This window comes from Flavobacterium rarum (SeqCode), assembly GCF_965234445.1.
Taxonomy (GTDB): Bacteria; Bacteroidota; Bacteroidia; order Flavobacteriales; family Flavobacteriaceae; genus Flavobacterium; species Flavobacterium rarum.
Map to the genome: position 1 here is coordinate 115,343 of NZ_OZ248502.1, position 167,091 is coordinate 282,433.

Consider the following 167,091-nt stretch of genomic DNA (forward strand, 5'->3'; position numbering starts at 1 on the left):
GGAAACGGTAGTGATGAGGTATTAGACTTAATTTTTAGAGCGTTTTGCGAACCAAAAGTGGACAATGTGATTACGTTGCCACCAACTTACGGAATGTATGGCGTTTTGGCCAATATCAATGCAGTAGAAAATAGAGAAGTTTTACTCTCAACTGACTTTCAACCACAAATAGAGAAAATCTTCAAGGCAATCGATGACAATACCAAAATAATATTCTTGTGTTCCCCGAACAATCCAACAGGAAATTCATTTTCGGAAGAAAGCGTTACGACTTTATTGGAACATTTTAATGGTTTGATCGTGATAGATGAAGCCTATATTGATTTTTCAGAAAAAGAGAGTTGGTTACAAAAATTAGAGCAATATCCTAATTTAATCATCACACAAACTCTTTCAAAAGCATACGGTTTGGCGGGTATTCGTTTAGGAATTTGTTATGCTTCCGCTCAAATAATCGCGGTTTTAAACAAAATAAAACCACCTTATAATGTAAATGAATTGACTCAAAGAAGAGCTTTAGAAAGATTAGATAATACCGATGCCATTAAATTTGAAATCGAATCAATTATAAAACAAAGAGAGGAATTACTTAAAGTTTTACTTGATATTAAATTTGTCGAAAAAATCTTTCCAACTGAGGCTAATTTTATACTTATAAAAGTGGATGATGCTAATAAAAGATACGATGATTTGATAGCCAAAGGAATTGTAATCCGCAACAGAACAACACAGCCTTTATGCGAAAATTGTTTGCGTTTAACTATTGGAACAGAGGAAGAAAATAAAAAATTAATTGAGGCATTAGCCCCCTAACCCCCTGAAGTGGGAATAAGCTAAATTTTAAAAAACAGAAAATGAAGAAAGTACTTTTTATAGATCGTGACGGAACCATAGTTTTAGAACCAGAAGGATATCAATTAGATAGTTTAGACAAACTAGAATTTTATCCAAAAGCCTTTCAGTATTTGGCAAAAATTGCCAAAGAAATGGATTACGAATTGGTTATGGTGACCAATCAGGATGGGTTAGGAACTGATAGTTTTCCAGAAGACACCTTTTGGCCAACGCAAAACTTTATTTTGAGAGCTTTTGAAAACGAAGGTGTTCTTTTTGATGATATTTTTGTGGATCGTTCTTTTCCAGAAGACAATGCGCCAACCCGCAAGCCAAGAACGGGCATGTTGACTAAATACATTGACAATCCTGAATATGATTTAGCTAATTCATTTGTTTTGGGGGATCGTTTGACCGATGTAGAATTGGCTAAAAACTTGGGTGCTAAAGCCATTTTCATGAATACCACCGAAGGAGCTGGAAGTAATGAAATTGCAACAAAAAGAGAGAAATTAGATGAAGTGATCATCTTACAATCTACCGATTGGAAAGTAATATATGAGTTTTTGAAACTCGAGGCGCGTTCAGCAACAATTTCGAGAAAAACCAATGAAACCGATATTTACATCAATTTAAACCTAGACGGAACCGGAAAAAGCAAAATCGAAACTGGAATTGCGTTTTTTGACCACATGCTAGACCAAATTGCGCGCCACGGTCAAATGGATTTGGAGATTTTGGTAAAAGGAGACTTAGAAGTTGACGAACACCACACAATTGAAGATACAGCCATTGCGCTTGGAGAAGTTTTTGCCAAAGCATTGGGAAACAAATTGGGAATCGAGCGTTATGGTTTTTGTTTGCCAATGGACGACTGCTTATCACAAGTTGCCATTGATTTTGGAGGCAGAAACTGGTTGGTTTGGGAAACCGAATTCAAACGAGAGATGGTAGGTAAAATGCCAACAGAGATGTTTTACCATTTCTTCAAATCCTTCTCAGATGGTGCCAAAGCCAATATCAACATCAAAGCGGAAGGAACCAACGAACATCATAAAATTGAAGCCATCTTTAAAGCTTTTGCGAAAGCAATAAAAGTAGCCGTAAAACGCGATACAGAGAAGATGATTTTGCCGAGTACGAAAGGAATGTTGTAAACAACTGATTTCCTGCAAGTTTTTTTTTAAAAACCTTGTAGGTATTTAATCGATTTTACAAACATACCTACAAGGTTCGAAAAAAACCTTGCAGGAGAAACACAAGAAATAAATGAAAATAGTAATCATAAATTATGGAGCAGGAAACATTCAAAGCATTATGTTTGCCATCGAAAGACTGGGATTCAAAGCAGTTTTGAGCAATGATCCGGAAGAAATAAAAGCTGCCGATAAAGTAATCTTTCCTGGAGTAGGAGAGGCGAGTTATGCGATGAAAATGCTTAAACAAAGTGGTTTGGATGCTTTAATTCCAACGCTAAAACAACCCGTTTTCGGAATTTGTCTAGGAATGCAATTGATGTGCAACAAATCGGAGGAAGGCAATACGGAAGGATTGGGTATTTTTGATGTAGATGTGATCAAATTTTCTCCAAAAGTAAAAGTTCCACAAATGGGATGGAATAATATTTATAACTTAAAATCGGATTTGTTCAAAGGAATTGCCGAGAATGAATACATGTATTTGGTTCATAGTTTTTATGCACCAATTTGCAAAGAGACTATCGCAACTACAAATTATGAAGTAGCCTATTCATCGGCTTTAGAGAATAACAATTTCTACGGAACACAATTTCACCCTGAGAAAAGCGGTGATATGGGAGAGCAAATCCTCAACAACTTCTTACTTCTAACCTCTAACCTCTAACTTTACAATGAGAATAATACCCGCAATAGATATTATAGAAGGGAAATGTGTTCGCTTGTCCAAGGGCGATTACAATACCAAAATCATATACAATGAAAACCCGCTTGAAGTCGCCAAATCATTCGAAGCCCACGGAATCGAATACTTGCATTTGGTGGATTTGGACGGTGCTAAATCAAGTAAAATTGTCAATTATAAAATATTAGAACAAATAGCTACTCAAACCAAACTGAAAATTGATTTTGGAGGCGGATTGAAAGCGGATTCCGATTTGAAAATTGCTTTCGAAAGTGGTGCCAACCAAATCACTGGCGGCAGTATTGCTGTAAAAAACAGGGTGATTTTTGAAAAATGGATTTCAGAATACGGTTCGGATAAAATCATTTTGGGAGCAGATGCTAATAATGAAAAGGTAGCCGTTTCAGGTTGGCTGGAAGATTCTGACGAGGATTTGGTGCCATTTATCCAAGATTACCAAGGTAAAGGAATTCAGTACGTTATTTGTACAGATATTGCCAAAGATGGAATGTTGGAAGGCCCAAGTTTTGATTTGTATGCCAAAATTTTAATGAAAGCTAACGGTATAAAATTAATTGCCTCTGGTGGAATTTCAACATTTGATGAATTGCCTAAGTTGGCGGAAATGGGTTGCGAAGGAACCATCATCGGAAAAGCCATTTACGAAGGTCGAATTTCATTGAAACAATTGGAGAATTATATAATTCAAAGTTAGAGGTTAGAATTTAGAGGTTAGAAGTGAAAAAAAGGTAAGAAATAAGAAGTTAGAGGTTAGAAGTAGTCGGAATGAAAAAATATTTTGAATCATTTTAATTATATTTTTAGTTCTAAATTTTCAAGATTTAATTTCACATCTTTTCTTCTTATTTATTTCTAACCTCTAACCTCTAAATTCTAACCTCTAACCTCTAACTTTAAAATTATGGCTCAAGATTTAAAAGCAAGAACTAAAAAATTTGCTGTTGATTGTGGCAAACTGTGCAGAAATTTTCCTCATTCCAGAGAATACAATGCTTATGTTAATCAATTAATAAGGTGTTCGAGTTCTGTCGGTGCAAATTATAGGGCATCTCAAAGAGGAAAATCTACAGCAGATTTCATCAATAAATTAAAAATAGTTGAGGAAGAAGCTGATGAAAGCCATTTTTTTATTGAAATTTTATTGGAACTATATGATTTAGGAGATGAAAATATAAAAAATGAAATGGTAAGATTATGCAAAGAAGCTAACGAATTAGTTGCAATAATAGTAGCTTCTATAAATACAGCAAAAAGTAAATTAAAGTAATTTTTCTCGGTTACGAACTTCTAAATTCTAACCTCTAACCTCTAACTTTAAATAATGTTAACAAAAAGAATAATACCTTGTCTTGATATTAAAAACGGAAGAACCGTAAAAGGTGTAAATTTTGTAGATTTGCGTGATGCTGGCGATCCTGTAGAATTGGCCAAAATCTATTCGGATGAAGGTGCAGATGAATTAGTTTTTCTAGACATCTCCGCAACTGAAGAACGCAGAAAAACCTTGGTAGATTTGGTTCGAAAAGTGGCTTCGACTATAAATATTCCGTTTACGGTGGGCGGTGGAATTTCAACGGTTGAAGATGTAGAAGTTTTGCTTCAAAATGGAGCGGATAAAGTTTCTATAAATTCTTCGGCAGTTAAAAATCCGCAGTTGATTAATGATTTGGCACAAAAATTTGGAAGCCAATGTGTGGTGGTGGCCATCGATGCCAAACAAATAGATGGTAAATGGATCGTGCATTTGGTAGGAGGGAAAGTACCAACCGAATTAAATTTATTTGATTGGGCAAAAGAAGTTGAACAAAGAGGAGCAGGAGAAGTTCTTTTTACCTCTATGGATAACGACGGTACCAAAAACGGATTTGCAAATGAAGCTTTGGCTAAATTGTCACAATTGGTTAATATTCCAATAATTGCTTCAGGAGGAGCAGGAAATATACAACATTTTGTAGATACTTTTATAGAAGGAAAAGCGGATGCTGCATTGGCCGCAAGCGTATTTCATTTTAAAGAAATTGAAATCAAAGCTTTAAAAAAAGAACTTAAAAATAACAATATTGAGGTTAGACTTTAGGGTTGATTGGAATTAAAGTTTTAAACTTCAATTCTTCAATTCTTCAACTTCTAACTTCTAACTTCTAACTTTATATTATGGAAATAGATTTTTCAAAAAGCGCACACGGGTTAATTCCCTCAATTATCCAAGATAGTGAAACCAAGAATGTTTTGATGTTGGGTTACATGAATGCCGAAGCTTACCAAAAAACAATTGATACCCAAAAAGTGACTTTCTACAGCCGTTCCAAACAAAGACTTTGGACAAAAGGCGAAGAAAGCGGTAATTTTTTGAATTTGGTTGACATCAAAAATGATTGCGATAACGATACATTACTAATTCAAGTACAACCAGTAGGGCCAACGTGCCACAATGGAACTGATACATGTTGGGCAACCGAAAACAAGCACGATTATGGTTTTATCTCCAATCTTGAAAACACCATCAAAACTCGCAGAGAAAATGCAGATTCTGAAAAAAGTTACGTAGCTTCCTTATTCAAATTGGGCATCAACAAAATTGCCCAAAAAGTAGGAGAAGAAGCCATAGAAGTCGTTATTGAAGCCAAAGATGACAATGATGATTTGTTCTTGAGCGAAAGCGCCGATTTATTGTTTCACTATTTAATATTACTCCAAGCCAAAGGTTTTGAATTGAATGACGTAGTTGACGTTTTGAAAAGTCGTCAGAAGTAAAAAAGTTTTTTGTTATCTGTTTTGAATCTCAGCAAAAAAACTGAAGTTTTAAACTTTAAAACAATTTATGATACACTCTAGCCCAATAGCAAAATTAATTGTTATTGGGCTTCTTTTTGGTTATTAAAACTCAAAAAAAGTATGTAGTTTTGGTGAGAAATTATCAAATTCATGAAAAAACATCTTAAGTTATTATTGATTTCTTTTTTAATCTCTAATGGAATTCAAGCACAAGGACTGCTAAACAAGCCGGAAAATCATTTTAGCCGTCAAGATTCTTTAAGAGGTAGTGTCACCAAGGAAAGAGTTTGGTGGGATGTAAAACATTATAACTTAAAAATAAAAATAAATCCTGCAGATAGTACAATTACAGGGTCTAATGTTATTCAATATAAAGTATTACAGCCGTATAATGTAATGCAAATTGATTTGCAAAATCCAATGCAAATCACCAAGGTTACACAAGATGGTTTGCCATTAAAATACAAAAGAGATGGCAATGTTTTTTTTATAACATTAGTTTCAAAACAAAATGTAGGCGCTTTAAAAGAGGTTGAGATTTTTTATAATGGAAAACCAAAGATTGCTGTAAACCCACCTTGGGATGGAGGAATAACATGGAAAAAAGACAAAAATGGAAATGATTTTATTGCTTCTTCTTGTCAAGGATTAGGCGCCAGTGTATGGTGGCCAAATAAAGATCACATGTATGATGAAGTCGAAGGTATGAAAATAAGCATCAATGTACCTGGGAAATTAACAGATGTTTCCAATGGTCGTTTACAAAGTGTAAGAACATTAAAAGACGGTACTAAAACTTATACTTGGGTAGTAAAAAACCCAATCAACAATTATGGGGTAAATATCAATATTGGGGATTATGTGACTTTTTCTGAAAAATACAAAGGAGAAAAAGGAGTTTTGGATTGTACCTATTATGTTTTGAAAGATAATTTAGCCAAAGCCAAAGTGCAATTCAAAGATGTTCCCAAAATGCTGAAAGCTTTTGAGCATTGGTTTGGTCCTTATCCTTTCTATGAAGACAGTTACAAACTGGTAGAAGCTCCGTATTTAGGAATGGAACACCAAAGTTGCGTAACCTACGGCAATGGATTTAAAAACGGATATTTGGGACGCGATTTGAGCGGAACGGGTTGGGGATTAAAATTCGATTTTATCATCATCCATGAATCTGGACACGAATGGTTTGCCAATAATATTACTTATAAAGATATCGCTGATATGTGGATTCACGAGAGCTTTACTTGTTATTCTGAAAGTCTATTTTTGGAATATTATTACGGGAAAGAAGCTGGAAATGAATATATAAGAGGCATTCGAAAAAACATTGAAAATGACAAGCCTATTATCGGACGTTACGATGTAAACAATGAAGGCTCCGGAGATATGTATTATAAAGGTTCTAATATGTTGCATACTTTGCGACAGCTTGTAAATAATGATGAGAAATGGAGAATTATTTTGAGAGGCTTGAATAGTACTTTTTACCATCAAACGGTAACAACCAAACAAATCGAAGATTATTTGAGTCAGCAAGTTGGTTTGGATTTAAATCCATTCTTCATTCAATATTTAAGAGATATTCGAATTCCAACCTTAGAATATACTTTTAAAGACAACACTTTAAAATACCGTTGGACGAATATCGTTGCAGGTTTTGATATGCCTGTAAAAGTTTCCCTAAACGGGACAGAAGTTACTTTGAATCCAAAATCAGAATGGACTGAATTTAACAACTATACAAAAATTAAAAGTGTTGTATTGGATCCTAATTTCTATGTTTTGAATAAAAAGATTGAAAAATAAGATCTTTCTATTCCAAATATTTAGATAAAAAAGAATCTTAATTAAATATTGTAGGTTTAAAAAAGCACAAACAAAACAAAAGTTTGAGCTTTTTTTTGTTTAAAATTAAAGTGTTTGTAGTATAATTTTTGATTAAAACATTTATGATATACTAATCAAAAACAAATCAAATTAATCCATTTTTAGTTCATTGACATTCATATGCTTAATCGATTTCGTAATAATTTATTAACATTCAACTTCACTACAACGATAGAGTTGTGATAACTTTAAAATACCAAGATTTAAAAAACATATACAGTAATTAATATACGAATAATTTGTTAATTTCATAAATTATTAACTCAGATTAATCAAAAAAATAACCGTATGAAATTAAAAAATTATTTTTCGATGCTCTTTTTATTATTACTACATTCCTTTGTTTTTTCACAAACAAAAGCCACTGGAAAAGAAGTAATGATGCAGGGCTTTCACTGGACAACTGATGTATCTACTACCAAATGGTATGAGGTCATAAAAAGTAATTCAGCAACATTACAAACTGCTGGTTTTGATGCTATTTGGCTACCCCCACCAAGTAAATCAACTGGCGGAATGGGATATATACCAACTGTTTGGTATGATTTAAATAATGCGCATGGTACACAAGTACAATTAACATCGCTTATTACGGAATTACACGCTAAAAATATTAAGGTTATAGCCGATATTGTTATAAATCACCGTGGAGGAGTTACAGGATGGTATGATTTTTCTACTCCTTCCTGGAATACACCGACACAAACTTGGTCTATATGTAATAATTCTAATATTAGCGCCTCTGGCCAAAAAGGAACAGGAAACACAGATTATGATCCAGTTGCAGCGGGTTTAAAATCACCTGGAGAGTCTGGTTTATTCTCTGCTGGAAGAGACATCGATCATTCAAATGTAGAAGTTCGTAATGGTATCAAAACATGGATGAATTGGCTGAAAAATGATATTGGGTTTGATGGATGGCGTTATGACTTTGTTCATGGATATGATGGTAAGTATATAAAAGAATACAATGATGCTACCAATCCTTATTTCTCAGTAGGAGAATTATTAGAAGGAGATCGAAATAGAATTATAAAATGGTTAGACTATACAAAGGCAGGAACTACAACTGCTGCTTCAACAGCATTTGATTTTGCAACCAAAAAATCATTACAAGACGCCTTCAATCAAAACAACTTAAGTTACTTAAATGACGGCACTGGAAAAGCTTCTGGATTAATTGGGGTTTGGGCATCAAATTCAGTTACTTTTTTGGACAATCACGATACAGGACCTACACCTTATGGACAAAATCATTGGATTTTTCCAGGAGACCATGTTTTGAAAGGATATGCTTATATACTTACTCATCCTGGAACGCCTATGGTTTGGTGGCCTCATTATTTTAATTGGGGTATTAAATCTCAAATAGATGCAATGATTAAAATAAGAAAAGACAACTTGTTAAGTAGTACTTCTAGTTTAACCATTGTTGCCGCATCAAATAATCTGTATGCAGCTATTATTGACAACAAAGTAGCAATGAAATTAGGATCCGATAATTGGACTCCTTCTGGAACTGGTTGGACTTTGAAGCTTTCTGGAACAGGTTTTGCAATTTGGGAAAAAGGAACTGTTGTTGATGTTCCCAGTTTAACTATTTCACAAACAGGTGGAACATTTAATTCAGGTTCAACTGTATCTACAGTATTGACTGCTAACAATTCTTCTTCCACTATATATTATACATTAGACGGAACAGTTCCAACAACTTCATCAACTTCTGCGATTGGTACAAAGACTTTAACAATTACTTCTAATACAATTCTAAAAGCGTTTGTAAAAAATACAGCAGGAGTAAGTTCTGCAGTCTATATCGAAACCTACACTTTTGGAACACCTCCAACTTTTACGGTCTACTTCAAAAAGCCTACAAATTGGAATGCAGCAGTTAAAATTTACTATTGGGGTACAACTGGAACTGCTACAGCGGTAACTTGGCCGGGAGTAGCAATGACTCAAGATTGTGGTGATTGGTACAAATTCACTTTTCCATCTACGGTAAGCGCTACAAATTTGATATTTAATGACGGAACTTTAAAAACAGTCGATCTTACAGCAACTGCTGGAATCAAATATTATGATGCTGCCTGGCTAAGTGCGGAGCCTGCAAACAGATGTCCTGTTATTACTCCAAATTTGACCATTTCACCAGCTGGAGGGACCTTTACCGCAGGTACAACTGTTAATGTAGTATTGACTGCGAATGTAAATACGTCAATAATTTATTACACCTTAAATGGTACAACACCTACACCATCTTCACCATCTGCTGTTGGGACAAAAACACTCTCAGTTACTGCAAATACTACAGTAAAAGCATTGGTTGTAAATACAGCAGGGACTTCTTCAATAGTAAAATCGGAAGTGTATACTTTTGTATCTGTACCCACTTTAACAGTTTATTTTAAACCACCAACGACTTGGACTGGAGCACCAAAAGTTCATTATTGGAATGCTGTTCCTGCTGGAAGTGTTGCTAATACAACTTGGCCTGGTATTACAATGATAGCAGATGTCAATGGGTTTTATAAATATACCATAACTGGCCCAACATCTGTTAATTTAATTTTCAATAATGGGTCTAGCGGAACAGCAAATCAAACTGCAGATTTATTAAACAAAACAAATGGATATTCTTATACTTGGGGAGCTAGTACTGCCAAATTAACTTCAAAAACCGAAATTAAAACAGAAAACACTTCAGTTTTTGTATTTCCAAATCCTGTAAGCAGTACGTTGCAAATCAATTCAAGTTCAAAAGCATTGGATTTTCAAATCTTGTCTACAAACGGAAAAGTTGTTCTATCTGGAATTGCAAATAATAATAGTATTGACATGAGTAATTTAAATAATGGTCTCTATTTTATCCAAATTCTATTTGAAAACGGACAAGAATACAAACAAAAAATCATTAAAAAATAAACCATAAAACTAAAAAAAATGGCTCAAACTTAATTTAAGTTTGGGTCATTTTTTTTTTATAATAAGAAATTAAAATTTCGATTGTAATACAAACACACTTATTTAGTTTTCAGAATTATCAAACAGCTGCACCTGACTTTTCAATCTTTCGATTAATAAATTCATCATTCTTTTGTTGAGACTGGAAGAATTCTGTATATAAAGTGTGTATTCATCGGTTGTAAATAACCCAATTATCATTCCTTTTAAAGCATTTCTATACTTGATGTCTTTTTGAATTGCGTTTTCTATAATGGACAATTTATTTTCGACTGTTTTGGTATTAAAATCTCGTTTGTATTTGCTGATGTAATTCAAAAAGGAAGCAATAAACAAATCGTTCTGTAATTTCAAAATAGGCCTAAGTACTTCATTCTGAAACAACTCCTCCGAAGATGATTGAATACCAGCATTTCCTAGTGATTCTCCGCGAATTTCTTTTACTAATTGATCTCTCTGATTCATTTTTTTCTTTAAAATTATAAAAATAACTATTAGCAATTGCTTATTTTAGCATTATTAAATAAACAAATATGCGATTTCATACTAGAAAATGGGTAAAACCAGAAGATTTAAACCCTAACGGCACATTATTTGGAGGGAAATTGTTGGCTTGGTTAGACGAAGAATTGGCATTATACACCATTATACAACTCGAAAACTCCAGAATTGTTACCAAACATATGTCCGAAATCAACTTTAGAAGCTCTGCAAGACAAGGAGATATAATTGAAATTGGGATAGATGTGGTAAAATTTGGACGCAGTTCGATTGAATTGATATGCGAAGCCCGAAATATGATGACACGCGAAACAATCATTACTATTGCCAGCACAACAATGGTCAATTTGGGAGAGGATGGCAAACCGAAAGCCCATGGGAAAACGGAGATTGAATATGTAAAAGATAGGATAGGGTAAAAAAAGAGGCTAAGAAACTAAGATCCTAAGTCGCTAAGATTTGTTAAATTCTATTATAAATAGCTTTTTCAAGATATTTGCTTTTAAATAGATAATGAAAAATACGCTCAGACGTATCAATAATGTGGACTGGAATGAAAAGATTAACCAAATAGGAAATATAAGGTATTGTTTTATACCCAGTTTAACCCAGAATCCGCATTAGACTTCGTTTCGAAACTGAATTATTCAATAAAAGCAAGAGCTCACGGACTATTTTTGAAGAAGGAATACTTTTGTATTTAGAATTTAAAAATGGGAGTAAGTTCTTGGTTTTGAAGAAGAATTTAGTTGTAGTAGATTTCTAATGCGGAATCTGGGTTTAAATGGTCTTATATTTTATATGTTTAAAATTAGATCTTGTTGGGTGAACGACAAATTACATTTCTATATTTTTTTTAAATCTGCGTAAATCTGCCAAATCTGCGTGGAAATTGGCAATAAGATTTACGCAGATTTGATTGGTTAATGTACCATAAATGTAATTATTACACAATCAAATTCATTACGAATTGATAGAAGATGCAATTTGCCGTGCACCCGAAATTGTGCATCTTAAAAAAAACGCTAAGTTTTCATTACATTTTCTGAAGGCATTACAAAAATTTCTAAATCAAAATAGGAAATCGAAGCAATGATATGATCAAATATATCGGCTTGTATGTATTCGTAATTCTCAAAACGTTTGTCACTAGAAAAAGCATAAATTTCAAGAGGAACACCATAAGGAGTAGCTTGCAATTGCCTACAAAGCATCAGCATATCCTTATTTAACCCAGGATATTGCTGTAGGTATTGCGTAATATACTTTCGGAACAAACCCAAATTGGTCAAATTTCGACCATTTATATCAAGACTTTTGTCAATTTTATGTCCGCGATTGTAGTTGTCAATTTCGGATTTTCTCAAATCAATATAAGCGCTTAAAAGTTCGATTTTTTTCAAATCTATTAATTCATCTTCTTTTAGAAACCGAATACTATTGGCTTTAATTATAATGTGTCTCTTGATACGTCTTCCGTCTGAATTGAGCATTCCGCGCCAGTTTTGAAAAGAATCCGAACTCAAACTATAGGTTGGAATTGTAGTAGTTGTGTTATCAAAATTTCTAACTTTCACGGTTGCAAGATTGATTTCAATCACATCACCATCGGCACCATAACGATCCATCGTAATCCAGTCACCAATACGCACCATATCGTTTATCGCCACTTGAACACTCGCCACAAAACCCAGAATGGTGTCTCTAAAAACCAAGATGATCACTGCAGAAACAGCTCCAAGAATGGTTAGTAATTCTTTTTGATCAATATCAAATAATTTTGAAATTATCAAAGCAATCCCAAACATCCAAAGCACGATCATTATAACCTGAACGAAGCTATCAATAGGTTTGTCGCTATAACGTGGAATCATTTTAAGATAATCCCTAAGCGAATTAAATACCGTTCGAATGATCCATAAAATCAGCAATACAATATAAATACCAACGAGTTTTCCAAAAACCTCTTCCCAATATTCGAATTTATCCAAAATTACAGGAACAGATCTGAAAATGAAAAACAAAGGAAATAAATAAGCAATGTATTTGGCAGTTTTATTGCTTACCAATAAATCATCAAACTTGGTTTTTGTCCTTTGAGCAACTAAAGCCATTATTGTTACCAAAATAAATCGGAAAACTAAATAGATACAATAAGTTAAGAGACAAAGTGTAATTATATTAAAAAACAAACTCAAATAAGTCGATGAGCTTCGACTCATTCCCCAATGTCTAAAAATAGGGTAGAGGAAACTAAAAACGGTATGAATGAGATTGTTCATATTTTACAAATATTTTTTTTCAATATAAAAAGTACCAAACGGCAATAGTGATGCAAGCAATATAATTCCAAAAACTTTAATAGTCCAGTTTTGAGCTTTTCTCAACAAAAAAGCCAACAAAATATAACCAATAAATAATATCCCGTGACTCATTCCGATAGGATATAAAAGTGTTTTGTAAATAACTAAATTTGTGGGTTTAATAAAAAGCATATTAGAAAACAAAACCAAATAAGAAATGCCTTCTAAAATGGCAGTTACTTTAAAAATTTTAAGCATTTGTAGATTTTTTTCAATTATAATGACCAAAATTAAGTAATAACATTCATTATTACGGTATTCAAAACAAAACTAAATTACTTTTGTATTCTTAAACTTTGGAAATGAGCAAACGCGATTTAAAAAAATACTTAAACGACCTCAATAAAGAACAACTCGAAGAACAAATTCTTGAATTATATAAAAAGTTTCCTCCCGTAAAGGTCTATTACAATTTTGTATTCAATCCAAAAGAAGAAACCCTTCTGCAGGAATGCAAACTCAAAATCTCGCATGAATACTTTCCAATACAAACTAAAGGAAAAAGAAAAAGACCCAAAATGAGACGCTCGGTAGCTCAAAAATACATCAAGCATTTTGTGCTTTTGGGAGTTGATCCCTTTGTAATTGCCGATGTAATGCTCTACAATATCGAAATTGCTCAAACTTTTGCTTCAGAAAATATCATAAAACAAGAATTATTCTACAAAAGCATGTTCAACTCATTCGAACAAGCTTTAAAATTTATTATTTCAAATGGAATCATAAGTGAATTTAAGAATAGATTAATAGCCATTTGTGATGAAGCTTTGATTCAAAAATGGAAGAATAATGCTGATTTTAAATCCAGTATCGAAATATTGGAAGACTAAATATTACTTTTGAAATCAATTTTATTTAATCCTTCCTATATTTTTTAATTAAATTTTGGCTGAATAACTGTTTTTTAGGCGTATTTTTGCAAAAATCCAACAAAATACAATGCATCAAGACACGTTAGAAATTGAAACTGAAAGCAAAAAAGAACTTTACGCTTACCAAAAAGGAGATATTGACGCCATATTTGAGCGAATAGACAATGCTCCACCACAACATCACTTATTATATCAATTGCCTACTGGTGGTGGAAAAACAGTAGTATTCTCCGAAATAGTACGCCGTTACTTGTCACAACACGACAAAAAAGTAGTTGTTTTGACACACCGTATCGAGTTATGCAAGCAAACTTCAAAAATGTTGAAAGGTTTTGACGTAAAAAACAAAATCATCAACAGTAAAGTAAAAGAACTTCCAGACCAAAACGATTACTCCTGTTTTGTAGCAATGGTTGAGACCTTAAAAAACCGTATCAATGACGAAAAACTGCATTTAGACAATGTTGGTTTAGTGATTATTGACGAGGCACATTACAATTCTTTTAGAAAATTATTGAGCTCTTTCAAAAATGCCTTCATACTTGGAGTGACTGCAACACCATTGAGTTCCAATATAAAATTACCAATGCACGAAAGCTACGATGAATTAATCGTAGGAGATACCATCAGTTCATTAATAGAAAATGGTTTCTTGGCAAAAGCAATTACCTACAGTTATGATGTTGGATTAACCTCATTAAAAGTAGGTATCAATGGTGATTATACGGTAAAATCATCCGATGATTTGTATACCAATATGGCTATGCAAGAGAAGTTATTGCATGCTTATACAGAAAAATCTTTGGGCAAGAAAACCTTGATTTTCAATAACGGAATCAACACTTCACTTTATGTTTACGAGACGTTTAGAGAAGCAGGTTATGCCATTCGTCATTTGGATAACACCAGTAATAACGAAGAGAGAAAAGAGATTTTGCATTGGTTCAAACATACTCCAGATGCTATTTTAACATCGGTCGGAATCTTAACTACCGGTTTTGATGAACCAACAGTAGAAACTATAATTTTAAACAGAGCAACAAAATCATTGACATTATATTATCAAATGATTGGCCGTGGTTCTCGTAAATTACCAAACAAAGACGTCTTTAGTGTTATCGATTTAGGTAACAATGCAGCACGTTTTGGATTGTGGAGTGAGCCTGTAAACTGGCAACACATCTTTAAATCACCAGAGTTTTATTTAGAAAACCTTCGTGATGATCAAGAAATAGAATTGTATTTTAAATATCAAATGCCTCCAGAATTACGTGCCAAATTCAGTAAAACTGCAGATGTAACTTTTGATGTAGATGAAGAACACAAACTGGCTATTGCTCAAAATTTAAGGTCCAAAGTAGTACTAGAAAAATCGATAGATCAACATGCAGCTATGTGTATTGATAATACCGAAGAATTGCAAGAAGCAAAAGCATTATCAAAAGAACTAGAAGCCGATATTGAATGCCGTGTTAAGCGATATTCAAAATGTCTAAGCCAATGCAGCAAAAACTATAGAGAATGGTTGGTTGATGATTATAGATTAAAAATGACTTTGTTAATAGGGAAAAAGTATCGTGAAAAAATCATGAACGAAGCCGATTAAAAAGAGTGATCAGTGATCCGTTTTTAGTATTCAGTAAAAATAGGAATCAAATAGCGATCGAGGGTGATATTTTTCAAGAGCTAATCCCGCTATACGTTACAATCTTTGTGGGCTGAACCCCAGCCCACAAAGGATTTTCACTGCTATCGGGGCTACAACAACATTCTGCTATTCAATAGCATTTTACAATTAAAAAACAAAAAAGCATGTCAGTACAATTCTCAGATTTAGGTGTTTCAAAAAATATACTAAAAGCGATTACCGAAATGGGAATTGTAACCCCAACCGAAATTCAGCAAAAAACGATTCCGTTACTTTTAGCAAATTCAACAGATATTGTTGGTCTTGCCAAAACAGGAACAGGAAAAACGGCTGCTTTTGGATTGCCGTTATTGCAATTGTTAGATACGCAACTACCAACAGTTCAAGCTGTAATATTAGTGCCTACAAGAGAATTGGGGCAACAAATTTTTCGCAATCTAGAAGATTATGCAAAATACCTTCCAGAAGTTTCTATAGCTTCTGTTTGTGGTGGTATCCCAATCAAACCACAAATCGATCGTTTAGCTACACCAACACATATTGTCGTGGCAACACCAGGTCGATTAATCGATTTATTGCAACGCAAAGCCATTAGCTTAAAAGAAACCAAATTCCTTGTTCTCGATGAAGCCGATGAAATGGTATCCATCCTTAAAGAAGCTTTGGACGAAATCATAACCGAATTACCCAAAACATACAGAACCTTTTTGTTTTCGGCGACTATGCCCGGAACAATTAAACAGTTAGTTCAGAATTACCTAAACAAAAATGTAGTTCAGGTAAGTGCTAGTATGGAAACCGTCGGTAATCAGGGAATTGACCACAACTATATTGTGGTAGATCCTATAGAAAAACTAGACGTTTTAATGCATTTCTTGAATTCTAAAGACGGAGAGCGCGGTATTATTTTTTGCAAAACCAAAGCTGCTGTCAACAAACTGGCAAAAAATCTAGCGATAAACAGATTTTCATCAGGTGCTTTGCACGGGAGTTTATCACAAGGTATACGTGACCGAATTATGGAACAATTTCGTGAGGGACACATTAATATTTTGGTGGCTACCGATTTGGCTGCAAGAGGAATCGACGTAAAGGAAATGGCGTATGTAGTCAATTATCATTTGCCTGACACCTATGAAAACTATGTTCACCGTAGCGGAAGAACAGCTAGAGCAGGAGCCAAGGGACTTTCTTTGACTATTTTGCAACCTGAAGAAGTTGCTGAAATAGCAGATTTCGAAAAAGAATTGGGAATCCAATTTACCAAATACAAAAAACCGTCTGTTGCGAGTATTGAAGAAAATAACACCCTTTTGTGGGCGAAGCAAATCTTCAAAACCAAACCCAATCACGATGTGGATGCCGAGTTGAAAACAAAAATAAAAACCATCTTTCATCACTTAACGAAAGATGAATTAATAGAAAAATTGTTGGCCAATTATTTGTTGCAAAACAAAACCGAAATAGCAGAAAAGCCTGTTAAAAAATTCAAAAACTAAATTTTGCGCCTTATATATATTGTACTTTTATGAGATAGTATTAAAACAATCTTTCTCATAAAAGTCTCAATATGAAAATAGTAATCATAGGCGGTGGTTTTGCTGGAATTAATTTAGCCAAAGTACTCGCCAACCACAAAGGAATCGAAGTAATTCTTGTTGACAAAAACAATTATAATTTTTTTCCGCCACTCATCTATCAGGTTGCAACCGCTTTTCTGGAACCCTCAAGTATCAGTTATCCTTTCCGTAAATTTTTTGCAGGTAAAAAGAATCTGCAATTTCGTTTGGGCGAATTACAAAAAGTGATTCCTACCGACAACAAAATTGTTCTCAATAACGGAGAATTGCATTATGACCGCTTGGTTTTTGCAACGGGCGCCGAAACCAGTTATTTCGGTATGGAAAATGTCAAGAAAAATGCCATTCCAATGAAAACGCTGAATGATGCCATTGAAATGCGCAATGCTTTATTGAAAAATCTCGAAAAAGCTGTTATTTGCAAAGACATTCGCAAACGAAGAACACTGTTAACCATTGTTGTTGTTGGTGGCGGACCAACAGGAGTAGAAATATCAGGCATGTTTGCCGAAATGCGCAAAAATATTTTACTCAAAGAATATCCAGAATTAGACACCACCGCCAGTAATATTTATTTGGTCGATGGGGGAGACGCCTTGCTGTCGCCTATGAGTTTGAAATCACAAGCAGATACACTTGAAGCAGTAACAAAACTTGGTGTTGTCGTAAAGCTAAACACCCGTGTGGTCGATTACAAAGACGACACCGTATTCTTTGCCGATGGAAAAACCATTCAAACCAAAAACTTAATTTGGGCAGCAGGAGTTTCAGCAAGGGAGTTTGAAGGAATTCCTGCAGAAAGTTACGGTCGTGGCAAACGAATGGCTACCGATGCCTTCAACAAAGTAAATGGTACCGAAAACATCTACGCCATTGGCGATACCTGCATCCAACTCAACGATGTAGATTTCCCGAGCGGTCACCCGCAAGTAGCACAAGTGGCTATCCAACAGGGAGAAAATTTAGCAGAAAATTTTAAACTAACACTTCAGAACAAGTCACTTAAACCGTTTAAATACAAAGACAAAGGTTCTATGGCTATCATCGGAAAAAACAAAGCCGTAGTCGATTTGCCCAAACCCAAAATGCATTTCAAAGGCTTTTTCGCCTGGATGATTTGGTTATTCGTGCACCTGATGTCTTTGATAACGTATCGTAACAGATTGAATACTTTTTACCATTGGATGATTGCGTATTTCTCCAAAGACCAATCTTTACGCATGATTATCAGACCGGAGAAGAGAACAAAAGTTGATGTATAGCTCAAAATAGTTTTGATTCAGGCGGTAATTTCTGATAAAAAGCTATATATCTGAGAAATACAAAACAAAACAAACCTTCGTATAACATTCCCAATTTGGGTTGCTGTGCGAAGGTTTATTTTGTGTATTTACTAGTTGTATGCCATTTAACCAAACAATATGAAAACAAAAACATTTTGGACAATACTGATAAAGATTTTGGGAATATCAATATTATTTTCAACCTTAACTGTTATTCCACAATTCTTCTCAACTCTTTACGCAACATTCAAGGATGGAAATAATAACCATCTAGAAATATCATTCTTTTTATTTTTTAGCTTACTAATATATTTATTGATCCTAAGATTATTTGTCTTTAAACCTGAATGGATAATTGAAAAACTGAAACTTGAAAAAAACATTGAGGAAAAGATTGATTTGAATATTAAAGCTTCAACAATTCTTAATATTTCAATCGCTGTGACTGGAGGATTAATGTTGGCTGGTAGTATACCAATGTTATGTGAAACTCTTTTCGAATTTTTCAGACAAAAATCATTATTTATAGATTTCGAAAATTCAAAATGGATTGTTGCTTATTTTCTAAAATCATTAATTGGTTATTTACTTTTCACAAATAGTAAAGCAATAACAAAATTTATTTTTAAACAAGCTGAGGAAACATATTAAACATAAACGGCATACAACAGTTACAACGGATTTGGACAATAGGCTTAATGGAAAGTTAGTTTTGTATTTGGGAGATTTAACAAATCCGAATAATGGGCTTAATTTAGTCTCAAACCCGATGATTACGAGAATGTTAGTGGCAACCCTAATACGATAGGGAGTAAACAAAAACCAACATAAATATAAAAGACATAACACAATTTTACATTTATTTACAATCCTTTTACATATTTTTTAAATCATTTAAGTGTGGAGAAAATACTTTTGCATGATATCAATAAATAAAAGGAATAATGAATTCAAAAATTTTAACTTCTAAACCTGTTTGGGAAAATGGAATTTCTTTAATACGGATTTGTTCAGGGATAATGATTATTATGTTTGGCAAAGAAATCTTTGATGAAGCAACTATGAATGACTACACCAAATTTCTTACTGATGTTGGTTTTTCTTCACCAAGATTTATGCTAACTCTTGCAAAATTAACTGAATTGATTGGAGGAGCTTTTCTAATAGTTGGTCTATTTACTCGAATTGTAGTATTTCCACTAATGATGACTATGCTAACAATAGTGTGGTATATGTCAGATGGTAATTTCTTTAACGGAGGAACTGCTTCTACATTTTTTCTTTTGTTCCTTTTGTTTTTGTTTTTTGGTTCAGGAAAATTTAGTTTGGATTATGTTTTTTTTGATAAAGCAAAAATTAATACAAACAAATAATTTAGTTAGTGACAGCTCTACAAAATAACTGCACAATGACAAAAAGAATTAAAATATTAGTCATCCTAAATTTTCTGACTTTTGTTCTATCTAATCAGACCTTTGGACAAAATACCTTGACAAAGGAAAAACTTTGGACAACAGACTGGAGTCCTAATGGAAAGTACATTGCAATTGGAGGTAATATTGACACTTTAAAAATCTATAACAAAAAAAGTCTAAAAACACACAAGTTATTTCTAGTAAAGAATACTATTACACGTATCAAATGGCATCCGTCAATGAACATTATTGCAGTTGCAACACAAATGTCTGACGAAAAATCATTTATTCTCAATTTAGAAACAAATGAAAAAATTGAGTTAAATGACATCTCACCAGATGGAGCAAGAGGAGTAGATTGGAACTATACAGGCGAGTATTTAGGTGTTGCAGATAATGATGGACAAATATTGATTTATGATATTAAAGGTAAATTAGTCAGGAAATTTTTAAATCAAATTAACTCAACCAAAGGAATTACTGCTCTTGATTGGCATCCTAAAAAAAATATTCTTACAACCGTAACTGACAAAATACGCTTTCTTGACATTAATGGAAATTTAATAAAATCAATCAAACATAGACCCGAAGATGTAATGTTATTGAGTATTGCTTGGCACAAATCAGGCGATTTTTTTGTGACAGGTGATTATGGCGACGAAAAAGACAAATCATTGCTTCAATATTGGAATGAACAAGGCGAACTTATAAAATCAATTGACATAAGTAAAGGTGAGTTTAGGAATTTGGCTTGGAATCCAAAAGGAGATAGACTTGCATCAGCAAGCGACGCATTAAGAATTTGGGACACAAAAGGAAACCTCATTTCAGAAGGTAATTCGGAAGACTATTTATGGGGAGTTTCGTGGAATGAACAAGGAAACAAAATTATTACGTCAAGTATGGAACAAAAAATAATACTTTGGAACAAAAAAGCGAAAAGAGTAATAACAATAGAATAAAGGGCAGCCACTGACCCCCGCTGCTGCAAAGTCTCCTGACTTTGCGTTTTTTAATAGTTCTTTAAAGCAATAAACAGGATAAAAGTCTCCCCACTTTTCGAGAAAACAACTTTTATAAATGATCAAACCCGATTGCTGGATTTTCAATCTTTGCCCACAAAGCAAATCCGCAATCAAGATTATCCTGTTATTTTTCAATACTAAGAACAAAAACTTCCTGGACTTAGATTTGATTTCAATACATATCTTAATTAAAAAATAGTTTTTATTAGAGGTTACATATCCGAAGTTTAGGCTTATTTTAGCCAAAATATTGAGGTTAAATGGTTTGTACAATACCTACTATTTCAAGATAATGACTAAAATAAATCCAATGGAAATCAAACAAAACTTCACAAAAATTCTTAAAAATAAATACTTACCAACAGCTGAGTTTTATAGTCAAATAATAGATAGTTTACAAGACTATTCCATTTTTACTTTAGATAACGATTTTATCATAAACAGTTGGAGTTCAGGTTCATCAAAAATATTTGGATACGAAACAGATGAAGTTATTGGAGAACCTTTTGATTTGATTTTTACAGAGGAAGATTTAAAGAATGGTGTTCCTAAAAAAGAAATCGAAACCGCTTTAAAAGAAGGCAGAGCAACCGATAATAGATGGCACATTGCCAAAGACAAAAGCCTGTTTTATGCTTATGGATTGGTTTTTCCTCTCATTGGTTTAAACTGAGAAATGCTTGGCTACGTCAAGTTTTTAAGGGATTTGACTGACAGAAAGCAATCTGAGGATGCCATAAAAAATTACGTCAAAGAACTGGAAGATCTTAATACTCACAAAGAGAGCGTTATGGCAATCCTTTCGCACGATTTAAGAAGTCCGCTGTCTGCAATTATTGGAACTGCAAAATATCTAAAAGATAATTTCCATAAAATGAATCCTGATGCTGTGCAGGAAATGCTGGACTTGCTTCATAAATCATCTACAGATGAATTAGAAATGCTAGACTATTTGGTAGAATGGGCAAGAATAAAATACGCATCAGACACTTTTTCTCCAACAAAATTAAAACTAATCGAATACATTACTAAAGTTTTTGAAACCTTAAATGAAACGGCTTCGATAAACACTATAAATCTACATCACGAAATCGAAGAGAACACCTCTGTGTTTGCCGACAGTAAAATGCTGATTTCCATCATTCAAAATATCGTTTCAAATGCGATAAAACATACTGAAAAAGGGGGTACAATTACAGTTTCAGCAAAAAGTAAAGAAGATAAAATTATTGTCCAGATTAAGGATACCGGAATTGGAATGTCCAAAGAAATAATGGATCGACTTTTTACTCCCCAAATGAAAACGCTTTCCGAAACAAGAAAAAAGGATAAAGGAGCCGGGATTGGATTGTTATTGGTAAAAGGCTTTTTAGAAAAAAATGGCGGTGAAATTTGGGTAGAAAGTATCGAAGGGGAGGGGTCTACTTTTTATTTTACATTACCTATTGAGAAACCTTTGTATAAAATAGGCAGCTCAGACGAAATTATGTTTGATGAAAGTGCCTAATTTTAATACTATTGATTTATTATAATTAATACCCCACAATAATTTCATCATCTCCAGAATTCACAATGGTTTTCTTGATTTTTCTTTTGCCAATATTCAAAATAATGAAAGCGACAATCGTGGTACAAGTCATAATTGCAACCATCGACACCATAGAATCTTTCACAAAAACACCCACAGCAAACGAAGCTAAAGCTCCAATTCCCAATTGAATAGCTCCCATTAATGCAGATGCACTTCCTGTATTTTTATCAAAAGGAGCAAGGGTCAATCCAGCCGTATTGGGATTGGAAATACCCAAACAAGCCAAAAACAGAAATAACATTATAATGGTGCCATACAATCCCAAAACATCATTAATAGCCAGAATCAAAAAAATTAGACTAATGATTATTTGGGCAATCAAAGCACCAAAAATCATCTGTTCACTAGAAAATCTTCTTAATAATAAAGAGTTCAATTGACTAGAACCTATAAAACTCAAAGACATAAAAGCAAAAATCCATCCGTAAATGGTTGCATCTACTTTTAAAATATCCATAAACAAAATAGGAGAGGCAGCGACATACGTAAACAATCCTGAGAAAGCAATCGAACCTGTCAAAGCATAGGTGTAAAATTGTGGCACTTTGATAATTGACAAAAAATTATTAATGATTGGTTTGGGTTTCAAGGAAATGGATAAATCGGGTTCATGTGTTTTAGGTAATCCCACTTGGGAAGTAATCAATACAAAAATACCCATGAACATTAAAATTAGAAAAACAATATGCCAGCCCCAATAGCTCGTCACATAACCCCCAATTGTTGGCGCTAACATTGGTGAAAGTCCAACTACCAGCATCAATTTGGACAAAACATTTGGTATTTCTTTTATAGGAAATAAATCCCGAACCATCGCCACCGAAGCCACTGTAGCGGCGCAACTACCAACTGCTTGTATGAAACGAAGAGCAATAAATGTATTGATATCAGCAACAAAAACACAACCTAGCGAAGCCAAAATATACACCAACAATCCAATAAACAATGGTTTTTTGCGGCCAAAACGATCCAATAATGGCCCATATAATAATTGTCCCGCCGATATTCCAATAAAATAACTGGATAACGACATAGAAACAGCAGCTACAGTAGTTTGAAGGTCATTGGCAATTCCAGAAAATCCCGGCAAATACATATCAATTGAAAACGGTCCAAGTGCCGTCATTGAACCTAAAATCAGTATCAGTTGTATGTATTTAGTTTTTGTCATTTTTAGGAATCTTTTTTATTTTTTGCAAAAGTAACCAAAAAACATAAGGTTTGATTATTTTTAAGCCGATACAAATAACTAAGAAATTAGTATTTGTGCAGGTTTTGCAATAATTTTAATAACATTATAAATTGAACTATAATTTATAGTATGTTTTACAGTATGACAATAGAACTATTTGAAAATCAAATTAATTAATTTCTTGCATTAAATATCCTACTTTTTTTTAAGTCTAACTTAACTAAAAAGTAATGGATTCAAAAAAAATTAGGCACGAACAAAAAGTGCTAAAAAATTACAACGCCTATATTTTGGCTTGTGATAAAATAAGGAATCATTCTAAAATTTCCTTATCTCAATTACAAAGAACTTTACGACCTTTTTGTAAAACTGTCCTTTCTAATGATGTGCATTTGTACGTTAGATTGAAAGGTACTGAAAAATCTTTGTCAATACAGCTTATACCGCCTTATGTATTTCAAAAGTGCCACTATTTTAAAATAGTTTCTTCTTCTTATCAATCATTTGATCTACAATTTTCTGCAATAAACACTTTTGATTTAATGCAAAAAATTAATCACAAATTCCAACTTTTAAATCCTTTTGAAAATGATTGATATTTTAAAAATACTCGTTCCTGTTGATTACCAACTAAGCGCAAAAACATTTTTGTATTATTTAAAAACTCTAAATAATAAGATTTACAAAATTTCTGCACCTGAAATTTCTTTGTATCAAATTGAGGTTTTAAAAAATGAAAAGGGTTTAACAATTGTTAATCATCAGCATTATACTTCAAATGTAATAAATATTACTTTTTCAAATTTAGAAAAGGAATTACAGAAACATTTTGCGCCCGAAAATCCAAAACAATTTGAAATTGAATTTATTAATGCTTTAAGATTTTAAAAATGAAAAAACATTTAATTGATATTGTATATTCTCCTTATAATGTTGAATTACATTTTGATTCACATGCTACAAAGCAAACTATTTATACTTATGCTTACAAATATGCTCTTTCTAATAACTTATTTGTTTTGACGTATCGTGTTAATAGAGGTTTACAAATTGTCACTTTGGTGAATTACTAGAAAACCGATATAAAGCAAGTCAAATAAAAAAAATAGCCGTTAGGTAAAACGGCTATCAACTCACTCAATAAATTACGCCAAATGCATCCAAAAACCTTAATATCAATTGATTACCTTATTATTAATTTAATGGGCGAATTAAGACCTCTAAAGGGTACTAATTCACTCGATTTTGAACTTATTTCCGAACCTTTTGGCACAAAAACTTTTGCGTGTCGTCATATTGTTAAATATAAAAAAGAAATTATTGCAAGTATTTTGAGTCAGCCACGTTCCGCTATTATTCCCGAGTATTTAAATCAAATGCAATTTGAAAATCATGTTTTTTACACAAAATCACTACCCGAGTTAAAACAAATTATAGATTCCTTTACAGATGCTTACGCTTTAGAATTTACTGCGATCAATAGATTGGATATTGCTTTTGATATAAATGATAATAATCAGTACTATAGAAAACTAAATACTGATTTGTCAAATGGTAATGTGCGTATTTCGGGTAGAAAAAAATCTTTTTCCTCTCATAATGAATTAGTTAAAGGTGTTTGTATAAATAATGGATTTAATTTTGGTTCTCGAACTTCCTCTAAATTTCTTAGGGTTTACAATAAATCACTATCCTTAGAAATAACCGAAAAACCCTATATACAAGAATTTTATAAAAAGAATAATTTTTCAAATCAAAATGTTTGGCGTTTTGAATATCAGTTAAATGCTCAATTTTTTTCTAATTTAAAAAATTACGGTCATGACAAAGATTTTTTTGATGTTATCCAAGAAAAGTTGGTACTTCCTTTTCAGGATGTAACGTATTCTATTTTCGACTATTCCACTTTGATTCAGTTGGTAATAATGGCGCAAACAAATTTTTTCGAATTAAAAGAAAATACGGGTAAAAGCCAAATAAACAAAGAAAAGACTATACCGTTTATTATTGATTTTGACTATTTATTGCACACTATTTCAGAATACAAACCGACTTTTGTCAGGTTAAAAAGTACGCATGTTCCAAATTTAATAAAGCGTAAAAGATTGGCAAAAGCCTTATTTCGGGAATATGTTTCAAACTTTCAAAATGTTTCTTATATCGTTGCTTTAAACCGTTTACTACTTGAAAAAAACCCTTTTGACAATACCTCTTTGCAAAGTTGGTTCGATAAAAAAATGACATTTTATTTATCAGAATTTAAACAACTTGAAAAATTAAATATCCGCTTTGATGCGGAACTATACGCCGAACAATCAAATTTATTTATTGAATAATGAAAACGCAAACAAAACCAAATCCAAGCCAAAAAGTAACAAAAGTACAGTTAATGCATATTTTAGAAGTTAGCTATCCAACGGCTCGAAAAGACTATCAAACCATTATAGATTCATTGCAATTGAAAAGAAAATATCTCACTATTTCCGACCTTGTTTTGTATGGTGTTTTGTCTTGAAAACTAGAAAAAAATAGAAAAAAAACGCAATTAATAGTAATAAATAGAAAACCCTTTTTTTATTCTGTAATAACCTTTGTACTCAATAATCACAAAAAAATTATAAAAAATGAAAATTAAAACGATTACAGGGGTTACCAAAATTGATGATATTAATATTACAAAATCAATTGGGGCTTTTATTATTGCTGTTGATGGTTTAGCGTTAGACCAATTGACAACGGAAAAAATATCTTACCATATTGAGAGGGCAAACGGTTCAAATGTTGTTTTGGCAAATAAAATTCCCTTAACGGATTATATTATTTCATCTTCTTACGGTTCAGAGGCTGTTCAATCAGATGGTACTTTTGAAACAATTGCACTTTGTGAAATTGCTTATAAAGGTGGTGCTTTTCTAGCCGAAAAAGAAAGTATTAAATTGAGTTTAGATGGTTTAGATTCTACAAAAATTTATGAAATATACGGAGTTGAGGAACCTAACCAAACTAACGTTTTGGCTTTTTTCGAACAAAAGACCGTTGCTAGTGAGGATTTTTCTAAAAAAATCGATGTGAAAGGTTATGATTTAGCAATTATGACAACACACGCAAGTGTACAAGATTTGTCTTATCGTTTCGAAAATGGTCAAGTTGTTAAATATCTTCCTTTTGAATTACAAACTTTAAGCCGTGATAATGACCCAATACAGGCTATTAAAAGTACTGCGGTTTTGCAATCAGTTCCTGACCGTTTAGCGTTGCCTCTGCTTCATGTAGATGAAATTGAAATTAATAAAGCGCAAGGTCAAGTAATAAATTTTGTAGTTAGAAATTATAAATCTGTTGAGTAATGGGGTTTTTTAAAGACGTTGGAAATAAACTTAAAAGAGTTGTTTCTTTAAAAAATGTTGTTAGGGGTGTAACGGGTAACTTTTCCGCTGTTGCCGATGATGTTAAAAGAGTTATGACAACACAAGACCCTAGAACGGTTAAAAATGCGGTAGCTGTTAATTCCTTAACTGATAAAAATTTTGTTATTCCCGAACCTGTACAGGATGTATTAAAGGCACAAGATTCAACTTATCAACAAAATTTGGTGAAGTCTATTGCTTCAATTCCTGCGGTACAGGATGCAAATACTTTTATGTCTAAACTATGGATACAAAGCCAATGGTTGAAATATAAAAAATGGATAATTGCGGGTGCTGTCTTGTTGGTTGGTTTCTTAGTTTGGTTTTTCAAGTTTAGAAAAAAACACGCTCGTAAACGCTCTAGGTAATGCAAAAAAAATTCAATTACAACCGTTTATATATCATAATTTTTATAATTGATTCCGTTGTAATTGTTATAAAAAAAATCACACAAATTATTTTAAACATTAAAAATATATTTCACTAATGGCGGATTATAACATGAAAAGACCAAATCATTGGGATGGTGGGAATCAACACCCTTTTACTCCTTTTAAAAATGATTATCAGCAAAGAAATGCTGGTTACAATAGAATGCAAAGAAAAAGCGATTTTGTAAAGCATTCGGGCGCAAAATTAACTAAGTATTTCCCCAAATCGGGTATTAATGCTGGTGTTGAGCAGTTTTTAGTAACGGGTTGGAGACTTTCTAATAAAGAATTAATTTCTATTAAAGCGGTAACAACTTCAAAATCTAAAGAATCTGAGAAGGGTTGGTTTGGTTCTGTTGCTGTAACTTTTACTAATACTAAAACGGGTGCGCAACAATTTCATTGGGGTACTATGGAGAAAAAAACGGGAAAAGTCGTAATTAATGAAATGGCTTTCGTTATGAATCCAAAAGCTAAAAATGGCGGTTACTCGGGAACTTTTTTAAATAAATAACATGTTAAAAGTATTATTAAAGTTTCTCCCTCTTATACTTCATGAGGGGGTTGATTTACTCAAAGAGTATTTAGAAAAACGAAAACAAAAAAATCAAAAACCATGAATAAATTAAAAGGTGTTATTGCTGTAATTGGGTTAGTTGTTAAATATTCCGCTATTGTAATGGCAATTATTAAAGGTGTTCAAGTTGCTTACGATGAATTACAAAAGATTGATTTTGATAACCCAACAAAACCAATTGAAAATGAGTAATTATTTAGGTAAAAGCAATCTTTCAAGGGGTATTCGGAATAATAATCCGGGTAATCTAAGGATTACAGCCGACAAATGGCAAGGGATGGTTTCTTTGGATAAAAACACCGATAAGTCATTTCAGCAATTTATTGAGATGAAATACGGTGTAAGGGCTATGCTTCGTGATGTTGTTAACGACATTTTGAAAGGTAAAAACACAATCAGAAAATTAATTTCTGAATATGCGCCACCAACTGAAAACAATACCGAATCATATATTAATGGGGTTTCAAAAAAATTAGGTTTGACACCCGATGAAAAAATAAAAAAAATTGATGCTGTTTTTTTGATGGCTATTGCTAAAGCTATTATTTCTCATGAAGTAAAAGCATCAGAAAAACATTTGGTTACTGATTCCGATATCAGAAAGGCTATTTCGATACTTGGTACTTTTAACACTCCAAAAGATTTGAAAATTGATACAACGGTACTTAATCCTTTAATTGCTTTGATTCCTGTCTTGCTTTTTTTTTATACTTGGCTTACCGTGAGCCTTTAAATAAACGGAGAAATTAAATAAAAAATCTTAAAAACTATATCATGTTAGAAAAAATCAAAAATTATTATACTGAATACAAAATGTATATAAATATTTTAATCGGTCTTGTTGCTGTTTATGTTGTCTATCGTCTTGCTAAAAGAAAGTAAATGACAGTTAAAAATATGAGGAAAGGGGGGTCTAAATTAGACCTCTTTTTTAATAAAGCTAAAATTTTTCTATCGAAATATTGGCTTTTAATGCTTGTCTTGCTTTTTGGATTACCTCCTTTAATTCGTTATATACGTACTCAAATAGCTCTTATGAAAGGAAATACAGAAGCCAATAAAGCAATAGTTAATACTGCTCAAAATGCTACAGCGAACCCAGTAACAATAAAGAAAAAAACAGATGCTGTTCAAAAAATATATCCTAATGTAACTACTACAGACATGCAAAGATATAGTACTGTTGCTCAAGGTGTGGCTAAGGCTCTTGGAACTAATGTTGAGGATAATCATATTGTCTTAAGTGGTACATTTGAATTTTTTAATGTTTCGGCTTTAACTGAAAATGAGGACGAAGTAGTAAGGCTTCTGAAAACCGTTCCAACTACTTTTCCGATTGTTGAGCAATTATATTATAATGTGCATACACGTTCAAGAAACATGAAAAACGATTTATTAAAGTACTTATCTAAAAAAGATTTAGACCAAATCAGGGCGGTACAAAAAAAATATGGTAAAACTTTTATTTAAAAAACTATGTCAAATTTCTTTGTTTATATTAATGAAAACGGTGCTTTGGCTTATATGCCTGTTACAGTTAATGAGGGTAGTTGTGAAGCGCAAAAAGATATAAATGAGCAGTTTTTAGTAACTGCTGTTTTTATAGATGGTGTAAAACGCTCTATACTTCTGCCTGATAACCCTATTCAGATGGCTATTGTAAATGATAACAATTTTGATGGTCGTTTTGTCAAATTGACTGATTATAATCAAAGCGGATTATTTACTTTTGGTCTTGTTCCTTTAGCTGGTCATTCTTCTTCGGTTGGTGGTTCTTTGGTTTCATCAAAAACTTATCCAATGTTTGAGCATCCTGTTTTTAGGGAAAACGTTGTCAATGTTGGTGGTGTTTATAATCCTGCTATTTTAAAAACAACAATTAGGTTGTATGAGTTCTTTTATCAATTAGAATATAGTTCTCATCATGACCATTTTGGAACTGATCTTGAAGTTGTTGATTATGGTATGCTAGACCAAACCTTGTATAATTATGCGCAATGTATTAGAGTGCAAAATAATTACTTTAAATTTAAGTTTCCATCTTACTCAGTAGAAAACGGGGCTTTCTTGTTTTTGGATATTTATACTAATAATTATACAAGAGAGGTTTATTTAATTTTGTATAATTCTGATAGGTCTCAATCCTTTGCTTTGCCTTACGAATATGTGGACAATTCAAAAGATAAAGGTTTTGATGCTGTTTATTATCCTACGGGTTTGGAATTAACCTGTAAATCTGTTTATCATTAACAAATATGTCTTACTTTCTAAAAGATAAAAATGACTATTCTGTGTATGTGTATAAGGATGGGCAAAAACGTCTTTTTTCCGAGTTTGTACACGATATTTATAAATATTCACTATGGTTAAAAAGAAACGGTATTATGTGGGATTATTTACTCGTTTTTTGCCGTAGAGATAGGCAAATTATGTGTTATTACAAGAATGGCGATTATCTCCACTCGAAACCCGATGCGGGCAATATGGGTCGACGAAAATCTAATTGGTAAATATTTTTTTTATCTCTTACCCCCTTAATTTGCTACGGTATTTTAGGGGGTTATTTTTGAAATAATATTTTTTTTATCTCTTACCCTTTATTCTTGTTAAAATTGGTATTATATTTGAATATGTTAAATTATTACTAACAAAAAACAATTCATAAAATGAAAAAAATTGCATTCTTATTCTTATTCGCTGTTTCTTTCGGTTATTCTCAGACTTCAATAGATGAATATAACTATATGACAAAGGGTTACGGTGTTACAATTAGTTCGGGTTTGGATATTAAAAAAGGCTATCAAATCAAGGACTTGACCACTTATAATACTGCATCTTACACTTTTGATTATAAACTTTTAATACGTGAAGCGGACAATTCTTTGGCTGGTGTTATTCTTCGTGCAACTTCGAAAATATGGTCAAATGTTTATTATTTGGCTATTCCTGTCGATAATCAGGAATTATTAAAACCGTATTATAAGCAGTTAGAGTTATGGGATGAGCCAATGATTACAGCTTATTCAGAATCATCCACTTTTTTAAATTCCGAATTGATAAAGTTTTTTCATTCTTCAAAAAAATAACATAAACCCCTCGAAATAGGGGTTTTTTTTATTTCAAAAAAATGTTTGTGTAATACAAATATCTTTCTATATTTGATAAAAAAAAGTAGATATTTTGTGCGAAAATTATTTCTAACCTACTGTCATTTAGTGAACTATAATTTATATTATGTAAAATAGAACTTATTTAAAAACAATAATACTATCCTAATATATTACATTTTATTCCTATAAATTAATGGAATAACGCCTATCATTTAATTCTAAAATAAAAATGAAAAATCATAGGCTATAAAATTCAAAATAAAAAAAAATCATTGCCGTTATGACAATGATTTCATTAAATTTTTAATATAACCCGTTGGGTGAAATTCAAGTAAAATAAAAATTTAACCACATAGAATCATAGATGGATGCTAAATAGGCAAAGAATAAATAGAAATAGCACTATTTCACACATAGAATAGCTATGTGAGTAGTAAAACGTCTATCTTTTTCTTTTAAAAACTATAAATTCTATGTTTCTATGTGGTCAAAAATAATTTCACCCAACGGGTTAATATAAATTATTTTACAGAAAAACCAATAATCCAATTTTCCCAAACCAATTCAACATCAGTAGCATTTATAATATAGGTTAATTTTTCTGTATCCGAATCTGCAGTTTGTTGTTTTACAGTAACACGAAGTTGATCGTCTTTTGCCTTGTATTTGTATGCTCCCCATTGTTTAGCTTCTTTATTAAAAATAACTATACATTCCTCTTTGTTTGGAATTACAAAAAAAGAATATTTACCAGCGGGCAATCTTAAACCTTCAATTATAAGTTCTTTATTGGTTTCAAAAGTAGTTGCATCGTTAGCACCTGCTCTCCAAACTTCTCCAAAAGGAACTAATTCTCCCCAAATTTTTCTACCTCTTACTGAAGGACTTCCGTAATTGATTTCAATTTTAGCACCGTTAACTATTCCGGTCACTTTTTCTGCTGTACTTTTTGGTTTTTCTTGTGCATTTGCAAATGAAATGGAAAAGATGATTAATACAATTGAAAGTGAAATTTTTAATATTTTCATGTTTCTATAAATTTATTTAAGGTTAGTATTAATAACATAATCAACAAATGTATTCATTATTTGCATATAAATATTTAAATATTGAGCAAAAAAAAACTTCTCAATTTCTTGAGAAGTTTTGTGGGCTGTCAGGGATTTCAGTCGAACACCTAATCTCTATTTTAACTCTATTTAATGCGTTTTAAAATATATAATTTATTAATTTACTGCGTATTAGGTGTAATTTTCTGTAGATCAATTTATATTTTGTGATTTTTTTAAAAGAACTCTTTTTAATTACCATTAAAATTAGGATTCAATCGTCTACATTTAATGTGTGAGGGCTTTATCAAACACAAATTAATTAACCATAATTTGAGTTTTAAACTTAACCAGAAATATATAATTCTTGCTTTTATCTTAAATGTAAAGAGAAATTTTGGAAGTTAATAATTGGCTATTCATCATTTATTTGTTTTTAAATCGGACAACAAAATGTCTAATTAATATAGTAACTCCACTTTAAAATTAGTGGGGCTAACTGAATTGTATTTTTTGAATATTTTATTAAAATGACTTGCATCATTAAATCCTAATCTTTCAGCTATTTCATTAATAGTAAATCGGTTTTGCCTCAAAAGTTTTTCTGCAGATTTCAATTTGGCCTGAATAATATGCTGCTGGATGGAAATACCACTATGTTTTTTCACAAAGATGCTAATATAATTAGGAGACATAAAGAATTTGGATGCCATTTTTTTTATATCCATTTTGTCATTATCAATAGCGTTAATTCGTATGTAGGTAAGAATGCTGTTTATTTTTTCTGAATCCTTTTCGTAGTTTTTAATTGAAGCTTTAGTCTGATTTAAGTTTCTTGTAATAATGGCCATTATAGTGCCAAAAAGTTCCAGAGTTACCTCATTATTAAACAAAGCTTTATTCTTAAATTCATATAGTATGATACTTACTAATGAAAATAAATGTTCTTTATCCCGTCCATTATTAATTATGCTGCCTGCTATATTATCTATTTGCAGCATTACATTTTTAAGTGCTTCTTCCCAATACGTTTTTTTGTTGGTGTTTAACTTTTCTAAAAAAACCTGTTCGGTAAATTTTAGATAAGTAAATTTAGTTTTCGTATTGATTTCAAATTCATGAGCATCATTGGGAGTTAACATAAATACATCTCCTTTACTGTACGGAAAAGAAATACCGTTAAGAATATGTATTCCACTACCTTTTTCTATAAAAATAAGTTCGTAAAAATTATGCTTATGCAATTCATAGATCCATGTGTCTAATTCTAGTGAAAATACATTAATTGAATGAAAGCTGTTAAACCGCTGCATGGTAATTTAATTTTGATGGATATGTACAAATATACAATTGATTTGTACAAAAATAATCAGTATTACCTGCTATATCTTTGTACTATAATTTAAAACATAAAAAATGAAAAGATATTTAATAGGATTGCGTTGTTTGTTAGTAATGAGTTTGTTAACTTCATCTTTAGATGTTGCAGCACAAAATAAATCAGCAAAAGAAGCTAAAAATTGGCCAAACAGTGCACAGTTAGTGATTTCGGTGTCCATGCAGTTTGAAACAGGAGGCCAGCCCGAAGGTGCCGAAAGTCCGTTTTCTAATAATCCTTTACCGAAAGGTAATCCGGATTTGGCTGCCGAAAGCTGGTTTAGATACGGAGCCAAAGAGGGGATTTACAGAATGCTGGATTTATGGAAAAAATATGACATTAAAGTGACTTCGCATATGGTGGGAGAAGCGGCAATAAAATATCCTGAGGTAGCAAAAGCTATAGCTGATGGAGGTCATGAAATTGCAGCACACGGATATTCATGGAACAATCAATGGAATATGAGTTATGCTGAAGAATTGGCTTTTGTAAAAAAAGGGGTAGATACTGTTGAAGCTATTACAGGAAAAAGAGGTGTAGGATATAATGCAAATTGGCTGCGCAGAAGCCCCAACACGCTCAAAGTATTACAAGAACTTGGATTTTTGTATCATATAGATGATTTAAGCCGCGATGAACCTTTTGTTACAAAAGTAAATGGTAAAAACTTTGTAGTAATGCCATATACACTGCGTAATAATGATATCGTAAATATTGAAGGGAAACACTGGAGTCCTGATCAATTTTTGGCACAATTAAAAATGGAATTTGACCAATTGTATGCTGAAGGAGCGACAAAACGCAGAATGATGTCTATAAGTTTTCATGACAGAATTGGAGGAACACCAGCTATGGTACATGCTATGGATGAATTTATACAATACGCCAAGAAGCAAAAAGGGGTAGTCTTTATGAGAAAAGATGATATTGCGAAAATGGTAATCAATGACCCGAAAACCCCAATAGACAACTCAGAAGAAAAGTATAATAATTAAATATAATTATCATGCACATTGATCATACCACCATTAGAACAAGAGATATAGAGGCTGCTAAAAGCTTCTTTATTAAAGTATTTGATTTAAAAGAAGGAAAGCGCCCGGAGGTAATCGAACAATCGATACCAGGTTACTGGCTATATGCAGACAATAACCCGATAGTTCATATTATTCAGGCTGCCGCAAGATTTCAGAATGTCAATAATTATGGGACAGAAGCAATCGATCATACCGCATTTTACATGAAGGACTACGAAAGTTTTAAATCAAAATTAGATCGATTGGCTATTGTATATACAACAATGGAATTGAAAGACATTAATGAAAAAAGAATTTTTCTTCATACGCCTGCAGGTATTTTATTGGAGGCTGTTTTTAGAAATGAATAAAATAAAAGTTAAACATAACAAGTAATAATATGAAAGCAATAGGTTTTAAAAAGTCATTACCAATTGAGGATCAAGATAGTTTTATTGAATTTGAAACAATAAAACCAACACCAGGAGCAAATGATTTATTAGTAAAAATTGAAGCAGTATCAGTAAATCCGGTAGATTATAAAATTCGTCAGAGTGCTGCAAAAGATATTGTTCTTGAAAACCCCAAAATTATAGGCTGGGATGCCGCAGGAATTGTTGAAGCTGTAGGCGAAAATGTAAGTCTTTTTAAAGTTGGAGATTCCGTTTTTTATGCAGGAGATATAACCAAACAAGGCAGTAATGCCGAATATCAAATTGTAGATGAGCGAATTGTGGGAAGAAAACCAGCAACACTTTGCAGCAAAGAAGCAGCTGTAATGCCGCTGACTAGTTTAACGGCATGGGAAATATTATTTGACCGTATCCGAATTAACCCGGAAAAAGACAAAGGAAAAACTATTTTGATTATTGGCGGTGCTGGCGGAGTAGGATCTATTGCAATTCAGCTTGCCAAAAATGTAGCGAACTTAACAGTAATTGCGACAGCTTCCCGTTCAGAATCTGTGGCATGGTGTAAGCAGCAGGGAGCTGACTTTGTAGTGAATCATAAAAATCTGGTCGAAGAAGTTCGTGCTATTGGATTTCAGCAGGTCGATTTTATAGTAGATTTTGTTAATGTAAACCAATATTGGTCTGCATTTGTGGAATTGATAAAACCGCAAGGACATATTGGTTCTATAAGTGATCCGGCTGAAAGTGTAAATCTTCGACAATTAATAGGCAAAAGTGTGAGCTTCCATTGGGAATTGATGTTTACACGTTCTATGTTTCAGACAGAAGATATGATTGAGCAGCATAATATCCTGAATAAAATTGCGGATTTATTAGATAACGGAACAATCAAAACTACGCTTGAAGAAATACTTATAGGATTCAACGCCGAGAACTTTAAAAAAGCACACAAGCTTTTAGAATCCGGAAAAACAATAGGTAAGATTGCCATAAAATTCTAAATCTAAATTTATATTATGTTTAAAACAATTATAAACCCTGAGGGAAATTGGGAATTTTGGACAGACAAGCAAAAACAAGAATTGGCAAAAACTGAAAGTAATACCTCAGTTGGTGACAAATTAGTTTTTGAAAATGATGAATTTAAGGTTTGGAGTATTCATTTACCCGTGGGTCAAAAACTTCCGTTTCATAAACATTGCCTGCGCTATTTCTGGACCGCTATGTCATCAGGAAAATCTCGTTCTTATTATAACGATGGATCAGTCAAGGAAACAGAATATGAGAATGGAGATACGGCTTATTTTCACGATCTTAGTTCTGATCATTTTTTCATACACAATTTAGAGAATATTGGAGAAACTGTATTGATCTTTTCAACTGTCGAATTTTTAAAATAATAATCTAACATATAATATATAACATATTAAAATAATAATTAAAATGAAGTATCAGAAATTATTTCAACAGTACAATTTAAACGGAATTCAATTAGAAAACCGATTTTTAATGGCTCCAATGACACGTTCAAGAGCTTCGCAGCCTAGTGATGTTCCAAATGCTTTAATGTCTGAGTATTACGCACAACGAAGTACGGCTGGAATTATAATTACAGAAGCTACTCAGGTTTCTTTACAAGGAATGGGTTATTCCAAAACGCCTGGAATTTACAGCAAGGAACAAATAGAAGGCTGGAAATTAACAACAAATGCAGTACATAAAAAAGGAAGTAAAATATTTCTTCAATTATGGCATGTAGGTAGAGTAAGCAGTTCTAAAGTAAACGGATTGCAGCCTATAGGACCATCTGCATTAACAGCTCAAAATACAAGTGTTTACATTTTTGACGGCGCTCCAAACGGCGATGCAACTTTTGTACCTGTAGAAGAGCCCAGAGAAATGACTAAAACTGATATTGACACTGTAATCAAAGAATTTGTGCAAGGCGCAAAAAATGCGATCGAAGCTGGTTTTGATGGTGTTGAAATTCATGGTGCAAACGGCTATTTAATTGATCAGTTTTTAAGAAGCAACAGTAATAAAAGAACCGACGAATATGGCGGAACAAAAGAAAATAGAATTCGTTTGCTAATTGAAATTACAAAAGCAGTTGCATTAGCGATCGGAAAAGAAAAAACGGGAGTACGATTATCACCATTCATTAGTTTTAAGGATATGAATGACCCTGAAATTTTGCAAACTATCATGTTAGCAGCATCTGAACTAGATAAACTTGATATTGCTTATATTCATCTTTGTGAGGCCGATTGGGACGACGCTCCGCAAATTCCAAATGATTTTAGAATTGAACTACGTTGTACATTTAAAAATACTATAATTGCTACCGGAAATAAAACCCCTGATGAAGCAGAGAAGTTGCTGGAAGAAAATTTAGTGGATTTAATTGGTTTTGGAAGAAAATTTTTAACCAATCCGGACTATCCTGCCAGAGTAAAACAAAATTCAATCTTAAATGAAATTTCAGACAATCATACTTTGTTTGGAGGCGGTACAGCTAGGGGTTATACCGACTATCCCTTTATCATACAAGTTTAAAAAGAATATAGACCACTCCCTTATTGAAAAAAGAAGTAATTCTGGGATATTAATTAATGTTCTCATTTTTTTCTATCGATTAATTTTATATTTTAAAAAATCAACTATTATCTTTAAATCTTCTAACAAAAAGCTCGAATTCTATATCGTCAAGGTTACAAAAAAATTAAAAAGCCTGTAGAGCATTTTTTAGAGGCTTTTTTGGGTTCAACAAAAACATCATTATTTTTGAGTGATTAAAAACTCTTATTTTGTTGAGTTTCATGGTTTATGTTAATATAAGCTTTTCAAGAAAAAAATAAAGCCACTGTCTTCCAGTGGCTTTATTTGTCTTTGTGGGAATGTCTTAGATTACAGTTGAACACCTCGTTCCAATCTTGGCGTTTTTTAACTCTTTCAAATAACTAAAACAAAATATTAAATGCATTGGTTTCAGGGTTATAAATCCGACTAATCCATTCGCTTCCTTAACCTTTAGATTTGTAATATGTTTTTTTAAGCAAAATAGAATTAATTTTAAAGTTAGATTTATTATCTCATAATGCCAGTAAAATGGAGGAAAAGGGATATCTTATATATCAAAAAAAGAGGGACAACCTTTCGGTTATCCCTCACAGTGGGCGATGAGGGGTTCGAACCCCCGACCCCCTCGGTGTAAACGAGGTGCTCTGAACCAGCTGAGCTAATCGCCCTTTCGGGTTGCAATGTCTTTCGTTATTGCGTGTGCAAATATACGACTAGAACTCGTAATTGCAAGTAAAATTGATGAAAATTGTAATAAAAAATAACGTCTTTTTCTTTAGTTACTCATAAACAGTGCCTTGGTCTAAAATGAATCTTAGTTTTTTTTTGCTATCAACTCCTTATAACTGTACATTTGTACTATAAAATAAATATAATGGCGAGATTTCAAGAAAATGATTTACCAAAATCAAAAATTAATGCAAATTCATTGCAAAAAGCAATTCTTATTTTCAAATATGCTAACAATCATAAATGGAAATTTTATGTAGGTTTGGTTTTTTTATTACTTACTAGTGTTACTGCCCTTGCTTTTCCAAAGTTTATGGGAATGCTAGTGGATTGTGTTAACAAAAAAGACGCTCATCTAGCCAATCAGATTGCCTTGGGATTGGGACTAGTATTATTGTTGCAATCTATATTTTCTTTTTTTAGACTTTCATTATTTGTCAATTTTACCGAAAATACTTTAGCCAATGTTCGTTTGGCTCTTTATACCAATTTAGTAAAATTACCAATGTCTTTTTTTTCCCAAAAACGTGTCGGTGAATTAAATAGCCGAATCAGTAATGATATTACACAAATACAAGATACATTAACCACTACAATTGCTGAATTTTTAAGACAATTTATTTTAATAATTGGAAGTTTTGCCATGTTGGCCAGTATCAATATCAAGTTGACTGTAATGATGGTTTCTGTAGTACCATTAGTTGGTGTAGCTGCCGTAATTTTCGGTAGATTTATTAGAAAATATTCCAAAAAAGTACAAGATCAAGTGGCAGAAAGTCAAGTGGTGGTTGAAGAAACAATGCAAGGAATCAGTATTGTTAAAGCTTTCGCTAATGAATGGTATGAGATTTCTCGTTATAAAAACAAGATTAACGAGGTAGTCAAAATGGGGATAAAAGGCGGACTTTTTAGAGGTTATTTTGCGTCCTTTATTATTATCTGTTTATTTGGTACAATTGTAGCTGTAGTTTGGTATGGAGTACAATTGAGTATTGCTGGAGAAATTACAGTTGGAGAATTGTTTACCTTTATTTTATACTCGAGTTATGTGGGAGCTTCATCAGGAGGAATTGCCGAATTATATGCGCAAATGCAAAAAGCAATTGGCGCTACAGAAAGAGTTTTTGAACTATTGGAAGAAGAACCCGAAAAAATAAATTCAAATGTTCATATTCCTTCAATAGAAAAAATTAAAGGAGATGTAACCTTCAATAATGTTGCTTTTAGCTATCCTTCAAGAAAAGAAGTTCAAGTTTTAAAAGGAATCAATTTTACCGCTAGTTTTGGTCAAAAGATAGCACTTGTTGGTCCAAGCGGAATGGGAAAATCAACGATTGCATCCTTACTGTTACGTTTTTATACTATTGATAGTGGTGAAATTTTAATTGATGGCAAAAATATTTACGATTATGATTTAGAAAATCTTCGTGGAAATATGAGTATAGTACCGCAAGACGTAATTCTTTTTGGAGGAACTATAAAAGAGAATATTGCTTATGGAAAACCGAATGCTACAGACGAAGAAATTATTGTAGCAGCCAAACAAGCCAATGCATATCTGTTTATTGAAGGTTTTCCTGAAAAATTCGAAACTATTGTTGGAGAAAGAGGAATTAAACTTTCTGGTGGACAAAGACAGCGTATTGCTATTGCCAGAGCCTTATTGAAAAATCCATCCATATTAATTCTTGACGAAGCTACATCATCATTGGATAGTGAAAGTGAAAAACTGGTTCAAGAAGCTTTGGAAATTTTGATGGAAGGAAGAACAAGTATTATTATCGCGCACCGACTTTCTACGATTCGATCTGCCGATCAAATTTTGGTCCTTGATAACGGAAAAATCAGCGAACAAGGAACCCATCAAGAATTAATTAATCTTGAAAACGGTTTGTATAAAAATTTGAGCAATTTACAGTTTAGTAATTCTTAACTATTCAAAACCCTATTCAATCAAAATATTAAACATAAAAAAACTCGATTTGAAATTTCAAATCGAGTTTTTTTATAACCTATACTCTAACCTCTAACTTCTAACCTCTAAAACTACATCTTCCCTTTCCTTCTATTGCGTTCTGATTTGATCATAGAAAGTTCACGACTTGTTTGTCCAGCAACTGATGTGTTTTCTTCTGCACGTCGAATTAAGTACGGCATTACATCTTTTACAGGACCAAAGGGTAAATATTTTGCAATATTATATCCATTTTCAGCCAAATTGTAACTGATATTATCACTCATTCCATACAATTGTCCAAACCAAATTTTATCATCAATAGAAGGAACTCCTTTGGATTTCATTAATTCCATCAAAGTATAAGTACTAAATTCATTATGAGTTCCAGCAAAAATGGACATTGTATCTAAGTGTTCTACCATATACAAAACTGCAGCATCATAATTAATATCTGTAGCTTCTTTGGTAGCACATATTGGTGTTGGATATCCTTTTTCTTCAGCACGAAGGTTTTCTTTTTCCATATAAGCACCACGAACCAATTTCATCCCAATAAAGAATCCTTCAACTTTGGCTTGTTCATGCAATTTTTTTAAATAATCCAAACGGTCCCAACGGTACATTTGCAGTGTATTGAAAACAATAACTTTTTCTTTATTGTATTTCTGCATCATTTTGGTAACCAAATCATCGGCGGCATCTTGCATCCAGCTTTCTTCAGCATCAATTAATAAAGCAACATTTTTTTTATGAGCTTCACCACAAACCAAATCAAATCGAGCTACTACCCTATCCCACTCTAGTTGTTCTTCTGGAGTTAAAGCCTGTTTTTCTCCAACCTTTTCATACAAATCCAAACGCCCCAATCCTGTGGGTTTAAAAACTGCAAATGGAATTGCTTTACGTTCTTTGGCAAACTCAATGGTTTTTAAAGTCATTTCCAAAGCCGCATCAAATTGGTTTTCCTCTTCTTTACCTTCAACTGAATAATCCAATACAGAAGATACGCCTTTGGTATACATTTTGTCAACTACCGACAAACAATCATTTTCATTAACTCCACCACAAAAATGATCAAATACTGTTGCGCGAATTAAGCTTTCGACAGGAAGATTTGCTTTTATAGCAAAATTGGTAACAGCAGTTCCAATTCGTACTAAAGGTTGATTATTAATTAATTTAAAAAGAAAATAAGCTCTATCCAGTTCGGTATCACTTTTTAAAGCAAACGCAATTTGTGTATTATTAAATATATTACCCATTATTTGTTATATTTTTTATGCAAATATAAAGACTGTTAGGGATTATATTTAGCAAAATTTGCCTTATTTTGCGGTTTCAATAAAATTATAAAGATGCAATCTATTCAAGCCAATAATTATCCTGTCCATTTTAATGAAACTGGATATGAAAAACTAAATCAACATTTAAAAGAAAATAAATATTCAAATTTGTTTATAATTGTAGACAGCAATACAAATGACTTTTGCTTGCCTAAATTACTTCCTTTATTGGAAACAAATTTAACTATTGAAATCATTGAATTTGAAGCAGGTGAAATCAACAAAAACATAGAAACCTGTATTGAAATATGGAATGTTCTTACGGAATTGGGTGCGGATAGAAAAACTTTAATTATTAATATTGGTGGAGGTGTTGTCACTGATTTAGGCGGTTTTGTGGCTTCTACTTTCAAAAGAGGAGTTGATTTTATACATATTCCAACTACATTATTATCAATGGTTGATGCATCTGTAGGAGGCAAAAATGGTGTGGATCTTGGAAATTTAAAAAATCAAATTGGTGTAATCAATACTCCAAAAATGGTTTTAATAGATACGCAATATCTTGAAACGGTTCCTCAAAACGAAATGCGTTCTGGACTCGCCGAAATGTTAAAACACGGATTGATTTTTGATAAACTGTATTGGGAAGCATTTTTAGATTTAAAAGCTATTGATTTTGCCGATTTTGATGAACTAATTTACCGTTCTGTCGAAATTAAGAACAATATCGTAATGCAAGATCCAATGGAAAAAAACATTAGAAAATCATTAAATTTTGGTCATACTTTAGGTCATGCGATCGAAAGTTATTTTTTAGAAAATCAAAATAAAACCACATTATTGCATGGTGAAGCAATTGCTGTTGGTATGATTTTAGAGAGCTATATTTCATTGCATAAAAATTTAATTACTCCAGAGGAATACAATCAAATCAAAAAGACATTGAAATCAATCTATGATGACATCATTTTTGAAGAAAAAGACATAGATCCAATACTTGAATTACTGATTCATGACAAAAAAAATGAATACGGTACCATACAATTTGCACTGATTGAAGGAATAGGAAAAATAAAAATCAATCAATTAGTTGAAAATGAATTGATTTTAAAAGCATTTCAAGATTACAAATCTTAATTTTTTTTAATAAAAAGGATTGCTTTACGTCTATATTATTTTTTACATTTGCCCTAATGAATAATAATCAAAATAATAAAAGTTTTTCCGCCAAAAGAATGCGCAACAATAAATCTTTTTTGAGATTATTGAAACGCTTTTATGGTATTAAGGGAAATTTTAGTTTTGACGTTTTTCAATATTTTAAAGCCGATTACGAGAAGTTACAAATTATTTATGCAAACATTAGGGTTTGAATTTGTATTAGTTCTATTTTTAATATAATTAATTGCAAAACACAAATTTACAGATGAATACAAAATATTCCGATTTAATAAATCAAACCTATTATTTTCCTCAAGAAGAGTTTAAATTAAACAAAGACAATCTTCAGTTTCACAACATTGATTTGATGAAATTGGTAGAAACTTATGGTACTCCTTTAAAGTTTACTTACTTGCCTCAAATTTCAAATAACATCAACAAAGCCAAAAGTTGGTTTCGTAAATCGATGGAAAAAAATAAGTATGAGGCCAAATATTACTACTGTTATTGCACAAAGAGCTCTCATTTTGAATATATAATGAATGAAGCTTTCAAGAATAACATTCATATTGAAACTTCTTCTGCCTTTGATATTAATATTGTTGAAAATTTATTAGAAAAAGGAAAAATTAATAAAAGCACTTATATAATTTGTAACGGTTTCAAAAGAGATCAATACATAGAAAACATAGCTAGATTGGTCAACAACGGTCATAAAAATACTATTCCTATTATTGATAATTATGAGGAATTGGATTTGTTGCAGGGCCAAATTAAGGGGAAATTCAAAATTGGAATTCGAATTGCAGCCGAGGAGGAACCAAAATTTGAATTTTATACTTCAAGATTAGGAATTGGATACAGAAACATAGTTCCTTTTTATAAAAAAGAAATAAAGGAGAATAAAAATTTGGAACTAAAAATGTTACATTTTTTTATCAATACTGGTATCAATGACAATGCCTACTATTGGAATGAACTTGTAAAATGTATTAAAGTGTATGTTGCATTAAAAAAAGAATGCCCTACTCTAGACGGCTTGAACATTGGTGGTGGTTTTCCTATCAAAAATTCTTTGGCATTTGAATATGATTATCAATATATGATTGATGAAATAATCAATCAAATTAAGATTGCTTGTGATGAAGCCGAAGTAGATGTACCCAATATTTTCACAGAATTTGGATCTTTTACTGTAGGAGAAAGTGGTGGAGCTATTTACCAAATTTTATATCAAAAGCAACAAAATGATAGGGAAAAATGGAACATGATTGATTCCTCTTTCATTACAACATTACCAGATACATGGGCAATTAATAAGCGTTTCATTATGTTGGCAATCAACCGTTGGAACGATACTTATGAAAGGGTTTTGTTAGGCGGAATGACTTGTGATAGCGATGATTATTACAATTCCGAACAGAACATGAATGCCATATATTTACCCAAATACAACAAGGAAAAACCTTTGTATATTGGTTTTTTCAATACTGGAGCCTATCAAGAAACTATTGGAGGATATGGAGGTTTACACCACTGCTTGATTCCGCAACCCAAACACATCTTAATTGATAGAGATGAAAATGGAATTCTAGCAACAGAAGTTTTTTCAGAACAACAAACATCAGAAGATGTATTAAAAATATTAGGTTATAAAAAATAACAATAATTAATTGTAATTTAGGAATTTGATATTTATAAATTTCTTTTATTTGTAAATCCAAATTTCATTCAACCTTTTGAATATTAAATAAAAAAAGAAAAGAAAATGAGTAAAGGACCAATCAGTCAGTTTATTGAAAAGCATTATCTGCATTTCAATTCTGCATCTTTAGTTGATGCTGCAAAAGCATATGAACAGCAATTAGCTAATGGTGCAAAAATGATGGTAAGTATGGCGGGTGCGATGAGTACAGCCGAAATTGGAAAGATTTTTGCCGAAATAATTCGCCAAGATAAAGTTCAAATTATATCTTGTACAGGAGCCAATCTTGAAGAAGACATTATGAATTTGGTAGCACATTCTCATTATGAAAGAGTACCAAATTACAGAGATTTGACTCCACAAGACGAATGGGATTTATTAGAAAGAGGATTAAATCGTGTTACTGATACTTGTATTCCAGAACATGAAGCGTTCCGTCGTCTTCAAAAACACATTTACAAAATTTGGAAAGATGCAGATGACAATGGTGAAAGATATTTTCCTCATGAATTTATGTATAAAATGTTACTTTCAGGTGTATTGGAAGAATACTATGAAATTGACTTAAAAGACAGTTGGATGTATGCTGCAGCTGAGAAAAATTTACCTATTATTGTTCCAGGATGGGAAGATAGCACAATGGGAAATATTTTCGCATCGTATGTTATTAAAGGAGAATTGAAAGCTTCTACAATGAAATCCGGTATTGAATATATGGTCTTCTTATCAGATTGGTATCCGAAAAATAGTTCTAAAGGTGTTGGTTTTTTCCAAATTGGAGGAGGAATCGCTGGAGATTTCCCTATTTGCGTTGTTCCAATGTTGTACCAAGATATGGAAATGCACGATATTCCTTTTTGGAGTTATTTTTGTCAGATTTCAGATTCAACCACTAGTTATGGTTCGTATTCTGGTGCTGTTCCAAACGAGAAAATAACTTGGGGAAAATTAGACATAAACACTCCAAAGTTTATAATCGAGTCTGATGCTACCATCGTGGCTCCATTAATTTTTGCTTATTTGTTAGATTTATAAAAATTATTTATGAAGTCGCAAAATATAGAACTTGTAGCAAATACAAATGATAATCTTGCGATACCATGTTCCAATAAAAAAAAATAGTAGCTACACATGAAAAGAGTAATAGTTGATTACGCAAAACTGACCAACGAAATTTTAAATCTTTTGGTTGAAAAATTCCCTGATGGATATGATGATTCAGACATTATACGATTCAGAAATGCTAAAAATGAATTAATTGAAGCTGTTGAAGTACGCACAGAAGACACTATATATTTAGTTAAAGTGAGTACAAAATTAGCTGATAGAATTGGTAATTACGACGAAGATGATGAAATTGATGATGTTGTTGAACCAATAAGCGGTTTGGAACTTGATGTAGAAGATGACGACGACGACGACGATGACAATCTTGACAAACCAGATTCTGATAGTGGTGATGATGGAGACGATGACGATGATGCAGATGAAAAAGATATTGCAGACGATGACGAAGATGAAGATGACGAAGAGTAATTATACTTTTTAAATAAAATTAAAGGAACTCAAATTTGGGTTCCTTTTTTTATTAGATTTATATCTAGAAACAATCAGCAGTTTTTTGTATAAACAATAAGATGCTAAGTGTATATAATTTAAATTTTTCATAAAATATTGATACGTATAGCATTTACACTTTTTCTCTAAGCCAAAAATCTTAGTATCTCAGATTTTTAGAGACTTAGTTACTTTTAAATAATTACTTAACATAAATACACGCCAAATGACAACAGAAATTTTACACGCCAAATTAAAAGAGAATTTTGGGTTTGAAAAATTTAGACCCAATCAAGAAGACATTATAAATTGTATCCTTTCGAGACAAGACACATTGGCAATTATGCCAACTGGAGGAGGAAAATCAATTTGTTTTCAACTACCTGCATTAGTATTACCGGGGGTTACAATTGTGATTTCACCGTTGATTGCTTTGATGAAAGATCAGGTTGATAGTCTTAAAGCCAACGGAATCGATGCATGTTACATCAATAGTTCCCAGTCAAGTGAAGAGCAACAATTCCATATTCAGAATTTAATTGACAATAAAGTCAAACTGGTGTATATTGCCCCAGAAAGTTTATCCTATCTTGAAAATGCTTTTAATCAATTAATTATAAGCTTGATTGCAATAGACGAAGCACATTGTATTTCGGCGTGGGGTCATGATTTTCGTCCAGCATATACCAATTTGGGCTATCTCAAAAACCGCTTCCCTTCTACTCCAATCCTAGCATTGACCGCAACTGCAGACAAAGCAACCCGAACGGATATTACAAATCAATTAAATTTAATTAATCCCAAAATTTTTGTTGCATCTTTTGACAGAAAAAATTTAAGTTTAGAAGTTCGTCCTGCTTTGGATCGTGTAAAACAAATTATTGATTTTATAAAAGACAAGCCTAATGAATGCGGAATAGTATATTGCTTGAGCCGGAAAACTACTGAAGAACTTGCAGAAAAACTTCAAAAAATTGGCATTAAGGCCAAAGCCTATCATGCGGGTTTGGATAATAAAATACGTTCAAAAACTCAAGATGAATTTATAAATGATGATTGCGAAGTTGTTTGTGCCACAATTGCTTTTGGAATGGGAATTGACAAATCGAATGTTCGTTGGGTGATTCATTATAATTTACCCAAAAATATTGAAGGGTATTACCAAGAAATTGGTCGTGCTGGCCGTGATGGTTTGCCATCGGAAACAGTATTGTTTGAAAGTTATGGTGATATGATTCAGTTGCAAAAATTTGCATCCGAAGGTTTAAATGCCGAGGTGCAATTGGCAAAATTGGAAAGAATGAAGCAATATGCCGATGCATTGAGCTGTCGTAGAAAAATATTACTTTCTTACTTTGGAGAATTGGTTGAAGAAAATTGCGGAAACTGTGATATTTGCAAAAATCCACCCGCCTTTTTTGATGGAACTATTATTGCTCAAAAAGCGTTGTCGGCAGTAATGCGTTTACAGGAATCGGAAGCATTACCTGTAATTGTTGACTTTTTGCGAGGTTCAAAAAATGCATCCATTTATGACAAAGGATATCAAAATTTAAAAACCTATAATGTTGGTGCCGATATATCTTGGTATGATTGGAACCAATACATCATTCAACTTATTAATTTAGGATATTGTGAAATTGCTTTTCATCAGCAAAACAAAATTAAATTAACTCCATTTGCTAAGAAAGTTTTGTTTGAAGGAGAAAAAGTACAATTAACAACTGTTCAAAAAATTAACAAAGAAAAATCAGAAATTACAGAACGCGAAAGCAAAAGAACGATTAATTCTCTTTTTGAAGTACTTAGAAAACTTCGTTCCGAAATTGCCAAAGAAGAAGGAGTTCCAGCATATATTATTTTTAATGATGCCACTTTGAAACAAATGGAAATTCAAAGACCAATGAGTGATGAAGATTTCCTTGCCATTGATGGAGTTGGAAAAACCAAACTTGAAAAATATGGACATGCATTTATAAAAGCAATTATAGAATTTCAAAAAAATAAAGTTACTCGTAAGAAAAAAGAAGGAAGCACTTATAAAGAAACATTAGATTTTTTTCAAAGTGGAATGACGGTTGAAGAAATTGCGAAAAGAAGAAAATTAGGAGTAACCACTATCACTTCACATTTGGCAAAGTTATATCTTGATGGGCATCCTATCGATTTGAGTATTTATATTACAGAAGCTGAAATTTTAAAAATTGCGGAAGCTAAAATTAAATTAGAATCTCCAAATGCATTAAAGCCCTACTTTGAATTTTTTGAAGAGCAGATTCCGTATGATAAAATCAGAATTGGATTGGCTTTGATAGAAAAAGAAAATGTTACAATTTAATTTTATGGTATTATATTCATTTCCATACTTTATAAATTCAAATACCAAAATATTGATTTTGAGAACCATGCCTGGTGCGGTATCTCTTGCAAAACAAGAATATTATGCCAACTCAAGAAACCATTTTTGGAAAATCATGTATATTCTATTCGATGGATTACCAATTGATGAAGTTTTTGACGAAAAAGTAAAATTCCTCCAATCAAATAAAGTTGGTTTATGGGATGTTTTAGAAAATTGCGAAAGAAAAGGAAGTTTAGATATTCATATCAAGAATCAAAAAGAAAATGATTTTGAAACGCTATTCAACGAATTTCCATCGATAACAAAAATTATTTTTAATGGAAAACAAAGTCATGCTTTTTTTTCTAAAAGATTCGGACAAATAGAAGGCATCACGTATTATGTGATGCCTTCGACTAGTCCTGCAAATACAATGTCTTTTGAAAATAAATTGAAAATTTGGTCAACTTGCTTTGAGTAATTTATAAATACCTTTCAGCAAAAACTTTTTTATGATGTTTCATGTGACCAATAATCAAAAAACCCAAAGCTCTCACAGAAACTTCGTTTTCGGATGCAATTCCTATTCTTGCTAATTGTTCTTCAGAAAAACTTTTGAACATTAATAAGTTGGAATGACGTACTGCCGAAAACTCAGTTAATAATTCTTGAATACTTCTGCTTTTTGCATTGGTATTGACTACATAATCATTTTCTTCAAATCCAGGTAATGGTGTTTTGTCATTTCTTGAAATTCGAAGAGCGCGGTAACTAAAAATTCTTTCGGCATCAATAATGTGCTGAATAATTTCTTTGATAGTCCATTTTCCTTCCGCATAGCTATAATCAAATTTGTCCATTGGAATATTCTGAACAAATTTTATAAAGTCATGCAAACTTATTTCTAATTCTTCAAATAGTTCAACATTTTCAATCGCTTTAATATAAGTAGCGTTGAATTTTGAATATTCATTTATCGGCAATTGATTTGAATTCATGTCTGTTTATTTTTTAAAATATCTCCAACTGGAACTTCTAACATTTAACTTTAAACTTCTAACTTCACTAAGCAGAATTTCTACTCGCATTGGTATTTCCAAATAACGAACGTGTTACAATTTTCTCATACACTTTAATTAAGTTCAAATCCGGGTTTTCTTCTTTGTTAATTTCATTAATTCTCAACAATGCATATTGTTGTATTGTCAATAATGGCAATACAATACGTTCTCGTACTTGAATTGAAGCTTTACCATCAGGATAGTTTTCCATTAATTCAGTATGCCCAGCAATTTTCAACAATAATCTCTTGGTTTCAAGAAACTCATTATAAATAATTTGCCAAAAATCACCAAACTCAGGATCTTTACTCATATAAGCCGTCAAAGGAAAAAACGATTTTGCCAATGACATCATACTATTTTCCAAAAGTGTTTTTACAAACAAAGAACCATTGTACAAATCTTGAACTTTATCCCATTGATCGGTATCTTCAAAATGTTTCAAAGCAGAACCTACTCCAAAAAATCCTGGAACATTTTGTTTTAATTGACTCCATGAACCTACAAATGGAATGGCACGAAGATCTGAAAAATCTAAAGTTTCAGACTTACTTCTTTTGGAGGGTCTACTTCCAATATTAGTTTTTGCATAATATTTCAAGGTACTCATTTTCTCCAAATAAGGAATAAACTTGGGATGGTTTTTAAAACTTAGATATTTATTATAACCAAGTTCTGCCAATTGATCCAAAATTTCTTTTTCATCAATAGACAACTCATTTTGTCCTTTGTTGAAAACCTGATTTGCAACACCTGCACTCAAAAGGTTCTCCAAATTATAACGACAAGAATCCAAAGTTCCAAAATTAGAACTAATTGTTTGCCCTTGAACTGTTACTTGAATTTCATTATTCTCAATTTTCGGACCTAAAGAAGCGTAAAATTTATGTGTTTTTCCACCACCACGAGCAGGAGGTCCACCGCGACCATCAAAGAAGATAGCATGAATTCCGTATTTTCTAGACATTTCAGTCAAAGCTTCTTTTGCTTTATAAATACTCCAGTTCGCCATTAAGTAGCCACCATCTTTTGTTCCGTCCGAAAAACCAAGCATTATAGTTTGCTTATTCCCTCTATGTAACAAATGTTTAGCATAAGACTCATTGTTATATAATTTTTCCATTATGTTATGTGCATCTTGTAAGTCATCTACAAATTCAAAAAGCGGAATAATATCTACAGATGCGTTTTCCCAATTGCTTAATTTAAATAATGCAAAAGTCTCCATAACATTTAATGCACTTTCATTATTACTAATAATATAACGGTTTGCACCAGATTCTCCATTATTTTCTTGAATTGTTTTAATGGCATGAATGGATTCAATTGTAGATCTTGTCATTTCATTTTCAAAATCATTAGGATCAAGATTTCCTTTTATATTTGATAAAACTTCAAACTTTTCTTTCTCCGTTAATTGGTAATAATCTGCTGGAAAAACATTTGAATTTGATTTAGAATAATAATGAAAAATATCATTAAAAACAGCATCATGAATTTTGCTGTTTTGTCTTATATCTAACGAAGCAAAATGAAAACCAAAAAGATTCAATCGAATTAATAAGGAATCAATTTGATCTACATATAATGATTGATGTTGTTCAATTACAATAGTTTTAATTTTAGTTAATTGCAATTTAAATTCATCGTAAGTTATAAAAATATCTCCTTTTGAGTAAAAAACAGAACGATACAACTTTTGTTCCAATTCCATTATTAGCGCATCAACAACTGGAAAAGTCAGTTTTCTTTTAAGATTTCTTATTTCAATATAATAACATTTTAATATTGAAGTTCTTAAACGTTCGGCTACTTTTAAAGTGATTTCTGTAGTAACAAATGGATTTCCGTCACGATCACCACCAGGCCAAAAACCAAGTTTTATCAAAGGATTTTTGATTGATTCACCTTCAAAAACATTTTTTTGTAAATAATGAACCATTTCACCAGAAGTGTTGTAAAAAACATTTTCAAGATACCATATCAAACTAACGGCTTCATCGAAAGGATTTGGTTTTTCATTTTGAATAAATGGAGTTTTTCCCAATTGAGCAAGTAACTGTTTGATTTCTAGCAGATTATTATTTCTAATAGCTTCCGTCAAATCGTTGATTATACCCAATACGGCACCTGGATAAAATTGTGTAGGATGCGCTGTTAAAACAGTACGAACATTAAAATTTTCCAAAAAATGAATCAGTTCTTCTTTATTATTTTTAATATCCGATCTTTCTTTTATATCTCGAAGCGATCCTCTTCCTTCCATATTATTAACAATAGGAAAAGCGGAATCTTCAATAGCATCAAACAAAACTATTTGACGTTCAATGTATTGAATAAAATGAAACATTAAATTTATTTTATCTTTCTCGGTTGCATTTGTCAAATATTTATCAGAGAAAAAATCAAATATTTCCTTTGGAGTTTCTTGTTTTTTAAAACCATTATCACAAAGATCTGTAAAAATCGGAAGTAAAACACCTGTATTGTCTACAGAATCAAAGGGCAAAGTAATAAATACACTATTATAAATATGGTATTTGGATAAAACATTTTGATTAAAACGTTCTATTTTTGGTAAAGTGTACATAATTATACAATTAATTGGTTGGTTAATATGGCATAAAAAAACCTCAAGAATGTACTTGAGGTTATATTTTTAATATAGCATTCAAGGTTTTGTTACATTTCTTTAAAAATAGTATGCATCAAACGCTTTTTATCGTTTATACTTTCTTCTAATGAAATCATTGTTTCGGTTCTATAAACTCCTTCGATATCATCTATCATAAAGATTACATCTTTTGCATGCTTAGTGTCTTTTGCTCTAATTTTACAAAAAATATTAAATTTTCCAGTAGTCACAGAAGCAACAGTCACAAAAGGAATTTCATTAATACGCTCTAAAACAAATTTAGTTTGTGAAGTATTATTAAGAAACACACCGACATAAGCAATGAAAGAATATCCTAATTTATCATAATCAAGGACTAAAGAAGAGCCCATAATGATCCCAGCATCTTCCATTTTTTTTACTCTAACATGAACTGTTCCTGCTGAAATCAATAATTTTTTAGCAATGTCAGTAAACGGAACTCTTGTGTTGTCTATCAACATATCTAAAATCTGGTGATCTACTTCATCTAAACGGAATTTACTCATAATTCTTTTATTATATGGTTATTTGATACTAAAAAAGTTAAATTATAAATAAAAATCAAATCAATGGCAAAAACTATTGTATTTTCATTTTTCCATTACTAAAAAACACTTTATCGTCAAAATTAAAATTAGCTTTTTGATTTTGTGCAGGATAGTTCATTAAGCCGTCTTTATACAATGCTTCTTTTGCATCGTACTCATAATGACCATAATACTCCTTCAAATCGCCTACTTCAACTATATAAGCATTAAAAAATAATTCACTATTTATTAACTCTTCTTTATATTGAGCAACAAAATTCGTGATTATTTCAATACCATCATAATTTATTTTGACATTTTTATACATAAAATCAAAAAAAACGACATTATTCTGAGGAATGTTCAAATATTTATCAGTTATATTGCTAACTACATCGTTTTCGTTGAGAATAACAAAACTAGTCAACAAAGCCATAAACACGAATTTTCTTGTTTCTTCTCTCTCATAATCGCCTTGAAAATGTCCAGCTTCAAATAATATTGTTGGCACTCCTAGGTTTTGAAAAGTATCTCCGATACAATTAATATTGAAAGAATCGTCAAATCTTCCAACTTGTCCAGGAATATAGTTTTGTAATACATCATTTATTCCTGCAATTAAATTAATCGCTTTTAATCTAGAAGGGTTTATCTCTCTTTCTTCATTATATGAAGGAGCTAAAAATGAAACAGTTGCAGGTTTTCCGGTATTGGCAACTCCAAAAATAGTACGTTGATCGTGAAGATTAAAACAATAATCAGGTTTGAAATCTTCAAAAATAGCCCTAAGAATCTTGCTTTCTGGTTGTGTTAAATTTTGAGAATCTCGATTCAAGTCAATATTATTTGCATTTACTCGAGTATAAGCTTCAGCTCCATCAGGATTTAGCATCGGAATGCAATAAAAAGTAAAGGAATTTAATAAATCTTTTGCTAAATCAGTTTCAGAATTTAATAGATTTATAAAGTCAAAAAGTGCCTTGGTTGTAGTGCTTTCGTTTCCGTGCATTTGAGACCAAAGATAGATTTTAGTTTTTCCATGTCCTTTTTTGTAACTATAAATTGGTTTTTCCAATACCGATTTACCAATTATATTTACATCATTTGTAATGAACTCTCTATTTAATATTGGCTCGATATTGTTTAATGTTATATACCGACCCTGAATTGACTTTTCTTTATTTTGATAGAATATTTCCTCTAAATTCATATTATAGATACTATTTGTTTTTATATAAGACACCGGTTACAGTCACCATTCTTTATTTCTTTTTATAAAATAAAATCATGGTTAATTACAGCTTTAAAATTTGATTTACAAAAGTAAACATCTTTACATTTACATTTGTAAACAACTTTAAAATTTAAAAGTTTATGATTGTAAACTGCTTTATATGAAACTATTTCCTTTAATCAAATTGTGAGTTTCCAAAAGTAAATAAACATTGAAAACAATCGTAATGTATTAGTGATTAAGAATTTTGCAATGTTTAATTATAGTTATAGATCATGTATATTAAACACTTTATCAGAATTTAACATCTAATATTAGGTGTTGCAATCTGTTTTTGTTACATTTGTAAATAGGCTAATTTAAATTAAAATTTACAATGGTAAACACGGATGATTTTATAAAAAGATTGGAAAAAATACTAGATTATTATAATTTAAATGCCTCCTCTTTTGCTGATAAAATTGGCGTTCAAAGATCTAGTTTATCACATTTACTTTCAGGAAGAAATAAACCAAGTTTGGATTTTATACTTAAAATAAATGATATTTTTCCAGAAGTAGATTTATATTGGATTTTGAATGGCAAAGGAAATTTTCCTAAAATAGAGTCCTCGAATGAAAATGTACAAAGTCCGATTTTGAATTCTGATTCCCCTACTCCAATTAATTTGTTTCCTAAAATTGAAGCTCCAATTGAAATGGAGAAAAATGTAAATAAAACAAATTCAAAACAATTACCATCTAATGTGAATTTTGAAATTTCTGATGAGATTGAGAAAATTGTTTTTTTTTATAAAAATGGAACTTTTAAAATTTTCAATCCTAATTCTATTTAAAATATTATATTCAATTATCAGAAAAGTATATTTTAAGATATTTTATACTCATTTTCCTGAATTTTACCTTTTGCATCAATAAAATGACTATTTAAGCTTTTCAAATCGGATTCAATATTATTTGTTGGGTAAAATGGCTTCCCGAAGTCAACTACTTTTTTTTCATAATTTATAGACACAGGAATTATAGGCACTTTTGCCGTTACAGCTATATAATAGAAACCAGTTTTAAGTTGATTTACTTTTTTTCGGGTTCCTTCTGGCGATAGTCCCAATCGAAAAGTTTCTCTTGTATTGAAAATATTTGCTATAGACTCTACTTTGTTTAATCCACCCGTTCTATCTAGTGGTGCTCCTCCTAATGATTTAAAGAAAAAGCCAAAAGGAAAACGAAATAATTCTTTTTTTCCAACCCAATTGATATCTATTCCAATTGCACCTCTACAAAACATAGCTACATAAAAATCATGCCAACTTGTGTGTGGCATTACCATTAATACTGACTTTTTTATATTTTCATCTAGACCACCCACTATTTTCCATCCCATAATAGAATGAAAAATCCATTTGTAGATTTGTTTCTTCATTTGCCTTTAATTTTATACAAATTAAATAATTATTATCTTATTTTTGATAAAAACACAAAAGAATGCTTCGTAAATTATTAAGTTATATAATTCCCATTAAAATTTTCAAAGTTAATTCAGCTCTAAGTAAAACAATAGAAGTCACTTGGACAAATGGAGAGCTTGTTATCGATTCCGAAAACACCAATTACTCCTATGGCAGTTTGCAACGTATATTAAGAAAAGGATTATTTTATATTGGCTTTGAAAAAGTTTCTAAAATGAATTCGATCTTAGTCTTAGGCGTTGCGGGAGGTAGCGTAATTAAAACTTTGGTTGATGAGATTCATTTTAAAGGAAAAATCACTGGAGTTGACATAGATCGTGACATTATTAAAATTGCCAATGACTACTTTCATTTAAATGAAATACAAAATTTAGAAATTATAATAGACGATGCGTTTGAATTTGTATTGAAAACAAAAGACAGGTACGATTTGATAATTATAGACATTTTTCAGGATACAACTATGCCTAATTTTTTGTTTGAAAATTTTTTTATCAATAGAATTTGTTACCTTTTAAAAAGTAATGGCGTGGTCTTATTTAACACAATGTGTTTGACTGCAAAAGACAATTTTAGGAATCAAAATTGTATGAAAAATTTTTGTATTGAGCATTTTAGAATCCATTCTATTCCGAGGATTGAAGAACATAATGAACTGATCGTTATAGAAAAATTGAATTGATTTTGTTTCATTATAAGATTCTAAAACTTTATATTTACAACAATATTTTTATTTAATATGAAATCAATAGTAAAGAAATTACTGCTTGGTAAGACTACTAGAGGACCAAAATCAAAATTTAATCCTTTGGAAAAACGATTTCAAAATATTAAAGCCATTTGGAATAACGATCATGAAGACGATAATGGTTTAGAGAAAATAGTACGCTTACTTCTCTCCTCTTCGCAATTGCTTTTTCCTGGAATTTACATTAAATATTTGGCTCATAAAAAAGGAGTTGAATACGAAGATTTGGCTTTGGACTTTTATGTTTTACTCAAAGTTTGTTTTCCATTACTGATTTTAATCAACCATTGGCAACAGTATCATTGGGTTGTAGTGATTTTAATCTATGTCTTTTTGGAAACCGTTTTATACATTCCAACACTTATTTTCGCTTCCGATATGTTCTCTAGACCTCGTTCTTACAAACGATCTATGCTTTTGCTTTTCTTTAATTATCTGGAAATCTCATTTGCTTTTGCCGTGCTGTATTCTTGTGGTAATTATTTAAACAAACCTTTTCTGTATTGGTTTGATGCTATCTATTTCAGTATCATTACTTCTTCTTCTATTGGATATGGAGATTACCATCCGGTCACTTTTATAGGGAAATTTTTGGTAACCACTCAAGCTTTACTGTTTCTGTTTTTTATTGTACTTTTTCTTAATTTTTTCTCTGCCAAAATTAAATCCAAAGGCTATTTTGACCATGAAAACCAAGATTGATCTATATCATTTTTCTGGCTTTTTCCAAGTCTTCAGCAGTGTCAATTCCTATTCCAACATGAGTAGTTTCTACCATTTTGATTCGTTTTCCAAATTCAAGATAGCGCAATTGTTCCAGTTTTTCGGAGGCTTCCAATGATTTCATTGGTAAACTATAAAAATCCAATAAGGCTTGTTTTCTAAAAGCATAAATACCAATATGCTGCATATAACGAACGCCCACTTCTCTCTCCCTTGGATATGGAATCACCGAACGTGAAAAATACAATGCAAATCCGTTTTGATCGACAACTACTTTTACATTATTTGGATTGTTGATTTCGTTCTCCTCTTTTATTTCACGCATTAAAGAAGCCAAATCAACTTGTTTTGATTCATCATTTCTAAAGACTTCAATCACTTTTGCCAAAGGTGCTGCGTCTATAAACGGTTCATCTCCTTGAACATTCACAACAATATCGACGTCCAGATTCTCTACAGCTTCGGCAATTCGATCGCTTCCTGATTCGTGTTCTTTGATGCTTCGAATGGCTTTTCCGCCGTTGGAAACAATTTCATTATAAATTAAATCCGAATCGGTTACCACAAAAACATCATCAAACAATTGAGTGTTTGTGGCTGCTTCGTAGGTTCTTAAAATAACCGTTTTACCTCCCAAATCCTGCATGAGTTTTGCTGGAAATCGTGTAGATGCGTAACGGGCGGGAATGACTGCTATTATTTTCATTTTTATTTCAATTTTTTGGTTTCAACTTCTTTTAAAATGCTCATTTGCTGTATTGCTATTTTATTAAGTTTTACTAATCGTTCTTTTTGCGGTAAATTTTCGTTGATAAAATGAGCATTCAAATTTTCAAGATTTGATAAACAAATCAATTCATTTATTGAGGCATAATCTCGAATATTTCCTTTCAAACCAAGATTTTGTTCGCGCCATTTTTTAGCAGTTACCCCAAACAAAGCCATATTTAATACATCGGCTTCATTAGCATATACCATTGAAATTTGTAAATCAGAAAGTATTTGGGGTATTAAATTATGCTTAATAGCATCAGTATGAATATGATAGTTTATTTTTGTTAATTCCCTGTGCACCGACCAACCAATATGTTTTTGTTCTTCTTCTTTTAAACGCTGAAATTCTTTAACAATATAAAGCTCAAACTCAACTGAAATCCAACTGGCAAATTTAAAGGCGATATCTTTATGTGTAAACGTCCCGCCGTATCGTCCTGATTTTGAGATAAAGCCAATGGCTCCAGTTGTATTAATCCATTTTTGTGGTGACATTGTAAAAGCATTCAGACCTGCCTCTTTTTTAAACCCCTCGAATTCGAGGGGTTTAAAATTGGGGTTGTATAATATTTCCCAAAGCCCTAAAAACTCTAATGTATTTCTATTTCGCATCCAATTTCCAATGGTTGCACTTGTATCGTCAGTTTTGTGTTTTGCAATGTCTGTAATAGAAATATAATCATTGTCATTGATTGAAACAATAGTAATTTCGGTATCTTTAACTTTAATTTTAGCCATCTAATGAGTTTTCTAAATTATATTTTTTCTCAAATATAAGATTTTTCTATAAAATGAATCTACATAATTTTAACCGAAGTCATACTCAACGACCCAGCTACCAATTTGTCATTAAACAAACTCAATTCCTCTGATTTTCCTTTTAATCCCAAGGTATAAATTAAGGGTAAATAATGTTCGGGTGTCGGAATTGACAACTGGAAAGCTTTGCTTTGTTTTTCGAAATCAATAAGTGGTTGAAAATTGCCATCGAGCAAATAGTCATTGATATTGGATCTAGCTTCAATCGCCCAATCGTATCCGTAATTATCCGTATTGATATTTCTAAAATCGACCATTCTCAAATTGTGAATGATATTTCCACTGCCTACAATTAGGATTCCTTTTGTTCGTAAAGCATTTAATTTTTTAGCCAATTCAAAATGATATTGCCCTGATTTTGTGTAATCGATACTCATCTGAATTACAGGAATATCGGCATCGGGATATAAATGTTTAATTACACTCCAAGCACCGTGGTCTAAACCCCAATGTTGATCTAATTCTACTTCGGTTGGAAGTAATAATTCTTGTGTTGCGTTAGCCAATTTGGGACTTCCTTTGGCTGGATACTGTACATCAAATAATTCTTGAGGAAATCCTCCAAAATCGTGAATCGTTCTCGGTATTTCCATAGCCGTAACTTTGGTTCCGTTAGTAAACCAATGTGCCGAAATACACAAAATGGCGTTGGGCTTGGGTAGCGTTTTTGCCAAATCACGAAAACCAGTCACAAACTGATTCTCTTCAATAGCGTTCATTGGGCTTCCGTGTCCCAAGAATAAAACTGGCATTTTTTCGCTATTCGAAAAGGAGCCTGATATTTTGTGTAAATCGTTTAAATTATTCATAATAAAAAACTTTTACAAAATCTCTTTTCGTTCAATTAAGTCCCATAAATTCCCGTATAAATCAGCAAATACAGCTACTTTTCCATAAGGTTGCTCTATTGGTTTTCTGATAATTGCCACTTTATTGTCTACTAAATTTTGATAATCTCTATCAAAATCGTCTGTATTTAGAAATAAAAAAACTCTGCCTCCAGTTTGATTTCCAATTCTACTTTTTTGTTCGTCATTGTCCGCTTTCGCTAAAAGCAAACTAAAACCAGAAGTTCCTTTTGGCGCTATCAAAACCCAACGTTTTGTCTCGCTAAGGGTAATATCTTCTATTAAGTCAAAATGTAATTTTTGAGTGTAAAATACAATGGCATCATCATAATCAGCAACTAGCAATGCAATATGAGCAATTTTTTGTTTCATTTTTATTGTTTTATTCTGTAAAACTTTCATCTTTAAAGCCTATCAAATATAGCTTATTTTTGGCTCTTGTCATAGCGGTGTACAACCATCGGATGTAATCTCTGTCAATACCATTTGGCAAATACGGTTGTTCGATAAAAACAGTATTCCACTGCCCTCCTTGCGATTTATGACAGGTAATCGCGTACGAGAATTTGACTTGCAAGGCATTGAAATATTCGTTTTCCTTTACTTTCTGAAACTTTTTGTATTTGGTAGTTTCGTTTTCATAATCTTTCATCACTTCTTGATACAAACGATTCGATTCCTCGAAAGTCAAAGACGGTGATTCACTTTTTAGGGTATCCATCAAAAGCACGGTTTCAAAAGGTTTCTGATCGGGATAATCAATCATTCGGATTTTTACTTTCGCAAATTTAAAACCGTACAATTCCTTTATACCAAACATTTCTAGAACTTCGATAATATCACCATTGGCAATAAATCCCGCTTCATCCGAATCTTTTAGCCAAAAATAATTATTCTTCACCACCATCAGGAAATCCCCTGTAGACAATTCACTTTCTTTATCTAGGATTTTGGTTCGGATTTGTTCATTGTATTGATTCGCTCTTTTATTGGAACGAACAATAAAAGCAGTGTCTTCAATACTAAAATTACTGTAGGAAGAATGAATTGCATCTTGAATATCGTAGCCATCCACCAACCGAACAATGTCTTTGAATTTTCGAACATTGAATTTAAACTCGGTAATAAAAGTATCCTTTAATAATTCTCGAAGTTCGGTCGCATTATGCAAAATTCCCGAGTTCTCTTCCTGACGCATTACTTCGTCGAGTTCAATGTATTCAACTTCTTTGTTGTAATTTAGACTTAAAGAATGGATATCCAAAGCGGGACTTATATCTAAATTCACTGGTGGTAATTGGGCGGTGTCTCCCAAAAGTATCATCTTGCAATTGGTTCCCGAATACACATACGAAATCAAATCATCGAGTAAAGAACCGTTTTCATACAATTTGGAATCCGAATTGGTGTCCGAAATCATCGATGCTTCATCGACAATGAAAATGGTGTTTTTATGCTTGTTTTGTTGTAAAGTAAACGAAACTCCACCTCCCGAATTTTTCTTCGGAAAATAGATTTTTTTATGAATTGTAAAAGCCAGTTTGTTCGAATAATTAGCAATTACCTTGGCGGCGCGCCCAGTCGGAGCCAGCAAAACATACTTTTTGTTAATCTCTAATAGACTGTTTACAATTGTAGAAATAACCGTTGTTTTTCCCGTTCCTGCATATCCTTTCAGTACAAAAATCGTTTCATTATGGGTATCAGTCAAAAAAATAGCTATTTTTTGAAAAAAAATATCCTGATTATACGTGGGTTGAAAAGGAAATTTCTTTTGTAAAAGGCTGTAAAACGAGGAAGAATTCATTAGATTTAATTTGATAGCAAAGTAAGGCTATTTCAATGGCAATTTCAAAAATCAATGCCAATGGCAATGAAAAAAAAGGAATTTGTAAGTAATTGCAAAATGGATTCTCATTTTTAATATATAATCCATTAGTCATTAATTACTAAAATTGTCATTGATATTTAAATTAGTTTAATTATAACTCCACTCCAATGTAAATATTCATAACTTTGTTAAAAGAAAAAAATATGCCAGAGATAAGTCGCTTTTATGGAATAATCGCCTATATGTTCTTCAACGATCATAATCCGCCACATTTTAAAGTGAAATATGGCGAATTTGAGGCAAATATTTTAATAGAAAGTGGTAATTTATTAAATGGTGATTTACCAATTAGCAAATTAAAACTAGTTCAAGCGTGGGCAGAAATTCATAAAAATGAACTTTTGGAAATGTGGGATTCTAAAGAATTTCATAAAGTAGCACCGTTAAAATAATATTAAAGATGTTTAAAGTAAAGAAAATAGTAGAAGTGTCTCCTTATTCGATTGTATGTGAATTGAATAATGGAATAACAAAAAAAATCGACATTTTGCCTTTGATAGAAAAGCATTCAAATTTTGACGGCATAGATCAATTAAAAAATAAAGCTGTTTTTGAAAGCGTTGCTATTGGAGAAATGGGGGAAATTTTTTGGGCGAATATTATTACCACTAAAAATAATGAAAAATGGAATTATGATATTTCTCCAGAATTTATTTTTCATAACGGAGTTACACTGCCAAATAAGACTTCTAATACTATTTAAAAGGTTTTACTAAATACACTTTGAATTATTCCTATTTTTTTTTGCCATTGCTATTGATCTTTAAATTCGTAAGTTTGCAATGTTGAAAAAATTACTATGAATACTATTATAACCGATAAGAAATACAAAAAACTTTCTATTCAAGTTTCACTCACAGGACTTTCCTTTTGTTGCTTTGACACGCTTCACAACAGGATTGTGTCTGTAAATGAAATTAGTTTTGATACTTTTCATAAATCGACTAAGATTGAAGAATTGTTTTCGGATGCTTTTCGGAATTATCCAGAACTAAATGACAGTTATGATGAAATTCAGGTAATTCACAATAATAATCTTTCAACATTTGTTCCCACTGCTCTATTCGATGAACAATTTTTAGGCAGTTATTTGCAATACAATACCAAAGTTTTTGAAACCGATTTTTTTGCATTTGATGAAATCACCAATTATCAAATGAATGCGGTTTACATTCCGTATGTGAATATCAATAACTTTTTCATAGATCAATTCGGCGCTTTCGATTACAAACACGCCAATACCATTTTGGTTTCCAAGCTTTTGGATGCATCCAAAAACAATGATAATAAAAAGATGATTGTTCACTTTAACCCTGGACATTTTGAAATTATTGTGATTCAGAATCAAAAATTACTGTTATTCAATTCATTCGAATATAAAACGCATGAGGATTTTATTTACTATTTGCTTTTTACAGCCGAGCAGTTAAATATGAATCCAGAAAGTTTCAAACTGGAATTATTAGGAACCATTTCTGAAGATGATGATTTTTACAAAATCGCATTTAAATACATTCGAAATGTATCCTTCTTTGATGTAACTGATTTGCAAAAAATCAATTCGTTTTCAACCGCACAAAATCAGCAACATTTTATACTTTTTAACTCATGAGAATTATATCCGGAAAATTTAAGGGAAGACGCATTTCTCCACCAAAAGGCTTGCCTGTTCGACCTACAACCGATATGTCCAAAGAAGCATTGTTTAATGTTTTGAACAATCATTTTAGTTTTGAAGGGTTGAAAGTATTGGATTTATTTGCTGGAACAGGAAATATCAGTTATGAATTTGCTTCACGTGGGAGTACACCAATTACTTCTGTAGATGGTGATTTTGGTTGTGTAAAATTCATTAAGCAAGTCGCTGCCGAATATGATTTTAATATTGCAGCTACAAAAAGTGATGTTTTTAGTTACCTGGAAAAATGTAAAACTTCATACGATATTATTTTTGCCGATCCTCCGTATGCATTAGACCAAAAAACTTTTGAGAAAATTGTATTATTGATTTTCGAAAAAGAATTACTTAATGAAGACGGTATGATGGTTATTGAACACTCAAAATATACCAAACTGGATCACATGATCAATTTCTCTTTTCAAAAAAGTTATGGAGGTTCTATTTTTAGTTTCTTCGAATTGGATTCAACCGAAGAAGAAGAAATGGATGACGAAACCAATACAAAAAGTACAGAAGACGACGAAGATTAAGATTTTATTTCCTTGCTTTCATTTCCATTTTCTTTTAAAGCCAAAATAGTAATTTATTCCTGCGCCTAAAACACCGCTTTCACTAACTTGGAATTCATTACTATGATCTAATTTGTTTACTACTTTTCCTAAACTTACTCCATTATAATAAAGAATAAGTGACAAAGAACTTGTGTTTTCATCTGAAAGGGAAATATCATATCCAACACCTAAGCCAAGAGAATGTTGATAGTCCTTTTGCAATTCTTTTTGTTCAGTTATGGAATTATCATTATTTCGCTCAGCGTAATTACCTTTTGCTACAATTTTAGAGAAAGTATATCTTGGCAAAATAGTTAAGAAGTTTGATCCATCTTCTTTATTACCAATGGCAATTTTGGGACAAAAACTAAAATTTAAAGAACTTGCATATTTGGAATACAACACCACTTTTTCATATTGATTGTTGACAAGAGATTCCTCTTGGAGTTTACCGATATAATAACTGAATTCCAATTCGGGTAAAAGGTATCGATTAATTTTAAACTCCACTCCCGAATTTAAACCTAAGTAAGATGATTTCTCAAAATCCCATTGCAGGTAAGACGAAAAACCTATAAATGGTCTGACAATTTGTGCCTTTGAGGAAAATGAAATTGCAAGTAAAATAATTAGAAATAATTTCTTCATAATAAACTATTTACCAATCACCCAACCCAAAGTAAAGTTTAACACTGGAACAAATTTATTTTCATCTTTGCTTACATTGTACCCTAGTCCACCATTTAAGTTTAGATTGAATTTATGTTTGTAGGTTCTTTGAAAACCCCAAACTGGAGCAATTGTAAATGAGGGATCTGAAGGTAAAAAGCTATCATTTGAATTAGTGGATTCAAAATGATAAATTGCATTAAGAGCGTAAAAATTACCCGAATTATTAATAGTTCTCTTTCCTTTGTTGGCTCTCTTTTCGAGATTATAATAATGACGAAATTGTTCATTAATCGTTGGATAATAGGACCAATTTGTTCCAAAAAAGCTATTACTTTCATAACCAACTCCTAAACTGATTTCTGAATAAAGCGTGTTTTTTGTATCAAATCCGTGTTCATATACGACACCTGGCAATAACAAATTAATTTTGAATAGATTTTTCTCAACTGAAGGGTTTTTTTGAGCAACGACATTAAATAAAGGAGTAAAAAGTAAAAAAAGAACAATAGAAAGAGACCATTTCATAAACAATAGTATAATTATTAATTTCTCCTCAAATATAATATAATTAGTACAGATAAAAAGTTTTTGTAGTTTTTTTAGTTGTTTAATTTATCCATCTTAAGTAAATTAGTTTTTCTATTATTATCGAATTCTATTCGAATTATCGTCAATGTTTTTTTCTTTGTATTCAGTTGATTTTATTTTTCCAAATGAATATTTAATGGCTATAGCAAATTCATGTGAGTCAACTAAATATCTTGCTTTTGAACTGATATTATTGATGATAAAGCTTTCTTCGTATATTGTATTTCTAAAAACATCATTATAACTTAAGGTACAGTTCCAATTCTTCAAAAATGTTTTTGAAACTCCTAAATCCACTACAAACATTGGTTTTCTTTCAAATACACCTTCGTTTTGTTTGGTCAAACCCCAAGCTGTAGCAACAAAAGCGTACCCCTTTGGCAGTTTAAATTCATTACTTGAATAATAGTACAAATACGGTTTTGATGCAATAAAAACTGCAGAATGATCTTCAATTTTATTCAAAATCATATTTAAACTATTGGTTGATTTCCAGATTTTGTAAGCAAAAGGCAAAGTAAATTCTAAATTGAATCCCGATTCTTTCTCAAAATTAATTTCTTTAAAAATCATTATATCAGTCTGATTATCATATACAAAACTACTGTAAACAGGGTCTGTATTTTGATAAAAGCTTAGTTTTACCGATTTGTCATGAAATTGAAAACTAGATGAAATCTGATTGTTAATTATTGGATCTAAATTGATATTTCTAGAATACAAATAATACGGATTGATATACGTGGCTCCTTGACTTGTCGATGAATAATTGGGTCTCGAGATGCTTTTGGAATAATTTACGCTTATCGATTTGGTGCTGTCAATAGGTATGTCAAACTGCGCTTTCGGAAAAAAATCAGTGTAATTCTTGCTGATCAAAGGTGCATTGTCATTCTTAAATTGTCCAACAATATTGGTATTTTCGACTCTTAAACCAACTGAATAGCTATTTTTTTTCAAACTTCCTGATAATTGGGTATAGCCTGCGCTATTTTTCTCTTTAAAATTATAAATCGAGCTGATTGTAGTATTGTTCTCGTAATTTAAGATTTCAAAATCTGTTTTTGCTTTTGCAGACAAATAAAGTCCACCGTATTCCAATTTCATTTCATTTTTTAATTTCTTTTCAAAATCTGCCCTGCCCGAAAAAACAGCAACATTAAATTTTTGTTCACTGTTCTGCGCCTTTTGAAATTGAGTGTCATTGAAGTTGTTCTCGGCTAAAGACCTTATATCTTGATCAAAATTTGAATATTGAAAACCAGTAAACAATTGTGTGTTTATTGATTTTATTTTCTTGTAATAATTAATAAAAGAGTTAATAAAATTCTTTTCGCTTTTGTTGTCACTATATGTCACAACATTATTTTGTACACCCCCTTTTTTGTTAAAGGTTGTGGTGTTTATATCAAAAGGTTCGCTTTGTAACTTGCTATTAATGCTAATTGAAAAATAATCATCTTCATTGATTTTATAAAAAAGACCACCTCCAAAAATCAACTGCCTTCTTTTGGTATTTGCAGTAGCAACATTATAATTTGAAACTATATCAGCTTTTGGAATTTGATAATCAATACTATGGCTTTCCCAGGGACTTAATTTATTGTAATTAAAATTAGCTCTCCATTCGAATTTATTCTTTTTGAAACTTGAATTTATGCCCAGATAATTATTGAATTCTTTCTTTAACGAAACCACCTCGGAAACATTGGTCTGCGAACCTTCTTTTTTGCTAAATTTTCTGGTAATTAAAATAACTGCTCTTCCTTCGGCTTCATATTTCGAGGACGGATTATTTATAATTTCAATGGTTTTAATGTCGTCTACAGTTAGCGCATTCAAATCGTTCATTCCTATTTTTTGATTGTCAATATAAATCAATGGGTTTCCTTTCCCTATGATTGTTATATTCTCCTTGTCGGCTCTGACGTTAATATTGGGCAATTTAGAAAGCAAGTCTATTGTATTTGGAGTTGCATTCAGAATCGAATTGGCCACATCAACTTTGATATTTCCATTTTTATTGGTAAACATTTTCTTTTCTTTGGTAATCACTACTTCGCTTAATTTATTGAAAATACTATCAGTTGCTGTCGTATTTTGTCCGTAACTAAAGGCTGAAATAATAAGACAGATTATAATTTTTACATTCTGAATTCTTAATTTTTTTTTCATTAAAAAGTATGATTTGTGATTATGAAACACTGCAAAAATGAATCTAAATACCCGTTTTGTGAGTTAACCGAAGGTTAATGCGGCGTTAATGGCTAATTTGAATAATAAAAGAATTATTTTTGAATTCAATTTTCATCAAATGAAGCAAAGAATCAATTTATTAATCGCATTTTCTATTATTGCTCTGATTACCTTATCGGTTGTGCAATGCTATTTGGTTAAAACAGCTTATGATTATAAAGTAGCCCAGTTTCACTCGGAGATCAAAGAGGATATTGCCAAAATAACGAATGATTACAGCGATATTGATTCGGCTTACGTGAATAAAAAGGAAAGACTTTATAAGCTATTGGCACAAAATTATATTTTGGATAAAAAGTCAAAGACTGCAATTAAAAACACTTTAATTTTAGATGAATCTAATGACGCATTAACTCGAAAAATACAGCTTAGATTCAAAAGAGATTTCCCAAATATTGCCATTGATTTTGCCATTGTTCTGAATAAGTTTGTCATTTACAATAGCTATAAAAAAAGTGATACTGTTTTTTCTGAAAAGCCTCTTATACAGAATAAAATCTATGGTAATTTAAAGTCTTTGAATAATGCTTTTTTGGTTCGAAATTATGTTAGTACAACAAATGGTTCATCCCAAATGCAAGATTATAAATTGCTTACCGAAGATTCAATGTACGTTTCCGTGATTGATTGGGAAATGATCATTTTCGAAAGAATGAGAATGATTTTGTTATTATCATTCCTATCGATTCTAACGCTGATAACTCTTTTTGTGATAGCCATTAAAGCATTAATAAAACAAAAAAAAGTAAGCGACGTAAAAACCGATTTTATCAACAATATCACACACGAACTTAAGACTCCTTTGACTACTTTAGGAATTTCTACAAAAATATTGGAACGTATAGATATCCGTAACAATGAAGAGCAATTCAATAGTGTTTTGAAAACTATTTCCCGACAAAATCATCGATTGCAAAATTTAATTGATCAAGTAATGGCGAATTCCTTTGGGGAAAATGAAATTGAACTTCAAAAAGAAAAAATAGATGCAGAATTATTTTTAAAAGCTATCGTTGTCGATTTTGAGGTTACATTTCCTAAAGTAAATATCGAAACTCATTTTAACACAAAAGAAACATCTTTGGTTTTAGATAAATTTCATTTAACAACAGCTATTTTAAATGTACTCGAAAATGCTGTGAAATATGGAAGTAACACTATTACAATTAAAACCGATATACTCAAAAACCAATTTAATATCAGTATTAAAGATGATGGAATTGGAATTTCAAAAAACAAACATTCCTTATTGTTTGATAAGTTCTACAGAGTCGAAGAAGGCAATTTGCATAATGCAAAAGGATTAGGTTTGGGGCTTTTTTATGTAAAGCAAATTATAAAGGCACATCAGGGTACAATTGATGTTATAAGTGATTTAGGTAAAGGTTCAGAATTTACAATTGTGTTTAAAGTTTAATAATCTGCCATTGAAAAAAGTACTTTTAGCCGAAGATGATGCTGATTTTGCAAGCGTTCTCAAACAATATTTAGAATTATACCAATATGAGATCAGTTGGGCAGAAAATGGCGAAGAAGCATTGGCTATTTTCCAAACTGAAAACTTTGATATATGTGTTTTTGATGTCATGATGCCCAAAATGGACGGATTTACCCTTGCTGAAAAAATCATCAAAATCAATCCCGATATTCCTTTTGTTTTTCTAACAGCAAGAAAGCTAAAAGAAGACAAAATCATCGGATTAAAATTGGGAGCCGACGATTATATAGTAAAACCTTTTGAGGCCGATGAACTTGTTTTGCGCCTGAATAATATTTTAAAAAGGAGCAAACAGCAACAATCAGAATTTTCAAAAAATGATGAATTGCAAATTGGACTTTATCTATTTGATACCAAAAGATTATGTCTTAAAAACCAATCTTCAACACAACAACTAACTGAAAAAGAAGCGGCACTCATTCATTTTTTTTATAATCACAAAAATCAATTGATTAAAAGAGAACAAATATTGAAAACGATTTGGGGCAGTGACGATTTTTTTTCAGGAAGAAGTATGGATGTCTATATCAGTAAAATTCGCAAGTATTTCAAAGAAGATTCTCGAATAAGCATCGAAAGTGTTCGTAATATTGGGTTGGAATTTAAGATCAACAGCTAAATTATATGGCTTGTTGTGATAATTTCTCCAATACCTTTTGGTATGTCGGAGTTTCAATTTCATATTTCAACCCTTCATTTACCACAAACTCGGTCAAAGAGGCTACTTCAATTTTTCGTCCCGCCAACAAATCCCTATGCATGGAAGAAGTGGCTTCATGAGGCGATTTTTCGAGTTTTAATATAGTTTGAAACACAATGTCATTGGGTAAATTCAATCCTTTTACAGCCGCAATCATAGTTATTTCTTCTAATAAAGAAACATAAAATTTTCTACTCGATTCGGAATTTATAATTTCCCCAATATTCTGATTCAAATATGCAGTAGCAGAGGCTAGAGCCGAAATAAAGATGAACTTTTCCCAAACGGTTTCGTCAATAGTATCCACCAAATAACTCTCAATAGACGCATTTTTGAAAATGGTTTGCAAAGCATTCATTTTGGAAATGGATGCCATGTCCGATCCGAAAAACAACTTTTCGTATGGACCTATTTTTTTAATCACACCAGGCAAAACAATCATTGAAACAATATAGACGCAACCTTGCAAAACTTCGTTGTCTGGAAAAAGAGTAGCGATGCGCTCTGGAGCATCTACCCCATTGTACAAAGGAAGAATTATGGTGTTCTTTGTAATTACTTTTGATATTGAAAGTAAACTTTCTTCAATATCGTACGTTTTGGTGGCACAAATAAGATAATCAAGGGAGCCAATTATTTCTGGATTGTCCGAAACCAAATCTGGGAAAACAATAGTTTCTCCTTCGTCTGTACTAATTTTTAAACCCGATTCCGCAATATTTTTTTGTGTTTCGCCACGAGCGATGAAGATAATTTCGACAGTATTCGATTTAGTATATTCTTTGGCCAATAATCCTCCAAAATAACCGCCTACTCCACCCAATCCTAAAATTCCAATTCTTGTTTTCATATGCAGATATTATTGTTTTTGTTGGAATATGGTATCGCCAGATCTTCATTGGTGTTTATCTCATCAGTTACTATTTTATTTTGGAATTTGATGATTTTCAATTGCGACAAATTTTGTAATGGCGATTTCATATGTAGATAATATTGTTTTTGTTGGAATATGGTATCGCCAGATCTTCATTGGTGTTTGCGACAAATTTTGTCATGGCGATTTCATATGTAGATAATATTGTTTTTGTTGGAATATGGTATCGCCAGATCTTCATTGGTGTTTATCTCATCAGTTACTATTTTATTTTGGAATTCGATGATTTTCAATTGCGACAAATTTTGTCATGGCGATTTCATAGAAAAAGTATTTCTCAACATAAAAAAATGCAGACCTATAAGCCGGATTCTGTTCTTGTCATTACTAACAATACCTTATCATTTATCTAGATCTTGTATTACTACAAGACTCAAGCTATCTACCCTTCAGCAACGGACGGGAACCCTTGAATGCTGATATACTTGATATTTCACCGCATAGAGTTTACCTGGTTTCACTACAGCATTACCTGTACATACTTTCTGTTGCACTTGTCCTAATCTCGCCCGTAAAGACGAAACCGACGGGTGTTACCCGCTATGCTTCCCTATGGTGTCCGGACTTTCCTCCCTCTCGTCCATAAAGACAAGACGACGATAAGGCGGTCTGCGGTGCAAAAATAGGTTTTTATGATGTAATATCAGGGTTTAAGTTTGAAATAGAATAGTCAAAATGCTTAAAAAAGTGTTGCTGTGTTGTTGCTCTGAGGTTTAGGAATTGGAAACCCGACCAAATTCGCTTGATACGGAAAAGCAAAATCGTGTATAGCATTCGAAGAATCCAGCCAAGCGTTTTCGTCCTTTCGATTCAAAACAACAGGCATACGTTGTTTGGTATTGTGAATGTATTGCATCAATTCGTTGGCCTCTGTGGTGAGCATTGTATAGGTAGCAATTGTTTTGCCTGTTTGAGGTTGCACCCAATGGTTGTACAATCCTGCGAATGCAAAAATCTCTTCTTCTTGGGAGTAGACTTGGTATTTGTCTTTGGATTTTCCTTTAGGGTCATTCCAATGCCACTCATAAAAAGCGGTAGCTAGGATTAGGCAACGATTATTTAAACTATTTCTGAAAGAAGACTTCTCTCCAACTGTTTCTATTCGGGCATTCAAGGTGTTTTTTCGAATGTTGTCGTCATTGGCCCAAGCAGGAATGAGTCCCCAACTGTAATTGGTAGAAATAATTTCGGGAGTTTTGTTTACTATAATTGGAGTATTTAAATGTGAAAAACCGCTAATAGCATCCGATTCTAGAAACTGAAGTGGATTATCTACTTTGGCTTTGAATCGAGTTTCGGCTTTTTTGACTGTGGTTTTGAGTTGAATAGTAAAACACATATTTACTGACAATTAATCGTGATAATATCTTTTATATTGGTCGAGTAACAAGGAGAAAGACGCTCTTGTCTCATTTTCCATTTGCGTTTTAAATCTTGTCCGCCAAATTTGACCTTCTCTCCCATTTTTACATTCATTTTGTCGAGCACTTGCATTAGGATTTTATGTTTTGGATTCTCGTATTCAAACATTGACAATTGTTGGGTTTGATCTTGTGTAATTCCCATCAAAATGACGCCTGCTTTTTTGTAATGAAATCCAGATTTAAAAATTTCATTCAGTGCTTTTTGAGCGTATTTATTTAACTCAAAAGTCGAAGAAGTTGGAAACGGTAATTTTACGGTCTTGTAGCCACTGTATTGCGGTAAATCTTGTCGAAATCTGTTGGTGTAGATGAACACTTGAATCAGTTCGCAATTGCTTTTTTGGTTGCGCAATTTAACAGCTGCTAGGGACGAAAAAGTGGCAATACGCTCCCGTAATTCTTCTTGGGTTTGCATCATTATATCAAAACTTCTAGTAGTGGCGATGTTTTGTTTGGGTTTAATGTCTTCAAACTGAATGGTAGGTTCGCCTTCTAGGTCTTTTTTGAGTCGCAATCCTACTACGCTAAAATATTTTCGAACATAGGCATCACTCAATTGTGTGAATTGATACGCATTGGTTACGCCAATGGATTGCAGTTTTTTTGTAAACTGTCTTCCTATGCCCCAAACGTCTTCAATCTTGGTCCACTTTAAGGCTTTAATACGTTTGGCTTCGGTATCGATGATGTAATAGTTTTGAGTTCGCTCTGGATATTTTTTGGCAATTTTATTGGCTACTTTGGCCAAAGCTTTGGTAGGCGCGAAACCAATAGAAATGGGGATTCCCACTCCTTTTTTTACAATGCGGTGCATTTCCAATCCTATTTGGTCAAAATTGGCATACTGATGCCCTTTGAAGTTTAGAAAAGCTTCGTCTATACTGTAGACCTCGACATCGGGTGAAAATTTTTTTATTAGGTTCATCACGCGATTCGACAAATCCCCATAAAGCGTATAATTGGAGGAACAAACCACAATATTGTGTTGTTGCACCATCTCTTTTATCTTGAATATAGGCACACCCATTTTGACTCCCAAAGCTTTGCTTTCATTGGAGCGTGCCACAACACAACCGTCATTGTTGCTTAGGACAACAATGGGTTTGTTACGTAGACTAGGTTTGAACACGCGTTCGCAACTAGCGTAAAAGTTGTTACAGTCCATTAAAGCGTACATAACTTTATTTTTTTCGGTGGTATTTGAGGGTGTTGATTACGATTCCCCAAATTTGGAAAGAATCATTATCGGTGATTTGAATCGGTTTGTAATTGTCATTTTCGGGCATCAACCAAACGCAATCTTTTTCTACCCGTAAGCGCTTGAGAGTAAACTCATCGTGGATTAAGCAAACGGCAATATCGCCATCTTCAGGTTCTAATAAGCGGTCGACAGCAATGATGTCGTTGTTTGAAATTCCAGCTCCTTCCATAGATGAGCCACTCACGCGGGCACAAAAAATGGTGGAGGGTGACGTGCCGAATACTTCCTTATCAAAACTGATTGTAAGCTCCTGAAAATCATCGGCAGGACTTGGAAAACCAGCAGATATTCCTTCGTCAAAATAAGGCACTTCATTGATGGAACTCAAATCAGAGGTTAGGAATTCAAGTGAAACAGTATTTGGATTTCGGATTGGCATTTTGATGGTATTTGAATGACAAAGTTAGTTAAAACTAGAATTTGAAACCACAGTAGAAGCGTTAATGTTGATAAGTAATGTTGTCGGTTATGGGTTGTGAGTAATGGGTTTTGTTTTTTGCTTTTTGTTTTTTGGAATTTGCTTTTTGCCTTTTACCTTTTGGAATTTGTTATTTAGAAATTTAAATTTGTTTTTCAGCAGGCGTCGCGTGAGGGATAGAGCAAGGCGCCAAAGCGCTCGTGATAGCCCGACCGCGTTGGGCAGAGGGGCTTTGTGGGCGGCGCTATAAGTAAGCCCCTTTGTGCAACGGGGGCACGCCCAAATTTTCTTTCTTATGTTTTAACTAATTTGTGAAAGCACAATTAAAACAATCGCAATTAAGGCTAGAAAAAGTCCTGTGAAATTGAGTTTGGTTATTTTTTCTTTGAAAATAAGGATTCCAACAAGACTGCCAATTACGATGACTCCCATATTCATTCCAGCGAAAACGGTGGAGGGATTTTTGGCGAATGCTTGATGGGCTTTGAGGTAGCAAAAAATGTTACCGAAGTTGAAAATCCCAACTAGTAGTCCCCAAAAAACACTTTTGGAACTGAATTTTTCTTTTTGGAGAAGGATGGTGTATAAGGTAATTAACACCATTATTGCTAAGGAGATTGCAAAAATAACAAATAAAGAGGTTGTAAATGGCAGTTGGGTGTACAATGCGATTTGCTTGAAAAGAATATCAATTAGCCCAAAACCTAACAAGACCAAAACAGGATACATCCACTTGTTTTCTTGGTTTGCTGTAGGCTTGATGAGTAGAAACACGAGTGCTGGAAAGCCAACCAAAAGAGCGGCTATTTTGAGAGTGTTGAATTGCTCGTCAAAAATAAGCCAAGCGGCCAAAATGGGAATAAAAAGCGACAATCGTTGGGCGGCATCGGTTTTTACGATTCCCATATGTTGTATTGAAAGAACTAAAACAAAAAAAATAGTGGGCAGTAAAATTCCGAGAGCGACATAAATAGGCCAAGCCGAGGAAGTAGCTAATGTTGTAAAATGGGGTTTGAAAAAAAAATAGCACAGAAACAGCGCTATCACATAATTAAACGTTATGATTTGGGTTGTATTTGATTGATGGCGGTGCGAAATCTTGAAAATCACGCCTACTGTAACACTGCAAAAAATACTCAGAATAAGAAATAACATAGCCCTAAAATTTATCCCACAAAAATAGTGTTTTATTTTTTTTAAACTACTTCATCTTAAAATTACCTATCGCTCTTCAACCAGCCTGTAATGCTCATTCGGGTATTTTGAGTAACGAGTACTTCATGGACCAACTCATCACTCTTAAAGAAAACAGTTTTACCTTGCGTAGGGCTTATTTTTTGGTTGTTGTTGTCTTGATGAATCAGTAGTTCTCCCCCATCACTTTCTTGCCAATCACTGTTTAAATAGCTAATTATTGAATATTTTCGGCTTGGATTGTTCTTGAATTGGTCTAGGTGTTTGAGATAAAAATCACCTTTTTCGTAAAGAGAATAATGAAACTCATAGCCTGTAATTCCGGCATAACAACTCTCATTTAAGTATAAAATAAAAGCTTCCATTTGAGCGAAAAATTCATTTTCGAAAGCATTATTGTGTTTTTTGTCCAACCAATAAATTGAATCACTACGAATGGCTCCATCATAAGACAGCTTCTCTGAATTTCCAATACCAGCAGCCGATAATTGACTGTTTGCATTTAAATTGTATAGATTTTGTTTTAAATTATTGGCCAGCTCATCACTCAAAAAATGCTCGGATATACCCACTTTGTTTTCAATATAAGTAGCAATCAAATCTTCAAAACTATTTTCCATATCCTATTTTGATGGACTTAAAATAGCGCCAACGAGGCAAGGTAGACTATTAAAAATGGGAAAGGTCACAAAATAAAATAAATAAAAATATTCTGATTGATATGAGTTTTTTTTTTAAATCAAAATAGTACTATTGTAATTTTTTCTTTTAAAATATAATTTATTAATTTTAATACGCCATTTTGCAATAAATAATAAAGGCGTTTATGATAGAATCTGATTTAATAAAAATTGAAGCCATTCAAATTGCGGAAGCTTTTAATATAAAGAGAATCCGAACGGAGTTCGATGTCGAAACATATTCCAGTTCTCCTTCAGAACTTTTTTATGCTTTCAAAAGCAAGAATCAATACTTATATATTTTTGATTATGGCGTAATTGTTTTTGCAAATTATATGGCATCCGAAAAAAAAGAGTTTATTGAATTCATTAAAAAATATGCTATTGAGATTGTAGATTTAAACCTCTTTGAAGAATACACAATTGAGATTGATAAAAAACTTTTGAAAACCTATGTTAAAAACAATTCGGTAACTGTACCTTTTGTAGATCCTTCAGTTTTAAGAATTGTAATGCTTAATATTGCACAATCTGTGGCACTTGAGTTTTACGAAACACTATCTGATGATCTTATTACATCCTCGAAGGAGTATATTCTCGAATTGGAAAAGCGAGGACGCTTAAGTATTTCAAAAACCAATCTGTTGAAATATATTGGTAAAGTATTGAATGTGAAAAATAGTATAGTCGATAATTTGTACATTCTAGACGATCCAAACTTAGTATGGGAACACGAAGATTTGAACTTATTGAATAGAAATCTTAAAACAAATTTTGATATTATACCTCGATTTAAAGATCTGGACTATAGGTTGGGAATTGTTGAAGATAATTTAAAACTTTTTACGGATGTTTTGAATGTTCGGGAAAGCTCACGACTGGAGTGGATTGTGATTATTTTAATAGCAATTGAAATTTTTATTGCTTTGTATTTTCATTGATAAAAGAAAAAACATAGGACTTAGAAATTCTAAGCCCTATGTTCAATTATAATTTACTAATATAACTTCCATACATATCCTTAAACTGATACCCTTCGGAAAGTCGATCTTTGCTGAGTTTTTTGTATTCAACTAATGCCCACAGAATGAATTCTTTCATAAAATAGCTATCGTTTTTTTCTAAATGTGGTTGGTATTTTTTGATTAGAATTTCCAAAGGAGTTACACTATCCAAAATCCTTTTATATTCTTCATCAGGACAATCGTCCAATAATTCGAATCCGCTTTCAGTAAAAAACCAATCTAAAGTGTCTGAATAAGCCGTTTTTTCTCCTTGTTTTTCTAATTTTTCGATTTTAGGGAAATAGGCTGGAAAAAAGGTATGAATAGAATCTCCTATTAAATGTTGCGCCACAATTGCTGCTCCCTCTTGCTCTCCTTCATAAACCAATTCTACTTTACCAGTAATCGATGGAATAATTCCCATAAAGTCGGACAATCTCAAAATAGTTTTATCGGCTCCTGATCGTAAAGCACGACGTTCGGCTGTACTCAATAAATTTTCGAAAGCAGTAATACTCAATCGAGCACTTACACCACTTTTATTATCAATATATTCACTTTCTCTAGCTTCAAAACTAATTTGCTCTAATAAATCTTTGGCCAAGGAAGGAACATACACCAACTCACTTTGTGTTTGATCTAATTTGGCTTCTTGCTCTGTTATTGTTCTGGCAATTTTGATCGTATCGGGATAATGGGTCAAGATTTGAGAACCAATTCTATCTTTTAGCGGAGTCACAATACTACCACGATTGGTGTAATCTTCGGGATTGGCTGTAAATACAAATTGCATATCGAGTGGCATTCTTAATTTGAAACCGCGAATCTGTATATCACCTTCTTGCAGTATGTTAAATAGCGCTACTTGAATCCTTGCTTGCAAATCGGGCAATTCGTTAATCACAAAAATACAACGATTGGCACGCGGAATCATTCCAAAATGAATCACACGATCATCAGCATAAGATAGTTTTAAATTGGCTGCTTTTATAGGATCAACGTCACCAATCAAATCGGCTACTGTAACGTCTGGTGTTGCCAGTTTTTCAAAGAATCTTTCACTTCTGTGCAACCACGAAATTGGGGTTTCATCACCTTTTATTTCAATGATATCTTTGGCAAAACGCGAAATGGGTTGAAAAGGATCGTCATTGATTTCGGATCCCGTTACAAACGGAATATACTCATCCAATAATTCGACCATTTTGCGAGCCAATCTGGTCTTGGCTTGTCCCCGAAGTCCCAGTAAATTAATATTATGACGTGACAAAATAGCGCGCTCTAATTCGGGGATAACCGTGTTTTCAAATCCATGAACTCCCTCAAAAGTGGGCAATCCTGATTTAATTTTCTCCCTTAAATTATGACGTAATTCATCTTTGATACTTTTGCTTAGGTATCCTGATTTCTTTAATTCTCCAAGTGTATTTATATTGTTCATTTTATTTTTTATTGAAATTGCTATTGAAATTGCTATTGAAATTGATTTTAATTTATACTCTAGCTGTCAAACCGAGACTGATCACTAAAAACTGACCACTGAATACTTATTTCACCCTCTTCTTTCTATTGGTTTCATAATCTTCAAAAATCATTTCGCCCAAACCTTTTAAGCCGGTATAAAAGGCTTTCCCTTGATTGGCTTCGGTAAAATGATTGACAAATTGCTGTAAATAAGGATCATTGGCAATCATAAAAGTGGTGATTGGAATGCGTAATTTTCGAGCCTGTTGCGCTTGAGTGTAGCATTTGTCAACAATGTATTGATCGAGGCCGTTGCTGTTCATGTAATAGGAGCCGTCTTTTTCGCGAACACAACTTGGTTTCCCATCGGTAATCATAAAAATTTGTTTGTTGGTATTGCGCTTTCTGCGGAGTAAATCCATAGCCAATTGCAAGCCAGCAACGGTATTGGTATGATAAGGACCGACTTTTAAATACGGTAAATCCCGAATGGCAATTGTCCATGCATCGTTACCGAAAACTAAAATATCCAGTGTGTCTTTTGGGTAACGAGTGGTGATTAATTCGGCCAAAGCCATTGCCACTTTCTTGGCAGGAGTGATTCTATCTTCTCCATACAAAATCATACTGTGACTGATATCAATCATCAAAACGGTGCTCATTTGAGATTTGTATTGAGCATCTTCGACCACAAGATCATTTTCGGTCAGCATAAAATCGGCTACACCATTATTGATTTGGGCATTGCGTAAACTTTCGGTCAGCGAAATACGATCTAATCCGTCTCCAAAATGAAACTCTCGAAACTCACTTGTGTGTTCATCACCATTTCCGGCATATTTGGTTTTGTGGTCGCCACTTCCCGATCGTTTTAAATTTCCAAAAATGTTGTCCAATGCTTGTTGCCTAATGGCGCGTTCGGTTTTGGCGGTTATGCCTATCCCTGAGGTCCCATCGTCTTTGAGTTCTTCTCGGATGTATCCTTTTTTCTTTAAATCTTCAATAAAATCGTCGATTGTGTAAGCTGAATCTGTGAGTTTGTATTCTTTGTCGAGCTCACGCAACCATTCTATAGCTTCATCAAAATCTCCCGAAGTATGCGTGATAAGCTCTTTGAAAATGGCAAAAAGTTTATCAAATGGAGATTGAAACGGAGCTTCGTAGGTCTTGAAATAAAATCCTTTTTTGATAGCGTCTTTCATAAATATAAAAATACATCAATTTTTAACGACCCCACCTCAAACATTATATAATTTTACGTTAAAAGGATTATTCAAGTGTAATGTTGTGAAGAATAATTTAACCCAGATTCCGCATTAGAAATCTACTACAACTAAATTTTTCTTCAAAACCACGAACTTACTCCCATTTTTAAATTCAAAATACAAAAGTATTACAACTTCAAAAATAGTCCGTGAGCTGGAGCTTTTATTGAATAATTCAGTTTAGCTACGAAGTCTAATACGGATTCTGGGTTTAATCAAAATTTAATTTGCAAAAATTTTGAACCATTAAGATATTTAGTAAACTAAGGGCTGTAGTTGTTTTTAATAAAACTTAATTTCTTAATGGTTTAAAAAAATTGTTTGCAATATTTGAAATGCAATCATAAAAAAAATCACAGCCTAAACTGTGATTTGATATTTTTAATTAAGAAAAAAAATCAATCCACTTTTCTAAATACTACTTCTACACCCGATGGATTGGTAAGTGTCAATCGCATGTTTTCTACTTTATAAGTTGTTGTACTTTGCAACGCTTTTACGAATTCGTTTTCTTTATTATTTGGTCCGCAAGCCATTCTTGTTGTGATGACATTATTAAAACGAAGCAATCCTTTTTCAAAAAACACTTTGCCATTCATACGATTGCAGCCCGCATATCCCATAAATTGATTGGTTGAGCTGTTGATTTCTAGATAAGGTATTTCTTTTGTAAATTGATCTAAACTCGCTTTTTCTCCATTTAGTTTTTCTAATGCCCAAATATCGTGCAAACGAGGATCAGTTATGTAATTCCCACATCCATTAAAGTTGGTTATAATATCGTCTTTCTCAATTGCAATTCGAACAGAATACGGAGAAATTTCACCAGACATGGTATTGACACATTCTTGTTGCATAATTTGAATGCTCATTATACCAGCAACTGTCTTGATTGTATACATTTTTACATTGGCATCCATTGCACGAATAGGCTCAACGTGCGCACCACTCAAGGCTTCAAAACCAGGTTTAAGAGAAGTAAACTCAATAGTTTTCTCGGAAATTTTCAAACTCCATTCGGGTTCATTTCCTACCCCTCTAAAATATATTCCTTGATTCAAATTTTCCATTTGTTGCTTGTATGCAAGAGTTGGCTCCGTATTTAGGACTTCTTTTGAATTAGGAGAAGCGCTTTTGCAACTTACAATAACTAGTATTATTAGAATAAATAGTGAAAACTTTTTCATATTGTATATTGTTTATTTAAACTTACCATCCACATAAAACCAGCTTCCGTTTTCTTGTTTAAAAGTAGAAAACTCATGGTGTACTTGATACACATTATTAGCATCTAAAAAATAAGCTTTAAATTCAACCGTATTTTCAGTAAACGAAATAATCTCTAATTTTTGCCATTTATTATAGGTGGCCCAATTCAAAATTTCTTCTCTAGCATAGTATTTCCGTTCAGAAATATATGTTGTTGCTAGCAAATAATCCGCTTGATGGGTTGCATAAGCCGAATATCTTGATTTCATCAAAGTTAAAGCAGTTGGTGCTTTTTGTATTCCATTTATAAAAGGAGAACAACAACTTTCAAATGATTTTCCAGAGCCACAATAACAGGATGTATTTTCCATAATCGTTATTCAGAATCTGTTGGATTGATTTTAATATGCAATTGATTCAACAAAACCTGAAAATGACTAATCTGCATTAAATCTTCATCATCGTCTGTGTGATCTAGAATTTCATCTAGTTTTTCACTCACTTCAAGCAATTTATTATTGGCTTCTTTGGTTTGTTTGCTGGTTATAAAATCAATAATCTCTTGAACGCCACTTTTTAAATTTTCCAAATCTAAGTTTATCATAATCTATACGTTAACAATTATCAGAAGCTCTACCCTCATTGAATTTTTTTGTAATTTGTTTCAGTTTTTCTTTACGATCCATCGCTGCTTTTTTGGCTTTGTCTTGTGCTTTGTGCAGTTTGTCGTTGTGCTTTTTGATATTTCCTTCGTTATTCCTACTCATTATGGTACTTTTATAATTTGACAATGAAGATTTTTTTTAATCGTATCATTATTAAATGAATACAAAGTTCGGGTTTATTATTTAATTTAAGGTTGTTTTTATTTTGATAAATACACATTCAAAAGGATTAAAATAAAGTTAAATCAATTTTTTCGTACTTTAAATAAACAAAAATCGTACATTTATAAAGTCAAATTCTTTTTTTTTGTAAGACTCATCCTTTTCTGCGTATATTTATGGATAGTATAAATAAATTGCCCAATTATATTAGATGGTTTTGGACCAAACCTAAAACAACAGGTTTTTTAATTTTTCTTATTTTAAGCATAGGTGTATCATTTGTTATACAACAACGAATAGAAATAATCAATGAGAATGAGCAACATGAAATGCAAAATACTCTTGAAAATATTCATCAACATATTGAGCTTTGCCTCAAAAATTCATTTAATACAGCACTTACACTAGCATTAACTATAAATGATAGCGGTAAGCCTGATAATTTTGATTTTATAAGCTCTCAACTTTTAGAATCAAATGATTGCATAAGTGCTGTACAATTGGTGCCAAATGGTGTAATCAAATATGTTTATCCTTTTCAGGAAAATGTGTCCGCTTTAGATCTAAATCTTTTTAAAACTCCAAACCTTAGAAAAGAAGCATTACAATCTATAGCAACCAAAAAAATGTATTTTGCAGGTCCATTAGTTTTAAAACAAGGTGGAATTGGAATAGTTGGTCGGTTTCCCGTTTTCAAAAAAAATAAATTTTGGGGATTTTCAGCCGTTGTAATCAAATTGGATAGACTTTTAAAAATGTCTGGAGTTAATTCAATGGACAGCACTAAATATTATTTTCAATTTTCAAAAATAAATCCAAATACCAAAAAAGAAGAGTTTTTTCTTCCAATTAAAAATCATTCTCTTAAAAAAAACGAAATTTCATCAACCATTACAGATGGGGATTGGAAATTAACTTTGATTGAAAAAAAACAAAATTATCATTACTCAAATCTTATTATTCCAACAATTTTAGGAATTACGCTTGCTGCATTATTCGGGGCTTTCATAACAATGCTTTTAAATAGACCTAAAAAATTACAGAAGTTGGTAATAAATCAAGCTGAAAAACTTTTGAATAATGAAATTAAATTTAAAGCCATATTTGATCGAGCTCCAGTTGGGATAGCTCTAGTAGATGATAATACTGGAAATTTTATAGAAATCAACAATAAGTTTTGTGAAATAACCGGGTATTCTGTGGATGAGATGAAAACTAAAAATTACCAATCAATTACCCATCCAAAAGACTTACATACAAATGAATTAGCAGCCAAGGAACTTCAAATTGGTGCAATTAATGGATATCATTTAAAAAAACGTTACATTACAAAATCAGGTAAAATTATTTTGGCCAATTTGATTGTGACTTCTCTTTCTAGATCAAACGTAAATTTGAATACAAATATTTCAATTATAGAAGATATTACTCAGCAACAAAAAATAATAGAAGATCTCAAAAAAAGTGAAAATCAATTTAAAAATCTATTCAATAATTCTCCAATTCCATTATGGGAGGTGGATATGTCATTAATTAAAAATTACCTCAAAGAACTAAATCTAATTGGCAAGGAAGAAATATTTGTCGAAAACTATTTCAAAGAGAACTCAGATGTAGTATTCAAATGTTTCAAACTAGTCAGAATCATAGCTGTCAATTTCAAATGCTTAGAACTTCTTAAAATTAAAGAAAAACAGGATTTAGCCGAAAATTTAAAACGAGTACTTGATATAGAAACTATAAATGATTTTACTAAACAATTGACTGCTATTACTCAAAACAATAGCCAGTTAGAGTATGAATCAAAAATTAAAAACAGCAATGGAGAATCAATAGATATTAGTTTTAGGTGGAATATTGTACGTGGGTATGAAAAAACATTTGGCCGTATAATAGTCTCAACAGTAGATATAACTTTTCAAAAACAAAATGAAAAAATTATTCTTGATTCACAACACAAGATTGAATCTATAATAAATAGTATTGATGGAATTGTTTGGGAATGTGACATTGACACCTTTAGGTTTACTTTTGTAAGTAAAAAAGTAGAACAAATTTTGGGCTATACCTCTGAAGAATGGTTAAGTGACCCCAAATTTTGGAAAGAGCATATTTATCCTGAAGATAGAGAAATGGCAATAGACTATTGTTCAGCAAAAACAAACGAACTCTCAAATCACGATTTAGAATATAGAATGATTTGCAAAAACGGTTCTGTCATTTGGTTACGAGATATGGTAAACATTGTTTACAAAAATGGTTTAGCAGTAAGCTTGCATGGAATAATGATTGATATTACAAAATCCAAAAATATTGAAGAGGATTTGAATAATTCATTCCAATTGGTAACCAAACAAAACGAAAGACTTTTGAATTTTTCATATATTATATCACATAATTTAAGATCTCACACCAGTAATATAGCTTCAATAGTTACCTTACTACAAACATCTGAAACAGAGCAAGAAAAACAACAAATGATGGAATTGTTAGTTTCGGTTTCAAGTTTACTTAACGAAACAATGTTGCACTTAAACGAAGTTATCAATATACGTACAAATATAAGTTTAACAATTGAATCATTGAACTTAAAAGAGTATATTTATAATGTTATGAAAATATTTTCGAAACAAATAATAACAAATGAAGTTTCAATATTCAATCACATCCCAGAAGATTTAGTAATCAACTACAATCCTGCTTATTTAGAAAGTATTCTTTACAATTTCATATCAAATGCAATACGCTATAGTCATCCAGAACGAAAAATAATAATAGACTTAAAATGGATAACAAAAAAAAATAAAAACATCCTTCAAATTTCAGATAATGGAATTGGGATTGATTTGGTGAAAAACGGAAATAAAATCTTCGGTATGTACAAAACCTTTAGCAATGATCCAACTTCAAAAGGAGTTGGATTGTTTATCACAAAAAACCAAGTAGAAGCTATGGGCGGAAGTATAAAAGTAGAAAGCGAACTCAATGAAGGAACAACATTTAAAATAGAAATAGTATGAATCTAAAAACAATATGGGTAGTAGATGACGACCCAATTTATCAAATTATCGTTAACAAAATCATCAAAAAATCAGAATTATTTTTAAGTGTTTCCAATTATAAAAATGGAAAAGAAGCAATAGAGGCTCTAAAAGATACACTTGACGATAAAGAAGTATTTCCAAATGTAATACTCTTGGATATCAATATGCCTATTATGGATGGATGGGAATTTATGGAAGAATTGGTACTCTTAAAATCCCGAATCAAAGATCCAATTCAGATATATATAGTAAGTTCATCTATAGCATTAGAAGATAAAAACAAAGCAAAAATATACCCAGAAATCATTGCCTATCTATCAAAACCAATAAACAACAATGACTTAATATTAATTGCCGCAAACCATTAAACTAATTCTCTCTTTATTTCTTCCAATGTTTTATTGGTAAAAATTAATTCATTAATAATTTCTTTGCGTAAAGCATCGATATCATCATAATCAAAATACTTGGACCATGAAGTTAGTTCAAATAAATTCCGAATCTGTTTGATTTTTTTTGCCGTATTAAAACTCGTTCTTAATATGGCTTTCGAATCGTATTTTGGGTTATTACGATGTTGGTAATTAACCGTTCTTTTTTCAAAATTGGCTTCCAAATAATACAATTCTTCTTCTGTATTATCAAGATAAAATTCGCTCCATGAAGCAAAACCTATTTTAAATTTAAAATGGGTTTCCGGTTCCAATGGCTCCAAACGCCATTTACTATTGGCCAAACGTCCCCAATGATTAGACAAACGATACATTCCCTCTTTTGAATAATAATACTTACTTCCCGATTTACTATCATATTGCACTGACATACCTTCAATAACAATAGGCAATACTTCGTGAAAAACACAAAACGTATTTTTAAAAGATTTTGGACTAGGGCGAAAAATTTTTTCCATCAAACAAAGGTAATCACAAACAGTTCTTTATACCAAATTCTAAATTCAATAATCATTCGGGCGTATCCCCATCCCGAAAAGAGGGCAAACTTTCTTTGTGTGTATTCGCCCTCTTATCGTTATGCGGTCGGGTCATCCGCGTTACAAGGTAACTAGCTTCTACCCCTTACGCAGTTCGCTAACAACTCTAGTATTCAACATCATGTTTTATATTCCCGAATTAATCACTAATAATTCATTAACTTTGCAATTCAGATTTATTAAAATTACAAGATTATGACCAAAGCAGACGAAGAAAAAATGTTGCAAAAAGGCGTTTTTACAGGTATTATGGAGCAAGATGAGAACAACAATTATTTTTGTGGAATTTATCTTTTGGATTTCAAAATGGCTCAAAAATACAGCATTGGAGAAATGATAACAATAAAAAGTATCATTGAAAACCCAAGTGATATTAGCTATAAAAAATACCCAAAAAAATCAAAAAACTTTGACAAAGCAAATAATAAGCCTCAACAATAAGCAATTAGCAAAAGCATAACCCAAAAAAATCAAAAAAAGAACTCCTTTTTTTGATTTTTTTTTGGGTCTAAACTAAAAAGTTAAAAAAAAGTGTACCTTTGCAAAAAATTGTCGATTTTCAAGCAAATAATATTGGTTGATTAGTAAAAGACAAGTAGTTACCTTATTTATGAAAAAAATAGTTGAATACCGCAAACTGCTTAACGTAGAAAGAACTGTAGAGCTTAAAGAGTTAAAAACCATTTATCGCAATGCGATGAAAGACGCGCATCCAGATAAATTTCAAGGAGATGAAGCTGGTTTAAAAGCTGCTGAGGAAAACAGCAAAAAAATTATTGAAGCATACCACTTTTTAGTAAGTATCAATCCAGAAACTGCTAAAGCAAACTTACCTGAGTATACAGAAACAATATCTACTTCAACAATAACTGATTACAAATTTGTTGAAGGGCGATTAATTATCAATTTCTCAAACGGAAGTATTTATGAATATATCAGTGTTCCAAAAGCAACTTATGTAAAGATGGTAAATGCAGATTCACCAAGTCGATTTGCAAAAAGACACATTCTTAACGCCTTTACTTGGAGAAAAACAACTAATCAAGAATAGTTTTTCACATTAATTATACTAAAGCACTCCTAATACGAGTGCTTTTTTTATTTATATACTTTTTAAAAAAGACACCAAAAAGAAAAAAAATTAAAATTATTTCTTGTTAGCATTTATTTAACAGTCTTTTTAGTAAATTAGCAAACCCTATTTAATTTTTAACCTAACCAAACAACCATGAATGACTTTACCGAAATTTACAAACGGCAATACACTAACGCTCACAAAACATACGAAAAACTTATGTTTATTAAATCAGATATTGATTTTAAATTAAAATCCGATCCAGTTTGTTCCCACTTACATAAAGACTTAAGAGAAGTAAATTTGAATATTAAGATTACATTAAATGAAATAGAACATATTGAATCTCACCTCCAAGGATGTGAATCATAAAATATAAATTTTAAAAATGCATACTACTTAATTGCTATTTAAACATATTTTAACAGACATTCCATCAAAAATTTTAGGAATGTCTTTTTTTTTAAAACAGTACTTAAATTTTAATAATTGAAAGAACTGCTTTTTTTCTAACATAAAACACTTAAAATTATAACATAAATTTAGCGACAAAAGTTATTGTTAATTTATAATTTTAAATACTTTTGTAACCTTTAAACAATTAACTAATAAAAATGAAAAAAATTATTTTATTTCTTACTGCTACAGTATTACTTACTTCTTGTAGCAAAGACAAATACACAATCTCAGGAACTGCTACAGGATTCGAAAACGGAAAAACAGTTGTACTAGAGACTCAAGACGAGAAAGGCATGTTAATTGCTGTTGACACAGTAAAAATTGAAAACGGTAAATTCGAAATCAAAGGTAAAATCACTGAACCAGCTTTCCATACTGTACAAATTGAAGGAGCACAAGGAAAAGTACCATTTATTTTAGAAAATGGAGATATCACAATAGTTGTAAACAAAGACACTATCCAAAAATCTAAAGTTTCAGGTACCTATAATAATGATGAGTATGTAAAATTCAATGAAGAAATCACAAAAATTCAAAAACCTTTGATGGATTTCCAAACATTAAACATGCAAAAAATGCAAATGGCTCAACAAGCCAAAGATACTGCAACAATCAATGGGTTGATGAAACAGTACACTCAAATTCAAACTGAAATTGGTACTACTTCTAAATCAAAATATACAGATTATGCAAATACTCATCCAAAATCTTTTATTAGTGCATTAATTATTCAAGGAATGAGCAGTGATCCAACTGTTGATTCTAAAAAAATCGAAACAATGTACAATACACTTGATGAGTCTTTGAAAAATTCTAAACCAGGTAAAGCAATTAAGACCAAATTGGCAGAATTAAAAACACCTTCTGTTGGAGCTACAGCAGCACCAGTTGCTCCTGCGGCAAAATGAAGGACAGATTTTTCTGCACCTAATCCTCAAGGAAAAACAATTTCTTTAAAAGAGAGTTTAGGAAAAGTAACAATTGTTGATTTTTGGGCTTCTTGGTGTGGTCCTTGTCGAAAAGAAAACCCAAATGTAGTTGCCATTTATGCTGAATTGCATTCCAAAGGACTTAACATTATTGGCGTATCTCTAGATGAAGATGCTACAAAATGGAAAGAAGCTATTGCAAAAGACAAATTGATTTGGACACAAGTTTCAAATCTAAAAGGTTGGGAAGATCCAATTGCAAAACAATACAAAGTAGAATCTATTCCAGCTACTTTCATTCTAGATCAATCTGGAAATGTAGTTGCACAAGACTTAAGAGGTGAAGAATTAAAAGCAAAAATTATTGAATTATTAGCTAAATAATTCCTTTTACTACTCAAAAATAAAAAATCTCCCTTGTGGAGATTTTTTTATTTTATTCAATACCAATACATTAAAAATAATACTAAAATAAAGTGCAAAAAAAGTTTGTAATACTAAAAACAGTCTCTATATTTGCACCCGGATAACGCAATAATCGTTTCCAAACAAGGCCTAAGGGGAGATACTCAAGCGGCCAACGAGGGCAGACTGTAAATCTGCTGACTACGTCTTCGTAGGTTCGAATCCTACTCTCCCCACAAAAAAAGCTTCAAGAAATTGAAGCTTTTTTTTATGCATTATATTTAAAAAAAATACCCCATCTCCTTTTTCAAATAGTAGATGGGGTATTTTTTTTTCAACCTCTCTAACCGTTGTCAAAGTTTTAAACTTTAAAAAATGATGTTTAGCATAAATAAGTGGCAAAACTTCATTTGGATATTATTCCAATTTAAAACTCACACTGACATTGGCTATGATATCAATTTCTCCTACCGCCAGTGTTTCTGCTGGTGGAGCTCCTGCAACTCCATCCATCGCCATCGTTTTCATTGCATAAACGGGCTGTGGGTAATAGATTTGCGAATTATCAGTAATAGCAAACCCTACTCCTACTTTTTGCCCTAAAACAGACACATAATCCTCAGCTTTCATTTTCGCATCTTTCATGGCTAGTTTTCTAGCATCGGATTGGTATTGCGCAATCTTTGAGGATTGAAAAGTCACATTGTCAATTCGATTTATCCCTTGATCGACCAAACCTTCCATTAATTCATCATACTTAGACAAATCTTTCAAAAGGATTTCTACGGTTTGTGCTGCATTGTACGAATGTTTCTTTTTTTCATAATCATATTGCGGGTTCAAGGAAACTCTTTTGGTTTTATAATCAGCTGGAGCTAGATTCATACTTTTTACCAATTTTAAAACGGCTTCCATTTGAATGTCATTTTGTTTTTTGACCTCTTTAGCATTATTCCCTTTAGTTTCTACAGTTGCCAATATTGTTGCTTGATCTGGAACTACTTTAATTTTTCCTTCACCAGAAACATTAATTAGAGGAATTGGTTTGATTTCTTGACTGTAAGCCAAAATTGTAAATAGACTGATTGCTAATAAAAATGATTTTTTCATATGTATATAATATTTGTTTTTAAATGGAATATGGTATCGCCATATCTTTATTGGTGTTTCCGACAACTTTTGCCATAGCGATTTCATACTATTAATTTTAAAGATTAAAAAATAAATTATTAAAGTTTTCCCATTTTGGCCATTATGAAAAGTATAATTATAGGAATAGCTAGTAATACAGTCATTAATGTGTGTTCTTGGATCAATTCTGGATTTCTTAAAATAGTAATCAAATAACCACCCATAGCTCCTCCAAAATGAGCGGTATGTCCAATATTGTCATTCTTGGCTCTCATACCATAGATTGAATACAATAAATACAATATCCCAAAGACATAAGCTGGAATAGGTATTATAAAAAACAATCCTAACATCATATTTGGTTGTAATAAAATAGCCGAATACAAAACCCCCGTCACAGCACCAGATGCGCCAACAGCTCGATAACTATAATCATCTTTATGAAACAGCATTGTCAATAAACTTCCAAAGATTAAACTTCCGAAATAAACTAAAACAAACGAGAAACTGCCCAAAAAACTAAATACTACAGGAGCAAAAAAATAAAGGGTTAACATATTAAAAAACAAGTGACTCATATCTACGTGAAGAAATCCAGAGGAAATCATTCGGATTTGTTCTCCTGCCCGAATGCTACCCACGTGAAATTCATATTTCCTAAAAAACGAAAGGTCATTAAATCCTTTATAACTTATTAAAACATTGGTAACAATAATTCCAATCAAAATGGTATTCATAAAATATAGGTTTTAAAAATTTAATGTAAATCTAATTAATATTATAATTCTAACTCCTAACGAAGTCACAAACTATCCAACAATAGTGATTAATATTTTATCTTTACAAAAATTATTTTCAATGCAATATTTCAATTATTTAATTGCTTATCCTTTTATTTGGATAATTTCCATACTTCCTTTTCGAATATTGTACTTGTTTTCAGATTTTGTTTATATTGTTGTTTACCACTTAATAGGATATCGTAAAAAAACGGTTAAAGAAAATCTTGCTTTGACTTTACCCCATTTATCCGCTAATGAAAGGCTAATTATAGAAAAAAAATTCTATCATCATCTTTGTGATATTTTTCTTGAAATGATGAAAACTATGAATATATCAAAAGAAGAAATAACCAAACGTTTTGTTTTTACCAATCTTGAATTATATAAAGAATTAGAAAAAAAAGGAAAAAGTATTGCAATGATGGGGGCACATTATGCAAGTTATGAATGGTCACCCACTATAAATTTTTATTCAGACTTTCATGTTTATCCTATTTATAAACAGATCAAAAACCCTTACTTCGAAAAATTGGTTCATACCATCAGGTCTATATTTAAAGTTACTCTTATAACTACAAAAAAAACGATACCAACTATTATTGAAAACAATAAAAACCATAAACATGGTCTTTATTTATTTGGAAGTGATCAAACTCCAAAAATTAATACAACTCAGCATTGGGCAAATTTTATGGGAGTCGAAGTTCCTGTTCATATTGGAGCCGAAATGCTTGCAAAAAGATACGATATGAATGTTATTTTCATAAAAACAAAAAAAGTAAAACGAGGGTATTACGAAGCATCTTTTGAAATACTTTCTGAAAATGCAAATGAACCTGATAATCACAAAATTACAGCTCAATTTTTGAAACTAGTCGAAGATCAAATTTTAGAAGCTCCAGAATATTACTTGTGGACCCATAAACGTTGGAAACATAAAAAATAATTTTTTTATCGATAATAAATCGAATTGTCTGCTAATATCATAAACTGTTAAACAAAAAGATTTTTTTAATATATATTTGTAAAAAATTATTTTTAAATGCAATACCTCTTATATTTATTTTTCTACCCTTTTCTTTGGTGTATCTCAATACTACCCTTTCGAATATTATATCTGTTTTCGGATTTTGTATATATTTTAGTTTACCTAATAATAGGATATAGAAAAAAAACGGTTCGTGAAAATCTTGCAATGGCTTTGCCTCATTTAACAAAAGAAGAACGTATTGTAATAGAAAAAAAATTCTACCATCATTTATGCGATCTTTTTCTGGAAATGATAAAAACTATGAGTATTTCAAAAGAAGAAATATCCAAAAGATATGCTTTTACAAATATTGAAGTTTTTACGGAAATAGAAAAAAAAGGAAAAAGTATTGCTGTAATGTGTGCTCATTATGCAAGTTATGAATGGGCAATTTCATTGAACCTTTACTCAAGTTTTAAAAATTATGGAATTTATAAGAAAATTAAAAACCCATATTTTGATAAGTTAGTTCATTCTATACGAAGTAGATTTAAAGCATACCTAATTACGACTAAAGAAACGATTCCTACCATTATTGAAAATAACAACAATAGTATTTTATCTGTTTACGGATTTGCTAGTGACCAATCTCCAAAAGAAAACAGTGCTTATCATTGGACACAATTTATGGGAATTGAAGTTCCTGTTCATACAGGAGCCGAAATGCTGGCAAAAAGATACAATATGAATGCGGTATTTCTTAAAACCAAAAAAGTAAAAAGAGGTTATTATGAAGCAACTATTGAGTTGCTTTCTGATAATGTGCGTGAAATTCCAAATTATAATTTAACAGATCAATTTTTAAAATTGGTTGAGCAACAAATCTACGAAGCTCCTGAATATTATTTGTGGACGCACAAAAGATGGAAATTTAGACGTTAGAACGTAGAAAATAGAACATTGTAAATATACCTCTATTTTGTTAATACTATATTCTAAAAAAGTATAAAATGTCCAATAACCTTCTAGAAACTCCAATAGAATTCCTCAAAGGCGTTGGTCCCAATCGGGGCGCGTTGTTGCGTAAGGAATTGGGTATTTTTAAGTATGGTGATTTAGTCAATTTTTTTCCAAATCGGTATATTGACCGCACTCGGTATTATAAAATTAATGAGTTGCAAAATAACGTTGCCGAGGTACAAATTATTGGTAAAATCATCAATATCAAAACGGTAGAATTTGGTCGCAATCAAAAACGCTTGGTCGCTACATTTGTAGATGATACGGGACAAATGGATCTTAACTGGTTTCAAGGACACAAATGGATTAAAGAGAGTTTAAAACTTAACGAAGTCTGTGTAATTTTTGGAAAATGTGCTCAATACGGAAGCCAATTCAGTATGGCGCATCCCGAAATCGAGTTGTTGAACGAACACGAAAAAAGCTTACGATCGGCAATGCAACCCGTTTATCCATCGACCGAAACCTTGACCAATCGCGGGATAACAAATCGAGTCATCAACAAAATGATGCAGCAATTGTTTCTCGAAACACAAGCTTTATTTAGTGAAACTTTGCCTGATTACTTGACAAATGAGCTCAAGCTGATTCCCAAAAATGCAGCTTTGTTCAATATTCATTTCCCAAAAAGTGCCGAAATTTTGGCGAAAGCTCAATTCCGACTCAAATTTGAAGAATTGTTCTTTATTCAACTGCAATTGATCACGAAGAATTTAATTCAAAAACATAAAATTAAGGGACATCCTTTCACGATTGTGGGCCAATTATTTAATGATTTTTATAAAAACCACTTGCCTTTTGAATTGACAAATGCCCAAAAAAGAGTAATCAAGGAGATTCGAACCGATATGGGAAGCAACGCCCAAATGAACCGATTACTACAGGGTGATGTGGGTTCCGGGAAAACTATTGTGGCTTTTATGAGTATGCTTTTGGCATTGGACAATGGCTTTCAAGCGTGTTTAATGGCGCCAACAGAGATATTGGCCAATCAGCATTTTATAGGTCTGTCTGAATTGGCTGCTTCTTTAAATATCAATATAAAAATACTCACAGGTTCTACCAAAATTGCGGCTCGAAGAATCCTACACGAAGAACTGGAAAACGGTACTTTGCAAATACTCATTGGCACTCACGCATTGTTGGAAGACAAAGTGAAATTTCAAAATTTAGGATTAGCGGTAATTGATGAGCAGCATCGTTTTGGTGTAGAACAACGCTCCAAATTGTGGAAAAAATCCACCATTCCGCCCCATATTTTGGTAATGACGGCTACTCCTATTCCACGAACTTTGGCGATGAGTTTGTATGGTGATCTGGATATTTCGGTTATTGATGAATTACCTCCAGGCAGAAAACCCATTCAAACCGTGCATCGATTTGATTCAAACCGATTGAAAGTTTGGAAATTCATTCGAGATGAAATTGCTTTGGAGCGCCAAATTTATATTGTATATCCGTTAATCCAAGAATCCGAAAAAATGGATTACAAGGATTTAATGGACGGTTACGAGAGTATTTCTCGTGATTTTCCGCTTCCACAATATTCGATTTCAATCTTGCACGGAAAAATGAAACCTGCCGATAAAGATGCCGAAATGAAACGTTTCTCTGAAGGAAAAACCAATATTATGGTAGCCACAACCGTAATTGAAGTTGGTGTTAATGTCCCCAATGCTTCTGTTATGATTATAGAAAGTGCTGAACGATTTGGACTTTCGCAACTCCACCAATTACGTGGCCGTGTAGGGCGTGGTGCCGACCAAAGTTATTGTATTTTGATGACTTCCTTCAAATTATCAAGCGACAGCAAAACCCGAATGGAAACAATGGTGAGTACCAACGACGGTTTTGAAATTGCAGAAGTCGATTTGAAACTTCGTGGCCCCGGTGATTTAATGGGAACCCAACAAAGCGGTGTTCTCAACCTTCAAATTGCAGATATTGTTCGGGATAGGGATATTTTACTTTTGGCTCGAAATTATGCGATTAAAATTTTAAAAGAAGATGCTCCTTTACAAAAACCTAAAAATGCGACTCTAAAAGCCGTTTTTATAGAATTAACCAAAAAGAAAAATATTTGGAATTACATCAGTTAATTTTTCTTTTAAAGTTGCTAAGATTCTAAGACACTAAGTTTATAAGTTTATAAGTTTAAAAAAATACTGTAAACTAAATGCTTCGTTTATAATAAAACTATGAATCACAGAAACTTAACTCCTTAAAATCTAAATTCAAAAAAATCATTTAAAACTTACATACTTATATTCTTAGTTTAAAAAGACTTAGAATCTAAGAAACTTAGTGTCTAAGAAACTTTTCTCCGCTCATTAAACCTATCCATTTTTACAGTCTTATTGATTCAATCCAAAGGAAGTTTTTGGCACAATTTTAATATTTGTATGTACAAACGTTAAATTAAAATTAACAATTCCACTTTTAACAATTGTAAAGCCTAAATTTGTATTCCTCAATTGAAAGGAATTACTTTAACTACTATCATAAAAAAATGAAAATAAAACATCTAATTTATACTGTATTAATTGTTGGTTTTGGTGGATTCATCGCTTATAGAATTAATTCTAATAATGCCAAAAGTGATGGTCCAAAAGAAAAAGAGGGAAAAGACAAACCAATGACAGTTACAGGAATTGTGGTTCAACCTAAAACTTTTGATAATAATTTGTCGCTTTCGGGTTCTATTGAAGCCAATGAACAAATAGAAATTCGATCAGAAGTTTCGGGAATTGTTGAAGGTATTTATTTCAAAGAAGGAAGCACTGTTGCCAAAGGTCAATTATTATTTAAAGTAAATGACACTGAATTAAGAGCACAATTGACTCAGGCGAGTACCAAAGAAGGCTTAGCCTCTGAGAATGAAAGAAGAGCTAAGTTATTGTTGCAAAAAGAAGCCATCAGCCAAGAAGAATATGATTTTGCTAGAGCAGATTATAAATCGGCACAAGCACAGAGCCAATTGATTAAGGCTCAAATTGCAAAAACATCGGTTCGTGCCCCTTTTTTAGGAAAAATAGGACTTCGATCAATTTCCCCTGGCACCTATATTACTCCAACAGTTTTGGTTGCTAAATTGGTTAATAGCAGTAATTTGAAAATCACTTTTTCTATCCCAGAGAAATATGCATCTCAAGTTAAAACAAACACCTCTATAAGTTTTACAGTTGAAGGTTCTACCGAAAAATTTACAGCCAAAGTGTATGCTATTGAACCAGAAGTTTCAATAACAACACGAACTTTGCAAGTAAGAGCAATTACAAAAAACAGCCAAGGAAAATTATTGCCTGGAACTTTTGCAAATGTACTGTTACCGTTGAGTGTTGTGAAAGATGCAATTGTAGTTCCAACAGAGTCCATTATACCTGTACAAAACGGAAAGAAAGTATATATTTCAAAAAATGGATTTGCTAAAGAAGTAATGGTAGAAACCGCAACAAGAACTGATGCATCAATACTAATTCTTTCTGGTTTAAAAGCAGGTGATACTTTGTTAACAAGTGGTGTAATGTCCTTAAAAGACTCTACAAAAGTAAAAGTACTTTTAGATTTAAAACAATAGAATTTAGATTGAGGATTTTACCTTTAAACTTAGACCAATGCTACAGACATTAGTTGTTTTTAAGGAGTAATTTTAATCCGCACTATTTAACACTATCATTAAACTAAATCTAAAATCTTAATTCATAAATCAAAAATCTCTATGAGTTTATCCACTTTAAGCATAAAAAGACCCGTAATGACTATCGTTATGAACTTAACGATCATATTATTTGGTATCATTGGCTACACTTATCTGGGGATTCGAGAATTTCCATCGATAGACCCAGCTCAAATTTCGATACGCACTAATTATACAGGTGCCAATTCAGATATCATTGAATCTCAAATTACAGAACCTTTAGAAAAAGCCATCAATTCAATAGATGGGATTCGAAATGTAACTTCTTCTAGTATTCAAGGAAGCAGTAATATTACGGTCGAATTTAATTTGAACAAAAACTTGGAAGAAGCGGCCAATGATGTACGAGACAAAGTATCTCAAGCAATTCGAGATTTACCTCAAGATATTGACGCACCTCCTGTTGTTTCAAAGGCTGATGCAAATGGAGATGCTATTATTTCGATGACTGTTCAAAGTGATTCCAGAAATGCTTTAGAACTTAGTGATTATGCCGAAAATGTTATTGGACAACGATTGGAAACCATTCCCGGAGTAAGTGGTATCCAAATTTGGGGGCAAAAACGATACGCTATGCGATTGTGGATTGATCCAGTAAAATTGGCTTCGTATGGATGTACCGTTTCGGAAGTTAGAGAAGCATTAAATCAGCAAAATATTGAGTTGCCTTCTGGAAAATTAACCGGAAGTAATACAGAACTTACAGTAAAAACGATTGGAAACCTTTCAAAACCAGAAGAATTTAACAATATTATTATTCGAACTGATGGGGAAAAAACAGTTCGATTTAGCGATGTTGGTACTGCTTTATTAGGGCCGGAAAATGTAGAGACCAAAATGAGTCAATCTGGATTACCATTAGTGGGTGTAGCAATTGTTCCGCTTCCAGGTGCTAATTATTTAGATATTTCAAAAGAATTTTATAAAGAATACCAATCACTAAAAAAAGATTTACCCAAAGATATTAAATTGAACATAGTAATTGACAATACTATTTTTGTCAAACAATCAGTGGTCGAAGTAGCAGAAACATTAGGGATTTCTATTGTTTTGGTTATACTAATTATCTTTTTGTTTTTTAGAGATTGGGCAATTGCTTTTAGGCCATTAATAGACATTCCTGTTTCGTTAATTGCTACTTTCTTTATCATGTGGCTATTTGGTTTTTCTATAAATGTCTTAACCTTATTAGCTATTGTACTTGCAACAGGATTAGTAGTAGATGATGGAATTGTTGTTACTGAAAATATTTATAAAAAAGTCGAAGAAGGAATGTCACCAATTGAAGCAGCTATAAAAGGATCCAATGAAATCTTTTTTGCAGTTATTTCGATATCCATCACATTGGCAGCTGTGTTTCTTCCAGTAATTTTCCTTGAAGGCTTTGTTGGACGATTGTTTCGGGAATTCGGTGTAGTCATAGGAGCTGCGGTATTAATTTCAGCTTTTGTATCCTTGACCTTAACACCAATGCTGAATGCTTATTTAATGAAAGGTGGTGAGCAAAAAAAATCTAAATTTTATTTACAAACGGAACCTTATTTTCAAAAGTTGAATAGTACTTATGCCAATGCTCTTTCCCTTTTTATGAAAAGAAAATGGTTGAGTTTCCCAATTCTAATTTTTTGTTTTGGCTTAATTTATTTATTTTTTAATTTAATACAAAAAGAAACTGCTCCCTATGATGATCGGTCTGCAATTGTCATGTCAATAACAGCACCTGAAGGTTCTTCTTACGAATACACAGATCGTTTTATGCAAGAAATTTCTAGATTGGTTGATGACTCAATACCAGAGAAAAAAGTTGCTTTGGTCATTACTTCTCCAGGTTTTGGAGCTTCCACAGTAAATAGTGGAAGAGTTCGTATTGCATTGGTAGATCCTTCCAAAAGAGAATTAAAACAAAAAGAAATAGCCGAAAAATTAACGAAAATCACAAAAAAATATTCGGTTGCCAAAACTGCAGTTACAGAGCAACCCACAATTGCAGTCAATAGACGTGGAGGTTTACCAATTCAATATATCATTCAAGCTACTAATTTTGAAAAATTACGAGAAAAAATCCCTCTATTTATGGAAGAAGCAGGCAAGAATGAAACGTTCTCTATAACAGATGTCAATTTAAAATTCAACAAGCCTGAAATTAATGTTTCTATCAATAGAGAAAAAGCCGAAAGTTTAGGTATTTCTGTAAAAGATATTGCTCAAACCTTACAGCTTTCTTTAAGTGGTCAACGTTTTGGCTATTTTATGAGAAATGGAAAACAATATCAAGTAATTGGACAATTTGAAAGACAAGATCGCTCAAAACCCTTGGATTTAACATCAATGTATGTCAAAAACAACAAAGGTCAACTGATTCAAATGGACAATGTGGTTAACATTGAAGAACAGAGCAATCCCCCACAATTGTATCATAACAATCGTTATATGTCGGCTACTGTTTCTGCAGGTCTCGCTCCAGGCAAAAGTATAAGCGATGGAATTAATGCGATGAATGAAATAAAAGAAAAAGTTTTGGATGATTCATTTACAACCGATTTGGGTGGAGAATCAAGAGATTTTGTCGAAAGCAGTTCGAATACCTCATTTGCTTTTGGATTAGCTTTACTGTTGATTTTTCTAATATTGGCAGCTCAATTTGAAAGTTTTGTAGATCCGTTTATTATTATACTTACCGTACCAATGGCAGTTGCTGGAGCTTTATTTTCACTTTGGCTGTTCAATCAAACGTGGAATATATTTAGCCAAATTGGAACCATTATGTTGATTGGTTTAGTGACCAAAAATGGTATTTTAATTGTAGAATTTGCCAATCAATTGCGGGAACAAGGAAAACCAAAATTAGAAGCAATTCTAGAAGCTTCCGAAGCTCGATTGCGTCCGATTTTAATGACAAGTTTAGCCATTTCATTAGGAGCTTTACCAATTGCGTTATCACTTGGCGCCGCTTCAACTAGTAGAATTGGTATGGGAGTTGTAATTGTTGGAGGAACTATTTTCTCTTTGGTACTAACTCTTTTTGTTATTCCAGCTTTGTATTTAATGTGGTCTAAAGCAAGAAAACATTATCCTGAATTTGATCATATCGAAGAATATGAAAACGAAGTAAAAAAATAGTCTAAAACTCTAAGATACTAAGACTTTGCGCCACTAAGATTTTAGGATGTTTTAATGAGAATAAATATCTGCAACTGGAAATATCAACAAACAAGTGTTTAGAAAAAATTAAATACTTAACTTAGAATCTTAGCCACTTAGTGACTTAGCATCTACCTTAAAAAAATAATGATGAATACTAAACTATTTCACCAAAGTCTCCTGCTGTTTTTATTTTGCTTTTCAATAGGAAATGCACAAGAAATATTGACACTCGAAAATGCTGTTAAAATAGCATTGGAAAACAATTTTGAAATAAAAATTGCTGACAACAATTTAAAAATCGATAAAACCAATGTAGCCATTGGTAATGCAGGTATGCTTCCATCTGTCAGTGCTACAGCATCTGACAATAAAAGTATTCAAAATACTTCGCAAACACGCTCTGACGGATCAACGGTTGATTTAAAAAATGCAGAAAATAATAATTTAAATTACGGAGTTGGTTTGAATTGGACCATTTTTGATGGTTTAAAAATGTTTGCCCAATACGACCAACTAAAGGAATTACAAAATATGGGTGATGCTCAATTAAAAAAGACCATTATCAATACCATTAGCAATGTCAATTCGGTTTATTATAATTTGATTCAAGAACAACAAAAATTATCTGACTTAGATTCTACAATTGTTATCTCTAAAAAAAGAGTAGAATTTACCAAAAATAGATATACAATTGGGAAAGGCTCAAAACTAGACGTTTTAAATGCTCAAGTGGATTTAAACACTGATCTTGGTAACTTATTAAAAGAAAAGCAAATTTATTCTAACGAAAAAACACTTTTAAATAAAATACTGGCTAGAGATTTAAAGTCTAATTTTAGAGTACTACAAGGAATTAATGTGGATAGAAATCTAAAGCTCATCGAGTTAATGGCATTGGCAGAAAAACAAAATCCCGAATTGGTATTACAAATAATCAATAAAAAAATATCAGAATTAGAATTAAAAAAAATAAAAGGGGAACGCTATCCAATAATACAATTAAATACAGGATATAATTTCAATGAATCAACTTCTAGCCTTGGTTTTAACACCCAATCTTCTTCACGCGGATTGAATTATGGTTTTACAGCTTCTCTAAATTTATTTGATGGAGATGCTCAAAATAGAAATGAAAGAATTGCAAAAATGCAAGTTGACAATTCAAATTTGGCAATCGAACAGCAAACAATTAATCTGCGCAGTAATTTGACAATAGCTTTTCAAGTATATTTGACTAATTTGGATTTAATTGATTTAGAAATAAATAATACCGCCATTTCAAAACAAAATCTTGAAATTACTGCCGAAAAATTTAAAATTGGAACCATCACTTCGGTTGAATTTAGAGCTGCTCAGCTGAACTATATTAATTCAAGAATTCGTTTGAGTGAAGCACAATTTCAAGCTAAATTATCTGAAATAACATTAAGAGAAATAGCTGGAAACCTTCAGATTTAATTATTTTTGTACAAAAAAAAGCAGAATGATTTCTTACAACCCTAAAGTTTGGTTTGCCTACATTTTCCGATTTCACAGATCGGATACTTTTTCAAAATTATTTCCTTTATTAGTTTTAATTGCTGCTTATTCTGCTGCAATTGCCTATTTAGAAATTGAATGTTTTCAATTAACAGAAACCAGTCATGTGAAAAATCTATTTGTAATTCATACTACATTGGGTTTTGTTATTTCGTTGCTTCTGGCTTATCGAATCAATTCTGCTTACGATCGTTGGTGGGAAGGTCGAAAATTATGGGGTGCTTTGGTCAACAATAGTCGCAATCTCGCCATAAAACTATCTGTTATATTGAAAGACGAAAAAGATTTGGCCTATTTTAGAAAATTAATTCCAAGTTATGCATCTTTACTAAACAAACATTTAAAGGATGACGAAACCAGTATGCAACTGTTTGACAATGTTGATTTAGTCCTAGATCACCACAAACACAGGCCAAACCAAATTGCTAAAATGTTATTTCAAAAAATTAATGATTTATATGTATTGCAAAAAATCACTGGTGATCAATTAATCATTTTAAACAATGAAATACAATCTTTTACTGATATTTGCGGTGCTTGCGAACGTATAAAAAACACTCCTATCCCCTATTCATACAGTACATTCATTAAGAAGTTCATTTTTATATTTGTATTAACCCTTCCGTATGCTTATGTTTTTACACTGGGATATTATGTCATTCCTGTTGTTACTTTTATATTTTATGTTTTGGCCAGTATTGAATTGATATCCGAAGAAATTGAAGAGCCTTTTGGGTATGATGACAATGATTTACCAACTACAAAGATGGCGGAAAATATAAAAAAACATATTGAAGAATTAATTTAAGAATAGAATCAATATTTGTTGGAATAGAATCGATTTTTGATGCTTTCTAACTTTGACCCTCAAGAAACATTGATTATATTTGCAATCTTGAAAAAACATACAATGAAATCACAATGTTTCCAAAATCGAAATTTGAAACTAAAATAATGATTTCATATTCATTTAAAAAATAATAGCTTCGCATGAAAATATCATACAACTGGTTAAAACAATTTATTAAAATAGACTGGAAATCCGATGAAACTTCGGCTTTATTAACAGATTTAGGACTTGAAGTAGAGATAGTTGAGAAGTACCAATCCGTAAAAGGTGGTTTGGAAGGAATAGTTGTAGGTGAAGTTTTAACTTGTGAACCACATCCTGATGCAGATCGTTTAAAAATAACAACCGTAGATTTAGGCGACGGAATTCCTTTATCTATTGTATGCGGGGCTTCCAATGTAGAAGCGGGACAAAAAGTAGCCGTTGCTACAATTGGTTCTGTATTATATGATGCAGAAGGAAATCCTTTTACAATCAAAAAAGGTAAAATAAGAGGAAGAGAAAGTTTTGGAATGATTTGTGCCGAAGATGAATTGGGTTTAGGAACAAGCCACGACGGAATAATGATTTTAGATAATTCAATACCGGCTGGTACATTAGTTTCGACCGTTTTCAAAATAGAAAATGACGAAGTTTTTGAAATTGGTTTAACACCCAATCGCGCAGATGCAATGAGCCATCTTGGTACAGCTCGTGATTTGAGAGCAGGTTTATTGCAAAAAGGTGTGAATTTAGAATTAATTACTCCTTCGATCAGTAATTTTAGAGTAGACAAAAGAACACTGAAAATAGATGTTGAGGTCAAAGATATTCAGTTGGCTCCAAGATATTGTGGAGTTACAATTTCTGGAATTAGTGTAAAAGAATCTCCAGAATGGTTGAAAAACAGATTAAAAGCAATTGGAATTAATCCGAAAAATAACATCGTAGATGTGACCAATTATGTATTGCATGATTTAGGACAGCCATTGCATGCATTTGATGCTGGAAAAATTACTGGAAAAATCATAGTACAAACGCTTCCCGGCGGCACAAAATTCACCACGCTAGATGATGTTGAAAGAACTTTACACGAAGAAGATTTAATGATCTGTGACGAAAAGGGACCATTGTGCATTGCAGGGGTTTTTGGAGGAAAGAAATCTGGTGTTTCAGAAAGTACCAATTCAATTTTCTTGGAAAGCGCTTATTTCAACCCAGTTAGCATCCGTAAATCGGCCAAAAGACATCAATTGAATACTGATGCTTCTTTTAGATTTGAAAGAGGAATTGATCCAACTATTACTGAATATGCTTTAAAACGTGCCGCTTTATTGATTTTAGAAGTGGCTGGAGGCGAAATAACATCAGACATTGTCAATATCTACCAAAAGAAATTGGAAGATTTTGCTGTATTCTTGAATTTTAAAAATGTAGCAAGAATTATTGGTCAAGAAATACCAAAAGATACCATCAAACAGATTTTAGCTTCTCTAGAAATTAAAATAAATAGTGTATCTGATGCAGGATTAGGATTAACAATTCCAGCTTATAGAGTTGATGTACAAAGAGAAATTGATGTAATCGAGGAAATTCTTAGAGTTTATGGTTATAATAATATTGTATTCTCTAAAAAATTAAATGCTACTGTTTCTAATTCTCCGCGAAATGAGGATTATAAAGTACAAAATACAATTGCAAATCAATTGAATTCTCAAGGATTTAATGAAATGATGGCCAATTCGTTGACAACTGCTTCTTACGTACAACTTTCTGAAACTTTAAAAGAAGAATACAATGTTACCATGCTAAATCCATTGAGTAGTGATTTGGCAACAATGCGTCAATCTTTATTATTTTCTGGATTGGAAGCGATATCGTATAACATTAACCGTAAAAATTCTGATTTAAAATTATTTGAATTTGGAAAATCATACCATAAATTTTTATCTGGTTACGAAGAAATCAAGCATTTAACGGTGTTTCAAACTGGAAACAGAAACCAAGAAAACTGGACCAATGCACAGAAACCTTCCGATTTCTTTTTGTTTAAAGGATATGTAGAAGGTATACTTTCTAGATTGGGAATTTCTAATGCAAAAAATATAGCAGTAACATCTGATGTGTTTTCAGAAGGGATTGCTTTAGGATTAGGAAATGATTCATTTGTAGAATTTGGTGTGGTAAAAAAATCAGTTTTAAAGCATTTCGGAATCAAACAAGAAGTTTTCTATGCCGATTTTAATTGGGCTATAGTTTTAAAATTAATGTCAAGTAAAATTAAATACACTGAAATTCCCAAATATCCAGAAGTCCGAAGAGATTTGGCTTTATTGGTAGATCAAACTGTAACCTATAATAGTATTTATACCGTAGCAAGACAAACCGAAAAGTCTTTATTAAAAAATATTAATTTGTTCGATGTCTACGAAGGCCAAAATTTACCCGAAGGAAAAAAATCATACGCTTTAAGTTTTACTATTCAAGATGCTACCAAAACTCTTGAAGATGCTCAAATTGATAAAATTATGAGTAAATTAATAAAGAATTTTGAAACAGAACTTGGAGCAAGTTTGAGATAAAATCTTTTTACTTTTTATAAAAAAACCTAATTTCAATTAAGAAATTAGGTTTTTTTATATCTAAAAATCTGTGCCAATCTGTGGAATCTGTGTCGTTTTTTTGATAGTTTACAAATTCTTAATCACAAACTCACTTCTTCTGTTTAATTCGTGTTGTTCCTCATCACAGGAATTTTCTGGAATACATTTTACAATTGGAACCGATTCACCATACCCTTTGGCAGAAATTCTATATTTTGGTATTCCTTGTTCCAAAATATAGGTTCTTGTAGCATCGGCCCTTTTTTGCGAAAGGTCCTTGTTGAATTTATCGTTCCCACGATTGTCCGTATGCGAACCAATTTCGACTACCATTTCTGGATATTTATTCATCAATTCCACCACACGATTTAATATTTTTTTTGATTCTTTTCGAATGTACCACATATTATAATCAAAGTAAATGGGATCGGTCTTGATGATTAAACGATCTCTATCTTTTACAACATCTTTCTCGGCCGCAACAATGGCTGCTGTTTTTTCTTTTTTCTTGGCTTCAGCTATTTCTTTAGCCTTTTTATCAGCAATCAATTTGTCTTTTTTCAATTGTTGGATTAATGCTATATCTGCCAATCTCCTCGCATCAAGCGCAATAGCATCTTCTTTTTTCTTTTGTTTTAAAGCATTGGCATCCGCTATTTTCTTTTCCTGCAAAGCAATTGCATCTGCTTTCTTTTTTTGTTCCAAAGTAACCAATTCGGCAGCTTTCAATTGTTGCGCTATAAGTAAATCGGCAGCAACTTTTTTCTCCAAAGCCACTTGTTCTTCTTTTTTGATTATTTCTAAGGAACGAATTTCCATAGAACCATCATTTACTTTGTTTCTTTCTCCTGAAATATTGAAGCTTTTTGAATTTTCAGTATAATTTTCTTTGGTAGCAAATACCGAATAATTGGATTCACATTCTATTGTAAATCTAAATTTTCCATCTGCTGAAGTAGTAGCTTTTTCAAGTTCTTGATTGGCAGCATTTTTCAAGATTACAATTGCATTTTCAAGTGCTAAATGCGAATCCTCATCAGTAATAATACCAGCAATATATTGTTTGCAATCTTCAATGAGTAAATCTTTAGTTTCTTTCAAAGAATAAATATCATCTTTCCCTTTGCCTCCTATCCTATCGGATGAAAAATAACCTTCCTTGGAGTCTGAATCAATATAATAAGCAAAATCGTCATAACCCGAATTAACAGGTAATCCTACATTTGAAGCTTTGGAATACGAATTGCTTTGTATATCAGAAACAAAAACATCCAAACCACCATAACCTTCAAGACCATTGGAAGAAAAGTACAATTTGTTGTCTTTGGAAATAAATGGAAATTGTTCTCTCTTGGATGTATTTATTTTATCTCCTAAATTTATTGGAGTACCAAAAATAAAACCATCTACTGTTACGCTAAAAATATCCAAAGAACCCAATGTTCCTGGCATATCCGAAGCGAAATACAATGTCTTTTCATCGGAACTTAAGGCAGGATGTTCGACTGAATAATCAGGACTGCTGAAAGGTAAAGCTTTAATATTTATCCATTTACCGTTGACTAACTCAGCTCTAAAAATTTGAATATTCGAAATTTTGTCTGCATTCTTTCCTCTTCTTCCATTATTAGAATTGTTTCGAGTAAAATACATTGTTTTACCATCTTTGGTGAAAATAGCATTGGATTCGTGCATAGGCGATTTCAAATCTTTAGAAAAATAGCTTACTATAGAATCATTTATATTTTTTAATGAAATACTAACCAAATTAAGATATGATTCATTATTCCATTTATACTTTTTATCCAATAGAGTTGGTTTCTTTTTAACCGCAGCAAAAACTAAATTGTCATCAAAAACAACCCCTCCAAATTCTGAGTTTTTTGTATTTAATGCCAAATTTTGAATAGAAAATCGCTCTCCAATAGCAGTCACATTTTTAAGTTCTTTTATATCCCTTTCTAATTTTTCAATCGTTGCTTTATTTTTTGAACCCAAATAAAATTTTCGCATTAAATCATTTGCTTCTGTGTATTTTCCCTTGGCTTTCAGTGTTTGAGAATATCTAAAATAATAACCTTCATCCAAATTTTTGTTTTGAGCTAATAAGGAATATTGTTCTTGAGCTTTATTATAATCATTAGTGAAATAATAACAATCGCCCAGTTTCTGAATTACTTCAACTGTTCGATTTTTAACAATTACCTTTTCATACAAAGGAATAGCAGCACTATAATAGCTTTTACCAAACAATACATTTGCCCGTTGCAAATCTTGCTGTTGGCCATGTCCAAATTGGATTGAAAATACGAAAAGGAGTATATATATATATTTCATTTTTACTTTTTTAGAAGAACCTAGGTGATTTATCATATCCTTTACCCAACAAATCCAAATTGTATAATAATACAATTTCATGGGAGCCTGAATTAAACTGACTTAGATTTGAGGTGGTGTAATCATAAGAATACCCAATTCTTAAACTAGGTGTTACATTGACATTCATTAGTAAACTTACAGAATCATCAAAACGATAGGCAGCTCCAAGTTCGAACTTTTCATTATACAGCACATTGGCGGTTAGGTCAACAGATACTGGGGCACCTTTTACAAAAATGGACATAAAAGCAGGTTTGAATTTGAAGTTTTCATCAATATCAAAAACATATCCTCCAGTAAAATAAGTATGTATTTCTTGTGGTCCAAACGAATTAATAGGAGCTCTTGATTTGATGTGTTCTGCCGAAAGCAAGTTAGGTATCGAAATACCAACATAATAATTATCGGTAAAATAATACCCTCCTACTCCGATATTGGGTACTGTTTCATTTGTGTTTTGAGAAAATGCATCATCGGTAGAAATATTACCACTATTCAATTGAAAGCCATTAAAATTGGTGCTTATGGACGAAAAACCCGCTTTTAGTCCAAATGAAAGTTTTTGTTTTTCATTCAATTGAAGGATATAGGCAAAATCAGCAAAGAAATTGGTTTCCTTTTTGGCGCCATCACCAATATCGTCAGAAATTAAAGAGAAACCTGTTTCTATCTTTTCATTTATCGGTGTATGAGCAAAGAGTGTTACCGTTTTTGGTGCTCCTTTAATTCCAGACCATTGGTAACGGTACAAACTTCCAAGATTAAGTATAAAAGGTGTGTTTGTAACATAGGCTGGGTTTACTGCACTCATATTTGTCATATACTGCGTAAAATGAGGGTCTTGCTGTGCGGATGCCTTTGGTATAGAAAGGAAAAAAAACACTAGAAGTATTATTTTCTTCATTAGAATATAATTTATAAGTAAAAAATTGAATTATCGGTTTAAATAAAGTTGGCCTTGTTTTGGAGACAAATTGTCTTTATTATAATTGATAACATAAAAATAAACTCCGGTTGGTGCGTCACCATAAATAAAGTTGGAATTGGAATTTTCCCCATCCCAAGCAGGTTTATTGATATTGCCTTTAAACATCAAGTTGCCATAACGGTTGTAAATTTCTAAAGTATAATTAGGAAAAGTAAATTCGATATCCACTATTTGAAAGGTTTCATTTATTCCATCTCCATTTGGTGAAAATCCATCAGGAATCAAGAAATTATCTTCTGTGGCGGTACAATCGGTTAGAGTAACCGTTGCTACCATTGGATTGGAATAACAGTTTGTATTTGTATCTAAATTAAAACCATAATAAGTTGTTCCTTCCAAAAGTAACTCGCTACTTGCTAGTACTGCACCATTTGTAGCTTTATCATACCAGGTTAAATTACCATTGGAATTTGTGTTATTGGATAAATTAAGAATAGTAGGTTTGTCTATTCCGCAAAATTCTTGTCCGTTTTGATTTAAAGTTGGAGAAGGTACAACATTTATAAGCACATTAATTGAAGCCGCGGCTGATTCACATCCAGTTGTACCATTAGCTTCTTTCACATAATAAGTACCTGAAACCAAAAGTTTATTACTAGCCAATGGTATTGAATTAGAAAGCGAATCGTACCATTTGTATTGATTTCCATTTGGATTTAAACTGGCTACCGTTTCCAAATCTGTCTCACAAAATTTCTGGTCAGCTGCAATTGGAATAGTAGGGATTGAATTTATTGTAAAATTTTTGGATATAGGACTTGAAAATACCGCAAAACAACTACTAGATATATTAGTTAAATTATTTATGATAAAAGTGTTACTCCCTGTAGTAGAAAGCAAAGATGCTGGAATTAAAAAGTTTGTTTTACCTCCGCTTACGGTCAGAATAAGGGTTTGAGAACCTATTGTATTCGCTCCATTTACTGAATAGTTCAATGAGATATTTGTTAAAGTTCCCAATCCAGTAATATCAACATTTACATCTTGCCCCAAACATCCATCTTTGACATTCACAACCATATTTGTGACATCGGGAACCGCATTGACAATAAAAACTTTCGTTAGAGTGGAACTGTTAGTACAAAGGGTTAGCAAGTTTGTAATATTGGTAATTGATATAGTAGTATTTCCAGCATTTGCAATTAAGTTGGCAGCAATTGAAAACGATCCCAAACCGCCAGTAATAGTCAAAATCGCAGATTTGGCAGAAGCAATATTAGCGCCTGTTAAATTGTAAAGAATATCATAACTCCCGTCCGCCAAATTGGAAGTTCCAGAAAAATTGACTACCGCATTGAATCCTTGGCAAATAGGTACAATTGTTAATATTGCAGTGTTGATTTGTGGCGTAGTATTGATTTGCACTACAATCATTTTTAAAGGAGATTCACATTTTGTTAACGCATTTACTTCTTTTACAAAGTAATTCCCAGATAATAAAGGAGCTGAACTTATTAATGGAACTGTACTTACTGCAGAATCGAACCATTGGTATTGTGTACCTTGTGGTTGTAAATTGGCAACTGTTGCAGCATCGGAAGTACAAAATTTTCGGTCAATTGCGGCAGGAATAATTGGAATTGGATTTACAGTAAAATCTTTAGGAATTAATGTTGTAATCGAACAGCCAGTTAATACATTGGTCACTTTGGTAATCGTAAATGTAGTCAATCCAACATTTGGAATGTCCGTCGCTGGAATAGCAAAACTTTTTGTACCTCCAACAACAGTCAACGCTAAAGTTAGAGTTGATACAGAATTGACTCCAGAAATAGTATAATCTATAGAAATATCCGTCAAAGTACCTAAACCAGTCAGGTCAATCGTTGCGGGCTGTCCTTGACAAACATCTTTTATAGCAATGGCCAAATTTGAAACATCGGGTAAAGGATTTACGATAAACTCTTTATTCAATGTCGACGAATTGGTACAACCAGTTGTAGTATTAGTTATTTTAGTTATGGTAACAGTCGTTTTTCCTGATTTAGGTATTAATCCACTTGGAATTAGAAAAGAAGAAATTCCTCCAATAACATTCATAACACCCGAAACGCCACTTATTATATTTAATCCAGTTAAATTGTATAAAATTGCATAAGTCCCATCAGAAAGATTTGAAGTTCCCGAAAAAGCTACCGCTGCATCTTCATTTTGACATACAGGATTAATTGTTAGTGTAGCATTGTTAATTTTTGGAATTGGGTTAATTCGAATTACTCCCGAAATTAAGGGAATTATATTGTTACAAATGTTAAGCGTTGCTAAACTAACAATATTTGTAACCGTTACGGTATAATCTCCAGAAGCTGAAAAATTACTTCTATCAATTGGAAAAGTCAAAACATTATTAAAAAAACTACTCGCTTTAGTTATTGGTGATCCATTACCCGATATTGTATAGGTTACAGAATAGGTTCCGTCTGGAATGTTTACAACATTTTGTATAGATCCAGAAAATGATGATGTAGCAATTTCATTTTCACAAATTGGAGCATTTAATGTTAAAGTAGCTCCTGTATAATCAAGTAGTTTTTCTATTGTGATATCTAAATTCGATGTTTCATCAAAACAAACATTATTATCCGTGAGTACCGTATATGTAAAACGATAACTTCCTGGACCTTTGGTATTATAAATATTTTGAATATCAACAGTAGAATCCGTATCATCGTTATTGTCAATTTCATCAGTTAAGACTTCAGTCCAAACTCCACCTTGGTCTTCACCTATTAATAGATCATTTAAATTAAAATTGGTATAAGAACTTAACCCATTAGAGCACAATCTTAAATCAGTTGGAATTCCAGGTTCTGGAGAACGATAAATTGTCACAAAAACTTTAGCATCTAAGGGTGCCGCACAAGAACCTATAGCAGGTATTGAATATGTGTATTCATAAGTAGTATCATAATTTAAAAATGTAGCATTAAGAGTGTTTTTGGTTAAACCCAAAGAACTTGTATTTCCAACCCAAGTGCCACCAGATTGAGGAGCGAGAAAACTACCATTAAATGCCTCAAACAAATTATAAGCACTATTGGCATTACAAATAGAAGAATTGAGAGCGGGTACTCCTGTGTATCCTCCAATTGTAACTGTTACAATTGCATTGTTATCAAGACAACCAGAAACTCCAGTAACGGTATAAGTATAATGATACACACCACTTTTTCTGATTAATTGTGCATTTAGAATACCAGTTGTTTTATCAAATCCTCCTGATTTATCATCATCTTTCCATGTTCCTCCAGGAGTATGACCTATGTCTAATATTAGATTTAGATTAATATTTTGACTAGCAGGATTTGTAATATCACAAACGTCAATAGCTTTGTCATTTCCAGCACATTGTCCATTTACTTCTGTAGAGCATAAAAAAAACATATAGAAACTTAAACAAACGTAGAAAGTAAAATGTTTTGACGAAAATAGTTTTGGAATCATATAAAATGTAGGATTTTCTCAAAAATAATCATTTTCGCATAACTTAACATACAATTAACTTAATATTTAATATATTTTTTCTTGTAATAATCCATTCTTTAGTAAAATAATTTAAAATAGTAGTTGATAAACAAATTATACTCTGGTCAATTAGCATTTAATATAAAAAAGTGAAATTAGTTACAATTAAATATAGCACAAAAAAAGCCCCACATTGCAGTGGGGCTTCCTATATTCAAAAAATCAAGAAATTATTTTTTCTCTGATTTTTCCATTTTAGCTTTCAATGCAGCCAATACATCATTGTTATCTCCTAAAGTTGCAGCTGGTGCGTTTGTAGATGATGCAGATGAAGTATTTTCAGTTACAGCTTTCACGTTTTTCTCTTCTTCTTCACGGAAGATAGCAGTGTGAGATGCAACTACTCTTTTGAATTCTTTGTTGAATTCAATTACTTTGAAATCAGCAGTATCACCTTTTTTCAATTTCTTACCGTCTTCTTTTTCAAGGTGACGAGTAGGAATGAAAGCAACGATATCATCTCCGAATTCTACAGTAGCTCCTTTGTCAACGATTTCAGAAATTTCACCATTGTGGATAGTTCCTACAGCGAAAGAATCTTCGTATTGATCCCAAGGATTAGCAGTAGTTTGTTTGTGACCTAAAGATAATTTACGTCCATCAACATCTAATTCTAATACAACTACATCAAGTTTTTCACCAACATTTACAAATTCAGATGGGTGTTTGATTTTCTTAGTCCAAGATAAGTCAGAGATGTAAATTAATCCATCAATTCCTTCTTCCAATTCTACGAAAATACCAAAGTTTGTAAAGTTTCTAACGATACCTGTATGTTTAGAACCTACTGGGTATTTAGAAGTGATGTCAGTCCAAGGATCTTGAGTCAATTGTTTGATACCTAATGACATTTTACGGTCATCTCTGTCAAGAGTTAAGATAACAGCCTCAACAACATCTCCAACTTTTACGAAATCTTGAGCAGAACGTAAATGAGTAGACCATGACATTTCAGAAACGTGGATTAAACCTTCAACACCTTCAGCAACTTCGATAAATGCACCGTAATCAGCGATTACAACTACTTTACCGTTTACTTTATCACCAATTTTTAAATCAGCATTTAAAGCATCCCATGGGTGAGCGTTCAATTGTTTCAATCCTAATTGAATTCTTGTTTTCTCATCATCGAAATCAAGGATTACAACATTTAATTTTTGGTCTAATTCAAGAACTTCACTTGGGTGGTTGATTCTACTCCAAGAAAGGTCAGTAATGTGAATTAATCCATCAACACCACCTAAGTCAATAAACACACCATAAGAAGTAATGTTTTTAACAACACCTTCTAATACTTGTCCTTTTTGTAATTGACCGATGATTTCTTTTTTCTGTACTTCAATATCCGCTTCAATAAGCGCTTTATGAGAAACAACAACATTTTTGAATTCGTGGTTGATTTTTACCACTTTGAATTCCATCATTTTGTTTACATATACATCGTAGTCTCTAATTGGTTTAACGTCAATTTGAGATCCTGGTAAGAAAGCTTCAATTCCGAAAACGTCAACGATCATACCACCTTTAGTTCTGCATTTTACAAAACCATTAACGATTTCTCCTGTTTCGTTAGCCGAAATAACTCTATCCCATGATTTGATAGTACGTGCTTTTCTGTGAGACAATACCAATTGACCTGTTTTGTCCTCACGGATGTCAATTAATACTTCTACAGTATCACCTACTTTTAATGCTGGGTTGTAACGGAATTCGTTTAATGAAATAACACCTTCCGATTTTGCGTTGATATCAACGATAACGTCTCTATCTGTAATTCTAACAACCACACCATCAACTACTTCTTCTTGATCTGTAGCGATAAATGTTTTTGAAACTAGTTCTTCGAATTCCAATAAGTTTTTCTCATCTACTGCATCGATACCTTCTTCGAAGTTATGCCAGTTAAAATTTGCTAAAAACTCTTCTTGTGATTTTAATTGTTCAGACATGCTGATTGAAAATTTGTATTCTGTTTTTCTTGAGTTTCTCAAAGCGATAGAAAAAACAGAAGTTGTTTTACTTAAATTGTTGATACCTAAAGGAAACTCCTATCCACCAAAAGGTGTGCAAAAGTAATTCATTTATTTAATATGGCAAAATATTTAAAGCGAGATATTTATTAGGAACACAAAAAGAAGCAATAAAAGGTTTTGGAGCGAAAGATTGGGCATTTTTATTGGCATCGTTCCCGCTGTCCTTCCAATCTTTTATAAGCTTTGTCAAAGTTTTAAACTTTGACAAAGCTTATAAAAGGATTTTCCCTCCCATCGGGGCTAGCTAGGTAATATTGTGATTTAGCAGTATTTAAAAACGTTTATTTATAGCCCACGGTTTCAACCGTGGGTAACGTATCATAAAACATTTATATTTCTCGGCATTATCACCAACGGTTGAAACCGTGGGCTATGGCAGAATCAAAACTATGATTTACCGTTAATGACAAACCCGTCTTGTTCTAAAAAACAAGACGGGTTTATTTAAAATTTTATCGTGATTTAATGATTCACATTCTCCACTTCATTTGGATCGTGATCGTGTTTAAACATAACTGCAAATGCAATAGCAATAATCAATGAATAAATTGCAAATGCCAACCAAATGGTATGCCAATCTTTCATTAACAAAGCCGAATCCAATAATCCATCAGTAGAAATCACTTTACCTTGACTTTTTACAAATTCCAACATATTAGGATTAGTATTTTCTGTTTCCAGAAACGAAGCCAACTCTTTTGTAGTACCAAAAGACTTGGTAAAAAAACGATCAATAGCCCAACCCGAAGTAAAACTTCCCAAAATCGCCCCTACTCCATTGGTCATCATCATAAACATCCCTTGAGCCGAAGAACGGTTTTTGGCATCTGTATGCGTTTCCACAAACAAAGAACCCGATATATTAAAGAAATCAAAAGCCATACCATAAACAATACAAGACAAAATAATCATCCACAATCCATCTGTTGGATTTCCAAAAGAAAATAATCCAAAACGCAATACCCATGCCAACATACTAATCAGCATCACTTGCTTAATACCAAATCGTTTCAAGAAAAACGGAATAGCCAATATAAACAAAGTCTCCGAAATTTGAGAAATCGACATTATAATAGTAGAATATTCAACTACAAAAGAATCGGCATATTTAGGAAAATGTTTGAACTCATCCAAAAAAACATCCCCATAAGCATTGGTAAGCTGTAAAGCTCCTCCCAAAAACATTGAGAATATAAAAAACAAAGCCATTTTATAATTGGCAAATAATTTAAAGGATTCTAATCCCATCGTTTCCATCCAGGAAGCATTTTCTTTTATCAATCGTTGGGGTTTGCATTTTGGCAAACTAAAGGCATATAAACCCAACAATATCGCAGCTACTCCTGCAATATAAAACTGATAAGCAGTCGCTTTGTTTCCTGTTAGATTTGTAATCCACATGGCTACAATAAATCCAATTGTTCCAAAAACACGAATCGGCGGAAAGCTCTTAACAACGTCCAGACCATTTGTTTTTAAGGCATTATATGAAATTGAATTACTCAATGCAATAGTTGGCATATAAAAACACATTGCAACAAGCATAATGTAAATAAAAGTTGTTGGAGTGGTAACTTCGGGTAAATAAAATAAAACACAACCATACAAAATATGTAAAACACCATACAATTTCTCGGCATTAATCCACCTGTCTGCTATAATTCCAGTAAGTGTGGGCATAAAAAGAGAAGCAATTCCCATTGTACTAAAAACCAAACCAAATTGAGTACCTTCCCAATTCTTTGTTCCAAACCAATAATTTGCAATGGTAATCAACCAAGCTCCCCAAACAAAAAATTGAAGAAAGCTCATTAATGTTAACCTATTTTTAATTCCCATAAAATGTATTTTTATTATAAAAAAGTATCAGCTTGTAAAACTACTATTTAAAATCAAACGTGCAAATATTTATTCATTTTGTAATACATCATTTATCAACTCCAAAACAACATCAAATTGTTCCTTACGATCCAAATATGAATTGTCAATTTCTATAGCATCATCAGCCATAACCAAAGGAGAATCTTCTCTATGGGTATCAATGTAATCTCTTTCAACCACGTTCTTAAGAACATCTTCATAAGAAACTAGATCTCCTTTTGCTTGCAATTCATCAAAACGTCTTTCAGCGCGAGTATCTGCTCCTGCGGTCATAAATATTTTGAGTTCAGCTTTTGGAAATACAACAGTTCCAATATCTCGACCATCCATCACAATTCCTTTTGCTGCTCCCATTTCTTGTTGTTGCTCTACCAACTTGGAACGAACTTCTGATATTGCCGCTACAGAACTCACGAAACTCGATACTTCCAACGTTCTAATTTCTGTTTCGACATTGACATCATTTAAATACATTTCGGCAAAACCCAAATCAGCATTAAATTTAAAAACCAGTTTTATAGCAGGCAAACTGTTTATCAATTTATCTTTATCCAAAAATTCAATTCCAATACAATTGTTTTGCATGGCAAATAAAGTCACAGCCCGATACATAGCACCTGTGTCTACATATACATACCCTAAATGTTTAGCCAATTGTTTGGCCAAAGTACTTTTTCCTGTGGATGAAAATCCATCTATTGCTATGGTTATTTTTTTCATGTTTTTGTTTTAAATTTGACAAAATGTGTTTAATTTATTTGCCTTACATTATTCTATATTCTTTGCTCTTTTTTCTCTTCTCTTTTTTCTCTTCTCTTTTTTCTCTTCTCTTTATTCTATTTTCTCTTCTCTTTTTTTTAAAAAATTCATTCCCCAAAATTAACAACCAAACCAAACAAACTGGTATTTCCTGCCAATGTATACCTCGAATACGAATAATTAAGTTTTAATTTATTCAGTTTTAATCCAAAACCAAACGAAAGTCCCGAAAAATTACGTTGATCTTGAATTTGCAATTCAACAGCTCTCCGAAAATTATAGCCCAATCGAAGGTTAAAAGATCGTTTAGGAAAAAGTTCTACCCCCAGTATCATATGCCGAAGTGCATTATTAAAAACAGAAATTTTTTCTTCTGTAACACTTCCGTCTATTGAAGTTTCTGAATTAACAGGGTTCGAAAAAGCTAAATTCCACTGTTGCAAATTCTCGACTGTTAAGTGCCAACGTATCGGCACATGCTCCAATTCCTGAGAAACTCCAGCAATTATTTCAAATGGCAAATCCTCCCTTTTACCATCATAAGTAGTAAATTGAGTTCCAATATTTTTAAGTGTCAAAGCCCAATTTACATCGTTTTTTTCGTCAATAAAAAGAAAACCCAAATCTAAAGCTCCCCCAAAAGAAGTATAGGTTTCTAATGAAGATTCAATAAACTTGGCATTGGCACCAATGTGTATGTCTGTATAAGGAATATTGTATGCATAGCCCAAAGAAAGTGCAATTTCACTTCCAGTAAATGATGAAGTAGGTAAGCCACTTTCATCATAACCTTCAAATTTTCCGTAATTAATATAATTGATTCCAGCGTGAAAGGTTTGTAAGTGTTGGTCATACGTATACGCGTATGAAGCAGTTCCATAAGTCACTTCGCCAAAATAATTACCATAATTCAAACCCAATCTGTTGTCCATTTCTTCATTGATTGAAGCTGGATTAAAAAGTGCTTGGTTAACATCTTCGTCATAGATGGTAATCACTTTTCCGCCCAATGCCGCTTGTCTAGGCGAAGTAACCAAATTCAGAAACTCATAAGTACTTTTCCCTCCAATTTGCCCGTAAATAACAGAACAAAAAAGAGTCAAAAATAAAAATAATTTTGTTTGGGACATGCCTATAATTGCTATTTGGAATAAATAATACGCAGTTGCGAAGATAAAATTATTAATATAAATAAAAGCTAAATCTAAAAAACAAATTCCAAACTCCAATCATAATGATTGGAATTTGGAATTAAAACAATTTATTTTCTATTTTACTCTATTTAAGTTCTTTAGCATTTTTTACTTTGTCTTTGGTTATAGCAATTTCCAAAACCTCGCTCATTTCTTTTACATAATGAAATGCAAGCCCTTCTAAATACTCTGGCTTAATCTCATCAATGTCACTTTTGTTCTCGTGACACAAGATAATTTCTTTGATATTAGCTCTTTTGGCAGCCAATATTTTTTCTTTAATCCCACCAACTGGCAATACTTTACCTCTCAAAGTGATTTCACCTGTCATTGCCAAATTTTTCTTCACTCTTTTTTGAGTCAATAAAGATACCAATGAAGTCAACATGGCGATTCCAGCACTTGGCCCATCTTTTGGAGTAGCCCCTTCGGGCACATGTAAATGAATATTATATTTAGAAAGCAATTCTGAATTCAAACCTACCAATTCAGCATTTGCTTTGATGTATTCCAATGCAATAGTCGCAGATTCTTTCATAACGGTTCCTAAATTACCGGTAATCGTCATAGAACCTTTTCCAGGAGAAAGTAAAGATTCTATAAAAAGAATATCACCTCCAACACTTGTCCAAGCCAACCCTGTTACTACACCAGCAACATCATTATTTTCGTATTTGTCACGCTCTAATCTTGGAACACCCAATACTTTTAAAATATCTTCGTCGGTTACTTTTTTATTGTATTCCTCTTCCATTGCAACCGATTTGGCAGCATTACGAATGATTTGTGCAATTTTATTTTCTAATCCACGTACACCAGATTCACGCGTATAGCCTTCCACAATTTTTTCCAGTTGCTTTTTGCCAATACTCAAATCTTTGGCTTTTAATCCATGTGCAGCCAATTGTTTAGAAAACAAATGCTTTCTAGCAATTTCTACTTTTTCTTCAATGGTGTATCCTGACATTTTGATAACTTCCATACGATCAACCAGTGCAGGCTGAATAGCTGCCATATTATTGGAAGTCGCAATAAACATCACTTTTGATAAATCATAACCCATTTCAAGGAAATTATCATAAAAAGAACTGTTTTGTTCCGGATCTAAAACTTCTAATAATGCCGAAGATGGATCTCCGTTATGACTTGAAGACAATTTATCAATTTCATCTAAAACAAATACAGGATTCGATGTTCCAGCTTTCTTTAAACTCTGAATAATTCTTCCTGGCATTGCTCCAATATAAGTTTTTCTATGTCCACGAATCTCGGCTTCATCGCGTAGTCCGCCTAATGAGATACGAACATATTCTCTTCCCAATGCTTCGGCAACAGATCTACCAATTGAAGTTTTTCCAACTCCCGGAGGTCCTGTTAAACAAATGATTGGTGACTTCATATCGTTTCTCAATTTAAGTACCGCAAGATGTTCAATCATTCTTTTCTTTACCTCTTCCAATCCAAAATGATCTTTGTCTAATACTTTTTGGGCATGCTTTAAATCAAAATTATCTTTAGAATATTCGCCCCAAGGCAATTCTAAATACATTTCTAAATAATTTCTTTGAATACCAAAATCAGGAGCTTGCGGATTCATTCTACGCATTTTGGACAATTCTTTTTCGAAATGTTTTTGCGTTTTTTCGTCCCATTTTTTGGTTTTGGCTTTTTGACTCATTTCGTCCATTTCTTCCTCCTGCGAAACGCCTCCCAATTCTTCCTGAATGGTTTTCATTTGCTGGTGCAAGAAATATTCTCTTTGCTGTTGGTCCAAGTCAAAACGCACTTTGGATTGAATGTCATTCTTCAATTCGAGTTTTTGTAACTCTACATTCATGTAACGCAAAGTTTCCAGAGCGCGATCTTTTAAACCATTAATAGATAATAAATCCTGTTTCTCTTTTACAGACAAATTCATATTTGAAGAAACAAAACTAATTAAAAACGAAGGACTTCCAATATTTTTTATAGCAAAAGTAGCTTCTGACGGGATATTTGGACTTTCATTTATAATCTGAACAGCCAGCTCTTTTACAGAATCAACTATTGCATTAAACTCTGTATCTTTTTTGATTGGTCTTTTTTCAGGTACATCTTTTATCTTGGCCGTAATATAAGGTGACTCCGAAACAACTTCTGTGATTTCAAAACGTTTTTTCCCTTGTAGAATAACCGTTACATTACCATCAGGCATTTTTAAAACCCTTAAAATACGTGCAACAGTTCCTATTTTATGAATATCATCTTTTGATGGATCTTCATCTTCCTCATTGATTTGCGCAACAACTCCAATTACTTTTCCTGCAGCATTGGCATCATTGATTAGTTTTATAGATTTGTCTCGTCCTGCAGAAATTGGGATAACAACTCCTGGAAACAAAACAGTATTTCGTAAAGGTAAAATGGGCAAAGAATCGGGTAATTCTTCGTTATTCATTTCCTCCTCATCTTCTGGAGTTAATAATGGAATTAATTCGGCTTCAGAATCAAATTCTTGAAGTGACAGATTGTCAATGGTAAGTATTTTATGATTTGACATAGTAGTATTTAAGTCTTTTTGTCATTAATTTATTAATTCGGAACGCAAATATAAGGTATCACAACAATATTTCGAGCTAATATCGAGGTATAAATACACTATTATATTGAGGTATAAAATAAGGCAATCTTTATGCCAAAATAAATCTCATTCCTATTTATCTTTAAGTATTTTCTATCTGAAGCCAAAAAATACCGAATTAAGACATATTAAAAAATTAAAATTTAATGCTGTAAATAAGCGGTAAAAACCACTCCATCCATTATAATCGGAAGCGTTTTTAAAATAGATACTGAATTTATCCCCTAAAAATCAATGCATAAAAAAACCCAAAATTAATTTTGGGTTTTCAATTTAGCTTTTAAAATATTATTTAATGATATATGATTTAAGTTCTGTAAAAGTTCCATTATTATCGGCCTTAATTAAACCTATATTCTTAGCAATCCAATATTCAGAAATAACTTCAGAAGTTGATTGCCCAGTAATAGAAGCAACTTGGGTAAATCTAAATTTAATAACATCTTTAAAAGTTACCCCATTTAAAATTACAGAAGCTCCTTTTTCTAAAATTTTCCCTGTATAATTTACGTTGGTAACAATACTTGGGAAATTAGGAATATTATAACTTGTTGTATGTGTATATTTACCAGTCCATGTTTGGTTAACATCCAAATAATCCTTAAAAAAAAGAAATTCATATCCAGTGACCTTACCTGTAAATCCTTGTAAATCAATATTTATATCTCCTAACTTTAAATAATAATCACCTTGGTTTTTCTTAATCCAAGAAGATACTTCTCCAGTAAGCGAAGCTCCAACTCCAGCCATTTGGTCAAACTTGTAATACTTTGCTCCACCCATTTCATCAGAACCTATTATTTTCATAGTACTTTCTTCCCCCTCTTGAGTAAAAACCCAACTATTACCTACAGTAGTTGGCCAATAGTCGCCAGTTGAAATTCCGCCAGTTACCTCATCATTAGAAGAGTCACTACTGCAAGAAAAAAAAGAAAAGCTTATAAAAAGCGATAACAATAATAAATTAGTAATTTTTTTCATATTTTTTTTTATAATTTTATAAGACAAAAATAGTATTTAATTTATTACTCCCAATATTAAATTGTAAAAAACAAATGACATATTTCAATCTTTCGTAAATTAAAATCACAAACTGTAACAAACCAAAATATTCAATGTCTTTATATAAAATCATAAAAACTATTTGAGCTTAAGCAATCAAAATATCGAAGATTTAGTTTTACTCTGCAAACAGAATAATCAGAAAGCACAATTTGAGATTTATAATCGCTATTGCAAGGCGATGTATAATGTGGCCTATCGAATTGTGAAAGACGAACATTTTGCCGAAGATGTAATGCAAGAAGGTTTTTTGAAGGCATTTACCAAAATAAATGATTTCAAACAAGAAGTTGCCTTTGGTGCTTGGTTGAAACGAATTATAGTGAATTACAGCATTGATTTTTATAAAAAAAACAATCAATTTAAAAGTGAAGATTTTGAAAAAACACTTTACAAACTAGAAGAAACTGAAAAAGAAATAGATGAAAGCTTTGACTTTAATGATTTAAAAGTCAAACAAATTCTAGAAACGATTCAATCCTTAAAATATAGTTATTCAATGATTTTAAACTTATTTTATATTGAGGGTTACGATCAAGAAGAAATAAGCGAAATATTAAAAATTAGTTATTCCAACTGTAGAACAACTTTAAGTAGAGCTAAAGAAAGCTTACGAAAAAAATTAAATGAAATATGAAAATGAAAAATGAAAATGAAAAATTAGATCAGTTATTTGAAAAATACGAAGACCAATGGGATGTTTATGACATCAATCCCAAACATTCGGAACGATTTTCAAAAAAACTAGTTTTAAAAAAACAAAAAAAGAATTACACCTTCATTTACGCAATAGCTGCTTCTTTGGTTGTTATGCTAGGTGTTTCAGTTTTATACCAAAATAATGAAAAACCAAAGGAGCTTAAATTTGCCTCAATAGAAACAAAACAAACCGACTCTATTTTTACTGTTTTAATTCAAAATGAATTAAGAAAAATCAAAGAAAAAAAATCAACTGAGAATGAAAAAATAATCAGTGATGCCTTAAAACAAATGAAATCGCTAGATAGCGATTATGAAAAAATCAAGCATGAATTGGAAATCAACGGCGAAAGTAAGCCAATTATTTTTGCTATGATTAGCAACTTACAAACCCGAATTTCATTTTTGCAAAGTGTCTTGCAACATATTGAAGAATCAGAAAAACTCAAAAAATTAAACGATGAAAAAACAATATAACCTACTCCTACTTATATTATTGATACCTTTTATTGGATTTTCAAATGATGATTTCACCTATTCCAAACAAAAAACGATTAGTAAAGCATACATTGTTAATAGTGATGCAGGAATTAATATAGACAACTCTTATGGATCCATTTTTGTTACAACATGGAATGAAGATAAAATTGAAATAGAAGTACTTATAAAAGTAAGTGGCGATAACGAAAAATGGGTGAATCAAAAACTTGAAGGAATCAATGTAGATTTTTTAGGTTTAAAAAATATGGTTACCGCCAAAACGGTTTTTGAACATACCGCCTCAAACAATAATGGCCGAAATAATAACTTTGAAATCAATTATACCATTAAAATACCAAAAAATGGCAGTGTAAAACTGAATAATAAATACGGAAATATAAGCACTACGGATCTTTATTCATTAACAGCCATTACTTGCAAATATGGAAAAATTAATTTAGGAAAATTAAATGGAAGTAATAATGATATTGAAATTGGTTATTGCTCAAAATCGACTATTGATTTTTTAAAATCGGGAACTATTACATCAAAATATTCTGGAATAAAAGTAGATGAAGTTTCAAAACTAAATTTATTCTCAGATTATTCAGAAGTGGAGATCATAAATGCAAATGATATAAAATACAATAGTAAATATGGTAGTTTAAAACTCCAAAATGTAAACTCATTAGATGGAAATGGAGGTTATTTGACTATAGACATTGGAACCTTATCCAATCAATTAAAGCTAAATACAAAATACAGTTCTATTTCTATTGACGCGATACAAGCCAAAGCAAATACTATTTCTATTGTATCTGGATATAGTGGAATATCGATAGGTTTTCAACCCAATTATTTCTTTGATTTTGATGTTTCTGTTCGATATGCTGATTTTAAATACGATTCAAATGAAATGGAAGTTAGTTCCAAAGAGGAAACCAATTATACTAAAAGAGTAAGTGGTTATTATAAGAAAAAAGGAGTAAATAAAGTTTCAATTTCATCTGATTATGGCAATGTAAAACTTTATAAAAATCAATAGCAACTTCAATAGCAATAGCAATTTGAATTTTAAAAAAGTTTCAAGTATCAATCTATAATTTAAATCAATCAAATATGAAAAATTCAATTCAAATCATCGTTTTAAGTGCTTTGTTCATTACAACGATGGCAAATGCACAATGGTCTTCTAATAATAGAATTAAAGGAAATGGTAAAATTATAACCGAAAAAAGAACTACTTTGGGTTATGACGAAATTGATGTTTCTGGTTTCTTTGATGTAAATTTAATTGCTGGAAAAGAAGGAGAAATATCCATTCAGGGAGAAGAAAATTTAATGCAATACATCAAAGTGGAAGTTACAGGAAATGTTTTGAAAATTTATACAGAGAAAAATGTAAACATCAGTTCCAATAAAGAAATTATTTTGACCGTTCCTTTTGAACAGATTAGTTATGTGTCACTTTCAGGTTCGGGTGATATCAAGTCCAAAAGCACTATTGAAAGTTCAAAATTTTCTGCTAAACTATCAGGTTCCGGTGATTTGAATTTGGATGTTAAAACAATTGAATTTGAAGCTAATCTAAGTGGTTCAGGAGATGTTGTTTTAACTGGAAATTCGGATAGTTTTATTTCTAAAATATCTGGTTCAGGCGATGTTGATGCGGTCAATTTAGCTACCAAAAATGCAAATCTTACAATCTCAGGTTCGGGAGATATGAAGGTAAATTGCAGCCAAAGCTTATATGCCAGAGTTTCTGGGTCTGGAGATATTGCTTACAAAGGAAATCCTGAAATAAAAGATACAAAAGTGAGTGGGTCGGGTGAGATATCGAAGATGTAATAAAAAACACTGTAACTAATAGTTTGCAAAAAAAATGCCGCAGATTCATAGATTAAATAAAATCTGCGAATCTGCGGTAATTTTTTATGATTTCTGTCATAAGACTTTTAATCTGTCATTCAATTTTATAGACTTTCAGCCATAATGATTCAGAAATTACTAGGCCTCTTTTTTAGGAACGCGTCTTAATAAAAAGATGCTAATCACGAAAAAGACAGCCAAAATAACAATTGCCATTCTAGGACTTCCAGTGATTTGATCTATAATTCCATAAACGCACATCCCTATTACAATTCCTACTTTTTCTGCTACATCATAAAAACTAAAGAATGAAGTCGTATCATTAGTCTCAGGTAATAATTTTGAATAGGTGGAACGGGACAAAGATTGAATTCCTCCCATTACAAAACCCACAACTGTTGCCATAATATAGAAATGCAATGGTAATGTTATAAAAAAGGCAAGACCACAAAATATTGCCCAAACACTATTAATTGCGATTAAGGTCGGAATATTTCCAAATTTAGCAGAAGCTCTTGAAGTTAAAACAGCTCCAAGAACAGCTACTAATTGTATTAATAAAATGCAAATAATTAATCCAATAGTGCTTTCTTCTTTCGATGACCATTGAATTTCTTGTGCGCCAAAATATGTAGCTACCAGCATAACGGTTTGTACTCCCATACTAGAAACAAAAAAACCTCCCAAATAACGCCTCAACGAAACATTTTCATTTAATAATAACCAAACCTTTTTCAATTCTTTGAATCCATTAAAAACAACCGACTTAGTTAATTTTCGATTGGTATTTTTATTTCCTTTCGGCAAATAATAATAAGAATACTGACTAAATAAAATCCACCAAACTCCTACCATTACAAAAGAATAACGCATGGCCTTCATTGCTGCTTCACCATCTGTTCCGGTAATTCCAAAAAGTTTTGGTTTCATAACCATCGCTAAATTAATGATCAATAAGAGTACACTCCCTATGTAGCCTAATGAATAGCCTTTGGCACTTATTTTGTCTTGTTGTTCCACAAAAGCAATATCTGGCAAATAAGAATTATAAAAAACTAAGCTTCCCCAATATCCTATCAATCCGAAAAAATAAAAAGCAAGCCCTAAATAAATATTTTCGAGATCAAACCAGTACAATCCCATACAGGATAATGAACCTAGATAACAGAAAAACTTCATAAAAGATTTTTTATTCCCAACATAATCGGCAATTCCAGACAATAAAGGTGATATAAAACAAATAACTAAAAACGCAGCAGCAGTAATAAAACTAATTAAAGCAGAGTTTTTTAAATGAAGTCCAAAAACATCAATGTAATGATCACGATCTGAAAACAAAGCTTCATAAAATATTGGAAATATAGCCGATGCAATTGTAAGTGTATAAACCGAATTTGCCCAATCATAAAATGCCCATGCGTTTAATAATTTTTTACTTCCTTTTTGCAATTGCTCCATGTTTTATCTTTTTATCATGCTAAAGTATCCATTTTTAAGAACAATTGCAGTCTTTTATTTTAAATAATTGCATAATTTAATGATTTAAAAACAGTACCATTTAACCATTTTTTTACATCAATTCATTTTATTTCTGTGAAAATTTAAACCTTAAATGCAAAAAAACCATTTCGATTGAAATGGTTTTTGAGTTATTTTTTAAATTGTATCATATGAATATCCGCGACTTAAAACTGGCCACAGATTAAAAAGATTTATACCGTTTTCTTTAATGATACGCTTGAAATCTATGAAAATCAATATAATCAGTAGCGAAAAAAATATATTCAGTAAGCTTTACGGACAGTCATGATGTATTTTATTTATTTAAAAATTACACCAAACTTTGCCGCTGTAGCTTTTGCACCAGGAACCAAAGCTTTTAAATTTGCAATTCTAGAAACATCAGATGGATGCGTACTCAAAAACTCAGGTGGCTTTTGTCCTGATGATTCGGTTGCCATTCTGCTCCAAAAATCGATAGCATCATCTGGATTATAACCTGCAATTGCCATCAATGTAAGTCCAATCTTATCAGCTTCGTTTTCATAACTTCTGCTAAAAGGCAGCATTACTCCTACTTCAGATCCTATCCCATAATATTGTTGCCACATTTGTTGGTTCTCTGCACTTTGATTACCTGTGGCAAGCGAAACGCCAACAGCACCAATACTTTGTAATTGAGCGGTACTCATTCTTTGCGCTCCGTGATTGGCCAATGCATGAGAAACTTCATGACCCATTACTGTTGCGAGCCCAGCATCATTTTTTGTAACAGGAAGTATTCCCGAATAAAAAACAATCTTTCCTCCTGGCATGCACCATGCATTTACTTCTTTATTTTCAACTAGTTTATATTCCCATCTATAATCTTTTAGATACTCCGATTGCCCAATTGAAGTTAAATACTTCTGTGCTGCAACTGCAATTTTCATTCCAACTTCTGTTACTTTGTTGGCTTCAGGAGTCCCTGAAATTACTTTATTCTCCTTTAAAAAGGTGTCATACTGCTGAAAAGAGGAAGGAAACAACTGACTGTTCGATACAAAATTTATATTCTTAGCTCCTGTAACAGGATTAGTCGCACATGACAAAAACAATCCGATGGTGCATACCACAATTATTATATTCTGCTTCTTCATATTTTTTTTTATTAATTTATAAAATTAAAATTTTAGCAGTTTAAATAAATTACAGAATTAAAAAAAAACATATCATTTTTATTGGATTATATACAACAATACCCCTTGTCAAATTCCATTTTGAAATTTTGCAAGGGGCATTTAAAAAAATCAAATTAGTATCTATTAAAATTTAAAGACCAAAACAGAAAGTGGAGGCAAGAGTAATGCAACAGAATAATCTTTTCCGTCATAAGGAATTGATTCTACTTTTAATTTGTTTGCATTTACAACTCCACTGCCACCAAAATCAGTAGAATCACTATTGAATATTTCTACAAGTTTTCCTGTTTTTGGCAGACCTATTCGGTAATTCTCTCGCACAACTTGCGTAAAATTGAGTACCACAATCAAATCATCTTTTGGATTATTTCCTTTTCGAATAAAAGACATCACAGCATTCTCATGATCAGAATAGTTTATCCATTCAAAACCGTCTTGGCTAAATTGTTTTTCATGTAATGCTGGCTGTGATTTGTACAATTCATTAAGTTTGGTAATTAATAATTTAATACCATTATGAAATGGATATTGCAATAAATGCCAATCCAAACTGCTTTCAAAATCCCATTCACTACTTTGACCAAATTCAGATCCCATAAACAATAATTTGGTACCTGGATGTGTAAACATGTAGCCGTAAAGTAAACGCAGATTGGCAAATTTCTGCCACTCATCTCCAGTCATTCTTCCCAGAATAGATTTTTTGCCATACACTACCTCATCATGTGAGAGTGGTAGCATGAAATTCTCGGTATAGGTATACGTCATCGAAAAAGTTAAATCATTTTGATGGTATTTTCTGTACACTGTTTCTTTTTGAAAATATTCTAAAGTATCGTGCATCCAACCCATCATCCATTTCATTCCAAAGCCCAACCCTCCAACAAATGTAGGTCTGGAAACCATCGGAAAGGATGTGCTTTCTTCAGCTATTGTTTGTACTCCTTCATAATTGGCATATACTGCCTCATTAAAATCTTTTAAAAAACTTATAGTGTCCAAGTTTTCTCTTCCGCCATAAATATTTGGTTCCCACTCCCCTTCTTCTCTGGAATAATCAAGATATAACATCGAAGCAACCGCATCTACTCTTAATCCATCAATATGGTAATGATCCAACCAAAAGAGTGCGTTACTAATTAAGAACGAACGAACTTCATTTCGTCCATAATTAAAGACCAAACTTTTCCAATCGGGGTGATAACCTTTTCTACGATCAGGATGCTCAAATAAATTGGAACCATCAAAAAATCCCAAACCATGTGCATCATCAGGAAAATGTGACGGAACCCAATCCAAAATCACTCCAACTCCAGCTTCATGTAATTTATCCACAAGAACCATAAATTCTTGAGGAGTACCAAAACGGGATGTTGGTGCAAAATAGCCCACTAATTGATACCCCCATGATGGATCATATGGATATTCCATCACTGGCATAAACTCTATATGTGTAAAGCCTGTTTCTTTTACATATTGAACCAAATCTTCAGCAAATTCCAAATAAGTCAAGAATCTATTTTCTTCACCATGTCTTTTCCATGAACCCAAATGCACTTCATAAACCGAATATGGTTTATCCAAATCATTATGCTCTTTACGAGTTTTCATCCACTTGCTATCTTTCCATTTATGATCCAAATCCCAAACAACAGAAGCGGTATGAGGTGGCTTTTCGCAATAAAAAGCAAATGGATCCGCTTTTTCGGTTATTAATCCATCGTTATTAGATTGTATTTTATATTTGTAAGTTGTCCCTTGTTCTATACCTGGAATAAAACCTTCCCAAATACCCGATGAATCCCAACGCACTTGCAAATCATGCTCACCTTGTATCCAGAAATTAAAGTCCCCAATTACCGAAACTGTTCTTGCGGATGGTGCCCAAACAGCAAAATAAACTCCTTTTACCCCATCAACTTCAATAAGATGAGCTCCTAATTTTTCGTAAAGTCTAAAATGTTTCCCAGCTTTGAATAAATCAATGTCGAAATCTGTAAAAAGCGAATAGGTTTGTACTTTGTTCATTTTTGTGTTTTATTTTTTGTTGAAATTGTAATCAACTAATTTTTATTTAAAATTCATTATACTGGCAATTCCCGTCAAAGGTATTACGGACCATCTTGGTCTGGAATTTAACTCATAACCCAATTCGTATATGGCTTTTTCCAAAAGACAATATTTCAATAAAAAATCTATTTCTTTTTTATATCCAATATTAAGATTTCCGCCTTGAGCGACTTCTGTATAAGTATTCAGAAAAACGCCGACAAAATATTTGTATAAAATTTCCCCTGCTTTAAAAAGTTCTTCCTGTTCGAATGGGTATTTGTCATTGCTGTTAAAAATGGTAGCATAAATAGAATAATGAAAAGAACGAAACATTCCTGCAACATCTTTCAATGGAGGTTGTTTTACTTTGCGGTCTCGGATGGTACTTTCGGGTTCTCCTTCAAAATCAAGAATAAAAAAATCATCACCGTTCACTAAAACCTGTCCCAAATGATAATCTCCATGAATACGAATGCGTTCTGACTTCATTTGTGTCCAGTCAAAATCAAGAAAAGCTTTTCTGATTTCTTTTTTGTGATCCAAAAATTGATTCGCTAACTCTAAGGCTAAACCATCCAATTTGTGTAAATTGTTTTCTAAAATATTCAAGCGATTTTGAAATTGATAAGTCAATCTGTTTTTCAACCAAACCGAATAATCACCATTATATGTAAGCGGTGTAAATGCAGTCTCGTGAATATCGCTTCCTAAAGCGATGTGCATTTCGGCAGTTCTAGTAGCTAAAGTTTGTATTTTTAGAAATATACTCAAACCTGCCCAATCAATGATTTCATGAGGAACATCATTTAATTTAAGTCTCTTGAATAAATCGATATCTGGAAGTTTGCTGATGGAAATCTTTTTAGCATTCAAATTATCAAAAATCCGATCTACTTCATCTAGCATATATTTCCAAGCATCACCTTGATTAGGAACCAATTCTTGCATCAAACCAAGAGTAATATTCCCCTCAGATGAAACAATACTTATGCTTCCAGTGTAAGCAGGTGAATGCTTAAATTTCATTCTTTCGGTAAGGAAACGACTAATTTCATAATCAGGATTCATACTAATGTAAATTCTTCTAAAAATTTTCAGTACCAAATTGTCATTGTAAACAATGGAAGTATTACTTTGCTCAACACCCATAAAATGGGATGAAATATACTCTTTGATATGCAATGCTTTTCCTTTGTGAAAAGTAACTATCGATTCCTCATTTTTTTTTGAATGGATTATTTTATCAAAAAGCAATTTTCTAAAATCTTCTTGATGCAAAGCATCCACCAGATATCCCTCCTTTTCGTTCATTACAACTGGAGCAATAACCGTATTGGTGTCTAAATCTTCTTCAGACATAAATGACAAAGGCATAAAGTAATGCTGATAAAAAGCTTCTTTAAAATTAACTTCTAATAAAACGCCGTAATAAGTATTCTCATTTGAAGATATTTTAAAAGAATGTACAATTTCAATATACTTAAGGGTACTAGCTTTACCACCGTACCATCTTTTATTGATAATATAATTTTCTAAAATATCGGAGGCAAAAATTTTAATGAAATTTTCATCTTCAAGAGCATCTTCCCATTCGGTGTGAAATACAAATGGGTTTTGATATTCGGCTTCGTTAATTTTATCAACCATTATTTCTGAATTATAAATAGATGAAAAGGCAATTCTGGGGGAAGTTCAACATAATTCCATTCATTATCCCATGAATAGGTATTACCAGTTATCAAATCTGATACTTGAATATTCTGGTTTCCTATTTTTTCTACAGGAATTCGAATCATTGCTTTTCCTGTATTATAAGGATCTAAACTGACAATCATTAAAGTTTCATTTTGCATATCATCATCAAACTTATAATAGGCTAATACCTGATCATTATTAGTATCACAAAAAACAATATTATTGGTTTGTTGCAATGATATTTGCTCTTTTCTAATGGTATTGATTTTTGTAATTAAAACAGTAAGCTTATTTTGAATAGTCCAATCCCATTTGTAATATTCGTATTTTTCTGAATCTAAATATTCTTCTTTACCTGAAGCCATTGGAGCACAAACCATATATTCAAAAACGGGTCCATATATTCCAACATTTGAACTCAAAGTTGCTGCCAAAAAGTATTTTTGCAAATGCACCGATTCATTCCCACTTTGCAAAGCAAAAGGATTAATGTCTGGCGTATTGGGCCAAAAATTGGGTCTGTAAAATTCTTTTTGTTCTGTTTTAGTTAATTCTTCGACATAATCCGTCAATTCTTTTTTAGAATTTCTCCAAGTAAAATAAGTGTACGATTGACTGAAACCCTGCTTTGCCAATTCGTTCATGATTTTTGGGCGTGTAAAGGCTTCCGCCAAAAACAAAACATCTGGATGTTTCTTTTTGATTTCAGCAATTAGCCAACCCCAAAAATAAAAGGGTTTTGTATGTGGATTATCGACTCTGTAGATTTTAATATTGCATTCTTCAATCCAAAATAAAGCAACGTCAAGTAATTCTTTCCAAAGATTTTTCCAATCGGAGCTTTCAAAATAAATAGGCTGTATATCTTGGTATTTTTTTGGAGGATTTTCGGCGTATTGAACCGTACCATCAGGCCTCCATTTGAACCATTGCGGAAAATCTTTAACGTAAGGATGATCTGGAGCAGCTTGCAAAGCATAATCCAAAGCCACTTCGATTCCAAGGTCTTGGGCTTTGCGAACTAAGTCTTTGAAATCTTCAATTGTTCCTAATTCGGGATGTGTTGATTTGTGGCCACCGTGATGAGAACCAATTCCCCATGGAGAACCAACATCACCATATTGGGCGTTTGTTGTATTGTTTTTACCTTTTCTATTTACTTCTCCAATTGGATGAATTGGCGGAAAATAGAGTGTGTCAAATCCCATTTCGGCAACTCGAGGAAGCAATCTTTCGCAATCTTTGAAAGTACCGTGTTTACCATCTTCTTCTGAAGCTGAACGCGGAAAAAATTCATACCAAGTACTGAATAATGCTTTCTTTCGATCTACATATACTTTCAGCTCGCTTGATTTATTCTCTAATAATCGGACTGGGTATTTTTTAAATATTCTTTTGAGTTCTTCAGATTTTGTTTCTTTAACAGCGTTGTCGTATTCAGATTCTGCTGTAAAATAATGAATTAGTCGATTGAGATATTCATTCTCAGAAGAATCAACATTTGCAAGAATAGCTTGAACATACTCTGCACCTTCTAGCAACTCGGATTTTACATATTGATTGTCATTAATTTTACGTTCGGTTCCGTGTTGCCAGTTTAAAGCATAATCTACCCAGCCTTCAACAAAATACGAATAATTGCCTTGTTTTTCGACTTGAAATTCGGCAATCCATTCCTCATTTTGTGTAGGAGTCATTCGAACTTCCTTCCATTTTTTTGAGAATTCATGTTTGAATTTGACACAACATTCCAAAATATCGTGTCCGTCAGAAAAAACGGTCGCAGTTACCACTACTTTTTGACCAACAATTCTTTTTATAGCAAAGCTTCCACCATCTAATTGTGGCAAAACATTCTCGATAATTATACGCGTTTGATTTTGCATTATATAAGTTTAATTGAAATTTAAAAATAGTGATTATTAAATATTTATAAAAATAAAATACAAAAAATACACATATTTTATTAAATTAATCTATAAGTTATTATTTATTGTGAATTGTAATTAAAATAACTTCAATCAATCATTTTCCTATAGCAAAATGCTTTAAAAAGGAATATGTTTTCTATTAAAACTATTTGATTTACATCACCTCTTTTAAAAAACAGACGGCAACTACTTATTTTTACACAAAAAAACTACTCCATTTGAGAAAAGTATCAAATTTCGAACTCTTGTTTAAAAATAAATAATTGCCGTTTACTTTGCATTTAAAATTTTAAAAGCTACTGTGTGTTTATTTAATTATAAAATTATCCGGAATTAAAGCTCCTTTTCGGATAACAATAATACCTTCTTTTATACAATACAATTCGCTTGATACATCTTCCAAATGTTTACCTCCTTCAATATGAACATCATTTCCAATTCTGCTATTTTTGTCAACAATTGCATTGTGAATGAAACACCTTTCTCCTATACCTATCAATGGTTTATTGCTTTTTATATCTTCATTTATATCATTAATATTTTGATAAAAATCATTACCCATTACATACGAATGCTGTATTATAGTACCCTCACCTATCCTAGCTCTATTACCAATTACCGATTTGGTAATCTCTTTAGCATGAATGATACAACCTTCAGAAATTAATGATCGCTCAACCATTGTTTTCTGAAACTTCGATGGAGAAAGTAATCGTGGTCTTGTATAAATTTTATTGTCGTTATCGAATAAATTAAATTGCGGAATATCATCTGTTAAACCAATATTGGCTTCAAAAAAGGAATCAATATTTCCAATATCTGTCCAATATCCTTCATACTGATAACTCAATAATTTTTTGTTTCCTACCGCTTGAGGAATAATTTCCTTACCAAAATCCTTAGTATCTGGATTAGACATTAATTCGATTAATAATTTTCTATTGAATATATAAATACCCATAGACGCCAAATAATGCTTTCCTTGGCTTTTCATTTCTTCACTAACTTCCGATTTCCAATCTGGCAATAATTCCTTTGCTGGTTTTTCAATAAAAGATTCTATACAACTTTCGGAATTGGTTTTTAAAATCCCAAATTCAGGAGCGTCTTTATCGTTTACAGGTAAAGTAGCGATAGAAATATCAGCTTCTGCAGCAATATGGGCCTCTAACATTTCATTAAAATCCATTTGATACAATTGATCTCCCGAAAGTATTAAGGCATAATCAAATTCGTGATTCAAAAAATGTGGCATACATTGCCTTACAGCATCTGCGGTACCTTGAAACCAAGTAGGATTGTCAGGTGTTTGTTCTGCAGCCAATATATCTACAAAGTTTTGACTAAAAATACTAAAATTATAAGTATTCTTTATGTGTGCATTCAAGGAGGCCGAATTAAACTGGGTCAATACAAACATTTTAAAAATATCTGAATTCATACAATTTGAAATTGGTATATCAACCAATCTATACTTTCCAGCTATCGGAACAGCAGGTTTTGAACGACTTGCAGTAAGAGGATACAATCTTGAACCTTGCCCACCTCCTAAAATAATAGCGATAACACTTTTCTTTTTAATTCTCATTTCGTTTATTGATAATTAAGTTATATAATTCAATGTATTCCTGAGCTACATTTTCCCAAGAATGGTTAGTTTTCATTCCTTTTAATCTTAATTTAGTTATTCTAGTTTTATCTTGATATAATTCTAATGCTCTTTTAATGGATGTACAAATATCTTGAACCGATGCTTGTTCAAAACAAATACCATTCCCAGAGTCTTCAAAATCAATAACAGTATCTTTTAAACCTCCTGTTCTCCTTACAATTGGTATTGTTCCGTATCGTAAGGAATACAACTGAATCAAACCGCAAGGCTCCAATCTCGAAGGCATCACTATAAAATCTGAACCTGCATATGTTTTATGTGCTAATTCTTCGTCATAACCAATAAAAGCATTAAAACTCCCTTTGTAATCAATTGCTAATTGAGTTAATTGATCTTCAATTGTTGAAATTCCGGAACCTAAAATAAGAATATTCAATTCATTATTGTTATCATTCAATGCTGACATTGAAGCTTCTGGCAACAAATCTGCCCCCTTTTCGTTATACAAACGACCAATAAAACAAAAAAGAGGTTTTGATGAATCTAAATTAAATTGAGTGCATAATTTCTCTTTGTTTTCTTGTTTTCCTTTTTCTTGTGTTTCTAATGAATAATTTACATCAATCATCGGGTCTGTGTTTGGATTCCAAACAGTGGTGTCAATTCCATTAAGAATTCCTTTGGATTTGGATCGAACCATTTGAAATAAAGATTCAAGCCCAAAAGCAGAATAATTAATTTCATTAAGATAACTTGGCGAAACTGTAGTTACTGCATCGGCGCATTTTATTGCTGCAGCCAAAGAATTAATACAATTTCCCCATTCTAATTGATGAACATGAATCAAATCAAATTCTGGCAAATAATATAGGTTATCAAATCCAAATTGTCCTTGATACAAACCATTATGAATGGTTATCAAAGTTGGTACATTTATTAATTTTTCATATTTCTTGCAATAAGACATCATAAATGGGACCAATCCCGTGTGATGATCGTGGCAATGAATCACATCTGGGATAGAGTTTCTTCCTATAATCCAATCAAGTGTTGCAATTTGAAATGCTAAAAACCGTTCAATATCATCTTTATAACTATATATATTTGGTCTATCAAATAACTCTGGAATTTCTATTAAATACAATTCAAACCCCAATTTATCATTAACTTCTTTAAAAACTGAAAAAGGGAAATTAAAATTACCCAATATTACAGTACTCCAATGAACACATTCAAAGTCATTTTTTTTTTTTAAAATTGTATCATAACTTGGTATTACAACACGCACTTGGTGTTCAATACCATTTTGAAATTTTGGCAATGCTCCAATCACATCTGCCAAACCACCTACTTTTGCAACAGGATAACATTCTGCACCAATATGAAATATTTCCATTTATATAATTTTTCCTTAAATATATAAAATTTTTTGTAAGTATTATTAGTATGTAATATTCGAAATTTAAATTGATACTTTGAATAAAATATAATTAAATTAACTTTAATTTTACTGTACTTTTATGTTTTTTAAATTTAGCTAAAAAAAATTAATTTATAAGATACTTATACAGTTTTATCAATATGACAAAAAACACTGCAAATCACCTAAAACCATTGAAAATTCCTAGATTTTTAGTGGTTACAAGTCATTTTTTCGCTTATTTGTCTCCCAAATTGGCTACGCTATTCGCTTCTAAGTTGTTTGTTACCCCAATAAAACATAAAATTCCAAAAAGAGAATTGGAGATGGATTTTAAAAGTCTTCAAAAATTAATACTAATTCCTAAAATAAACAAAAAGATCAATATATATGAATATGGAATAAGCGATAAAAAAGCATTACTAGTACACGGTTGGTCAGGGAGAGGAACGCAATTGTGTAAAATTGCAGAAGAATTATTAAAATCAGGCTATTCTACTATTAGTTTTGATGCCCCAGCACATGGAAAATCTCCTGGGAATTCAACAATAATGATTGATTTTATTGCTTCTATTATTGAAATTGACAAGCTATACGGGCCATTTGACATTGCAATTGGTCATTCTTTAGGAGGTATGTCAGTTTTAAATGCTATAAAAGAAGGATTGAAAGTGAGAACATCAATTATAATAGGAAGCGGCGATATTGTGCAAGATATATTAGATGATTTTATTGCTAAATTGGAATTAAAACCTGATTTCAGTCAACTATTACGTATTCATTTTGAAAAAAAGTATAAAGAAAAAATGGATGACTATAGCGCATTTAAAGCCGCTTCAGAAACTTTAATCCCTACTTTGGTCATACATGATGAAGACGACCCTGAGGTACCTGTAAAAGCAGGATTACATATTTATGACCATCTTAAAAATGGAGAATTAATGCTAACAAAAGGATTAGGCCATAGAAAAATACTTGCAGACCATAAAGTGATTGAAAAAATAATTAATTTTATAAAAAACTAGAAACATGAACTTCCCTTTTGTAAAAACAGAAAAAGAATGGCAAGAAGAACTTGGATCGGAGCGATATAGAATTCTACGCCAAAAAGGTACTGAATATCCACATACAGGTAAATACAATCTTCATTATGAAGCCGGAACTTATTGCTGTGGAGGGTGTGGAGAACCTTTGTTTGAAAGTAATTCAAAGTTTGATGCTCATTGCGGATGGCCATCATTTGATGAGTCTATACCCGGAAAGGTAGAATATATTGTTGACAACACTCACGGAATGAAACGAACCGAAATTATTTGTGCCAATTGTGGAGGCCATTTGGGACATGTTTTTGAAGATGGCCCAACAAAAACAGGGCAACGGTATTGTGTCAATTCTTTGTCGGTTGATTTTAAAGAAAAATAACTACTTTATCAGAAAACTAAATTTTAAACATAAAAAAAGCTTTACAAAATATATAAAGCTTTTTTTATGTTTTAAAATGAATGTATTAAAAAGCAACATTCCATCTTGGTAATTTACCATTTTCATCTAAGAAATTTTGTAAAATTTGACCTTCAACTGATGTCGGAATCCCTTTTACATCTGTATTAAAAGTTTCAAACCAAAGTACTTCTAATCTGTCGATATTTTCTTTTTTCATTTGTGCAGGCCAAGAATATTTTCTTCCTGTTTTTGCAAATTGATGACCGTTTACAATTTTGTCATGTAAGCCACCATTTTTGCTTTTCAAAGTTCCGTCATTTTGAACAGTTCCTGTAGAAGCTACCATGATTAATTCTTTTGCATCATTTGCAATAGCGTAAACAACAAAAACTCCGCTTCCAGCTTCTGATGCATTACAAACTTCTTCTAAACTATCATCCTGTGTAAATGTAAAATTTCCTTTTACTGTAAACTTTTCTAATTCTTTGTTCATATTTTTTTTTAATTTGCCACTAAGGCACTAAGGCACAAAGTGATTGTTTATAATTACTTATTTTATCCGAAAAGATAAATTAAGAAAAGCTCCATCTCGTTTATTAAACTAGACGGAGCTTTTAGAATTTTAATTTAAAATACTGAATATTAACCCAATACTTCTTTTACTTTCTTTCCTATTTCTGCTGGAGAATCGACAACGTGAATTCCACATTCTCTCATAATTTGTTTTTTAGCTTCAGCTGTATCGTCAGAACCACCAACAATAGCACCTGCGTGTCCCATTGTACGTCCAGCTGGAGCTGTAACTCCTGCAATAAAACCTACAACTGGTTTACGATTACCATCAGCTTTGATCCATTTAGCAGCATCAGCTTCCAATTGACCACCAATTTCACCTATCATTACGATACATTCTGTTTCTGGATCATTCATCAATAATTCAACAGCTTCTTTGGTAGTTGTTCCAATAATTGGATCTCCACCAATACCAATAGCAGTTGTAATCCCTAATCCTTGTTTTACAACTTGGTCAGCAGCTTCATAAGTTAAAGTTCCAGATTTTGAAACGATTCCAACAGTTCCTTTTTTGAAAACAAAACCTGGCATAATACCAACTTTAGCTTCTCCTGGAGTAATAACACCTGGACAGTTAGGGCCAATTAATCTAGCATTTCTTTCTTTAACGTAGCTATTTGCCTTAATCATATCTGCAACTGGAATCCCTTCGGTAATTGCAATGATTACTTTTATTCCAGCATCTGCAGCTTCCATAATGGCATCAGCAGCAAAAGCGGGTGGAACAAATATGATAGTTGTATCGGCTCCAGCTTGTTCAACTGCATCTTTTACAGTATTAAAAACCGGAAGATCCAAATGTGTAGTTCCACCTTTTCCTGGAGTAACTCCTCCAACAACATTTGTACCATATTCAATCATTTGAGAAGCATGGAAAGTTCCTTCGCTTCCTGTAAAACCTTGAACAATTATTTTTGAATCTTTATTAACTAAAACACTCATGATATATTTTTTATGTAGTTTTTAAAATTGTGTGGCAAAAGTAAGGCTTTTGCAATTATTTATTCCTTTTTTTTAAATAAAAATCATTACAATATTTGACTCATTTGAAACCCCTTGAATAATTTATTGTCTTTTATTTCCCAAATAATCATTATATGCGCTAAAAACATTTCTTCTCTTGGATTTTCAATCGTTTTTACATATTGAGTAAAGCGAACCGAAACCATTTTGTCTTCTTCCAAAATATGAGTAATTCTGACTTTAGTTCGAACATAAGCTCTACTAATTTCGGAAGTTATATTCATCATTTCATCATAATTCATTTGGACAAAACCTTTACTACTATGCCAATCCAATGTAAAATCAGGATGTAAATACTCCTTCATAATCTCAGTGTTAATGAAGGCATCTGATTTATAAAAACTTTTTACGATTTCTTTTGCAGACATATTATTTTATTTTTTTTAAAATTTCAGGAATTTTTTTAATATTAGCAAGCTGTTTCAGTTTTTCTCTGGATTCTTCTATTGGCGTTCCAAAATAACTTTTCCCGCCTTCAACAGATTTGGTAACTCCTGTTTGTCCTAAAATTACTGCTTTGGCACCAATCGTAATTCCGCTAGTTGTTCCTACCTGTCCCCAAATAGTAACTTCGTCTTCTATAATTACACATCCAGCAATGCCGGTTTGAGATGCAATTAAGCAATTCTTACCAATAACAGTATCATGTCCAACATGCACTTGATTGTCTATTTTGGTCCCTTCACCAATAGTAGTATCTCCAGTTACTCCTTTGTCAATAGTACAAAGAGCACCAATCCCTACATTATCTTTTATGACAACTCTCCCGCCAGAAATCAATTGATCATAACCGTCTGGTCGCTTTTTGTAATAAAAAGCATCCGCACCAAGAATTGAACCTGCATGAATTATTACATTATTTCCAATTACAGTATAATCATAAATGGAGACATTGGAATGAATTAAGCAGTTCTCCCCTATTTCAACATGATTTCCAATAAAGGAATTTGGCTGTATTATTGTCCCTTTTCCAATTTTGGCAGAAGCTGAAACGGAAACATTGGAGTACTGAAAAGGTTTAAAATGATTGGTTAAAGTATTAAAATCTCTAAAGGGATCCTCTGAAATCAAAAGTGCTTTTCCTTCTGGACAATCTACTTTCTTGTTTATTAATACAACAGTAGCAGCTGAGTTTAAAGCTTTGTCATAATATTTGGGATGATCTACAAATACAATATCACCTGGTTCTACAACATGAATTTCATTCATACCATAAACTGGAAAATTGGAATCACCTATAAACTCACAATGAAGTAAATTGGCTATTTGTTGTAAAGTCTGTGTTTTGGGAAATTTCATTTTTGAAAGAGGTTATAAGTTTAAAGTTTAAAAGTTTAGATTAAAAAACTAAACTTTTAAACTTACAAACCATAGAACTATGCTTTAACACGTTCCATATAAGAACCTGACGTAGTATCAATTTTGATTTTATCTCCTTCATTAATAAATAAAGGAACATTTACAGTAGCTCCAGTTTCAACAGTGGCTGATTTAGTAGCATTTGTAGCTGTGTTTCCTTTTATACCTGGTTCGGCATAAGTAACTTCAAGGATTACAGAAGCTGGCATATCTACAGAAAGAGGCAAATCTGTCTCGGTATTAATACTTACCATAACATTTTCTCCTTCTTTCAACAAATCTGGTGAGTCAAGAATATTTTTGTTTAAAGAAATTTGTTCGAATGTCTCAACATTCATAAAGTGAAATAAATCTCCTTCTGGATATAAAAATTGAAATTTGTGATTTTCGACTCTTACTTCTTCAATTTTATGTCCAGCAGAAAAAGTATTATCTAATACTTTACCATTGCTCAAACTTCTTAATTTGGTTCTTACAAACGCAGGCCCTTTCCCTGGTTTTACGTGAAGAAATTCAATGATTTTATAAATATCATTGTTGTATTTTATGCACAATCCGTTTTTAATATCTGATGTAGATGCCATTGTAATTTATTTTAGATTTAAGAATTTAGATTTTAAAAAGACCCATTTCTTGTTATTTATTATATAATGTTTGTTGTAAATTATGATGAAAACTTGAAATTTTAATTTTAAAATTAATAGTTCCCTGAATATCCTTTCATTACTCCTCTAGATGAATTTCGAATAAAATCTAATATTTCATCGCGTTCTGGAGTTGCTTCCATTTCGGCTTCAATGATATCCATTGCTTGCGAAGTGTTGTAGTTTTTTTGATATAATATTCTATATATTTCTTGAATTTCTCTTATTTTTTCGGTTGTAAAACCTCTTCTTCTTAATCCAACAGAATTAATTCCCACATAAGATAATGGTTCTTTTGCTGCTTTAGTAAAGGGCGGTACATCTTTTCGAACCAAAGAACCTCCAGAAACCATTGCGTGATCACCAATATGAATAAACTGATGTATTGCTGCTAACCCTCCTATAACTGCATACTTCCCAACAATTACGTGTCCTGCTAGCGCTACACCATTTACAATTATTGCATTGTCACCAATATGACAATCATGGGCAATATGCGCAGTAGCCATAACTAAACAGTTGTTTCCCAACGTAGTTTGACCAGAAGCTATAGTACCTCTGTTTATAGTAACACATTCACGAATAGTACAATTATCACCTATTATTGCCAAAGAATCCTCTCCGCCAAACTTCAAGTCCTGGGGAACAGCCGATATTACTGCTCCTGGAAAAATATTACAATTCTTTCCAATTCGCGCACCTTCCATAATCGTAACATTAGACCCTATCCAAGTTCCATCTCCAATAACAACATTATTATGAATGGTAGTAAAAGGCTCTATTACAACATTTTTGGCGATTTTCGCACCTGGATGAACATAAGCTAACGGTTGATTCATCTGCTTTTTTTTAAATTAATATTATATCGATGCATATCCATTGTTTTTAATGGACCATCTTGTATTTATTGTTTTCTTGCAATTTGTGCCATTAATTCGGCTTGAGCAACCAATCTTCCATTGGCATAGGCATTGGCTTGCATGTGACAAATTCCTCTTCTTATTGGAGTAATTAAGTCACACTTGAAAATAAGCGTATCTCCAGGCAATACTTTTTGTTTGAATTTAACATTATCAATTTTCATGAAGAATGTCAAATAATTTTCTGGGTCAGGAACAGTACTCAGAACAAGAATACCTCCAGTTTGCGCCATTGCTTCTACAATTAAAACCCCGGGCATCACTGGAGCGTCTGGAAAATGTCCAACAAAGAAATTCTCGTTCATTGTTACATTTTTCATTCCGACAACATGACTATCGGACATTTCGATAATTCTATCAATCAATAAAAATGGTGGTCTATGTGGCAGCACCGCCATAATTTTATGAATATCCATTAAAGGTTCAAGGTTCAAATCATAAGTTGGAACATAATTTCTTTGCTCATTTTTTATAATTTTAGCCATTTTCTTGGCAAATTGTGTATTTACAAAATGACCTGGTTTGTTGGCTATAATCTTTCCTTGAATTTTGGTTCCAATTAAAGCTAAATCTCCAATTACATCCAGCAATTTATGTCTAGCTGCTTCATTTGGAAAATGCAAAGTAAGATTGTCTAAAATTCCATTTGGTTTAACGGTAATTTCGTCTTTTCCAAATGCTTTCTTTAAACTTTCCATAGTAGAATCAGAAATATCTTTATCTACATATACTATAGCATTGTTTAAATCTCCTCCTTTAATTAATCCATTTTCTAAAAGCGATTCTAATTCATGCAAAAAACTAAACGTTCTTGCATTTGAAATTTCAGCCTTAAACTCAGATATACTTTTCATTGTAGCATTTTGAGTTCCTAAAATTTTAGTCCCAAAATCTACCATTGTTGTTACACTGTAATGATCACTAGGCATCACCATAATTTCGCTTCCAGATGCTTCATCTGTAAATGAAATTACTTCCTTTACAACATATACATTTCTATTTAATTCTTGCTCAACGATTCCTGCTTCATCTATTGCTTCAATAAAATATTTGGAAGAACCATCCATAATTGGCAATTCAGAAGCATCTAACTCGATAATAATATTATCAAGATCGCATCCCATTAAAGCAGCTAATACATGCTCCGGAGTTTGAATTTTGACACCTAGTTTTTCTAAATTTGTGCCTCTTTGTGTATTGACAACATAATTAGCGTCAGCCTCAATAACAGGTTGTCCTTCTAGGTCTACACGAACAAATGTAAATCCGTTATTAACAGGAGCAGGTTTAAAAGTCATTTTAACTTCTTTTCCTGTGTGTAATCCAACCCCAGTAAGTGAAACTTCTGTTTTGATGGTCTTCTGTTTAACCATTGTTTCCATTTTTTTGGTTTAAAATTTGTTTTTTTAACTCTTCTATCTCTTTTACCAATTTTGGCAAATTCTTAAAATGAACATACGATTTACTATAATCCGAATATCCAAAAGTTGGACTTCCTTGTAGAATTTCATTGTCTTTTATACTTCTTCCTACTCCAGATTGAGCCTGAATTCGAACATTATTCCCTATTGTCAAATGACCAACAATGCCTACTTGACCTCCAATCATACAGTTCTCACCTATTTTGGTAGAACCTGCTATTCCTGATTGAGCTGCAATTACAGTATTTTTTCCTATTTCTACATTGTGAGCAATCTGAATTAGGTTATCAATTTTAGCTCCATTTCTGATTACTGTTGATCCTAATGTTGCTCTGTCAATGGTAGAATTTGCTCCTATGTCAACATTGTCTTCAATAATTACATTTCCAATTTGAGGTATTTTGTTGTAAGTACCATCTTCGTTTGGAGCATAACCAAACCCATCTGCACCGATAACTGTACCAGAATGAATGGTGCAATTGTTACCAATAATGGTTTCAGAATATATTTTAGCGCCTGCAAAAATAACAACATTATTACCAATAGTTACGTTGTCTCCAACAAAACTACCTGGGTATATTTTTACATTATCCCCCAAAACTACATTATCTCCAACATAACTAAAGCTTCCTAAATACAAATTTTCACCATATTTAGCACTTTCAGATATTACAGAAGGCTGTTCAATACCATTTTTATTTAATTTAACTTGATTGTAAAATTCTAATAATTTAGAAAAAGCTTTATAAGCATCTGCAACCTTTATTAGTGTAGTAGATATTGGTGATTCGGGAACAAAACTATCATTAACAATTGTAACCGAAGCTTTTGTTGTATATATAAAGTTAATATACTTAGGATTAGACAAAAAAGTAAGTGAACCTTCAGATCCTTCTTCTATCTTAGATAAACGAGAAACTTCAATATTGGGATCACCAACAATTTCTCCTTCAAGTATGGTTGCTATTTGTTCTGCTGTAAATTTCATTTAATTGAATTGTATTCTTAAAAATTATAAAATTGAACATACGGCTTGTTGTTCTCCCTTTATAAAATAAAAATAGATTGGCTTATTTAATTGCGACAAAAATATAAAAAATAGGTTTTAAATGTTAATTTTAAAGCAGTTGTTTTGGAAAACAAATATAATACTTCGTTACTAACTTTGATAATGATTTCAAATTCAGCTGGTCAGAGGCTTCTACAACATCTTCAATTGTCTTATCTTTATTCAAAATTCTTATGGGTTCTGCAACTTTACTATACGCTTGACTCTTTATTTTTCCTTTGAATATAAAATAACTAGATTCTGCTAGTGAAATTTTATTTTGAATAGAAAATCGTTCTTTAAGCACTTGTATCTCTTCCAAGGAAACTTTATCATTCGTTAATTTTATTTTCAACAAATCTCTGTTTATGATCATTTTACTTAATGAGGAAAGTATAAAATCATCTTGACTTTCCCAGGCTTTCAAGGCACTTATAATATCAAAATCATCTAATTTGGCGAACAAATTCAATGTTTTTTGGTCAAAAGTTTCAATAGTCACCTTATTTTGCATAAAAAACAATAACGGTTTACTACAGGGCAAAATCACTCCTCTTTCGGTCAATTCTTTGGCACGTTTTAAAACTTTGGTTAATATCAATTCGGCTACCAAGCTAGTTTTATGCAAATACACCTGCCAGTACATTAATCGTCTTGACATTAGAAATTTTTCGACTGAATAAATACCTTTTTCTTCGATAACCAAAACATCATCTACAACATTCATCATTTGTATCAATCGTTCTGAATTGACATTTCCTTCAGAAACACCCGAATAAAAACTGTCTCGTTTTAAATAATCCATTCGATCCATATCCAACTGACTCGATATCAACTGAAGCATAAACTTGCGGTGATATTCTCCTTTAAAAACTTGAATGGCAAGACTTAATTGACCTTTAAACTCAACATTGAGTTGATTCATTAACAATAAAGAAATTTCTTCATGATGCACATCTTCAACAATACTGCTTTCCATAGCGTGCGAGAATGGTCCATGCCCAATATCGTGAAGCAATATGGCAATATATAAAGCATTTTCTTCTTCAGAACTTATGATTACTTCTTTAAAACGTAAAACCTCTACTGCTTTTTGCATTAAATGCATACAGCCTAGCGCGTGGTGAAATCGAGTATGATTTGCTCCTGGATATACTAAATATGACAAACCCATTTGAGAAATCCGCCTTAAACGCTGAAAATAAGGATGCTGTACTAAATCGTAAATTAATTCATTTGGAATAGTAATAAATCCGTAAATGGGATCATTGAATATTTTTAATTTATTTATTTGAGACACTATTTTTTGTATTTAAGTTAACAAATATAACTAAAATTGTAATCAATCGTTTAGCAGATTCTAAGTTGATGATTAGGGCGAGACCTTTTTATCGCAAGGGGGCTACTTAACATACCGCATAGTCGCCCCCTTACAATAAACAGGTCGGGCTATTTGGGCTACTTCGGTAGCTTCCGTCTATCCCTCTCGCAAAACAACATCAATCAATGATTATAATTTTAGAAATAGCAATTTTTAATTAATAGGTTTGAATTAAATTCATAAATTGAAAAGTACTATAGTCTAATACTATTGATTCAAATTACCTGAAAATTTGGTTCAATAGCATTATTTAAAAAATAAAAAAATTCAACTTCGTTTTAAAGCCTATTTTTATTATTTTTACAAGATTACTTTAAAACAAACTATGAATACAATCGCAGAACATATAGCCGATTTTCTAAAAGTATACCCGCCATTTGACAACTTGACTTTTCAAGAATTATCTGTGATTGCATCAAATATTCAGGTATTGAATCTCGAAAAAAACAGCACTTTATTTCAAATAAATGATAAATTACATGATTGCTTTTATGTAGTTGCTTCTGGTGTTATACATTTGTCTGTCATTTCAGATGCCGAAGAAACCTTATTGAACAAATGCCATGAAGGCGATGTATTTGGATTACGTCCTTTTTTCGCCAAAAATAATTACATGATGACTGCTAAGGCTCGTGAAGAAAGCATTATATATGGCATACCTATAAGTACATTCAGACCTTTTGTAGCAAATAACCCGGATGTTTTAAATTTCTTGTTAGAAAGTTTTGCTACCAATACATGGAATCCAAAGGATAAAGAAAATCTACGAGGTAAATTATCCTCTGATAATGTCTATTTTGTGGATCAAAAATCTGAAATGCAATATTTTCAATCGCTTACTTATAATAGATCACCTCTTACTGCAACTACTTCAGAAATAGCCAAAGACGTTGCTTTTCGTATGTCCGAAAACTTTTCTACTAGTGTTGTAATTTGTGAAAATCATTTACCTATCGGAATAGTTACACACACCGATATGTGTTCCAAAATTGCAACTGGTCAATTTCCACTTACCGTAACAATGAAAGCAATTATGTCTTCTCCTGTAGTTACAGTTGTTGAAAATGTTTCTTTGGCAGAAGCACAACTTATAATGCTAAAAAACAATGTTACACATTTGTGCGTAACTTTGGACGGAACAGACAAATCGGCCGTAAAAGGGGTGATTTCCGAACATGATTTAATTATTGCTCAAGCTAATAATCCTGGAGTTTTAATAAAAGAAATAAAAAGAGCTTCAAATGCTAAAGAATTAAAACATCTTCGAGAAAGATTATCCGAACTAATTCAGAATTCAATTCACAAAAATATCCCGCTTTCCAATATCAACAATATTGCAAGCGAAATTAATTCAGCTATATTGAAACGATCGGTAGAACTAGGAATTTTGGAGTTAGGCTCTCCTCCTGCTCGGTTTTCTTGGATAAGTATTGGAAGTCAAGCCAGAAAAGAACAACTACTACTCACTGATCAAGATAGTTTATTAATATTTGAAGATGTTGTTTCTGACAAATATAGAGATGTTAGAGATTACTTCTTGAGGTTAAGCAAAAAAACAACACTAATTCTGGAAAAAGTTGGATATGAATTGTGTCCAAACGGTCATATGGCAAGCAACATGTTGTGGTGTAAATCATTGACAGACTGGACAAAACAATATGACAATTGGATGAATACTCCAGGTGAAAACAGCAATGATCTTAGTAGTATTTTCTTTGACCTAGAACTCGTTTTTGGAGAAAAAAAGATTTTCGAAGCTCTGGAAAATGTCATTACAAAAAACCTAGAACACAACAATTTGTTTTTTGATTACCTAGGCAATGATGCTTTAAGAAAAAATGCACCTCTAACGTTCTTTAAGAAATTTGCACTCGAAGAAGACGAACCTAATAAAGATAAGTTTGATATAAAAACCAAAGCATTAATGCCACTTATTGATGGCGCCAGATTATTTGCTTTGCACTTCAATATAAAAGGTTTAAACAACACTTACTTACGTTTTAAACAATTAGCAATTATTGATTCCAAAAATTCTGATATTTATTTAAATTGTGCAGAAGCATTTTTAACTTTATCAAAAGTTAGAGTGAATGAAGGCTTAAAAAATGAAAATTCAGGACAGTACATCAATATTAGCGAACTAACCAAATTAGACAAAGAAAAACTAAAGAATGCCTTAGCCCCAATGAAAGATCTAGAAGAATTAATTAAAAGTAATTTCAAACTAACTCAATTTTCATAATGATGCTCGATTGGCTAAAAAACATAAATAAAGAACACCCTGATTTTTGGAAAACTTACCTTGAGAAGTTCGAACATAAATCAAAACGCTTCGTTGTCTTTACTACAGAAACTTCAGGTTTAAATCCAGACAAAGATGTTATTTTATCTATTGGTTCTTTTGCTATAGTAAATAATAGCATTCAAATTGGAGATAGTTTTGAATCTATTTTATTACAATATAAATATTTTCATGACAATGGTTTATCCAATGAATTCATTTTGGAAAGTAAAATGAAGAAACTAAGTGAACCCGAAGCAATACAAGCTTTTATCGATTATATCGGAAACGCAATTTTAATTGGGCATCATGTAGATTTTGACGTAGATATGATTAACAGTGCATTGGTTAGATTGGATTGTGGAAGATTAAAAAATGAAGCTTTAGATATCGATGTTATGTATAGAAAACTAATGGATATAAATGACAAACAGTTTTCTTTAGATGAATTATCTGATATTTTTAAACTACCTAAAAACATCCGAAACTCTCCAGCCGAAGAAGCTTATACCATAGCCCTTTTATTTTTAAAATTAAAAACGAGATTGGGTATTAAATAATATCATATCCTATTATAATGTTATAATTCTTTGAAAAATACCATGATGGGTTATAGAAACCGGAATTTTTTCTTTGGTTTTAGATTCAAAAAGAAAAGGTACTCCCTTTTCTTTTTGAATATTTTCGACAGTTTCCAAAGATTTTATATTATCAAATAAAGCAAATTTAGAAACTGCAATAGTATATACAAAGTCATCTTCAATTTGAGTTTTAGTATAAAAAATAAAATCATCAATACGTACTGTTCCGGTACTTAAATCTTCAAAATCACACTCAATCCTCAAAGGAAAAAAACCGCTAATACCTGTTTTACGATTGTAAATTTTATATGCAGATTCTTTCCTACTCCATAGATTCCAAACCATACATTCTGGGTTGAAATCATTAAGAATCAAAGCTTGTTCCTGCAAAGTAAAAATTTTATTCAAAAATCCTTTTCGTCTCCAATTACTTTCTTTCTGAGCCAAATCCAGATCTACAATATCATTCCCAATCATTTTTTCGCCAATTCAGTATCTATTATTTCAATTGCTGTTTTTACATTGACCATTTTTTCCATCGACTCATTATCAATAATGATATCGAACTTTTCTTCAATATCCAAAATCACATCAACAAGATTTGCTGAATTAATTTTCAAATCATTTATAAAAGTGGTTTCCTCAGTAAGAGAATCAAAAGCTTCCTGATCTTGAATATAAGGCTTCATTATATTCTTTAAATGCTCTAATGCTGTTTCCTTATCCATAAAATTATATTTATTTATTATTATTTATCACAAAACCTAGATATTAATTTTTAAATTTTTTAAAAACCACACATCCATTTACATCTCCAAATCCAAAACTAGCTTTCAAAACAACATTCAAATCCTTTTCAATTAATTCATTCGAAATCCTAGAAGAATCTATTATTGAAGTAATCTCAGGATGTAAATCTTCACAATTTATATTGGGAAAGACAAAACCTTGATGCAATTGCAAAACGCTTGCAACACTTTCAATGCTTCCAGAAGCCGACAAACAATGCCCCACAGTTGACTTCAATGAATTGATGTATGGAAAATCAATACCAACTCTATCGAGTGCTAAACTCCAATTAGAAATTTCCAAACTGTCTTTTGATGTAGCAGTAAGATGACCGTTGATTGCATCAACATCTTGAGCCATAATACCTGCATTTGCAATAGCATTTTTAATACATTTTTGAACTGCCATAGGATTAGGAGCTGTTAAAGATCCCAAACCTCTTTGACCTCCCGAATTTAAAGCTCCTCCTGCTACTTCTGCATATATTCTAGCGCCACGTTTTAATGCAGACTCCAAATCTTCTAGTAATAAAGCTCCGGCACCACTTCCAGGAACAAAACCTGAAGCGCTAGCAGACATAGGTCTTGAACCAGTTTCAGGTGAATCATTATGTTTAAACGTACAAACTCTCATTGCGTCAAAACCACCCCAAATGTATGGCCCAGAATCACTTGTACTTCCTGCTAAAATTCGTTTGGCTTGTCCTGATTGAATTCGATCATAAGCCATAATAATACTTTCAGTCCCAGTAGTACATGCTGAAGAATTAGTGGAAACTTGATTCCCCAAACCTAATTTCCCAGCCAAATAGGCACTTACACCACTATTCATCGTTTGAATAACAGAAGTACTACCTAGATTCCGTGTTTTGAAATCATCTATCTTATAAATACTTTCTCTGAATTTTTCAATCCCAGAAGTACCGCTTCCAAAAATAGTACCACTATCCCAATCGGGTTCATCCATTATATTCAAAGACAAACCAGCATTTTTCCAAGCATCAATACCTGCGATAACTCCGTATAAAATCCCAGATGAATTAAAATTTCTAAGCTCCAATTCTGTAAAATAGTTTAAAGCTAATTCGGTCGTAACATTTGGTAATCCCGCAATTTGACAAGAAAACTTCAAACGTTCCAATTCCTCTATATGTTTTATTCCAGAAATTCCCTTTTTTACAGCATGTTGAAACGCATCAAGTCCAACACCATTTGGAGCGACTACACCTAAACCTGTTATAACAACTCTTTTTTTCAATTTCAATAGCAATTTCAATAGCAATTTTCAACAAAACAAATTGAATCATTGCCACTATTTTATATTATTACAATTTTCCTTTGTATTCTTCACACCAACATTCCTGCAATTGTACCACTACAAACTAATTCTCCTTTTTCATTTTGCATACTCACTTTGCATTTTAATTTTCCAAACCTGAAATATATTTTCTCTGAGAATACAGTAACTTTTTCATTCGGATAAACAGGTTTTAAAAAATCAATAGATGTTGATGTTAAAGCTATTAAAGTATTTGAATTCAGTTTTTCATTTAATAAAAAAACACCCAAACAAACAAGTCCAATTTGCGCCATAACTTCTATTAAGATTACTCCTGGTGTAACTGGTTTGGCTTTAAAATGACCTTTATAAAAATCTAATTTTTCATTGAACGTAAACTCTCCTTCAACTCCTTCTTCATCAATTTTTAGAATTTTATCCACAAACAAAAACGGTTTATCATAAGGTAATTTCGAAAGTATATCTATTTTTTCCATCGACTTTATTAAACCATTATAGTTAAAATTGCAGCAATACTCTTTGAGCCGAAAATCCTGGTCCAAAACTCAACATCAAACCCTTTGAGCCCTTTTCTGGTTTTTTATCCATAAATTGCTCTAAAACATACAATACGGTAGCACTTGACATGTTCCCGTAAAGTTTTAATATCTCTTTGGTATCATTAATGTTTTTTCCATAAGATGAAAACAAATCTTCTACCAATTGTACAATCTTTTTGCCGCCTGGATGAAAAATCAAATGATCAATATCAGAAATATTTAAACCGTTTTTTTTCAAAAATGGATGAATAATATCTTCAAAATGAAAAGAAATTGTCTCAGGAACTTCTACATCCAAAACCATTTGCAAACCTGAATTTGTAAGCTTAAATCCCATCATATCAATTTTATTATAAAAATGATACATTTCTTCTGCTAAAACCTCAGGGCCTTCTTCGTCTTCTATCGACGAAAGTAAAACACAAGCTGCTCCATCTCCAAAAATAGCAGCACTAACAACATTTGCCATTGAATAATCATCCAATTGAAAAGTAGCCGTAGGACTTTCAACAGCAATAACAGCAGCTCTTTTTCCGGGATTGGCTTTTAGAAAGTTCTTAGCATAAATAATACCCGAAATTCCAGCGGCACATCCCATCTCCGTAACAGGCAACCTAACAATATCCTGCCTCAATTTCAAACTATTAATCAAATACGCATCTAGCGATGGAATCATAATTCCAGTGCAACTTACTGTTATAATATAATCCAGATCCGTTGGTAACCATTGTGCTTTTTTTAAGGCTTTTTCTAAGACTTTTTCTCCTAAATCGATTACTTCCCTGACATAAATATCATTTTTAGCTTCAAAAGAACTGCTTTCAAAAACTTCAATCGGATCCATTATAGAATATCTCTTATCAACAGCTGCACCTTCAAAAATTTTCTTTACTTTTCGAATAAAACGCTCTTCCTGCCCTACTAACCAAACATCCAAAAATGGAAGAATCTCTTCTGTTGTCCTAAAAAACTTAGGCAATTGCTTGGCAACACATTTTATTTTTACACTCATTTTATTCTTTAGCTATTATATTTTAATCAATTTTGATTACTATTATCTACTATCCATTGGTACCGAAAAGCCCACTTCCATTCAATACAGTATTTTTTAAACTCTAACTTTTCTGAAAAAGCAACCAATTCCTCTTTTTTAAACCCTCTTAAAATAGAAGTTAAACCATCTTCTCTTGACATATTATTCAATCCAAAAACAAAACATAATGCTTGAAACAAACGATAGGCTATAAGACTTCTTTGCAAATCGTTAATAACAAAACCAATTTTTGAATTATTCTTAAAAACAGTCAAAAGCGTAACTATTTCATCGTTTTTAAAATGATGTAAAGTCAAAGTACAAAGTACTATATCATATTTTAAATCATTAAATGATTCACTAAATATGTCTTCACATTTATAACTGATATTTGGATAATTTTCAGACAAATCACTTGCGTAATTTATTGTGTAACTATTAGCGTCAATCCCTATTAAAACCAAATTAAAATTATGCTGCAAACCAAATTCGGCTAATTTTCGCAACATATCACCATTACCACAACCTACATCTACAATAGTTATTGGACTTGAATTTGTTTTTTTTTGAAGCAATTGCTTAACACCCTTCAAAGTCAATTGATTCCCTCCTAAAAGCTGATTTATACTTGCAATTTTATCCAACGCGTCCTTCAACTCTTCACCCTCCAATGAAAAATCATCCATTATTTCAGGTTCATCTGTTCTATACTGTGTATTTATGAGCACTAATTTTATTTTTTTAAATTAAAATTACTATTGCTAAAAAAAAAGCATTAATCAATAGCAATTAACTTACCATGTGTTTGCTTAATAATAATTGGTATTAAAAATGGAAATTTAATCATTATTTTCATCAAAAACTTGTAAAATTTTTGTTTTTGGAGGATAAATGTTAAAATACGTCCCGTTTTTATTCTATTCTCAAAATTACCTTTCCATTCCTGAATATACCTTTTCTCTAATTCTTCACGTGATTTTATTTTATTTTGACAAAATTCACCAACCAATTCAGAAACTATTTTAGCACTGTGAATTGCCATTGCCATTCCATTTCCACACAATGGATGGATCAATCCAGCGGTATCACCGATCATTAAAATATGATTTTCTATTGTTTCTTTTTTACCAAATGAAATCTGACTAATCGATAATGGAGCCTCAAAAAGAATTTTACTCGTTTCAAAAATCAATTTCAGATGCGGATTCTTCATTACAATATGTCTTTGGTAATCCTCTATATTTTTAAATCTTTTAAAAGACTCATAACTTGCCAAATAACAAATATTTATAGTATCATCCTCTACTTTTGAAACCCCACAATAACCACCTTCAAAATTATGTAAACCAACCAAATCATTTGGAAATTCTCCCGAATAATGAGCTTTTACTGCTAACCAATGTGATTTTTTTTGAACAAATGACCGTTTTAATTTTTGATCAATATTGGATCGTTTACCGAAAGCGCCAATTACAATCGAAGAGGAGAAAGTCCCACTTTTAAAAGTTGAAATTGTAAAACTATCTTTTTTAAAAACAACATCATCTACACTATCTTGAATGATTTCACATCCATTTTCGATGGCTTTCTTACCTAAAAAAGCGTCTAATGCATATCGACTAACACCAAACCCACCAAGAGGCAGATCACAATAAACAATTGTTCCATCTGCAGTTGAAAACTCTAGTTTCGATATATGAGTTGGATTTAATTCGGATATTTTTATCGAAAGCCAATCCAAATAAGGAAGTATTTCATTTGAAACGTATTCTCCGCAAACTTTATGTTTTGGATATTCATTTTTTTCGATCAAAATAACTTTTAAGCCAATCTTAGACAAATGTATGGCAGCTATTAGTCCAGCCAACCCGCCACCAATTATTATAATCTTTATAGAAACATCCATAGAAAAGTCATTTTTAAAACAATTAGCCATTAATACATGGTGAAAATACACAAATGATTTTTGAAAATAGAATTGAAGTGATAATTTCACAAGAAAATAACAACCCTAAAAAAATTAAAAATTTGGAACTTGTTTTTTGATTTTTCAAGCCTTATATTTGCTTTCGAATAAAAAAACCTATGGAACAATTTGTAGTATCGGCACGTAAATACCGCCCACAAACATTTAAAGATGTGGTGGGACAAAAATCGATTACAAACACGTTACTGAACGCCATAGAAAACAATCATTTAGCTTCCGCGCTATTATTTACAGGACCTCGAGGTGTTGGAAAAACTACCTGCGCTCGAATATTGGCCCGAAAAATCAATCAGCCGGGTTATGATGATCCGAACGAAGATTTTGCATTTAACGTATTTGAACTTGATGCTGCTTCGAACAATTCCGTAGATGATATTCGAAATTTAATTGATCAAGTTCGTATTCCTCCCCAAACAGGGCAATATAAAGTATATATTATTGATGAGGTCCACATGTTGTCTTCAGCAGCTTTTAATGCTTTTTTGAAAACATTGGAAGAACCGCCAAAACACGCCATTTTTATTTTAGCGACAACGGAAAAACACAAGATCATCCCAACTATATTATCACGATGTCAAATATTTGATTTCAAAAGAATTACAGTAAAAGACGCCAAAGATCATCTTGCTGATGTCGCTACTAGTCAAGGTGTCGTTTTTGAAGATGATGCTTTGCATATTATTGCTCAAAAGGCAGATGGAGCCATGCGTGATGCTTTGTCTATTTTTGATCGAGTAGTTTCTTTCTGCGGAAATAATTTAACTCGTCAGGATGTAACTGAAAATTTAAACGTTTTAGACTACGAAACTTACATCAACATCACCGATTTAATTCTGGAGAATAAAATACCAGACTTATTGATGGCTTTTAATGATATACTTGCTAAAGGTTTTGATAGCCATCATTTTGTATCAGGATTGGCAACTCATTTTAGAGACTTATTGGTCAGCAAAACGCCTTCTACCCTTGTACTACTTGAAGTTGGTGAGCAAGCACAAAAAATGTACGGAGTTCAAGCACAAAAATGCAATCAAGATTTTTTATTAAAAGGAATAGAAATTGCCAATGATTGCGACTTGAAATACAAAGCCAGCCAGAATCAACGACTGCTAGTCGAACTTTGTTTGATGCAACTTGCCTCTATCACTTATGATGGAGAAAAAAAAAAGTTGAACAATTTATAATTCCACCTACCTATTTTAGAAAAGCACCAGATTATTCAATTGCCGAAGTTACAAAGGAGAAACCTCAGGCTTTCATTGATAATAAAGTAAACACCGAAACTGCTTCAAAATTTGAACTATCTGATACTATTTCAAACTCTGAAATCGCTAAACCAGTTGTTACATCTATAGAAAAATCAACTGCTGCAAATATTTCAAATGAAAATCCACAAAGTAATGAACCAAAAATTCCTGCATTATCACTTTCTAGCATAAGAGCAAAAAAGGCTTTACAAGAAAACCTAAAAGGATTTGTAAAAGAAACAACTCATTTGCCTACAGAATCTTTTACTGAAACAGATATGCTTTTGCAATGGACCAAATATGCACAACGCTTGGGTAGCAAAGGGTATAAAATCATGGAATCTTTGCTTTTAATCAATGACCCAAAATTATCAGGTACGGACATTACTTTTGAACTTCCAAACGAAGGGTCTAAGCTTGATTTTGAAAGTGAATTGATTGGACTTTTAGGACATATGAGAAGTCATTTACACAATCACGATATTACAATTTCTGTTAATGTAAACGAGAGTATAGAAATAAGAAGAAGTTTTACTGATCAAGACAGATACAACAGACTACTGGAAATAAATCCAAATATTGAATTATTGAGAACTACTTTTGGTTTGGATTTAGATGCTTAAATTTAATGTTTTTAGAAGTAAATATTTTCTATCGTATAATGATGTTTTTATATCAATTGATTACAAATTTTAACCGTATTTTTAAATTTTACAACTAATTTTAATAAAAACTAAAAATGGAAAATAAACTAGCTAATCCTGCCCCTTTAGGCCTTCTCGGTTTTGGAATGACCACAATTTTACTAAACCTCCACAACATGGGTTTTTTCCCAGTCAGTGCTGTAATCATTTCGATGGGAGCTTTTTATGGTGGATTAGCACAAATTATTGCAGGAATATTATCTTTTAAAAACGGAAAAACATTTGCAGGAACTGCTTTTACCTCCTATGGTTTTTTCTGGATCACTTTAGTCGGAATTTGGCTTTTACCAAATACAGGATTCGAAATGGCCGGAGCAACACCAGCCCCGTTTTTTGGATGTTATTTAACTATTTGGGGGATTTTTACTGCCTTTATGTGGTGGGGAACTTGGGGTGGTAGTAAAGTACAACAATTTGTTTTTCTCTCATTGACCATTTTATTTTTCCTTTTGGCAGTATCAAAATTCACTGGAAGCGAAACCATTTTAGTAATAGCAGGAGGCCTTGGCATAATTTGCGGAAGTAGTGCTTTTTATTTGGCAATGGCAGAACTTTTAGAAGAAGTAAAAAACAAAAGAGTATTACCTTATTAATATTCAATTCTTCAATATCATACAAAAGGCTCCAAAAATCATTCTTTTGGAGCCTTTTTCAACTCAACTTTTAGTTTTATTTAACATATTTTATTTGGGCGAGTCCCTACGTAAAAACTTCGGGTCGCGCTGTCCGTTCCCGCTTTTTTTGACCCCTTAAAAAAAAGGTGTCAAAAAAGAGCTCCACTTCCATCACTTTCGCAAAAAGATGTTTTTATTAGAATCTGAAAATTAAAACGAATCAATATCTAAAAACCAATTTAATTCTTTATTGTACCACAGTTGCCCTTTTGAAACTTGCAAAGGACAGTCAAAATTATTGGTGTATAATGATCCTGTTCCTAGTCCTTGAGGCATCGAATTGTTAAACAAAAAAGTCCATTGCGAAATAGCATTCAATCCGATATTACTCTCCAAAGCAGAGGTTATCCACCAACCAATATTATACTTTTCAGCCAAAGAAATCCACTCTTGGGTACCGCGGAATCCACCCACAAAACTAGGCTTTAAAATGATATATTTCGGCCTAATTTTGATTAATAATTCTTCTTTTTCAGCAACAGAAAATACACCAATCAGCTCTTCATCCAAAGCAATAGGAAAAGGGGTGGCTTTACACAGCTCTGCCATACTGTCAGTATTGTTTTTCTGAATAGGTTGCTCTATACTATGTAGCACAAATTCAGACAGTTGATTCAATTTACATAAAGCTTCATTTAAATCAAAAGCGCCATTGGCATCAACTCTTATTTCGACTTGTTCTGGGGTAAAATGTTGCCGAATATAACGCAATAATTGCAGTTCTTTATCAAAATCTATAGCTCCTATTTTGAGTTTTACACATCGAAAACCATCGGCTAATTTCTCCTCGATTTGTTGCTTCATAAAAATGGCTGAACCCATCCATACCAACCCATTGATGGTAATCGATTTTGTACCATTTGTGAAGTCTGATGGAAAGAGTAAAAAAGGAGTTTCACTAGCCAAAGACAGGAACGCCATTTCAACTCCAAACTGTATGGATGGAAACTCAATTAAAGCTTCCCAAAGTTGATCTTTACCAAGATGAATATTAGCACACGTCCATTGCAATTTTTCTTCATAATCGGGACGATCGTCACTACTCAATCCTCTCAAAATGCCACACTCCCCAATTCCTTTTTTATCGTCTTGCTCCAAAACAATAAACCAGGTTTCTTTTTCGGTCATCACTCCTCGAGAAGTTCCAGATGGGCGTTTGAAATTTAAAATGTATTTTTGATAGGTTGCTAGCATATTTTATAGATCAATAAGAAATGATTAATTCAAGACAAAAACTATTTTAAAAAAAAAGAAGGTATTTATTATTCCTGCAAAGTATTTTTCGAAACCTTGTTGTTATCACATAAGTTTCAATTCATACCTACAAGGTTAAAAAAAACCTTGCAGGATAAGCACAAACAGAGAATTACCCACCGAAAACTAAAAACCACAAACTGACTATTCTTTAATCAACTTCAATACTCTCTCAAAATCTTCATTCTGAATTCCTACTTTCTGAAAAGCCTTGAAATCCAGCTCGGTTTTTTGAACCCAACTCAAACTATCAGTAACGTTTTGATTTTGGTATTTCTTGTAGATTTTTTTTGCCTCTTTGTAATTGTCATTTAATAAATAGGCATGCGCCAAATTCAATTGTAACAATAACTCTGTACTATCTAGTTTTTCGCCGTCTTGAAGATACTTTAATGCTTTTCCGTATTGCTTGGTCAACAAATAACAGCTTCCTATTGCATTATAATCTAAAACCGTAGCTTTACCATCGTTTACAATTACCACTAATTTCACAATTGCATCTCCATATTTGGCTTTTTTCATCAAAAGTAATGCTTGGTTACGTAAATCAGCATAAATTGCACTAGAAGTGCTGGTTTCGCCAAAACAACTGTTTCCTGAATCTTTAAAAGCTTTGGATCGCTCTACAGTCAATAACTTTTGAAACTCCTGATACCTGTACTTCGTTTGAATTTTATCCAAAACGCATACGCAAAAATCATCCGAATTTGTCATTTTTTGTGCAAAATTGGATGTTTTGCATTGCTCAATAATATATTTTCGATTATCCAGACTCCAGCCTCGGCTTAATTTATTATCTACCCAAGGCACAACTTCCAAAATAATTTTTTGCTTCATGATCCAGTTCTTGCTTTCAAAACCAAACCATAAGGCTGTTCCGTTTCCATTCAAACAAGTCGATTTTTCAACAGAAAGCCGTTTGGCATCTTTACTGACTGGTTCGTCCTGAACCAAACAGGATTCCATTTTTTTTCCTGAATCTTTGTATTCTAAAGCCAATTTATCGGATGAAAAAATAGCGTAGGTACATTTATCGTCACCAGAGATTTTAGACAAAACAAAAACTGCTCCAGCTGAACCCTGACTGATTCCGGTAGGATCGGGAATTGTTTTTAGAACCGAAACCAAACTGCTGGCCAATTGCTGATTTTCGTCCAAAAGGGTGATTCTATAGACAATTTCGGTGGTTCCGAGCGGTAAATCTTCGGTTTTAATGACAATACGGTCTCTAGCAGAAACACTAATTTCTTTGGTTGTCGATCTGTCTTTATCCCAATAACCGTCTTGTTGAGAGAAAGTGTTAATGGTGAATTGAAGTGCAATCAATAACAGAAAATATTTTTTTTTCATTATAAAAATATTGGTCTTTCTTTAAAATAAAAGATATTAAATAACGGAATGTCTTAGCCCTGATGGGAACGACATCCTTTTGTGCCGGTCCCAATAGCTATCGGGAGGCACAAAAGATATAGTGGACAGTAGGAAATTGCTCCGAATTATAATTCGATAAAACTTCCGATTTCGAGCAACATTAAGTCTTTTCCTTTGTCGAAGAATTTTTTGATAGCTTGCTCATGATTGATTTTGATGTAACCAAATGTATCGTAATGAATACCAAGAATTTTATCGCAAGCTACAAAATCGGAGGCTATTATGGCGTCCTCAATATCCATTGTGAAGTTATCACCAATTGGCAAAATTGCTAAGTCAAGTTTGGTTCGCATCGGAATTAGTTTCATATCCATTGTAAGTGCGGTGTCACCAGCAATGTAAATGTTTTTATGTTCGCCCTCGATTACAAAACCGCCTGGATTCCCTCCATACGTCCCGTCAGGGAAAGAGCTCGAGTGAATGGCGCTAACATATTTTAGTTTTCCAAAATCGAAATTCCAGCTTCCGCCGTGATTCATTGGGTGTGTTTGAAATCCTTTTTTACCATAATAACCAGCAATTTCAGCATTCGAAACAATCACCGCATTGGTTCTTGACGCAATGTATTCGACATCGAGAATATGATCGCCGTGAGCGTGTGTCAACAGAATAAAATCGGCTTTCAGATCGTTGATGTTAATATGCGATGCCTTTGGATTGGCCGAAATATAAGGATCTACAAGAATGTTTTTACCACTAACTTCGATTCCCAAAGAGGCGTGGCCGTAGAATGTTATTTTCATTTTAGTATCAGTTTAAAATATTAGAAAATATTACTTTATTTGATTTTGAATTTGCTATTGACATTGCCATTGATTTTTGAAATCAATTATCGTCCTCCTAAGAAAACATTAACAAAAATATCCGAAATCAAAGAAATCATGCATAGCGATAATAATATCGAAAGTAAAAAAGTACTCAAGGCTACTTTCTTTAATTCAGGATCCAATAATTTCGGATCTTGATTTTTGGACACAGTAATTAAATGTTTAGTTAAAGGAATGTATGCCAATAAAAATAAATATTGATCAAAACGAAAATCACTTAATATAGCAAAAGCAACTACCGAAATCATAGCTGAAATAATTAGGGAATAATGGTATTTTTTGGCTTTTTCGGCACCCATTTTTACCACAACGGTATTCTTACCTGATTTGGCATCTGATGCTTGGTCACGCATATTGTTCAAATTCAACACACCGACACTCAATAATCCAATTGCAGTAGCTGGCAAAATAAGTATTAAATCCAATTGTTTTGAATATAAAAAGTTAACCCCCAAAGTACTCACTAAACCAAAGAATACAAAAACAAAAATATCTCCATACCCCTTATATCCATATGCCGAATTGCCTACGGTATAACGAATTGCAGCAATTATAGCCATAATTCCTAAAGCAAAAAAGAATAAGGAATACATAAGATTTGTTTCTCCAAAAGCAACAAAAATCAAGAAAATTGCCGAAAACAAGGTTAGAATCGATGTGATTACCAAAGCACGTTTCATTGCTTGAGGTGTTATCACACCACTTTGTATGGCTCGTTTTGGTCCTACTCTATCGTCATTGTCGGTTCCTTTTATACCATCGCCGTAATCATTGGCGAAATTCGAAAGTACCTGTAAACCTAAAGTCGTCAATAACGCAAAAGCAAATATTTCCCAGTTAAAAACATCTGTTGGCGTTAATACATTTTCAGTAGGGTTTGCTAATGCATACATACTACCTACGATTATTCCAGAAACAGATAATGGTAATGTTCTTAATCTTGCGGCTTCAATCCAGTGTTTCATTATATTTTTTAATTTGTTTAAAGTTTAAATTGTTTAAAAGTTTAAATAAAAACTTCTAATCTTTATTTTCTATTCTCTAACTACTTTTCGTTACATCCAATTACTATCGGAAGTTTCGATTTCGTAAAGCCAAAGATTGACGTATTGTTTTATTGCTGTAAAATTACCCAATTGAAAACTAATATTCCCTCCTGCGGTATGTAAAGTTAAAGAACCAATATTGATATTTTTATGCCAAAATAGTTGTGAAGTTGTAATCGCTTGAATTTTACTGGGTATAATAATTTTATTTGTAACATCCCAAGCGCCGCTTTGCAGAATTATAAAATCCTCATTAATATAAAAACGATTGTTTTTGAATGCAAAAAACTGAATTATACCAACAAAAACGACAAATAACAGTACCAAATAATCAATCATTGGCAATTGCTCTATTATCAAGTCTCTCACAAAAAAGAATCCCAACAACGGTAATCCAATAGTCAAGAAAATAGAAAACCCGAGTTTTCTAAAATTAGGTTTAAGCATTACTCCTTTTTCGGGAATCTTTTGAAACAATAATTTTAATATCGCATCTTTTTCTAGTTTGTCACAACCTGGAATTTCGATAGCGAGTTTATGATCCTCTTTTTCTCCACCTGTTGCTTGTTTAATTTTAAGATGTAAAACGTTCAACTTCTTTTGAAAAAAATTCTGAGTTACACTTGTAATTTGAACCTTTTCGGGTTTTAGAATTGTACTTTTAGTATTCAACAATCCGTATGAAAGAAGCAAAGAACCTTTTTGTCGAGTAATTTTATAATCAAAATAAGTTAAGATTATTTTAACTAAGTTAATAACAATAACAGCCAAAAAGAAAAAGATAAATAGCAATAAAAATGCAGTAGCAACTTGGCTTTTATCCACATAATCTTCGATGTTTTCATCTTGCAAAACGTCTCTTCCTGTAATTTGTTTAATATGATCGAAAATTGTAAAAAAGAAAGCCAGTAATACAAAAAAGCTTTTTACATAATTGGATGTAATGCCCATTTTCAATAAACTCAAAAAACTGATTTTTATAAACGGAGCTTCAGTATCAATAGTTTTTTCAGTTAACATTTCATCTGAAGTACTAATTGAATCATCGAAATTTACAGTTTTTTTATTTTCATTCTCCAATAAACAGGCTTTTAAGTCCAATGCCAATTCATGTGAAATGGCTCTAATATTCCCTTCTTTATTATTGGATCCAGCCGTATCGACAGCCAATTCATAAACGCCAACCAATCTTTGAATTAACGACTGATTGATATTAACTTGTTGAATTTTATAAAGTTGTATCGTTGTTTTTGTTTTGTTGAAAATGCCTTCGGATATAATAAACTCCTCATTTTTTTGATCGATATAAAAAGTGAAGTTCAAATATTTCAAATACGAAACGAAACCAATAATTGTAAAAACAGCAATTGTTCCTACCAATAAATATCCTTTATTAATTTCATCAAATTTAAAAATCCAAATCACTAAAATAGGCCATAAAGCTTTTGCATATCCTTGAAGTGTATAAGCAAACACAACAAAAATCCCTACAATAGATTGTCTTTGGGGTTCATTGAAATCGGCTCCCATTACAATTGTTTTTGAATTTTACCCATCAAAAGTTGTTTGATGTTTTCGGCTTGTTCTTTGGCAATTCCAGGGATTTCTATATCACTTGAAGCACCTCCAGCAGTGAAGATTTGAATTTTGGCTAAACCAAAAAAACGAGAAATTAACCCTTCATGTAAAGCTACATGCTGAACTCTGTTATATGGAATTACCATGGTATTTGTCGCTATCATTCCATGTCGAAACAACACATCGTGGTTTCTAAATGCAAATCCTTTTTTCTTGAAACTTATTCTCGAAAAGAAAAGAACCAAAAATACTAAAACTCCAAAGCCAATACTGAGTTCCAAAATAAAAGGAAAAAGCTCCATATTAAAAAATAACAAAAGTCCAACTCCTGACCCAATAATCAAAAAAAATACAGCTAGGTTTATCAATGTTACTTTCCAATAATCAGGATGCAAAACAGATAATGATACAACTTCAAATTTAGGAAGTTGAGTAGTATCAATAGTTTCGTTTGTGAAGTCTTCCATTTCTTTTTTTCTAACTAAATATAAAATTAGGGTTTCAAATCGCAAAACTTGAAACCCTTAAACTACTTAAAACTCTTAAACTATTTTTTTAAGGCAACCATTTTTTTTCGAAATTTGGTTTGCGTTTTTCAAGGAATGCATTTCTACCCTCTTTAGCTTCTTCGGTCATATAAGCTAATCTTGTTGCTTCACCAGCAAATACTTGTTGCCCCACCATACCATCATCGGTAAGATTCATGGCAAATTTAAGCATTTTTATAGCCATCGGTGATTTTCCAAGAATTTCCTGCGCCCATTCGTAAGCAGTATCTTCCAATTCAGCGTGTGGTATAACGGCATTCACCATTCCCATATCCATTGCTTCCTGAGCAGAATAATTGCGTCCCAAAAAGAAAATTTCTCTTGCTTTTTTTTGCCCTACCATTTTGGCAAGATAAGCAGAGCCGTAACCACCATCAAAACTAGTCACATCGGCATCAGTTTGTTTGAAAATAGCATGTTCTTTACTCGCCAAAGTCATATCACAAACTACATGTAAACTATGTCCACCACCAACAGCCCAACCCGGAACTACCGCAATAACCACTTTGGGCATAAAACGAACTAAGCGTTGCACTTCAAGAATATTCAAACGATGTTGACCGTCATCACCCACATATCCTTGGTGACCACGAGCGTTTTGATCTCCTCCACTACAAAAAGAATACACACCATCTTTTGATGATGGTCCTTCGGCTGAGAGCAAAACTACTCCTATAGAAGTATCTTCTTGTGCATCATAAAAAGCCTGATACAATTCGGATGTTGTTTTGGGTCTAAAAGCATTGCGTACATCAGGTCTGTTAAAAGCAATCCTGGCAACACCATTGCATTTTTTATAGGTTATATCTTCAAATTCTTTGGCAGTTATCCAATCCATTCTTTTTATTATTAATAATTATAGTGTAAAAATAAGGCATTTTTTAAACTTCTAATGTAAAAACTATTTATTAATTGGTACAAAAAGTTTGAGCGTACCACCAGTAAGAAACTAGGTTATTTAATTAACGCTTATTCGCCCAAATTCTAAAATGTTTTCGTTAAGTAAACGTCACATCGATAACTCGCTTCCATCACTCACGCGTGAGTAATAATTATTTATGTGTAATTTACTTACAAAAGTATTTTTAAAAATTTTATTATACACACTTATTAATACATTACCAAAAAAATGGAAAATTCGTTTGAAGCTAAAATTTATTTTTATAACAAAAAAAAATCCTATTCAAATTAATGAATAGGATTCTTTAAAGAAAGGCGACGACATACTCTCCCACATAACTGCAGTACCATCTGCGCAGGCGGGCTTAACTACTCTGTTCGGGATGGGAAGAGGTGAGCCCCGCCGCAATAACCACCTTAAGGTCGTATTGCAATGGGTAATTGACTTTTGTCAATTAACATTACATAATATCTTAACATACTGAGATAAAGAATATAAAAAGCCTTGACTTGCTTTGAGCAAAGTTTAAGGGAGAAAGTTTCTTCCCCCGATTTTCATCGGGGGAAAAGGTGTACATAAGCTTACGGGTTATTAGTACTACTCGACTATGACATTACTGCCTTTACATCTATAGCCTATCAACGTAGTCATCTCCTACGACCCTTAAAAGAAATCTCATCTTGTGGTGGGTTTCGCGCTTATATGCTTTCAGCGCTTATCCCTTCCAAACGTAGCTACTCTGCGATGCTCCTGGCGGAACAACAGATACACTAGAGGTTTGTCCAATTCGGTCCTCTCGTACTAGAATCAGATCCACTCAAATTTCTTGCGCCCACAGTAGATAGAGACCGAACTGTCTCACGACGTTCTGAACCCAGCTCGCGTGCCACTTTAATGGGCGAACAGCCCAACCCTTGGGACCTTCTCCAGCCCCAGGATGTGACGAGCCGACATCGAGGTGCCAAACCCCCCCGTCGATATGAGCTCTTGGGGGAGATCAGCCTGTTATCCCCGGCGTACCTTTTATCCTTTGAGCGATGGCCCTTCCATGCGGAACCACCGGATCACTATGCTCTACTTTCGTACCTGATCGACCTGTATGTCTCTCAGTCAAGCTCCCTTATGCCATTGCACTCTACGCACGGTTACCAAGCGTACTGAGGGAACCTTTAGAAGCCTCCGTTACTCTTTTGGAGGCGACCACCCCAGTCAAACTACCCACCAAGCAATGTCCCCCGCAATCGCGGGGTTAGGCCTCAGATAAACAAAGGGTTGTATTTCAACAATGACTCCACAACGCCTAGCGACGCCACTTCACAGTCTCCAACCTATCCTACACATCATTTATCCAAGGTCAATACTAAGCTATAGTAAAGGTGCACAGGGTCTTTTCGTCCCACTGCGGGTAAACGGCATCTTCACCGTTACTACAATTTCACCGAGCTCATGGCTGAGACAGTGTCCAGATCGTTACACCATTCGTGCAGGTCGGAACTTACCCGACAAGGAATTTCGCTACCTTAGGACCGTTATAGTTACGGCCGCCGTTTACTGGGGCTTCATTTCAATGCTTCCCCGCCGAGGCGGGTGACATCTCCACTTAACCTTCCAGCACCGGGCAGGTGTCAGGCCCTATACTTCATCTTACGATTTTGCAGAGCCCTGTGTTTTTGATAAACAGTCGCCTGGACCTCTTCACTGCGGCCAGCATTGCTGCTGGCGACCCTTCTCCCGAAGTTACGGGTCTATTTTGCCTAATTCCTTAGCCATGAATCTCTCGAGCACCTTAGGATTCTCTCCTCGACTACCTGTGTCGGTTTGCGGTACGGGTACTTATAATCTGAAGTTTAGAGGTTTTTCTTGGAAGCCCTTAGGTGTACTATCTCTTTGTCCGAAGACTCCGAGTACTATCGTATTTCCCCAAGCCGCGTGGATTTGCCTGCGCAGCCTATAGGTAGGTACTTCAACGAACTATTCCGTCAGTTCGCGACACTTTCATCACTCCGTCACCCCATCACAATTATAACTAGTACGGGAATATTAACCCGTTGTCCATCGACTGTCCCTTTCGGGTTCGCCTTAGGTCCCGACTAACCCACAGCTGATTAGCATAGCTGTGGAAACCTTAGTCTTTCGGTGTGCGGGTTTCTCGCCCGCATTATCGTTACTTATGCCTACATTTTCTTTTCTAACCAGTCCAGCATACCTTACGATACACCTTCAACCCTGTTAGAATGCTCCCCTACCACTTGTAATAAATTACAAATCCATAGCTTCGGTAATATGTTTATGCCCGATTATTATCCATGCTCGTCCGCTCGACTAGTGAGCTGTTACGCACTCTTTAAATGAATGGCTGCTTCCAAGCCAACATCCTAGCTGTCTGGGCAGACAAACCTCGTTCTTTCAACTTAACATATATTTGGGGACCTTAGCTGATGGTCTGGGTTCTTTCCCTCTCGGACTTGGACCTTAGCACCCAAGCCCTCACTGTACGGAAACATTATATAGCATTCGGAGTTTGTCAGGAATTGGTAGGCGGTGAAGCCCCCGCATCCAATCAGTAGCTCTACCTCTATATAACTTTCTGCCGTACGCTGCACCTAAATGCATTTCGGGGAGTACGAGCTATTTCCGAGTTTGATTGGCCTTTCACCCCTACCCACAGGTCATCCGAAGACTTTTCAACGTCAACCGGTTCGGACCTCCACACTGTGTTACCAGCGCTTCATCCTGCCCATGGGTAGATCACACGGTTTCGCGTCTAACACTACTGACTAAAGCGCCCTATTCAGACTCGCTTTCGCTACGGATCCGTGGCTTAACCACTTATCCTTGCCAGCAACGTTAACTCGTAGGCTCATTATGCAAAAGGCACGCCGTCACCCCACGAAAGGGCTCCGACCGCTTGTAAGCGTATGGTTTCAGGATCTATTTCACTCCGTTATTCACGGTTCTTTTCACCTTTCCCTCACGGTACTGGTTCACTATCGGTCTCTCAGGAGTATTTAGCCTTAGCGGATGGTCCCGCCAAATTCAGACAGGATTTCTCGTGTCCCGCCCTACTCAGGATACCACTATCTATTACACTTATTACTTATACGAGGCTATCACTCTCTTTGGCTCTACTTTCCAGTAGATTCTAATTCTTTGTGCATAAAATGTCGTGGTCCTACAACCCCAACATTGCCGTAACAACATTGGTTTGGGCTAATCCGCGTTCGCTCGCCACTACTTACGGAATCACTTTTGTTTTCTTCTCCTCCGCCTACTTAGATGTTTCAGTTCAGCGGGTTTGCCCACCTATCGGTGTACTATGTCTTCAACATAGTGGGTTGCCCCATTCAGGTATTTACGGATCATACGATGTGTGCTCGTCCCCGTAACTTTTCGCAGCTTATCACGCCTTTCATCGCCTCTGAGAGCCAAGGCATCCCCCATACGCCCTTATTTTGCTTATTGTACCAATCGTAAAATCAATTACGACCGTTTTGTTTCGTCTTACTAAATAAATAGTAAAACTGCTTTCTACTTTTTATTATTTCTTATCTCAATATGTCAATGAACTTCTTCTTTTTTAGAATAAAGAACATAGAGTTTAGAGAATAGACTTAGTCTATATTCTTTTTTCTATATTCTATCTTCTTAAAGATAGTGGAGAATAACGGAGTCGAACCGTTGACCTCCTGCGTGCAAGGCAGGCGCTCTAGCCAGCTGAGCTAATCCCCCATGTTTTAGTAGGCAGTTATCAGTCGCAGTTTGCAGTTTGTAACGTGCTCACTTCAATGTGATTTCACTCTTCTTCTAAAATTTCCTTTAATCTATATATGAACGTCTTTTGTCTTAATACTTAATTCTAAGTACTTAATACTTTTTTTGTTGTCTCGGACAGACTCGAACTGTCGACCCCTACATTATCAGTGTAGTACTCTAACCAGCTGAGCTACGAGACATCAGTATTGTAGATTTTTGATTTCTGATTTTAGATTCCACTCCCTAGAGCAATCTAAAATCTAAATTCTTAAATCTTAATTTATTTAAATTAACAGCAAGAGTAATATAATCTCATTATTTGTTTCCTCTATTCCTTTTCGTCTTCTTTCTTTAGCGTGTATAAATACTAACACTAAAGCTCTAGAAAGGAGGTGTTCCAGCCGCA

The 167,091-nt window shown here is 32.4% G+C and carries 153 protein-coding genes, 4 tRNA genes, 2 rRNA genes, 1 other RNA gene and 1 pseudogene (1 of these 161 running past the window's edge); 80 read left to right on the top strand and 81 right to left on the bottom strand.

Annotated elements, in window-relative coordinates; genetic code table 11:
- The 9 genes from hisC to AC8GF4_RS12980 all read left to right on the top strand — a co-directional run.
- Positions 1–813: the 3' portion of a histidinol-phosphate transaminase gene (gene hisC, locus AC8GF4_RS12940; protein ID WP_506595210.1), read on the top strand. Its footprint begins 234 nt before the window's first position; the window shows 813 of its 1,047 coding nt (coding positions 235–1,047); the start codon falls outside the window, past its left edge; the stop codon is at positions 811–813.
- A 41-nt stretch (positions 814–854) separates the two neighbouring features.
- Positions 855–1,991 (top strand): bifunctional histidinol-phosphatase/imidazoleglycerol-phosphate dehydratase HisB, encoded by a 1,137-nt coding sequence (gene hisB, locus AC8GF4_RS12945; protein WP_506595211.1) that lies wholly within the window; start codon positions 855–857, stop codon positions 1,989–1,991.
- 112 nt (positions 1,992–2,103) lie between these two features.
- Positions 2,104–2,697 carry an imidazole glycerol phosphate synthase subunit HisH gene (gene hisH, locus AC8GF4_RS12950; RefSeq protein WP_506595212.1) on the top strand — a complete coding sequence of 198 codons (594 nt, stop codon included), beginning with the start codon at positions 2,104–2,106 and terminating at the stop codon, positions 2,695–2,697.
- Between the two features lie 7 nt (positions 2,698–2,704).
- Positions 2,705–3,430, top strand: coding sequence for a 1-(5-phosphoribosyl)-5-[(5-phosphoribosylamino)methylideneamino]imidazole-4-carboxamide isomerase (gene hisA / locus AC8GF4_RS12955; protein WP_506595213.1), 726 nt, complete (start codon positions 2,705–2,707; stop codon positions 3,428–3,430).
- A gap of 207 nt (positions 3,431–3,637) precedes the next feature.
- Entirely contained in the window at positions 3,638–4,003 is a 366-nt protein-coding gene (locus tag AC8GF4_RS12960) for a four helix bundle protein (protein ID WP_506595215.1), read from the top strand.
- Positions 4,004–4,057: 54 nt separating this feature from the next.
- Positions 4,058–4,813, top strand: a complete 756-nt coding sequence (gene hisF / locus AC8GF4_RS12965; RefSeq protein ID WP_506595217.1) for an imidazole glycerol phosphate synthase subunit HisF — start codon at positions 4,058–4,060, stop codon at positions 4,811–4,813.
- Positions 4,814–4,890: 77 nt separating this feature from the next.
- Entirely contained in the window at positions 4,891–5,490 is a 600-nt protein-coding gene (gene hisIE / locus AC8GF4_RS12970; RefSeq protein ID WP_506595218.1) for a bifunctional phosphoribosyl-AMP cyclohydrolase/phosphoribosyl-ATP diphosphatase HisIE, read from the top strand.
- A 171-nt stretch (positions 5,491–5,661) separates the two neighbouring features.
- The gene (locus AC8GF4_RS12975) at positions 5,662–7,317 is read left to right on the top strand and encodes a M1 family metallopeptidase (RefSeq protein ID WP_506595219.1); all 1,656 of its coding nucleotides are present in this window, start codon (positions 5,662–5,664) and stop codon (positions 7,315–7,317) included.
- Positions 7,318–7,686: 369 nt separating this feature from the next.
- Positions 7,687–10,323, top strand: a complete 2,637-nt coding sequence (locus tag AC8GF4_RS12980; protein ID WP_506595221.1) for a starch-binding protein — start codon at positions 7,687–7,689, stop codon at positions 10,321–10,323.
- Between the two features lie 102 nt (positions 10,324–10,425).
- On the opposite strand, the gene AC8GF4_RS12985 is transcribed toward AC8GF4_RS12980, so the two are convergent.
- Entirely contained in the window at positions 10,426–10,827 is a 402-nt protein-coding gene (locus AC8GF4_RS12985; protein ID WP_506595223.1) for a glyoxalase, read from the bottom strand.
- 68 nt (positions 10,828–10,895) lie between these two features.
- Between AC8GF4_RS12985 and AC8GF4_RS12990 the strand changes: the two genes are divergently transcribed.
- On the top strand, positions 10,896–11,282 hold the full coding sequence (locus AC8GF4_RS12990) for an acyl-CoA thioesterase (protein WP_506595225.1): 387 nt from the start codon (positions 10,896–10,898) through the stop codon (positions 11,280–11,282).
- Positions 11,283–11,888: 606 nt separating this feature from the next.
- Here the strand turns inward: AC8GF4_RS12990 and AC8GF4_RS12995 are convergent.
- Complete coding sequence (locus tag AC8GF4_RS12995; RefSeq protein ID WP_506595227.1) at positions 11,889–13,145, bottom strand: mechanosensitive ion channel family protein; 1,257 nt, start codon at positions 13,143–13,145, stop codon at positions 11,889–11,891.
- Positions 13,146–13,148: 3 nt separating this feature from the next.
- Complete coding sequence (locus AC8GF4_RS13000; RefSeq protein ID WP_506595229.1) at positions 13,149–13,424, bottom strand: DUF3817 domain-containing protein; 276 nt, start codon at positions 13,422–13,424, stop codon at positions 13,149–13,151.
- Between the two features lie 104 nt (positions 13,425–13,528).
- Here AC8GF4_RS13000 and AC8GF4_RS13005 point away from each other — a divergent pair, with 104 nt between their 5' ends.
- The 9 genes from AC8GF4_RS13005 (at position 13,529) to AC8GF4_RS13045 (ending at position 22,556) form a co-directional block, all read left to right on the top strand.
- Entirely contained in the window at positions 13,529–14,056 is a 528-nt protein-coding gene (locus AC8GF4_RS13005; RefSeq protein WP_506595231.1) for a DUF6155 family protein, read from the top strand.
- A gap of 109 nt (positions 14,057–14,165) precedes the next feature.
- A complete protein-coding gene (locus AC8GF4_RS13010; protein WP_506595233.1) occupies positions 14,166–15,704 on the top strand; it encodes a DEAD/DEAH box helicase in 1,539 nt (512 codons plus the stop codon).
- Positions 15,705–15,910: 206 nt separating this feature from the next.
- Positions 15,911–17,245 carry a DEAD/DEAH box helicase gene (locus AC8GF4_RS13015; protein ID WP_506595235.1) on the top strand — a complete coding sequence of 445 codons (1,335 nt, stop codon included), beginning with the start codon at positions 15,911–15,913 and terminating at the stop codon, positions 17,243–17,245.
- A gap of 71 nt (positions 17,246–17,316) precedes the next feature.
- Positions 17,317–18,588 carry an NAD(P)/FAD-dependent oxidoreductase gene (locus AC8GF4_RS13020; RefSeq protein ID WP_506595237.1) on the top strand — a complete coding sequence of 424 codons (1,272 nt, stop codon included), beginning with the start codon at positions 17,317–17,319 and terminating at the stop codon, positions 18,586–18,588.
- A gap of 159 nt (positions 18,589–18,747) precedes the next feature.
- The gene (locus AC8GF4_RS13025; protein WP_506595239.1) at positions 18,748–19,260 is read left to right on the top strand and encodes a hypothetical protein; all 513 of its coding nucleotides are present in this window, start codon (positions 18,748–18,750) and stop codon (positions 19,258–19,260) included.
- Positions 19,261–19,553: 293 nt separating this feature from the next.
- The gene (locus AC8GF4_RS13030) at positions 19,554–19,982 is read left to right on the top strand and encodes a DoxX family protein (RefSeq protein ID WP_506595241.1); all 429 of its coding nucleotides are present in this window, start codon (positions 19,554–19,556) and stop codon (positions 19,980–19,982) included.
- 35 nt (positions 19,983–20,017) lie between these two features.
- Positions 20,018–20,986, top strand: a complete 969-nt coding sequence (locus AC8GF4_RS13035) for a WD40 repeat domain-containing protein (protein WP_506595243.1) — start codon at positions 20,018–20,020, stop codon at positions 20,984–20,986.
- Positions 20,987–21,359: 373 nt separating this feature from the next.
- Positions 21,360–21,722 carry a PAS domain S-box protein gene (locus AC8GF4_RS13040; protein WP_506595245.1) on the top strand — a complete coding sequence of 121 codons (363 nt, stop codon included), beginning with the start codon at positions 21,360–21,362 and terminating at the stop codon, positions 21,720–21,722.
- Between the two features lie 3 nt (positions 21,723–21,725).
- Positions 21,726–22,556 carry a sensor histidine kinase gene (locus tag AC8GF4_RS13045; protein ID WP_506595247.1) on the top strand — a complete coding sequence of 277 codons (831 nt, stop codon included), beginning with the start codon at positions 21,726–21,728 and terminating at the stop codon, positions 22,554–22,556.
- 25 nt (positions 22,557–22,581) lie between these two features.
- Here the strand turns inward: AC8GF4_RS13045 and AC8GF4_RS13050 are convergent, their stop codons facing one another.
- Entirely contained in the window at positions 22,582–23,811 is a 1,230-nt protein-coding gene (locus AC8GF4_RS13050) for a multidrug effflux MFS transporter (RefSeq protein ID WP_506595249.1), read from the bottom strand.
- 251 nt (positions 23,812–24,062) lie between these two features.
- Here AC8GF4_RS13050 and AC8GF4_RS13055 point away from each other — a divergent pair, with 251 nt between their 5' ends.
- From AC8GF4_RS13055 to AC8GF4_RS13115, 13 genes are all read left to right on the top strand, one after another.
- Positions 24,063–24,428, top strand: coding sequence for a hypothetical protein (locus tag AC8GF4_RS13055; protein WP_506595251.1), 366 nt, complete (start codon positions 24,063–24,065; stop codon positions 24,426–24,428).
- Positions 24,421–24,720, top strand: a complete 300-nt coding sequence (locus AC8GF4_RS13060; protein WP_506595253.1) for a hypothetical protein — start codon at positions 24,421–24,423, stop codon at positions 24,718–24,720. Before AC8GF4_RS13055 ends, AC8GF4_RS13060 begins: the two co-directional genes overlap by 8 nt.
- A 2-nt stretch (positions 24,721–24,722) precedes the next feature.
- The gene (locus tag AC8GF4_RS13065; protein WP_506595255.1) at positions 24,723–24,905 is read left to right on the top strand and encodes a hypothetical protein; all 183 of its coding nucleotides are present in this window, start codon (positions 24,723–24,725) and stop codon (positions 24,903–24,905) included.
- A gap of 81 nt (positions 24,906–24,986) precedes the next feature.
- A complete protein-coding gene (locus AC8GF4_RS13070; RefSeq protein ID WP_506595257.1) occupies positions 24,987–26,168 on the top strand; it encodes a replication initiation factor domain-containing protein in 1,182 nt (393 codons plus the stop codon).
- The gene (locus AC8GF4_RS13075) at positions 26,168–26,347 is read left to right on the top strand and encodes a hypothetical protein (RefSeq protein ID WP_506595259.1); all 180 of its coding nucleotides are present in this window, start codon (positions 26,168–26,170) and stop codon (positions 26,345–26,347) included. The genes AC8GF4_RS13070 and AC8GF4_RS13075 overlap by 1 nt, the downstream gene beginning before the upstream one ends.
- A gap of 109 nt (positions 26,348–26,456) precedes the next feature.
- Positions 26,457–27,179 (top strand): hypothetical protein, encoded by a 723-nt coding sequence (locus AC8GF4_RS13080; RefSeq protein ID WP_506595261.1) that lies wholly within the window; start codon positions 26,457–26,459, stop codon positions 27,177–27,179.
- Positions 27,179–27,607, top strand: coding sequence for a hypothetical protein (locus tag AC8GF4_RS13085; protein WP_506595262.1), 429 nt, complete (start codon positions 27,179–27,181; stop codon positions 27,605–27,607). Before AC8GF4_RS13080 ends, AC8GF4_RS13085 begins: the two co-directional genes overlap by 1 nt.
- 118 nt (positions 27,608–27,725) lie before the next feature.
- Entirely contained in the window at positions 27,726–28,184 is a 459-nt protein-coding gene (locus AC8GF4_RS13090) for a hypothetical protein (RefSeq protein ID WP_506595264.1), read from the top strand.
- 102 nt (positions 28,185–28,286) lie between these two features.
- Entirely contained in the window at positions 28,287–28,439 is a 153-nt protein-coding gene (locus tag AC8GF4_RS13095) for a hypothetical protein (RefSeq protein ID WP_506595265.1), read from the top strand.
- The gene (locus AC8GF4_RS13100; RefSeq protein ID WP_506595267.1) at positions 28,432–28,980 is read left to right on the top strand and encodes a hypothetical protein; all 549 of its coding nucleotides are present in this window, start codon (positions 28,432–28,434) and stop codon (positions 28,978–28,980) included. The genes AC8GF4_RS13095 and AC8GF4_RS13100 overlap by 8 nt, the downstream gene beginning before the upstream one ends.
- Positions 28,981–29,129: 149 nt before the next feature.
- A complete protein-coding gene (locus tag AC8GF4_RS13105; RefSeq protein WP_506595268.1) occupies positions 29,130–29,717 on the top strand; it encodes a hypothetical protein in 588 nt (195 codons plus the stop codon).
- A 6-nt stretch (positions 29,718–29,723) separates the two neighbouring features.
- Positions 29,724–30,497, top strand: a complete 774-nt coding sequence (locus AC8GF4_RS13110) for a hypothetical protein (RefSeq protein WP_506595270.1) — start codon at positions 29,724–29,726, stop codon at positions 30,495–30,497.
- A 416-nt stretch (positions 30,498–30,913) separates the two neighbouring features.
- On the top strand, positions 30,914–31,333 hold the full coding sequence (locus tag AC8GF4_RS13115; protein WP_506595272.1) for a hypothetical protein: 420 nt from the start codon (positions 30,914–30,916) through the stop codon (positions 31,331–31,333).
- 545 nt (positions 31,334–31,878) lie between these two features.
- On the opposite strand, the gene AC8GF4_RS13120 is transcribed toward AC8GF4_RS13115, so the two are convergent.
- Together AC8GF4_RS13120 and AC8GF4_RS13125 are read right to left on the bottom strand one after the other, a co-directional pair.
- On the bottom strand, positions 31,879–32,385 hold the full coding sequence (locus tag AC8GF4_RS13120) for a DUF2911 domain-containing protein (RefSeq protein WP_506595274.1): 507 nt from the start codon (positions 32,383–32,385) through the stop codon (positions 31,879–31,881).
- Positions 32,386–32,867: 482 nt separating this feature from the next.
- The gene (locus AC8GF4_RS13125; protein ID WP_506595276.1) at positions 32,868–33,719 is read right to left on the bottom strand and encodes an AraC family transcriptional regulator; all 852 of its coding nucleotides are present in this window, start codon (positions 33,717–33,719) and stop codon (positions 32,868–32,870) included.
- Between the two features lie 103 nt (positions 33,720–33,822).
- On the opposite strand from AC8GF4_RS13125, the gene AC8GF4_RS13130 reads away from it, so the two are divergent.
- Genes AC8GF4_RS13130 through AC8GF4_RS13150 form a run of 5 tightly spaced genes read left to right on the top strand, consistent with a single transcriptional unit; the run spans position 33,823 to position 37,769 of the window.
- Complete coding sequence (locus AC8GF4_RS13130) at positions 33,823–34,779, top strand: polysaccharide deacetylase family protein (RefSeq protein WP_506595278.1); 957 nt, start codon at positions 33,823–33,825, stop codon at positions 34,777–34,779.
- Between the two features lie 11 nt (positions 34,780–34,790).
- Positions 34,791–35,171, top strand: a complete 381-nt coding sequence (locus tag AC8GF4_RS13135; protein ID WP_506595280.1) for a VOC family protein — start codon at positions 34,791–34,793, stop codon at positions 35,169–35,171.
- Between the two features lie 29 nt (positions 35,172–35,200).
- Positions 35,201–36,214, top strand: a complete 1,014-nt coding sequence (locus tag AC8GF4_RS13140; protein WP_506595282.1) for a zinc-binding alcohol dehydrogenase family protein — start codon at positions 35,201–35,203, stop codon at positions 36,212–36,214.
- A 15-nt stretch (positions 36,215–36,229) separates the two neighbouring features.
- On the top strand, positions 36,230–36,613 hold the full coding sequence (locus tag AC8GF4_RS13145) for a cupin domain-containing protein (RefSeq protein WP_506595284.1): 384 nt from the start codon (positions 36,230–36,232) through the stop codon (positions 36,611–36,613).
- A gap of 43 nt (positions 36,614–36,656) precedes the next feature.
- Complete coding sequence (locus tag AC8GF4_RS13150) at positions 36,657–37,769, top strand: alkene reductase (protein ID WP_506595286.1); 1,113 nt, start codon at positions 36,657–36,659, stop codon at positions 37,767–37,769.
- Positions 37,770–38,386: 617 nt separating this feature from the next.
- Here the strand turns inward: AC8GF4_RS13150 and AC8GF4_RS13155 are convergent.
- Positions 38,387–38,461: transfer RNA gene (locus AC8GF4_RS13155), tRNA-Val, on the bottom strand.
- Between the two features lie 206 nt (positions 38,462–38,667).
- Here AC8GF4_RS13155 and AC8GF4_RS13160 point away from each other — a divergent pair.
- Positions 38,668–40,455, top strand: coding sequence for an ABC transporter ATP-binding protein (locus AC8GF4_RS13160; RefSeq protein WP_506595288.1), 1,788 nt, complete (start codon positions 38,668–38,670; stop codon positions 40,453–40,455).
- 113 nt (positions 40,456–40,568) lie between these two features.
- On the opposite strand, the gene AC8GF4_RS13165 is transcribed toward AC8GF4_RS13160, so the two are convergent.
- Positions 40,569–41,741: a proline dehydrogenase family protein gene (locus AC8GF4_RS13165; RefSeq protein WP_506595290.1), complete on the bottom strand. Its 1,173-nt coding sequence runs from the start codon at positions 41,739–41,741 to the stop codon at positions 40,569–40,571.
- Positions 41,742–41,834: 93 nt separating this feature from the next.
- Here AC8GF4_RS13165 and aroB point away from each other — a divergent pair, with 93 nt between their 5' ends.
- The 6 genes from aroB to AC8GF4_RS13195 all read left to right on the top strand — a co-directional run bounded on the left by aroB (position 41,835) and on the right by AC8GF4_RS13195 (position 49,010).
- Entirely contained in the window at positions 41,835–42,902 is a 1,068-nt protein-coding gene (gene aroB, locus AC8GF4_RS13170) for a 3-dehydroquinate synthase (RefSeq protein ID WP_506595292.1), read from the top strand.
- A gap of 289 nt (positions 42,903–43,191) precedes the next feature.
- A complete protein-coding gene (locus tag AC8GF4_RS13175; protein WP_506595294.1) occupies positions 43,192–44,589 on the top strand; it encodes a type III PLP-dependent enzyme domain-containing protein in 1,398 nt (465 codons plus the stop codon).
- Positions 44,590–44,694: 105 nt separating this feature from the next.
- Positions 44,695–45,666: a deoxyhypusine synthase family protein gene (locus tag AC8GF4_RS13180; RefSeq protein WP_506595296.1), complete on the top strand. Its 972-nt coding sequence runs from the start codon at positions 44,695–44,697 to the stop codon at positions 45,664–45,666.
- A 96-nt stretch (positions 45,667–45,762) separates the two neighbouring features.
- Positions 45,763–46,167 carry a DNA primase gene (locus tag AC8GF4_RS13185; RefSeq protein ID WP_506595298.1) on the top strand — a complete coding sequence of 135 codons (405 nt, stop codon included), beginning with the start codon at positions 45,763–45,765 and terminating at the stop codon, positions 46,165–46,167.
- Between the two features lie 247 nt (positions 46,168–46,414).
- Positions 46,415–48,526, top strand: a complete 2,112-nt coding sequence (recQ, locus tag AC8GF4_RS13190; protein WP_506595300.1) for a DNA helicase RecQ — start codon at positions 46,415–46,417, stop codon at positions 48,524–48,526.
- Positions 48,527–48,530: 4 nt separating this feature from the next.
- Positions 48,531–49,010, top strand: a complete 480-nt coding sequence (locus AC8GF4_RS13195; protein WP_506595302.1) for a DNA-deoxyinosine glycosylase — start codon at positions 48,531–48,533, stop codon at positions 49,008–49,010.
- Between the two features lies 1 nt (position 49,011).
- Here AC8GF4_RS13195 and AC8GF4_RS13200 read toward each other — a convergent pair whose 3' ends face one another.
- From AC8GF4_RS13200 to AC8GF4_RS13215, 4 genes are all read right to left on the bottom strand, one after another.
- Positions 49,012–49,527 (bottom strand): DinB family protein, encoded by a 516-nt coding sequence (locus AC8GF4_RS13200; RefSeq protein WP_506595304.1) that lies wholly within the window; start codon positions 49,525–49,527, stop codon positions 49,012–49,014.
- Between the two features lie 67 nt (positions 49,528–49,594).
- Complete coding sequence (locus tag AC8GF4_RS13205) at positions 49,595–52,180, bottom strand: phosphoenolpyruvate carboxylase (RefSeq protein ID WP_506595306.1); 2,586 nt, start codon at positions 52,178–52,180, stop codon at positions 49,595–49,597.
- A 92-nt stretch (positions 52,181–52,272) separates the two neighbouring features.
- On the bottom strand, positions 52,273–52,752 hold the full coding sequence (locus tag AC8GF4_RS13210; protein WP_024981770.1) for an Lrp/AsnC family transcriptional regulator: 480 nt from the start codon (positions 52,750–52,752) through the stop codon (positions 52,273–52,275).
- Positions 52,753–52,825: 73 nt separating this feature from the next.
- On the bottom strand, positions 52,826–53,983 hold the full coding sequence (locus AC8GF4_RS13215) for a M14 family metallopeptidase (RefSeq protein ID WP_506595308.1): 1,158 nt from the start codon (positions 53,981–53,983) through the stop codon (positions 52,826–52,828).
- A 400-nt stretch (positions 53,984–54,383) separates the two neighbouring features.
- Here AC8GF4_RS13215 and AC8GF4_RS13220 point away from each other — a divergent pair, with 400 nt between their 5' ends.
- A complete protein-coding gene (locus AC8GF4_RS13220; RefSeq protein ID WP_506595309.1) occupies positions 54,384–54,842 on the top strand; it encodes a helix-turn-helix domain-containing protein in 459 nt (152 codons plus the stop codon).
- Between the two features lie 32 nt (positions 54,843–54,874).
- On the opposite strand, the gene AC8GF4_RS13225 is transcribed toward AC8GF4_RS13220, so the two are convergent.
- The gene (locus AC8GF4_RS13225) at positions 54,875–55,429 is read right to left on the bottom strand and encodes a 1-acyl-sn-glycerol-3-phosphate acyltransferase (RefSeq protein ID WP_506595311.1); all 555 of its coding nucleotides are present in this window, start codon (positions 55,427–55,429) and stop codon (positions 54,875–54,877) included.
- 62 nt (positions 55,430–55,491) lie between these two features.
- Between AC8GF4_RS13225 and AC8GF4_RS13230 the strand changes: the two genes are divergently transcribed.
- Positions 55,492–56,157, top strand: coding sequence for a spermidine synthase (locus tag AC8GF4_RS13230; protein ID WP_506595312.1), 666 nt, complete (start codon positions 55,492–55,494; stop codon positions 56,155–56,157).
- 57 nt (positions 56,158–56,214) lie between these two features.
- Positions 56,215–56,925 (top strand): potassium channel family protein, encoded by a 711-nt coding sequence (locus AC8GF4_RS13235; protein ID WP_506595314.1) that lies wholly within the window; start codon positions 56,215–56,217, stop codon positions 56,923–56,925.
- 1 nt (position 56,926) lies between these two features.
- Here the strand turns inward: AC8GF4_RS13235 and kdsB are convergent, their stop codons facing one another.
- From kdsB to AC8GF4_RS13260, 5 genes are read right to left on the bottom strand one after another with little or no spacing between them, the layout of a single operon-like run.
- Positions 56,927–57,652, bottom strand: coding sequence for a 3-deoxy-manno-octulosonate cytidylyltransferase (kdsB, locus tag AC8GF4_RS13240; protein ID WP_506595315.1), 726 nt, complete (start codon positions 57,650–57,652; stop codon positions 56,927–56,929).
- A 2-nt stretch (positions 57,653–57,654) separates the two neighbouring features.
- A complete protein-coding gene (locus tag AC8GF4_RS13245; protein WP_506595317.1) occupies positions 57,655–58,458 on the bottom strand; it encodes a KilA-N domain-containing protein in 804 nt (267 codons plus the stop codon).
- Between the two features lie 59 nt (positions 58,459–58,517).
- Positions 58,518–59,348 carry a 4,5-DOPA-extradiol-dioxygenase gene (gene ygiD / locus AC8GF4_RS13250; RefSeq protein WP_506595319.1) on the bottom strand — a complete coding sequence of 277 codons (831 nt, stop codon included), beginning with the start codon at positions 59,346–59,348 and terminating at the stop codon, positions 58,518–58,520.
- Between the two features lie 12 nt (positions 59,349–59,360).
- Positions 59,361–59,759 (bottom strand): VOC family protein, encoded by a 399-nt coding sequence (locus AC8GF4_RS13255; protein ID WP_506595321.1) that lies wholly within the window; start codon positions 59,757–59,759, stop codon positions 59,361–59,363.
- A 10-nt stretch (positions 59,760–59,769) separates the two neighbouring features.
- On the bottom strand, positions 59,770–61,194 hold the full coding sequence (locus tag AC8GF4_RS13260) for an ATP-dependent DNA helicase (protein WP_506595323.1): 1,425 nt from the start codon (positions 61,192–61,194) through the stop codon (positions 59,770–59,772).
- A 227-nt stretch (positions 61,195–61,421) separates the two neighbouring features.
- On the opposite strand from AC8GF4_RS13260, the gene AC8GF4_RS13265 reads away from it, so the two are divergent.
- The 4 genes from AC8GF4_RS13265 to AC8GF4_RS13280 all read left to right on the top strand — a co-directional run bounded on the left by AC8GF4_RS13265 (position 61,422) and on the right by AC8GF4_RS13280 (position 63,489).
- Positions 61,422–61,670 carry a DUF4160 domain-containing protein gene (locus AC8GF4_RS13265; RefSeq protein ID WP_506595325.1) on the top strand — a complete coding sequence of 83 codons (249 nt, stop codon included), beginning with the start codon at positions 61,422–61,424 and terminating at the stop codon, positions 61,668–61,670.
- Between the two features lie 8 nt (positions 61,671–61,678).
- The gene (locus AC8GF4_RS13270; protein WP_506595327.1) at positions 61,679–61,981 is read left to right on the top strand and encodes a hypothetical protein; all 303 of its coding nucleotides are present in this window, start codon (positions 61,679–61,681) and stop codon (positions 61,979–61,981) included.
- A 96-nt stretch (positions 61,982–62,077) separates the two neighbouring features.
- On the top strand, positions 62,078–62,890 hold the full coding sequence (locus AC8GF4_RS13275; RefSeq protein ID WP_506595329.1) for a DUF3822 family protein: 813 nt from the start codon (positions 62,078–62,080) through the stop codon (positions 62,888–62,890).
- The gene (locus AC8GF4_RS13280) at positions 62,887–63,489 is read left to right on the top strand and encodes an RsmD family RNA methyltransferase (protein WP_506595330.1); all 603 of its coding nucleotides are present in this window, start codon (positions 62,887–62,889) and stop codon (positions 63,487–63,489) included. The genes AC8GF4_RS13275 and AC8GF4_RS13280 overlap by 4 nt, the downstream gene beginning before the upstream one ends.
- Before the next feature lie 18 nt (positions 63,490–63,507).
- On the opposite strand, the gene AC8GF4_RS13285 is transcribed toward AC8GF4_RS13280, so the two are convergent.
- The 3 genes from AC8GF4_RS13285 to AC8GF4_RS13295 all read right to left on the bottom strand — a co-directional run bounded on the left by AC8GF4_RS13285 (position 63,508) and on the right by AC8GF4_RS13295 (position 66,945).
- Positions 63,508–64,158 carry a hypothetical protein gene (locus tag AC8GF4_RS13285; RefSeq protein WP_506595332.1) on the bottom strand — a complete coding sequence of 217 codons (651 nt, stop codon included), beginning with the start codon at positions 64,156–64,158 and terminating at the stop codon, positions 63,508–63,510.
- 6 nt (positions 64,159–64,164) lie between these two features.
- Complete coding sequence (locus AC8GF4_RS13290) at positions 64,165–64,707, bottom strand: hypothetical protein (RefSeq protein WP_506595334.1); 543 nt, start codon at positions 64,705–64,707, stop codon at positions 64,165–64,167.
- 120 nt (positions 64,708–64,827) lie between these two features.
- Complete coding sequence (locus AC8GF4_RS13295; RefSeq protein ID WP_506595336.1) at positions 64,828–66,945, bottom strand: TonB-dependent receptor domain-containing protein; 2,118 nt, start codon at positions 66,943–66,945, stop codon at positions 64,828–64,830.
- A gap of 139 nt (positions 66,946–67,084) precedes the next feature.
- Here AC8GF4_RS13295 and AC8GF4_RS13300 point away from each other — a divergent pair, with 139 nt between their 5' ends.
- Together AC8GF4_RS13300 and AC8GF4_RS13305 are read left to right on the top strand one after the other, a co-directional pair.
- Positions 67,085–68,443: a sensor histidine kinase gene (locus AC8GF4_RS13300; protein WP_506595338.1), complete on the top strand. Its 1,359-nt coding sequence runs from the start codon at positions 67,085–67,087 to the stop codon at positions 68,441–68,443.
- Positions 68,444–68,453: 10 nt separating this feature from the next.
- Positions 68,454–69,143 carry a response regulator transcription factor gene (locus AC8GF4_RS13305; RefSeq protein WP_506595340.1) on the top strand — a complete coding sequence of 230 codons (690 nt, stop codon included), beginning with the start codon at positions 68,454–68,456 and terminating at the stop codon, positions 69,141–69,143.
- A 1-nt stretch (position 69,144) separates the two neighbouring features.
- On the opposite strand, the gene AC8GF4_RS13310 is transcribed toward AC8GF4_RS13305, so the two are convergent.
- The 7 genes from AC8GF4_RS13310 to AC8GF4_RS13340 all read right to left on the bottom strand — a co-directional run bounded on the left by AC8GF4_RS13310 (position 69,145) and on the right by AC8GF4_RS13340 (position 75,075).
- The gene (locus AC8GF4_RS13310; RefSeq protein ID WP_506595341.1) at positions 69,145–70,074 is read right to left on the bottom strand and encodes a ketopantoate reductase family protein; all 930 of its coding nucleotides are present in this window, start codon (positions 70,072–70,074) and stop codon (positions 69,145–69,147) included.
- Between the two features lie 369 nt (positions 70,075–70,443).
- Positions 70,444–70,774: RNase P RNA component class A (gene rnpB, locus AC8GF4_RS13315), an RNA gene on the bottom strand.
- Between the two features lie 63 nt (positions 70,775–70,837).
- The gene (locus AC8GF4_RS13320; protein ID WP_506595342.1) at positions 70,838–71,497 is read right to left on the bottom strand and encodes an SOS response-associated peptidase; all 660 of its coding nucleotides are present in this window, start codon (positions 71,495–71,497) and stop codon (positions 70,838–70,840) included.
- 2 nt (positions 71,498–71,499) lie between these two features.
- Positions 71,500–72,759, bottom strand: a complete 1,260-nt coding sequence (locus tag AC8GF4_RS13325; RefSeq protein WP_506595344.1) for a Y-family DNA polymerase — start codon at positions 72,757–72,759, stop codon at positions 71,500–71,502.
- 4 nt (positions 72,760–72,763) lie between these two features.
- Positions 72,764–73,222, bottom strand: a complete 459-nt coding sequence (locus AC8GF4_RS13330) for a LexA family protein (RefSeq protein ID WP_506595345.1) — start codon at positions 73,220–73,222, stop codon at positions 72,764–72,766.
- A gap of 339 nt (positions 73,223–73,561) precedes the next feature.
- Positions 73,562–74,167 (bottom strand): DMT family transporter, encoded by a 606-nt coding sequence (locus AC8GF4_RS13335; protein WP_506595346.1) that lies wholly within the window; start codon positions 74,165–74,167, stop codon positions 73,562–73,564.
- A 311-nt stretch (positions 74,168–74,478) separates the two neighbouring features.
- Positions 74,479–75,075, bottom strand: coding sequence for a 2OG-Fe(II) oxygenase (locus tag AC8GF4_RS13340; protein WP_506595347.1), 597 nt, complete (start codon positions 75,073–75,075; stop codon positions 74,479–74,481).
- Between the two features lie 206 nt (positions 75,076–75,281).
- On the opposite strand from AC8GF4_RS13340, the gene AC8GF4_RS13345 reads away from it, so the two are divergent.
- A complete protein-coding gene (locus AC8GF4_RS13345; RefSeq protein WP_506595349.1) occupies positions 75,282–76,076 on the top strand; it encodes an RMD1 family protein in 795 nt (264 codons plus the stop codon).
- A 46-nt stretch (positions 76,077–76,122) separates the two neighbouring features.
- Here the strand turns inward: AC8GF4_RS13345 and AC8GF4_RS13350 are convergent, their stop codons facing one another.
- The 6 genes from AC8GF4_RS13350 to AC8GF4_RS13375 all read right to left on the bottom strand — a co-directional run bounded on the left by AC8GF4_RS13350 (position 76,123) and on the right by AC8GF4_RS13375 (position 80,844).
- Entirely contained in the window at positions 76,123–77,580 is a 1,458-nt protein-coding gene (locus AC8GF4_RS13350) for a magnesium chelatase (protein WP_506595351.1), read from the bottom strand.
- Between the two features lie 106 nt (positions 77,581–77,686).
- Positions 77,687–78,805 carry a vWA domain-containing protein gene (locus tag AC8GF4_RS13355; protein ID WP_506595352.1) on the bottom strand — a complete coding sequence of 373 codons (1,119 nt, stop codon included), beginning with the start codon at positions 78,803–78,805 and terminating at the stop codon, positions 77,687–77,689.
- Between the two features lie 461 nt (positions 78,806–79,266).
- The gene (locus tag AC8GF4_RS13360) at positions 79,267–80,055 is read right to left on the bottom strand and encodes an META domain-containing protein (protein WP_506595354.1); all 789 of its coding nucleotides are present in this window, start codon (positions 80,053–80,055) and stop codon (positions 79,267–79,269) included.
- A gap of 12 nt (positions 80,056–80,067) precedes the next feature.
- Positions 80,068–80,448 (bottom strand): YchJ family protein, encoded by a 381-nt coding sequence (locus AC8GF4_RS13365; RefSeq protein WP_506595356.1) that lies wholly within the window; start codon positions 80,446–80,448, stop codon positions 80,068–80,070.
- Between the two features lie 5 nt (positions 80,449–80,453).
- Entirely contained in the window at positions 80,454–80,681 is a 228-nt protein-coding gene (locus AC8GF4_RS13370) for a hypothetical protein (protein ID WP_506595358.1), read from the bottom strand.
- A 10-nt stretch (positions 80,682–80,691) separates the two neighbouring features.
- Positions 80,692–80,844, bottom strand: coding sequence for a hypothetical protein (locus AC8GF4_RS13375; protein ID WP_506595360.1), 153 nt, complete (start codon positions 80,842–80,844; stop codon positions 80,692–80,694).
- Between the two features lie 236 nt (positions 80,845–81,080).
- Between AC8GF4_RS13375 and AC8GF4_RS13380 the strand changes: the two genes are divergently transcribed.
- Together AC8GF4_RS13380 and AC8GF4_RS13385 are read left to right on the top strand one after the other, a co-directional pair.
- Entirely contained in the window at positions 81,081–83,924 is a 2,844-nt protein-coding gene (locus AC8GF4_RS13380; protein ID WP_506595362.1) for a PAS domain S-box protein, read from the top strand.
- Entirely contained in the window at positions 83,921–84,316 is a 396-nt protein-coding gene (locus AC8GF4_RS13385; RefSeq protein ID WP_506595364.1) for a response regulator, read from the top strand. Before AC8GF4_RS13380 ends, AC8GF4_RS13385 begins: the two co-directional genes overlap by 4 nt.
- Here AC8GF4_RS13385 and AC8GF4_RS13390 read toward each other — a convergent pair.
- Entirely contained in the window at positions 84,313–84,858 is a 546-nt protein-coding gene (locus AC8GF4_RS13390) for a hypothetical protein (protein WP_506595366.1), read from the bottom strand. The genes AC8GF4_RS13385 and AC8GF4_RS13390 overlap by 4 nt on opposite strands.
- Before the next feature lie 276 nt (positions 84,859–85,134).
- Here AC8GF4_RS13390 and AC8GF4_RS13395 point away from each other — a divergent pair, with 276 nt between their 5' ends.
- The 5 genes and pseudogenes from AC8GF4_RS13395 (at position 85,135) to AC8GF4_RS13415 (ending at position 88,043) form a co-directional block, all read left to right on the top strand.
- Complete coding sequence (locus AC8GF4_RS13395) at positions 85,135–85,380, top strand: hypothetical protein (protein ID WP_506595367.1); 246 nt, start codon at positions 85,135–85,137, stop codon at positions 85,378–85,380.
- A gap of 169 nt (positions 85,381–85,549) precedes the next feature.
- Positions 85,550–85,990, top strand: a complete 441-nt coding sequence (locus AC8GF4_RS13400; RefSeq protein WP_506595369.1) for a KTSC domain-containing protein — start codon at positions 85,550–85,552, stop codon at positions 85,988–85,990.
- A gap of 638 nt (positions 85,991–86,628) precedes the next feature.
- Positions 86,629–87,381, top strand: coding sequence for a DUF4369 domain-containing protein (locus AC8GF4_RS13405; RefSeq protein WP_506595370.1), 753 nt, complete (start codon positions 86,629–86,631; stop codon positions 87,379–87,381).
- Positions 87,382–87,399: 18 nt separating this feature from the next.
- Positions 87,400–87,786, top strand: a pseudogene (locus tag AC8GF4_RS13410) (TlpA family protein disulfide reductase); the annotation flags it as partial.
- Positions 87,787–87,961: 175 nt separating this feature from the next.
- Positions 87,962–88,043, top strand: a tRNA-Tyr gene (locus AC8GF4_RS13415).
- 181 nt (positions 88,044–88,224) lie between these two features.
- Here AC8GF4_RS13415 and AC8GF4_RS13420 read toward each other — a convergent pair.
- Both AC8GF4_RS13420 and AC8GF4_RS13425 read right to left on the bottom strand, forming a co-directional pair.
- A complete protein-coding gene (locus AC8GF4_RS13420) occupies positions 88,225–88,917 on the bottom strand; it encodes an SIMPL domain-containing protein (RefSeq protein ID WP_506595372.1) in 693 nt (230 codons plus the stop codon).
- 119 nt (positions 88,918–89,036) lie between these two features.
- A complete protein-coding gene (locus AC8GF4_RS13425; protein WP_506595374.1) occupies positions 89,037–89,675 on the bottom strand; it encodes a rhomboid family intramembrane serine protease in 639 nt (212 codons plus the stop codon).
- Between the two features lie 121 nt (positions 89,676–89,796).
- On the opposite strand from AC8GF4_RS13425, the gene AC8GF4_RS13430 reads away from it, so the two are divergent.
- The 8 genes from AC8GF4_RS13430 (at position 89,797) to pheT (ending at position 103,501) form a co-directional block, all read left to right on the top strand.
- Positions 89,797–90,666, top strand: coding sequence for a lysophospholipid acyltransferase family protein (locus tag AC8GF4_RS13430; RefSeq protein ID WP_506595376.1), 870 nt, complete (start codon positions 89,797–89,799; stop codon positions 90,664–90,666).
- Positions 90,667–90,762: 96 nt separating this feature from the next.
- Positions 90,763–91,632, top strand: coding sequence for a lysophospholipid acyltransferase family protein (locus tag AC8GF4_RS13435; RefSeq protein WP_506595378.1), 870 nt, complete (start codon positions 90,763–90,765; stop codon positions 91,630–91,632).
- Positions 91,633–91,700: 68 nt separating this feature from the next.
- Positions 91,701–93,809 carry an ATP-dependent DNA helicase RecG gene (recG, locus tag AC8GF4_RS13440; protein ID WP_506595380.1) on the top strand — a complete coding sequence of 703 codons (2,109 nt, stop codon included), beginning with the start codon at positions 91,701–91,703 and terminating at the stop codon, positions 93,807–93,809.
- A gap of 410 nt (positions 93,810–94,219) precedes the next feature.
- Positions 94,220–95,287, top strand: coding sequence for an efflux RND transporter periplasmic adaptor subunit (locus tag AC8GF4_RS13445; protein WP_506595382.1), 1,068 nt, complete (start codon positions 94,220–94,222; stop codon positions 95,285–95,287).
- 141 nt (positions 95,288–95,428) lie between these two features.
- The gene (locus AC8GF4_RS13450) at positions 95,429–98,527 is read left to right on the top strand and encodes an efflux RND transporter permease subunit (RefSeq protein WP_506595383.1); all 3,099 of its coding nucleotides are present in this window, start codon (positions 95,429–95,431) and stop codon (positions 98,525–98,527) included.
- Between the two features lie 171 nt (positions 98,528–98,698).
- Positions 98,699–100,009, top strand: a complete 1,311-nt coding sequence (locus AC8GF4_RS13455; protein WP_506595464.1) for a TolC family protein — start codon at positions 98,699–98,701, stop codon at positions 100,007–100,009.
- Between the two features lie 25 nt (positions 100,010–100,034).
- Positions 100,035–100,898, top strand: coding sequence for a bestrophin family protein (locus AC8GF4_RS13460; protein WP_506595385.1), 864 nt, complete (start codon positions 100,035–100,037; stop codon positions 100,896–100,898).
- Positions 100,899–101,080: 182 nt separating this feature from the next.
- Positions 101,081–103,501 carry a phenylalanine--tRNA ligase subunit beta gene (pheT, locus tag AC8GF4_RS13465; protein ID WP_506595387.1) on the top strand — a complete coding sequence of 807 codons (2,421 nt, stop codon included), beginning with the start codon at positions 101,081–101,083 and terminating at the stop codon, positions 103,499–103,501.
- A 108-nt stretch (positions 103,502–103,609) separates the two neighbouring features.
- Here pheT and AC8GF4_RS13470 read toward each other — a convergent pair whose 3' ends face one another.
- The 9 genes from AC8GF4_RS13470 to AC8GF4_RS13510 all read right to left on the bottom strand — a co-directional run bounded on the left by AC8GF4_RS13470 (position 103,610) and on the right by AC8GF4_RS13510 (position 119,881).
- Positions 103,610–105,859 (bottom strand): OmpA family protein, encoded by a 2,250-nt coding sequence (locus AC8GF4_RS13470; RefSeq protein ID WP_506595389.1) that lies wholly within the window; start codon positions 105,857–105,859, stop codon positions 103,610–103,612.
- Positions 105,860–105,869: 10 nt separating this feature from the next.
- Positions 105,870–106,805, bottom strand: a complete 936-nt coding sequence (locus tag AC8GF4_RS13475) for a PorP/SprF family type IX secretion system membrane protein (RefSeq protein ID WP_506595390.1) — start codon at positions 106,803–106,805, stop codon at positions 105,870–105,872.
- 30 nt (positions 106,806–106,835) lie between these two features.
- Positions 106,836–110,273 carry a T9SS type B sorting domain-containing protein gene (locus AC8GF4_RS13480; RefSeq protein ID WP_506595392.1) on the bottom strand — a complete coding sequence of 1,146 codons (3,438 nt, stop codon included), beginning with the start codon at positions 110,271–110,273 and terminating at the stop codon, positions 106,836–106,838.
- A 311-nt stretch (positions 110,274–110,584) separates the two neighbouring features.
- Positions 110,585–112,363 (bottom strand): 30S ribosomal protein S1, encoded by a 1,779-nt coding sequence (rpsA, locus tag AC8GF4_RS13485; protein ID WP_506595394.1) that lies wholly within the window; start codon positions 112,361–112,363, stop codon positions 110,585–110,587.
- 546 nt (positions 112,364–112,909) lie between these two features.
- Entirely contained in the window at positions 112,910–114,286 is a 1,377-nt protein-coding gene (locus tag AC8GF4_RS13490) for a nucleoside permease (protein WP_506595396.1), read from the bottom strand.
- Positions 114,287–114,355: 69 nt separating this feature from the next.
- Complete coding sequence (cmk, locus tag AC8GF4_RS13495) at positions 114,356–115,048, bottom strand: (d)CMP kinase (protein WP_506595398.1); 693 nt, start codon at positions 115,046–115,048, stop codon at positions 114,356–114,358.
- 146 nt (positions 115,049–115,194) lie between these two features.
- On the bottom strand, positions 115,195–116,217 hold the full coding sequence (gene porQ, locus AC8GF4_RS13500; protein ID WP_506595400.1) for a type IX secretion system protein PorQ: 1,023 nt from the start codon (positions 116,215–116,217) through the stop codon (positions 115,195–115,197).
- Positions 116,218–116,365: 148 nt separating this feature from the next.
- The gene (gene lon / locus AC8GF4_RS13505; RefSeq protein ID WP_506595401.1) at positions 116,366–118,819 is read right to left on the bottom strand and encodes an endopeptidase La; all 2,454 of its coding nucleotides are present in this window, start codon (positions 118,817–118,819) and stop codon (positions 116,366–116,368) included.
- 369 nt (positions 118,820–119,188) lie between these two features.
- Entirely contained in the window at positions 119,189–119,881 is a 693-nt protein-coding gene (locus AC8GF4_RS13510) for a hypothetical protein (RefSeq protein WP_506595402.1), read from the bottom strand.
- A 163-nt stretch (positions 119,882–120,044) separates the two neighbouring features.
- On the opposite strand from AC8GF4_RS13510, the gene AC8GF4_RS13515 reads away from it, so the two are divergent.
- The 4 genes from AC8GF4_RS13515 (at position 120,045) to AC8GF4_RS13530 (ending at position 122,989) form a co-directional block, all read left to right on the top strand.
- Positions 120,045–120,599, top strand: a complete 555-nt coding sequence (locus AC8GF4_RS13515) for an RNA polymerase sigma factor (protein ID WP_506595404.1) — start codon at positions 120,045–120,047, stop codon at positions 120,597–120,599.
- Complete coding sequence (locus AC8GF4_RS13520) at positions 120,596–121,138, top strand: anti-sigma factor (RefSeq protein ID WP_506595405.1); 543 nt, start codon at positions 120,596–120,598, stop codon at positions 121,136–121,138. Before AC8GF4_RS13515 ends, AC8GF4_RS13520 begins: the two co-directional genes overlap by 4 nt.
- Positions 121,122–122,186, top strand: coding sequence for a hypothetical protein (locus AC8GF4_RS13525; RefSeq protein ID WP_506595407.1), 1,065 nt, complete (start codon positions 121,122–121,124; stop codon positions 122,184–122,186). The genes AC8GF4_RS13520 and AC8GF4_RS13525 overlap by 17 nt, the downstream gene beginning before the upstream one ends.
- Before the next feature lie 74 nt (positions 122,187–122,260).
- The gene (locus tag AC8GF4_RS13530; RefSeq protein ID WP_506595408.1) at positions 122,261–122,989 is read left to right on the top strand and encodes a head GIN domain-containing protein; all 729 of its coding nucleotides are present in this window, start codon (positions 122,261–122,263) and stop codon (positions 122,987–122,989) included.
- Between the two features lie 159 nt (positions 122,990–123,148).
- Here AC8GF4_RS13530 and AC8GF4_RS13535 read toward each other — a convergent pair whose 3' ends face one another.
- The 7 genes from AC8GF4_RS13535 to AC8GF4_RS13565 all read right to left on the bottom strand — a co-directional run bounded on the left by AC8GF4_RS13535 (position 123,149) and on the right by AC8GF4_RS13565 (position 134,377).
- Positions 123,149–124,468, bottom strand: a complete 1,320-nt coding sequence (locus AC8GF4_RS13535) for an MFS transporter (RefSeq protein ID WP_506595410.1) — start codon at positions 124,466–124,468, stop codon at positions 123,149–123,151.
- A gap of 362 nt (positions 124,469–124,830) precedes the next feature.
- Complete coding sequence (locus AC8GF4_RS13540; protein WP_506595412.1) at positions 124,831–125,649, bottom strand: M48 family metallopeptidase; 819 nt, start codon at positions 125,647–125,649, stop codon at positions 124,831–124,833.
- 165 nt (positions 125,650–125,814) lie between these two features.
- Positions 125,815–127,719, bottom strand: coding sequence for a 1,4-alpha-glucan branching protein GlgB (gene glgB, locus AC8GF4_RS13545; RefSeq protein ID WP_506595414.1), 1,905 nt, complete (start codon positions 127,717–127,719; stop codon positions 125,815–125,817).
- Positions 127,720–127,761: 42 nt separating this feature from the next.
- A complete protein-coding gene (locus AC8GF4_RS13550; RefSeq protein WP_506595416.1) occupies positions 127,762–129,390 on the bottom strand; it encodes a maltokinase N-terminal cap-like domain-containing protein in 1,629 nt (542 codons plus the stop codon).
- Positions 129,390–131,324, bottom strand: a complete 1,935-nt coding sequence (locus AC8GF4_RS13555; protein WP_506595418.1) for an alpha-1,4-glucan--maltose-1-phosphate maltosyltransferase — start codon at positions 131,322–131,324, stop codon at positions 129,390–129,392. The genes AC8GF4_RS13550 and AC8GF4_RS13555 overlap by 1 nt, the downstream gene beginning before the upstream one ends.
- A 352-nt stretch (positions 131,325–131,676) precedes the next feature.
- Complete coding sequence (locus AC8GF4_RS13560) at positions 131,677–132,957, bottom strand: glucose-1-phosphate adenylyltransferase (protein WP_506595420.1); 1,281 nt, start codon at positions 132,955–132,957, stop codon at positions 131,677–131,679.
- Positions 132,947–134,377: a glycogen synthase gene (locus tag AC8GF4_RS13565; protein WP_506595421.1), complete on the bottom strand. Its 1,431-nt coding sequence runs from the start codon at positions 134,375–134,377 to the stop codon at positions 132,947–132,949. Before AC8GF4_RS13565 ends, AC8GF4_RS13560 begins: the two co-directional genes overlap by 11 nt.
- Positions 134,378–134,562: 185 nt before the next feature.
- Between AC8GF4_RS13565 and AC8GF4_RS13570 the strand changes: the two genes are divergently transcribed.
- Both AC8GF4_RS13570 and msrB read left to right on the top strand, forming a co-directional pair.
- The gene (locus tag AC8GF4_RS13570; RefSeq protein ID WP_506595423.1) at positions 134,563–135,426 is read left to right on the top strand and encodes an alpha/beta fold hydrolase; all 864 of its coding nucleotides are present in this window, start codon (positions 134,563–134,565) and stop codon (positions 135,424–135,426) included.
- Positions 135,427–135,430: 4 nt separating this feature from the next.
- Complete coding sequence (gene msrB, locus AC8GF4_RS13575) at positions 135,431–135,823, top strand: peptide-methionine (R)-S-oxide reductase MsrB (protein ID WP_506595424.1); 393 nt, start codon at positions 135,431–135,433, stop codon at positions 135,821–135,823.
- Between the two features lie 85 nt (positions 135,824–135,908).
- Here the strand turns inward: msrB and AC8GF4_RS13580 are convergent, their stop codons facing one another.
- The 9 genes from AC8GF4_RS13580 to AC8GF4_RS13620 form a co-directional block, all read right to left on the bottom strand.
- Positions 135,909–136,337, bottom strand: a complete 429-nt coding sequence (locus tag AC8GF4_RS13580; protein ID WP_506595425.1) for a hypothetical protein — start codon at positions 136,335–136,337, stop codon at positions 135,909–135,911.
- A gap of 149 nt (positions 136,338–136,486) precedes the next feature.
- On the bottom strand, positions 136,487–137,359 hold the full coding sequence (sucD, locus tag AC8GF4_RS13585; protein WP_116764100.1) for a succinate--CoA ligase subunit alpha: 873 nt from the start codon (positions 137,357–137,359) through the stop codon (positions 136,487–136,489).
- A gap of 86 nt (positions 137,360–137,445) precedes the next feature.
- Entirely contained in the window at positions 137,446–137,808 is a 363-nt protein-coding gene (locus tag AC8GF4_RS13590) for a nuclear transport factor 2 family protein (protein ID WP_506595428.1), read from the bottom strand.
- 1 nt (position 137,809) lies between these two features.
- Entirely contained in the window at positions 137,810–138,739 is a 930-nt protein-coding gene (locus AC8GF4_RS13595; RefSeq protein WP_506595430.1) for a UDP-3-O-(3-hydroxymyristoyl)glucosamine N-acyltransferase, read from the bottom strand.
- Positions 138,740–138,816: 77 nt separating this feature from the next.
- Complete coding sequence (gene efp, locus AC8GF4_RS13600) at positions 138,817–139,383, bottom strand: elongation factor P (protein ID WP_100430761.1); 567 nt, start codon at positions 139,381–139,383, stop codon at positions 138,817–138,819.
- 113 nt (positions 139,384–139,496) lie between these two features.
- The gene (gene lpxA / locus AC8GF4_RS13605; protein ID WP_264564081.1) at positions 139,497–140,282 is read right to left on the bottom strand and encodes an acyl-ACP--UDP-N-acetylglucosamine O-acyltransferase; all 786 of its coding nucleotides are present in this window, start codon (positions 140,280–140,282) and stop codon (positions 139,497–139,499) included.
- A gap of 65 nt (positions 140,283–140,347) precedes the next feature.
- Positions 140,348–141,736, bottom strand: a complete 1,389-nt coding sequence (locus AC8GF4_RS13610) for a bifunctional UDP-3-O-[3-hydroxymyristoyl] N-acetylglucosamine deacetylase/3-hydroxyacyl-ACP dehydratase (protein ID WP_506595432.1) — start codon at positions 141,734–141,736, stop codon at positions 140,348–140,350.
- Positions 141,729–142,772 carry a UDP-3-O-(3-hydroxymyristoyl)glucosamine N-acyltransferase gene (gene lpxD / locus AC8GF4_RS13615; protein ID WP_506595433.1) on the bottom strand — a complete coding sequence of 348 codons (1,044 nt, stop codon included), beginning with the start codon at positions 142,770–142,772 and terminating at the stop codon, positions 141,729–141,731. The genes AC8GF4_RS13610 and lpxD overlap by 8 nt, the downstream gene beginning before the upstream one ends.
- A gap of 130 nt (positions 142,773–142,902) precedes the next feature.
- The gene (locus tag AC8GF4_RS13620; RefSeq protein ID WP_506595435.1) at positions 142,903–144,132 is read right to left on the bottom strand and encodes an HD domain-containing protein; all 1,230 of its coding nucleotides are present in this window, start codon (positions 144,130–144,132) and stop codon (positions 142,903–142,905) included.
- A gap of 406 nt (positions 144,133–144,538) precedes the next feature.
- Between AC8GF4_RS13620 and AC8GF4_RS13625 the strand changes: the two genes are divergently transcribed.
- Both AC8GF4_RS13625 and AC8GF4_RS13630 read left to right on the top strand, forming a co-directional pair.
- Positions 144,539–146,455 (top strand): DUF294 nucleotidyltransferase-like domain-containing protein, encoded by a 1,917-nt coding sequence (locus tag AC8GF4_RS13625; protein WP_506595437.1) that lies wholly within the window; start codon positions 144,539–144,541, stop codon positions 146,453–146,455.
- Complete coding sequence (locus tag AC8GF4_RS13630) at positions 146,455–147,054, top strand: 3'-5' exonuclease (protein ID WP_506595438.1); 600 nt, start codon at positions 146,455–146,457, stop codon at positions 147,052–147,054. The genes AC8GF4_RS13625 and AC8GF4_RS13630 overlap by 1 nt, the downstream gene beginning before the upstream one ends.
- Positions 147,055–147,066: 12 nt before the next feature.
- On the opposite strand, the gene AC8GF4_RS13635 is transcribed toward AC8GF4_RS13630, so the two are convergent.
- The 7 genes from AC8GF4_RS13635 to AC8GF4_RS13665 form a co-directional block, all read right to left on the bottom strand.
- On the bottom strand, positions 147,067–147,552 hold the full coding sequence (locus AC8GF4_RS13635; RefSeq protein ID WP_506595440.1) for a 4'-phosphopantetheinyl transferase family protein: 486 nt from the start codon (positions 147,550–147,552) through the stop codon (positions 147,067–147,069).
- Complete coding sequence (locus tag AC8GF4_RS13640; protein WP_506595441.1) at positions 147,549–147,803, bottom strand: acyl carrier protein; 255 nt, start codon at positions 147,801–147,803, stop codon at positions 147,549–147,551. Before AC8GF4_RS13640 ends, AC8GF4_RS13635 begins: the two co-directional genes overlap by 4 nt.
- 43 nt (positions 147,804–147,846) lie before the next feature.
- Positions 147,847–149,121, bottom strand: coding sequence for a beta-ketoacyl-[acyl-carrier-protein] synthase family protein (locus AC8GF4_RS13645; RefSeq protein ID WP_506595443.1), 1,275 nt, complete (start codon positions 149,119–149,121; stop codon positions 147,847–147,849).
- 89 nt (positions 149,122–149,210) lie between these two features.
- On the bottom strand, positions 149,211–149,639 hold the full coding sequence (locus tag AC8GF4_RS13650; RefSeq protein ID WP_506595444.1) for a 3-hydroxyacyl-ACP dehydratase FabZ family protein: 429 nt from the start codon (positions 149,637–149,639) through the stop codon (positions 149,211–149,213).
- Positions 149,640–149,661: 22 nt separating this feature from the next.
- Positions 149,662–150,714: a type III polyketide synthase gene (locus AC8GF4_RS13655; RefSeq protein WP_506595445.1), complete on the bottom strand. Its 1,053-nt coding sequence runs from the start codon at positions 150,712–150,714 to the stop codon at positions 149,662–149,664.
- A gap of 26 nt (positions 150,715–150,740) precedes the next feature.
- Positions 150,741–151,463 carry a methyltransferase domain-containing protein gene (locus AC8GF4_RS13660; protein ID WP_506595446.1) on the bottom strand — a complete coding sequence of 241 codons (723 nt, stop codon included), beginning with the start codon at positions 151,461–151,463 and terminating at the stop codon, positions 150,741–150,743.
- 47 nt (positions 151,464–151,510) lie between these two features.
- Complete coding sequence (locus AC8GF4_RS13665; RefSeq protein ID WP_506595447.1) at positions 151,511–152,641, bottom strand: NAD(P)/FAD-dependent oxidoreductase; 1,131 nt, start codon at positions 152,639–152,641, stop codon at positions 151,511–151,513.
- Positions 152,642–152,820: 179 nt separating this feature from the next.
- Between AC8GF4_RS13665 and dnaX the strand changes: the two genes are divergently transcribed.
- Positions 152,821–153,906 (top strand): DNA polymerase III subunit gamma/tau, encoded by a 1,086-nt coding sequence (gene dnaX / locus AC8GF4_RS13670; protein ID WP_506595448.1) that lies wholly within the window; start codon positions 152,821–152,823, stop codon positions 153,904–153,906.
- Positions 153,907–153,970: 64 nt separating this feature from the next.
- Here dnaX and AC8GF4_RS13675 read toward each other — a convergent pair whose 3' ends face one another.
- Entirely contained in the window at positions 153,971–154,159 is a 189-nt protein-coding gene (locus AC8GF4_RS13675; protein ID WP_506595449.1) for a hypothetical protein, read from the bottom strand.
- Positions 154,160–154,217: 58 nt separating this feature from the next.
- Between AC8GF4_RS13675 and AC8GF4_RS13680 the strand changes: the two genes are divergently transcribed.
- Together AC8GF4_RS13680 and AC8GF4_RS13685 are read left to right on the top strand one after the other, a co-directional pair.
- Positions 154,218–154,592 carry a DUF8439 domain-containing protein gene (locus AC8GF4_RS13680; RefSeq protein WP_506595450.1) on the top strand — a complete coding sequence of 125 codons (375 nt, stop codon included), beginning with the start codon at positions 154,218–154,220 and terminating at the stop codon, positions 154,590–154,592.
- 116 nt (positions 154,593–154,708) lie between these two features.
- Positions 154,709–155,266, top strand: coding sequence for an acetate uptake transporter (locus tag AC8GF4_RS13685; protein ID WP_506595451.1), 558 nt, complete (start codon positions 154,709–154,711; stop codon positions 155,264–155,266).
- A 231-nt stretch (positions 155,267–155,497) separates the two neighbouring features.
- Here the strand turns inward: AC8GF4_RS13685 and AC8GF4_RS13690 are convergent, their stop codons facing one another.
- The 11 genes from AC8GF4_RS13690 to AC8GF4_RS13740 all read right to left on the bottom strand — a co-directional run bounded on the left by AC8GF4_RS13690 (position 155,498) and on the right by AC8GF4_RS13740 (position 166,885).
- The gene (locus AC8GF4_RS13690; protein WP_506595452.1) at positions 155,498–156,541 is read right to left on the bottom strand and encodes an o-succinylbenzoate synthase; all 1,044 of its coding nucleotides are present in this window, start codon (positions 156,539–156,541) and stop codon (positions 155,498–155,500) included.
- 204 nt (positions 156,542–156,745) lie between these two features.
- Positions 156,746–157,951: a tetratricopeptide repeat protein gene (locus AC8GF4_RS13695; RefSeq protein WP_506595453.1), complete on the bottom strand. Its 1,206-nt coding sequence runs from the start codon at positions 157,949–157,951 to the stop codon at positions 156,746–156,748.
- Between the two features lie 146 nt (positions 157,952–158,097).
- The gene (locus AC8GF4_RS13700; RefSeq protein ID WP_506595454.1) at positions 158,098–158,775 is read right to left on the bottom strand and encodes a metal-dependent hydrolase; all 678 of its coding nucleotides are present in this window, start codon (positions 158,773–158,775) and stop codon (positions 158,098–158,100) included.
- An 86-nt stretch (positions 158,776–158,861) separates the two neighbouring features.
- Complete coding sequence (gene menA / locus AC8GF4_RS13705) at positions 158,862–159,824, bottom strand: 1,4-dihydroxy-2-naphthoate octaprenyltransferase (protein WP_506595456.1); 963 nt, start codon at positions 159,822–159,824, stop codon at positions 158,862–158,864.
- Positions 159,825–159,914: 90 nt separating this feature from the next.
- On the bottom strand, positions 159,915–161,435 hold the full coding sequence (locus tag AC8GF4_RS13710; protein ID WP_506595457.1) for a PH domain-containing protein: 1,521 nt from the start codon (positions 161,433–161,435) through the stop codon (positions 159,915–159,917).
- Positions 161,435–161,950 (bottom strand): PH domain-containing protein, encoded by a 516-nt coding sequence (locus AC8GF4_RS13715; RefSeq protein WP_506595459.1) that lies wholly within the window; start codon positions 161,948–161,950, stop codon positions 161,435–161,437. The genes AC8GF4_RS13710 and AC8GF4_RS13715 overlap by 1 nt, the downstream gene beginning before the upstream one ends.
- A gap of 88 nt (positions 161,951–162,038) precedes the next feature.
- A complete protein-coding gene (locus tag AC8GF4_RS13720) occupies positions 162,039–162,869 on the bottom strand; it encodes a 1,4-dihydroxy-2-naphthoyl-CoA synthase (RefSeq protein WP_506595460.1) in 831 nt (276 codons plus the stop codon).
- Between the two features lie 372 nt (positions 162,870–163,241).
- Positions 163,242–163,351, bottom strand: a 5S ribosomal RNA gene (gene rrf / locus AC8GF4_RS13725).
- Positions 163,352–163,503: 152 nt separating this feature from the next.
- Positions 163,504–166,394: ribosomal RNA gene (locus AC8GF4_RS13730) — 23S ribosomal RNA — on the bottom strand.
- A 193-nt stretch (positions 166,395–166,587) separates the two neighbouring features.
- A tRNA-Ala gene (locus AC8GF4_RS13735) sits at positions 166,588–166,661 on the bottom strand.
- A gap of 150 nt (positions 166,662–166,811) precedes the next feature.
- Positions 166,812–166,885: transfer RNA gene (locus tag AC8GF4_RS13740), tRNA-Ile, on the bottom strand.
- Between the last annotated feature and the right edge of the window lie 206 nt (positions 166,886–167,091).

Coding starts and splice junctions, on each gene's coding strand:
- hisB (WP_506595211.1), top strand. CDS start 855: ATGAAGAAAGTACTTTTTATAGATCGTGACGGAACCATAGTTTTAGAA.
- hisH (WP_506595212.1), top strand. CDS start 2,104: ATGAAAATAGTAATCATAAATTATGGAGCAGGAAACATTCAAAGCATT.
- hisA (WP_506595213.1), top strand. CDS start 2,705: ATGAGAATAATACCCGCAATAGATATTATAGAAGGGAAATGTGTTCGC.
- AC8GF4_RS12960 (WP_506595215.1), top strand. CDS start 3,638: ATGGCTCAAGATTTAAAAGCAAGAACTAAAAAATTTGCTGTTGATTGT.
- hisF (WP_506595217.1), top strand. CDS start 4,058: ATGTTAACAAAAAGAATAATACCTTGTCTTGATATTAAAAACGGAAGA.
- hisIE (WP_506595218.1), top strand. CDS start 4,891: ATGGAAATAGATTTTTCAAAAAGCGCACACGGGTTAATTCCCTCAATT.
- AC8GF4_RS12975 (WP_506595219.1), top strand. CDS start 5,662: ATGAAAAAACATCTTAAGTTATTATTGATTTCTTTTTTAATCTCTAAT.
- AC8GF4_RS12980 (WP_506595221.1), top strand. CDS start 7,687: ATGAAATTAAAAAATTATTTTTCGATGCTCTTTTTATTATTACTACAT.
- AC8GF4_RS12985 (WP_506595223.1), bottom strand. CDS start 10,827: ATGAATCAGAGAGATCAATTAGTAAAAGAAATTCGCGGAGAATCACTA.
- AC8GF4_RS12990 (WP_506595225.1), top strand. CDS start 10,896: ATGCGATTTCATACTAGAAAATGGGTAAAACCAGAAGATTTAAACCCT.
- AC8GF4_RS12995 (WP_506595227.1), bottom strand. CDS start 13,145: ATGAACAATCTCATTCATACCGTTTTTAGTTTCCTCTACCCTATTTTT.
- AC8GF4_RS13000 (WP_506595229.1), bottom strand. CDS start 13,424: ATGCTTAAAATTTTTAAAGTAACTGCCATTTTAGAAGGCATTTCTTAT.
- AC8GF4_RS13005 (WP_506595231.1), top strand. CDS start 13,529: ATGAGCAAACGCGATTTAAAAAAATACTTAAACGACCTCAATAAAGAA.
- AC8GF4_RS13010 (WP_506595233.1), top strand. CDS start 14,166: ATGCATCAAGACACGTTAGAAATTGAAACTGAAAGCAAAAAAGAACTT.
- AC8GF4_RS13015 (WP_506595235.1), top strand. CDS start 15,911: ATGTCAGTACAATTCTCAGATTTAGGTGTTTCAAAAAATATACTAAAA.
- AC8GF4_RS13020 (WP_506595237.1), top strand. CDS start 17,317: ATGAAAATAGTAATCATAGGCGGTGGTTTTGCTGGAATTAATTTAGCC.
- AC8GF4_RS13025 (WP_506595239.1), top strand. CDS start 18,748: ATGAAAACAAAAACATTTTGGACAATACTGATAAAGATTTTGGGAATA.
- AC8GF4_RS13030 (WP_506595241.1), top strand. CDS start 19,554: ATGAATTCAAAAATTTTAACTTCTAAACCTGTTTGGGAAAATGGAATT.
- AC8GF4_RS13035 (WP_506595243.1), top strand. CDS start 20,018: ATGACAAAAAGAATTAAAATATTAGTCATCCTAAATTTTCTGACTTTT.
- AC8GF4_RS13040 (WP_506595245.1), top strand. CDS start 21,360: ATGGAAATCAAACAAAACTTCACAAAAATTCTTAAAAATAAATACTTA.
- AC8GF4_RS13045 (WP_506595247.1), top strand. CDS start 21,726: ATGCTTGGCTACGTCAAGTTTTTAAGGGATTTGACTGACAGAAAGCAA.
- AC8GF4_RS13050 (WP_506595249.1), bottom strand. CDS start 23,811: ATGACAAAAACTAAATACATACAACTGATACTGATTTTAGGTTCAATG.
- AC8GF4_RS13055 (WP_506595251.1), top strand. CDS start 24,063: ATGGATTCAAAAAAAATTAGGCACGAACAAAAAGTGCTAAAAAATTAC.
- AC8GF4_RS13060 (WP_506595253.1), top strand. CDS start 24,421: ATGATTGATATTTTAAAAATACTCGTTCCTGTTGATTACCAACTAAGC.
- AC8GF4_RS13065 (WP_506595255.1), top strand. CDS start 24,723: ATGAAAAAACATTTAATTGATATTGTATATTCTCCTTATAATGTTGAA.
- AC8GF4_RS13070 (WP_506595257.1), top strand. CDS start 24,987: ATGCATCCAAAAACCTTAATATCAATTGATTACCTTATTATTAATTTA.
- AC8GF4_RS13075 (WP_506595259.1), top strand. CDS start 26,168: ATGAAAACGCAAACAAAACCAAATCCAAGCCAAAAAGTAACAAAAGTA.
- AC8GF4_RS13080 (WP_506595261.1), top strand. CDS start 26,457: ATGAAAATTAAAACGATTACAGGGGTTACCAAAATTGATGATATTAAT.
- AC8GF4_RS13085 (WP_506595262.1), top strand. CDS start 27,179: ATGGGGTTTTTTAAAGACGTTGGAAATAAACTTAAAAGAGTTGTTTCT.
- AC8GF4_RS13090 (WP_506595264.1), top strand. CDS start 27,726: ATGGCGGATTATAACATGAAAAGACCAAATCATTGGGATGGTGGGAAT.
- AC8GF4_RS13095 (WP_506595265.1), top strand. CDS start 28,287: ATGAATAAATTAAAAGGTGTTATTGCTGTAATTGGGTTAGTTGTTAAA.
- AC8GF4_RS13100 (WP_506595267.1), top strand. CDS start 28,432: ATGAGTAATTATTTAGGTAAAAGCAATCTTTCAAGGGGTATTCGGAAT.
- AC8GF4_RS13105 (WP_506595268.1), top strand. CDS start 29,130: ATGACAGTTAAAAATATGAGGAAAGGGGGGTCTAAATTAGACCTCTTT.
- AC8GF4_RS13110 (WP_506595270.1), top strand. CDS start 29,724: ATGTCAAATTTCTTTGTTTATATTAATGAAAACGGTGCTTTGGCTTAT.
- AC8GF4_RS13115 (WP_506595272.1), top strand. CDS start 30,914: ATGAAAAAAATTGCATTCTTATTCTTATTCGCTGTTTCTTTCGGTTAT.
- AC8GF4_RS13120 (WP_506595274.1), bottom strand. CDS start 32,385: ATGAAAATATTAAAAATTTCACTTTCAATTGTATTAATCATCTTTTCC.
- AC8GF4_RS13125 (WP_506595276.1), bottom strand. CDS start 33,719: ATGCAGCGGTTTAACAGCTTTCATTCAATTAATGTATTTTCACTAGAA.
- AC8GF4_RS13130 (WP_506595278.1), top strand. CDS start 33,823: ATGAAAAGATATTTAATAGGATTGCGTTGTTTGTTAGTAATGAGTTTG.
- AC8GF4_RS13135 (WP_506595280.1), top strand. CDS start 34,791: ATGCACATTGATCATACCACCATTAGAACAAGAGATATAGAGGCTGCT.
- AC8GF4_RS13140 (WP_506595282.1), top strand. CDS start 35,201: ATGAAAGCAATAGGTTTTAAAAAGTCATTACCAATTGAGGATCAAGAT.
- AC8GF4_RS13145 (WP_506595284.1), top strand. CDS start 36,230: ATGTTTAAAACAATTATAAACCCTGAGGGAAATTGGGAATTTTGGACA.
- AC8GF4_RS13150 (WP_506595286.1), top strand. CDS start 36,657: ATGAAGTATCAGAAATTATTTCAACAGTACAATTTAAACGGAATTCAA.
- AC8GF4_RS13160 (WP_506595288.1), top strand. CDS start 38,668: ATGGCGAGATTTCAAGAAAATGATTTACCAAAATCAAAAATTAATGCA.
- AC8GF4_RS13165 (WP_506595290.1), bottom strand. CDS start 41,741: ATGGGTAATATATTTAATAATACACAAATTGCGTTTGCTTTAAAAAGT.
- aroB (WP_506595292.1), top strand. CDS start 41,835: ATGCAATCTATTCAAGCCAATAATTATCCTGTCCATTTTAATGAAACT.
- AC8GF4_RS13175 (WP_506595294.1), top strand. CDS start 43,192: ATGAATACAAAATATTCCGATTTAATAAATCAAACCTATTATTTTCCT.
- AC8GF4_RS13180 (WP_506595296.1), top strand. CDS start 44,695: ATGAGTAAAGGACCAATCAGTCAGTTTATTGAAAAGCATTATCTGCAT.
- AC8GF4_RS13185 (WP_506595298.1), top strand. CDS start 45,763: ATGAAAAGAGTAATAGTTGATTACGCAAAACTGACCAACGAAATTTTA.
- recQ (WP_506595300.1), top strand. CDS start 46,415: ATGACAACAGAAATTTTACACGCCAAATTAAAAGAGAATTTTGGGTTT.
- AC8GF4_RS13195 (WP_506595302.1), top strand. CDS start 48,531: ATGGTATTATATTCATTTCCATACTTTATAAATTCAAATACCAAAATA.
- AC8GF4_RS13200 (WP_506595304.1), bottom strand. CDS start 49,527: ATGAATTCAAATCAATTGCCGATAAATGAATATTCAAAATTCAACGCT.
- AC8GF4_RS13205 (WP_506595306.1), bottom strand. CDS start 52,180: ATGTACACTTTACCAAAAATAGAACGTTTTAATCAAAATGTTTTATCC.
- AC8GF4_RS13210 (WP_024981770.1), bottom strand. CDS start 52,752: ATGAGTAAATTCCGTTTAGATGAAGTAGATCACCAGATTTTAGATATG.
- AC8GF4_RS13215 (WP_506595308.1), bottom strand. CDS start 53,983: ATGAATTTAGAGGAAATATTCTATCAAAATAAAGAAAAGTCAATTCAG.
- AC8GF4_RS13220 (WP_506595309.1), top strand. CDS start 54,384: ATGGTAAACACGGATGATTTTATAAAAAGATTGGAAAAAATACTAGAT.
- AC8GF4_RS13225 (WP_506595311.1), bottom strand. CDS start 55,429: ATGAAGAAACAAATCTACAAATGGATTTTTCATTCTATTATGGGATGG.
- AC8GF4_RS13230 (WP_506595312.1), top strand. CDS start 55,492: ATGCTTCGTAAATTATTAAGTTATATAATTCCCATTAAAATTTTCAAA.
- AC8GF4_RS13235 (WP_506595314.1), top strand. CDS start 56,215: ATGAAATCAATAGTAAAGAAATTACTGCTTGGTAAGACTACTAGAGGA.
- kdsB (WP_506595315.1), bottom strand. CDS start 57,652: ATGAAAATAATAGCAGTCATTCCCGCCCGTTACGCATCTACACGATTT.
- AC8GF4_RS13245 (WP_506595317.1), bottom strand. CDS start 58,458: ATGGCTAAAATTAAAGTTAAAGATACCGAAATTACTATTGTTTCAATC.
- ygiD (WP_506595319.1), bottom strand. CDS start 59,348: ATGAATAATTTAAACGATTTACACAAAATATCAGGCTCCTTTTCGAAT.
- AC8GF4_RS13255 (WP_506595321.1), bottom strand. CDS start 59,759: ATGAAACAAAAAATTGCTCATATTGCATTGCTAGTTGCTGATTATGAT.
- AC8GF4_RS13260 (WP_506595323.1), bottom strand. CDS start 61,194: ATGAATTCTTCCTCGTTTTACAGCCTTTTACAAAAGAAATTTCCTTTT.
- AC8GF4_RS13265 (WP_506595325.1), top strand. CDS start 61,422: ATGCCAGAGATAAGTCGCTTTTATGGAATAATCGCCTATATGTTCTTC.
- AC8GF4_RS13270 (WP_506595327.1), top strand. CDS start 61,679: ATGTTTAAAGTAAAGAAAATAGTAGAAGTGTCTCCTTATTCGATTGTA.
- AC8GF4_RS13275 (WP_506595329.1), top strand. CDS start 62,078: ATGAATACTATTATAACCGATAAGAAATACAAAAAACTTTCTATTCAA.
- AC8GF4_RS13280 (WP_506595330.1), top strand. CDS start 62,887: ATGAGAATTATATCCGGAAAATTTAAGGGAAGACGCATTTCTCCACCA.
- AC8GF4_RS13285 (WP_506595332.1), bottom strand. CDS start 64,158: ATGAAGAAATTATTTCTAATTATTTTACTTGCAATTTCATTTTCCTCA.
- AC8GF4_RS13290 (WP_506595334.1), bottom strand. CDS start 64,707: ATGAAATGGTCTCTTTCTATTGTTCTTTTTTTACTTTTTACTCCTTTA.
- AC8GF4_RS13295 (WP_506595336.1), bottom strand. CDS start 66,945: ATGAAAAAAAAATTAAGAATTCAGAATGTAAAAATTATAATCTGTCTT.
- AC8GF4_RS13300 (WP_506595338.1), top strand. CDS start 67,085: ATGAAGCAAAGAATCAATTTATTAATCGCATTTTCTATTATTGCTCTG.
- AC8GF4_RS13310 (WP_506595341.1), bottom strand. CDS start 70,074: ATGAAAACAAGAATTGGAATTTTAGGATTGGGTGGAGTAGGCGGTTAT.
- AC8GF4_RS13320 (WP_506595342.1), bottom strand. CDS start 71,497: ATGTGTTTTACTATTCAACTCAAAACCACAGTCAAAAAAGCCGAAACT.
- AC8GF4_RS13325 (WP_506595344.1), bottom strand. CDS start 72,759: ATGTACGCTTTAATGGACTGTAACAACTTTTACGCTAGTTGCGAACGC.
- AC8GF4_RS13330 (WP_506595345.1), bottom strand. CDS start 73,222: ATGCCAATCCGAAATCCAAATACTGTTTCACTTGAATTCCTAACCTCT.
- AC8GF4_RS13335 (WP_506595346.1), bottom strand. CDS start 74,167: ATGGGAATCGTAAAAACCGATGCCGCCCAACGATTGTCGCTTTTTATT.
- AC8GF4_RS13340 (WP_506595347.1), bottom strand. CDS start 75,075: ATGGAAAATAGTTTTGAAGATTTGATTGCTACTTATATTGAAAACAAA.
- AC8GF4_RS13345 (WP_506595349.1), top strand. CDS start 75,282: ATGATAGAATCTGATTTAATAAAAATTGAAGCCATTCAAATTGCGGAA.
- AC8GF4_RS13350 (WP_506595351.1), bottom strand. CDS start 77,580: ATGAACAATATAAATACACTTGGAGAATTAAAGAAATCAGGATACCTA.
- AC8GF4_RS13355 (WP_506595352.1), bottom strand. CDS start 78,805: ATGAAAGACGCTATCAAAAAAGGATTTTATTTCAAGACCTACGAAGCT.
- AC8GF4_RS13360 (WP_506595354.1), bottom strand. CDS start 80,055: ATGAAAAAGTTTTCACTATTTATTCTAATAATACTAGTTATTGTAAGT.
- AC8GF4_RS13365 (WP_506595356.1), bottom strand. CDS start 80,448: ATGGAAAATACATCCTGTTATTGTGGCTCTGGAAAATCATTTGAAAGT.
- AC8GF4_RS13370 (WP_506595358.1), bottom strand. CDS start 80,681: ATGATAAACTTAGATTTGGAAAATTTAAAAAGTGGCGTTCAAGAGATT.
- AC8GF4_RS13375 (WP_506595360.1), bottom strand. CDS start 80,844: ATGAGTAGGAATAACGAAGGAAATATCAAAAAGCACAACGACAAACTG.
- AC8GF4_RS13380 (WP_506595362.1), top strand. CDS start 81,081: ATGGATAGTATAAATAAATTGCCCAATTATATTAGATGGTTTTGGACC.
- AC8GF4_RS13385 (WP_506595364.1), top strand. CDS start 83,921: ATGAATCTAAAAACAATATGGGTAGTAGATGACGACCCAATTTATCAA.
- AC8GF4_RS13390 (WP_506595366.1), bottom strand. CDS start 84,858: ATGGAAAAAATTTTTCGCCCTAGTCCAAAATCTTTTAAAAATACGTTT.
- AC8GF4_RS13395 (WP_506595367.1), top strand. CDS start 85,135: ATGACCAAAGCAGACGAAGAAAAAATGTTGCAAAAAGGCGTTTTTACA.
- AC8GF4_RS13400 (WP_506595369.1), top strand. CDS start 85,550: ATGAAAAAAATAGTTGAATACCGCAAACTGCTTAACGTAGAAAGAACT.
- AC8GF4_RS13405 (WP_506595370.1), top strand. CDS start 86,629: ATGAAAAAAATTATTTTATTTCTTACTGCTACAGTATTACTTACTTCT.
- AC8GF4_RS13420 (WP_506595372.1), bottom strand. CDS start 88,917: ATGAAAAAATCATTTTTATTAGCAATCAGTCTATTTACAATTTTGGCT.
- AC8GF4_RS13425 (WP_506595374.1), bottom strand. CDS start 89,675: ATGAATACCATTTTGATTGGAATTATTGTTACCAATGTTTTAATAAGT.
- AC8GF4_RS13430 (WP_506595376.1), top strand. CDS start 89,797: ATGCAATATTTCAATTATTTAATTGCTTATCCTTTTATTTGGATAATT.
- AC8GF4_RS13435 (WP_506595378.1), top strand. CDS start 90,763: ATGCAATACCTCTTATATTTATTTTTCTACCCTTTTCTTTGGTGTATC.
- recG (WP_506595380.1), top strand. CDS start 91,701: ATGTCCAATAACCTTCTAGAAACTCCAATAGAATTCCTCAAAGGCGTT.
- AC8GF4_RS13445 (WP_506595382.1), top strand. CDS start 94,220: ATGAAAATAAAACATCTAATTTATACTGTATTAATTGTTGGTTTTGGT.
- AC8GF4_RS13450 (WP_506595383.1), top strand. CDS start 95,429: ATGAGTTTATCCACTTTAAGCATAAAAAGACCCGTAATGACTATCGTT.
- AC8GF4_RS13455 (WP_506595464.1), top strand. CDS start 98,699: ATGAATACTAAACTATTTCACCAAAGTCTCCTGCTGTTTTTATTTTGC.
- AC8GF4_RS13460 (WP_506595385.1), top strand. CDS start 100,035: ATGATTTCTTACAACCCTAAAGTTTGGTTTGCCTACATTTTCCGATTT.
- pheT (WP_506595387.1), top strand. CDS start 101,081: ATGAAAATATCATACAACTGGTTAAAACAATTTATTAAAATAGACTGG.
- AC8GF4_RS13470 (WP_506595389.1), bottom strand. CDS start 105,859: ATGAAATATATATATATACTCCTTTTCGTATTTTCAATCCAATTTGGA.
- AC8GF4_RS13475 (WP_506595390.1), bottom strand. CDS start 106,805: ATGAAGAAAATAATACTTCTAGTGTTTTTTTTCCTTTCTATACCAAAG.
- AC8GF4_RS13480 (WP_506595392.1), bottom strand. CDS start 110,273: ATGTTTTTTTTATGCTCTACAGAAGTAAATGGACAATGTGCTGGAAAT.
- rpsA (WP_506595394.1), bottom strand. CDS start 112,363: ATGTCTGAACAATTAAAATCACAAGAAGAGTTTTTAGCAAATTTTAAC.
- AC8GF4_RS13490 (WP_506595396.1), bottom strand. CDS start 114,286: ATGGGAATTAAAAATAGGTTAACATTAATGAGCTTTCTTCAATTTTTT.
- cmk (WP_506595398.1), bottom strand. CDS start 115,048: ATGAAAAAAATAACCATAGCAATAGATGGATTTTCATCCACAGGAAAA.
- porQ (WP_506595400.1), bottom strand. CDS start 116,217: ATGTCCCAAACAAAATTATTTTTATTTTTGACTCTTTTTTGTTCTGTT.
- lon (WP_506595401.1), bottom strand. CDS start 118,819: ATGTCAAATCATAAAATACTTACCATTGACAATCTGTCACTTCAAGAA.
- AC8GF4_RS13510 (WP_506595402.1), bottom strand. CDS start 119,881: ATGAAAAAAATTACTAATTTATTATTGTTATCGCTTTTTATAAGCTTT.
- AC8GF4_RS13520 (WP_506595405.1), top strand. CDS start 120,596: ATGAAAATGAAAAATGAAAATGAAAAATTAGATCAGTTATTTGAAAAA.
- AC8GF4_RS13525 (WP_506595407.1), top strand. CDS start 121,122: ATGAAAAAACAATATAACCTACTCCTACTTATATTATTGATACCTTTT.
- AC8GF4_RS13530 (WP_506595408.1), top strand. CDS start 122,261: ATGAAAAATTCAATTCAAATCATCGTTTTAAGTGCTTTGTTCATTACA.
- AC8GF4_RS13535 (WP_506595410.1), bottom strand. CDS start 124,468: ATGGAGCAATTGCAAAAAGGAAGTAAAAAATTATTAAACGCATGGGCA.
- AC8GF4_RS13540 (WP_506595412.1), bottom strand. CDS start 125,649: ATGAAGAAGCAGAATATAATAATTGTGGTATGCACCATCGGATTGTTT.
- glgB (WP_506595414.1), bottom strand. CDS start 127,719: ATGAACAAAGTACAAACCTATTCGCTTTTTACAGATTTCGACATTGAT.
- AC8GF4_RS13550 (WP_506595416.1), bottom strand. CDS start 129,390: ATGGTTGATAAAATTAACGAAGCCGAATATCAAAACCCATTTGTATTT.
- AC8GF4_RS13555 (WP_506595418.1), bottom strand. CDS start 131,324: ATGCAAAATCAAACGCGTATAATTATCGAGAATGTTTTGCCACAATTA.
- AC8GF4_RS13560 (WP_506595420.1), bottom strand. CDS start 132,957: ATGAGAATTAAAAAGAAAAGTGTTATCGCTATTATTTTAGGAGGTGGG.
- AC8GF4_RS13565 (WP_506595421.1), bottom strand. CDS start 134,377: ATGGAAATATTTCATATTGGTGCAGAATGTTATCCTGTTGCAAAAGTA.
- AC8GF4_RS13570 (WP_506595423.1), top strand. CDS start 134,563: ATGACAAAAAACACTGCAAATCACCTAAAACCATTGAAAATTCCTAGA.
- msrB (WP_506595424.1), top strand. CDS start 135,431: ATGAACTTCCCTTTTGTAAAAACAGAAAAAGAATGGCAAGAAGAACTT.
- AC8GF4_RS13580 (WP_506595425.1), bottom strand. CDS start 136,337: ATGAACAAAGAATTAGAAAAGTTTACAGTAAAAGGAAATTTTACATTT.
- sucD (WP_116764100.1), bottom strand. CDS start 137,359: ATGAGTGTTTTAGTTAATAAAGATTCAAAAATAATTGTTCAAGGTTTT.
- AC8GF4_RS13590 (WP_506595428.1), bottom strand. CDS start 137,808: ATGTCTGCAAAAGAAATCGTAAAAAGTTTTTATAAATCAGATGCCTTC.
- AC8GF4_RS13595 (WP_506595430.1), bottom strand. CDS start 138,739: ATGAAATTTCCCAAAACACAGACTTTACAACAAATAGCCAATTTACTT.
- efp (WP_100430761.1), bottom strand. CDS start 139,383: ATGGCATCTACATCAGATATTAAAAACGGATTGTGCATAAAATACAAC.
- lpxA (WP_264564081.1), bottom strand. CDS start 140,282: ATGAATCAACCGTTAGCTTATGTTCATCCAGGTGCGAAAATCGCCAAA.
- AC8GF4_RS13610 (WP_506595432.1), bottom strand. CDS start 141,736: ATGGTTAAACAGAAGACCATCAAAACAGAAGTTTCACTTACTGGGGTT.
- lpxD (WP_506595433.1), bottom strand. CDS start 142,772: ATGAAATTTACAGCAGAACAAATAGCAACCATACTTGAAGGAGAAATT.
- AC8GF4_RS13625 (WP_506595437.1), top strand. CDS start 144,539: ATGAATACAATCGCAGAACATATAGCCGATTTTCTAAAAGTATACCCG.
- AC8GF4_RS13630 (WP_506595438.1), top strand. CDS start 146,455: ATGATGCTCGATTGGCTAAAAAACATAAATAAAGAACACCCTGATTTT.
- AC8GF4_RS13635 (WP_506595440.1), bottom strand. CDS start 147,552: ATGATTGGGAATGATATTGTAGATCTGGATTTGGCTCAGAAAGAAAGT.
- AC8GF4_RS13640 (WP_506595441.1), bottom strand. CDS start 147,803: ATGGATAAGGAAACAGCATTAGAGCATTTAAAGAATATAATGAAGCCT.
- AC8GF4_RS13650 (WP_506595444.1), bottom strand. CDS start 149,639: ATGGAAAAAATAGATATACTTTCGAAATTACCTTATGATAAACCGTTT.
- AC8GF4_RS13655 (WP_506595445.1), bottom strand. CDS start 150,714: ATGAGTGTAAAAATAAAATGTGTTGCCAAGCAATTGCCTAAGTTTTTT.
- AC8GF4_RS13665 (WP_506595447.1), bottom strand. CDS start 152,641: ATGGATGTTTCTATAAAGATTATAATAATTGGTGGCGGGTTGGCTGGA.
- dnaX (WP_506595448.1), top strand. CDS start 152,821: ATGGAACAATTTGTAGTATCGGCACGTAAATACCGCCCACAAACATTT.
- AC8GF4_RS13675 (WP_506595449.1), bottom strand. CDS start 154,159: ATGCTAGAAAGTGATAATGCAGGAATTTTTGGTTCATTACTTTGTGGA.
- AC8GF4_RS13685 (WP_506595451.1), top strand. CDS start 154,709: ATGGAAAATAAACTAGCTAATCCTGCCCCTTTAGGCCTTCTCGGTTTT.
- AC8GF4_RS13690 (WP_506595452.1), bottom strand. CDS start 156,541: ATGCTAGCAACCTATCAAAAATACATTTTAAATTTCAAACGCCCATCT.
- AC8GF4_RS13695 (WP_506595453.1), bottom strand. CDS start 157,951: ATGAAAAAAAAATATTTTCTGTTATTGATTGCACTTCAATTCACCATT.
- AC8GF4_RS13700 (WP_506595454.1), bottom strand. CDS start 158,775: ATGAAAATAACATTCTACGGCCACGCCTCTTTGGGAATCGAAGTTAGT.
- menA (WP_506595456.1), bottom strand. CDS start 159,824: ATGAAACACTGGATTGAAGCCGCAAGATTAAGAACATTACCATTATCT.
- AC8GF4_RS13710 (WP_506595457.1), bottom strand. CDS start 161,435: ATGGGAGCCGATTTCAATGAACCCCAAAGACAATCTATTGTAGGGATT.
- AC8GF4_RS13715 (WP_506595459.1), bottom strand. CDS start 161,950: ATGGAAGACTTCACAAACGAAACTATTGATACTACTCAACTTCCTAAA.
- AC8GF4_RS13720 (WP_506595460.1), bottom strand. CDS start 162,869: ATGGATTGGATAACTGCCAAAGAATTTGAAGATATAACCTATAAAAAA.